Here is a 211,103-nt window from a genome sequence, read left to right on the forward strand (position 1 = left end):
GCTGGGCGGGTTGGGCCAGATTCTTCTGCCGCTGGGCCGCTGTGCCGCCCTCGGGGGGCCGGGTGGGGGCGCTGGGTTTCATCGGAAAATCCTTGTGGGGGTGGGAGTTCGGGTCATTCGAGGTCGGTCGGCGCGCCGGTGCCCATATACCTCGCGAGGTTGTGGTGCAGGTTGACGATCGTGCGCTCGCGGTACGGATTGGGTTTCGGACCGGAGAAGCGGCGGGATTTCATGCCCTGCTGAACGGCGGCCATATTGTCGAAATCCTGTGGCAGCACGGTCCGCCAGCCCGGATCGCCGACCGGGGTGTAGATCCACTCGGTCTCCGGTTCCGCACCGGGCGGGAACAATTCGAAGACCGCGGCCTCGAAGATGCACTTGTCGGGGTCGTAGCCGTAGGGCCGGAATCGGTAGCACAGCATGTTGTTCAGTGCGTGCCCGATCTGGAAATTGGGGAAGATCTGCCAGGCGGTACCGCTTTTCGCGACGATCTCGGGATCCACGGTCGGCCACACCACGCCGCGTTCGGCATCTTCTTTGCGGCAGGTGTCGAGCCAATAGCGCATCACCTGGTCGGGCGGAGTATCGGCGGGGAGTTCGTCGGCGAGGCGATTCGCGACCTCCACCATCGTCTCGGTGGTATTTGTGTTGGCGTTCTCCCAGGTGAAATTCTGCAGCTGCGCGGTCGAGATCCGGGCGTCGGGACCGGCGCCGATCCGCAGCTTGCCCTGGTTCTCCTCCATCCCCTTCGGGGCGTCGTAGCCGATATTGCTGTGCCGGCCCTGGGCGCGGCCCCAGCCGAGGAAATTGCCGAAATTCATGAATTCCGGATGGGTGTAGGGGACGTGGTAGGTCTCCATGAACGCCTCGAAGGCGACCTTCCAATTGCAGTCGAAGGTCAGCCACCGCCGCCAGCGGTACCGCATGTTCTCCAGGTGGAACGGATCCAGCAGGGAGGCAGCGGGTTCCAGATAGTCGCGCAGCGATTCGCAGTCGGGATCGAGATTGATCCAGACCCAGCCGCCCCAGGTGTCGACGCGCACCGGCGCCAAACCGTCGTTGCGTTCGGTCAGTCCGCAGGTCCAGTCACCGCGTTCGGGCACGAAGGTGTTGCGGCCCTCGAGGTCGTAGCGCCAGCCGTGGAATCCGCAGACGAACTGTTTGCGCTGCCCGTGTGCGTCATGGGCTCCGGGCGGGGTGTCGACCAGGCGGCGGCCGCGGTGCGCGCACACATTGTGATAGGCGCGCAACGTATCCGGCGCTGTGCGCACGACGATGATCGAGTCGTCGAGGATGTCGTAGGTGAGGAAATCGCCGACGCGGGGCAGCTCCTCGACGCGGCACACCTGTTGCCACACCTTCGCCCACAGCTTGTCGCCCTCGGCGCGGGCGTACTCGGGACCGATGTAGGCCTCGACGCCGATCGTCATGGGTGTCGACAGCGGTGGCGCCGCGGTCGTCTCGGTGATGCTGTCGGCAGTTTCGGTCATGACTTCTCCTGACGGCGTCTCAGCGTGTGATGGCGGCACGGAACCCGTCGTCCTCGAGGAACAACGAGGTGTTGTCCGCGCCCAGATGGGTCCATTTCAAGTTCAGCCCGCCGTCGACCAGCACGGTCTGCCCGGTGATGTAGCTGGAGAGTTCGGACAGCAGGAACAGGATCGGCCCGGCCTGTTCGTCCGGCCGGGCGCGGCGGCCCATGGCGATGGCTCGGCGATCGCGCTCGGGATCGGCGCCCACGTAGGTGCCCGAGGCCGGGGTCGCGGTGACGCCCGGGGCGACCGCGTTGACGCGAATTCCGTCGAGTGCCAGTTCGGCGGCCAGGGTCCGGGTCGCGGCCACAAGTGCGGCCTTCGCGGTGCCGTAGGCGATGTGGAAGGGGGCGGCGTTCATCCCGCTGATCGACGACAGCGACACGATGGATCCCGGCAGCCCCCGCGATCTCAGTTCGGCGGCGACCGCCTGGCTGAAGAAGAACATCGTCTCCAGATTCCATTCGAGCAGCGCCCGCCAGTCCTCGCGGGTGACCCGGGTGGCCGGCATCCAGGTCGCGGGTGCTGCGCCACCGGCGATATTGACCAGGCCGTACAGGTCGCCCTCGGCCGCGCGCGCGTGATCGAGCACCGTCGCGATGCCCTCGTCGGTGGCGGCGTCGGCGGCCACCGGCACGATCGGAAGTCCCTGTGCCGCAAGCGGTGCGATATCGGCGTCGAGTTTGTCGCGGGAGCGGCCCACCGCGATCACCCGGGCCCCCGCCTCGGCGATGCGGCGGGTGACCGCCGTGCCGATGCCGCCTCCGCTGGCGCCGGAGACGATGACGACCCGGCCGTCGAGTCCGAAGAAGTCGTTGACCGTCATCGTTCTCACCGGCCGTCGCGCCGGATCGCCAGGACGCTGCCCTCGGCATCGCCGGAGAGGTAGAGCGTGCCGTCGGGCCCGGCGGCGATGCCGCTGAACGGTCCCTGCGGTCCGGAGAACGGCAGCAGGCCCTTCAACGGTTTGGGTGTCACCCCGGGCGGGGCGCCCACCGGCAGATTCCGCGCGATCACCTGGCGCGCTTCGGTTGTCGGATCCAGGCCGATCAATTCCTTGGCCTCGACGTCCACGATGTACACGACACCGGCGTGAACCACCAGCCCGTGCGGCCGGCCGAGCCCGTCGGCCACCGTATCCACCGTTGAACCGTCGATCGCCGCCACCCGGCCCGCGCCTGCCTCGGCGACCAGGCAGATGCCGGACGCGGTGAATGCCACGCCCATCGGATCGTGCAGTCCGCTCGCCAGCAGTTCGGCGCGCCCATCGCGTACCGCGTGCACGGTGCCGGTGCCCCGGTCGGCGACCGCGACGGTGCCGTCGGGTGCGACCGCCACACCGTAGAGCTGGTCGAGCCCGTCGACGAGCACCTCGCTCTCGTTGGCGGCCGGGCGATAGCGCGAGACCGACCCGTTGCCGGTGACGATGAGCTCACCGCCGCTCGTCGCGGTGAGTCCGCGGATATAGCCGGGATAGCCGGGGCTGAAAAGCATTCCGGCGGTATACAATTCGCCGCCCGGCGGGACGGCGAGCAGGAAGGTGCCGTCCGCGATGTAGAGGGTGCCGTCCGGGCCGACGGTCAGGTCCAGCGGCCAGGTCAGTCCGTCGGCGAGGGCGGTGCGGGTGGCGCCGCCGGCGAGGATTTCGGTGATCTTGCCGGTGAAACTGGAGACGAACAGCCGCTCGCCGACGAAGGTCAGATTGTCCAGGCCCGGCCCGACGGTCGCGAGGACGGTTCGCTCGCCGTTGCGCGGATCGATCCGGAGTACCTCACCGGTGGCGACCTGGGTGGAGACGATGCAGCCGGTGGCGTCGAATTTGACCGCGTCCGGTCCGCCCAGGTCGGCCGCGACCCGCTCGGGTTCGCCGCCGTCGGGATCGATGCGCCAGATCTCGTTGCTGCCCAGCAGCGGATAGTAGAGCTTGCCGTCGGGCCCGGCCTCGAGGGCGTTCGGCATCGGCAGCCCGTCCAGCAGCACCCGCGGCGCGCCGCCGGCCGGGTCCACTTCCATCAGCCGCCCGCCCGGGCGGCATTCGTCGACGAACAGCCGGCCCCGGTGAAAGGTGATGCCGTTGGCGCCGGGGAGATCGTCACGCAGCACCCGGGTTTCGCCCTTGCCGTCGCGAATGCTGACGCGGCCGTCGTAGTACTCGGTGATGTAGAGCTCACCGTCGGGTGCGAAGGCGATGTCGTCGGGCGCGACGATATCGCTGCCCATCGCGCTGATCGTCTCCAGATCGCCGGAATTCGGGTCCAGGGCGCTGATCTGGCTGCCCGCCACCTGCGCGACGTAGATCCGCCCGTCGGCGCCGGTGCGAATGCCGTTGGCGCCGAACAACCTGCTCGGTGCGGTGATGCGGTCGAGGGTCCACCCGTCGGCGACGCTCGCCGCGGTCGAGGTGAGGTAGCGCGCCGGTGTAGTCACCGCGAAGCCTCCGTAGTGCTCTGGGAAGTTCTGGGACGAGGAATCACTCGATTCGGTGTCGGCACCCGGTCTCGCCGCGAGACGATAGTGATGTATGACACCTTCTCGTTTGTGGAGAGCATAGTTCTCCACTTCCGATCATTCAAGTGTTGTTATCATTGACAGGATTGACGTAGCATGCGCGAGCTACCGACCGTCACCTGCGGTGATGCGGCTCAGGGGAGTACGGGACCGCCGTGGGTGCGGTGTATTTCGCGGTCGGCCCGTTGCCGGCGGCGATGGTTCCCGATGTCGGGTGCAGTCTCAGCCTGGTTTCGGCGGCGCTGCTCGTGCGCGGACTGCTCGCGCGGCCGGGATGGCCCCCTTGACAGGCCGGCAGGTCTCACGCTTCGGCGTGCGGACGACCGTGCGGGGCGGTGGCGTGACCAACTCGGGTGCGGGGCTACACACCGGCCGGCGCCCGGCCGTCACGGCTGCGGCCGGCGCCGACCAGGGAGTGATCAGACCGGATGACCGGATTCGGTTGGGCGCGGGGCGTTTTCGGGTTCGCGCGGCCCCTGGTCCAGCCGGAACGGCGGGTACTCGTCGCGCATCAGCGACACGTAGGCCCGGACTCGCAGCGTCCAGCGGTTCATGCCGAGTACGAAGGCGAACAGGCCGTTCGGATAGCGGCCGGTGAACAGCAGCGCGATCGCCGCGATCAGCACGAGGATGCCGAGCAGCGGAATCCAGATGACGGCGGTCCCCTCGTCGTCACTGCCCCAGTACCGTGAGCTGCCGACGAACGCCCAGACGATCAGATACTGGGGGATCGCCAGCAACCACCATTTGATCAGGACCAGACCCCGGTGCAGCCGCTCGGGATAGTCGACCTCGAGGTCGGCCGGATAGTTCTCGTCCGGCCGCAGACTGAACGGCGGGTACCGGTCGGTGCCGAGCGCCGAGAGCGCGTAGAACCGCACGCGCCACGACCAGCGCAGGACACCGACGGTGAAATCGAACAGTCCGCGGGGATAGCGGCCGGTGATCAGGATGGCGAAGAACGCGATGACCGTTACCACCGCATAGGCGATACTCAGGAAGAACAGCACGATGTAGTGCGGGATCGCCAGAATCCACTTGACGATCCATTGCCAGCGCGACAGCGCGGGATCCAGATCGCCGCGCACGCGGACCGGGTAGGGAGATGCCTCGGGTTGCATGTCACGCTCCTCTCGGCGGTCGCGGCCCAGCCGAGCCGCGTCGGATATGCACGATTGTTTCGCATTCACGCTGAGCGCAGGGGCAATTCGGGCCGGTGCGGCGTCACCGGGCCGGGACACGCGGCCGTGCCGGGGAATACCCGGCGGCGAGGGTGAGGTTCGGCCTCGTATGAAGATCGGAGTCAACACCTTCCTGACCGATGAGGGCATCGGTCCCCGGGTTCTCGGGCCGGCGCTCGAGGAGCGCGGATTCGAATCGCTGTTCCTCGCCGAACATTCCCACATTCCGGCGAGCCGGGAGACGCCGTACCCGGGCGGCGGGGAGCTCCCGCGCGTCTACTACCGCACCTTCGATCCGTTCGTGGCGCTCGCCGCGGTGGCGGTCGTGACCGAACGCCTGGTGCTCGGCACCGGGGTGACCCTGCTGATCCAGCGCGATCCGATCCACACCGCCAAGGAGGTGGCCACCCTCGATCATCTCTCCGGTGGGCGGGTGGTCTTCGGCGTCGGCGTCGGCTGGAACCGCGAGGAGATGGCAGACCACGGCACCGACCCGCGCACGCGCGGAGCCCTGCTCGACGAGCAGCTGGCCGCGATCCGGGCGATCTGGACCCAGGATCTGGCTGAATACCACGGCCGCTTCGTCGATTTCGATCCGATCTTCGCCTGGCCGAAGCCGGTGCAGCGTCCGCATCCGCCGATCTTCGTCGGTGGCGGGGAGGTCGCGGCGCGGCGTGCGGTGCGCCTCGGTATCGGCTGGGTGCCCAACGGCGTATCCGACCCGGCGCAGGTGCCGGACCAACTGGCCGCCGTCGGCGACAGCGGCATCCCGATCGCGATCACGCCGGTCGCGCCCGATCCCGCATTGCTGGATGCCTATGCCGAGGCCGGTGTGCAGCGGGTGACCCTGGCACTGCCGACCCTGCCGGAATCGGAATCGCTGCGCGCCCTCGACGAATTCGCGGCGGTCGCGCAGCGCTACCGCGACTGAGTTCGCGATGTGTTGTGCCGCAGCGTCTTTCGCTGGCGTTTACAGCCGGGCGCGGGGCCCCGCGGCGATCGCCTGGCGTGCCATGTCCGAGGACGCGTTCACCACACCGGAGTCGTAGCGCTCCAGCACGACGGACTGGGTCGCGCGCAGGTGGGCGCGGGCCAGGCGTTCGGCCTCGGCGTCGTCGCCGTCGGCGATCGCGGTGACCAGGCGGGCGTGCACCCGGGCGGCGTCGTGGGCCTGCGGTTTCGACGGGTACTCACCGCGCCGGGTGAGCGTCTCGGCCCAGGCCTGCTCCTGCGCCGACCACAGGGTGACCAGGCTCGACACCACGCAGCGCACGGTCGCGTTCGGGGTGAAAGCGACCACCAGATCGTGGAATTCGCGGGCGGTGCGGGTGAAGGCGACACCGTCGCCGACCACTTCTTCGCAGGCGTGGATATTGGCCTCGAGCGCCGGGACCACCACTTCCGCGCGATCGGGGCGGCGAGCGCATTCGGCGGCGCACAGCGGTTCGAGCATCTGCAAGGCGGCGGCCAGATCGCCGAGGGTGACCCGCGCTCCCTGCAGCGCCAGACCCAGGTGATAGGCGGCGGAGGATTCGTCGGGCCGGTGGACCTCCGCGCCGCCGACATTGCCGCGCCGCACGGTGACCAGTCCCTCGGTCTCGAGGATGCGCAGCGATTCCCGGATCGAGGGATAGCTGACGCCGAATTCCTTCACCAGCTGGTCCTGGGTGGGCAGGCGATAGTCGTCGTCGCCGGACAGGATGCGGGTGCGCAGCTCGGAGGCGACCGTTTCGGCGATGCGGCGCTGCGGAATCCGCCCGCGACGCGCGGTGGTCACGCGGGCTGCCTTTGGTCCATGCACGGATTCTAACCAGCTGGTGCTGACCATTCAAATATTGCTATCCTTATGAGGATTGACGTACCGTCGGGTGATGGACTTCACGATGGGGGAGGCCGCCGACGCGCTGCGAGATGAATTGCGGCGCTTGGTGTCCCAGCACGTCCCCGCCGATTTCCTGGGCGCATTCACCGACGACCCGGCAGATCTCGCGGTCGCGCAGCATTTCTGCGGAGTTCTGGCCGAGCGCGGGCTCCTGTGCGCGGCGTGGCCCCGAGAATTCGGCGGGCGCGGCGGATCGGTGTGGGAGCAGACGGTGGTCCGCGAGGAGATGTGGGCCCATCACGAGCCGCGCGGCGCCCAGTACATGGGGGTCAACTGGGTGGGGCCGGCGCTGATGCGACACGGCACCCCGCAACAGCAGCGCACCCACCTGCCGCCCATAGCGCGCGGCGAGGTGATCTGGTGTCAGGGATTCAGCGAACCCGAGGCGGGGTCGGATCTGGCCTCGCTGCGCACCACCGCCCGCCGCGACGGCGACGGCTGGCTGATCAGCGGCCAGAAGATCTGGACCTCCTACGCCACCATGGCGCAGTGGTGTTTCCTGTTGGCGCGCACGGCCACCGGTGAACGCAAACAGCAGGGGCTGACCATCTTCCTGGTGCCGATGACCGCGCCGGGGGTCCAGGTCCGGCCGATCCGGGCCATGATGGGGCCGCATCATCTGAACGAGGTGTTCTTCGACGAGTTGCGGGTCACCGAGTCCGATGTGCTCGGCACGGTCGGCGACGGCTGGAAGGTCGTGCAGGAGGTGCTGGCCTTCGAACGCGTCGGCATCGCCCGCTATGCCCGGTGCGAGCGACTGCTGCGTGCGGCGCCCGAGGTGCTGGGCGATCGCTGGGCGGAGGTGCCGGCCGAATTGCGCGGGCGCTGGGCGCGCATGCTGGTGCACTGCCGCCGCGCGCGGTTGCTGGCCTACCGGGTGGTCGCCATGCAGCACGAGGACCGGGTGGCGCCCGGTGACGCCGCCGCCTATCGGATCGCGGTCACGCGGCTCGATCAGGACAGTGCCGAAGTCCTCACCGAATTGGCCGATCAGCTCGACACCGCACCGGATGCGCGGCGAGAGAGCTGGTTTCGCCGTGCCGTCGCCGATCATTGGCGGTATTCGCAGGCCGCGACCATCGCCTCGGGAAGTATCGAAATGCAGCGGCTGTTGTTGTCGCGGGCACTGCTGGGGGCGTCGTGAACATCGATCTGAGCCGGGAGGCCGCCGACTACGGCCGGGAGGCGAGCCGGGCCTTCGAGGCCGCGGGCGGGGATCGGCTGATCCAGGACGCCGAGGCCCATCCGTCTCGTCGCGGGGAGATCGTCGCGTCCGTGCTGGCCGGACTCGGTGCGTGGGAGCTGGATCCGCGTCGCGACCGCGACGATCTGGAGGCCGCCGGGGCGCTGTGCCGCAGTGCCGGCTACTGGGCGCTGCCGTATCCGCTGGCCGAACGGCTGGCACGGCCGCTCGACGCGGACGCCGACGGTCTGGTGGTGATCACCGAATCGCATCCTCGCGGCGCGGTCGCCGAGCTGGACCTGCGGTGGTCGGCAGTCACGGTGGAGGGCAAGCTCTTCCAGGCGCGGGCGCTGCCCGACGGTGCGTCGCCACGCACCTCCGCCTTCGTGACGCCCTTGGCGCTGACCTCGGTCGGGGCGGCCGGCAGCGCGGATGCGGCCCTCGCGCTGACACTGAGCTGCTGGACGCTGCTGGGCATGCTGGACCGCGCCCTCGATCTCACCCGTTCCCACGTCCTGATGCGCACCCAGTTCGGACAGCCGCTCGCGAAATTCCAGGGCGTGCAGTTTCAGCTCACCGACGCCGAGGTCGAACGCAGCGGGGTGGACGTCCTCGCGAAATACGCCTTGTGGAGCGTCCAGTGCGGCGGGGAGGATGCTCTCGGCGACGCGCTCGCGGCGCGGGTGGCCGCGCTCGATGCCGCGGAAACCGTGTTCCGGGTCGCCCACCAGCTGCACGGGGCCGTCGGCTTCTGCGACGAATCGCCGCTGTCGTGGTTGTCGCGCTACAGCCTGCCGTTGCGCCGGCTGCCGTGGGCGAGTTCCGGTACCCGCGATCGACTGACCCGCCATCTCGGCACGCGGGGGCTGCCCGGGCCGTTCGACGGCGAGGAGGCAGTCGATGCGACATGGCAGTGAGTGCAACAGTGCGTCGAATGCGAAAGTGCGGTAAGTGCCTGTGACGGACGATATTCCGAACCGCGATATCGCGAACTACGACCTGCCCGACGTGCTGACCGTGACGGGCAGCGGGCCGGTGCGAACGGTGACCATCAACCGGCCCGGCGAATTGAACGCCGTGAACGAACCGCTGCACTGGGCACTGGCCAATGTGTGGCGACAGCTGGCGGCCGACACCGCGGCGAAGGTCGTCGTCGTCACCGGCGCCGGGCGGGCCTTCAGCGCGGGCGGCGATCTGGACTGGATCACCTCCTTCCTCGACGATCCGGTGGCGCGGGAGGAAAGCCTGCGCGAAGGTGCGCAGATCATCGAGGAGATGTTGCGGTTCCCGCTGCCGGTGATCGCCGCGGTCAACGGTCCAGCCATGGGACTGGGCGCGAGCGTGGCCGTCCTGTCGGATGTGGTGTTGATGGCGCGCACCGCGTATCTGGCCGATCCGCATGTGAGCGTGGGGCTGGTCGCCGGTGACGGGGGCGCGGCCTTCTGGCCGCTGCTCACCCCGCTGCTGCGCTCGCGCGTCTACCTCTACACCGGCGATCGCATCGACGCCCCGACCGCCGTCGACCTGGGGCTGGCCACCTCGGTCTCCGAACCGGAGAACCTGCTCGACGACGCGTCGCGGCTGGCACAGCGGCTCGCCGCGCAACCGGCGCCGGCGCTGCGAGCCACCAAGCGCGTGGCGAATATGTATCTGTCGCAAGCGCTCTCCGGTGCGATGCAGGCAGGATTCGCCGCCGAATCGGTCACCATGTGCTCACCCGAACATCGTGAACGGCTGCTGGCGCTGCGGCGCGCGGCGGCCCGGAGGTAACCGATGGATGCACCGGCCGAATTCCGGGAGCAGGTGCGGCACTGGTGTGCGGCGAATATCCCGCCCGACTGGCGGGCGCGCCAGACCGGCGCCACCGACGCGGAATTCGTCGAATTTCAGCAGGAGTGGTTCCAGCGCCTGCGCGCCGCGGGCTTCGCGGTGCCGCACTGGCCGAGCGAGTGGGGCGGCGGCATGCCGGTCGCACAGCAGGCGGTGCTGTACTCCGAACTCGCCGCGCACGACGCGCCGCGGCTGGTACTGGCGTTCGTCTCGATCCATCATGCGGCCGCGACGCTGCTGGCCGCCGGCACCGCCGCGCAACGCGAGCGGCACCTGCCGGCGATTCTGGACGGGGAGATTTGGTGTCAGGGCTTCTCCGAACCGGACGCCGGATCGGATATGGCGGCCTTGCGCACCTCCGCCCGCCGCCGCGGCGACAGCTACGTGGTCAACGGCCGCAAGCTCTGGGCCAGCGGCGCGGCATTCGCGGACTGGTGCCTGCTGCTGGCCCGCACCGACCCGAAAGCTGCGCAGCGGCAGGGTATTTCGTACTTCCTGCTCGATATGCGCTCGCCCGGGGTGGACGTGCGGCCGATCCGGCAGGCCACCGGGGAGTGGCATTTCTGCGAGATCGTCCTCGACGACGTCGAGATTCCGGCGGCGAATCTCATCGGTCCCGAGCATGGGGGCTGGCAGGTGGCGCAGCGAACCCTGGGCGCCGAACGCGGGTTGACGATGCTCGAGCTGGCGGAACGGCTGGCGCACGGCGGTTTCCGGCGACTGGTCCAACTGTGCGCGCGACCGCGCCCCGGCGGCGGGTGTGCGCTGGACGATCCAGCGGTCGCCGACCGGGTGGCGCAGCTGGAAACCGAACTGACCGGCCTGCGGGGAATGTGCGCGGATCTGGTCGCGGCCGAGCGGCCCGGCCCGGCCGACGCCTCGATCGTGAAGCTGTACTACAGCGAACTGCTGCAGCGGATGACGGACTTCGGAACGGAGGTGGCCGGCGTGAGCGCCCATACGGTGCTGCGCAAACCGCGATCCAGCGGGTGGGAGTCGGGGGCCTGGATGCTCGATTTCCTCGGCTCGTGGGAGTGGACCATTCCCGGCGGCACCAGCGAGATCCAGCGCACCATCATCGGGGAACGCGGACTCGGCCTGCCCCGGGAACCGGTGGTGCCGCGATGACCGGGCAGCTGTCGGAGCCGGTGACCGGCTTCGCGGAATTGCACGACGACCTGCGCGCGGTGGCACGGCGCGTACTCGGCGCGACCGCACCGGGCGAGCCACAGGACTGGACGCCGATCGCGGCCTCGGGGTGGCCGGGGCTCGAGGTGGCCGCCGAATTCGACGGTGCCGCCGCGACATTCGCCGAAGTGGCGGTGGTGCTGCGGGAAATGGGCCGCGCCCTCACCCGCAGCCCCTTCGCCTCGATGGCGGTGCTGGCGCTGCCCGCGCTCGCCGCGGCGGCGCCGGGCGCCGCACGCAACCGGCTGTTGCGCGCGGCGGCCGACGGCGCGGCCGTGCCGATCGTGGTCGCGGGCGGGGATGCCGCGCCGCCGTGGGGCGGGTCCGGCGGGTTCGTGCCGTTTCGTATCGAGCGCCGCGACGATGGAATATCTCTCCGTGGTACAACGGAATTCGTTGCCGACGTCGCATCGGCGACCACCTTGTTGATTCCGGCGGCGGAACCGGACGGATCGACGGTTCTGGTGGCGGTATCACCCGGCGCACCCGGTATCGCGGTCGCCGAGCAGCCGATTCTCGACGGGACCCGCACCATCGGTGCGGTGCGCGCCGAGGACGCCCGCATCGAGGCGGATTCAATGTGGCGCTGGGCCGATGTCGACCCGCTCCGAGCGCTGTTCGAGCGGGCCGCGCTGGCCACCGCCATCGACAGTGTCGGACTCGCCGAGGCGGCGCTGGACGCGACCGTCACCCATGTGCGTACCCGCGAACAATTCGGCCGACCCGTCGGCTCGTTCCAGGCGGTGAAACACGCGTGCGCCGATATGCTCGTCGCCCTGCGCGTCGCCGGCCGGCTCGTCGACGACGCCGTGGCCGCACACGTCCTCGGCGCGGCGGATGCGTGGATCCCGATCGCCCGAGCCAAATCCCACGCCTGTGCCGCCGCCGTCGACATCGCCGGAAAGGCCATGCAACTGCACGGCGGAATGGGCTACACCTGGGAGAGCGGCATCCACCGCTACCTGGAACGCGCCACCCTCAACCGCGCGCTGTTCGGATCTCCGGCCGACCATCGGGCGCATCTCGCCCGCCGCTACCGGGATCCGGGCTTCACACCCTGAGGAGTGACTGCGGGTCAGCGGGCGGTCCACCCACCGTCGACGACGATGGTCTGGCCCGTCACGTAGCCCGCGGCGTCACCGGCCAGCCAGGCGACCGCGCCCACCACGTCCTCCGGTGTGCCGTGGCGGGGCAGGGGAGTGTTGCGGCGGAGGTATTCGCGGGGACGCTCGTTGTCGTAGAGCGGGGCGGTGATCTCGCTGCGGAAGAAGCCCGGCGCGACCGTGTTCACCCGGATGGAGTGGCGGGCCCACTGGACCGCCAATTCGGCTGTCAGACCGGACAATCCGGCCTTGCTGGCGGCGTAGGACGCCTGCGGGATGCCGGGGATGCCCACCCGGCCGCTGATCGAGGAGATGTTGACGATACTGCCGCGGCCGACCGCGCCCATATGCTCGAACACCGCCTGCGACAGCAGCAGCGGTGCGGCCAGATTCAGCTCCAGGGTGGACCGGATGGCGGGCAGCGGTTCGGCTTCCGCGCGTTCCTCGGTGAACATGGTGCCCGCCGCGTTGACCAGTATTTCCGGTGGACCGAGCCCGGCGGCCGTGGCCTCGGCGATGGCGCCGACCCGGTCCAGCTCCGACAGGTCGGCGGTGACGGCGAGGCCGTCGATCTCCTCGGCCAGTTCCCGCAGCCGATCACGCCGGCGCGCCACGACCGCTACCCGCGCGCCGAGTCCAGCGAGGGTGCGGGCCACGGCTGCCCCCAGGCCCGACGACGCGCCGGTCACGATCGCGACCCGGCCCTTCAGGTCGAAGACGTCCGCCCCGCCGGAGCTGTGCTGTCCGGTCACCGCGTATTTCCTTTCGCCGCAGCAGGTTTCATGAGGTGCGCCGGACGGTCATGACGGTTCCCCGAGCCCTGCGGTCACCAGCGCCGCGAGTTCGGTGCGCTGGATCTTGCCCATCGCATTGACCGGCAGCGCCGGCACCCGGACCCAGCACTCGGGCACCTTGTAGCTCGCGAGTTCGCGCCGGCACCAGGCCGTGAGCGCATCGAAATCCAGTGCCGGGCCGGAACTTTCGACGACAGCAGCGACGCGCTGGCCGAGCCGTTCGTCGGGTATCCCGCAGACCGCGGCCGCGGCCACTCCCGGATGTCCGGTGATGACGCGTTCCACCTCGAGCGGATAGACGTTCGCGCCGCCCCGGATGATCACCAGCTTCTTGCGGTCGATCACCCGCAGCCAGCCCCGCTCGTCCACGGTTCCGATATCGCCGGTCGGCAGCGGCGGCGGTTCGCCCGGACGTACCCGGCCGTCGGACCAATAGCCGAGCATCGGAGTCCATCGGCCCGCCCACGGCCCGGCCGCTGCGGGGGCCAGCCGCAGTTCACCCGATTCACCGGCGGGCAGGCGTCGGCCCTCGTCGTCGTAGGCGGCGACGTCGAATTGCGGTGTCACCCGGCCGCTCGTACCCGGCCGCCACGCCGATCCGGGCGGGTCGATCGACACCACGGTCGGCGCCTCGGTGAGCCCGTAGGTGACCCGCGGAACCAGACCGTGCGCCTCGGCGAAGGCGTCGCGCACGGCGTCGGAGGTGTCGCTGCCGCCGCTCCACACCTCACGCAGCGAGCTCAGATCGGCGCTGCGCCGGGCCAGGTCGTAGAGCTGGGCGGGCGCTCCGTTCCACACCGTAACCCGATGCGCGGCAATCCATTCCGCCACGCCCTCGGCGTCGCGGCGATTCATGATCACCGCGGTCCCGCCCGCCTGCGCGGTGGTGAGAGTGGACAGGATCATCATGTTGAGAATGGTCAACGCGAAACTGTCACCGCGGCGCAGATCCGGCCCCCAGCTGCGGGTGGCCACCGTGACCGCACCCGGCAGCAGCATCCCGCGCTGGGAATGCACGACCGCCTTGGGAACGCCGGAGGTGCCGCTGGTGAACGCGATGCCGGCCGGCGCGTCGGGATCGGTCTCGACCCGCGGCGCCGGATCCGTTGTGCGGAGCAGCCCGGCCCACCGGTCGGGATCGACCGCCCGCGCGACCCGCGCGTCGAATCGCGGCCCCGCCAGGACGACCGACGGCTCCACCAGATCGCACAGCAGTTGCTGTTCGGATGCCGCGGACGCCTCGCCGATTCCCGCCCATACCGCGCCGATCCGCTGCGCGCCGTGAAACGCCGCCACGATGGGCAGGTCGTTGGGCAGACACGCCGCGACCCGATCGCCCGGGCGCACCCCCAGATGCCACAGCGCACCGGCCGCCCGCGCCGCCGCGGCGTCGAGTTCGGCATACGTCCACGCGCCCGATGCCGCTTCGATCGCGGTGGCGTCGGGGCGGGTAGCCAGCACCGGATCGAGGATCGTGGCCACCGATGCGGGAATCCGCACGCCGTTGTTGTCACTGCCCACCGAACATTGATATCACTATCCTTGTAAAGATTCATCAGATAGCCTGAAGATGTTGCCCCAGAGGCCCGTTCGCGACTCCGCGGCCGGTGGGCTTCGATTCCGCGTGCCCGGATGCCGTCGTCGCACCCGTCCGGAGCCGGTCGTCGTGCGGGGAGTGTCGAACGAGGAGGCACCGATCATGCAGCCGTCGAACACCGCCGCCGGTCCGCTGGCGGGAGTGCGGGTCATCGACCTGACCGCCATGGTCATGGGCCCGTACTGCACTCAGATCATGGCCGATATGGGCGCGGAGGTGATCAAGGTCGAACCGCCCGCCGGGGACAACACCCGCTACATCTCCGCCGGTCCGGAACCCGGCATGGGCGGGGTGTTCGTCAACGTCAACCGCGGTAAGCGCAGCGTGGTGCTGGATCTGCGTACCGAGTCCGGCAAGGCGGCGCTGCGCGACCTGATCCGCGGTGGCGATGTCTTCATCCATTCGATGCGCGGGCGGGCGATCACGGCGCTGGGCTTCGACTATCCCGCGGTGGCGGCACTGAACCCGGCGATCGTCTACACCAACTGCTACGGCTACGGCCGCCGCGGCCCGGACGCGCATCGCACCGCCTACGACGACACCATCCAGGCCGAATGCGGACTGCCCTACGTGCAACAGCGCCTGACCGGCAACACCGCGTACGTCGGCACCATCATGGCCGACAAGGTGGCCGGCCTGACCGCCCTGTACGCGACGGTCATGGCGCTGTTCCACCGGGAACGCACCGGCGAGGGCCAAGAGGTCGAGGTCGCCATGTTCGAGACGATGGCGGCGTTCATGCTCGTGGAGCACGCCGCGGGCGCGCTGTTCGAACCGGCGCTCGCGCCGCCGGGATATCCCCGCGCGCTGACGCCCGACCGCAAGCCCTACCGCACCGCCGACGGATACCTCGCGGCGCTGGTCTACAACGACAAACAGTGGAACGCGTTCGTCGACGCGGTGCGCCCGCCCTGGGCCACATCCGAATTCGCCACCCTGGCGCAGCGCGCGGCGCGGATCGACGAGGTCTACGCCCTGCTGGCCGACACGTTCCGGGAACGCACGACACAGCAGTGGCTGGAGCTGCTCGGTGCGCTCGACATCCCCGCCGCGCCGGTGAATTCGCTGGAGGCGCTGTTCCGCAATCCGCATCTCGAGGCGGTCGGCTTCTTCGAAACCGTCGACACGCCGAACGGTCCGGTGCGGTTCCCCGGGCCGCCCGCGTGGTTCTCCCGCACTCCGGGTCGCGTGGCCGGGCCGGCGCCGCGGCTGGGTGCGCACACCGCCGAACTCGTCGGCGATCGGGACAGCGGTTTCGCGCGCGCCGGTGAAAGCGGGGGCGCCGCATGACGGTCGTGCGCGATCCCGCGGCTCTGGATCTGAGCGAATTCCTCCGGCCCGGCGATCATCTCGTGATCGGGCAGGCCTGCGGCGAACCGCCGACGCTGGTCGAAGCGCTGTTGCGGCAGGCCGCGGGCATCGGCGGGCTGACCGCCTTCATCGCCACCAGCTTCTCCGGATCGTTCACCCCGGCCGCCACCGCGGGCCTGCGAATGTGCAGTATGGGCGCGATCGGCGCGCTGCGCGGCCTCACCGCCGCGCATGCGCTGGAGGTGATCGCCTGCCATGTGGGGCAGATCGGGCCGATGCTCGAATCCGGTGCGCTGCGCTGCGATTGCGCCTTCGTTCAGGTCGCGCCCGCCGACCGGCACGGCGACCACAGCCTCGGGTTGGTGAGCGACCATGTCGCCGCGGCGGTGCGCGCCGCGCGGGTGGTGGTCGCCGAGATCAACGAACAGGTGCCGTGGACCTACGGCGAATCGATTCCCGGCAGCGCGATCGACTACGCCGTCGAGGTCTCGCGACCACCGGTCACCGTCGCCCCGCCGCGAATCGGGCCCGTCGACGAGGCGATCGCCCGCCATGCGGCCGCCTACATCGGCGACGGCGCCGTGGTGCAGACCGGCATCGGCGCGGTGCCCGACGCGCTGTTCCGGATGCTGAGCGACCGGGTGGATCTCGGCGTCCATTCCGGGATGGTCGGCGACGGCATGGTGGATCTGGTCGAGGCGGGCGCGATCACCAACGCGCGCAAGCCCATCGACACCGGCGTCTCGGTGACGGGTGCGCTCATCGGCACCCGCCGGCTCTACGATTTCGCCGATCGCAACCCGTCGATCCGCATGTGCCCGGCCACCTACACCCACGATGCCGCGGTGCTGGCCCGGCTCGACGATCTGGTGTCGATCAATTCCGCGGTGGAGGTCGACCTCACCGGACAGGTCAACGCCGAACAGCACGGAACCGCATATCTCGGCGGCACCGGCGGACAGGTCGATTTCGTGCGCGGCGCGGCCCGCGCCCGCGGTGGGCACGCCATCATCGCGCTGCCCGCCACCGCGCAGGGCGGCACCGTGAGCCGGATCAGCGCCACTCTGTCGGGTCCGGTCACCACCGCACGCAGCGAAACCGACATCGTCGTCACCGAATTCGGCGCGGCCGAGCTCGCGGGGCGCACGCTCGCCGAGCGGGCGCGCCGGTTGTCCGCGATCGCCCATCCCGATTTCCGCGAAGACCTGGAACGGGCCGCGGCCGAGATCACGAAGCGAGGATTCTGAATGACCGGCACACCCGCGACCGATGCGACCGGCGGCGAGGCGGTGCTGTTCGACGCCCGCGCCGACGGCATCGCCGTCATCACGCTGAACCGCCCCGCCACCCGCAACTGCCTGGACGCCGACATCCGTGCGGGGCTGTTCGCCGCCTGGGACCGTTTCGAACACGACGCGGCGCTGCGGATCGCGATCCTCACCGGCGCGGGGGACAAGGCCTTCTGCGCCGGAGGGGATCTGAAGGAGATGGTCGCCACCGGTATGCAGGCGCCGCCGCGTGACATGTACCCGCTGCCGTACGACACCGTCGAGTTGTCGAAACCGACCATCGCCGCAGTGAACGGCGCCGCGTTCGCCGGCGGATGGATGATCGCGCAGGCCTGCGATCTGTGCGTCGCGGCGACGACCGCGCGTTTCGCGGTCACCGAGGTGAAGGTCGGCCGCAGTTCCCCGTGGGCGGCGCCGCTGATCCATATGATCCCGCAGCGCGTCATGATGGAACTGCTCTTGACCGGCGCCCCCATCGACGCGCGGCGAGCCTACGAGATCGGCCTGGTCAATCGCCTCGCCGAACCCGAACGACTACTGGACACCGCGATCGATCTGGCTCGCGAAATCCTCAGCGGCGCACCGCTTTCGGTCCGCGCCGCCCGCGAGACGGTTATGCTCGCCACCGAGATGGGCCGTTCGGCGGCCCTGCAGGCGGCCCGGGCGGCCAGTGAACGCTGCTATCACAGCGAGGACGCGCAGGAGGGGCCGGCGGCCTTCGCCGCGCGCCGGGCGCCGGTGTGGAAGGGGCGTTGACCGATGCCGGGCGGGTCGTGTCATGCGCCTGCCGCGTCGGATGTGACCTGAGGCAAAAGTCGGCACAAATGAGACCCTTGTCACACAGAACAAACCGACCTACTGTGTGTTCAGTAGGTTGCTTCGACCAAAGGAGTTCGGTGTCCGGTCAGCGACGGCCAGCCAACGTTCGGGCCTACGACACGCTGCTCGCCAAGGGGGAGGAGCGCAAGCTGCGCATCCTCGCCGTGGCGCAGCGGATGCTCGCCCGCAACGGGTGGCGGTCGACCACGCTCGCGCAGATCGCCCGGGAGGCCGGAGTCACCCCGGCCGGGCTGCTGCACCACTTCGAATCGAAGGATCAACTGCTGCACGCGGTCCTGGAGGCCCGCGACACCGACGACGAACTGCATGCGGATCTGGAAGGCGAACTGCCCGAGCAGATCGCCGGTGTCGCCGATCGCTTCCGCCGCGCACCCGATCTGATCGGCATGTACGCCGTGCTGCTGATCGAAAATCTGGAACCCGATGCGCCGCTGCACGATCGCCTGCTCGATCGCTACCGTGCGGCGACCGATCAGGTTGCCGACAGTATCCGGCGCGGACAGCGCTGCGGGCGCTACAGCGCCGATGTGGACCCTGCCGTCAAGGCTGTGGAGATAGTCGCTTTTCTCAATGGAATGGAAACGTCATGGCTGCTCGATCCCTCGATTCCACTGACCAAGGTGTTCCAGGAGTACGCTCGGTCGCTCGAACGCGAGCTGACGCGCAGCGACGTCCATTGAGGTACCGGCTGGGTGTGGTGGCGCCGACGGTGACCGAGGTGGTGCGCTGCGCCGGCGGCTGGCTGTTCGATCGCGGGATGGCGGGCTGGGAGGTCACCGTCATCGTCGGCGATCCCACCCACGCTCGCGCGCTCGAGATTCTCGGCGCCGTGGTACTCGATATGGAGGATTCGCTGTCCTCGCCCGTGCACGGCCCGCACCCGCATGCGGTGGCGCTGGCCGGCGAACTGTTCGAAACCGATCACCGCATTCGCTGCGGCGTCCTCGACACACTCGACCGCGGACTGTCCGAGGTCACGCTGCTCGGCGAGTTCTGTCCCGATGAACTCGACTGCCGGGTCGATACCGTGCAGCACCGATTGAGTGTCGCCGCACGGGCTTTCAAGCGGCAGGCCCTCGCCGCCGCGGGGATACCGGCCACCTCGGTGGCTCCGCTGGAGACCTTCCGCAGCGGAGCGCCGGTGTGGGCGCCGCCGGTGGATCTGGTGCCGGTGGCGGGTTAACCGCCCGCCCTGTCGCCGTCCTCGTCGATGTCGATGACGACCTTTCCGACCGCGTGCCCGTCGGCGACCAGCCGGAGGGCCGCGGTGGAGTCGGACAGCGCGAAGCGGGCGCCGATATGCGGGCGCAGGCCGTCGGCGAGCAGCCGGCCGAGTTCGCGCTCGTTGCGGTCGAATTCGGCCCGATCGATATCCTGGAACTGGAAGCCGAGCACATGAATGCCTTTGACCAGCACCAGGTTCAGCGGAATCCGGGGAACCGTGCCGGCGGCATAGCCGACGGTGACGAAACGCCCGCCGCGGCGCAACGACCGCAGCGCCGGTTCGCTGAGCTCGCCGCCGACCGGATCGATGACCGCATCGGCGCCCCCCGGCAGCGCGGCACGTAACCCGTCGCGCAGATTCCCACCGCGGTGGTCGATCAGATGCGCGGCCCCCAGAGATCTCGCCACCTCGAGTTTGGCGGGGGAGGAGGCCACCGCGGTCACCGACAGCCCGAGCCGGGCACCGAGCGCGACCGCCGCCGACCCGACGCCACCCCCGGCGCCGAGCACGATCAGCTCCGCGCCCGCCGACACCCGTGCCACCGACCGAATGCAGTGGTACGCGGTGCGATACGTGACGCCGAAGGCGGCCGCGTCGGCGAAATCGACGCCCTCCGGAACGTGCGTCAGCTTGCCGGCCGGGACCGCGATCTGTTCGGCGAACGCGCCGTGCAGGCCGGTGCCGCACACGCGATCGCCGATCGCGATCGGCCCGCGGCCGGGACCGAGCGCGACGACCTCGCCGGCGAATTCGCTGCCCGGGACGAACGGCGGGGGCACGCTGATCTGATACTCGTTCGCCACGAGCAGGACATCGGGAAAGTTGACCGCGGCGGCGCGCACCCGCACCCGGGCCTCACCGGTGCCCGGTTCGGGAACCGGCCGCTCCTCGATGCGCACCACCTCCGGTGGCCCGTACTCCGGGCACACCGCCGCCCGCATCCGGCTCACTTGCCCTGCCAGCGGGGTGTGCGACGTTCCAGGAATGCGCGGGCGCCCTCCGTGGCGTCGGCGCTGGCGAAAACCGTGGTCTGCCAATGCTTCAGGCGTTCGGTGGCCGCGGCGTCGTCGGTGACCGCCAAGCGGGCGAGTTCCTTGGAAGCCGCCAAACCGAGCGGTGCGTTGGCGGCGACAGTGGTCGCGAGGGCAACCGCGGTGTCGAGAACGTCCGCCGGTGCGGCTACCGCGTTCACCAGACCGATCCGCTCGGCGCGCTCGGCATCGATGAGCTGTCCGGTCAGCAGCAATTCGAGAGCGATGCCCAGGGGAATGCGCGTGCCGATACCGGTGCCACCGCCCGCGGCGAAAAGTCCGCGCTTCACCTCGGGGAGCCCGAACTTCGCTGCCGCGGAGGCCACGATCACATCGCAACCCATGAGCAGTTCCAGGCCACCGCCCACCGCGGTGGCATTGGCGGCGCCGATGACCGGAACCGGCGTGCGGCCCGAGGCCATGCGGGCGTAGGCCTCGAGAGCGCTGCGTTCCTCGGGTGACTCCGCGTGTGTGCCGGAGCCGTCGGAGAATTCGCGCAGATCCATCCCGGCACAGAACGCGCGGTCGCCGGTGCCGGTGAGCACCAGTGCGCGGATCTCCGGATCGGTTTCGGCGGTCAGCACCGCCGCGCCGAGACCGCGTAATACGATGCCGTTGAGTGCGTTTCGCGCATCCGGGCGGTTGATCCGTGCGATCAGCACCGCGTCGCGGCGCTCGACGACGACCTGGTCGGTGGATTCGGTGGTGCTCATCGGTACTCCGTACTCTCGGCGAGGTCGGCGGCCTCGCGCATCAACTTCGGCACGATCGGGCCGAAGGACTGCAATTTGACATCGTCTCCGGCGCGCTGGAAACCGCGTTCCAGCACGATCGCCAGCTTCCATTTCGCCAGGATCAGGTAGTAGTCGAGGTCGTCGACCTGGCGGCCGGACACGTCCGCGTAGCGCGCGACCAGTTGGTCGCGCGACGGCATACCGCGCAGATCCACATAACTCACTCCCGCGGCCTCCGGTGCGGAGGTGTCCTCCGGCCAACTCTGCACCATCCAGGCGAGATCGAGTTTCGGATCGCCGACCGTTCCCATCTCCCAGTCGACCAGCGCCGCCAGCCGGGCGGGCGCGCCGTGTTCGAACATGACGTTGGCGAACTGGTAGTCACCGTGCATGAGGCCCGGGATGTAGTCGAGGGGCCGGTGCGCGCGCAGCCATGCGGTGGCCTCGGCCATCCCGTCGAGGTCGCGGCCGCGGTGGCGGGCGAAGAAGTCGGTCCAGCGCTGGACCTGCCGTTCGTGGAAGCCGTCGGGACGGCCCAGATCCTGTAATCCCTTGGCGCGCCAGTCGACTCGCGACAGCAGGGCGATCCCTTCGGCGAGCCGGTAGGCCAGGCCGGCCCGGGCGCCGAGGTCGGTGTCGAACGGCGCCGGCCAGCGTTTGCTGTCCATCGGCGACCAGCCGTCCACATAGCCCATCAGGTAGAAGGTGCGGCCCAGCACGGAATGGTCGGTGCAGACCGCGACCGCGGGCGTATGCGGCACGTCGGTGCCCTCCAGGGCCGCGGTGATCCGCCACTCCCGCTCGATCCCGGCGTCGCGTTCGGGTGGTGCGCCGGCGGGCGGGATGCGCAGGACGCAGCGATGGTCGCCGCGATCGATCAGATAGATCTCGTTCTGGGTGCCGCCGGAGAGGTACCGGGCCTGCGCCGGTTCGCCGCGGCCGGGCAGGTCGCGGGCGTCCATCCACTCGGCGAGGCGGGCGGTGTCGATCACTGGTTACCTACTTCGTGTTCGAGATAGTCGGCGAATTTCGCGCGCGCGGCGTCGAGCTTCTTCGGAATCCACTGGCTGGGCCACAGATCCTCGCTCGGGCGGTACTCGCGCAGTACCTGTTTGGCGACGGTGCCCTTGTGTACCTCGGTGGGCCCGTCGGCCAGCCCCATCACCCCGGCGCCGTGGATCATGGTGAAGAACGGCATCTCGTTGGTGACCCCGAGCGCACCGTGCACCTGCATCGCGCGCCAGGCGATATCGTGCAGCACGGTCGGCATCACGACCTTCACCGCGGCGATGTCCTTGCGCACCTTGCGGTAGTCGTTGTATTTGTCGATCTCCCACGCGGTGTAGAGCACGAACAGCCGGAACTGTTGCAGCTGGGCGTAGGAATCGGCGATATAGCCCTGCACGAACTGTTTGTCCGACAACCGGCTGCCCGCCGTTTCGCGGCTCAGTGCCCGCTCGCACATCATGTCCAGCGCGCTGCGGGCCAGTCCGATGGTGCGCATGGCGTGATGGATGCGGCCACCGCCGAGCCGGGTCTGCGCGATCGCGAACGCCTGTCCGGCGCCGCCGAGCAGTGCCGAATCCGGCACGCGCACATTGTCGTAGTGGATCAGCGCGTGCGCGCCGCCGTCGAGCGGCTCGCCGTAGAGCCCGACATTGCGTTCGATGCGAACACCGGGAGTGTCGGTCGGGACCAGGAACATCGACATGCCTTGGTAGGCACTAACATTCGGGTCGGTCACCACCATGACGATGAGAAAGGCCGCGGTGGCCGCGTTCGAGGAGAAGAACTTCCAGCCGTTGATGATCCAGTCGTCGCCGTCGCGCACGGCGGAGGTGGTGAACCGGGTCGGGTCGGCGCCGGCCTGCGGTTCGGTCATCGAATAGCTGGAAAACAGGTCACCCGCGAGCAGCGGCCGCAGGTAGCGCCGCTTCTGCTCCTCGGTGCCGAAATGCGCGATGATCTCGGCGTTGCCGGTATCGGGCGCCTGGCATCCGAAGATCACCGGCGCCCACGACGACCGCCCCAGAATCTCGTTCAGCAGCGCCAGTTTCAGCTGCCCGTAGCCCTGCCCGCCGAGATCGGGGCCCAGATGCGTGGCCCACAGCCCCTGGTCGCGCACCTGCTGTTTGAGCGGATCGAGCACGGCGCGGCGGGCCGGGTCCGGCGGCACGAACTGCTCGTGCGGCCAGAGCAGGTCGAGCGGTTCGACCTCCTCGCGGACGAACGCATCGGCCCAGTCCAGCTTTTGCTGGAACTGCGGATCGGTCTCGAAGTCCCACGCCATTGCGCCTCCTCCCATTCGGTGGAAATGTGATTCTCATGAAGAAGAATAGCATTCTTGACACGGCGACTGGCATTTCGGCGAGCGGGAACGGATGAGGGCCGCCGACCAGTTCCACATCGGCATCGTCGCCGCGGACGTGGCGGCCACGACCGCGGCGCTGTCGCAGGTGCTGGGCTACGAGTGGGGTATCGAGACGGGCGGGCCGCTCACGGTGGTGTCGTCCTCCGGTGAACAGGCCGTCGATATCCGCTGCGTGTACTCGACGACCGTGCCGCGTGTGGAGGTGATCCGGGCGGTGGCGGGCACCCTGTGGGAACCGGTGTCCGGCAGCGGCATTCACCACGTCGGCTACTGGTCCGACGACGTGGCCGCCGATATCGCGGAACTGGAGCGAACCGGATACACGGTGGAGGCGATGCGGCCGGGTCCCGGCGATGCGCCGCTGTTCGCCTTCCTGAACGGCCCGAACGGCTTCCGCGTCGAATTGCTCACGCGCGCCGCCGAATCCGGCCTGGCCCGCTGCTGGGCGGCGCCGGGCGACGAACGACAGAACGAAGGTGATCGAGGATGACAGCGGTAGGGCTGGTGACCGGCGCGGGACGCGGGATGGGCCTGGAATGTGCCCGCGCGCTGGCGCAACGGGTGGATGTGCTGGTGCTGGCCGATCGGGACGAGGCGGGTGCGGCCGCGGCCGCGCGGCAGCTGACGTCCGGGCATACCCGGGCCGAGGCGTTCGTGGTCGACGTCGCCGATCGCGAGCGGGTCTCGGAACTGGCGGAATATGTCGGCGGCCGAGGGCAATTGCGTGCCGTCGCGCATGCGGCGGGGATCTCGCCCACGATGGCGGACTGGCGCCGCATCTTCACCGTGGACCTGATCGGCACCGTCCACCTGCTGGACGCGTTGCGGCCCCTGGTCGGTCCGGGCACGGCGACGGTGGTGTTCGCCTCGATGGCGCCGCTGCTGGATCCGAACCCACCGGATCCCGCCGCCCTCGCCGTGCTCGACGATCCGCTGCACGAGCATTTCCTCGACCGGATCCGCGAGACCGTGGGCCCGGCGGTGGAGCATCCGGGCATCGCCTACGGGTGGGCCAAACGCGGTGTGCAGCGGCTGGTCTGGCGGGAGGCAGTGCGGCTGGGACTCTCCGGAGGGCGGATCTGCTCGGTTTCGCCCGGCATCATCGACACCCCGCAGGGCCGCCAGGAAGCAGCCGAACACGCGACCATGCGACAGTTGGTCGAGCGCACGCCGCTGCGCCGGGAAGGGCGTCCCGAAGAGGTGGCGGCCGTGGTGGCCTTCGCGCTCTCGGACGCGGCGAGCTTCCTCAACGGCACCGACCTGGTCGTCGACGGCGGCGTGACGGCGGCGCTGCGGGCCGGGCCGGACGCGCGGCGGTGAGCGACGACGTCGCGGCCCGGATCGCCCAGCGGGCACTGGCCGAACGCGGCGCCGCCTACACCGCCGAGGTGCGGCGGCTGCTGGATGCCGGGTTGGCGGTGATGCGGCGCTGCGGCACCGAGTCGCGGCCGCGGGTCGCCGATATCGTCGCCGTCGCCGGCTTGTCCAACGATGCCTTCTACCGGCATTTCGCCTCCAAGGACGCGCTCGTCGCCGCCCTCCTCGAAGACGGAACCGCCCGGCTGCTGGACTATCTGGACCATCGGATGGGCAAGCGGCTCACCCCCGAGGAGGCGGTGCGCGAATGGGTGGACGGCGTGCTGTCCCAAGGGGTCGGCGAGGTCGCCGCGACCACCCGGGCGGTGATGTGGAATGCCGGCGGTCTGGCACAGGGGCTGGTGACCGGACCGCCGGAGGCCAGTGCCCGGCTCGCCGAGTTGTTGCGGGCGCCGTTCGCCGCAGTGGGTTGCGAGCACCCGGATATAAATGCCGCGCTCGCCGCGCACGCGGTGGTGGGCCGCCTCGCCGAACTGCTGTGGCGGCGAGTCGAACCGACCGCGGGGGACGTGGAACGCGTCACCGACTTCTGTCTGCGCGCGGCGCGCCCGGCCCACTGAGGGGCGCGAGTGCGGTGAGCGGCCGTTGTGGTGCGAGCCGCACGGCCGCGACCGGATGGGGCGTTCAGACTCTGGTCTCGGCCATATCCACTTGGCGGGCGGCGTTGGCCAGCGCGGTGACGACGCAGGTGCCGATCCGTCCGGCCCGGTCGTAGAGGGTGGCGGTGCCGACCGCGATGCCGTCGGCCGACATATGGTCCTGCGCATGCAATCCCAGCTCCCGCCCCTCCGGCAGCCGGGTCAGGGTGAGAGTGACGTCGCTGTTGATGTAGCCGACGCCCTCGGTGCCCCAGTTGCAGACCAGATTGGTGGTATCGGCCAGGAACGCCGCGCGCTGGAACGGCGTGATCGCCTCACCCTCGACCAGCGGCGGCAAATTCTGCCAGACCGATTTGCGCTCCCCGTTCTGCGCGGCGGCGAAGTCGCCGGACCAGTCGCCGTCGCCGCATTTGAACAGCGGTGGCTGGCTGGTCGGCGCGTCCAGGCGCCGGTCGGGTACCGGCAGGGACTGTTCGGCCTGCCAGATCCGGCCCGGAGGTTGCTGTGCGACAGCCAGATACATCACCGACGCTCGCACCCGCACCTCGTCCTGCTGGGTGATCCACGCGTCGGCGACGCGCACCCGGGCGCCCGAGCGCACCACCGCACTGTGCACCGTGATCGGTTCGTTCCGCACCGGGCGGAACAGGTCGGCGGTGAGCCGCGCGGGAACGAAACCGGCGCCCGGGCAGTGGGTTTCCAATTCCCGCGCCAGCAGCCCGCAGATCGCGGGCCCGGCCACGTGATCGGGCGACCATTTGCTCACCGCGAAGTCGCCCGCGACGAATCCCCGTTCGTCGCGGCTGAAGAATGCCATCATCGCCTCGGCCCTTCCGTTCCCGGCCCACTCGAATTAGAACACGTTATAGGACCGAATCCGGAGGCTGCTCACCGGTTCCGGTGAAGCTCCCGGTGGATCGAATGTCAGCAACTGTCGTCACCTAGGATCGGATCATGAGTCGATGGGAACCCGATGCGCGCGGCCGCCTCGCCCGAGCGGCCCTCGAGCTGTATTCCGAGCGTGGGTTCGACGAAACGACGGTGGCCGAGATCGCGGAGCGGGCGGGCCTCACCGAACGCACCTTCTTCCGGCATTTCGCCGATAAGCGCGAGGTGCTCTTCGGCGGTCAGGACCTGCTGAGCAGCGCGATCGCGGAAGCGGTGACCACCGCGCCCGCGGATGCGGACCCGATGGCGACCGCGGTCGCCGCGATCCAGGCGGCCGGTGCGCAGATCCCCGATCTGCCGGCGTGGCAACTGCGGCGGCGTGCGGTGATCGCGGCCAACCCCGCGCTGCAGGAGCGGGAACTCAGGAAAATGGCCGTCCTGGGCGGCGAACTGGCCGACGCGCTGCGGACCGCGGGCGTCGCGGAGGCCGACGCGACCCTCTGTGCCCGGGTCGCGGTGACCGTCTTCGGGATCGCCTTCGATCGGTGGGTCGACGGTTCCTCCACGCGCGAATTGTCACACGTTATAGCTGAGGTATTCGCCGAGCTCAGGACCGCCGTAAGCGCCGGACGGACGGTTGCGGAGGGCGAGCGGGCGGGTGACCCGGGGTGACGGACGGCACACGATGTGCATAAGGTGACGAGGAACGACACGTCCAGCCCGACCGATGGAGAACGACGTTGAAGACCAGACTGGGCTGCCCCTGCGGTGAACAGATCGTCGGCACAGACGAAGACGACCTCGTCGAGAAGACGCAGAAGCATCTGGCCGAGAACCACCCCGGCCACGACTACTCGCGCGACGAAATCCTCTTCCTCGCCTACTGATTCTCCGCATCGGCGGCCAGATAGCGCATCGGCGCATAGTTCGCCCAGCCGGTCTCCGGCCAGTTGAACCAGCCCGCCGAGGCGCCGGTACCGCCGTCGGGATGCAGGGTCGTTCCCGTCAGATAAGCCGACAACGCCGAGGCGAGGAACACCACGCAGCCCGAGACGTCGCCGACCTCCCCGGGCCGGCCCAGCGGTATGGCGACCCGCACGCCGAGCGGGTCGGTCATCGCCGCATCGCCGTGCGGCATCCGGTGCAGATTCGGGGTCGGCACGTAATCCGGCGCCACATTGTTGACGCGGATGCCGTCGGGTGCGAGTTCGACCGCGAGCGTGCGGGCGAACTGTTCGACCGCGGCTTTCGCCGCCGAATACACGGCGAAACCCGGTGCGGCCCGGTGTGCCTCGATCGTGGTGATGTTGACGATGCTGCCGCCGCGACCGCCCGCCCGGATTCGCGGTACGGCCAGCGCGCAGGCGTGCAGCACGTGGGTGAGATTGCTGCGCAGCAGCGCCTCCCAGCCGTTGGGGCGGGTGTCGGTGAACGGAGCGCGGAAGGTGCCGCCGACGACGTTGACCAGGATGTCGAGCCGGCCCCACCGCGTCTCGGCCGCGTCGAACACCGCGGCCAGCCGGTCGGGATCGCGAACGTCGCCGTGGACGACGACGCCATCGCATCCCTGCGTGTCCAGTGCCGCGCGCATCCGCTCCACGGCGTCGGCATCGATGTCGATGATCGCCGGGCGCACCCCGTTGGCGGCCAGATCGGTGGCGATCGCGTGACCGAGACCGCCTGCGCCGCCGGTGATCACGGCGACCGTGCCGGCCAGGCCTGCGCGCTGTTCGAACCAGCCCGTGGTCATCGCAGGTAGGTGGCGCCGAAGGCGTCGAGGAAGTCGGTGGTCGCCGCGTGGTCGGCGGTGCGGCTGGACACCACGAGCCAGGTGACGCCCGCCTTCTCCAGTTCGGCGAAGGCCTCGAGGTGGCGATCGGCCGCTGCCGGGTCGAGCAGATCCGGGTCGTGGTAGGAGTAGAGCACGTCGAGATCGCCACTGCGCCCGGCGGATTCGGCGCGCGCCCGCACCTCGGTGATCTGTGCGGCGAGCTGCGCGTGTGATTCGAGCGCAGGGGTGCGGGCGGTGGCGCTGAGCGTGGCGCCGCCGGACATCGGCATCCAGCCCTGGGCGCGGGTCGCGGCGCGCTGGCGGCTGGCGGCGGAGTTGCCACCGATCCAGATCGGAATGGGATCCTGCACCGGCCGCGGCCGGGCGATCACCTCCCGGGCATCGAAATGCCGGCCGCGATAGCTGAACGGCTCGCCGCGCCAATGCAGCGGCAACACCTCGAGCGCCTCGTCCAACAGGACGTTGCGTTCCTCGAAATCGACTCCCAGCGCGTGGAATTCGCTCTTCTGATAGCCCGCGCCCACGCCCAGGATCAGCCGGCCGCCGGAGAGTTTGTCGACCGTCGCGGCGGCCTTCGCCAGCAGGAACGGATTGCGGTAGGGCGCGACCGCCAGATAGGTGAGCAGCCGCAGCCGTTCGGTCGCGGCCGCCACATAACCGAGCGCGACCAGTGAATCCAGGGTCTGGTGCCCGCCGTTGTCCAGCCAGCGTGCTCCGGGGATCGGGTGCTCGCTGAGTGACAGGCCGTGAAATCCGCACCGCTCGGCCGTGATCGCGACCTCGCGCAGTGGTCCGGCGTCGAGGACATCGCCGTCGGGTCCCCCGGTCTCCGGATAGTGAAAGATGAAACGCAGGCTCACACATCGAGAGTATCATTCTCGTGATTGCGTAATTAGATTCTCCGCACTGCTCGAACGGGAGGACTGCCGATGGGCGCCGCGCCGATGACTCCGGGCCGGTATGCCGAACGCTGTCCCGATCGGCCCGCGATCGTGATGGGCGAGAGCGGGGAGACGGTGACCTACGCGCAACTGGAACAGCGGTCGCGCGCCAGTGCGCAGGCCCTGCGCCGTCGCGGTCTCGCGGTCGGCGGCCATCTCGCGATCCTGGCCGAGAACACACGGTCGTTTCTCGAAATCGCCTGGGCCGCACAGCGGTGCGGTCTCTACTACACCGCGATCAACCGGCATCTGCGCGCGGGCGAGGTGCAGTACGTCCTCGACGACTGCGGTGCGACCGCGCTGGTCACCACGGCGGCGCAGGCCGAGGTGGTGACCGGGCTGGATCTGCGCCGAATCACGGTGAAGATCTGTGCCGCAGGCGATCTCGACGGTTTCGAACGGTACGACAACCTGCTCGCCGCCGAATCCGGCGACCGGCTGCCGGACGAATGTGAGGGCCGGGAGATGTTGTACTCCGGCGGCACCACCGGGCGTCCGAAAGGGGTGCGTAAACCGCTGCCGGCCACCGCACTCGGGGATCCGCAGGCGCCGCCGGTGCAGATCGCGCGCGGTCTGCTCGCCGCGGGGGCGTGCGAGGACGCGGTCTACCTGTCACCGGCTCCGCTGTATCACGCCGCGCCGCTGGTCTTCGCCATGTCGTGGCAGCGCCTCGGCGCCACCGTAATCGTGATGGAACGGTTCGATCCGCGCCGCTGCCTGGAACTGATCGAGCGCCACCGGGTCACGCACACCCAGATGGTGCCGACGATGTTCGTGCGCATGTTGCGGCTGCCCGACGCCGAGCGCCGCCGATACGACGTGTCGAGCCTGGTCGATGTGGTGCATTCCGCGGCGCCGTGCCCGGTGCCGGTCAAGCGGCAGATGCTCGACTGGCTGGGACCGATCGTCAACGAGTACTACTCGGGCACCGAGGATATCGGCAACACCTACATCGGCGCGCGGGACTGGCTGACCCATCCGGGTTCGGTCGGCCGCCCGGCGCAGCCCTGTCATATCGTGGGCGCGGACGGGCGGGAGGTGCCGGTGGGTGATACGGGGGTCGTGTACTTCGAGGGCGGGCGGCCCTTCGCATACCACAACGATCCCGAGCGCACGGCCGCCGCGGCAGGACCGCACGGATGGCGAACCCTCGGCGATGTCGGCCGCCTCGACGAGGACGGTTTCCTGTATCTGACCGACCGGCTGTCGCACATGATCGTGTCCGGCGGTGTGAACATCTACCCGCAGGAGGCCGAGAATGTGCTCGCGGCCCATCCCGCGGTCCTCGACGTCGCGGTGATCGGCGTACCCGACCCCGAGATGGGGGAGGCGGTGAAAGCGGTCGTGCAACCGGTGGATTCGGCCTCCGCGGGCCCCGCACTGGCCGCCGAACTGATAGCCCTGTGTCGTGCCGAACTCGCCGGGTACAAATGCCCGCGCACCGTGGACTTCGCCGCCGAGCTGCCCCGCGACCCGAACGGCAAACTGTACAAACGACTACTGCGGCAACACTATTGGGATGGTCACGAGAGCCGGATTATTTGAGCTGCTCGCGTCCTCGCTCGATCACCCGCGCCCCGTATTCGGCCATGCGGGCGGTGCCGGGCGACCAGGTTTCGGCCATGACGCCCTCGAGCAGCTGCGCGCGGAGCTCGTCTTCGTCGGCCAGGGCGAAGTAGTGCCGCAGTAGTCGGGTGACGGCCTCGCGGTCAGCGGCCAGTATCTCGGCGGCGAGGGAGTGCGTGAACGGCAGCAATTGCGCGTGGGGCACAACATGATTGACGAGCCCATAGGCGAGTGCGTCGGCGGCGGTGAGGAAATTGCCCGTCAGTGACAGTTCGACGGCCCTGCGCCGGCCGACCGTCCGGGTGAGTCCGACCGTGACCCCGCCGCCGGGCATCATGCCCATCCGGGCGTGGGTGTCGGCGAACCGCGCTCGCTCGGAGGCGATGAGAAAGGTGCACTGCAGGGCCAATTCCAGCCCGCCCGCGACGCATGCGCCGTTGATCGCGCCGATGACCGGTTTGTCGATCACCGGCAAAAATCGGAACAGGCCGTCGGCTCCGCGGCCCGGGCCCGAGCCCGGGGAGCGGGCGGGCCGGCCGGGCGTGTGCGCGGCGGCGGCGCCGATATCGATACCCGCGCAGAAGGCCGGATCGGCTCCGGTGACCACGACGGCGCCCACATCGGGATCCGCGCCCGCGTCGGCGACCGCATCCCACACCGCGTCCATCAGCGCGTGGTCGAGCGCATTGCGGACCGCCGGACGGTGCAGCGTCACGGTCGTGATGCCGCCCGCGTGCTCGACGACGACCAAGGGCTCGGCCATGCGCTGCTCCATTCGAATCAGAACGTCCATCTTTATCTATGAGAATAATGTTCTCATCGTGAAATGGGAGGTGCCCCGTGCGAATCGACACCACGATCGGCGCGCTGGACGACGCCGCGGCGCGAGTTCGCGCACTCGAAGGGCTCGGCTTCGACGGGGTCTGGGCGGGTGAGATGAACGGTGACCCGTTCCTGTCCCTCGCCGTCGCGGCGCAGTGCAGCGACCGTATCGGCCTGGGCACCTCCGTCGCCGTGGCGCTCGCCCGTTCGCCGATGACCGTGGCCTACGCCGCCGACGACCTGCAGCGCTTCTCCGGTGGACGGCTGCGCCTGGGCCTCGGCTCGCAGGTGCGCGCGCATATCGAACGGCGCTTCGCGATGCCGGCCGATCGTCCGGCCGCGCGGATGCGCGAATACGTCCTGGCGTTACGGGCCATCTGGGCGCACTGGCACGAGGGCGCGCCGCTGGCATTCGAGGGCGAATTCACTCGGCATACCCTGATGCCGCGCGACTTCGTCCCGCCCGCACACGATTTCGGCGCGCCGCCGATTCTGCTCGCGGGTGTCGGGCCGGCCATGACCCGCGTCGCGGCCGAGGTCGCCGACGGCTTCATCTGTCACGGCTTCACCACCGCCCGCTGGATCCGCGAACGCACCCTGCCCGCGCTCGGCGCTGCCGCGATGCGCGACGACTTCGAGCTCGTCGCAACGCCTTTCGTCGTCACGGGCACCGGTGAGCAGATCGATCGCGGTGTCGCGACGCTGCGGCGCCGGCTGGCCTTCTACGCCTCCACCCCCGCCTATCGTCCGCTGTTCGACCTGCACGGCTGGGGCGGGGTGAATGCCGAACTGACCGCCCTGTCGAAAGCCGGGCGCTGGGATCGGATGGCGGAGTCGATCACCGACGACATGGTCGAGGCTTTCGCCGTCGTGGCCGCGGTGCAGGACCTGCCGGAGCGGCTGGGGGCCCGCTTCGGTGGCCTGCTCACCCGGCTCTCGTTCGCACCGCCCCGCGATATGCCGGCCGACGAGGTGGCCGATCTGGTCCGGCGGATCCGGCAGGCCTGCGACACATGACGGATCAGTCCGGGCGCGGCCACGGCCGGCCGTCGAGGCGCTCGATATCGGTGTTGAGCCGGCACAGATAGGTCGCGAAGTCGGCGACGTCGGCGGCGGGCCAGGTGTGCAGCACGCGGTCGAGGCTCGCGACCGTGGCGGCCACGGTCTGCTCCAGCCGGCGGGCACCCGCCTCGGTGACCCGGAACTTGCGGGCCGGGCCGCCGTCCGGATCGGCGATGCGGTCCACCAGCCCGGCGCGCACCAATGCCGCCGTCTGCCGGTTGAGCGTGGAGGTGTCGAGACCGAAGGCGGCGCTGAGCTGACCGATCGACATCGGCCCCTGCATCGTCAGCCGGCTCAGTAGGACATAGGCGCTGCGCTCGAGACCGCACCGATCGCGCCGGCTCATCTGATAGCGGCTGAGCAGCATGGTCTCGAATTCGACCGCCGCGATGGGTCGTTCCACGGCGCCCTCCTCTCGTGCGCGACCGAGACGGGTATCACAGCTCGCGCGGGTACACCGTCGAATGCCTCATGGATCGTGACCTCGACGCTGCTGGCCGCTGCCGCCGAGGTCGCCGAACCGGTCACGGCACGGGCCTGAGGCGCTGGTCGGCCGGGTCAACCGGCCGACCAGCCGCCGTCCACCGGCACCACCGCGCCGTTGATGAACGAGGCGGCGTCGGAGGCGAGGAACACGGCGACCTCGGCCATCTGTTCGGGTTCGGCGATACCGCGCATCAGCGACATCACCGGCTGCAGCCGGGTCACCCCATCGAGATCCCATTCCGGGGTGGGCCCGGCGACACCGGTCATCGTCGGGCCGGGCAGGATCGCATTGCAGCGGATGCCGTCCCCGGCATGGATCCAGGCCACGTTGCGGGTCAGCCCCACCACTCCGTGTTTGGCGGCGGTATAGGCGATTCCCGCCGCGCCGCCACGGATTCCGGCCTCGGAGGCGGTGTTGACGATCGAACCGATGCCCTGGTCGAGCATATGGGGCAGCACCGCGCGGGTCATGAGGAAGGTGCCGGTGAGATTGACCGCGACGGTGCGTTCCCAGGTGGTCACCGGGGTGTCGGCCGGCAGGGCCATCTTGTCCATGATTCCGGCGTTGTTGCACAGCACGTCGATGCGGCCGAAGGTGTCCATCGCGGTGCGGGTCGCGCGGGCGACGTCGATTTCGTCGGAGATGTCGACGACTACCGGAATCGCGGCCGCGCCGATCTCCGCGGCGGTACCCTGGGCGCCGTCGGAACTGATATCGGCGGCCACGACCATGGCGCCGCATTTGGCGAATGCGATGGCCATGGCCCGCCCGATTCCGGAGCCGGCCCCCGTGACGATGGCCACCCGATTGTGAAAGTTGCTGGTGCTCAACGGTGTTCCCTCCTCGGTGCGCTGCGGGGCCGCCGGCACGTGTCGACGTCGCCGTTTCAACCGGACATCACTGTCCGGTTGGTAGTGTAGGCCGGTGACCGAGCAGCGTCGAGTGAATCGTGGACCCGGCGCGGCCGCCGCCAATCGAGCGGCTCTGATCGCCGCGGCCCGCGAGGTGTTCGCCGAATCGGGTTTCGAGGCGCCGCTGAATCTGATCGCGCGCCGCGCGGGCGTGGGGCAGGGCAGTCTGTATCGGCACTTCGCCGACCGGGAATCGCTCGCGCTGGCGGTCTTCGAGGACAATGTGGTGGGACTGGAAGCCTATGCGGCACAGGCTGATACCGGATTGGATCAGCTTCTGGAGCGGATCGTGGACCAGGTGGTCACCTCGATCGCGTTCGTCGAATTGATCGATCCGTCGCTGACCGACGGGCGGCTGGCGCGGATGAGCAGCCGGGTGGCGGCACTACTGGGGGACCATCTCGACAACGCCCGGGCGTGCGGCCGTGTTCGCCCCGATCTGACGTGTCAAGACCTCATGCTCGCGTTGGCGATGCTGGCCGCACTGCTGACGCGGGCGGAGGCGGAGGAACGCCGGGTGCTGGCCGCCCGCGGGTGGTCGCTGATCGAACAGGGGTTGCGAGCCTGATGGGCATCAACCGGACCGGACGGCGGAGCTGTCGTCTCGACCGAACGGCGCCGCGGAGATGGCGGCGTCGAGTACGCCGAGGCTGCCGCCGAGTTCGGCGGTGAGGGCGCGGACCACCGCGACGTCCTTGCGCAGGAATTCGCCCACCGCGTCGCCGAATTCGGTGACGGACTTCTTCGCGGCGATGCTGGTCACGACACGTCCGGAGGAACTGGCATGCGGCAGCGCCGACAGCAGAGCCGCCTCCGTGACGCCCAACTGGCCCGCCAGTCGCACCGCCGCGGCGACCAGTCCCGCCTGCGCCGCGAACAGCGCGTTGTTGACCAGCTTCACCCGCTGGCCCGCGCCGAGCGCGCCGACGTGCAGGATCGGATCGGCGTAGGCGGACAGCACCGGCCGCAGATCGGCGGCGGTCTCGTCGTCGGTGCCGAGGAAGACCGTCAGCGTACCCGCGGCGATATCGTGCGGTCCGCCGCTGACCGGTGCGTCGGCCACCCGCACAGCATGCGACACCGCCTGTGCGGCAACGGCGTGCGCGGTGCGCGGATCGCCGGTCGTGTGCAAGGCCAGAATCGACCCGGGGGGCATGGCCGCGGACAGTTCGCCGTCGAGACAGACCTCGCGCACCTGCTCGTCGGAGAACAGGCACATCAGCACTGCGTAAGCCCCGGCGGCGGCCTCGGCGGGGGTGTCCACCGCGCGGGCGCCCGCCGCGGTCACCGCGTCGCGAACCTCGCTGCGCCGCACCGCGACCCGGACCTCGTGCCCGGCCGCGGCGAGGCGCCGCACCATCGGCAGGCCCATCCGCCCGGCGCCGACGAATCCGATCCGCATCCCGGTCACCGCCGCTGATTCATCAGCGCCAGGGTGGCGTCCGCGGCGGTGAGGACGACGCCGGGATCGGCCCCCGCCGCATCGGCCAGGCTAGCCACCAGGGAGACGTCCTTGCGCAGCAGCGCACCGGCGTACTGGGCGAGCCGATCGAGGCTCACCCCGGCGTCGACGATGCGCCCGAGCGCGAAACTGTTCGCGGTGCCGTGCGCGATCACCTCGCCCAGCCGCGCCGGATCCACGCCCAGGCCCGCGCCCAGGGTGAAGGTGCTCATCGCGGTCGCGAGGTTCGCGGTGAACAGCAGATTGTTGAGCAGCTTGGTGACCTGTCCGGAGCCGACCTCGCCGAGATGCACCACCGGGTCGGCGTAGCTGTCGAATACGGGCCGGCAGCGCTGCACGACCTCGGCGTCACCACCGGCCATCACCAGCAGCCGCCCGGCCTCGGCCGCCGGCCCGCCGCCGCTGACCGGCGCGTCGATCAGCGAGATGTTCTGCACCGCAGCGATTTTCGCCAGTTCGCGGCAGGTGTCGGGATGTACCGTGCTGTGCACGGCCACCACACCGCCCGCGGACATCCCCGCGAGCACGCCGTGTTCGCCGGTGAGGACCCCGCGCACGTCGTCGTCGCCGACCACGCAGACACAGACCAGATCGCTGCCGGCGCCCAGTGCCGCCGGCGTCTCGGCGGTCGCCGCGCCGGACTCCGCGAACGGCTCGAGGGTGGCGGCCCGGCGGGCCCACAGCGTCGTCGGATATCCGGCCGCGATGATGCGCCGCGCCATGGGGCCGCCCTGACTGCCCAATCCGATGAATCCGACTCGCATATCCGTACCTCTTCCGTCGAATGCCGCTGTCACGCCGTCGTTTCCGGCTGCTGCGCGGGAGCCGGTGCCGGACGCCAGAAGGTCGCCAGCAGCCCGGCCGTCGCGACCACGGCCACCCCCGCCGCGATCGCACCGCCCGCCCAGCCCACGACCTCGATATCGGTGGCGTGGTCGAGCGAGAGCCATCCCGGGCCCAGCATGGCCGCGGCCAAGGCGGTGACCGCGAGCACCAGTACGTACTCGTAGCCCTCCTTGAAGACGAAGAATCCGTTGGGGCGATGCGCCAGCAGCCCCGCCACGAGCATCACCGAGATGATCGCCGCACACGCCAGCGGCGTGAACAGGCCCATGATCAGCAATGCGCCCGCACCGATTTCGGTGACGACACTCAGCCAGGCCTGCAGGATGCCGTTGCGCAACCCGAGCCCGGCGAACCAGCGGGCGGTCCCGTCGATGCGACCACCGCCGCGCCAATGGTTGTAGCCGTGCGCGATCATGGTCGCGCCGACCACCAGGCGCAACAGCAGCAGTGCCACGTCGGCGACATCCATCTTCGCCTCACCTTCCGGGCCGCGTACCGTCGGCCCCGTCGAATTGGGTTGCAGAGCAGGAGAACCCGTCACCGGCGGCGAGCAGGCACTCCTCGGCGAAGGCCAGCACCCCCAGGTGGTAGGCGCGCGCGGAACGGCCCACGCTCAGGTTGTGCCCGCTGCCCGGCTGCCGGTTGAGTACCACCCGGGGCGCCGCGGTGAACGCCGTGCCGGCATGCGCCATCCCGTCCGGGTCGTTGCGCCACACCCGTTCGTGATCGCCGAGGGTGAAGCGCACCGGCACGCGGATCCGACCGGCGAGGGCCGGGAATTCGGTATCGGCCCAGTCGGTGACGGTCGCCGCTTCCAGCCGGGGTCCGTTCGCGGCGATCGCCGCGCCGCCGACCAGGTCGGGCGGATACAGCCGGGCCGGTTGCCAGAGCAGTTCGTTGAGTCCACGCGGTCGCGCACCGGGCCCGCGCGGCCCGGACAACATCGTCGCGGCCGCGGCGCTGTATTCGCGTCCGGTACCGGCTACTTCGAGGCCCAGCAGGTCGCGGCCGCGATCGTCGGCGGCCATCCGCAGGGCCAGCTCGCACCCGGCCGAGTGGGCGATCAGCAGTATGCCCGCATCGCGCGCGTCGGGAAGCAGTTGTGCCACCGCCGAATACATCAGGTCGACGCGCCGCCGCGGATCCCACAGCCGATCGGCGTGCGGTGCCGACGCACCGTAGCCCGGCCGGTCCAGCGCCAGCACGGTGAAGCCGAGGTCGCGGGCGGTGTGCAGCAGCGACAACTCGGGGTGTCCCGGACAGTCGAAGTAGACCGAGGTGGTAGCGCCGCCGTGCAGCGCGACCAGCACCGCACGCGGCTCTCGCGCCCGCATCAGAAGTCCCGACACCGCGATCCCGCCTGCCTCGGTCACCACCCGCTCCGGTGCCGTGGAGGAACGGTGTGCATCGAGTAGATGCGGCAGTCCGTCGGACGCGGCAGCGATGGGTATGGACGCGCTGTGCTGTGCTCTCGGGCGGGGTGTCGCGGCCGCCACATGGAGATGCCGCGCGGTCCGTGCATGATGGTGCTCCGCCGCTGCCGGCAGCCGGCCGTCCGCCTCCGGCGTGCCGGTCTGCTTCGCTGCCGGCGTGATGGGCCGGCTCGCTGCTGGGGCGGGCTGCTCCGCGGCCGCGGTCATCGCTCGCTCCGCAGCAGCAGCACGCCGCTCGGAGTCAACCCACCGCTGCTGGTGACCGCCACCCGCGCGCCGGCGACCTGACGCGGCCCGCATTCACCGCGCAGCTGGGCGACCGCCTCGTGGATCAGGCCCATGCCGTGGGTGCGTCCGTGCGAGAGCTGCCCGCCGTGGGTGTTGAGCGGCAGAAGTCCGTCGCGCGCGATGTTCTTACCGCCGTCGAGGAAGTCCTTCGCCTCGCCGATCTTGCAGAAGCCCAGTGCCTCGATCCAGGACAGGCAGTTGAAGCTGAAGCCGTCGTAGAGTTCGGCGACGTCGACGTCCTCGGGCCGCAGATCGGTGCGCGACCACAGATGCGCCGACTGCCCGAGCACCTGCGGTTCGTGGGTGAGGGTGCTCTGGTCCCACTCCACCCGCTCCAGGATCTGAGTGCCCACGGCCTCCACGTACACCGGGGGTTTGGCCAGATCGGCAGCGGCATCGGCGGCCGAGACGATCACCGCCACCGCGCCGTCGCAGGGCACGTCGCAGTCGTAGAGGCCGAACGGACTGGTCACCGGCCGTGCCGACAGGTAATCGTCCATGGTGAGCGGATCCCGGTACACCGCAGTGGGATTCAGCGCGGCATTGGCACGCTGGTTCAGCGCGATCCAGCCCAGCGTCTCCTTGGTCGTGCCGTAGCGATGGAAGTGCCGCTGCGCGTTCTGGGCGAGGGTGTGCGCCGCGGAGGTCGCCCCGAACGGCAGCTGCCAGCTGGGGGTGCGGCCACCGCCCAGCGGTGCCGTCGCACCGGCGCGGATCAGTTCGTTGTAGGTGGCCTCCCACACCGTCCGGAAGCACAGCACGTGCCGGGCCAGTCCACCCGCGACGGCCAGCATCGCCGCGATCACCGAGCCACCCGGCCCGAAGGTTTCGATGCCGCCGTTGTACCAGACCGGCCGCAGCCCCAGCGCCGACTCGAGGGCGGTCACCCCGCCCTCACCGAATCCGCCGACGTTCCCGCCGCCCGGGTACGAGGAGATTCCGTCGATATCGGCCATCGTGAGCCCGGCGTCCGCGATCGCGCGTTCACAGGCCTGCACGGTCAGCGCCAGCGGGGGAACCATCAGCCGCCGTCCGATCTCGGACATTCCGATGCCGGTCAGCGCCACCCGATCCTCGAATTTGGCGGCGGAGACCCGAGGCCGGACGTGCTCGGCGAAGCGGTCGGGGTCGATCTCGTCGGCCGGCAGCGGTGCCGGCTCCGGTTGTTCGGCCGTGGGCCGGAACAACGGAAGCCACACGTCCTCGTGCTGTTCGAACACCACCTCCATCCGCATACCGAGCACCAGGTCGGCGGCGTCGCAGCCGATGACGGTGGTGGTCAGGCGAATTCGCGGATCCTCCACCAGCGCGACCTGCCCGACCACATACGGCGGTGGCAGCCCCGGCAGTCCGAACCGCTCGTTGTGCGTGAAGCCGATGAGCGTCGCCACACCGGAGACTTCCCGCACCCCCATCTCGGTGCCCCGGCAATAGCGGCACACCGGCTGCGGCGGATGGATCAGCTCGGCGCAGGTCCGGCACTGCTGGATGCGCAGCCGATCGTCGGCGCCGGCGGTCCAGAAGAACTCGTTCTGCGCGGTGAGTTGCGGTAGCGGCCGCCCGGACGCGGTGGTCACCTCACGCCTCCTGCTTGTCGGTGCGAAATGCGAATTCGGCTGTGCGCGAGGCTCAGTGGATGTCGGCCTGTTCCTTGCGGGCGGTCACCGGCGCCGCGAGCTGTTGCTCCTCGCAGATCGCCTGCAACTTCTCCAGCGTCGCGTCGAGCCCCTCGCCCAGCCGCGGGCCCGGGGTGAAGGTCGCCGGCAGATGCCGCATGCCCTGGATGACGGCGATGGTGTCGTAGTGCACCGTGGTGTCGGGGTCGCAGCGGTAGTCCGGCATCCGGTCCAGCACCGCGAGCAGCATCCGCTTGAATACCGTGCGGGCCAGATTGGAGCCGATGCAGCGGTGGATCCCGAGCCCGAAACTGTAGTGCCGGTTGCGATGCCGGTCGAGGATGATCTCGTTGGGGTCCTCGAAGATCGACGGATCGCGGTTGGCCATCGCCCACGACAACCACAGCCGATCGCCCTCGGCGAATCGTGTGCCGACCACCTCGCAGTCCTCGGCGATGGTGCGGCCGTCGCCCGGGGCCGGCGTGTAGTACCGCAGGAATTCCTCGGTCGCCGAATCGAGCAGGGTCTCGCGTTCTGCGCTGAGGATTTCGCGCTGGTCCGGATGCTCCGACAACCATTCCAGCGAATGCGCGGTGAGCGCCGTGGTGGTGTCGAAACCGCCGCCGATGATCAGTGCCAGCATGCCGAGCATCTCGAGGTCGGGCAGTTGGGCGCCGTTGACCTTCGCCCGCACCACCGCGTCGATCATGCCCGGCCGCGGATTCTCCTTGATCTCGATCAGGTTGTTGAGCAGATCCAGGCCCATCTCCCGGTGCATCGCGGTGATCCGCTCGATATCCGGGGAATCGGGCGGGGTGTAGACCGCGGCATGGACCGGTTCGTTGTAGACCGTCCACTTCTTCAGCGGAATGCCGAGCATCGCCAAGGTGAGAACGGCGGGAACGATATTGGCCAGATCGTCGACGAAGTCGATGCGGCCGGATTCGATCTTCTCATCGATCGCCGCGCGCACGACCTCGTCGATGAACGGAATCCAGCGGTTGACCGCCGCCGGGGACAGATACGGGTTGAGCGCCGACCGCAGTTCACGATGCTCGGGCTCGTCCATCTCCAGGATCCCGCCCCGGATGGCGGCGGCGCGTGGCGGTTTCGGAATCGAAATCCCTTGATAGCCACGGCGTTCCCCGGCGGTGTCGTGATCGTTGGACACGTAGGGGCAGCGGGCGAGCTCGAACACCTCGCGGTTGCCGGCGGCGACCCAGTGGCCACCGTAGGTGTCCGACCAGGCGATCGGGCAGTGCTGCTGCATGTCCTGGGTGATGGACAGGAAATTGTCGCGATACTCCGGGGCGTACCGGTCGAACGAGTACTGCGGTTGTTTCCGCTCGTCGTCCGCCGGTCCGGCCTCGGTGATGTTTTCGGCGGTCACGGCGTTCCTCTCAGGTGATGGTGATCGCTCGTTCCGGGCACGACTGGGCGGCCTCGCGGACCTGTTCCTCCTGATCCGGGGGAACGTCCTCGCTGACCGCCGAGGAGTGGCCGTCGATTTCACTGAGTACGAACGACTTCGGAGCGACCATGGCGCACAGGGTGTGTCCCTGGCAGCGCTCCGGATCGACGCGAACCTTCACGGTGTCTCCCCTTAGATGTGATAGTCGTACCACTTGAGGTATCCGCCGGCGTCCACCCGCATCTGCATGCCTGTGACGTAGCGGGATTCGTCGGAGGCCAGGAACAGCACCATGTTGCTGGTGTCCTCCGGCTCGATCCACGGCACCGGCATGGCCTGCTGCACATGGAACGCGGGCTGCGCGTCCTGCAGGGTCGGCTTCTCGAGATCGGGCCGGAACGAGCGGTACATGGGCTCGCTCTGCAACATGTTCGTATTGCAGTTGGTCGGATGGATGACATTGGCGCGGATATTGCGCGCGGCGATATGCGTCGCCAATTCGTGCATGTACATCGACAATCCGCGCTTGGCGACCATATAGGCGATGCCGCCGGGATCCTTGCCGGGCTGATCGACCTTGGCCACATCCATCAACGCCGCGGTCGAGCCGGTGGCGATGATCGAGGCGCCGGTGTCCAGATACGGCAGTGCGGCGTGCACGGTGTTGATCACGCCGATCAGGTTGGTGTCGATGACGTCGGTCCAGGCCTGCCACTGCGGTTCGCCCTTCATGCCGGCGATGCCGGCCTGGGCCACCACGACATCCAGATGCCCCAGCTCGTCGACGCCGCGTTTCACCGCGTCGCGCAGCGCGGCGATATCGCGGACGTCGGCCTGCACGGCGACGATCCGGCGGCCGGTCTTCTCCACCAGTCGTTCGGTTTCCTCGAGGTCTTCCGGCCGCGCCATCGCATAGCCGATGGTCTCGATGTCCTTGCAGATGTCGACGGCGATGATGTCGGCGCCCTCGGACGCCAGCTTCACCGCGTGACTGCGGCCCTGCCCTCGTGCGGCACCGGTGACGAGGGCGACTTTGCCTTCCACGCGTCCCACTGGTGGTCCTTTCGGTTGTGTTGTGCCTCAGCGCGTTTCGCGCCGGTTAGGTATTGCGGCCGCCGTTGACGCCCAGGATCTGGCCGGTGATGTAGCCGGCTTCCTCGGAGACGAGGAACGCGCAGGCGGCGGCGATGTCCTCGGGCCGGCCGACCCGGCGGACCGGGGTGCGGGCGATGTGGTCCTCGATGGATCCGCCGAGCAGCTGGGCCTGTTCGGTCTTGCGCAGCATCGGTGTATCGATGAACCCGGGCGGGACCGCGTTCACGGTGATGCCCTCCGGGCCGAGTTCCAGGGCCAGCGATTTCGTCAGTCCGTTGACCGCCGACTTCGCCGAGACGTAGTGCGACATGAAGGGTTGCCCGGAATGGGTGCTGGAGGAGGAGATGTTGACGATCCGGCCCCACTGCGCGGCGCGCATATCGGGCAGGACGGCCTGAATGCTGTGGAAGACCCCGTGCAGGTTCACCGCGATGGTGCGTTCCCACTGCTCGAAGCTCAGGTTGGCGAAGCGGCGGTAGCCTTCGGCGCCGGCGGAGTTCACCAGCACCGTCACCGGGCCCAGTTGTTCCCGGATCGCGGTGAGCGCGGCGTCGATCTGGGCGCGGTCGGTGACATCGGCGGTGTGGTCGAATTCGGACTCGCCGGGTTTGATGTCGAGAGTGGCCACGCGAAAGCCGTCGGCGCGCAACCGATTCGCCACGGCCAGTCCGATGCCGGACCCGCCCCCGGTGACCACCGCTGTTCTCACGCCCACGGTTCGGCTCCCGCGATCGTGGTGCGGTGCAGTTCGCGTTCGGAGCTCGCGTCGTAGTGCAGGGCGCGGTGCAGGATTCCGGTGTTGTCCCACACCACCAGATCACCGACCGACCAGTCGTGGGTGTAGGAGAAGCGCGGCTGAGTCGACCACTCCAGGAGTTCGTCGAGCAGTGCGCGGCTCTCGGCCGCGTCCATGCCCACGATGTGGTCGGCGGTGGCGCCGATGACCAGTGAGCGGCGGCCGTCCCGGCGTTGCCACACCAGCGACGTTTCGTGCGTGGGCAGGTGGCGCCAGTCGGCGACCTGCTCGGCGGTCGGGTCGGGGTGCACGAGGCGCTGGGAGGCCTCGAAGCTGTGCACGACGCGCAGGTTGTCGTAGCGCTTGCGTTCGGCCTCGGACAGTCCTTCGTAGGCGGCGTAGGTGCTGGCGAACTGGGTGCCGCCGCCTTCCATCGCCACATGCCGCGCGGTGAGCACGGTGGCCTTGGCCGGCACGTCGTTGGTGGTGTCGTCGATATGCCAGAAGAAGGTGCCCTCGAGATATTTCGCGGCCCGGTTCTTCTCGGGATCCAGTGTGATGGTGAAGATTTCGCGGCCACCGGGAGCGAGCACCGTGCCCAGGCGCCGGCAGAACGCCAGCTGGGCTTCGTCGTCGAGATGCAGTCCGCGGGCCACCAGGACGCCGCGCCACTTCAGGGCCTCGAGGCACCGGCTGATCACCGTGTCGTCGTGCAGATCCTCGACCCCGGTGACCTCCACTCCGATGGTGGGGTTCAGCGCTGTCGTCTCAACCACAAGAATCTCCCTTCCAATTGTGAGAACCGTACTCTCGCTCGGCGTTTCTCCGCAAGGTTTCCCTGGATTCGCGCACGTTCCGAGGGTGACCGGGTAACGGCGGCGATCGGTGGGACGCGTTCGGCCATTGCTGGGGCCGAACCTGCTCGGATACATTATTCTCCATTGTTGAGAATGGAATTTCCATAGACGAGGAGACGGGATGCCACAGGGCAACGCGACGGCCGGCGACGGGCGCGCCGTCACCAGACGAATGCTGATCGACGGTGAACTCGTCGCGGGGGAGCGCAGTTTCGCCTCACTCAATCCGGCCACCGGAGAGATCTACGGGTACGCGCCCGAGGCGAGCATCGCCGACACCGAGGCGGCGATCGCGGCCGCGCGCCGGGCCTTCGACACCACCGACTGGTCCACGAACACCGAATTCCGCGCGCACTGCCTGGAGCAGTTCTACGCGGCACTGCGCGCCAACGTCGAAGACCTGCGCGAGCTGACCATCGCCGAGGTCGGCGCGACCCGGATGATGACCCACGCCAATCAGCTCGAGACACCGTTCGAGATGGTGAAATACTTCGCCGGTCTCACCCGCACCTACCCGCGCACCGAGGAACTCGGCGAGGTGGAGGACCGCGGCCGAATGCACCGTCGCTGGGTGGAGCGCGAGGCCTCCGGTGTGGTCGCGGCGATCGCGGCCTACAACTATCCGCATCAGCTGGCGCTGGCGAAACTGGCGCCGGCGCTGGCCGCCGGTTGCACCGTGGTGCTCAAGGGCGCCCCCGATACGCCGCTGGCCACACTGGCGCTCGGCGAGGTGATCGCGGAGCACACCGACATCCCGACGGGGGTGGTGAACGTGCTGTCCGGATCCGATGTCGAGGTGGGCAGGACGCTGACCACTCATCGCGATGTCGACGTCGTCAGCTTCACCGGATCGACCGCGGTGGGCCGCCAAATCATGTCGGCGGCCGGCGATTCGCTCAAACGCGTCTTCCTGGAACTGGGCGGCAAATCCGCGATGGTCGTGCTCGACGACGCCGATTTCGGCACCGCCGCGATGTTCGGCGCCTTCAGCATCTGCAGCCACGCCGGGCAGGGCTGTGCGATCACCACGCGCATGCTGGTGCCGCGCGAGCGCCACGACGAGGTGGCCGAGATGGTCGCCGGATTCATGTCCAAGGTCAGCTACGGCGACCCGGGCGATCCGAAAAACTATATGGGCCCGCTGATTTCGGAACGCCAGCGCGACAAGGTGCACGGTCTGGTGCAGCGCGCGGTGGAGGCCGGCGCGAAACTGGTGTGCGGCGGGGAGAAGGTCGACCCCGGCTACTTCTACGCCCCGACCCTGCTCGCGGGCGTCGACCCGGACAGCGAGATCGCCCAGGAAGAGGTGTTCGGTCCGGTGCTGGCCCTGATCCCGTTCGACGACGACGAGGATGCGGTTCGCATCGCCAACAACTCCGTCTACGGGCTGTCGGGCGGCGTGTTCTCCGCCGACGAGGACCGGGCGCTGGCGGTGGCGCGGCGCATCCGCACCGGAACGATGAGTATCAACGGCGGCAACTACTTTCATCCCGATGTGCCGTTCGGCGGCTACAAGCAGTCGGGCATCGGCCGCGAGATGGGTGTGGCCGGGATCGAGGAATTCCTCGAGCAGAAGTCCTTCGCAGCGGTGGTGGCGTGATGAGCGGCGGCAAACCCCTGGACGGCATCCGCGTCCTCGAGGTCGCGATGTACGGGTTCGTCCCCTCGGCTGGTGCGGTGCTGGCCGAATGGGGGGCGGATGTGGTGAAGGTGGAACACGCCCGCACCGGTGATCCGCAGCGCGGGTTGCGCCAGATCGGCCGCTTGAAGGTCGAGGGCGATCCGAATCCCAATATCGAGCACGCCAATCGCGGCAAACGCAGTATCGGACTGGACATGTCCGTCCCCGAGGGGCGCGAGGTGATCTACGAGCTGGCGAAGACGGCCGATGTGTTCCTCACCAGCTTCCTGCCGCAGGCGCGCGCCAAATTCGGCATCGATGTCGACGACATCCGCGCGGTGAAGCCGGACATCGTCTACGCACGCGGCAGCGCGCTGGGACCGCGCGGTGAGGAATCGACCAAAGGCGGTTTCGATATGACCGCGTTCTGGTGCCGTGGGTCGGTCGCCGCGACCATCACCCCGGAGGGGATGGACGGGCTCATCTCCCCGCCCGGTCCGGCCTTCGGCGACACCATCTCCGGCACGAATCTGGCCGGCGGTATCGCGGCGGCGCTGCTGAAACGCGAACGGACCGGCGAACCGTCGGTGGTCGACGTCTCGCTGCTGGGCAGCGGCCTGTGGTCCATGGGCCACACCATCGCGCTGTCGGCACATCTGCGGCAGCCGCTGATCGCGCCCGCACCCGGTTCGCACGGGGCGCCGACCAATCCGCTGTCGGGCCTCTACGAGACCGCCGACGGCCGCTTTCTCTCGCTGGTCATGTTGCAGCCCACCAAGTTCTGGGCCGACGTCATGCGCCACATCGACCGGCCGGAGCTGGCCGACGATCCCCGCTTCGCCACGGCGGAGTCGATCGCCGCCAATACCGAAGCGGGCGTGGCGATTCTGCGTGAGGCGATCGGGCAGCGCACCCTCGCCGAATGGACCGAGAAACTCGCCACCATGGCCGGGCCGTGGGCGCCGGTGCAGGACAGCCTGCAGGTCGGCTCCGATCCGCAGATCTGCGCCAACGACTACCTGGTGCAGGTCGGCAGCCTCGAAATGGTCGCCAACCCGGTGCAATTCGATCTCGCCGCACCCGATACCGGGCCCGGGCCGGAATTCGCGGCGCACACCGAGGAAGTGCTGCTGGAGCTGGGATTGGACTGGGATCGCATCATCGCGCTCAAGACCGCCGGCGCCATCACGTAGTTTCGCCCGCAGGAAGGCTGACATGCCCTGTGTCGCATCGATCGGAACCTATCTGCCCTGTTGGGGCGGACCGCGCGGCCGTGTGCCCGGCGCGGACGAGGACGCGGTGACCCTGGCCGTGGAGGCCGGGCGGGCCGCCCTCTCGGGCGCCCCGCGTGCCACCGCGTATGTCGAGCGCGTCGTCGTGGTGAGCCGGGATCTGCCGTTGCTGGAGAGCAGCAATGCCGCGGTGCTGCTGGCCGGACTGGGTTTGGATCCCGAACTCGAGGTTATCGAACGACTCGGCGGCGCGCCCGCGACACTGGACGCGCTCAGCTCCGCCCGCCCGCGCACGCTGATCATCGGCGTCGACCTGGATCCGGCCGGTGCGGCCGCGGCGCTGGTCGCCGAGCGCGGACTGGCGGTGCGGACCGCGGCCCGGGTGGCGCGCAGTCTGCCGGTGCGCACCCGCAACGCCACCGGCGATGTCCACGATTACGGTGATCCGCGGCTGCTGCACGAGCGCGGCCTGCTCGCCTCGCTGGCCGCGGCGTGGGTGGATACGCCGGTGATCGTGTCGGGCGTCGACCACGAGCAGGCGGCCCACCTGTGCGTCGGTGACCCACCACGATTGCCGACGACGGGGGCCGGGTCGAGCCTGTTCGCCCTCGCGGCACTGGCCGACTGGGGACAGACGGGGCTGCTCGTCGGGGTCGAGCAGGCCAGTCTGTCGGGGGTCACGGTCTCCGCGGGGCCGGTGCGGGTATACCGGCGCGAGCCCGCGGTGCGAGCCGAACCGGAGGCGGTCGCGGTACCGGGTGCCGACATCCCGATCTCGCTGGCCGCCTACGAGCGGGCCTTCGAGGCCAAGGTGCGCTGGGAGGCCGGTCGCCACCCGGGCCGCGACGAATTGGATTTCCCGCCGCGCTATCGCCTCGGTGACGACGGCCGGCTCAGCACGGACTACACGCTGATTCCGCTGCCGCGCACCGGAACCGTGTACACCGAGGTGACGGTGCACGTGCCGGTGCCCGGTCTGCGAACACCGTATTCGCTGGTGATCGTCGAACTCGACGAGGTGGACGTGCGGGCACTGGTCAAGGTCACCGGCACCGACCCCGGCACGGTCCGCATCGGCGACCGCGGGCGCATGGTCCTGCGCCGGGTCGCGGTGCGCTCCGGGGTGCCGGACTACGGGTACGCGTTCGAGCCGGACACGGAGGCGGCATGAGACATAATCGCGCAGCGCTCGTGGCGCCGACCGGGGTGCGGGCGCTCCCGCGAATTACGGAGGCGGCATGAGACGGGTGGCACTGGTCGGCGCCGGGATGACGCCGTTCGCCGAACATTTCGCGCTCGGGATCAAGGATCTGCTGCCGATGGCCTTCGCCGAATGTGCGGCGTCGGTGGACAAGGGGGTCGCGAAATCGGACCTGCAGGCGGCGTGGTTCGGGGCGATGGGCACCCCGGACGGGTTTCCCTCGGGCATTCTCGCCGACGTGCTCGGGGTGCCGGACCTGCCGGTCACCCGCGTCGAGAATTCGTGTGCCACAGGCAATGACGCGGTGCGCAACGCCCTGTTCGGCATCGCCTCCGGTGCCTATGATGTGGCGCTGGTGATCGGCGCGGACAAACTCCGCGAAACCGCCTCCAAGGACATGTTGTGGGAGTGGGAGGCGATGACCCGCGATATGGCGTGGGACTACCCGCTCGGCCTGATCGCGCCGGCCGGCTTTGCCCTGCACGTCGCTCGCTACCTGCACGAATCGCCCGCCGGGCGCGAGCATCTGGGCATGATCGCGGTGAAGAACCACCGGCACGGCGTCTCGAATCCGAAGGCGCGCTTACGTTTCGAGATCTCGCTGGAGCAGGCCCTCGCCGCGCCGATGGTGGTGGACCCGTTCGGCGTGTACGACTGCGCGCCGCAGAGCGACGGCGCCGCCGCGCTGATCCTCGCCGCCGAGGACGTGGTGGATCGCTACACCGATCGGCCGGTCTGGATCAGGGGAGTGGGTTTGGGCCTGGATTCGGTGATGCACCAGCACAAACGGGATATGACCACATTCCCGGCGACGGTGCGCGCGGCGAAACAGGCCTTCGCGATGGCGGGACTGACTCCGGCCGATATCGATGTCGCGGAGGTGCACGATTTCTTCACCGGCATCGAATTGATCAGCTACGAGGATCTCGGCTTCGCCGACCGCTTCGAGGCCTGCAAACTGGTCGACACGGGCGCGACCAGCGTGGGCGGCGCGCTGCCGGTGAACCCGAGCGGAGGATTGAAGTCCAAGGGCCACCCGCCGGGGGCCACCGGTGTGGCGCAATGCGTGGAACTGTTCGAGCAACTGCGCGGCCATGCCGCGAATCAGGTCGACGGGGCGCGAATCGGATTGGCGCACAACCTCGGCGGCCCCACGGCGGTGTCGGCGGTGACGATTCTGGAGGGTCCCCACGGCTGAGATGTCCCCGCGCTGCGAATCCGAGGTCGTCGCGCTCGTCACCGGGCGCGTGGCCCGGCGGCGTGCCGTATTGGATTGGGCCGCACACTATGTCGGCCGTGACGGCACCGTGCATGTCGTCTGTGACGGCACCCTGGCTCCGGCGCTGGTGAGCTCGATCATGGTCGGCATGTTCGTCGATGCCGAACAGGTCGAACACGCCGATTTCGCGCAGACGGCGATGCTGCTGGCGCCGCACGGCTGTAACTGGACCTGGCAGCATCTGCCCTTCGGGGCCATCGGGCACGCGGTGGCCCTCGCGCGGCGCAAGAGCCTGCTCGCGGTGGTGCCCGCGCGATCGCAGTTTCTGCGCCCGCCGTCCGTGCGAATCGTCTGCCCGCGGTGAATGCCGCTGCGCTCCCTGGCAATCGGCCGCTGTGAGACACCTGTCCGAACTATAGTTTCGTTCGGGTGTGAGAAGGAGATCGCGATGGACCTGTCTCTCGTAGCGCCGGAACTGCGCGGACCCGCGCGCTGGTTGCCGCCGCTGACGATCGGCCGCCGCTGGGCATTGCGCCTGGTGCGCCTGGCCGCCGCGCATCGGCCCGCCCGTCGAATAGCGGGCGTGCGCATCGAGCACCTCGCGGCCGGCCGCGTACCGCTGCGTGTCTATCGCCCCACGGGCACTTCTTCGCCGGTTGCGGTGTTGTGGATTCACGGCGGCGGATACGTTCTCGGCAGTCCGGTCCAGGACGATGCCTTCTGTTCGGTCACCGCTCGCGACCTCGGCGTCACGATCGTCTCCGTCGACTACCGCCTCGCACCCGAACATCCCTTTCCGGCTCCACTGCAGGACTGCTGGATCGCATGGATGTGGTTGCAGCGCAACGCCGCCCGATTCGGTGTCGATCCCGCGCGGGTGGTGCTCGGCGGGCAGAGCGCCGGCGGCGGCCTGGCCGCCTGCCTGTGCCAGCGGCTCGTCGCCGACGGCGGCTCCCGCCCGGCCGCCCTGTGGTTGAGCGCGCCGATGCTCGACGACCACACCGCCGCACGCCGCGATCTGGACGCCCTGCGCCATCTCGGCTGGACCAACGACAACAATCGCTACGGCTGGGGCAGCTACCTCGCCGCCCCACCCGGCAGCGCCACCGTGCCCGATTTCGCCGTAGCCGCCCGTCGCGTCGACCTCACCGGCACCCCGCCGACCTGGATAGGCGTCGGCACCATCGACCTGTTCCACGACGAGGACGTCGCCTACGCGGAGCGTCTGCGCGCGGCGGGCGTGCCGGTCGAACTCGACGTCGTCCCCGGCGCGCCCCACGGTTTCGACAGCTGGGCGCCGGGCGCGGGCCTCGCCCGCGAATTCCACGCACGGTCTCGCCGGTGGCTGGCGACGACGATGGGGTTGACGGTTCACGAACGCGCGCATCGCTGATCGTCGTCTCTGCGACCACGTTGCGTGACGATGCTCGTGCAGTTCAGGTTCGGCCACGACGCAGGAGCTTCCGTATCCTCAGCTTCGGGTGTCCTTGCGGTGGGCGGCGTTGAAGCGCGCCTTCTTCTGGCGGTTTCCGCAGGTGTTCATGTCACACCATTTGCGGGTGCGGCTCCGGCTGGTGTCGAAGAAGGCGGCGCGGCAGGTCGGTGATGCGCACAAGGCCAGTTTTCCGTCTCGTTCGCCCGCGATGATGTTGATCGCGTCGGCGGCGATCACGCCCAGGGCGTCTTCGACGCAGGACGGCGAGGTAAGTCGCCATCGCCGTGTGCCCTCGGGTGTCAGGATTGCCGTGGCCCGGCCCTGAAGGCTGCGGTCGTTGATGATTCGGACGGCATGTGCGGGGAGTGGGTCGTGAATCGCGGCCGCTGTCGCGGCGGCGTGAATTGCCTCCCGTAGTTCCTGGGCCAGCTCGAGCTGGGCGGTGGTGCAGGAGTCCACGGTCAGCTCGTTCACCGCCAGCCAATCGACGAGTCGCTGCGGCGTCGGGATGCGTTCCACCGGATCACCGTGACGCTCCGACAAAGTTCCCGTGAAGCTCGTCGCCAGCACGGTGCCGAGGCGGAAATCAGGAAACCCAGCAGGCATGGAACCACCTTAGCTGGTTGCAGCCTGTCGCCAGTGCATGTTAGAACCGTCTTAGCCGGTTCGCGCAGTCCGGAGCCGGCTCCGCGACGACCAGGAGGTCTCATGTCCGCGCTCGGCCACCTCGATCCGGTTTCCACTCCCGATTCCACTGACGTAGAGCCGTTCGAAGCCCACGCAACCGACGCCGAACTCGACGATCTGCGCGCTCGATTGGCCGCGGCGCGGCTACCGGAGGCTGAGACGGTCCCGCTCGGCGCGTCCGGCCCCCGCCGATGGGCGCAGGGAGTTCCACTCGCCGACCTCGTCGAGGTCGTGAATTACTGGCGCACCGAATACAACTGGCGTTCGTTCGAGGAGCGTCTCGATCGAATCGGCCAGTACCGCACGGCAATCGACGGCCTGAGAATCCACTTTCTGCACCGGCGATCCGCGCGCCCGGATGCGATTCCTCTGATCCTGACGCACGGCTGGCCGGGCAGCATCGCCGAATTCATCGACGTGGTAGACGATTTGGCAGACCCGAAGGACGCATCCGCGCCGGCGTTCCATGTCGTGGTCCCGTCCCTACCGGGCTTCGGTTACAGCGACAAACCAGCCACCACCGGGTGGGGCACCGAAAAGATCGCCGCCGCATGGGTGGAACTGATGGAAAGGCTCGGCTACAGCAGGTTCCTGGCCCACGGCGGCGACTGGGGAGGCAACATCACGACGGTTCTCGGCGGCAGGTTCCCGGAACATGTGCTCGGCATCCATTCGCTGTTCGCCGAGGCCCCGCCCGGATCGGCAACGGACGGGCTGACCGCGGCCGAACGCAGGTGGGCCGAGGAGACCCGTCATTTCTGGCGCCACCGCGCCGCATACGCGAAGCAGCAGGCCACCCGGCCACAGACCATCGGCTACTCGCTCCTCGACTCACCGGTCGGACTCCTCGCCTGGATCCTCGACAAGTTCGCCGAGTGGAGCGACACCGACGACAGCCCGTTCGAAACGATCTCCAAAGATCGCATTCTCGACGACGTCACCCTGTATTGGCTGACGTGCACCGGCGCATCGGCAGCCCGCATCTATTACGAAAGCCACAACTCGCTCGACCCCGACCTCCGAGTCGACGTCCCGTCGGCAATCACCATGTACCCCCGCGACATCGAAAAATGCCCGCGCCCCTGGGCGCAGGAGCGGTACCGGCGGATCGTCCGATGGAACGCACCCGAATGCGGCGGACATTTCCCGTCGCTGGAAGTTCCCCAGTATTTCGTGAAGGACCTGCGAGAAGGCCTGGCCGCAGTGTCGGCCGCCGGTCTGCCCACGCGCTGCGGATCGAGCGTGCTCCCGAGTTCGCGCGACAGCGCAGAATATCCATCGTGAGTCTGGACACGACTATCCTGCGGTGGCTTTCGCTGCATAGGACACCGGCTTTGACAACGGTGGCGCGGGTGGCAATGGATGCCGGGATGAGCAATACGGTCATAGCCGCGGCCGGGGTCGTGGGCTTGGTTGTCGTGGCCGCGAAACGCTGGTGGTGGCAGGGGAATACGATCGCCGCGTCGGTAGTGGCGGCGCAGTCGGCAGCCAGGGCTCTGAAGCATATGATCCACCGGGAGCGCCCACCGATGGACGTCTCGGTCGTTCATGTCGGTGCGTTCTCGATGCCCTCGACCGTGGCCGCGATGACGGCCGCTGTCGCGGTCACCGCCTATTCGGTCCTGCCCTGGCCGGCGGAGCACCGGCGCTGGGTGGGAGGCGTCATCGCCGCGCTCCTCGTCTGCATCGGTATCGCGATGGTCTACCTGGGGGCGCACTGGCCGACGGATGTGCTGGCCGGTTGGGGTCTGGGCGCGGCAGTTGCCGGAATTGTCATGATGGTGGCCCGAGTCGCCTCTCGACGTGTCCGCAAATCGGCAGCGCCCGCGAGCGGAATCCTTGACACCCCCGACGTTGCCACTCGGGTGCATTCCTCCGGTCGGCTTCCGGGCAACCGTCCGCCGGGACCTTGACACGGTGTCGGCCGCAGCGTTTGACTAGGGAAATTCTCGTTTCACCTCGCATGATGACGGTCGGAGAAGTTGACTTATGCGCAGCGGAGGGTTGACGGGTCCGAGGCTCCGGCGCGGAGCGGGCTACCGCGGAATCGGCATAGCGGCGGCAGTGATCGGGCTCTGCATCGTCTCGCTGGGGGTATCCCGGACGGCCACAGGCGAACCAGTGGCAAATGCTGTCGACACCGGGTTCTCCGTTCCCTTCTCCGGGGCGCCCGGATACGAGCAGGTGGCGCCGACGCGGATGAGCAGCCCGGATCAGCTGAACCAGCCGCTCGGCGAGGCGGCGGCGGATCGGATCGCCGCGCAGATCGGGCTCGACCGCGCCGATGCGTTGACCGATCAGCAGTATCAGGATTTGAGCAGCGGTGGGGGAGTCGGCGGCAACCGGGACGCGGCGAATGTGATCAACGCGTGCGTCGACATCCTCGCCAATACGGTCGGCCGACCGCTCTATTCCGATGTCGGCGGGCAACGTACGCCCTCGACCCTGGCCGGTTACGGGTTGTATGTGAATCCGAGCGGCATGCTGGAGAGCCCGGCCAACGCCGACGCGCCGACACGGCAGGTGAATACCCTGATCGCGCCCGGCGGCTATGTCGGTAACTGGTTGCGGGACAACGGTGCGACCCGGAGTCTGGTCGCGCTGTACCGGTCCGCCTACACGGTGCAGGCCGCTTACGGGTTTGTGGCGCAACAGATTTCGGGTGCGGCTCAGCTGGTAACCAACACAGAGGGAAAGACGAGCACCGTGGTCGGAATGTCGATGGCGCCGCCGCTGTGGATCGTGAACTTCGCCCTGATCTACATCTTGAAACCCGCCTCGGCGGCGGCCATGCCCGCCTACTGGGCGCCCATTCCCGGCCCCGTGGTCGACGCCATGAAGGCCAGTCCCACCGGGCAGGTCCCGTTCGGCGAATACGCCTCCTACTTCGGGTAGTTCCCGCACACGGCCGGCACGTGGCGGTTTCCCGAGGTCCCGGAGATCCCGGCCGCGGTTAGAGTCGGGGCATGAGTAGCGAACCGCTTGCACTGCCCTCGGCCGAGTGGCCGGACTGGCTCGGCGATTACGTCCGCGGCCGGCTGCGGACCGCGGCGGAAACGGTGGCGCAGCTGAAGGCCGCGACACCCGCCGACACCGCCGGCGTGCTCGAACTGTGGAACGACGCCGACATCGCGCTGCGCGGGGCTGATTCGGCCGCGCACCTGTTCGCCGAAGTCCACCCCGACCCCGGGGTGCGCGGACCGGCCGAGGAATTGGTGCAAGAGGTCGATCGAGCCCGGACCGCGCGCGATCTCGACCGCGATCTCTACGACATCGTCGCCGCCACCGACTCCGCGAGCCTGGACGAGGTGTCGGCGCGCATGCGCGAGCATGTCCTGCGCGATTTCCGGCGCAGCGGTGTGGACCGCGACGAGCCGACCCGGGACCGGCTCCGGGCGATCTCCGAGCGGCTCACCGTACTGGAACAGGAATTCGGCCGCACCATCCGCGAAGACGTCCGCTCGATCCAGGTCTCACCCGGCCGACTCGACGGGCTGCCAGCGGATTTCGTCACCGCGCATCCGCCCGGGGCGGACGGACTCGTCACGGTCACCACCGACTATCCGGACTATCTGCCGTTCCGTACCTACGCCCGGGACGCCGAGGCGCGCCGCGCCCTCACCGTGGCGTTCGAGAGCCGCGGCTGGCCCGCCAACGACGCTGTGCTGCACGAGATCCTGGATCTTCGTGCCGAGAAGGCACGGCTGCTCGGCTTCGACAGCTGGCCCGATTACGACGCCGACGTCAAGATGATCGGTAGCGGGCACGCCATCGCGGAATTCATCGAGCGCATCGCGAGCGCCGCCGACGCCGCGGGCCGGCGCGATCTCGAGACACTGCTGGCCCGGCGCCGCGAGGACGAGCCCACCGCCACGAGCATCGACCGCTCCGAGGTCGGCTACTACACCGAACTCGTGCGCCGCGAACAGTACGACGTCGACGCCCGGGAGGTGCGCCGCTACTTCGATTTCCCGCGCGTGCGAGCCGGTCTGCTCGAAGTCACCGGCCGCCTCTTCGGACTGGAGTATCGACCCGTCGACGTCCCGCGCTGGCACGAGGACGTCACTGTCTACGACGTCTACGCCGACGGTGAACGACGCGGGCGGATCTATCTGGACCTGCATCCCCGCGAGGGCAAATACAAGCACGCCGCGCAATTCGACCTCGTCGGCGGTGTCGCCGGAAAACTCCTGCCCGAGGGCGTGCTGGTGTGCAACTTCTCGCGCGGACTGATGGAACATCAGCACGTCGTCACGCTGTTCCACGAGTTCGGGCACCTGATCCACCACGTCGTGGGCGGCCACCAGGACTGGGCGCGCTTCTCCGGGGTCGCCACGGAATGGGACTTCGTCGAGGCCCCGTCGCAGATGCTGGAGGAATGGGCGTGGGACGCAACCGTTCTCGCCACCTTCGCCGTCGACGAAACCGGGGCGCCCATCCCCGCCGAACTGGTGGACCGCATGCGGGCGGCGAAAGAATTCGGCAAGGGCGTTTCGGTCCTCACACAGGTCGGCTACACCGAGGTGTCCTATCTGCTGCACCAGGACAGGCCCGCCGACCACGACCCGGTGGTCGTCGATGCCGTGACGCGGCACAGTGGAATCGCCGAGGTGCCGCAGACCCATTTCCAAGCCTCGTTCGGGCACCTGGCCGGCTACACCTCCGCGTACTACACCTATCTGTGGAGCCTGGTGATCGCGAAGGATCTGTTCTCCGCGTTCGACGCCGGCGACCTGTTCGATCCCGTTGTGGCGCAACGCTACCGCGACCGGATCCTGGCACCGGGTGGTTCGCGCGACGCGGCGGATTCGGTGGCCGACTTCCTCGGACGCCCCTTCACCTTCGACGCGTTCGCGGCCTGGCTGGACCGTGCGCCCACGCCGCATACGGTGTCGTGAACGGGGCGTACGTCGTCAGTTGTGCGTCCAGTCGGGTTGCAGCAGGTCCGCCACCCGGGTTTCGCGGCCGAGGAGCACGACGTCGCGGAATTGCAGCAGTATGGCGCCGGTCGGTGCATGAATGGTCATCGAGTCGCCGATCCTCAGTTGCAGCAGCCGGGAGCCGTCCTTCCGGTCGACCCAGTGCGGCACCTCGTCGGCGGCGAGGCGGTCGAGCCGAACGAAGTGAACGGCGTGCACCTCGTCGGCGTTGGGGTCGAGGGCACCGGGATCGTCGAGGGCGACGACGATGGGAGTGATCGCGAAACCGGACGCCGCCGGGAAATCGTCGAGCCGGCCGAGGACATCGGTGGGCGAGGCGACCAGGCCGACCTCCTCGTGCAATTCCCGTAACCCCGCCGCGATCGCGCTTTCGTCACCGTCGACCCGCCCGCCGGGCAGCGCCCACTGACCGGCGTTGCGGCCGCGATAGGCCCGTTTGATCACGATCACGCAGGGGTGACCGTCGTGTTCGAGTACGCACAGCACGACTGTCGCGCGGCGCATTCCGGGCGCATCCGGAGTTGTTCGGAAGCCGAACTCGCGCAGGCGTAATGCGGCGAGGTCCCGGAAGTTCTGCACGCTCATCCCTCGATCTTGTCATCAGGATGCCGCGGCAGCCCGGTTCGCCCCGAAGCCGCCTCGCATCCCGCTTCCCTCGGTGCCGGGTGCACAGCGTAGCCACCCTGGGAAACAGACGGGCCCACCCGGATGGGAAGCTGTCCGGACAGTTTCCGTCGGTGAGTGGAGGGCATGGAGTTGAGTACCGCGCCGTCGCTGGGCCGTCCGGTCGGAGCCAGTGGTGTGCAGACGCGCCGGCGGATCATCGCGGCCACCATGCGGTGTGTCTCCGAGGTGGGGTATTCCCGTGCGACGATCCGGGAGATCGCGCGGGTGGCGGACATGACCAGCGGTAGCTTGTACCACTACTTTCCGAACAAGTCCGAGCTCGTGAAAGCGGCGTTCCTGGAGCTGTCGGAAACCACGGTGCCGCGCTTGGCCGCGGCCGCCGACCGGGTCGACGGTGTGCTGGACAAGTTGATGGCGGTGCTCGACGAGGGCGACCAGGTGATCAGCGACTACCCGTTCGCGGCGGCGTTCGACCGCGCCATCCGGGTGGAGAGCCCCGCACATCTGCACCTACCCGAGGACAGCGACACCATCTTCACCGCGCTGCGTGCGGTGATCAGCGGAATCGTCCGGCAGGCGGAGCACGAGGGCGCGCTGAGTCAGGGGTTGGATCCCGCCTCTGCTGCGGACGCGGTGTATGCCCTTTTCCGGGGGCTGTACGACCAGGCCGCGACTGCGGCGCCGCAGGATTATCATGCGGCGGTCGATGCGTCGAAGATGCTGTTGCGGGGGAGTTTGTTCGACTTCACCCAACCCCCACGGTAGCCCCGGTCATTCGGCGGGGCTGTAGCGGATGTGCAGCCGGGTGACGCCACGCAGGATGAAGGTGGGCAGATACCGGTACCGTCGCGCACCGGCCGGACCGTGCCGGTCCTCGTCGACGCGGATATCCCGGGTGCGATCGAACAGCCGATTCAACGCGGCCAGCGCTTCGGCGCGCGCCAATGGTGCGCCGGGGCAGGTGTGTACCCCTCGCCCGAATGCTACGTGGGTGCGCGCATTGGGCCGCTCGGGGTCGAAGGTGTCGGGATCGGCGAACCGGCGCGGGTCGCGATTAGCGCGGCATTGACGAGCATCACGATCGTGCCCGCCGGCAGGTCCACGCCCCCGACGGTCACCGGCACCTTGACCAGCCGGAAATCGCCGCGTATGGGACTTTCGTAGCGCAAGGTCTCCTCGATGAAGTTGGGCAGCAGGTCGCGATTCGCGCGCAGCCTGCCTTGCAGCTCCGGGTCCTCGGCGATGAATTGCACTGCCGTGCCCAGCAATCGGACCGTGGTCTCCTGCCCGGCGGCGAACAGATTCGCCGCCACCCGGACCGCGTCGATCACCTCGGGGGTACGGCCGTCGGGGAAGGTCGCGGACGCAACGCCGGTCAGGACGTCGCTGCGAGGATGGGCGCGGCGGTCGGCGATGTAGCCGGAGAATTTGTCGTACAGGTAGTCGAGCGGGGTGTGCCCGAGGGCTTGTCCGCGGCTGCTGCCGAGGACACTGCTGTTGCCGAGCAACGCGGCGCGGAACTCTTCGTGGTCGGCCTCCGGAACACCGAGCAGATCGGCGATGACGAGCATCGCGAACGGCTCGGCGAAGGCGGAGTTGAACTCGACCCGGCCGTCGGTGAGAGCCTCGTCGTACTGACGGTCGGCCAGCCGCCACATGAACTCCGCATTCTCCTTCAATCGCTTCGGTGTGATCATGCGTGCCAGCAGCGCCCGGTGCGCGGTGTGATCGGGCGGGTCCATCGTCGGCAGTTGATCGCTCATCGCCACTTCGTCGCGATGCGCGGCGATCAGGTCCGAGATGTCGTCACCGGTCAGTGGGACCGGGAAACCCGGGAACGGTCCGGTCACCGACAGGCAGGAGGAGAACCGCTCGGTGTCGCCGAAGATGGCGAGTGCCTCGTCGTAGCCGGTCACCATCACCACGTCGTGGTGCTTCTCTCGCCGCAGCGGGCACTCTTCGCGCAGCGAGGCGAAATAGTCGTACGGGTCGCGCAGCAGTTGTTCATCGGTGAAAAAGTCGACGGCGTCGATATCGGTTGTAGCGTTGTCCTGCACTGTGATTCGCTCTTTCACGAGATATCGATGCCTTCGTAGCTTCCGAGCATGTCGTTGCTGGGCAGAGCCATCTGCAGGTATACGTCGATATGCCGGATCAGCCCGGCGTCGTCGAATTCGTAGACCGACATCGAATTGACGACGCTGGAGAAATTTCCGACCTTGCTGCGTTCCTCCAATTCGAGGAATACCACATTGCGGTGTTCGGTGATGCGTTTGAAGCTGCCCTCCCATTCGGCGGATTTCGCCCAGCCGGTGAGAAATTCGATGTACTGGTCCCAGTTCATGACCTCTTTGAAGTTGCCGATTCGCTCGAACTCCGCGACGGCGACCATATCGGCCAGCGCCGCCCAGCTCGCGGCCGAGAATCCGGGCTCCTTCGCCTCATCGACGAGCCGTTTCACGGTGGCGCCGTATTCCAGCACAAGGTGCGACAGGCCGGTGTGCTCGCGCGCGACGGCGGCGATGTCGTGCGATGTCATTTGCCGGCTCCCTCGACATTTCGCCGGCCGACCGCGAGATACCGGTCCAGTACCGAATGGAAGTGCGCGATCACAATCTCCTCACCGACCAGCGACAAGTATTCGAGTCGGTTGCTGCGCAGACCGCGCTGCTGGCGTGGCATCTGCTCGTAGTCCTGTTCGAGTGCGAGGAAGTACTTGTAACTCCCGGGGTCGTCGACCTCGACGGGTGCCGCACGGACGGCGTCGCGGAAATCTTCCGGTAGATACATGTAACTGCATACGTGCCAGATACAGCGGTGCGGGTCGCCGTCGGGGTGCGGCGACGACATGATGACGTGGCATTCGCCCGCACGGATCGTCATGAAGAAGTTCGGGAAGAGAAACCAGCCGTGATTGTCGCTCATCTGCGCATCCGTCAGGTCGCTGACATCGAGACCCTGCTCGGTCAATGTGGCACGGGTGGCTTGTTGGAGCAGGGTGCGTGCCGTGACACCGGCCGGGAATGCGAGGTCGCCGCCGGAGTCGCGGAAGCCGGCGACCAATTCGTCGAAAGCGGGCAGAACGCGCGCGACGCCTGGGAAGGTCTCGGTAAGACCTCGGATGCCCTCGACTTGTTGTTCGGGAGTGAAGTGCTCGGCATTCGCGACCTCGAACGGTGCGACCGCGACGCTGTGATCGTCGAAGAAGCGATAACGGGCCTTGGTTCCGTCGACGTCGATGGCGCGCAACAGTTCCGGGTGGATGCCGGCGATATGGTAGCCCTCGGAGAAGGCATCCATGACCACCTTCCAATTGCAGTCCAGTCCCTCCCGCACATCCATCACCGTGGTCATCCGGTCGAGGTGGTACGGCGCGAGCAGTTCCGCGACGTCTGGTCCGATGAAGTCCATGAGGGGTGCGGCGTGCGGATCAGGGTTCAAGAAGATGAATCCGGCGAAGCATTCGACCGGGACCGTGAACAACGAATGCTCGGATTTTTCGATATCGTCGCCGTAAGCGTCCTGACGCAGAATTCCCTTCAATCTGCCTTCGAGGTCGTAGGACCACAGGTGGTACTGGCACAGAAATCCCCGCTTCGCATTTCCGGACCCACTGCACAGCGGGTTGCCGCGGTGCCGGCAGGCATTGACGAATCCGCGGATGGTCCCGTCGCGACCGCGGGCGAGGACGAAGGACTGATCGAGTATCCGATACTCCTTCCAGTCGCCGGTTTCCGGAAGGTCGTCGACCCGGCCGGCGATCTGCCATACCCGCCACCAGATCGCATCTCGTTCCTTTTCGGCGAACGCCGGTGCGGTATAGCGGTCGGTCGAGATGCGTGTGCCGAACCGGTCGTTGCCGATCTCTCGTGCGCTTGCCGCGGTATCGACCCAGTCTCCGGGTTTCGCTGAATTCATGGGCTTTCCTTCGGAATTCGCGCAGCCGATGCGCGGATACGGCGAGATGTCATCGGTGAGAGCGAACCGGATTCGCAACGACCAAAGGGGTACCCGACGCGGCTACTAATCAATCAGTTGATTGATTAGTAGCCTGCATCACAGTCCTGGTCGGTGTCAAGGTGTCCGAGGAATATCGGTACCGGCTAACGCCCCCGCCGCACCTGATCGAACGGCACATCCCGGTCGGCGGCGTCCTCACGGGGCATGCCCAGGACGCGTTCGCTGATGATGTTGCGGGCCATTTCGGTGCTGCCCCCGGCGAGGCTCCAGGCCTGCCGGTAGAGGTACTCCTGGCCGGCTCGGCCGAGGCCGGGTTCGTCGCCCGGGTCGCCGGTCGCGGCGGCGGCGCCGGCGATGCGCAGGGCGGCATCGGACTGCAGCCACGAATTGCGGGCGCTGAACAGGCGCACGATCGAACCGGCCGCGGGGGCCAGATCGCCGGCGGCGATGCGGGCGCCGACATGGGCGATGAGCTGGTCGTGAACCAGATTCATCGCATGCGCTTCGCCGATGTCCTCGCGCACGCGCGGGTCGGCGAGTTGTCCCGTGCGCCGGGCGATCTCGATGAGGGCGCGCACATCGCGGCCACTGTGCTGGCCCACGCCGCTGGCGTACGGGGAGGCGCCACCGACCGCGCTGCGTTCGTGCTGCAGCAACCGGCTCGCGACGGCCCAGCCGCCGTCGACCTCGCCGACCACGGCATCGGCCGGGATCCGGACATCGTCGAAGAACTCCTGACAGAATTCGGTGGACCCGTCGACCTGGGTGATCCGGCGGATGGTCAGTCCGGGGGAGTGCACCGGCACCAGGAACATGGTCAGCCCGGCGTGTTTGGGCACCTGCCAGTCGGTGCGGGCCAGGCACAGCGCATAGTCGGCGGCATAGGCGCCCGAACTCCAGATCTTGGACCCGTTCAGCACCCACTCGTCACCGTCACGATCGGCGCGGGTGGTGAGGCCGGCCAGGTCGGATCCGCCGCGCGGTTCGGACAGGAATTGCACCAGCAGCTCCTCACCGCGCAGCGCGGCGGCGATGTGGGTGCGTTTCTGCTCCTCGCTTCCCATGTCGAGAAGTGTTGCGGCGCAGATGGTGAGGGTCGGGATATTGAGCGCCAGCGGCATCTCGTACGGGCGTGACTCCTCGGTGAAGGCGCGCTGATGGGCCGGGCTCAGGCCCAGGCCGCCGTATTCGGCGGGAAAGCAGATCCCGGCGAAGCCGCCGTCGTAGAGAATGCGCTGCAGTTCGCGAGCGCGGGCCCACACCTCCGGCGATTTCTGCTCACCCGAACGGACCGGCGGCGCCGGCGGCAGCGTCTCCCGCAACCAGCGACGGGCGCGGTCGCGGAAACTGTCGACCGATTCGGTTGTGGTGGTGGCGGATTCGGTGGTGCTCATGCGGGGATCGTCTCCAGCAGATCGGTGAGCCGGCGCCGGTGTTCGGCCGGGGTTCCGTACAGGGCGCGTCCGAGCGTGACCCGGCGCAGATACAGATGCAGATCGTGTTCCCAGGTGACGCCGAGCCCACCGTGGATCTGCACGCATTCCTGCACGATCTCGCCGGCCGTGGCGCCGACGAAGGATTTCGCGACGCCGACCGCCTCGGCCGTGTCGATGGTGTCGTCGCCGAAGCTCGCGGCCGCGGCCCAGGAGGTGGCCCGGCATGCCTCCAGGGTGGTGGCGATGTCGGCGGCCCGGTGTTTGAGCGCCTGATACGAGGCGAGCGGACGGCCGAAGGTGTAGCGGTCGAACATCCACTGCACCGTGGCCTCGAAGGCTCGCTGCGCGGCTCCGGCCATCTCCGCCGCGCTCAGCGTGGCGGCCACGAGCAACTGCGCCTCGGCGGCGGCCGCGGCGGCTTCGGGATCGCGCTGCACCACGGCGTCCGAGGCGACGGATACGTCGTCGAAAACGACTGTGGCCGTGCGACGCACGATATCCAGGGTCCACACCGGGGTGACGGTGACACCGGGCGTGTCCGTGGCGACGAGGAGCTGCACCGGGCCCTCGGGCCCCCGAGCGTCGACGATCAGCAGATCGGCCTGGGCGCCGTATTCGACGCGATCCTTCACCCCCGACAGCCGGTACCCGGCACCGTCCGGCGTGGCCACGGTGTCGAAGGTGGCGGGAGCCGGACCCGTGCCCGGTTCGTAGTGGGCCCAGGTCGCGATCGCGGCTCCGGCGAGGACGTCCGCTATCGCCGCGTCGAAATCTCCTGTGCTGCCGAGCAATCCGGTCAGCGTGGCATTCACCGCGAGCAGCGGCCCGGGGGCGCACGCGCGCCCGAATTCCTCGGCGAGCAGCGCGAGGTCGGCCATCGGCGTGTCCGATACCGCGCCGCCGCCGAGCCGTTCGGGGACCAGGGGTGCGGTCCAGCCCAGCTCGGCGCCGCGCCGCCACCAGTCCCGATCGAAGCCGTCGGGGGAGTCGGCGAGGCGGCGCACCGTGTCCACGGGCACGGTGGCGGCGAGAAAATCGCGGGTGGTGGTCCGGAACAGCCGTTGGTCGGCGGTGGGGGCGGCAGTCACGAATGCGGTCCTTACGCAAGGGCCTCCCGCGAACCCGGTGAGGTGTGCGGATATCGAGTTCGCGGGAGGCGGGGCACCCATCGGCGACGTCGAGAGGCCGGCGCGTCGCCGATGGGAGTGGTGGCCGGTCGACACCCCGGGGTGGCGACCGGAGTTTCTACAGCGGTTCCCAGAAGGTGATCTGGGTGGCCTTCGGGTCGATCGCCGGGCTGAGGGTGGATCGGCCTTCCGCCGAGTTGGCGCGCAACTGCTTGAAGACCGCCTCGGCGTCGCCGTCGATCTCGTAGACCGCCAGATACCGGTGCGTGGCGCCCTGTCCCTCGAGGTGCGGGGCCCGATACCGCGAACACGAGCGGATGCCCTCGATCTGCAGCAGTTCGGGAATGTGCACGTCGTTGTACCAGGTGTTGTATTCGTCGTCCATGCCCTCGCGCGGGGTGGAAAAGACCAGCATCTGCATGGTGTGTGTGCCTAACGATCAGTGGTGGGGGACAACCGCTTTCGCGCCGTCAGGCGCGCTGGGCGTACAGTTCGGCCCATTCCTTGCGGGGCCGTACGGTCAGATCGACATCGGCGGCCTGGGCGCGCAGCGCGCCGACGGTCGCCTGCTCGCGCGGGATGTGCGCGAACGGTTCCCAGTTCAGGAACCGGCAGGCGTTCTGCCAGGTGATCTTGGAGATGTCGGCGTCGTCGGCGCCCGCCGCCTCGAGTTCGGCCAGGACGAATTCCGGGGCGTCGGGCCACAGCGAATCCGAATGCGGGTAGTCGCATTCCCACGCGATGATGTCGATGCCGATCTCGTGCCGCAGCTTCAACGAGGTCTTGTCGGTGACATAGCAGGCCATGACGTGCTCGCGGAACACATCCGAGGGCATCTTTCCGCCGAAGTCGCGACGCAGCCACTTCTGGTTGGTGTAGTGGCGGTCCGAGCGGTCGAGGAAATACGGGATCCAGCCGATGCCGCCCTCGGACAGCGCCACCTTCAATCCCGGATAGCTGCGCAGCGCGGGGCCCCACAGCAGATCCTGGACCGCGATCTGGGACACGCTGGGCGCCAGCACCATCAGATTGTCGATCGGCGCGTCCGGGGCCATGCGCAGGGCGCCGAAGCCGGGCCCGATGTGCAGGTTCATCACCAGGCCGGTATCGGCGAGCGCGGCGAACACCGGACCCCAGTACTCGATGTCGTGATAGGACGGGTGACCCTCCACGTGCGGAATCTCCGACATGGTCACGCCGTGGAATCCCTTGGCCGCCACCCGCTGGATCTCCGCCACCGCCAGTTGCGGATCCCACAGCGGCAGAATGGCATTCGGGATGAACCGGCCCGGATAGGTGGCGCACCACTCGTCGATGTGCCAGTTGTTGTAGGCCTGGATCATCGCCACGGTGATCTCGTCCTTGAACTGACTCAGGTGGCCCGCGCTGAAGCCGGCGAAGGTCGGGAAGCACATCGAGGCGAACACGCCGTTGGCATTCATATCCCGTACCCGGTCGTGAATGTCGTAGACGCCCGGACGCATCTCGGCGTAGCGGGTGGGGTTCTTGTCCCACTCCTCCTTGGGCCAGCCGACGACCGCGTTGAGCCCGGTGACGCCGACCGGCCGGCCGCGATAGGTCCACTGATCGATGCCCTGCTCGTTGGTGAGCAATTGTGGCACGTACTCGGCGTACTTCTTCGGCGTATGCCGGTCGAACATGTCGGCCGGCTCGACCACGTGGTCGTCGATGCTGACCAGGATCATGTCATCGATATTCATGAGGTTCCTCGTGCTGGTGCGGACGGCGGCGGCCCGGCGCGGCGGGCGACAGTGCGAGATGATGAATCTCTGTTATGGAGAATCATACTCTCCTATTTGGCTGCGACGATACACCCGATTCGGCGCCCGCTCGGCAAACGGCCGATTCCGCCCTGCCGCTACGCCGCCCGGTAGACGACCTGCCCGGCGACGATCGTGGCGGCCACGGGCGACGAGTCGAGCACCTCGCCGAGTTCGGGGGGCGGAACGCGCAGCAGGGTCAGATCGGCGGTGTGGCCCGTGGCGATGGTGCGGGGAATATGCGGCCTGGCGGCGGTGCCGAAGAACAGCGACAACGCGGTGACCGGTGACAGCGCCTCCGCCGGTCTGCCCGGGCCGCGATCGGTGGCGGCGCGCACCACCGCCCAGGGGTCCGGGTCGCCGAAGGGTGCGTCGGTCCCGGCCGCCACCCCGACGCCCGCGGCGAGCAGCGAACCGAGCCGCCACAGATCGGGCAGGTCCTCGGCGGGCACCTCGCGGGCGTACTGGGCGGCGCGCTCGATCAGGAAATGCGGTTGGGTGATCACCGGAATATCGTTGCGGCGCAACCAGGTCAGCACCTCGGCCGGAACGACGGCACCGTGTTCGATGCGGTCGCCGGGCACCACCCCGGCCAGATCGAGGGCGGCCATGGTCAGGATCAGCTGGACCCGGGTGACGCAGTGCACCGCCGCGGCCCGCCCCGCACTGTGCAACCGGCGCAGCCGCACCACGAAATCGTCGAGGTCCGGCAGGGCGGTGTCGTCGAGCAGAATTTTGGTGGGCCCCAGACGGAAACGCTCGACGTGCGGATCCTCGATATCGGGTTCGGCCATACAGTAGACGCGCTGCACGATGCGCCCGTCCAGCACCGCGGCGGCCAGCGTGCCGACCTCGGGCCGGGTGAGATCCGGTGTGGCATCGGTGAATCCGGTGATTCCGTGTGCCGCGGCCACCGCCGAGACGGGGGCCGGGTCCGGTGCCAGGCAGCCGAGCCGGTCGCCGAGCCAGGTGTCCATTCGCCACAGCCGGCCCGTGACCCGGCCCTGCGGATCACGTTCCACCCCCGGCAGATGACAGTTGTCGACCTCGAGCAGGGCGCAGGCGTGGGAATCGAGGATCCACAGCGCGCCGGAACGATGCTGCACCCGCACCGGCCGCCCGACATCCATGCGGTCCAGCGCCCACCGGTCGATCGCCCCGGCGACATCGTCGTGGTAGTCCACGGCGCGGATCCAGGCATGTCCGGGTGTCCGGCGTGCGGCCTCCCGCAGACGTGCCGCCAGTGCGTGCGGGCCGTGAATCCGGTCCGGTCCCACCGGAATCGACTCGGAGCGCGCGGCGAGTGAGCGCAGGTGGATGTGATGGTCGTGCAGGCCGGGCACCAGCCATCCGCCGCGCGCGTCGATATCGTCCTCGCCGGCCTGTGGCCGCAGACCGCACCCGCATTCGGTGATGGTGCCGCGTTCGCAGCGGATATCGGTGTGAGCGCTGCCGAAGACGGCGGCGTTGCGAATCAACATGCGACACCACCCGGGAATGCGGACTCGGCGTGCGTCTGTGCGGAGCGCGGGGACAGGACTGCCTGCGTGTGTCCGGTGTGCGCGCACCGGACCTGCCAGCGCCCGTCATGGGTGAAGACCCGGTGCGGGCCCGCGCAGCGCGGTGGCGCGGCGGCGAAAGCGGCCGTGACCGAGCGCATCGAGACGTCGGCCAGGATACCGCCGCCCGCCCGGACGGCCGCGCAGACCGCCAGTGCCGCAGCGATTCCCGAGAGCGGGTCGCCGATCGCATCCGCGCAGAACACCGGCATGCCGTGTCCGGTGCCGACGAGCCCGCCGGCCACCGCCGCGTCGTCGCCGAAGGCCACCCGCATCGGCTCGGATCGGCCGTAGCCGGTGAGACCGACCCAGATCTGGCCGGGACGCAGCCCGCGCCGGTCGGGCCCGAGCCCCAGTTGCGCCAGCGCGCGGGGGCGGGAGGCCTCGATCACGATGTCGGCGGCCGCCAGCAGCGCCGCCAATTCGTCTCGCCCGGAATCGGTGCGGAAGTCGACGGTGCGGAATTCGTGTCCGGCGTGCAGGGGGTCGAAGAAATGGTGATCCGCCCGCGCACCGTCGGGCCGATGCGGACTCTCCACCTTGATCACCCGTGCCCCGGCCCGGCCGAGAATATGGGCGCACAGCGGCCCCGCCCACATCGAGGACAGGTCCACCACCAGCCGCCCGGTCAGGTCTCGCCAGGGTGCCGGCGCCGCGAGCCGGGACAGCTGCCACGGTGGCGTGCCCGGATCGGCCTTCGGTCCGCCGGGGGGAAGGGCGGCGGCCGGGACTCCGAGCAGTTGGGCGCGGTCGGCGAGGTCGGCGGCGGAGACGTCGACGGCGAACTGCGTCAACGCTTTCCAGTGGTCGCGGGTCCGGGGGGCGCCGATGATCGCGGGCACGGCGGCGATATCGTCGGGGCGCGACAGGGTCAGTGCGCACCAGCCGTCGGCGGTGCGCAGCAGGCGGGTGGACCCGCCCGCCGAGCGTGTGCCCGCGCGCCGGAAACCGTGGTCGACCGCCCGCGCGGTGAGTACCGGACCGGGAGCCAGCGGCACCGCCCGTCCCAGCGCGGCGGTCGTGCGCGCGAGCAGGCTCAGGACCTCGCCCAGCCGGGCGAAGGCGGGCGCGGGGGAGATGTCGGGCGGCCCGCCCGCGGGCCCGGTGAGGTCCATGGCTCCCGACGCCGCCCAGCCACAGACCTCGCACCCGAACGGGGACGCGTCCGTCGCACGCGGCGGCCACAGTTCGGATACCCGGTGGGCGAGCGTGGCCGGCGGGGACAGTGCGGCTGGATGGTTCATCTCAGGCCTCCTCGGCGAGGGTGTGCGCGGCCGTCGTTACGACGGCCCGCCGGTGGGCTCGATGCGATCCACCAGGCCCCAGCGCAGGGCGGTGTCGACGTCGATGGTGGCGCCGGTGAGCATCGCCCAGGCGGCCCGCCAGCGCCCGATCCGGCGCGGCACGCTCACCGTGCCGCCCGCGCCCGGGACCAGGCCCATACCGACCTCCGGGAAGCGGAACCAGGTCCCCGGCGCCGCGGTGACGATGCCGCCGAACGCGGCGATCTCGGCGCCCGCGCCGACACAGGCGCCGTGGGTGTCGATTCGCAACCGGGCGGACAGGCGGTCCAGCACCCGCCACGGCGCCCGGTCCAGGCGCACCAGATAGGCGGCCACCGGGTCTGTCGCACAACCGAATTCGTCGAGGTCGCCGCCGCTGCAGAAGGCCGGTCCCGCGCCCGCGAGCCGGACCGAGGTGATACTCGGGTCGGCCTCGGCGACCTGCGCGGCCGCGAGCAGTTCCTCGCGCAGGCGGGCGCTGAGCGCGTTGCGGCGGCGCGGCCGATCCAGCACGATGGCGAGTTCACCGCCCGCGCGGTCGATCCGGACCAGGTCGCCGGATTCGTCGTCCGGTGTCCGGGCCGGCCCCCGAGCCCCGAGCCAATCGCGGAATTCCGTGCCGCCCAGCAACATCGAGTAGACCGCCGCTTCGGCGGCCAGCGCCGGGAGGGTGGGCAGCGCGGGAGTCTGCCGCAGCAGGTGACCGCAGGCCAGCGCCGCCCGGGGCGCGTGATCGACGGCGGCGGCGAGTATCTCCACCGCGGCGGTGCAATCGGTCACCGTGACCACGCGCCGGTCCCGCAGCGGCAATTCGCTCACCGAGACGGTCGCCGCCTCGAGAATCGGATGCAACCGCGCCGGCACCGGATCACCGGCGACGGCGACGGTGAGTGCCGCGCCGGTGGCGATCGAGCCGGCGATATCGGCGATCTGTTCGGGACTCGAGCGCCGCAGTCCGTCCAGGTCGACGACGGTGAGCGGCCGTTGCGGCCTTCCGTCGCGGTCCAAGCTCAGGTCGGCGAATCGCAGGTCTGCGTCAGCAGCGCTGGTGGTCATCGTCACCGCCGTTCTGTGAGGCCGCGAATGCTCGCGGGCAACCGGATGCGCGCACGGGAACCGGAACAGGCCGGACCGATTCCCGTGCGCTCGGCGCTGCGGCGGCCCGCGCCGGCTCCCCGGGGCGTCCGGGTCCGGGGGCGGCGCGTGTGAAACGGGTTACCGCAGCTGGTCTTTCATCACCTTTCCGGTCGCGTTGAGCGGTAGTTCGTCGAGGAACACCACGGCACGCGGCACCTTGTATCCGGCCATGTTCTCGCGGCTCCAGGCGATGAGCTCGGCCTCGGTCAGCGGCGCGTCCGCGACGACGAACGCCTTGCCCACCTGGCCCATGCGCTCGTCGGGCACGCCGATCACCGCCGCCTGCACCACCGCCGGATGCTGCAGCAGCACGCCTTCGATCTCCGCGGGATAGGCGTTGAAGCCGCCGACGATGAACATGTCCTTCTTCCGTCCGATGATGCGCAAGCGGCCGCCCTCGTCCACGGCGCCGAGGTCGCCGGTGTGCAGCCAGCCCTCGGCGTCGATCGCCTCCGCGGTGGCCGCGGGATCGTCGAGATAGCCCTGCATGACGGTGTAGCCGCGCAGCAGCACCTCGCTGTCGGCGGCGATGCGGACTTCCACACCGTCGCACGGGGTTCCGGCGGTCGTCGCGATCTGCTCGAAGGTGTCCCCCGGGCGTGAGGCGGTCGCGGTACCCGCCTCGGTGAGCCCGTATCCGGTCATGATCGAGCGGAAGGGGAGTTCGGTCTTCACCCGGCGGATCAGTTCCACCGGGATGTCGGCCGCCCCGGTGACCGCGGACCGCAGCGACGACAGGTCGTAGCGCCCGCGCACCCCGAGCAGCGAGTGGTACAGCGTGGGCGGGCCGGGCAGCATCGTGATCCGTTCGCGCGCAACGAGTTCGCAGACGTGGTCCACATCGAACACCGGCACCGGCAGGATGGTGGCGCCACGGATGAACGAGGCCAGCACGCCGGCCTTGTAGCCGAAGGTGTGGAAGAAGGGATTCACCGCCAGGTAGCGGTCACCTACGCGCAGATCCGCCAGCTCACACCATTCGGTGTACAGCCGCAGATTCTGGCGATGGTTCATCATCACGCCCTTGGGGCGGCCGGTGGTGCCCGAGGTGTAGATGATGTCGGAGATGTCGGTCCCGGCCACCTCGCGTTCGAAAGGTGAACCGCTGGACAGGAAATCGGAGGCGAGGTCGATCACCGGCACGCCGTCGGGCCCGCGCAGTTCTCGCCCCAGGAAGCCCTGCTGTACCAGCAGCAGTTTCGCTCCGCTGCGGCCGATCACATCCGCCGCCTCCGCCGCCTGGAACCGGGTGTTGACCGGAACCAGCACGCCGCCCGCGGTGAGCAGGCCGAAGGCGGCCACGATCCAGGCCGCGGAATTGGGCGCCCAGATCGCCACCCGGTCGCCCTTGCCCACCCCGGCCTCCGCGAAGGCCCCCGCGGCCCGGCGCACCCGCTCGACGAGTTCGGTGTAGCTCAGCCGCAGATCGCCGTCGACGACCGCCTCGGCGTCACCGAAGCGATCGGCCGAGGAGGCGACCATCTGCGGGATGGTCTCCCAGCTCATACCGCGGGCCGCACCGCTCATACCTTCAGCAACCTCGCCAGGTTGCCGCCCATGATCTTCTCCTGGTTGGCCAGCGGCATATCTTTGATCTCGTTGATGTAGCGGGCCGGTTCGGCCAGGCCCTCCGGGTGCGGGTAGTCCGAGCCGAACAGCACGTTCTCCACCCCGATCAGATCGGCGATGGCCTGCAGATCCTCCTCCCAGAACGGGCTGACGTGGATGCTGCGCTTGACCGCCTCGACCGGATCCTGGAAGCCGAAGCCCTCCGGCGCCTTCTTGTACACATCGTGCAGATTCTCGAGCAGCGGGGCCAGCCAGGAGGCACCGTTCTCGATGACGGCCACCTTCAGCTCGGGGTGGCGGAACAGCGCGCCGTGGCACACCCACGAGGCGACGGCGTCCTGGATCGGGCGCCATTCGGTGGTCATCCGGAAGGTGTTGGTCTTGAACGGCAGCATCTCGAGGTTGCTGCCCTCCCATTCGGCGTTGAACCGCGAATAGCCGCTGTCGGAGGAGTGCATCGTCACCAGCACGTCGTGCTCGACCACGCGCTTCCAGAACGGGTCGAATTCCGGCAGGGCGAACGAGCGCGGCCCGCGCAGACCCGGCACCGGAGCCGGGCGCACCAGAATCGCCTTGGCGCCGTGTTCGACACACCAGTCGAGCTCCTCGATCGCCTTATCCACGATCGGCAGGCTCACCACCGGCACCGTGAAGATGCGGTCCTTGTAGTTGAAACCCCACTCCTCGAGCAGCCACTGGTTGAGCGAATGCACCACGGCGTGAATGAGATCGGGGTGATGGCGCATGCGCTCCTCGATGAGGCTGGCCAGGGTCGGGAACATCAGCGTGCGGTCGAGCTGTAGCTCGTTCATGAGCTCGAGGCGCGGGCCGGGCTCGTGGAACGCGGGAATCGAGCGCATCGGCTTACCGAAGATCTCCCGGCGGCTCTTACCCTCGGGATTGCCGTTCTTGAAGTACTCCTCCATCGCGCCGGGCCGCGCGACCACCTCGAAGGTGGGATTGGGGATGTACTCGCTGATCTGGCCGAGGACCGCGATCTTGGTGCGGCCGTTGAGTTCCACGTACTGGATGGCGCCCTCGAACTCCTTCGGCAGGTACCGGGTGAGGGCCTCTTTGGTTTCGTACAGGTGGTTATCGGCGTCGAAGAGCTGGTACGGCAGCTCGATCTTCGTCATAAGAGTCTCCTTTGTTCGTTATGAGAATCATATTCTCAGTTTTTGCGTGTGGCAACGTCCTGCCCGGCCACGGCGGCGCGCACGCGGTATTTCTGGACCTTGCCGCTCGGGGTGCGGGGGAAGTCGTCGACGATGTGCAATTCCTCGGGCCACTTCTGCTTGGCCAGGCCGGCCTCGGCCAGATGCGCCTGCACGTCGGCCAGGGTCGGGGTGGTGCTGCCGGACCGCAGCCGGACCACCGCGGCGGCATGTTCGATGAGCCGCGCATCGGGCGCGGCGACCACGACGGCTTCGGCGACCGCGGGCATGCGGTGCAGCACGTCTTCCACCTCGACCGCGCTGATGTTCTCGCCGCCGCGGATGATCAGATCGGTGGTGCGGTCGGTGATGGTGAGATAGCCGTCCTCGTCCAGCCGCCCGACATCGCCGGTGCGGTACCAGCCCTCGTCGTCGAAGGCGGCCGCGGTCAACTCCGGATCCGTGTAGCCCAGGCACAGATCCGGTCCGCGACTGAAGATCTCGCCGTCGTCGGAGAGCCGGATCTCCACCCCCGGCAGCGGGCAGCCGTCGGTGTAGAGGCGTTTGTCCTGAGGATCCGTGCAGTCGGAGCCGGTGATGGACGGATGTTCGGTGCTGCCGTAGGCGCGGTAGGCGATGATGCCGAGTTCGGTGAGCCGGGTGGTCACCGCGGCCGGCACCGAACTCCCGCCCAGCCCCGCGTATTTCATCTGCCGCAGATGCGCGTCGGTGAACGACGGATGGTCGAGCAGGCTGGTGAGGTAATAGGGCACCCCGCCCGCCACGGTGGCGCCGAATTCCGACATCAGGGCCAGCACCCGGCCGGGATCCCACACATCCACGAGGTTGATCTCCGTCCCGTCGAGCACCGGGATGAGCAGGGCGTTGACCATGCCGATGAAATGGCCGACCGGTGCGGCCGTGAGCTGGGCGCCCAGATCGGGCGGGTAATGCGCACTGAGCTGGCGCGTTTCGAACCCGAGGGTGCGATGGCTGTGGACCACGCCCTTCGGGTCGCGGGTGGTGCCCGAGGTGAAGGCGATCAGCGCGGGGGAGTCCGGTGCGACCGTGACGATTCCGGGCATCGGCTCTTCGTCGAGCAGGGAGTCGAAGTCGCGGCCCACCACGCCGACGATCGGCACCTGCGCGCACAGATCGGGCTGAAATTCCATGGCGCCGAAGCGTTCCGCGGTGACGAACACCTTCGGACGCACCGCGTCGAGGATGTAACCGATTTCCTTGCGGCCGTAGAAGTGCACGATCGGCACCATCGTGGCCCCGAGGAAGGAGGCGGCCCAGAAGGTGGCCGCGGCCTCCATCCAGTTGGGTAGCTGGAAGGCGACCACATCGCCGGGGCCCACACCGCGGCGGCGCAATCCGGCGGCGAGCCGGCGGGCGAGGTGCTCGACCTCGCGCACCGTGCCCGACCAGGGACGCAGCTGGGAATGAACCCGGAACGGGACCTCGGGTGCCCCGGCCAGGCCCCGCGTCAGCATCTCGCCCATGGTTTCGCGCGTCCACCATCCGCGCGACTCGTACCGATCGATCAACTGCTGCGGGATCTTTCGCATGGCTGAGCTCCAATGCCCGACGAATGGGAAGGCCGGCGGGACCGGACCCGAATACGGAGATGATATTCTCAGATTCGGAGAAGCAACATATCCAGAACGGAGAACGTGTGATGGTCGACCTCGAGGTGGACGGCGGGATCGCGGTACTGACCATCAACCGTCCGCAGGCGCGCAACGCCATCGCGCCCGAGACGATGGATCAGCTCGATGCCGCGATCGATGCCGCGGCCGGCGCCCAGGTGCTGGTCGTGCGCGGTGCGGGCGAGCGCGCGTTCGTCTCCGGCGGAGATCTCAAGCAACTGGCCGCGATTCGCACCGAGGAGGGTGCCGCGCAGATGGCCTGGCGGATGCGCGGCATCTGCGATCGGCTGGCCGCGTTCCCGGCTCCGGTGGTCGCGGCGCTCAACGGTCACGCCCTCGGCGGCGGTGCGGAATTCGCGGTGGCCGCCGATATCCGGATCGCCGCCGACGACATCACCATCGGGTTCAACCAGGTGGCGCTCGCGATCATGCCCGCCTGGGGCGGAGCCGAACGGCTCGCGAAGCTGGTCGGGCGCAGCCGCGCACTGCTGCTGGCCGGCACCGGGTCCCTACTGTCCGCCGCGGAGGCGCAGCAGTACGGCCTGGTCGATCGGGTGGTGCCGCGGGCGGATTTCGAGCGGGAGTGGCGGTCACTGGCGACCGCGCTGGCCCATCCGGCCTCGGCGCCGATCAAGCGCGTGGTCTCCGGCGCCACCCCGCCCGAGGCGGTGGAAGCCTTTGCCCGGCTGTGGGTTTCGGATGCGCACTGGGAAGCCGCGGATCGGGTGCTGAACCGCGGTTCGGCCCGCGGCGCGACCGTGCGGGCCTAGGACCGGTTCCTCGCCGAGCCGGCCCGCTGTATCCGTCGGGTGTGGTTTGCCGGATTCGGCGGCGGTCAACACTATGTTTCGGCCTCGCCGGCCTGGTTCCGGCAGGCCGTCGTTGTTGTTTGCCGTCGGAAAACGACCTGCGCCACATCGGCGCAGAAGGAGGATACGTGCGCATCATCACCACCGGTCTCGCCGCCACGGCGTTGACCGTCGCCGCGGTCGCGGGGGCCGGCGTCGCTGCGGCCGATGACGATTCGGGGCTCAACCCGCCCAAGGAGATCATCACCGTGGATATCAATCTCCTCGGATGTTCGATCGGCGCCGGACTCGGCGCGCAGCTGGTTCCCACGCTGAGCGCCGGCGGATTCGGTGGCCCGGTGGGCATCGACGGCGGATTGGCCTCGCGGCTGCGCAGCGCCGGCTGCCTGCCCTGGCGCTGACGGCGCGAATTATTCGGTCGCGCTGTCGATTTCGGTGATGGCGTGCACCGGGCAGTCCAGCAGTGCCCGGTGCACGCCGTCGCGATCGGCGGGTGCGACGACACCGTCACCTTCCAGCGACGCGTAGCCCCAGTCGTCGAGCGAAAAGTACTTCGGCGCGTGTTTGGCGCAGGTGCCGAAGCCGTCGCAGACGGTGCGATCGAGTCGGATCTTCACAGCGAGGTCACCGCTTCCACATCGAAGGGGCGGACGGCGGCGAACGGCGTGGCCGCGCAGATCGCGCAGCCGCCGCCGCGGTGGCGCGCCACCGCATCCGGGAATTCGTCGAGCAGGGTCCGGGCCGCATTCGTCGCCGCGTCGAGGGTGCCGCAGGCGCCGCGGCCGCGCAGCACGGTCGCCCAGCGGCGCAGCCGATCCAGATCGGCGGCCTCGGCGACCCCGTCGCGCAGTGCGGAGGCGACCGCGCTCATCGCCGCGGTGCCGTTGAAACACGAGCCGCACTGACCGGCGTTCTCGCGGTCGAAATAGTCCAGCACCGCCGCCGCCACCGCGACCGGGCAGTGGTCGGGCGTGAGCAGTGCGACGGCGCCGCAGCCCAGTCCCGTCCCCAGCGCCCGCAACGTCTCGTGATCGAGCCGGGCGTCGAGGATGCGGCTGTTGGTGAGGCCGTTGAAATAGCCGCCGAGCAGCGCGCCGTGCACGCGGTCCGCGGCGACGCCGTGCAACTCGAGCAGGGCGCGGAACGAAAACCCGTGCGGCAGTTCGTAGATCGCCGGTTCGCGCCCGCCCCCGGTCACGGTGGCCAGGAAGGTCCCCGGCGAGTCCGCGGTGCCCACGGCGCGGAAGGCCGCCGCGCCGAAGCGGTGAATCCATGCCAGCTGGGCGAGAGTTTCCACGTTGCTGACCAGTGTGGGGCGTCCGCCCACGCCGGCCGCATACGGACGGGGCGGCTTGTCGGTGGGTGTGGCGGGCCCGCTGTCGATCGCACGGACCGCCGCCGTCTCCTCCCCGGCCACATATCCGGCGGCGACGGTGACGATCTCCATCGGCACCGCGAGCTCGGCGGGATCGGCCTCGGCGAGCGCGCCGGCGACCGATTCGGCGGCCCGGTCGTCGGAGACGTACAGCACCGCGCGATCGGCGGCGAGAATCGTCGCGGCGGCTCGTAATCCGTCCAGCACCAGATGGGGGCGCCGGCGCAGCAACCAGCGGTCCTTCCCCGAGGCCGGTTCGCCCTCCTCTCCGTTGGCGACGACCACCGGCCGCACTCCGGCATCGCAATGCCGCTGTACCGACAGCAGTTTCGTGCCCAGCGGGAAGCCCGCGCCGCCGCGCCCGCGCAGGCCCGACTCGACGACCTCGGCGAGCAGCCGCGCCGGATCCTCGATCGGCGCGTACCCGCCGCTCGCCCGGTACGCCGCCGCCGACTCGGTGCCCTCGCCGCCGGTGATTCGCGGCGCGGTCCCCGGTGGTGCGCTGACTATCGGATTCGCGATCGCATCCATCGATCCGTCCTTCGGAATATCGTCCGCCGCCGAAAACTGTCGGCGCGGAAATGGCTGTGCCTACAATCGGCGGCATGCGTACCGCAGTAATTCGTGTCGATGTGGATCCCGCCGGGGAACTGCCGCCCGCGGAATTCGGGAAGAAGATATCCGCGCTCATCTCTCGCGCTGCGAAATCCGGAATATCGGTGACCGCACCCGATATCGATCGGCTTCCCGCACGCCGCCGCGAAATCCAGGTGCGGATCGACGGTGACGACACGGCCGCCGTGCGCGAACACGCGGTGGGAATGTGTGCCGATATCTTCGGCTCCGCCGTCCGGCCCGGGGCGGTCACCTTCGTCAGCCGGGGGACCGACGACGACGCCCACGGTGTCCTCGCCGGATTCGGCATCACCGGAGAGATCGATCGCAGCTGCGACGCGGCCGGCTTCGACACCCTCACCGTCCGCCTGGCGCGCACCGATCTGGAGCGCATCCCGGAGAGCCGGATCCAGACCGCGCTCGAGGCGGCGACCAACTCGGAGGTGGTCATCGTCACCAGGTGAGCACGGCGGTGAGCCGCCTGCGAGAGGCTCACCGGCCCACCGCGATTCGCCGATTTCCACCGCTACTGCCGCACGAAGTCCAGGATCGCCGGCGCGGCCAGCACCCAGGTGTCGAAGATGTTCCCCTCGCCCCGGGCGCGCGCCTTCTGACCCTGCTGCCAGGCGTCCTCGGGCCACGGCGGATCGATCAGGACCGAACCCTCGATCAGGCAGTGCACTTCCATCGACGTCCGCTTGGGGTGGTCGATATCGTGCTCACCTCCCCGGATGATGAGCGTGGGAATCCTCAGCTTCGAGAACTCGTAATCGGTCACCCCGGGAATCGTCTGACCTGGTTTCGGAACATAGGCGTCGAGCCAGCGCAACATCTGCGCCTGGAATTCCTCGGCGTCGAGAGCCAGCAGCCGGTCCTTGTTCTTCGGATTGTCCTGGATGCGTTCCTGCCATTCCGGCAGTTCGATCAGGCCCTCGATGCCCTTGATCTTCGCCGCGGTGATGTTGGGAATGATGTAATGCGAACCGAGCGCGATCAAGCCGTAGTTGCCGCCGACGATATTCCACACGATCAGCTTCGTCGCGATCTCCGGATACAGCATCGCCGTCAGAATGGAATCCCGCGCACCGCCGGAGCCGCCGGCGATGATCACCGGACCCGTGTCCAGATGCACGAGCAGATCGTGCAGCACCTCGGCGCGCATATGCGATTCCGTGGGACCCCAGAACGCGACCTCACTGCGGCCGCAGTTGGGCCGGTCCCACAGCAGGACCCGGTGGCCACCGGCGACCAGGGCCTCGGCCAGCGGCCGCAACCCCGGAATTTCGATGCTGAACCGGCCACCGGGAGTGAGCACGATCAGCGGACCGGACTCTCCCAGAATTTCGTAATAGACCTCACCACCGCGGATTTCGGCGATCGGCATGGACAGACCTCCTCGTCTGTGTCGGATCGAGCTGCGCTATTCGTCGCCTGATGGGGCGCCCTACGTGGTGACACTTCGTTGCCGCCTTTGGGCGCTGACCCATCAGGCCGTGACCAGAACGTCGTTGCCGACCACCCGCACGGGATAGGTGCGGATACTCCATTCCGGTTTCACCGCGGTGGTGCCGGTGGCCAATTCGAATCCCCACTGGTGCCACGGGCAGTAGATGTATTCGCCGCCGCGCACGCTGACCGCGTCACCGGGAACCGATTCGTCGACCGCGGTCAGTCCCCGGGTGCGGCCCGAACACAGCGGGCCGCCCTCGTGCGGACAGTAATTGGCGATGGCGTAGAAGGTGCCGTCGACGTTGTAGACGCCGACCCCGTGGCGGCCGATCGGCACGAGTTTATGTGTCCCGGGCGGAATTTCGTCGATGGTGGCGACGGCGTGCTCACGCCCCTGCGGCAGCCGCGGCGTGGCCGCGAGATCGTCGCTCATCTCAGAACACCCGCACTTGCCCGGGCAATACCGGCACGGTATCGGGCAGGTTGGCGTAGGTTTTCAGCCCGTTGCCGAACATCACCGGCTCGCGGGTGTGCTCGGGCAGATGTTTGACCAGCCAGCGCGGATCGTCGAAGGTCCAGTGCGGATAGTCCGAGGAGAACAGCAGAATCCTGTCCGCCTCCATCCATTCCAGCGCCCGGGTCAATTCCGTCTTGTCCTCGGGATAGTCCAGGGGCTGGGTGGTGAACTTGATGTGCTCCTTGACGTACTCCGACGGCTTGCGCTTGATCTCGACCCATGCTTTGCGCGCCTCGTAGATCGCGTCCATCCGCCACATCAGCGGCAGGATCCAGGTGAACGCATGCTCGACCAGGATGATCCGCAACGCCGGGAAGCGGTCGAAGACGCCGTCGAAGATCAGGCTCATCACCTGATTCATCGCCAGTAGCGAGTAGGTGACCATGAAATCGTGGTTGTAGCTGGGATATCCCACCGGCGGCATCGGCAGCATCTCGAAATTCCCGCGGGAGAGGTGGCAGGCCACCGGCAGGTCGTGCTTCACCGCGGCCGCCCACACCGGGTCGTACATCGGATCGCCCCACGCCGGCCGCGGTTCGGCGCGAATGAGGATCTGCGCCATATACGGATGTCCGGCCCATTTCTCGATTTCGCGGACCGCGCCGGCCGGGTCCTCGGCCGCGGCGCTGATGGAACCGCGATAGCGCTGATGCCAGTTGTTGTGACCGTCGAGCCAGTCCTGATCCAGCCAGGTGTTGACCGCCGCCGCGGCCGCCGAGGTCGCCTCCGGCAGCCGGGCCTGGTGCAGGCCCGGCTCGAGGATGGCGATATCGGAGCCGGCGCCCATGATGAGCTGCCGGAACAGCGTGTCGGGATCGCTACCCGGGAAACCGCCGTCGGGTGTGAAGGCGTCCACCCGCATCGCGTAGGCGTAGGCGAAGTCGGGGGCGTCGTAGAAGATGGTGCTGCCGACGTGGCGGTTGAGGAAATACTTGCTGCGGAACGGCTCCGGGTAGAGTTCGGCGAGCCGTCCCGGCCGGGGCACCGGGTGGACGTCGGAGTCGACCACCCGGACCGCGACCCGATCGGTGCTCGGAATCCGTTCGCGTACCTCGGTATTCGCCTGCGTCATGGGTATCCCTTTCGATTCCGATACCGGTTACCGCGTCGTCGCCGCGGCGGGAATGTCGATGCCGTACAGTCCGGCGGCATTGCGCCACAGCAGCTTCTCGCGCTGGGCGGAAGTGAGCGCCGACGGCAGCCGCGCCGGATCGTCGAGTTGCCAGTGCGGATAGCTCGAGCCGAACATCACCATGTCGTCCTTGCCGGTGAATTCCAGCCAGTCTCCGGCGAATTCGACATCGCCGGGCCCGTCGAGCCGGCCCTGGACGAAGTAGATCGAGCCGGGGAGATAGTCGCTGGGCATGCGCGGCGCCCACGGCGTCTGCTCGAGGTGCGGACGGCCGAAGGTGTCCATCCGCCACATCATCGGGGTGAGCAGGTCGGCCGCGCCGTCGGCCCACACGAAGCGCAGATCAGGAAAGCGTTCGAACACGCCCTCGGCGATCATGTTCATCTGGTGGTACAGATAATTCAGCGCCATGAAGCCGAGGTACTGCTCGTAGGTGCGCGGATGTCCGGACGGGGTGGGCGGATAGGCCACGCCCGAACCGGATTCGATATGCACCGCGACCGGCAGCCGCGCGGCCGCCGCGGCCTCCCACAGGGGCCAGAACTGTGGCTTTCCGTAGAGTTCGCGCGACTGCAGCGGAATGCCGATCTGCACGACGCGCGGATGGGAGCCCCAGCGTTCGATCTCGCGGACCGCGCCGGAGATGTCCTCCGGATTCACCCGCAGCGTGCCTCGGTAGCGGTCGGCGTAGGTGCCGGAGTCCAGCCAGCGCGAGATCATCATCTCGTTGTGCGCGCTCGCGATCGCGGTCCCCAGATGGCGGTCGGGCATGATGCCGCGGGTCATCGGATGCAGGACGGCGATGTCGGTTCCGCGCTCGCCGAAGAGCACCTGCCCCACGGCATCGGGCTCGGAGCCGGGATATCCGCCCTCGGACAGGACGGTGCCCGGGGCGTATTCACCGCCGGGCGCGCCGTACCAGTCCATCTCGACATCCGGATAGCCGCGAGCGCTGTACGGCTCGCGCAGCCAGGTGCGCAGTTCGGGGTTGCCCTGGAAGAAGATGTGCACGCTCGCATCGATCAGCGGGCTGGTGCTGCCGTCGGGGAGAGTGATCATCGGCCCTCCTGCGGGAAATGCCACGCAGCTGCGGGATTCGGTCTCGGCGAGGCGGAACGGTCCGGCTCGGGATGGTCGATCATGCGGGCTCCGTTGCGGGAATTCGAATGCGTTCGCGGACTGCCGTCGGCCCGGCGGTCGGGGAGAGTGCCCGGAAAGCTGTGCGGCGGACGGACCGGTGCGCGTTCGCCGGAGCGAATGCGCGAACCAAATATTTGTTCCGCAACTGTACGTCGAAACCCGCCCGGCGCACAAGGGCCGCCGTCCGGCGGTCAGGCGGCGGGGGCGGTGCGAGTGGCGCCGCACAGCAGAGTCGCGCGGGAATGTGCGTGTGCCGCATCGATTCCCACGCGCGCGACCACCGGCGGGGGCATCCAGATCAGGTCGCGCACACACGCCGACAGCCGGCTCTTGGTGATGCCCTCGATGGTGATCTCGCCGTCGGCTCGGCCCTGGTCGACGACGGTCGCGATCTGACGTGCGCGAGAGCGCAGGACCTCGATCACGTCGCTGGTGTCGGGGGGAGTGGACCGGAACCACGCGCGCTGGATCGCGAACTCGAGGTCGAAACGCCACAGGGCGTTGAGATTGATCCAGGTCAGCGCGTCGAGTTTGGCGACGGCGGAGCTGTCGGTGCCGACCACCGCTGCGTAGGCGCGCGAAATCTCGTCGTGGAAGGACCCCATGATCGAATCCAGCAGCGCCTGTTTCGATTCCACGGTCCGGTACACGCTGCCTGCGCCCATTCCGGCGGCGGTGGCGATATCGCGCATGGTGGTCGCCTCGTAACCGCGGCGGGCGAACTCCGCGCGTGCCACCGCGCGCAGCCGGGCGGTGCGGTCGTCGTCGCCCGTGTCGTCGGGATTCGCCCAGGTGGCGATGCTCTCGCGCGCGGCGCGCAGGGCCGCGGAGCGATCGAGCGCGGCGGGCGAGGCCGGCACGGCGGGCAGGCCGTCGAGCAGCAGGCGGCACACCACCGTGGCGACGCGGTCGGCGGAATTCTCGCGATGCAGGACCGACAGGCCGATGTGCAACATGGTCTGGCACAGCTGTTCGGCCAGCACGGAACGGTCCACGGCCGCGGTGAGGTAGCCGTGATCGGCCGCGGCGTCGAGCAGGGCGCGCATGGCTGTCGTCGGTGCGGAGGGTGGGTCGGCGGCGAGCGCGACGAGCGCGGTGCCGGCGCCGGTGTGCGGTTCGTAGATCGACAACTGCAGTGCCGCGCGGTGTTCCAGCGCGCAGGCGGCGAGGGCGGTGGCGTAGCCGTTCACAACGTCGAAGGCCCGGTCGGCGCCGGTGATCGCCGACGGCGGCGGCGCCGACCGGGCCACTGCATCCAGCGCCGCGTGGTAACGCTCGAGCAGTTCGACCGCGATCGCTTCCTTCGATTCGAAGTGGTGGTAGAGACTGCCGGGCAGGATGCCGCAGGCGTCGGCGACGTCCTTCACATTCGTCCCGGCGTACCCCGCGGAGGCGAACAGTTCCGCGGCCGCGCGCAGGATCTCGGTCCGCCGCACGCTGTCGGCGCGAGCGGGAACCGGCGCGGTGGACTGTGATCGTGGCATCTGCTCAGTGTGACCGATCTTCGCGACCCGTACGACGCGGCCCGGAGCGCGTGCCGTCCGGGTGGTCAGTCGTTGCGCGGGAAGCCCAGATTCAGCCCGCCGTGGCTCGGATCGAGCCACCGGCTGGTCACGGCCTTGGTGCGGGTGAAGAAGTGCACACCCTGTACGCCGTGCGCGTGCGTGTCACCGAACAGCGAGCTCTTCCAGCCGCCGAAACTGTAGTAGGCCATGGGAACCGGAATGGGGACGTTGATGCCGACCATCCCCACCTCGACCTCGTACTGGAAGCGCCGGGCCGCGCCGCCGTCGTTGGTGAAGATCGCGGTGCCGTTGCCGTAGGGGTTGCCGTTGATCAGCTCGAGGGCCTGCTCGTATCCGTCGACTCGCACCACCGCGAGGACCGGGCCGAAGATCTCCTCGCGATAGGCGGCCATCTCCGGGGTCACGTGGTCGAGCAGCGTCGGTCCGAGCCAGAAGCCCTCGGACACATCGATATCGGCGTCGGCGGTGCCGATCGCGCCGCGGCCGTCGACGACGATGCGGGCGCCCTCGGCCTCGGCGGTATCGACGGCCGTGGCCACCTTGTCGCGGTGCGCGCGGGTGACCAGCGGTCCCATATCGGCCTCACCGTGCCCGTCGCCGAGGCGCAGGCCACGAGTGCGCTCGGCCACCCGGGCTACCAGCTCGTCGGCGATATCGCCGACCGCGACGGCCACCGAGATGGCCATGCAGCGTTCTCCGGCCGACCCGTATCCGGCATTGACCAGCGCGTCCGCGGCCAGGTCCAGATCGGCGTCGGGAAGGATCACCGCATGGTTCTTGGCGCCGCCGAGGGCCTGGACCCGCTTGCCGGTCGCGGTGGCGGTGGCGTAGACGTACTCGGCGATCGGAGTGGAGCCCACGAAGGAGACGGCCTTGATCGCCGGTTCGGTCAACAGCGCGTCCACGGCCTCCTTGTCGCCCTGCACGACGTTGAAGACGCCGGCCGGCAGTCCCGCCTCCTCCCACAGCTTCGCCAGCCACAGCGCTGCGGACGGATCCTTCTCACTGGGTTTGAGCACGACGGTATTGCCGGTGGCGACCGCCAGCGGGAAGAACCACATCGGCACCATGGCCGGGAAGTTGAACGGCGAGATGATCGCGACCGGACCGAGCGGGGCTCGCACCGAGTACGCGTCCACGCCGGTGGAGACGTTCTGCGTGAACCCGCCCTCCACCAGATGCGGTATTCCGCAGGCGAATTCGACCACTTCCTGACCGCGCGAGACCTCCCCGAGGGCATCGGAGAACACCTTGCCGTGTTCGGCGGTGATCAGTCCGGCCAGTTCGGATTTGCGGGCGTTGAGCAGTTCGCGGAAGCGGAACACGATCGAGGTGCGCCGGGTCAGCGAGGTGTCGCGCCAGCCCGGGAAGGCGGCCGCCGCGGACTCGACGGCGGCGCGAACCTCCTCGGGCCCGGCCATGGCCACCGCGCCCGTGACCCGTCCGGTGGCGGGATCGGTCACCGGGGCGGTGCGCGCGGCGACGCCGGGCCGGAGGCCGCCGTCGATCCAGTGGCCGATGTGCGCGACGTCCGTGGCGGCGGTCGGTTCGATCGTGCCGGTCACGACCGGGCCCCCGCGTGCGCACCGGTCATGGTGGTCAGCGGCGCCGCGCCGTACCAGCCGCAGGGCAGGCCGCAGCTGGCGGTGATCTCGATCTCGCGGCGATGGTCGGCGAAGGTGCGAACGGTGCGCACCGCCTCCGCGGCGTAGCCACAGCGCGGGCAGGTGCCGAAGTAGTCCAGTATCTGGCGGACCGCGATATCGACGGGCGGCTGCATCAGTACCTCCGGGTCACGAGTTGAGTTGTGCGGCAAGGGATTCGCGTATGTCGTGCGGTCAGTCCAGGAACAGGTCCGGGATCGGCCGCTCGCCGCCGCCGTAGCCCGACAGGTCGCGGACTCCGGATTCGATGAGCACCTCGGCGTCGATGTAGCAGTTTCCGGTGGTGTATTTCGCGGGCCGGGAAAGGATTTCGGCGGCGGCATCGCCCATGATGCGCGGATCGCGCGCCGAGGCGAGCAGGTCGGACCCGTCGGCCATATTCGCCACCGCCGAGGTCGCGATGTAGGTCTGCGGCCACAGGCAGTTCACCCCGATCGCCGCCTCGGCGAATTCGGTGGCCCAGCCGAGCGACAACAGCGTCATCGCGTATTTGGACTGGGTGTAGGCGGGATGCGCGCCCAGCCAGCGAGGGCTGAGGTTCAGTGGCGGCGAGATGGTCAGCACATGGGCCTCGGGCGCCTCGCGCAGCGCCGGCAGGCAGGCCTGGGTGAGCAGGAAGGTGCCGCGCACGTTGATCTCCTGCATCAGGTCGAAGCGTCTGGCCGGAAGTGAGTCGGTCGGCTCCACCGCGATCGCACTGGCGTTGTTGACGCAGATATCGATGCCGCCGAAGCGGTCGACCGCGGTCTGCGCCGCGCGCCGCACATCCTCCTCGCGCCGCACATCGCCCACCACCGCGACGGCCTTCCCGCCCGCGGCCTCGATCTCGGCCACGGCGGTGTGCACGGTGCCCGGCAGTTTCGGATGCGGTTGCGCGGTCTTGGCCAGCAGCACGATATTCGCGCCCCGGGCGGCCGCGGCGACGGCGATGGCGAGGCCGATCCCGCGGCTTGCGCCGGAGACGACCATGGTGCGGCCGGCCAACGGATATGCGGGCATGACGCTCCTCGAAGTCAGTCGTTCGCCTTTGATGGTATTGGCATTCTCTTTTTTTGCAAGTAACGTATTCAAGGATGAACGACGACGTCCAGACCTCCTCCGGCATCCCGCTCGCCCCGGTCTACGGCCCGGGCGATCGTGTCGCCGAACCGCCCCCGCCGGGCGAATATCCCTTCACCCGAGGCAATTTCGGCACCGGCTACCGCGGGCGGCTGTGGACCTTCCGGCAGTACTCGGGGTTCGGCACCGCCGAGGAATCCAATCGCCGCTACCGCTATCTGCTCGATCAGGGCGGCACCGGACTCTCGGTCGCGCTGGACCTGCCGACCCAATGTGGTTACGACTCCGACGATCCCGAGGTGAGCGAGGAGATCGGCCGGGTCGGCGTGGCGGTGGACACCCTCGCCGACGCCGAGATCCTGTTCGACTCGATTCCGCTGGACAAGATCAGCACGAGCTTCACCATCAACGGCACCGCCGCGATCCTGCTGGCGTTCTACGTGGCCGCCGCCGAACGCCAGGGCGTCGCCCGCGAAAAACTCACCGGCACCATCCAGAACGACATCCTCAAGGAGTACGCGTCGCGGGGCACCTGGATCTGGCCGGCGCAGCCGTCCCTGCGGTTGATCGCCGACACGATCGAATTCTGTGCCGCCGAGGTGCCGCGGTTCAACGCGATCTCGGTGGCGGGCGCGCACTTTCGCGACGCGGGCGCGACCGCGGTGCAGGAGATGGCGTTCACCCTCGCCGACGGAGTCACCTATTGCGATACCGTCGTCGAACGCGGCCGCATGAGTATCGACGACTTCGCGCCGCAGATCTCGTTCTTCTTCTACACCCACGGCGACTTCTTCGAGGAGATCGCGAAATACCGTGCCGGACGGCGGCGGTGGGCCACGCTGGTGCGGGAGCGCTACGGCGCGACGACCGATCGCGCGTCGATGTTCCGGTTCGGCTGCGTCTCCGGCGGCGCCTCGCTCTACGCGCCCCAGGCGCAGAACAATCTGGTGCGCGTGGCCTACGAGGCGATGGCCTCGGTCCTGGGCGGGGTGCAGTCGATGTTCACCGCCGCCTGGGACGAACCGTTCGCGCTGCCCAGCGAGGAGTCGGCGACACTGGCGCTGCGCACCCAGCAGATCCTGGCCTACGAGACCGGTGTCACGCGGGTGGCCGATCCACTGGGCGGGTCCTATTTCGTCGAGGCGCTCACCGATGCGACCGAGGAGCGGATCGTCGAGATCATGGCCGATCTCGACACGCACGGCGGCATGGTCCGCTGCATCGAGGACGGCTATCTGCAGGGCCTGATCGCCGACGAGGCCTACCGCGCCCACCAGGACATCGAATCCGGCGCGCGCCCGATCGTCGGGGTCAACCGATTCACCTCCGACGAACCCGCACCCGAGATCGGCACCTACGAATTGGATGCCGCGGGAAGGGATCTGCAATTGAAGCGACTGGCCAAGGTCAAGGCGGACCGGGATTCCGGCGCGGTCGCCACCACGCTGTCGGCGCTGTCGCGCGCCGCCGAGGGAGACGAGAATCTGATGCATCGGCTCATCGACTGCGCCAACGCCTACTGCACGGTGGGGGAGATGACCGCCGCGCTGAAATCGGTGTGGGGCGAATTCCGGCAGCCGGTGGTGTTCTGATGCCCGCGCGCGTACTGGTCGCCAAACCGGGCCTCGACGGCCACGATCGTGGTGCGAAGATCGTCGCGCGCACACTGCGCGACGCCGGTTTCGAGGTCGTCTACACCGGCATCCGCCGCCGCGTCGAGGAGATCGTGTCCATCGCGGTGGCCGAGGATGTGGCGGTGGTGGGGCTGAGCATTCTCTCGGGCGCGCACCTCGGACTCACCACCAAGGTGGTGGAGGGATTGCGCGCCGCCGACGCCGCGGATATCGCGGTCGTGGTCGGCGGCACCATCCCGCAGGCCGATGTGCCGAAACTCCTCGAGGCGGGCGCGGCGGCGGTGTTTCCGACCGGCACCCCGCTGGATCACCTGGTGCGCGAGATCCGCGCGCTGACCGCGACGGTGGCGGGCCCGGCCGAGCCGAGATGACCGCGACCCACCGCACACCGCAGGTCACGGCCGGGCGAAGGGGCGGCGTCGCCCCGGTCACGGACACGCACGTCCGAGCGTCCGAGAACGGGCGGTCCGGGCATTTCGGGTGCCGAACGTGGCCGATGGACGCCCAGAATGCGCGCTGGACGGCGGCCTGTAATGAACTCGTGCCCCTTTTCACAGGTTGAGCACGGTCCCAGCTGACATAGTCTGAGCAGGCGAGTTCTGTTCAGGGCAGTTTCGGAGCCGGTCGCGGTCCAGGCGATCGTCGGCGCGAACGAGCGGAACCGCAGTCGGCAGGGGCAGTCGAGGAGGTCGGCCGTGCACACAGCGGTGACGACGGCAATCACACGGCGTGAGTTGATGCGGCTCACGGGAATCACAGCGCATTCGGTCAGCCGGCGTGGCGGCCGGTCGCTGAATGCCGACGCGGTGTCGGGTTATATCGACTCCGCGGTCGGGCGCAGCGCCTTCGCCGTCGCCGACGGCATCGGCGATCATCTGCTGGCCGCGCGGGCGGCGCGCACCGTGGCGCAGGTCGCGGCGCGGGTGGCTGTCGGTGGCAGTGCGGCCGCCGGAATCCTTGCCGCCCGACAACAATTGCTGCGCGAATTCCCCGAGCCCTCCGCCGACAGCGTGGTGGTCGTGGCCGTGTGCCCGACACCGGACCGCATCGACGGCCCCTGTGATATCGCCTGGGTCGGCGACTGCCGGGCCTATCACTGGAACGGGCGGGTGCTGCATCAGATCACCAGCGATCACACCGTTGCCGAGATGATGAACGCGCGCGGCATCACCGTCGCGCCCCGGATGCACCATATGGTGACGACCTCGGCGCGGACCGTGCAGCCGGAGGCGGTGGGCCACGGCATCACCGGCACCGGCGCCGGGCGCTGGCTGCTGAGCACGGACGGGGTGCACAAGACCTTGCCGATGACCGAGATCAAGCAGATCCTCGCCGACGCCGACTCCGCGTCGACCGCCGCGGACGCCCTGGTCGAGGCGGCGATCACGGCGGGTGCTACCGACAACACCACCGCGCTGGTCTTCGATCACGGCTGAACAGCGGGCCCGCCCGCGCGGCCGCGACCGGCACCCGGCGCGGCGGCCGCGGCCAGGATCCGGCGCAGCGGCCACGGAAGTTCCCGGAACAGCGCGGTCATGGCGGCGGCGGTGCCGCGCAGATCGGTGCGCCCGGACAGGTAGGCGCGTTGCAGGTCCGGGGGCAAGGCGAAGAAGGCGTCGAAGAAGACCGGGAGTTCCTCGGGCGGCAGCGCGAGCAGCGCCCGCAGGCCGGCCCGGCGCAGCGCGTACACCAGGCGTGCCGGGACCGGCCACAGGCTCTGCCCGGCGGCCACGGTGTCGGCGGCGGCGAGTGCGGCGCCGACGCTGTATCCGGTCGCAGGATGCAGCAGTCCACCCGCCGCCCCGAAGACGCCGTCGCGGGCCCGGCCGCCCTCGACCGGGAAGCGCACCCGTTCGATCGGTGCGTCCGCGCCGAATTCGATTCCTCGGCAGCGCAATCGGTGTTCCAGACGGCGCCGCAGCTCGCCTTGGCCGATCGCCGGCCGTCCGGCCAGGCAGGTCTCCTCGAACAGCATCCGGCCGCCGCCAAGCGGGATCGTGTACAGGAACGACGCCGGTTCATCGGCCTCGGTGCCGTTGTCCCGGGACCAGTCCATGAAGACGGCCGGTTCGCGATCACGGTGCAGCACAACGCCGTAGGCGGTCTGCTCGGCTCGTCGCACGTCGCGGGCCAGGCCGCGGGCGTCGACCACGCGCTGCGCGGTCGGTGTCCGGCCCGAGGCCAGCCGCACGCGGTCGGGCCGCTCGATGTCCAGGACCCGGTCGGCGATCACCCGCACGCCGGACAGGTCCAGCGCGTCCTGCAGCGCCGCGGTATCGAAAACCTGATAGGTACGGGCGATTTCGACCTCGCGGATACCCCGGGCGAGCGGCCGCTCGATCGTCGCGGCCACGACCCGGGCCGGTAGCCAGTCCGGCAATTCGTCGGCCCACGTGCCGTAGGTCGCGGGCCACCGGCGCCACGGATGCGGATCGATCGCGGTCACGGCGAGTCCGCGGACGGCCGCGCGATGCGCCAGCGCCCGCCCGGACGGGCCGAGCCCGCAGACGATGAGATCGGCACTCATGCCGCCATTGCAGCAGATCGGACGGACGCGGTGTGACCGGCCGTCGCATCACAGCGGGTGTGTCGGGTCCGGTAGGGTCGACCCACGATGCCCGGGGGGACCACAACCGCGGAGGGCGCTGCCCCGGGACGCGGAAGGTGGCAGCAGATGACGTATCCCCCCGGATCCGGGCCGTACGGCTACGGCCCGCAACAACCCCACGACTCGGGGTGGGGGCGCGACCCGAACCAGCCCGGCTCGGGCTGGGACGCGGCACCGAGCGGGTGGGAGACGCCGGCGTGGGATCAGCAGATGCCCGCGCCTCATTGGGGGCAGCCCGCTCCCGGCGGCTATCCGACTCCGCCACCGCCGAAGAACAACAACGGGCTCGTCGTCGGCATCGTCTTCGGCGTGATCGCGCTGCTGGTGATCGCCGGCGGCATCGTGGTGGTCGCGACTCGCGACTCCGGCGGCGACGACCGGGCCGGCGGAACCAGCACGCCCGCGCTCGTCCCCGCCACCACCGACGCCCGGACGACCACCGCGGCCCCTACCACCAGTGCGAGTCCCGACACGTCCGGCCACCTGAGCTATCAGGAATACGGGCACGACTGGAACTTCAAGGCCGGCGATGTGGAACTGCACGCCGACTGGGTCGAGGGCCGCGACCATCCCAGCTGCGCCGATATCGAGGTCGGGGGCAAGCTCACGTCGCTGGGCTGCCGGTACGCCGCGGAGATGGTGTACAAGGCCGAGGGCGGTTCGCTGATGCTGACCCAGTTCATCATGGGGATGTCGAGCAGTGACACCGCCGCGGCCGCACCCGGCGCGTATACCGACGACGACCTGAAACTGCGGCCCGGCACCTACATCTCGAACTTCACGACCGGCAAGTGGAAGGACGACGCCGAGAAGCAGTTCCTCGTCGTCACCTTCGCCACCGCGACCAGCTCGGTGGACGAGGGCACCGTGAAGAAGTACCTGAAGTACCGGCACGACGACATCCTCGGCGCCCTCGCCTTCCGCTGACGGGGTGTGCGGTCGCCCGGTTCAGATGCCGCCGGTCGCGAGCAGGCCGCCGTCGACCCGCACCACCTCGCCGGTGATCCATGCCGCCTGATCGGAGACGAGGAATCCGACCAGCGCGGCCACATCCTCGGGCGTGCCCAGGCGCCGCAGCGGATAGGTCGCGGCCACCGCCTCCTCGTTGTCGGTGACGAGGGCATCGGCGAATTTCGTCTTGACCACGCCCGGCGCGACGGCGTTCACCCGGATCGACGGACCCAGCTGCCAGGCCAGTTCCTCGGTGAGCCGGATGAGGGCCGCCTTGGACGCGCCGTAGGCGGCGATCACACCCGTCGAGCGGATGCCGGCCACACTCGCGAGGTTCACCACCGCGCCGCCGTGCTCGCCCATCCAGGCCCGATAGGCCTGCTGCACATAGCCCAGCGCCGCGACCACATTGACGTCGAAGATCTTGCGCACCGCGCCGAGATCGGCCTCCATTAACGACCCGTAGACGGGGTTGATGCCGGTGTTGTTGATCAGGATGTCCAGGGATCCGAATTCGGCGACGGCGGTGTCCACCTGCTCGGCGCGCGCCGCCTCGTCACCCGAATTGCCCGCCAGCGCAACGACTTTTCCCGGATGGCCGAGCGCGCGCAGCCGGTCGGCCGCCTCGGCCAGCGGTTCCGGTTTGCGGGCGGTGATCAGCACGTTCGCCCCACGCCGCAGCAGCTCCGCCGCCACCGCGTACCCGATACCGCGGCTCGCGCCGCTGACCAGCGCACCCTTACCCAACAGATCCTCGCTCATGGATCGCGACCTTACGTCAGGTGGGCGCGGGCGGCGTCGCGGACCCGGGGCGGGGTGCTGCGCAACACCTGGAAGCCGGCACCCGAGACCATGACCGGGATGCGCCGGGCCGCCTGCAGGTAGCGGATCCGCGCGGACCGGGGCAGCTCCGGCCACGGCAGCGGTTCGGCGTCGTCGGGATCGGGATGGGCGGCTCCGCCGAGCAGAGCGCGCCGATCCGCGATCCGGCGTTCGTAGTCCAGCCGCGCGAGCAGCCCGATCTCGTCGTCGTCGAAGGTGACCGCGAAGGCCGGATCGAAGGCGGGCACCATGAAGCAGCCGATCGCGGCCAGATCTTCGCCGATACCGCGGGCCTGCAGCCGGTAGGTGCGGCGGTCCTGGTCGCTGAGTTCGTTCCAGTGGCGCAGGGCGGCGGCGTCGGCCGGCGCCTCACCGGTGGTCATGACGGTGTGGGCGCGGGCCTGGTGGTCGACCCGTTCGCTGGTTTCGTGCAGCGCCCGCCCGAGTTGTTCGCTGACCCGGTCGGTGACGTATCCGGTGAGACTGTCGATGACACGGTCCTGTGCGGTGAGCCGGGCCTTCATCCGCCGGCATTCGTGCAGGACCGCCTGCGCGTCGAGGAAAGTCTGCTCGGAACGGCGGTCACCGGTGCGCCCGAGCACGTCCTGGCCCACCATGATCACGATCATGAACACCAGTTGCGCGAGCGTGGACAGAAACGCCATGAAGGCGAACGGGTACGGGTCCACCCGCTGAATTCCCGCCTGCGCCAGCACAACCCACAGAATCTGCGAGCCGAGCGCGAGATAGAAGCCCCACACGCTGCCCAGTCGCTCGGTCAGCCACACCGCGATCCGGTCGTTGGTGCTGACCGCCTGGTCGGCGGCCTGCGGCGGCGGCTGCACCCGATGCCGTTCGATCCACGGATGCGGTGTCGACTCGAGCAGGCTCAGGCCCCGGCTGAGCGCGCGGTCGTGGTGGTCCAGATGTGCCTGCAGATCCGCGACCTGGGCGAAGATCGCCTCGGTGTTCTCGTAGGTCTGCACCGACCGGCGGTCGGCGGCGGCGCTGAGCACCCGCTGGCCCACCAGGATCACCAGGCACAGGATCAGCTGTGCGACATTGTCGACGAACAGCAGGAACGGGAACGGATACGGGTCCACCGGGCGCAGCGGCCCCCAGGTCGCCAGCGCCATCCAGGCGCTGAACCCGATGAGTACCAGATACAGCGCGGGCATCGATCCGATCCAGCGGGTGAGGACGGCCGCGACCGCGTCGTTGACGCCGATGCGTTCGTCGGCCATCGTCACCGCACCGGTGTGCGTCTCGAAATCCAGAGCGGTATCGACATCGGCGTCGGTGGGCGCAATCGCGGTCGCGCCGCTGTGCGCGTTCGGTTCACCGCCGCTGCGTATCTCGTCGGCCCGGCTGTCGCTGCTCACCTCTACGGCCCCCTCGCCTGCGCTCGTCCGATACCGCGCACTGTACGTGCCCTCTATGGCACGTGCGCATCGCTACGCGGGGGAACAGGTCAGGTGGCGGTGAAACCCGCTGTGGTGCAGGGGTTTCAGTTCTCGGCGACGGCAGCTCGCCCGCGCCGAGAAAGGCCGGCGGATCCGTCGTCGGCAACTGCCGGCCTTCCTCGGCCGGGATATGCCCGGCGTGTCGCTCAGCGCCGTAGGAGATCAGTGATCACATCGACCACTTCGTCCGGCGCCTCCTCGGCCATGAAATGTCCCAGCGCGAGGGTGCGGTGGTCGAGGTCGGTGGCCCATTCGCGCCATACCGCGGCCGCGTCGTAGCCGAGTTCGGCGCCCCAATCCTGCTGAATCACGGTGACCGGCATGGTGAGTCGGTGTCCGGCGGCGCGGTCGGCCCGGTCGTGGTCGAGATCGACGGTGGCCGAGGCGCGGTAGTCGGCGACGATCGAATCCACCGCGCCGGCGCACGCGCGTAGGTACTCCCGGCGGACGTCGTCGGGAATCGCGTCGGGGCGCAGGCACCAGGCGTCGAGGAAATGGCCGAAGAAGTCGTCGGCGCTCGCGCGGATCATGCGCTCGGGCAGCCCGGGCGGCTGGGCCATCAGATAGAGGTGGAAGGCGACCGCGGCGGTGTGGCCGTGCAGGACCTCCCACATATCCGATGTCGGCAGCACATCCAGCACCGCGAGATGGGAGATCCGATCGGGACGGTCGAGTCCGGCGCGAATCGCCACCAGGGCGCCGCGGTCGTGTCCGGCCAGCGCGAACCGATCGAATCCGAAGTGGTCGGCCAGCGCGATCACATCGGAGGCCATCGTGAGTTTGGCATAGGTGCCGGAATCGGCGGCGATCGGTTTATCGCTGTCGCCGTAGCCGCGCAGGTCCGGGCACAGCACGGTGTGGTCGCGGGCCAGCGCCGGTGCGACGTGACGCCACATCAGATGCGTCTGCGGGAAGCCGTGCAACAGCACGATCGGAGTACCGGAGCCGGCGTGCGCGACGGACAACGCGACATCCTCGGCGACCGGAACGCGGTCGTAGTCGAAACCGGGGACGGTGGGTGCGGACATGCGGTGACGATCCCTTCTCTAGGCTTGTTCGGTGCGATGTCCATGCTCGGCGGCGGCAATGAGCAACCGATGAGTGCGCAGCTCACCGGCTCCGACGCGGCACCGACGGCCGGTGTCCTGGGCCCGGTGCGGGTCGCCGCCGCCGACGGGACGCCGCTGCCGCTGCACGGCCCCCGGCATGCCGAGGTGCTGGCCCGCCTGATCGCCGCCGGCGGTCGGGTGGTGCCGGTGCCGGCCTTGGTGGCAGACCTGTGGGAGGACCCGCCGCCGGGCGCGGTCGCCGCCGTGCGCACCTTCGTCGCCGCCCTGCGCCGTGCCCTGGAACCCGGCCGCGCGCCGCGCACCCCTTCCCGCGTGATCGTCACCGAGGGCGCCGGATACCGCGTGGCGCTGCCTCGCGATCACGTCGACGCCTGGTATTTCGACGATCTGGTCCGCGCGGCCGCGAATCAGGCCGGGCCGCAGCGGATCGAGACGCTGGAGACGGCGCTGGCGCTCTGGCGCGGAGACGCCTACGGCGACTACCGGTGGGCGGCCGGAGACATCGCGAAGCTCGATGAATTACGTTCTGCGGCAGTGGAAATGCTCGCGGAGGCGCGAATCCGCCAGGGACGGCCGGAACAGGCCGTCGCCGAACTCGAAACCTATCTGCACGAGCATCCCGTGCGGGAGCGGGCCTGGCTGCTGCAGGCGCGAGGACTGTGGCAGGCCGGGCGGCGGGCCGACGCGTTGGCGGCGCTGCGGCGGGCCCGAACCCGGCTGGGCACGGAAGCCGGATTGGATCCCAGCGCCGAACTGATCGCCCTCGAACGCGAAATCCTCACCGGAGAACCGGAATTCGGTGAGCACCGATTGTGGCGTGACACTGTCGCCGCCTACCGCGCCACCGGTCCGCGCAGCCGCATCATCTCCTCCGCCGATCTGCTGCGCGGCCTGGCCCTGACCGACGCGACCGGTCTGATGACCGCCCAGGATCGCCGGGCGCACGCGATCGACGACCTGTTCGCGAGTGACGATCCCGAACTCACGGCCACCGCGCTGACCCGCATGGAGGTACCGGGGGTCTGGTCGGTGCTCGACGATCCGGCCCGGTCGGCGCGCGTGGCCGAGGCCGCCCGCACCACCCTCGAACGCTTGGACGACGACGACGCCGCGCCCGCGCTGCGCGCCCGGCTGCTCGCGCTGTTCGCGATCGAAACCCGCGGCCGCCGTGGCACGTCCGGCGCCGACGCCGCGCGAGCGGCCGAACGTATCGCCCGCGACCTAAGGGATCCGGCCGTGCTCGTGCTCGCTCTCGACGCCCGATTCCTGCAGTCCTTCCACACGCCGGGCCGGTGGCCGATGCGGGCGCGGCTCGCTCAGGAGCTGATCACGGTGTCGCGCCGGCACGACCTGTCGACCTACCTGATCCTGGGTCATCTCGTCGCGATGCAGGCCGCGTGCGCGCTGGGCGAGGTGGCCGTCGCCGACGAGCATGCCGCCGCGGCCGACCGGCTGGCGGTGCGCTACGAGCGCGACCTCGTCGGGGTGTTCACCACCTGGTACCGCGCGCTGCGCACCGTCCTGACCGACCGGCCGGAACCGGAAGTGGCAGACGCCTACGAACGCGCGCTCGCCACCCTGCCGGGCTGCGGCATGCCCGGTGTCGCAGCGGGTCTCGCGCCGCTGACCGGCCTGTGCCTCGCGCTGCGGGCAGGCCGGGACCCGGCCGAGTTCGCCGCGGCTGACTTCGGGCCGAACACTCCCTACGCCGCCGCGCTGCTCGAACCCGAGCGCGCCCACGAGCTGCTGCGCGCGGCGCCGGCGCCGCCGCCGGACCACTTGGCCGAATTGCGTTGGGCGCTACTGGGAATCGCCGCCGACCGATGTGCGGACCGGAGTACCGCGCGTCAGGTGCATCGCGCCCTGTCCCCGGCGCGCGGCGAACTGCTCGGAGCGGGCACCGGCATGCTGAGCCTCGGTCCGGCCGGCGCACTGCTCGATCGTTCGGCGCCGTAACGAAACATTCGGCGTGGCGATCCCTCGGATGTGAGTATCAACGGCCTCTCGGCCGCCCAGCAGCGCGCCGCGTTGCGCCGCCTGGTGGTGGCCTTCGGTGAACTGAACACCATCGTCGAACTCGCCGCGAACGAGGCCTCTCCGGATCTACGCGAACATGCCGAACTCGTGCGGGACATGCTCGGCGCCCTGGTCACGGAGGTGGCCCAGCCCGGGCGTGACCGGCATTGCTATCTGCCATTGACAAATGGCACATAGGTAGCTGATGCTCGGTATATGGAGACGAGAAGGTCAACGGAGACCTCACCGTCGGCCACCGCACCGGTCCCGTCGTCACCGTCGCTGCGTTCGCGGCTGGCGCTGACCGCGGGACGGTACGGGGTACGGCCGATCAACTGCCTGCTACCGGCGAATCCGCTCGGCATCGCCGCGGCCCGTGGGCTGGTCGCGTCGATCATGGCGATCTGCGGGCCGGTGCTGCCGGGAACCCGTGTGACACAGGTGCGTTCGGGTTCGCTGCGCGGGGAGTGGGTGTGCGCGGCCGGAGTCGGTCACGGCGATCGCGCCCTGTACTACGTGCACGGCAGCGGCTATGTCATCTGCTCGGCGCGCACCCATCGCGGTCTGGCGTCGCGACTGTCCCGCGCCACCGGACTCCCGGTCTTCGTCGTCGAGTACCGGCTCGCGCCCGAGCACCCCTTCCCGGCCGCGGCCGACGATGTGGCCGAGGGCTACCGCTGGCTGCTGGCCCACGGCTACCGGGCCGGGGACCTCGTGATCGGCGGTGACTCGGCCGGCGGGCATCTGTGCGTGGACCTGCTGCTCGACAATGCCCGCACCGGAGTGGCGCAGCCGGCCGGCGCGGTGCTGTTCTCACCGCTGATCGATCTGTCCTTCGAACTGGCCCGCGGCTGCGAACTCCGGGCCGCCGAGGCCATGGCCTCCGCGCGCACCGGTCGCAACGCGGTGCGGTTGTACACCGGCGACGAACCCGAGGATTCGCCGCGGCTGCGGCTGCGCATTCCCACGGGAATCGCGTTGCCCCCGTTGTTCGTTCAGGTGAGCGGCGCGGAGATGCTCGCCGACGACGCGCACCACCTCCGCGACCTCGCCCGTGCCGCCGGCGTGCCGTGCGAACTGGAGGTGTGGCCGGGCCAGATCCACGTCTTCCAGGCGCTGCCGCTGGCCGTACCGGAGGCCGCGGCGGCATTGCGCCGCGCCGCCGCCTTCATCACCGGGGTACTCGCGCGATCCCGTGCGGCGCAACCGGTATCGAGTGCCCGAGAGGCGGGATAGTGATGTGGATCGTGGATGCGATGGCGGGGGCGAATGCGGCGCTGCGGTCGGTGATCGGCGGCGACCGGAGCACCTACGACGCGAAGGCCGTCGTCACCGGAGCCGGCAGCGGGATCGGGCGCGCCTTCGCCCTCGAGCTGGCCCGGCGCGGGGGAGAGGTGATCTGTGCCGATATCGACCTCGGCCGGGCGGAGGAGACGGTCGCGCTCATCGACCGGATCCACGGCCGCCGCGCGCACGCGTATCGCTGTGACGTGGCCCAGCGCGCGGAGATGGAATCGCTGGCGCAGCACAGCGACGCGATCTTCCACGGCCCGCCGACCCTGGTGATAAACAACGCCGGTGTCGGTATCGGCGGAAAGCCGGTGGGCAACATCGGCTTCGAGGACTGGCAGTGGGCGCTGGGCATCAACCTGTGGGGTGTGGTGCATGGATGCGAACTGTTCGTGCCGCGGCTGCGCCGGGCCGGCCACGGCGGCATCATCAATGTGGCCTCGGCGGCCGGATTCGCCGCCGCACCCGCGATGGCCCCGTACAACGTCTCCAAGGCGGGCGTGGTGTCGCTGTCGGAAACCCTCGCCGCCGAACTGTCGGGCACCGGCGTCACCGTGACGGTACTGTGCCCGACCTTCGTGCGCACCAACGTCGCCCGCGACGGGCGCATCACCGCCGGATCGGCCCGCCTGGCCACCGAACTGATGCGCTGGACCGGCTTCTCGCCCGACCACGTCGCGCGCATCACCCTCGATGCCCACGAGCGCGGCCGCCTGCATGTGCTGCCGCAGCTGGACGCGGTGGTCGTCTGGCATCTCAAACGACAATTCCCGGCCACCTACACCCGGGCCCTCGGCGTGCTGAACCGATATCTGCCGCAAGCGGATTCGGCCCCGGCATCGGCCGACAGCGAGAAGACAGGAGTCTGACATGTCCTTCGACTTCGACGATATGCTGGCCAAGATCAAGTCCCGGCAGTGGGCGCTGGCCGATATCGAGTGGGACGCACCGGGCGCGGAACTGATCGATCCCGAACTGCACGCGAAACTGACGCCGTTCATGGCGGATCTGATGTGGATCGAGAACGTCGGCGCGCGCGGATTCGCGGCGATGGCGAAGAAGGCCCCGACGCAGACACTGCGGGAGATCTACCGGTACTTCCACGCCGAGGAACAGCGCCACGCCAATGCCGAACTGGCCCTGATGCGCCGCTGGGGGATGCTCGACGGCGACGAGATCCCCGAACCGAATATCAACGTCAAGCTGGTCATCGACTTCCTCGACAGATATGCCGACGGCATGTCGCTGTCGTTTCTGGGCACGGTGATTCCGATGCTGGAGGTGGCACTCGACGGCGCGCTGATCAAATTCGTCACCGACGAGATCGCCGATCCGATCGCCCAGGAGGTGTTCCGCAAGATCAACTCCGACGAATCCCGGCATCTGGCCACCGATTACGCGGTGATGGAACTGCTCGGGCACTCCACCGCCCGCAAGCTCGCGATCGATCTGGTCGGAGGCTGGGTGAAGCCGTCGCTGATGATCGGCGTGCTCAGCTATGTGCCGCTGCTGAACAAGATGCGCGACAACATCGTCGCGATGGGCGTCGACGAGGACAAGCTGTATACCGCGATGCGCCGGTTCAAGGCGGTCGGGGAGCGTACACCCGTGGTGAACCGGGTGCCGATGTACCGGATCGTCAAGATGCACAGCGACTGGGTGATCAACCGCGACCACCCCTACCACCTGCTGGCCGACACACTGGTGAAGGTGACCGCCCGCATCCCCGACCGGGTGCTGCCCGCGCAGCCGACCTGGTCGAAGGAACTGACCTACGAGCCGGTCGCGTGATGAGCGGGAACACCGTGCTGGACGTCGCGATCGTCGGAGCCGGATTCGCCGGGATCGGGGCGGCGATCCGGTTGCGGCAGCGCGGAATCACGAATATCGCGATCTTCGAACGGGACCGGCGGGTCGGCGGCACCTGGCGCGACAACACCTATCCGGGGGCGGCCTGCGATATTCCGTCGCGGCTGTACTCCTACAGTTTCGCGCCGAATCCGGAGTGGTCGCAGACCTATTCCGGCAGTGCGGAAATCCTCGGCTACATCGATGCGATGGTCGAGAAGTTCGCGCTCGGCGCATCGATTCGCTTCGGGCACAACGTATCCGGATTGGCCTACGACGAGGCGGCGGGAGAATGGGAGATCGCCTTCGACGCCGGTCGCACACCGGTGCGGGCCCGTTCGGTGGTGCTCGCGGCCGGGCCGCTGGCCAATGCGAGCCTGCCGGACATCCCGGGTCGCGACAGCTACGAGGGCCATATGATCCACTCCGCCCGCTGGGATCACGACTACGACTTCACCAGTAAGAAGGTGGCCGTGGTCGGCACCGGCGCCAGCGCGGTGCAGATCGTCCCGGAACTGGTCGAGCGGGCCGGGTCGGTGAAGGTCTTCCAGCGCACGCCCGGCTGGGTTCTGCCGCGGATCAACCGGCACACCACCGGCCTGACCCGGCAGCTGTACCGGCACCTGCCACTCACCCAGCAGCTCGCCCGGCAGGCCTGGTTCTGGGGGCACGAATCGGTGGCGCTGGGCGTGGTGTGGAATACCCCGCTGACCAGGATCGTGGAATCGGTGGCACTGGCCCATCTGCACAGTCAGGTCCGCGATCCGTGGTTGCGGCGGCAACTGACTCCCGATTTCCGGGCCGGATGCAAGCGGCTGCTGATGAGCAGCGACTACTACCCGGCGCTGCAGCGCGACAACTGCACCCTGGTCACCTGGCCGATCGCGAGGATGTCGCCGGCGGGCATCCGCACCGCCGAGGGGATCGAGCACCGGTTCGACTGCATCGTGTTCGCCACCGGTTTCGAGGTGTCGAAGGCGGGCGCGCCGATCCCGATCACCGGCCGCGGCGGGCGGGTCCTGGACGACGAATGGCGCAGGGGCGCATACGCGTACAAGAGTGTGACCGTCGCGGGTTACCCCAACCTGTTCTTCACCTTCGGGCCCAATTCCGGCCCCGGGCACAATTCGGCGCTGGTGTACATGGAGGCGCAGATCGACTATCTCGCCGCGGCGATCGGCATGCTGCTCGAGCGGAATCTGCATTCGCTCGAGGTGCGCCGCGACCGCCAGGACCGCTACAACCACCGGCTGCAGCGCCGGCTGCGGGCGACCACCTGGAATTCCGGGTGCCGCAGCTGGTATCTGACCGAGGACGGCTTCAACGCGACCATGTTCCCGGGCTTCGGCAGCCAGTTCACCGGTCAGCTCGCCACCCTCGATCCGCACGACTATGTGCTGATCCCCGGGCGGGGCGGCGCCCGCGCGCCTGTCGCCGATCGGGCGGTGACCTCGTTGGGCTAATGTCGACACGATGCGTCGCGCCCGAGCTGCTCACACGGGCCGGAGGCGGGTGCGACGCGGGTCGGCGTCCGGCACGAGGAAAGGGTGGGCGAGAACGGGATGGCGGAGTACCGCATCGATGAACTCGCCCGCGCCGCAGGCACAACCAGCCGCAATGTGCGCGCCTACCAGGAACGCGGCCTGCTGCCGCCGCCGGTGCGCCGGATCGGGCGCGCGCTGATCTACGACGACTCCCACCTGGAGCGATTGAAGATCATCGACGTGCTGTTGCAGCGGGGGTTCACCACCGCCCATATCGCCGATTTCATCACCGGCTGGGAAACGGGTAAGGACCTCACCGAGATCCTGGGGCTGCAGCACGCGGTCACCGCCGCGTGGGGGCAGCAGGACGAGACGCTGCGGGTACCGCGCGAATTGATCGACACCTTCCTCGGCGAGGAGGCGGCCGATCCGGAGATCCTGGAACGTCTCGCCGAACTCGGGCTCGCCCGGATCGACACGGAGACAATCGAATTCACCGATCCCCAGCTGCTGGAGAATTTCGCCGAACTGCACGGCTACGGGTTCCGGCTGGGCCGGCTGGCCGATCTGCAGGCAGCCGTCAGCGGCCGCCTCGACGAGATCGCCCACGACATGATGTCGGTCGCCAAGCAACAGATCGTCGATGCCCACGGCCCCGGCTGGCTGCCCGACACCGACGACGAAATCGCCGAAACCGCGAAGATGCTCAACCATTTACGCGGTCTCGCCGTCACCGCGGTGAACAACACCCTGGCACGGTCGCTGGATCGTGTGCTGCGCGAGGAGCTGGGCGACTATCTCGCCGAGGCCGTGGACCGGCGCGCCAAGGAACACTGACCCGCGCCGGCGTGAAGTCACCGGCCGGAACCACCCGTCGGCGCCGCCGCAGCGGCGCCGTGCCGAAGCTCCAGCCGCCGTTCCAGTCCCTCGATGATCAGCGCGAGAACGAATTCGAAATGCTCACCGGCGCGGCCGTCGCTCTCGCGCGCGGTCGCGACGGCGCGCAGGAGCGGGAATCCGGACTCGTTTCCCAGCGTGCGCCGCACCGCGGCCGCTTGCGGATCGGCCGGCCCGCCGGTGGCGTCGAGCGCCTCGCGTGCGGCCGAATAGGCCATCGCGGCAACAAATTTCAGCGTGCGCCCGGCTTCGTTCGCATCGAGTCCGGCGCCGACCAACGCGGCCATGATCCGTTCGACCAGTTGCAGTGCCGACAGCCCCGCCTTCCCGTCGAACCGGACGTAGGCGATGAGCGCCCCCACCTGCACCAGAGCATCGACCACCGCGTAGCCGAACGATCGCAGCAGCTCACGCCAGTCCGCTCGCTCGGGCAGGTCGACCCGGCGGAAACCGGTGTCGAACGCGTCGAACGCGACCAGTTCGAGCAGGCCCTGGCGGTCGCTGACGTGATAGTTGAGCGATTTGCGATGCACGCCCAGGGCGTCGGCCACCGCCTGCATGGTCAGATTCTCCGGCTCCAGATCGCGCGCGGCGGCGAGGATGAGATGACGGTTCAGCCGGGGCGGGCGTCCGCGAGCACGGGCGGGGGCGGCCACGGCATCATCGGTCTCTGCCATGGGGTCTCGCTGTTCCTCGGGAAGCGACGGTCGGCACGACGCGTCGCACAACGCTGGGCGACCGCGCCGCGATATCGAGCGTAGCCGCTTTTTCCCGCCCGGAGAAAATAATTTGGGAACTTTCCCGGCTCTCGGCGGAACCGTCCGCCGGGCTAGGATCGACGCTCGGTCCTCGGGCGAAGACTAGGTAGGAGTGTGTGATGGCGTCGAAGGCCGCCGGGCAGCGTCGCCGGCCCACCCAGGAGCGCGCCAAGGCGACCCGGGAGCAGATCCTCGACACCGCCGCCCGGCTGTTCGGTGAGCGTGGGATCGCCAACACCTCGACCAACCGGATCGCCGCCGAGGCGGGGATGAGTATCGGCACGGTGTACCGCTACTTCTCCGACCGCACCGTCATCGTCGAGGAACTGCTCGCGCGGCTGCTCGAGAACATCGAAAAGCGCGCCACCGACAGCATTTTCGACCGCTCGGACGCCACCATGCACGAGCTGACCGCCCGCCTGCTGAACTCGATCGCCGAGGAACTGGTGGCCAATGCGCTCCTGGTCCGGGCACTCGTCGCCGGGGTGCAGTTCTACAGCAGCGGCATCCCGGAGTTCGAGCCGCGGCTGCGGCTGCTGATCAAGGTGCTGCTGATCCAGGTACTCGGCCCCGGGGACGATCACGAATACGACGTGATGACCTTCGTCATCATCAATACCGGCTTCTCCGCGGTGCTGCGGGCCTCGGCCATCGAATTCGACGAGCGGCAACGCCGCGAGGCCATCGATATGACGGCGCACATGATCGGCGACTGGATCGAAGCCGAGGCCGCGCGGCGCAGCGGCGAGGCGCGCGTGCCGCGCCTCAGATGACGGTGCCGATATCGGTGGCGACGATCCGGTCGAGGGCGCGTTCGGCGACCGCGGCGATGGTCATCGACGGATTGCAGGCCGCGGTACTGCCGGGAATCAATGCGCCGTCGAGGACGTAGAGACCGCGCGTGCCGTGGACCCGGCCCTCCAGATCGCACACTGTGCCCATCGGCGCGCCGCCCAGCGGATGCCAGGTGCTCGGGGCCGCGGCATTGGTGTCGAGCACCGTACTGCCGGGTCCGGCGATGGCATGGACACGAGCGGCGATGCGCGCTGCAGTGCGGCGTCGGCATCGGCGGGCCAGTACAGTTTCGCGTCGTCGGTGGCCGCGTCGTAGGCGAGATGTCCACGGCCGTCGGTGATTCCGAATCCGACCAGCATGGTCGAATGCGCGTCGACGCCGGTCGGCGGAATCGACGCCTGGATCACGGTGTTGGCGACGGCCGGGTCGTCCCACTCCTTGCTGCCGTAGACCACCGGCCCGCCCTGGGCGGTGCCGAAATCGTCGGTCGCGCTGGTCCAGGTGAAGATCCGGTCGCCGTTGTTGCCCCACTGGCCCCCGAGGCCGTCGGGCAGATCCGGGATCTGTCCCTTCGCGGCGGCCCGCAGCAGCAGCTTCGTGGTGTTGATACTGCCCGCGGCCATGATCAGCGCCTGCGCAGTGAGGACGAGTTGTTCGACGACCCGTCCGGCGGTATCGATCCGGTCGACGCTGATCTGCCAGCGGCCGCCGGGCGTTCTCGCCACATCGGTGACCTCGTGCTGGGTTCGCACGGTGGCGCGGCCCGTGGCCTCGGCGCGCGCCAGATAGGTGACATCGACGGAGTGTTTGCCGCCGTTGTTCACCCCGAGCGCGCAGTCGCCGTTGATGTAGGACGGTTTCATCTCGCCGCGCACCTCGCGCAGCGCGAAGCTCCAATCGATCGGCATGGGGATCTTCGACAGCTCGTAGCCGGCTGCGCCGACGTTGCGCGCGAACGCCCGGGAGGGCAGATAGGTGGGGCTGTCGATCAATTCGTCGGGCGCGACATCGGCGCCCAGCATCCGCGCCACCCGCGGATAGTGCTCACGCGCCATCAGCGCGTAGTCGAGTTCGGCAGGGAAGACCGCGGCGAAGGTCGCCTCGGTGGGCTGCAAAGTCATGCCCTGGTACACCAGGGAGCCGCCGCCGACGCCCGCGGCGCAGACCGCGGTCATGTTCTCCCCGACGACGGCCTCCAGCAGGCCGGTGTACGGCTCGACCGCCACCGGCACGCCCAGCACCTGCGGCGCGGACCGGTACCAGAGCATGCGCTTGTCCGGGCGCGACGGATGCGGGAAGGTGTCGGCATCGGGGCCGGTGCGCCAGCGCATCCCGCGTTCGAGGACCAGGACGTCGACGCCGGCCTCGGCCAGCCGCAGCGCGCTGACGCCGCCGCCGAATCCGGAACCGATGATGACGACGCGATGATCTTCCCTGGTCAGCGGGACGGACGTGCGCCGTCTCCCGGTGGTCATCCAGGGCTGGGCGCTCGCGGTGGCCGCGGGGGCCAGAGTCAGACCGGCGGTGGTGGCGCCGAGCAGAAAGGAGCGTCGCTTCATCGGGGGCATGCACTCTCCATCAAGACCTACAGGTACGTAATATCGGTCGCGAGGTTCGCTCCGGACGCGAAAGCGGGGTGCGTGCCGGACCGGTGCGACCGAATCCAACCGGACAACTGTCTCCGGTTGCTAGCGCAGTCTGTACGACCCGGCCGGTCTCGTCAACTGCAACTTGTTTCAGTTGAGGTCGCGAGACTCCGCGATCGCGAAATCCGTACGCGCCGAACGACACCGGGCTCCGGCGTCGGCGTCGGTCCGCGATGCCGGGTCGCGGCACGCGTGCGGTAACGTCGGACAGATGACCGCGTCACCCCGGGCCAATCGAGGGCCGAAGGCAGCTGCGGCGAACCGACGGGCATTGGTTCGCGCGGCGCGGGAGGTGTTCGCCGAGAACGGTTTCGACGCTCCGATGAACTCGATCGCCCGCGCGGCGGGAGTGGGCCCGGGCGTGCTGTACCGGCATTTCCCGACCCGCGAATCGATGATCCTGGCGGTGTTCGACGACAACATCGTCGAGATCGAGGAGGTGGCCGATCGGCCGGGGACCACGGCGGTGGATCTGCTGGATTTCATCGTCGACCAGATCGCGGTCTCGGCCGGCTTCATCGCCACCATCGACCCCACCGGCTTCGACGATCCCCGGCTGTTCGAGGTGTCGCGCCGGCTCGTCGACCTGATCGGCGCCAAATTGGCCGATGCCGATTCGCGCGGTTCGCTACGACCGGAACTCACCGCCGAAGACGTCGTGACGGCTCTGGCCATGCTGGCGGCCGTGCTGATCAAAACCGAACTTCCGGCGCGCCGGGCCACCGCGCGGCACGCTTGGCGCCTGCTGATGCGCGGGCTCAGCCGCGAATCCGGCGACTGAGGTGCGGCTGGTCAGCGCAGGCTGAGCGGCAGGCGCTTGATGCCGTGTACGAAATCGCTGTGCACGTAGTCCGGTTCGCCGACGTCGAAATCCGGCAGCCGGGTCAGCAGTTCCCGGAACAGATGCCGCAGTTCCATTTTCGCGAGTTGCCTGCCCAGGCAGAAGTGCGGGCCGGGACCGCCGAACCCCACATGCGGATTGGGGGAGCGGGAGAGGTCGAATGCGTGCGGGTGGTCGAAAACGGCGGCATCGCGATTGGCGGAACAGTAGAACAACACCAGCTTCTCACCTGCCGCGACCGGTGTCCCGGCAACCTCGGTATCGACGGTCGCGTGGCGCGCGAAATGCATCACCGGCGTCGCCCAGCGCACGAATTCCTCGACCGCGCCGTCGATGCGCTCGTCGAAATCCGCCAGTAACCAGGCCCGCTGCGTGGGATGTGCGGCCAGCGCGGCGAGGGCATGCGAACTCGCCTGTTTGGTGGTGTCGTTCCCGGCAGAGCCGAGCAGCACCGTGAACGCGCCGATCTCCTCGTCGCTGAGGCGGTGCCCGTCGACCTCGGCGGCGACGATCCCGGACATCAGATCCTCCCGCGGCCGCTCGCGCCGGCGCCGCGCGAGATCGATGCCCGCCCCGGTGAGCACCGCCAGCTGCCTCATCAGGTGCGGGGCGCGTTCGGCCAGGCTCGCGTATTCCTCGTCGGTCGTGCTGAACAGGCTTTCGACGGCGAAGGCCACCGGTTCCCGGTCTGCCGGCTCCAGTCCGATCATGTCGGAGATGGTGCGCATCGGCAGCCTCTTGGCGTAGGTTGCGGCGAAGTCGACGGTGCCGTCGGCCCGCAGGTCGGCGAGGAGTTCGTCGACCACGACGGCCGCGTTGGCGCGGATCTGAGATTCGATGCGGCGCACCTGTTTCGGGGTGAACGCCGAGCTGATCAGTTTGCGGTATCGCGTGTGTTCGGGTGGATCCATCGTCAGGAAGAACGAGATGGCGCGTTGCATCTCGGCCGGCATCGGATCCATGCTGATGCCCATCCGGGAACAGAAGATCTCCGGATGGCGGCTGATGTGCTGGATATCGGCATGGCGGGTGACGGCCCAGTAGCCGCGCTCCTCGTGCGGGAAGATCGACTCGACGGGCGGATGCCAGCTCAGGCCCGGTTCCGATCGCAACGTCGCGAAGGTCCGGTCACGGGTGCGGAAGTTGTTGCGCCAGAACGTGGAATCGGAGATATCGAGCTCGTGGAAGCTGCGCCGGGACGCGCCCGGTCGATCGGCGGACATCGGGGACGCCGGTTGTCAGGCGGCCAGGTCGGACGATTCGAACGGTGCGAAGAAGGCACCCATCCCGCCGGCGGCCAGGACGTCGCCCAGCGCGATGAAATCGTAGCTGCCACCGGACTTTCCGGCGACCGCGCGCACCTCGGCCAAGATGTCGCCGGTGTCGTGGCGCAACAGCCGATGCCGGGCCCGGGCCAGATCGTGGGCCGGCACCTGCGCTTCGGCGTGGGCCAGCATCAGATGCAGGCACAGCTGCTGGGCCGGGGTCGCCGGACCGGGCGGGCGGCCCGAGGCCAGATCGTCCGCCAACTGGTCGAAGGTCTGGGCCAGATAGAACAGGAAGACCGGGCGCGGGCTGTGCAGCAGGACGGCGCGCACCTCGTCGCCGAGCAGGTGCGCCGCGATGCACAGCGCCGCGGCGAGCCGCGGGGTCGGTACGGTGCTGTCGAAGTCGCTCATCTGTTCTCTCCCAACCACTTCAGTACTGCGTGCTGCCCTGGTCCACCGGGATCGCCGCCGCGGTGAGATACCGGGATTCGTCGGAGGCCAGCCAGCAGACGGTATCGGCGACGTCCTCGGGTTCGAGTACCCATGTCGGCAGAAAGGGCGTCATCATGTGGGCCAGTTGCGGATTGGTTTCCATGGCGGCGCCCAGCCGGGTCACCATCTCGCCGGTGCCCATCGCCGAATTCACCGGCCCCGGATGCACGCTGTTCACGCGGATGGCGTGCGGGCCGAGTTCGGCCGCCAGCGCGCGGGCCATCCCGGTGACCGCGTGTTTGCCGGCGGTGTAGTGCACCATGAACGGCTGCATCTTGATCCCCGCCGCCGAACTGATCAACACGATCGACCCGCCGCGCCCACCCTCGACGATGTGCGGCGCCGCGACGGCCACGGTATTCCACGTGCCCGTCACATTGATGTCGATGACGTCGCGGAAGGACTGCGGGGTGATCGCATCCCACGGTTCCGGGACCGCGATCCCGGCGTTGGCCACCACCACGTCGAGCCGGCCGAATTCACTCACCCCCTCGTCGACGGCCTTGCGCATACCGTCGAGGTCGCGGGTGTCGACCGCCGCGGCGCGGATCCGCCGGCCGGTCGCCTCCACGAGGCGGACCGTCTCGGCCAGATCCGCGCCGGTCGCGGAATCGTAAGGGACGCAGGGCGGTAGCGGTCCCGCGATGTCGACGGCGATGATGTCGGCGCCCTCGCGCGCCATTCGCACCGCGTGCGCGCGGCCCTGCCCACGGGCGGCCCCGGTGATGAATGCGACCCGGTCGGTGAGTCTGCCGGTCACGTGCCCTCCTGTGGCCCGATGCGGAATGGCTGCGGCGAGAACGGGTGTCGATTCAGTGGGCGGTACCTCCGGTACTCGGCCGGTTGTAGTAGCGCAGCAACACCAGTGCCAGGACGAAGGCCACGGCGGACGCGGCGGCGAACACGTAGAAGATGTTCGTATAGGCGGCACCGTCCGGAAGCTGCGCCAGCGGACCGGTGTTCAGTTTACGTTCCTCGACGTGTCCGGGGGCGTTGATGTGCAGAATCAGCGGGTTGGCCGACATGACCGCCGCGACGGCGGCGGTGGCGGCCGCGGTGCCGAAACTGTTGAAGGCTCCGTACATTCCGGCGCTGATGCCCTGCTGTTCCTGTGGCACCGCCTCCACCACCATATTGGGCAGGGTGCCCAGATATGCTCCCGCACCGACACCGATGATCAGCGCGATCAGCGCCATCTGCCACACGCTGTCGTGGAAGCGGGCGAACAGCAGACATCCGATCACGAACGCGATGGTCGAGGCGAGATAGGGCTTGAGCAATCCGATCCGGGTCGACATCCAGCCGCACAGCGGGGCGACGAGCACGTACACCAGCGCCAGGCCCAGCATGGCCTGCACGGTGAACTGCAACAGCGTCAGACCGAAACCGGGCAGCGTGCCCTCCACCGAGAAGTATTGCGTGACAGCCGATGTGGGAACCTTGATATGCATCTGTTCGGAGGCCTGCTTGGCGGCCTCGGCGGCCGCGCCGTCGACGATCTGCTTCTTGATCGCCTCACCGTCGGCTCCGCCGGGTGTCTCCGCGAGATAGCCCATCGCATACGACAGGCCCTGCATGACACCCACGGACAAGAACGCCGCGGCGAGGATGCCGGCGAACCGCGGGGCGCGCAACAACTTCGGATCCATGATCGGTTCCGGGGTGATCAGCTCCCAGACGTAGAAGGCCACCAGCAGGACCACGCCGCCGATGAGCCAGGCCAGCGCCGACAGCTCGCCCCAGCCCCAGGTGGCGCCGTTGCTGAGATAGATGAGCACGCCGGCGATGCCGGCGCCGAGCAGCACCGCGCCGAGCAGGTCGATCTTGACCTTGGCGCGCAGCTTGGTCTCGGGCACGAACAGTGCCAGCGGCAGGATCGTCACCACGGTCCAGATCACGCAGAACCAGAACAGTGAACGCCAGCTGTAGTGGTCGGTGAGGATGCCGCCGATCAGCGGGCCCAGGATCGCGCCCACACCGGTGCCGCCGCCCGCGAGCGCGATCGCCATGTTCAGGTGGCGGCGCGGCGCGAGATCGCGGATCAGACCGTAGGACACGAAGATCGCCGGGAAGGCCAGCCCCTGCAGTCCGCGGCCGAGCAGCATCAGCACCCAGTTCGAGGTCAGGGCGTCGATGAGGCAGCCGATGATCGACAGCAACAGGCAGAACAGGATGATCTTCTTCTTGCCGACCAGATCGGACAATTTGCCGAAGACCGGTACCGCTACGCCGCCGATCAGTGAGTACAGCGTGGTCAGCCAGGTGAGCTGGCCGGCGTTCTGCTCCGGGAAGGATTCACCGATGAAGCGGGCGCTGAGACTGATGAACGTGAAATGGAACGGGACGATCTCGGTGCTCGCGACGATCGCCACGATGATGAGGACGACACGGAGCGTGGAGGCGTTTTCCAGGCGTCCGGTGTCGTTGTCATCGGGGCTTTCGACGCTGGTGGTCGCGGTTGCCATGGGTAGTTCTTCTCCTTCACCGCCACCCGTGCGTCGGCTCGCTGCGGCCTGAGTGCGGTGAATCACATAATAGACATGTGAGAATCCAGTTTCCAATAAATGAGAAGTAGATTTCTGACCGTTATCGCGCGGACTGCAACCGGCCCACGAATTCGGCCACGTCGTCGGTCGCGGGGTCATAACCCGGGAAGTAACAGCAGATGTCGCGGGCGTACTCGCCGAAGCGGGCGTGAGCCTGGGCCGCACAGTCGGCGGGAGAGCCGACCAGCGCGAGGGTGCGGACCATGGGCTCGGTGATCAGCGCCCGCATCTCGGCGTAGCGGCCCTGTTTGGACAGGGCGTTGAGTTCGGGTTGCAGCTCACCCCAGCCCTCGGCGTCGAGGACCGGGCGGTAGGCCGGAGTGGACGCGTAGAAGGCGATGAGCCGCGCGACCGCGTCGACGGCGGCGGCCAGTTCGGGTGCGGTGCGGCCGAGCGCGACCATGGCCTGGGCGACCACCTCGAAGTCGTCGAGCGTGCGCCCGGATTCGGCCAGCCCGCGCCGCAGCGCCGGTACCGTGCGCCCGGTGAAATGAGTGGCACTGTTGAACGGCATGACCAGCAGCCCGTCGGCCACCTCGGCGGCGGTGCGGGTCATCACCGGTCCCAGCGCGCCCATCAGCACCGGCGGCGGGCCGAACGGATTGGGGCCGGGATCGAACGTCGGCGGCATCAGCGTGTGGGTGAAGAACTCGCCCCGGAAATCCAAGGGCGCGTGACCTTCCCACGCCGCGAGGATGGCCTTCACCGCCGCCACCGATTCACCCGTGCGCCGGGCCGGGCGTTCCCACCGGCTGCCGTAGCGCTTCTCGATGTGCACCCGGATCTGCGACCCCAATCCCAGCCGGAACCGCCCTCCGCTGAGCGCCTGCAGATCGTAGGCGGTGTGCGCCAGGTGCAGCGGACTGCGCGGGCCGGCGATGGCGACATTGGTCATCAGCCGCAGATCGGTCTCCGTGGCGGCGAGAACCAGCGGCACGAAGACGTCGTGCGGGCCCTCGAAGGAGAAGATGCCGTCGGCGCCGAGCGCGGCGATCGCCCGGGCGCTCTCGCGGGCGCGCAGTGGCGAACCCTCCACCTGCAGATGCACTTTCACCGGTGATCCTTCCGTTCGGTGGCATCACGCTAGCGGAAGGGGAAGCGGCTCAGTCCGGATGCGCAGCGGTGAGACGTTCGGCGCACTCCCACACCTCGCGTTCGCGAGCCGGATCGTAGGACTCGGGTGAGGACTCGGTGACCCGGTGGCGATCGATGTAACTGCCGGACTCGGCCGGGACGGATCCGGTGACCACCGCGGCGAGGCGCCGGCCGGCGGTCTTCGGCGTGCTCGCCAGCGGGGTCCAGGTGAGCGCGCGGGCGAGGCGGCGGGCGGCGAAGCGCTCCAGGCGGCCGGCGTTGCGGGTCAATTCCGTGCCGGGGACGAAACCCGGGTTGTAGGAAAGGATCTCGACTCCGGCAGGAAGTCGGCGTGCGTACTCGTGCACCAGATAGATCATGGCGAGTTTGCTCGTCGAGTACGCGGTGCGGCCCGCTGCCGTACTCGACGGATCGGCGAAGGCGCCGGGGTGGGCCAGCACATCGGGGGAGTGCCACACCGGGCCGGGCACCATGCCCAAGTTGTGCCGCAGATCGCCGAAATGGGTGTCGCTGACGGTGATCACGATCCGCGACGGCACGACGAAGCGGTCGCCGAGCAGGCGCAGCAGCAGGTGGTTGGCCACGACGTTGACGGCGAAGGTGGCCTCGAGTCCGTCCTCGGTCGCGATGGTCGCGTCGGTGTACTGGATGCCGGCATTGCCGACGAATCCGGCCAGCGGCGGCACCTCGCCGCGATCGAGCATGTCGTGGATTCGCCGCGCCGCCGAACGGATCCCGGCCAGCGACGCGAGGTCGGCCTCCACATGCGAGGCCGCGTATCCCGCACCGGACAATTCCGCGCACACCTGTGGGCCGGACGCGCCGCGCGCCAGCACCAGCAGGCGGGTATCGGGTGCGAGGCGCAGGATCTCCCGGGCGGCGATCCGGCCGATTCCACGTGTCGCGCCGGTCATCACGAGGGTGTGCATGCCACGACGGTAGCTCGCGCGCGGCTTGTGCGCCCGGCAGCGGATCGGCGGTCCGCCGTCGTGGCACCGCTAGCCGAGCGCGCCGCGCAATGGCGGCGAGGGCGGGAAGGTGACCGGGAGGGCGGTCAGGGCGCGGTGGAAAGGCCCTGGGCGCCAGCGGAGTTCGTTCACCGGCACGGCCAGCTCGATATCCGGCAGCGCGTCCAGGAGCTGGTCGACGGCGTCCTGGGCGACCAGATAGCCGATCTGCCGGGCCGGGCAGGCGTGCGGCCCGGCGCCCCACGACAGATGGGAGCGGTTCCCGTTGCGGTCGCCCTCGCGCACCTGCGGATCGTTGTTGCAGGCCGCGATGCCGATCAGCACCGGCTGATGCGCGGGCAGCCACACGTCCTCGACGAGCATCGGCTGCCGCGGATAGCTCGCGCAGTAGTTCACCAGCGGGGGATTGTTGAACAACACCCAGTCCAGCGCGTCGCGGGTGGTCAGGGCGCCACCGAGCAGGCTTCCGGAGAACCGTTCGTCGGTCATCATCAGCAGCAGGGCGTTGGCGACCAGATGCACCTGCGGTTCGATCCCGGCGCCGAACAGGCTGACCAGCTGGTTGATGACCTCCTCGTCGTCGAGACCGCTGTCGTGCGCGATCAGCCGCGAGGTGATGTCGTCGCCCGGGTAGGCGCGCTTGCGATCGGTATGTTCCTGCAGTGCGGCGGCCAGCATCCGGTTGCCCGCGGCCGCGTCGCCGGTCGCGTCGAAGATGGCGGCCATCCCGGCCGCGACCCGCTCGGCGATATCCGGTTCGATGCCCAGCATCGTGTTCAGGTTGGCCGACACCAGCGGATGGATGTACTGGGTCAGCAGATCGGCGTGGCCGTCGGCGCTGAAGGAGTTGATCAGCGGCATCGCGATCTGCTCGACGACCGTGTGCACCGTGTGCAGATCCACCCCATCGATGGCCGCGACGTTGGCGGCGCGAAAACGCGCATGCTCGGGACCCGTGTTGCGCAACGCATTCGGGCGCCACTCGAGCATCGGCAGAATCGGGCTGTCGGCCGGTACGGTGCGCTGCCAGGTACGCGGGTCGGCCGGGAAATGCTCGGGATCGTTGAGAATGCCGAGGGCGGCCTGATAGCCGATCACCAGTGTCGCCGGCACGCCGGGGGCGAGCTCGATCGGAGCGAAGGAGCGGTGGTGGCCGCGCATGCGGTCGTATCCGCCGCGCGGGTCGGCGGCGAATTCCTCGGTGTAGATGGGAACACGCGGTCCGTCCGGGGCGATCGGTGAATTGTGTGCCACGGGGCACCTGTTCGACGACGATTCCAGCGAATGCGGCGTGGTCACAGAAGACAACTCCAAACGGTCGTGGTGGACGACGACGGCGGCAGCCGCCACCATCGTGAAGCCAAAAGCGTTGGACCGAACCATAATTTGAGGTACGGGGGCTGATGATACCTACCGGCGTGCCGGTTGCGCAGCGGAAGCCGGGCATCGGCTACGTGGCCGACGCCCGGCTTCCGGGCCAGTGATGTGGTATTGGCTCTGTCGCTTCGTGGCCGGTCGTCGCAGACTGACCACTATGACAACTCTGCTGATCATCGCGGTCGTGGCGGCGGTGGCGGCCGGCCTGTTCGACAGCGTGGCACCGGGCGCCGACCGCGAGCGGTTCCGGTGCGCGCTACGGCAAGCCAGGCATTCGCTGACCGATTGGGATGCCGCGCGCGAGTAGGCCCGCGCGCGGCCGAACTCATCGGTCGTCGTCCGAGCGACCGCCCGGCAGGAACTCCTGTGCCTTCGTCTTCATGCCCTGCGCGACCAGATGCCAGGCGTTCGGATCGCCACGCAGCACCGCTTCGGCAGTCGCCTTCATCTGATCCCAGGTGGCGTGCGGCGGGATCGGCGGCACCTCGGGATCACAGCGCACGTCCAGCAGCGTCGGCCGGTCGGCGGACAGGGCGCGTTCCCAGGCCCCGGCCAGCTGCTCCGGATCGTCGACCTCGATCGCCGCGAGTCCGAAACAGCGCGCCGCGTCGGCGTACGAAATGTCCGGAAGCGATTGGGAATCCTCGAATTTCGGTGAACCGCCCATGGACCGCAGTTCCCAGGTCACCTGGTTGAGGTCGTTGTTGTGGAAGACGCACACCACCAGTCGCTTGTCGTCCCAGCGTTCGGCGTAGCGCGCGATGGTGATCAGCTCGGCCAGCCCGTTCATCTGCATCGCGCCGTCACCGACGAGTGCGATCACCGGCCGGTCCGGATGGGCGAATTTGGCGCCGATCGCGTACGGCACGCCGGGGCCCATGGTGGCCAGCGTTCCCGACAGCGACCCCCGCATGCTGCCGCGGAACTTCAGGCACCGCGCGTACCAGTTGGTCGACGATCCGGAATCGGCCGTGACGATGGTGTTGTCCGGAATCTGTTGCGACAGTTCCCAGACCACTCGCATCGGGTTGACCGGTTTCGCGGCCAGCGTCGACTGCCGTTCGACGGTTTCCCACCACCGCGCCACATTCGACTCCACGGTCTCGCGCCAGGACCGGTCACCGACCGGCTTCAGCAGCGGAATCAGCTCGGCCAGAGTGGCTTTCGCGTCACCGACCAGATTGACCTCCGTCGGATACCGCATGCCGATCATGGTGCCGTCGATATCGATCTGCACCGCCCGGGCCTGATCCAGCGGGGGCAGGAACTGGCTGTAGGGGAAGTTGGAACCGACGATCACCAGGGTGTCGCAGTCGCGCATCAGCTCGTAACTGGGGCGGGTGCCGAGCAACCCGATCGGACCGGTGACGAAGGGCAGGTCGTCGGGCAGCACATCCTTGCCGAGCAGCGCCTTGGCGACCCCGGCGCCGGTGATCTCGGCGAGTTCGGTCACCTCGCGCGCGGCCGAGCGGGCACCCTGGCCGACCAGGATCGCCACCTTGGAACCGGCGCTGATCACCTCCGCGGCGCGCTCGATCTCCGCGCGCGCGGGCACGACCACCGAATGCATCTCGGCGGGCGGGCTCGACGGCACCTGCTTGAATTCGTGCTGCGGCGGTTCGTAGCTTTCCTCCTGCAGATCCGCCGGAATGATCACCGCGGTGGGCGCGCGCCGGGTCCACGCCGTGCGGAACGCGCGGTCGAGCGCGTTGGGCAGCTGTTCGGCGACGTTCACCTCGACCAGATATTCGGAGGCCACGTCCTTGTACAGGCTCTGCAGGTCGATCTCCTGCTGGTAGCTGCCGCCCATCGCGCTGCGCGCGGTCTGCCCGATGATCGCCACCACCGGCACATGGTCCAGCTTCGCGTCGTAGAGGCCGTTGAGCAGATGGACCGCGCCCGGACCGGACGTGGCCATGCAGACACCGACGTGCCCGCTGAACTTGGCGTATCCGGTGGCCTGGAACGCCGCCATCTCCTCGTGCCGGGCCTGCACGAACGTCGGCCGGTCCTCGGTGCGGCCGAAGGCGGCGACCAAGCCGTTGATGCCGTCACCGGGATAGGCGAAAACTTGTTTCACGCCCCACTCGTTGAGCCGGGCCACGACATAGTCACCAACCTGTTGCGCCATATCCTCTCCTGTCCTGTCCGGGTCGATCCCACGGGAATTGCCCTGCGTGCCCTGGTCGCCGGGCGGGTACCCGCGGTAGTCGAACTCAACCGCGGCCGACCGGCCCGATCGCGGTCAGTGCCGGGTCATCCGGGCGACGGAACCGGCCACGGATTCGACACAGCGCGACATCCACGCCTGCGGGCTGTGCCGGTGGGCCCGGCCGTCGAAGTCACCGTGTGCGCCGAAGTCGTGGCCGTGTTCGTCGTCGAGCGGGCGCCACAGATTGTCCGGCCGGTCGGTCTCGTCGGCGTCGGTCTGCTGCGAGTCGTAGCCGGTGCGCGCCAGATAACGGTCCAGCACCGCCGGCGCGAGCCGCTGCGCGACGACTGTGCCGACCGTGCTCGCGCCCACCCAATATTGTTTGCGTTCCGGATGCTCGGCCGCGAAGGCGATGGTGTCGGCCACCACCTCGGGCTGGTAGATCGGCGGCACCGGCTGCGGCTTCTTCGGCAAACGCGAACGCACCCAGGAGAATTGGGGTGTGTTGACCGCCGGCGCCTGCACGATCGTCACGTGTACGCCGCTGTGCTCGTGCATCAGCTCCACCCGCACCGCCTCGAGAAATCCGTTGACCGCGTGCTTGGCGCCGCAATAGGCCGATTGCAGCGGGATCGCCCGCTCGCCGAGAGCCGACCCGACCTGCACGATGGTGCCGCGATTACGCGGGCGCATCCGGGCCAGCGCCACCATCAACCCGTGCACCGAGCCGAGATAGGTGACCTCGGTGACGCGGCGATACTCCTTCGGCTCGATCTCGGTGAAGGGGGCGAAGACCGAGGTGAACGCCGAATTCACCCACACGTCGATCGGACCCCACTGCTCTTCTACGCGGTCGGCGGCCGCCTCGACGGCGTCGTAGTCGGCGACGTCGGTAGGGATCGGCAATGCCGTACCACCGGCTCGTTCCACGTCCTTCGCCGCGGCGTCCAGTCCGGCGCGCCCGCGGGCCAGCAGCGCCACGCGGGCACCGTCGGCGGCGAAGCGCCGCGCGGCGGCGCGCCCGATTCCGGCACTGGCTCCAGTGACGACTACGACGGGTGACTGCGCGCTCACTCGGTCTCCTCTCCTCGCGCGGTTGTCCGGCGCCCCGCCGAAGGCCGCTGCAGGGGCGTCGCATCTGCGGCGTACCCGCGCCGTGCGCCGTTATTCGGGCCGGGATCGCCTGCCATCGTGTCCGATTCGGCGGGTGTGACCTGCGGTCGACCGGGTACCCGCGCGATGTCCGGCCGCCCGCGGCGAGGTGCGGCCGCACCACATCCGGCCGACCATGACAGGGGTGCACGAATGACGATTTCGGATCGCGCGGCCCGCCCGCACCGCGGCTCGAATCGAGACCGATGGCCGCTGCAGGCACTCGAAACCGCCCTGAAGGAGGCGGTCGACGGGGAGGTCCGTTTCGATTCGGGTAGTCGCGCCACCTATTCCACCGACGCCTCGAACTATCGCGCTCTGCCACTGGGCGTGGTTGTTCCGCACACACCGGAGGCCGCCGCGATCGCGGTCGGAATCTGTCGCGACCACGACGTCCCCTTGCTCTCCCGTGGCGGTGGCACGAGCCTCGCCGGGCAGAGCTGCAATACCGCGGTCGTGATCGACTGGACCAAATACTGCCATCGGCTGCTCGGCGTCGACCCTGAAACGCGCACCGCCGTGGTGGAACCGGGGATCGCGCTCGATCCGCTCAATCAGCAGTTGAAGTCGTCCGGGCTGATGGTCGGCCCCAAGCCGTCGACTCACGTCAGTTGCACGATCGGCGGAATGATCGGCAACAACTCGTGCGGTGCCACGGCACAGGCCTACGGAAAAATGGTCGACTCCGTGCGCCGGCTCGAGATCCTCACCTACGACGGATTGCGGGCCTGGGTGGGTGCCGAGGACCCGATCCCGGGCGCGAATCCGGAGGCCGACGAGCTGGTCCGCCGGCTGCGGGAGATCCGGGACCGCTACGCCGACGACATCCGCGCCGCGTATCCGGACATTCCCCGCAGGGTCTCCGGATACAACCTGGACGCGCTGCTGCCGGAGCGAGGATTCGATATCGCGAAGTTCCTCGTCGGCAGCGAAAGCACACTGGTGACCGTGCTGCGCGCGGAGATCGAGCTGGTCCGGGTGCCGGCCGCCAAGGCGATGGTCGTGCTCGGCTTCCCCGACGTCTATCACGCCGCCGACGCGGTCTCCCGCATCCTGCCGCACGACCCCGCCGCCCTCGAGGGCCTCGACCATCGCCTGGTCCAACTGGAGCACAGCCAACATCTGGCGGCGAAGGCCATCTCCCAGTTGCCCGACGGGAAGGCTTGGCTGATGGTGCAATTCGACGGCGACGACCAGAAGCAGGCCGACGCGCGGGCGAAGAAGATGATCGCCGATCTCGAACGCGCCACCGGCGCGAGCTCCACCATCCTGGACGATCCCGACCGCGAGGCCGAGGTGTGGGCCGCCCGCGAGGCCGGACTCGGCGCCACCGCCTATCCGCCCGACGGCCCGGAAACGCACGAGGGATGGGAGGACGCCGCGGTCCCGCCCGAGCGGCTCGGCGACTATCTGCGCGACTTCGACGCGCTGCTCGAGGAATTCGACTACGAATCCAGTTCGCTCTACGGGCATTTCGGTCACGGCTGTGTGCACACCCGCATCCCGTTCGACCTGCGCACCGCCGACGGGATCGCGCACTACCGGCGCTTCGTCGAACGGGCCGCACGCCTGGTGAGCAGCTACGGCGGGTCGCTGTCCGGCGAGCACGGCGACGGCCAGTCGCGCGCCGAACTGTTGCCGATCATGTTCGGCGACAAGGTGGTTCGCGCCTTCGGTGAGGTGAAGGCGCTGTTCGATCCGCGCAACCGGATGAACCCCGGCAAGATCGTCCAGCCGCATCGACTGGATTCGGATCTGCGCCAGGGTAGCGACTACCGGCCGTGGGAACCGGTGACGCACTTCGCCTTTCCCGACGACGATCACCGCTTCAGCGAGGCGGCCGGACGCTGCGTGGGTGTCGGCAAATGCCGCGGCGAGAGCAGCGGGGTCATGTGCCCCAGCTACCGCGCGACGCGGGAGGAGGAGCATTCCACTCGCGGGCGGGCCCGGCTGCTGTTCGAAATGCTGCAGGGCGAGGCGATCACCGACGGCTGGCGATCCACCGAGGTCCGCGACGCGCTCGATCTGTGCCTGGCGTGCAAGGGGTGTCGCAGCGATTGCCCGGTCGATGTCGATATGGCCACCTACAAGGCCGAATTCCTGTCCCACCACTACGAACACCGGGTCCGGCCGATGGCCCACTATTCGATGGGCTGGATTCCGCTGTGGGCCCGGCTCGGCACCTCGATGGCTCCGCTCGCCAACGCCGTGACCCACACCCCGGGTCTGCGGCGCCTGGTCTCGGCCGCGGGCGGCATCGCGCAGGAACGGGAAATGCCCCGCTTCGCGCGCAGCCGGTTCACTCGCACCTTCCGCAACCACACGAGCTCCACCACCGGCGAGCGCGGCACGGTGCTGCTGTGGCCAGATACCTTCACCAATAATTTCGAACCCGGAATCGCCGAAGCCGCGGTGACTGTGCTGGAGGCCGCGGGCTTCTCCGTGATCGTGCCCGAGCGCACCGTCTGCTGCGGTCTGACCTGGATTTCCACCGGCCAGCTGCCCACCGCCAAACGCGTACTGCGCCGCACGTTGCGGGTGCTGGCGCCGCAGTTGCGCGACAGCACGCCGATCGTCGTCCTCGAACCCAGCTGCGCGGCCGTGTTCCGGGCCGATCTGCCCGAACTGCTCTACGGAGACCAGGACGCCGAGCGGCTGTCGAAACAGACCTACACGCTCGCCGAACTGCTGGCCGAGCGGGCGCCGGACTGGAACCCGCCGCACGTCGACACCGCGGCCATGGTGCAGCCGCACTGCCACCACCACGCGATCATGCACTACGACACCGATCGCGAACTGCTCTCCTCGACCGGCGCCGACGTGCAGGTCCTCGATGCCGGATGTTGCGGTCTGGCAGGCAATTTCGGCTTCGAACGCGGCCACTACGACGTCTCGGTGGCCTGCGCCGAGGACAAGCTGATGCCGGCGGTGCGCGAGCGTGATCCGGGCACCGTGGTGCTCGCCGACGGATTCAGCTGCCGGACCCAGATCCGGCAGCTGCAACCGGACGCCGATCCGCGCCACGCGGTCGAACTGCTGGCGGCGGCGCTGGCGGCGAAGGGTCAGGGATGAGTGCGGCGACCATCGACGAGTCGGTCCGGGTCGGGGTCTACCGGTTTCCGACGCCGGAGCCGGAAGCCGACGGCACCCTCGAATGGGAGGCGACCACCGCGGTGACCGTCGAGATCGACGCGGGCGGCCAGACCGGGCTGGGGTGGACCTACAGCGGCGGCGCCACCGCGGCGATCGTGCGCGAGGTGCTCGCCCCGGTCCTGGCCGGGCGTTCGCCGCTCGATATCGGCGACTGCCGGATCCGGATGCAGCGCGCCTGCCGCAATCTGGGCACCGCCGCCGTCGTCGCACATGCGCTCAGCGCCGTCGACATCGCTCTGTGGGACCTGAAGGCGCGCCTGCTCGACGTGCCGCTGAGCCGGCTGTTCGGCGCGGTGCGCCCGGCGACACCGGTCTACGGCTCGGGCGGATTCACCACCCTCACCGACGACGAGCTGGGCGAGCAGATCGACGGCTGGCTGTCGGCGGGGTGCCGGTGCGTCAAGATCAAGATAGGGGAGGATCGTGGCGAGCGGACCGAGCGGGACCTCGAGCGGGTGTCTTTCGCGAACGGTCTCCTCGGCGACCGCGCCCGCCTGATGGTCGACGCGAACGGCGCCTACTCCGCCGCTCTGGCCCGCCGGGTCGGCGCCGACCTCGACCGGCACGGCGTGATCTGGTTCGAAGAGCCCGTCACCAGCGACGATCCGCCCGGGCTGGCGTTGCTGCGGGCGGCGCTGCGCTGCGATGTGACCGCCGGCGAATACGTCTACCGCCACTACGACGCGGCCGCGCTGATCGGCTCGGTGGACTGCCTGCAACTCGATGTGACCCGCTGCGGCGGCTACAGCGGCTTCCTGGAATGCGCCGCCCTCGCCGCCGCGCACGGCCTGGACATCTCCGCCCACTGCGCGCCCTCGCTGCACGCCCCGATCGTGTCCTCGTTCGCCCATCTGCGTCACGTGGAATGGTTCATCGACCACGCCCGGCTGGAGCCACTGCTTGCCGACGGCGTGCCCGAGGTCCGCGACGGTGTACTCGCGACCGGTCTCGGCGCGGGGCACGGTATGCGGCTCGCGGACTCGGCCGGAAAATTTTCGGTCGGCGGCGCCGGCCGGCGGTGACGGGGTGCGTCCGGGCGGCGGAATACCGGCGCGGCTGCTGGGTAACCGCCGGACATGGCAGCCATCGGATATTTTCTCGCCAGCGAACAGTTCGGACCGAAAGAACTCGTCGAGCAGGCCCAGCGCGCGGAACAGGCGGGTTTCGAGCGGCTGTGGATTTCCGATCACTTCCATCCGTGGAACGACGCCCAGGGCCACAGCCCGTTCGTCTGGGGCACCATCGGCGCGCTGTCGCAGGCCACATCGCTCCCGATCACCACGGCCGTGACCTGTCCGACGGTGCGCATCCATCCCGCGATCATCGCCCAGGCAGCGGCCACTGCCGCCGTGCAGCTCGACGGCCGTTTCGTGCTCGGCGTCGGCAGCGGCGAAGCGCTCAACGAACACATCTTCGGCGATCCGTGGCCGCCGCCGGGGGAGCGGCTGCGGATGCTGGCCGAAGCCGTGGACCTGATCCGCCGCCTGCACCGCGGTGACGTGGTGACCTATCGCGGCGAGCACTACACGGTGCAGGAGGCGCGGATCTACACGTTGCCCGAACAGCCCGTGCCGATCTATGTATCCGGATTCGGCCCGCAGGCAACGGAATTGGCGGCGCGCATCGGCGACGGCTACTGCACGAGCATGCCCGACGCCGAGCTGGTCGACCTGTTCCGCGACAGCGGAGGTGGCGCCAAACCGGTGCAGATGGGCACCAAGGTGAGCTGGGCGGCCGACGAGGAGGCCGGCGTCGACGCCGCCCACCGGCTGTGGGCCAACGAACTGCTGCCCGGTCAGCTGGGCCAGACCCTGCCGCGCCCCGCCGATTTCGAGGACGCGATGTCGTTGCTCGACCGCGAGGCGTCGCGGCAGCACTTCGCCGCCGGGCCGGACCCGCAACGCCACATCGACCAGTTGCGCACCTGTGTGGACGCGGGCGCGGACGAGATCTACGTCGGCCAGATCGGGCCGGATCTGGAGGGCTTCTTCACCGCATACGAGAAGGAAGTACTGCCGGCCCTGCGCTGAGCGAGACGCAATCACTATCGGCACCGAGGAGAGGCGAATCGGATGGATCACTCACGGGCCCCCGTGCCGGACGCTTGGGCCGAATACCGCCAACTCGGCCGCTACGGCTTCACTCCGCCCGGCCATCGGCAGGGCGCGGGCGCCGATCCGCGCGTGCGCGAGGTCCTCGGCGGCGCGCTGGTGGCCGACATCCTCGCCGCGCCCGGTCTCGACGACCGGCTCTCGCGCGGCGGCTATCGGGTATCCCGGTGATCGTGCCCGGGGAACTGGTCGACGCCGCGGTCGTGGACTAGCTGGGGTCCGGAGTGGAAAACGGGATGAATGTGCCGGATCCGGCCGATCCGAGCTTGCGCACGCTGCGGGTGGTGGCCGAGTGACCGTCGACGGCCGGTAAAATGGGTGGTTCTGGTGTGTCCGAGGGATGCACAATCGAACCGTTTGCCCCCTTACCGTGCTAGGAGACTGTTGTGATCACCGCGACCGACCTGGAGGTCCGGGCCGGAATCCGCACCCTGCTCACCGCGCCGGGGTCGGCGCTGCGGGTGCAGGCCGGTGATCGGATCGGTCTCGTCGGCCGCAACGGCGCGGGCAAGACCACCACCCTGCGCATCCTGGCCGGTGAGGGAGAACCCTACGCCGGCAAGGTGATTCGCTCGGGCGAAATCGGCTATCTGCCGCAGGATCCGCGTGAGGGAAATCTCGATGTGCTGGCGCGCGACCGCGTGCTCTCGGCGCGGGGACTCGACAAGCTGATCCGCGATATGGAGAAGCAGCAGGCACTGATGGCCGAGGTCGTCGACGACGCCGAACGCGAGAAGGCGGTGCGCAAGTACGGCCGGCTCGAGGAACGATTCTCGGCGCTGGGCGGCTACGTCGCCGAGAGCGAGGCCGCCCGGATCTGCCACAGCCTCGGTCTGCCGGATCGGGTGCTGGGCCAGGCCCTGCGCACGCTGTCGGGCGGTCAGCGCCGTCGCATCGAGCTGGCGCGCATCCTGTTCTCCGCCTCCGACGGCTCCGGCGGCAAATCCGATACGACGCTGCTGCTCGACGAGCCCACCAACCACCTCGACGCCGACTCCATCACCTGGCTGCGGGGCTTCCTGCAGAACCACGACGGTGGCCTGATCGTCATCTCCCACGACGTCGACCTGCTCGCCGACGTGGTGAACAAGGTGTGGTTCCTCGACGCCGTGCGTGGTGAGGCCGACATCTACAACATGGGCTGGAAGAAGTATCTCGACGCCCGCGCCACCGACGAACAGCGCCGCGTCCGCGAGCGCGCCAACGCGGAGAAGAAGGCCTCCGCGCTCAAGCAGCAGGCGGCCAAACTCGGTGCCAAAGCGACGAAAGCCGCTGCGGCACACCAGATGGTCAAGCGCGCCGAGCGCATGCTGTCCGAACTCGACGACGTGCGCGTGGCCGACAAGGTGGCCCGCATCAAGTTCCCCGAACCCGCTCCCTGCGGCAAGACGCCGCTGATGGCCACCAACCTCACCAAGCTCTACGGGTCGCTGGAGATCTTCACCGGCGTGAACCTGGCCATCGACAAGGGCAGCCGGGTCGTGATCCTCGGCCTCAACGGCGCGGGCAAAACGACCATGCTGCGTCTGCTCGCCGGGGTCGAGCCGCTGACCGCCGGGCAGATCGATCCGGGACGCGGCCTGCGCATCGGCTATTTCGCGCAGGAGCACGACACCCTCGACGACAACGCCACCGTTTGGGAGAACATTCGCCACGCCGCACCGGATGCGGGGGAGCAGGACCTGCGCGGGCTGCTGGGCGCGTTCATGTTCACCGGTCCGCAGCTGGAACAGCCCGCCGGCACCCTGTCCGGCGGTGAGAAGACCCGGCTCGCGCTGGCCGGCCTGGTGTCCTCGGCGGCCAACGTGCTGCTGCTCGACGAGCCCACCAACAACCTCGATCCGGTCTCGCGCGAACAGGTCCTCGACGCGCTGCGCAGCTACGCGGGCGCCGTCGTTCTGGTCACCCACGACCCGGGTGCGGCCGAGGCCCTGAACCCGGAACGGGTGATCATGCTGCCCGACGGCACCGAGGACCACTGGTCGCAGGACTACCTGGAGCTGATTCAGCTGGCCTGAGCGTGGCGAATGCTTCCTGCGACGCGCCGAGACACGCCGAAAGATCCTCGCAATCGGTGAGTTTCATCACAGTGAGGCGTTGATCACTGCGGATCGAGTGTCTAGCCTGGAGTGAGGCTGCACGGCGACCGGAGGAAGCCATGAGTGACAGGCCCGCACAGGGGAAGTCGATGTTGGGTAAGGGCACGCGCGTCACGGGCAAGTCGCGCGACCGGCTGCAGACCCAGCTCAAGAAGCAATACGAGGCGGGCGCCAGCATTCGTTCGCTGGCGCGGGAGACCGGCCGCTCGTACGGATTCATACACAACGTGCTCGTGGAGTCGCATGTGCAACTCCGCAGCCGTGGTGGTGCCAACCGGCGCAAAGCGGTCAGCAAGGCCTGACCCGCCCACTCGCCCGAAGCGGCCGATCGGCTTCCGCGGTCGTCGGCGTCTTCTGCCGCTCCGCCGGAGTTCACGCGCGGTGGGCGTTGCGTTCGGCCCACCACTGCGGCGCGTCGACGAAGTGGTTGTCGTATTCGTCCTGGGTGGCGGCGAGTTCGGCGAGGGTGGCCTCGCCGGAGGCCACCCGCTCGAGCAGCCGGAAGTAGCCGAAGCGCTGCACGGCCGGGGTCAGCGCGATGAGGATCCGCGCCGGTGAACCCGGGGCGGCGCCGAAGGCGTGCGGCATGAACCGCGGCACCGTGATCGCGCCACCCGCGGCGACCGTCGTGATCTGCTCGCCCGCGAGCACCTGCAATTCGCCCTCGGCGACGTAGAACAGCTCGTCGGACAGCGTGTGGTAGTGCGGAGTCGCCCCGTCGGCGCCGGGGGCCATCGTGACCTCGAGCGTGCTGACGCTGCCGCCGGTGCGGTCGGAATCCAGCAGCAGCCGCATGGTCACGGCGTCGGTCGCGCGCACCTCGGCCTCGGCGGGCTGGACGACGGCGGCGGGAATGCGGGGTGCGGTGGTCATCGGATCTCCCAAGTAGTTCGCTATCGGATAGTTCGCTACCGAACTATATCCCGTCGAATAGTATGTGTCCATGGCTGGACGACAGACCGATGCGGTGGATGCGATCGTGGCGCAGTGGGAGCGGGAACGCCCCGACCTGGATCTCGCGGCGATGGCGGTGCTCGGCCGCCTCGGCCGCCTGTACGTCCTCGCCGAGCGCGCGATCGACGCGGTGTTCACCGCGCACGGGCTGCAACGCGGTGAGTTTGATGTGCTTGCGGCACTTCGCCGTTCGGGTGCACCGTTCGAACTCACCCCGTCGGTCCTGGCCGACACCCTGATGTTGTCGCGCGCCGGTATGACGGGCCGCCTGGACCGCCTGGAATCGGCCGGACTGGTGCGTCGTATCGCCGATCCCGCCGACCGCCGCGCGGTCCGGGTCGCGCTGACCGAGGCCGGCCGCGCCCGCGTCGACGAGGTCGTGACGGCGCACACCGAAAACGAGACCCGCCTGCTGTCCGGGTTGTCGGTGCGCGACCGCGCCGAACTGGACCGGATCGCGCGGCTGCTGCTAGCCGAGCTGGACCGGCCATGACACCGGCTCAGCCGGAGACCATCGCCTCACCGTGGACGAGGAACTGGGCGAGACTGGCGAAGATCGGCAGCCCCGTCTTGATCTCCAGATACGCGAACTGCCCCTGCGGATTCACCTCGAGGAAGTAGTACTCGCCGTCGAGTCCGAGTCTGATGTCGAGCACGCCGAAGACCAGTCCGAGCGCACCCATCAGCGTGGTCAGCGACTTGCTCACCGAGGCCGGCAGCCGCTCGGGCGTGAAGGCCACCGAGGTGTCCAGGCGCGAATCCACCCATCCCACACCGGATTGCGAGTCGATCCGCACTGCCCATTCGACGCCGTCGATCCACACCACCCGCAGATCGCATTCGGCTTCGACATAGTCCTGGAAGGTGGTCGGCGCCGAGCGGATGGTGTCGAACCGGCCGAGATCCTCGCTGCTCACGATGCGGGTTTCCGAGAATTCGGAGCGGCCGGTGCCGGTCCGCTTGTAGATCACCGACCCGCCGCGGGAATCGACGAAACTGCGGGCCTCGTCGGGATCGTTGGTGATCAGCGTTTCCGGGATCGCGAAACCGCTGCGCCGGGCGGTGTCGAGTTGCACGATCTTGCGGGTGGCGGTGCGGTCGGCGCCGGGATCGTTGACCCAGACCGCCGGTATCGACCAGAGCAGGCCCTGCAGGAATCCGTCGCATTCGGCCTGGCGGAAATCGTCGTCGCCGTCCAGGAAACCACCGGGCACCTGGCACGGACGGGGGCGACGCCACCAGACGGCAGTCACGTCGTCGAGACCGGCGATATGCGACATCGAGCGAGCGGCGCCGGCCCGGTCGAGCCGGAAACTGCCGCATTCGCGCGGAAAATCGCGCATATCCAGGCGAATCGGTATGAGCCGGTACATATTCCGCAGCATCGAGGCCATCGCGTCGGCGTGTAGATCGCCGGTCTCCGCGACGATCAGCACGGCACCCGGCGACCGGGCACTCATCGAACGGCCCCTCAGTCCAGGCTGTCGCAGGCGGTGCCGTCGTCGCTGCCACCGCCGCTGCGAGTCTGGCTGTAGCTCACCGTCGCACCGGCGGCGCCCGGGGCGGGCGTGACGTCGAGCCGCCGGGCCCACTGGTCGGTCAGCCGGGCCAGCAGATCGTCACCGACGGCGGGGCTGGGACGAGGCGGTAGCGTCAGCGGGCGTTCGGTGAGCTGAATGCGGCGCTGCTGCGTGAAATCGGCTGTGGCGCCGGGCCGTATCCACACGAGCACGGGGCGTTCCGCGGCGCCGGTGCCGGCGTCCGGGGATCCGTCGCGCAGCTGGAGGACGTCGTCGCGGTGGAGAGTCCAGATTCCCTCGGCGACGCGGACGCTGATGGTGTCGCGAGATTCGGCGACCAGGCGACCGGACAGCGGTGGCGCCGGGTGACGGGGTAGCGGGCGCGGCCGGGTGCGTTCGGGTACCTGGCGGCGGGCATCGTTCATGGGCTGGACTCCGATCTGCTCGCAATTTGCCCCGGAAGTCGAGCGTGATCTGGATCATAGCCCGCCGCGGTGCCGGGCCGGTTCGCAACGAAAGATTTCCGGTGCAAACTCGGTGCCCCGGCCCGGGCGCGGAAAACGCTATCGCCGAAAGCTATTCGGTTGAGCTGTCAACGGGTCACAGGCCGAGCACATCGGGGGATTCGGCAAGCTCGAGGAAGCGTTTACCCGGGTTCGACACGAGTTTGCGCGCGTCCAGATCCATCAGCCCGAGCACGACGGAGAATTCCGCGGAGACGGTCCCGTCCAACTTGCGGATCTGCTGGTCCATCCAGAACGCTTTGCCCTCTCCCCAGCGGCATTCGCAGGTCACGGTGATCTCGTCGCCCAGATGCAGCTCCCGCCGATACTTGACGGTGGATTCCAGAACCACCGGACCGAGTCCGGACAGCCGCATCTTGTCCGGGACCAGACCGGCCGCGCGCAGCACCTCCCAGCGGGCGTGCTCGGCGTACTGGTGGTACACGGCCTGGTTGAGATGGCCGTTGACGTCGAGTTCGTAACCGCGGACGGTGACGGGCACAGAGAAGGTCATATCCGAGGCGAACGGGTGCCGTGTTCCCGGTATTTCCGGATCGAGCGTGGGATCGGTCACCGTCCGGGCGGCGGCTACATGAGTCGCCGCATCAGATACGTGTACTCGAGCGCGCTGGTGTGGGCCTGCTCCTCGCGATCGGCGCCCGCACCGTGGCCGCCCTCGCCCGCCTCGTAGAACAGATACGGATCGCCGAATTCGGCCAGCCGCGCGGCGAATTTGCGGGCGTGCTGCGGGCCCACCCGGTCATCCTTGGTCGTGGTCCAGACGAACGGTTCCGGATAGTGCGTGCCGCGTCGCAATTGCCCGTACGGCGAGATGGATTCGAGAAACGCCCGTTGGGTGGGATCATCGACGCTGCCGTACTCGTCGACCCAGGAGGCGCCCGCGGCGATCTTCTCGTAGCGCATCATGTCCAGCAGCGGCACCTGGATGTCGACGGCGTTCCACATCTCCGGATGCTGGACGAATTCGACACCCATGAGCAGGCCGCCGTTCGAGCCGCCCTGGATGCCGAGCCGCCGCGCGCTGGTCACGCCGCGGGCTACCAGATCCTTGCCGACGGCCGCAAAATCGTCGAACGCCCGCTGCCGGCCGGTCGTGCGCGCGGCCTCGTGCCAGGCGGGCCCGAACTCACCGCCGCCGCGGATGTTCGCCAGGACGAAGACGCCGCCGTGATCGAGCCAGAGCCGGCCGAGCAGTCCCTGATAGGACGGAGTCTGCGACACGCCGAAACCGCCGTAGGCGTACATCAGGGTGGGGTTCGAGCCGTCGAACGCCATAGCGGCGGCGTGGACCACGAAATACGGCACGGCGGTGCCGTCGGCCGAGGTGGCTTTGCGCTGCTCGACCACGTAACGCGACGAATCGAACTGCGGCGGTGTGCTTTTCACCTGCCGGGCCGTGCCGGCGGCGGTGTCCACACTCCACAGTGTGGTCGGCACGAGGAACGAGGTCACCGAGAGATAGGCGCGATCGCCCGTCGGATCGGCGGTGACGGTGTCGACGGTCGCGTTGTCGGGCAACGGCACCGGAGTCGGCGACCAGCTCCCGTCCGGACGCGGGGTGTAGACGGTGGCGCGACCGCGCACGTCGTTCAGCGAGGTGACCACCGCGTGGTCGCGCGTGGTCTGCACACCACTCAGACTCTCCGACGGACCGGGGACATAGACCGGTGTCACCTGCGGCCGGGCCGGATCGGCGATCAGCCGGTCGGCATCCACCGACACCAGCGCACCCGACGGATAGGTCGTCGCGCCGACCGCCCAGTCCTGCTGGAGCGACACCAGGATGTGATTGCCGACGAAACCCGCGAGGTCCGACTTCGCCGGGATCGCGGTCGGCACGGGGCCGGTCGCGGTGAGCAGTTCGACGTCGTGTTCGAAGAAGGTGCGCCCGCGTACGACGAGATCGAGCCGGCGGCCGGCGCCGTTGTCCAGCACTACCGGCGTGGTCGACAGCTGATCGGTCCGCTCGCCCCGCGCGAGTTCGGTCGCGGCGTCCAGGGGTTGGCCGCGGCGCCACTGCCGGACGACATACGGGTATCCGGAGGCCGTCGTCTCGCCAGGCTGCCATTCCCGCGCGATGAGCACCGTATTCTCGTCGCTGAACGTGAGGTCCACCTTGCCTCGCGGCACCACGAATCCGCCCGGCACGAACTGCCGTGTGCCCCGGTCGAATTCGCGGACCGACACGGCGTCCTCGCCGCCGTCGGACAAACTGATCAGGCACCGGCGATGGGTGACCGGATCGCAGTCGGCGCCTCGCCAGACCCAGTTCTTCCCTTCGGCTCGTGACAGCTCGTCGAGGTCGAGCAGGGTGGTCCAGGCCGGTTGCGGCGCTTCGTAATCGGCGGTTGTCGTCTCGCGCCAGATGCCGCGTTTGTGGTCACCGTCCTGCCAGAAGTTCTCGACGGTGCCGTCCTCGAAGCGCGGCATCGGGATCCGGTCGGACGTCTTCGCCAGCGCCGTCGCCTGCGCGAGATTGTCGGCGTAGCGCGGATCGTGTTCGAGCACGTCGAGGGTCCGGCGGTTCTGTTCGCCGACCCACGCCTGCACGCGCGGACTGTCGAGTTCTTCGAGCCAGAGATACGGGTCCTGCGGTGAGGCGCCACCGCCGCACGCGGCGGCCAGCACGGCGATCGACAGCAGGGTCGCCGCGCGCCGCAACGAGGTACGTGGCGCACCGCCGGCCGATCCGTGTCGTCGTCCCCGCCCCATGATCATCAGCACATGGTACGGCGAATCCGGCCGGGGCACGGACGGTTGTCGCGGCCGGCTCACTCCCGGCGGCGAACCGACGCCTCCACGAGATCGAGTACGGCCGTGAGGTTTTCGTTGACATGACCGGAGGCGATGCGGGCGATGAGGCCGTCGAGGACGAGATCGAGATAGCCGAGCAGCACGTCGGTGGGAACGTCGTCGCGCAGCGCGCCGGCCGCCTTGCGGCGTTCGAGGCGGGCCAGGGTGGCCGCGGTCAGCTCGGCCGAACGCTGGGTCCAGCCGGCGGCGAACTCGGGATCGGTGCGCAGTCGCCGGGCGATCTCGAGGCGGGTGCCCAGCCAGTTGTACTGCGCGGGATTGTCGAGCATCTCCCGCATGACCTGCACGATGCCCTCGTTGGCCGCGACCTCGGCCATCCGTTCGGCATCCTCCTGGGCCAGTGCCAGGAACAGGGCGTCCTTGTCCCGGAAATGATGGAAGATCGCGCCGCGGGACAGCCCGATCGCCTCTTCCAGGCGGCGGACGGTCGCACCCTCGTACCCGAATTCGGCGAAACACCGCCGCGCCCCGTCCAGAATCTGGCTGCGCCGGGCGGCGAGGTGATCGTCACTGACCTTGGGCATGGGCTCCTCCAGCGGGGAATGCACGGACCCCCGCGCCGGGACGATCCGGCGCGGGGGTTCTCACAGTACGAGCATGAACGCGTAGATCCTGCAGCGGCGCAACGCTGTTCGTGCCGGCCCGGCGAGCCGAACGGACGCCGGGCGCGGCACGACGCAGCGCGGATGCGGGATATCAGCCGCGAATCATGTTGCGCAGCACGAACTGCAGGATGCCGCCGTTACGGTAGTAGTCGGCTTCACCGGGGGTGTCGATGCGCACGACCGCGTCGAAGGTGACCTTCTCGCCGTTCTCCTTGGTCGCGGTGACCTTCAGGGTCTTCGGCGTGGTGCCCTCGTTGAGCTTGGTGATGCCCTCGATGTCGAACACCTCGGTGCCGTCCAGGCCCAGCGACGCGGCCGACTCACCCGCCGGGAACTGCAGCGGGATCACGCCCATGCCGATCAGGTTGGAGCGGTGGATGCGCTCGAACGACTCGGTGATGACGGCCTTGACGCCCAGCAGACGGGTGCCCTTGGCCGCCCAGTCGCGCGAGGAACCCGAGCCGTACTCCTTACCGCCCAGCACGACCAGCGGAATGCCGGCCTTCTGGTAGTTCTGCGAGGCGTCGTAGATGAACGCCTGCGGGCCGCCCTCCTGGGTGAAGTCGCGGGTGTAACCACCCGAGACGTCGTCGAGCAGCTGGTTGCGCAGCCGGATGTTGGCGAAGGTGCCACGGATCATGACCTCGTGGTTACCGCGCCGCGAGCCCAGGGAGTTGTAGTCCTTGCGCTGGACGCCGTGCGAGTCGAGGTACTGCGCGGCCGGGGTGCCCGGCTTGATCGGACCGGCCGGGGAGATGTGGTCGGTGGTGACCGAATCACCCAGCAGGGCCAGCACGCGGGCGCCCTTGATGTCCTCGACCGGGGCCGGCTCGAGTTCCATCCCGTCGAAGTACGGCGCCTTGCGGACGTAGGTGGAGTTCTCGTCCCAGGCGAAGGTGTCACCGGACGGAGTGTCGAGGTTGCGCCAGCGCTCGTCGCCCTTGAAGACGTCGGCGTAGGACTTGCGGAACATGTCCTGGCTGATCGCCGACTTGATGGTGTCGTCGATCTCCTGGGCCGAGGGCCAGATGTCGCGCAGGAACACGTCCTTGCCGTCGGTGTCCTGACCCAGCGCGTCCTTCTCGAAGTCGAAGTCCATCGTGCCCGCGAGCGCGTAGGCGATGACCAGCGGCGGCGAGGCCAGGTAGTTCATCTTCACGTCGGGGGAGATGCGGCCTTCGAAGTTGCGGTTGCCGGACAGCACCGCGGTCACCGACAGGTCGTTGTCGTTGACGGCCTTGGAGATCTCCTCCGGCAGCGGGCCGGTGTTGCCGATGCAGGTGGTGCAGCCGTAGCCACCCAGGTAGAAGCCCAGCTTCTCCAGGTAGGGCCACAGACCGGCCTTCTCGTAGTAGTCGGAGACGACCTGCGAACCCGGGGCCATGTTGGTCTTGACCCACGGCTTGCTGGACAGGCCCTTCTCCACCGCGTTGCGGGCCAGCAGCGCCGCGCCGATCATGACCGACGGGTTGGAGGTGTTGGTGCAGGAGGTGATACCCGCGACCACGACCGCGCCGTGATCGAGGATGAACTCGCCGCGATCCTCGGAAACCACCTTGACCGGCTTGGACGGACGCCCCTCGGCACCGTTGGCCGCCGAGTGGGCCGGGGTGTAGCTCTCCGTGCCCGCGCCGGCCGACACCGAGACCGGATCCGAGGCGGGGAAGGTCTCCTCGACGCCCTCGTCGAGCGCGGTGTAGTCACCGGTGACGTAGTCGGTGATGTCGGAGCGGAACGCGGCCTTCGACTCGCTGAGCAGGATGCGGTCCTGCGGGCGCTTCGGACCGGCGATCGAGGGCACCACGGTGCTCAGGTCGAGCTCGAGGTACTCCGAGTAGGCGGGCTCGTGCGCGGCGTCGTGCCACATGCCCTGTTCCTTGGCGTAGGCCTCGACCAGGGCCAGCTGCTCGTCGGAGCGGCCGGTCAAACGCAGGTAGTTGATGGTCTCCTCGTCGATCGGGAAGATCGCCGCGGTGGAGCCGAATTCGGGGCTCATGTTGCCCAGGGTGGCGCGGTTGGCCAGCGGCACCTCGGCCACACCGGCGCCGTAGAACTCGACGAACTTGCCGACCACACCGTGCTTGCGCAGCATGTCGGTGACGGTGAGCACGACGTCGGTGGCGGTCACGCCCGGCTGGATCTCACCGGTGAGCTTGAAGCCGACGACCCGCGGAATGAGCATCGAGACCGGCTGGCCCAGCATCGCGGCCTCGGCCTCGATACCGCCGACGCCCCAGCCCAGCACGCCCAGGCCGTTGACCATCGTGGTGTGCGAGTCGGTGCCGACGCAGGTGTCCGGGTAGGCCTGGCCGTTGCGGGTCATGACGGTCGGGGCCAGGTATTCGATGTTGACCTGGTGCACGATGCCGGTGCCCGGGGGGACGACCTTGAAGTCGTCGAACGCGCCCTGGCCCCAGCGCAGGAACTGGTAGCGCTCGCCGTTGCGCTGGTACTCGAGGTCGACGTTGCGCTCGAGGGCGTCGGCGCGGCCGAAGACGTCGAGGATGACCGAGTGGTCGATGACCATGTCGGCGGGGGAGAGCGGGTTGACCTTGTTCGGGTCGCCACCGAGCGCGGTGACGGCCTCACGCATGGTGGCCAGGTCGACCACACACGGCACGCCGGTGAAGTCCTGCATGATCACGCGGGCGGGGGTGAACTGGATCTCGATACTCGGCTCCGCCGACGGATCCCAGTTGGCGATGGCGCGGATGTGGTCGGCGGTGATGTTGGCGCCGTCCTCGGTGCGGAGCAGGTTCTCCGCCAGGACCTTCAGGGCGTAGGGCAGCTTCTCGGTGCCGGGCACGGCCGAGAGACGGAAGATCTCGTAGGAGTTGCTTCCGACCTCGAGGGTGCCCTTGGCGCCGAATGTATCGATACTTGTCATACGTTCAGCTCCACTCGTCGGTGTTCCGATCGGGGCGCGTGCGGGCCCCGTGGGTGGCCACCGGCGGGGCTGCGCCGGCGGCTGTCGCCGAGGACGCGTTTCGGGCTGCGCGCCTCGTACTTCCGAACTCTAACAGTACGCTTGTCCTATGAAGCATGCGGGGCACGTACGGCGCGGCGTGCCGCCATCCATGATCCCCCCGTCGCGTACTGTGCTCGAAGGCCCCGTCGGAGTCGTCGCCTCCGGTGTGCCGGCCAGGTGTGTGTGTTGATCTCGTGAATGTGTTGGACGTCCGTCGCTGGAGTCGGCGGCTCGACAAGACCGGATGGAAGATGACCGTCTCGTATGCCTCGGTTTTCACCCCTATGGCCGCGGAGCTACCGCCGGATACCGACGTCGACGCCATCGTGCTGGATCTGGCCGACAACCACGTAGCCGCGCCGAAATCCAAGGATCAGGACGAACTCGCCGAGATCGCGGATCAGGCCCGCGCACACGGCGTCGAGCTGAACATCGTGGTCGTGAAGGGGAATCCGGGCCGCGATTCGGATCTGCGCGATCTGGCGACCACGCTGGGCAAGAGTGAACACGGCACGGTCGTGGTGTTCAGTGACGACTGGATCGGCACCTACAGCGATTCGATCAACCGCGCCCGGCTGGAATGGGCCGAGGACAAGGCCAAGTACCAGGGCGGGCACACCGCGACGGCCGCGCAGATCTTCGTCGACCGGCTGGAGACGCCGGAAAAGGTGTCCTGGACCGGCGTTACCGGGGTTTTGCTGGCGGGCACCGTACTGACCATCGGGGGCCTGTACTACATCAAGTCGCGGCGTGCGTCGCGCGAGCGGGCGGCGGTGGCGGCCGACGCTCCGCCGAATCCGCCGGCTCCCTCCCAGTAGGGCCTGCCGGCGGACGTCCGCGTCGGGTCGCGGGTAATGCCCGAATGTCGCCGGAAGCTAGCCATTCACCGGGCGTGATGCCCGATTCGAGGGATACGTCTCGATTCGCGGGACGAAACTGAACGATCGGTTTGATCTGTCCCCGGAACCCCTACGGGCAGTTGGCAAATTTTCAGCAAACCGGAAATTACCCGCCTGTGATTTGCCGTCCTATGTTTCCTCTGTGAAGGAAGTGTCGTACGGTTTCCAGGTGACACTCTTGGGGAAGAAGTGTCACATGGGCCTCCAGCGTCCCTCGAGGGCAGATGGACCGTTGGTGCTCGTGCGGCGACGCCTCGACCGGTCGCCCAGCGCAGTCCTGGCGAATATCGCGCTCGCCGGGAGCCGCAGCGGGATCAGGGAGGTGTGATGCGAATATCGGCGAGGCGGCCGGGGGGTGCCGCGAAGGTCGCTGTGGCGTTGCTCTTATGCGGGATCGCGCTGGCGGTGACCGCTCCGCTGGTGGCCGCCGTACCACCGCCACCGCCGAATCCGAGTGACGGCGATATCGCCGCGGCGGGCGCGCAGGTCGATGCGGGTGTGAATCAGGTCAGTGGGCTGATCAATCAGGTTGCCACCGCCGATCAGCAGCTGGCGCAACTCGACACCGAGGTCGCCGGCAAGCGGGAGGCGGTGAACAAGGCTCTGGTCGATCTGCAGAACGCCCGCGACGCCGCCGACGCGGCCGCGGCCACCGTCGCCACCACCCAGCGCGATCTGCAGACCGCCGGGGCGCAGCTCGGGCGGGCGCAGGGCAAATTCGACGAATTCGCCGTGGACGCCTACACTCATCCGGGGTCGACGTCGATGGTGAACTATCTCGCCGGCTCCGATCCGGCCTCCGCGCTGGATCGTGCCGATCTGCTCGGCATGGCCTCGAAGAATCAGCAGGCCGCGATCGACGGCCTGCGTCGCGCACAGGTCGAACAGGCCAACCGGGATTCCGCCGCGCGCCAGGCCAAGAAGACCGCAGACGCGGCCGCGGCCGAGGCTGACCAGAAGCGCCGGCAGGCGCAGGCGGCCGTCGCCGCCGCCAAGGCCGCCCTCGACGAACAGGCGCAGAAGCGCGACGCCCTGATGGCGCAGCGGGAATCCGCCCAGCAGCAACTCGACCGGGCACGGGCCACCGTGACCGGGCTGCAGGGCCAGCGCGAGGCCTATCTGGCCTGGGATCGCCAGCGGCGGGCCGAAGTCGCGGCGGCGCAGGCGGCCGCGACGGCCGCCGCCGCCCGCGCCGCGGCCGATCAGGCCGCTCGGGATCGCGCCGCCGAACTCGGCGCCGGTAAGCGGCCGCACACCCAGCTGGACAACGCGCCGCCGCCGCGCCGATCGATGTCGACTCCCAGCCGGCCCAGCGGCAGCCGCTCCGAACTGATCGAGACAGTCGTCGACCGTGCGATGTCCCAACTCGGCGTGACCTATGCCTGGGGCGGCGGCGACGAGGACGGTCCCACCAAGGGCATTCACGACGGCGGTGTGGCCGATTCCTACGGCGACTACAACAAGGTGGGCTTCGACTGCTCCGGCCTGATGATCTACGCCTTCGCCGGTGTCGGCATCTCCCTGCCGCACTACAGCGGCTATCAGTACACGATGGGCACCCGGGTCGAGGTCGCGCAGCGCGAACGCGGTGACATGCTGTTCTGGGGCGCCAACGGTAGTGAGCACGTCGCGCTGTACCTGGGCGACGGCAAGATGATCGAGGCCCCCGAATCGGGTGACGTCGTGAAGATTTCGCCGGTACGTGAAGGTGGCATCATGCCGTACGCGGTTCGCCTGATCACCTGACGCACCGCCGAATGATCTTGGCTACCATGCGAATCGGCACACATCGTGCCGGTCCGTTCGGCACGAGCCGAGAGTTCGGCAGTAGTTGGGGTATTGATGAGGCAGATCCTGTTCTCGGCGGCGATCGCACTCGCGGTCTCGATCACCGTGACGCCGTTGCTGATCAGGTTGTTCGCACGCCGGAATCTCGGCCAGCAGATCCGCGTCGAGGGACCGCAGAGTCATCAGGCCAAACGTGGCACTCCCACCATGGGTGGCATCGCCATCGTGGCCGGGCTGTGGGCCGGATATCTGGGCTCGCACCTGATCGGCCTGCGCTACGACGCCGACGGGCCCTCGGCCTCCGGGCTGCTGGTGCTCGGCCTGGCCAGCGCGCTGGGGTTCGTCGGGTTCCTCGACGATTTCATCAAGATCCGCAAGCACCGCAATCTGGGCCTGACCGCGACGGGCAAGTACATCGGCCAGATCGGCGCTGCCGTGGTGTTCGGAATCCTCGCCCTGCGCTTTCCCGGCAGCACCGGGCTCACCCCGGCCGGCCGGCAGGTGTCCTACGTGCGGGACTGGCCCACGGTGGCCTTTCCGCTGGTGGTCTTCCTGCTGGCGGTGTGCTTCGTGGTCGTCGCCTGGTCCAACGCGGTGAACATCACCGACGGGCTGGACGGGCTGGCCGCGGGATCGATGGGTTTCGCGCTCGGGGCCTACGTCATCGTGACGTTCTGGCAGTACACCAATTCCTGTGCCGCCCACGCGCTTCCGGGCTGCTACAGCGTGCGTGACCCGCTGGATCTGGCCGTGGTCTGCGCGGCCGGTGGCGCGGCCTGCATCGGATTCCTGTGGTGGAATGCCAATCCGGCCAAGATCTTCATGGGCGATACCGGGTCGCTGGCCCTGGGCGGGCTGCTGGCCGGAATCTCGATCACCACCCGCACCGAATTGCTGATGGTGGTCGTGGGCGCGTTGTTCTTCGCCGAAATTCTGTCCGTGGCGTTGCAGATCGCGGTTTTCCGCACCACTCGCAACCGGTTGTTCAAGATGGCGCCGTTCCACCACCATTTCGAACTGGGCGGCTGGCCCGAAACCACGGTGATCATCAGATTCTGGCTGCTCGCGGGCATCGCGGCGGCGGTCGGGCTGGCCCTGTTCTACGCCGAATATCTGGCCGCGGTGGGCTGAAACCGCCGCGGCGACCGGCTGCGACACGGCAATTCGGAATCGGCGCATTCCGGACACCGTCGAGCGCCTTCCGATCCGCCTGGGAGGCCTGGCCCGCGACATTGTGCGAGCCCAGTTGCGGCAATCTTGCTCGATACCTGGAATAGTTGGGGCGGCACGCATGGAGACCGAAGCGAAAGCGGGGAGTTTGGTGACTTCGACGGACGATGTGAGCGCTGGGAGTGCGGTGAAGCAGGCGGAGGCCGCCTCGGGCACTTTGGAGCGTGACGTCGCGACCCTGGAGAAGGCGATCTACGAAGTCAAACGGGTCATCGTCGGTCAGGACCGGTTGGTCGAGCGGCTGCTCGTCGGCGTTCTGGCTCGCGGGCACGTGCTGCTCGAGGGTGTGCCCGGCATCGCCAAGACGCTGGCGGTGGAGACCTTCGCGAGGGTGGTCGGCGGCAGCTTCTCGCGCGTGCAGTTCACCCCCGACCTGGTGCCCACCGATCTCATCGGTACCCGCATCTACCGGCAGGGACGCGAGGAGTTCGACACCGAACTGGGTCCGGTCGTCGCCAACTTCGTCCTCGCCGACGAGATCAACCGCGCGCCCGCGAAGGTGCAGTCGGCACTGCTCGAGGTCATGGCCGAACGGCACGTGTCGATCGGCGGCAAGACCTACCCGATGCCCGATCCGTTCCTGGTCATGGCGACCCAGAACCCGATCGAGAGCGAGGGTGTGTACCCGCTGCCCGAGGCGCAGCGCGACCGCTTCCTGTTCAAGGTCGTCGTCGACTATCCGACGGTCGAAGAGGAGCGCGAGATCATCTACCGGATGGGTGTGACCCCGCCGGAGCCCAAGCAGATCCTGGAGCCGGCCGAACTGATCCGGCTGCAGAAGCTGGCCGCGAACACCTTCGTCCACCACGCCCTGGTCGACTACGTCGTGCGCGTCATCGCCGCGACCCGCAAACCGGCCGAATTCGGGCTCGAGGACGTCGCGGGCTGGATCGCCTACGGTGCCTCGCCGCGTGCCAGCCTCGGCATCATCGCCGCCGCCCGCGCGGTCGCGCTGATCCGCGGCCGCGATTACGTGGTGCCGCAGGATGTGGTCGAGGTCGTTCCGGATGTGCTGCGCCACCGCCTCGTGCTGTCCTACGACGCGCTCGCCGACGAGGTCAGCCCCGACGACGTGATCCGCCGGGTGCTGCAGACCGTCGGCCTGCCGCAGGTCGCCACCCAGGCCAACGCACCCGCCCCCGGCGGCCCGGCGCCGATGCCGGCCCCGGGCCCGCAGGCTGCCGCGCCGCAGCCCATGGCCCCGCATCCGGCCGGTCAGCCGCAGAACGGTCAGGGCGCCGGGCAGCCGCAGCGCCAGTGAGCGGGGCATCGGATTCGGTTGCGCCAGTGACGAACTCAGCTCACGTCCCCGCTCACCACGACAGCGCGCCGCCGTCGTTCCGGTCCGGCGATCTGCGTGATCCGCGATTGTCGGCGGCGTTGAAAACCCTCGAGCTGACGGTGCACCGCCGCCTCGACGGCGTCCTGCACGGCGATCATCTCGGCCTGATCCCCGGCCCGGGGTCCGAGCCCGGGGACGCGCGGATGTATCAGCCGGGTGACGATGTGCGCCAGATGGATTGGTCGGTCACCGCGCGCACCACCCATCCGCACGTGCGGCAGATGATCGCCGACCGGGAGCTCGAGACCTGGCTGGTGGTCGACCTGTCGGCCAGTCTGGACTTCGGCACCGCGCTGTGCCAGAAGCGCGATCTGGTGGTCGCGGCGGCCGCCGCGGTGACGCATCTGACCAGTGGCGGCGGTAACCGGATCGGCGCGGTCGTCGCCAACGGCGAACGGCTGTACCGGATTCCGGCCCGCACCGGCCGGGTGCACGCCCAGTCGCTGCTGCGCAGCATCGCCACCACCCCCCATGCGAGCGACGGCGTGCGCGGCGATCTGCGCGGCGCCATCGAGTCGCTGCGCCGGCCGCAGCGCAAACGCGGTCTGGCCGTTGTCATTTCGGACTTCCTCGGCGAGATCGACTGGCAGCGTTCGCTGCGCGCGATCTCCGGCCGTCACGATCTGCTCGGTGTGGAGATCCTGGATCCGCTGGATCTGGATCTGCCCGACGTCGGTGACGTGGTGCTCCACGATCCCGAAACCGGCCGCACCCGCGAATTCACCGTCACTCCCACCCTGCGCGCCGATTTCGGACGTGCTGCCCAGCAGCATCGCGAACAGGTCGAGGCGGCGCTGCGCAGCTGCGGCGCGCCGGTGATGACGCTGCGCACCGATCGTGACTGGATCGCCGACGTGGTCCGTTTCGTGTCCACTCGGCGCCACACCTTCGGCGCCCCGACCGGGCGGGTTCCCCGACAGTGAGTATTTCGCATTTCACGTCCGCGATCTGGCTGACGTTCCTCATCGTCGTCGTCGCGATCGCGCTGCTCTACGTGCTCGTCCAGCGGCGTCGCAAACGGCACATGCTGCGGTTCTCCAATATGGAGACCCTCGAACGCGTGGCGCCCAAACGTCCCAGCAACTGGCGGCACGCGCCGGTGGCGCTGATGCTGGTGGGCCTGGCCCTGCTGACGGTCGCCGCGGCGGGTCCGCAGGCGGCCAAGAAGGTGCCGCGCAACCGGGCCACGGTCATGCTGGTGATCGACGTGTCGCTGTCGATGGAGGCCACCGATGTGCCGCCGTCGCGGATCCAGGTCGCGAAGAAGGCCGCGACCGATTTCGTGGACGGTCTCACGCCGGGCATCAACCTGGGCTTGGTGACCTTCGCCGGTACCGCGTCGGTTCAGGTCTCCCCAACGACCAACCGGGAGGCGATGAAGGCGGCGATCAACAATATGAAGCTCGCCGAACGGACCGCCACCGGTGAGGGCATCTTCAGCGCCCTGCAGGCCATCGATACGCTCGCCTCGGTCCTGGGCGGGGCGCAGACGCCGCCCCCGGCGCGGATCGTGCTGATGTCCGACGGCAAGCAGACCGTGCCCGACGACAAGGACGTCGACAATCCCCGCCACGGCTTCGTCGCGGCGCGGGTCGCCAAGCAGAAGGGCGTCCCGGTCTCGACCATCTCCTTCGGCACCACGTGGGGTTCGGTCGAGATCCCGGATCAGGACGGCAAGGGCTCCCAGCGCGTCCGGGTACCGGTCGACGACGACTCCTTGCGCGAGATCGCCAAGATCTCCGGCGGAGACTTCTACACCGCCTCCACGCTGGAAGAACTCAGCGCCGTCTACGACACCCTGGACAAGCAGATCGGCTACGAGATGCAGATGGGTGATGCCAGCCGGCCGTGGTTGCTGCTGGGTCTGCTGCTGACCGCTGCGGGTGTGGTGAGCGGTTTGGTCTATCGTCAACGCCTGCCATAAACGGGTACCGCGCAACCCGGCCACGACAGTCGAACTCGAACAGATAGGTTGACATTCATGTCGAACTTCACTTCCCGATCGGTCCTGGTGACCGGTGGCAACCGCGGTATCGGTCTCGCGGTGGCCCAGCGGCTGGCCGCCGACGGGCACAAGGTTGCCGTCACCCATCGTGGATCGGGCGCGCCGGAAGGTCTTCTGGGCGTGAAATGCGATGTGACGGACTCGGATTCGATCGATTCGGCCTTCAGCGAGATCGAGGCCAAGCAGGGCGCGGTCGAGGTGCTGGTGGCCAACGCCGGCATCGTCGACAACACCCTGCTCATGCGGATGAGCGAGGAGCAGTTCACCCGGGTCATCGACGCCAACCTCACCGGCGCGTGGCGCTGCGCCAAGCGCGCCAACCGGGCGATGCTGCGGGCCCGCTTCGGCCGCATCATCTTCCTGGGCTCGGTCGTGGGCCAGATGGGCGGCCCCGGCCAGGTGAACTACGCGGCGGCCAAGGCCGGACTGGTCGGCATGGCGCGCGCGATCACCCGCGAGATCGGCTCACGCAACATCACCGCCAATGTGGTGGCGCCCGGTTTCATCGACACCGATATGACTCGGGAGGAGATGACCGAGGACATGCGCGAGATGGCGCTGAAGGTCATTCCCGCGGGCCGCATCGGCCAGCCCGAGGAAGTCGCGGCGGCGATCAGCTTCCTGGCCTCCGACGACGCGTCCTACATCAGCGGTGCGATCCTGCCGGTCGACGGCGGCATGGGCATGGGCCACTGAGCCAGCGGCCCCGAGCCTGTCGACTTCCCATCCGAGTTTCCCCGAGGAGAATTCACCACCCATGAGCGGAATCCTGGACGGTAAAACCGTCCTGATCACCGGCATCATCACCGATTCGTCGATCGCCTTCCACGCCGCCAAGGTGGCTCAGGAGCAGGGCGCGAAGGTGATCATCACCGGTATCCCCGAGCGGCTGCGCCTGATCGACCGCATCGCCAAGCGCCTGCCCCAGGAAATCGCGCCCGCGATCGGCCTCGACGTCACCAACGAGGAGGACCTGGCCGGTCTCGCCGACAAGGTGCGCGAACTCGCGCCCGAAGGCATCGACGGCGTGCTGCACTCCATCGCCTTCGCCCCGCGCACCCTGATGGGTCCCGACGCGCTGCCGTTCCTCGACGGCCCGGGCGCCGACGCCGCCAAGGCGTTCGAGATCTCCGCGTGGAGCTACGCCTCGCTGGCGCGCGCGGTGCTGCCCGCGATGAACGAGGGCGGCTCGATCGTGGGCATGGACTTCGACCCGCGCACCGCGATGCCGTTCTACAACTGGATGGGTGTGGCGAAGGCCGCGCTGGAGTCGGTGAACCGCTACGTGGCGCGAGAGGTGGGCGAGGCCAAGCGTGTTCGCTCCAACCTGGTCGCCGCGGGCCCGATCAAAACCCTCGCCGCCAAGGCGATCGCCGGCACCGCCACCGACGATGCCAAGCAGCTGAACATGCTCAACACCTACTGGGACGGCGCCTCGCCGATCGGCTGGGACGTCGACGATCCGACCGTGGTCGCCAAGTCGATCGTCACCCTGCTCTCGGACTGGCTGCCCGGCACCACCGGTTCGATCATCTACGTCGACGGCGGCGCCAGCCACAACACCTGGTTCCCGGAGAACTGGTCGGCCAACTGAGAGCCTGGAGGTAATCAGCCGTGACCGGGACCGTCGACGCACTGCTCCTGCTGTCCTTCGGCGGTCCCGAACGCCCCGAGGACGTGATGCCGTTCCTGGAGAACGTCACTCGGGGCAGGGGCGTACCGCGGGAACGCCTCGACGAGGTGGCCCAGCACTATCTGCACTTCGGTGGCGTCTCGCCGATCAACGCGCTCAACCGCGAGCTGATCGCCGCGATCGAGGCCGAATTCGCCGCACGGGCAGTGGATCTGCCGGTGTACTTCGGAAACCGCAACTGGTATCCGATGGTCGAGGAGACCGTCGCCACCATGCGCGCCGACGGCATCGGCCACGCACTGGTGTTCCCGACCTCGGCGTGGGGCGGCTACTCCGGTTGCCGCCAGTACGACGAGGACATCGAGCGTGCCCGCGCGGCCGTCGACGGGGCGCCGGAACTGACCAAGCTGCGGCAGTACTTCGATCATCCGCTGCTGATCGACTCCTTCGCCGACGCCGTGCGCGCGGCGGTGGCGGGCCTGCCGGCCGAAGTGCGCGATCGGGCCCGGCTGGTGTTCACCGCCCATTCGATCCCGGTCGCCGCCGACGTCGCGGCCGGACCGCCCGCCGACGGTGGTCACCTCTACAGCCGCCAGGTCGCCGAGGCGGCCCGATTGTGCGCTGCGGCAACGGGTTTCGACGACTTCGACGTCGTGTGGCAGTCGCGGTCCGGACCGCCGCAGGTGCCGTGGCTGGAGCCCGATATCGTCGATCATCTGGAAGCGCTGTCCGGCAAGGGTGTCGAGGCCGTCGTGGTGTGCCCGGTCGGATTCGTCTCCGATCACCTCGAGGTCGTCTGGGACCTGGACAACGAGGCCGCCGAGAAGGCCGCCGAACTCGGTATGGCTTTCGCCCGCGCCGCCACCCCCGGCCCGGATCCGCGCTTCGCCCGGATGGTCGCCGAACTGGTCGGCGAACATCTCGACGGGAACGAGCCACGGCGCTTGGGCGCGGTGCCCGGGTACGGTTGCACCCGTAACGGGGCGATCTGCGCACCCGGATGCTGTGAACCCGTGCGTCGCCGAAAGTAACCGCCGCCGAGCGGGTATGCCCTCGGTATGAACGTGCGAAAGGTGGCGGTGGGGCGATGACGCGGTTCTTCCTCTTCGGTCTGCTCACGGTGGCGGTGGTCGTCCTGGGCGTGATCGCGGCGATCGGTTCGTGGGCCTGGTGGATACTCGCCGTCGCAGCGGGATCGCTCGTTCTGGTCGGCGCCTACGATCTGGCGCAGCGCCGGCATTCGATCCTGCGCAACTATCCCTTGCTGGGGCATATGCGCTACCTGCTCGAAAGTATCCGGCCCGAACTGCAGCAGTACTTCATCGAGCGGAATTTCGACGGCCGCCCCTTCGACCGCGACGTGCGGACAATGATCTACGAGCGCGCCAAGGGAATTCACGGCGAACTGTCTTACGGCACCGAGCGCGATATCGAAGCGGTCGGATACGAATTCCTCGTCCATTCGGTGGCCGCGCTTCCCGAGCCGGAGCAGGCCCCGCGCGTGCTGATCGGCGGCCCGGACTGCCGGCAACCCTATGCCATGTCGCTGCTGAACGTCTCGGCGATGAGTTTCGGCGCACTGTCGGGGAATGCGCTGCGCGCGTTGAACATCGGCGCCGCCCGCGGCGGTTTCGCCCACGACACCGGTGAGGGCGGGCTGACTCCGTTCCATCTGGAGGGCGGTGCGGATCTGGTGTGGGAGATCGGATCGGCGTACTTCGGCACCCGCACCCGCGACGGTCGCTTCGATCCGGACCAGTTCGCCGAGAAGGCCGGCTACGAACAGGTGAAGGCGATCTCGGTGAAATTGAGCCAGGGCGCGAAACCCGGACTCGGCGGGGTCCTGCCGGCCGCGAAGGTGAGCGAGGAGATCGCCCGCTATCGCGGGGTGCCGGCACACGAGAAATGTGTCAGCCCGCCTTCGCATTCGGAATTCCACACCCCGCGCGAATTGATTCGCTTCCTCGTCCGCCTGCGTGAACTGTCCGGCGGCAAGCCCGTCGGGTTCAAGCTGTGCGTCGGTTCGCGCACGGATGTCCTCGCGATCTGCAAGGCGATGATCGCCGAGGGCACCGCACCCGATTTCATCGTCGTCGACGGCGCCGAAGGCGGTACGGCGGCCGCGCCGCTGGAATACGAGGACCATGTCGGCCTGCCGCTGACCGACGGTCTGATGACCGTGCACAACGCACTCGTCGGAACCGGTCTGCGGGACCGGATCCGGCTGGGCGCCAGCGGAAAGGTGGCCACCGGCACCGATATCGTCAAGCGATTGGTGCAGGGCGCGGACTTCACCAATGCCGCGCGGGCGATGATGATGGCGGTCGGATGCATCCAGTCCCAGCGCTGCCACACCAATCAGTGCCCGGTCGGCGTCGCGACCCAGGATCCGCGGCGAGCGCGTGCCCTCGACGTCGCCGACAAGGCCGAGCGGGTGCAGCGGTATCAGGAGGCCACGGTGCGCCAGGCGATGCAGATGATGGCCTCGATGGGTGTGCACGACCCCGCCGAACTGGATACCCATATGCTGCGGAAGAAGGTGGCGCCCAACGAGATCCGGTCGTACGCCGAACTGTACGAATGGCTGGCGCCCGGGGAGCTGCTCGTCCATCCGCCGGCGAGCTGGCGCGCCGATTGGGAGGCCGCCGACCCGGATTCGTTCCGTCCGGTCGCGCCGGCCCAGCCGGTCCGGGCGCGGTGATCAGAAGTCGAGGGCGGGCACCCGCGCGTACACACCGGGAAATCCGGGTTCGGCCGAACCCTTACCCCACGAGGTGACGCCGGCGACCTTGCCGTCGATCAACAGTGGTCCGCCGCTGTCGAATTCAGCGGTGTCGGCGGCGGGGGAGCCCGCGCACAGCGCCTCGCCCGGATCGAATTCGGCGCCGTAGGCGACCGCGCAGGCCGCATCGGACACCAGCGGCACCGTCGCCGCTCGCAGCACGCTGTTGGACTGGTCGTCCTCGGAGGTGGCGCCCCAGCCGACCACCGTCGCCGTAGCTCCCTGTGGCGCCGCGACGGCCACGGTCGGCAGGGCGACCGGTGCGCTGAGCACCAGGACGGCGACACCGTGGTGATAGCTCAGATCCGTGCCGAACAGCGAGACCCGGAAAGCCGGGTCGATCCGGACATCGGCGATTCCGACGGTGACCCCGCCGTGCCCGGCCACATCGGTGCGGCCGAAGGTCACCGTCGTCCCCGGCAGCATGTGGGCCAGGGCGCCGCAGTGCGCGGCGGTGAGTACCCGGTCCGGGGCGATCAGGGCGCCGGCGCAGAACTGACCGCCCGGCCTCGTCGCATAGGCGGGCGTGCCGATGGCCGCGAGCCACGGATAGTCGGCGGCGCTGACCGGGACACCGCCGACCACGGCCTGCGCTGCCGTCGTCGGCACCAGAGCGCAGGCGAGCGCGGCGGCGACGGCGCCCGCCGCCCGGCGCGGGGAAATCTTCATGACCACCTCGATGCTGTATGACCTGCCCGCCGAAAGTTCTACCGTACGACCATGACGAGGTGGAGCGAATTCGCCGAGGGGGAGACGGTGGTGCGCAAGCTCTGAGCTCGTCTGGCCGGTCGCCGACGTTTCGCGCGGTAACTGGCCTGCGATCAGCTAATTCACCGCTATTGTGCGGAGGTGGACATCGCGCTGGAGTGGGACCAGCATCCGGGAACGGGTTTGCGGCTGGCCGCCGAACTGGCGGGCCGCACCGGGTTGCCCCTGCTCGAAGATATGTCCGTCGCCGACGGCACCGCCGATCTGCTGGGCGTGATCGCGGCCCGCGGTGGCGGTGAACTGCTGGGCTGGGCGGAATTGCGCGATGCCGGGCTGGGCGAGGCGTGGGTGCAGGCGGTGTCCGCGCAGCGCCTCGTGCATTCGCTGCATCTGGGCCGCGCCGACGAGTCCGAACCGCAGGCGGCGGAAACCGAGATGGTCTGCCGCCTGACCGCCGAGGCCGTGCGCCGGGCCACCGCCGGCGGATACCGGGTGTTGCGCTGGCAGGGCACCGATATCGGGCCCTCGGGCCGGGCGGCCGTCGAACTGGGAGCGCGGCGGGTCGACGAATACGCGCGGCTGTGGGAGCTGGATCTCACCCGGCCGCCCGCACCGGACACCACCGCGCCCCTGCGGCGGCTGGTGCACACCCTCGCCGAATCGGCCGACCCGCCGGGCCGGGTGCTGCTCACGACCGTGCTCTCGGCCCGCTCGGCGACGGAACCGATCACCACGATCACGACCTTCGCCGGTGGCGCCGAGGCCTACATCAGCGCCGAGGAGGGGTTCGCCCACCGCGAGGCCGACGCCGATCTGCTGACCGCGGCGTTCGGTGCGGTCGTGGCCGAATTGCGGGCCGTCATGCCCGATATCACCGTGCTGCGGGTGTTCGAATTCGACGACGAGGCGCTGCGCGCGGCCCTGGCCCGGATCGGCATGCGAGTCTGCGGGCGCTACAACGACTACGAACTGAACCTGCCCGAGCCGCGCACCGGAGAGGCCGCGACCTAACGCGGGCCGGCCGCCGCGTTCACCGCGGCCAGACGGGCCGCGCGCAGGGCGTTCCACAGCGGTCGCAGCAGTGTCTCCTGGGCCTGTACAGCGCTCGCCGAACTGGGAGAGGACGGGGCCGTCTGCTGGGCCACGGTGAGGATCGCGGCCACATGGTCGGCCGAATCGAGGATGCGGCGAGCCCGCAGCGGCGCCGAGTCGGGGTAGATGTGGCGCGAGCAGGCGGCCAATTCGGCCTCGATCAATTCGCGCGGATCGTCGTCACCGCCGATCGCGGTGGTGTGCAACCGCATCAGGGCTTCCGCGGCCTCGCGCACCGCCTCGCGCATCGCGTATTCGGCCTCGCCGAGCGCCATATCCGGTGCCGGGACCGGAACCGGGGTGTGGAAGACCGTCCACTGCAGCGATTCCTCGTCGGTCCACTGCGGCACCAGCGCCACACCCTCGCCGCCGGGTACGCCGGCGATCACGCCCTCCTCGGCATCCATTGCCGCCGTGGCGAATTCGGTGCCCGCCGGCAATCCGCGCGCATCGCCCGGCACGGGCAGCACCAGCCGCATCCGGGCCCCCGGCTCGGCCATCGCCTCGCGAATGACCTTGAGCAGGACCATGATTCCGGTGCCGGCCTCCAACGGCTCGGCCGAGGGCCACGGCAGTCCCGTCCGTCCGCCGGTCAGCGGGTCACCGGCGGCGACACTGTGCTGCGGAGACCAGGCGCGCAACGCGTCCAGCACGTCGTCGGGCGCGCTGCGGCCCGCCAGCCACGAGCCCGCCCACACCGTCAGCGTGGCACTGGGAGAACACATGGTTCGAGGATAGTGGTGCCGCGGCAATCCCGTGGGCACTGGTGCAGCTATCGTGCGCGTCGGGGTTGCCGCGGCGGGCAGCCTCAATCCCGCGAAAAGGCAGCGGCGGCAGCCATTTCGAGGTCGAGATACGGCTTACCACTCACATCCTCGACGACCTGGTGCATGACTCCGCCGGTGAACGGGAAGGGCGCGTGGTAGCGCGGCGATACCGACTGGCCGCCGTCGCGACCGACCCGGACGCCCTCGCCGACGCCGGAGAACACGGTCGGCTGGGTCCGCATATCGTCGAGCGAACCCACCGGGTTCTCGTCGATGTAGAGGACCGCCTCCCCGGTCGGGGTGAAATTGTCCGGCCGCGTGCCCTTCCGTTCGTAGCGCATGCCCAGGATGTGGTCACCGAGCGGCACCGGGCGGTCGGAGACCATCACCTGTTCCTCCTCGCCGAGGAAGTTGTAGACGTAGTACAGATGTCCGTCCTGCAGGAACAGCGTGTGACCGCCGAGGCGCCCGCCGTGGGCGAACAGCACGCCCTCGGCGCCGGGACTGGTGATGGTCGTCTCGGCGAGCAAGGCGAAGGACCGGCCGCGAATCTCCAGCGCGGCCCCCGGCCCCACCTCGGCGATGCCGGGATAGTAGACGGCGGTGTCCCGGGTCTTGGCGTACGTCGGCCGGTCGCGCAGCATCACCGACACGATGTCGAGATCGTAGAGCGGCAGACCGTTGTACTTCTCGGCTTCGGCGAACCACAGCGCCTTCAATTCCTCCAGCTTCTCGGGATGCGTGCCGGCCAGGTCGTGCATCTGGCTGCGGTCCTCTTCGATATGGAACAACTCCCACCGGTCGCTGTCGAAATGCCCCCAGCCCGAGGGGCACGCCGCGTGCACCGCGTCGGCGAACCATCCCCGGTGCCAGATGCCGCGGGTGCCGAGCATCGAATAGAACTGGGTGTGCTTGCCGGAGTCGGCGTTCGGATCGTCGAGCAGGGCCCGGAAGCTGACCCCTTCCAGCGGGCGCTGCGCCACGTTCTTCACCGTGTCCGGGGGCGTGATGCCGAGCAGGTCGTAGACCGTCGGGGTGATATCGCAGACGTTGAGGTAGTGGTGGCGCAGTTCGCCGCGGGCGGCGATTCCCGCCGGCCAGGAGAGCAGACAGGCGTCGGCGATGCCGCCCTCGTGAGAGGCGTACCGTTTGTACAGCTTGTACGGGGTGTTGAAGGCCATCGCCCACCCGATGCTGTAGTGGTTGTAGGTGGTCGGCGACCCCAACTCGTCGAGTTTGGCCAGGCTGTCCTCGATCGTGTCGACATAGCCGTTGAAGAATTTCATCTCGTTGGCCGACCCGTTCGGACCGCCCTCACCGCTGGCCCCGTTGTCGGAGAAAGCGACGATGATCGTATTGTCCAGCTGCCCGCTCTCCTCGAGATAATCGAGAACCCGCCCGATCTGGGCATCGGTGTAGGACAGGAAGCCGGCGAATACCTCCGCCTGGCGACGGAACAGTCGTTTCTCGTCCTCCGACAGCGAATCCCATGCGCGCACCGTGTCCTGCAGCGGCCAGGGCTCGCCGTTGCTCCCGGTGGCGTCCGCGTACGGGTTCATCGGAGACAGTTCGGTGTCCTCCGGGATCAATCCCATGCGCTTCTGGTTGTCCAGCACGATCTCGCGGTACTTCTCGTATCCCATGTCGAATCGGCCGCGGTACTTGTCGGCCCATTCCCGCGGCACATGATGGGGCGCGTGACCGCACCCGGGACACAGGTACATGAACCACGGTTTGTCCGGTGCGATGACCTTGGTGTCGCGAATGAACTCGATCGACTTGTCGGCCAGATCTTTCGACAGGTGATATCCGTCCTCCGGCGAGTACGGCGGCGTGACCGGGTGATTGTCGTAGACCAGGTTGGGATACCACTGGTCGGCCTCGCCGCCGAGGAATCCGTAGAACCGCTCGAATCCGCGCCCCAGCGGCCAATGACGTTTCGACGCCGCCAGGTTGTTTTCCTCGAGCGGAGTCATATGCCATTTGCCGACGGCGTAGGTATTCCATCCGCGCTCGGTGAGGACCTCCGAACACAGGGCGGTGTCGTCGGGAATCCGGCCGCTCATACTCGGAAAACCGTCGGTGAACTCCTCGATGGTCGCCATTCCGACGGATGTCGGATTCCTACCGGTGAGCAGCGAAGCGCGCGTCGGGGAGCACAGCGCGGTCGTGTGGAACTGGGTGAATTGGATTCCGTGGTCGGCGATTCGCTGCATATTCGGCATCTCGACCAGCCCGCCGTAGCAATCCCAGGTGGCGATTCCGATGTCGTCCCAGACCAGATACAGCACATTGGGCGCGCCGCGGGGTGCGGTCGGTTCCGCGAACGGCTTCCAGTCGGCGACGGAATCACGAATGTCGAGCGCGATATGTCCTTCGAATTTCTCGGCCACCATCCACCTCCGGACGGAGAGTCATCGGATCACTGTCGATCCGGTCCGGGGCCGCCCCCGCACGTGTCCATCCGTGGGTCGTCGGGGCGCGGCCTCGATGCCTGCTGGATACTCTCGAACTCGTACGAACGGCCGAGAGTCGATAGGGACTGCCGTGCGACGGCCACTCGTCCGGTTCGCGAAAGGCGTCCGGATATGGCTGGTCACACCCTGTGCGCCCATAAATGGTACCGGGCGGAGGGGTGCCGGAGGTGGGTAAAAGGAGAAAGAGGCGGCACGGACACCGGCCGCCCCGATCAGGCTTGATGGACGGTCCGGCCGCGCCCGAACATCCTGCCCAGACCCCGCTTGGGTGCGGCGGGCTGCGTGCCACCGACCGGCTGGGAGGCGGTGTGCGGTGCGTCCGCGGTAGGGGCGGGGCCGTAGTAGATGGGAGCGTCGCGGCGGGTGCCGTCGAGTTCCCGGCGGGCGGCGCTCGCACGGCGGGCGTTGCGGCGGGTGCCGGCAAGCAGCAGGCTCAGCCCCGCCATGCCGACCGCGCCGACGATGATGCCGTAGAGGAACAGCGTCCCGGTGGAGCCGGTGAAGTGATAGCCGAAGGCCGTGAAATTGCCGTTCACCGCATGGCTTGCGCCGGTGTTGACGACGACACCGACGACGCCGGCTACCACTGCGGCGATGAGAATGACGAGCCCGAGAATGACGATCATGGCGATTCCTTTCCTGCGATCGGAATGCCGCGCGGGATTCGCCCCAAACCTCCGCGAGATTCCGGATATCACCGGTGGCCGGATCGTCGGCGGTGCGGCGGACGCGGCTATTGCCGGTAGGTGGACAGAAAGCGGCCGATCCGCTCGATGATGGCCTCCAGTTCGTCGGCGTGCGGCAGGGTGGTGATCCGGAAATGGTCGGGAGTGGGCCAGTTGAAGCCGGTGCCCTGCACGATGTGCAGCTTTTCCTGCAGCAGAAGATCGAGCACGAATTGTTCGTCGTCGTGAATGGCGTAGACGCGCGAATCGATGCGCGGGAACGCGTACAGGGCGCCCTTGGGTTTCACGCAGGTGATGCCCGGGATGGCGGTGAGCGCCTCCCAGGCGCGGTCGCGCTGTTCGCGCAGGCGCCCGCCCGGCAGCGTCAGGTCGTGAATGCTCTGGTGCCCGCCGAGCGCGGCCTGAATCGCTTGCTGCGCAGGGACATTCGCGCACAGCCGCAGCCCCGCGAGCATGGTGAGGCCCTCGAGGTAGTTCTCCGCGTGGCCGGTGGGACCGGAGACGACGAGCCAGCCGCCGCGCAGGCCCGCGCAGCGATAGGCCTTGGACAGGCCCGAGAAGGTCAGGCACAGCAGGTCGGGCGCCAGCGCGGCGATCGAGGTGTGGGTGAGGCCGTCGTAGTAGATCTTGTCGTAGATCTCGTCGGCGAAGACCACCAGATTGTGGCGGCGGGCGATGTCGAGGATCTCCCGCAGCACCTCGGGCGGGTAGACGGCGCCGGTGGGATTGTTCGGGTTGATGAGCACGAGGGCGCGGGTGCGGTCGGTGATCTTGGCCGAGATGTCGGACGCATCCGGATACCAGTCGGCGCCCTCGTCGCAGATGTAGTGCACCGGCCGGCCGCCGTTGAGTGTCGTCGCCGCCGTCCACAGCGGGAAATCCGGTGCGGGAACGAGCACTTCGTCACCGTTTTCCAGAAGCGCCGTGAGCGCCATCATGATCAGCTCGGAGACACCGTTACCGAGAAAGACGTCCTCGACGTCGAGGTCGGGGACGCCGAGGGTCTGGTAGTACTGCACCACCGCGCGCCGCGCGGGCAAGAGACCTTTCGAGGACGAGTAGCCGGTCGAGGCGGGCAACGTGCGGACGATGTCCTGCAGGATCTCCGCGGGCGCCTCGAAGCCGAACGGCAACGGGTTGCCGGTGTTGAGTTTGACGACGTGATGGCCCTCGGCTTCCAGTCGCGCGGCCTGCTCGGCGACCGGGCCGCGAATCTCGTACGAGACTCCCATCAGTTTGCTGGACTGGTTGACCTGCATGAACATCCCCTTCCGGCGTGTAGGCCCGCCTACTGTACTTGGTTATTCCAAGTTTTCGCTTGGAATTTCCAAGTGTTGAGATAGGCTGAGGATGTGCCACGCCGAACCTATGACCACTACTGCCCGGTCAGCCGCGCGCTCGAAGTCGTCGGGGACCGCTGGAATCTGCTGGTGGTTCGCGAATTGTGCTCGGGGCCACGGCGATACAGCGATCTGTTCGCCGACCTTCCGGGCATCAGCACCGATATTCTGGCGGCCCGGCTGAAGGATCTGGAACGCGACGGCATACTCACCCATCGCAAGGTGGGGTCGCGATCGGCGGCTGCCGTCTACGAGCTCACACCCGCCGGCGCGGCGCTGCGGCCTGTGCTGCAAGCGCTGTCGGAATGGGGGGCGCCGCTGCTGGGGGAGCGGCGTGCCACCGACGCGGTGCGCGCACACTGGTTCGCGCTGCCGCTGGGACGCGCGGTCGCCGAGGTCGTGCCCGCCGGCAAGGTCACGGTTCATATCGGCGACACGACACTGCACTACGTCATCGGCGCCGCCGGCATCAGCCATCACGAGGGCCCCGCACCCGCCGCCGACCACGAATTCCGGCTGGATATGGCGGAGGCGACCGAGATCGCCACCGGCGCACGACGTTTCGCCGACGTCGTGAGTGAACCCGGGCGCGGGGCGCGCTCGTAAGGCCGGGTCTCTGCCTACCGCTCGAGTTCGGCGGTGACGAGGGCTTGCACGGCCTTCTTGTCGACCTTGCCCAGCCCCGTCAACGGCAGCGCTTCGACCACGATGACGTGTTTCGGAACTTGTACGGAACCCTTGCGGCGCTTGACATCCTGCTGGATGTCGTCGATCGCCGCGGCCACCGCCTCGGAATCGGCGGCGGTGGCCGGGTCGAAGACGACCGCGGCCGTCACGGCCTCGCCCCAGCGGGGATCGGCGACGCCGACGACGGCAACGCCCTGAACGCGGGCATCGGCGACGATGACGTCCTCCACCTCTCGGGGAAAGACGTTGAAGCCGCCGGTGACGATCATGTCCTTGCTGCGGCCGACGATATGCCAGAAGCCGTCGGGATCCTCGCGAGCCAGATCCCCGGTGTGCAGCCAGCCGTCGCGGAAGGTTTCCGCGGTGACGTCCGGGAGATTCAGGTACCCGCCGGCCAACAGTGGCCCGGAGACACAGATCTCGCCGACCTCGCCCGGGGCCACGCGCTGTCCGTCCGTGCCGATCAGCCCGGTGCGCAGCGCCGCCGACGGGCGGCCGCAGGAGCTGAGCCGAGCCTCGTCGTGCTCGTCCTTGGCCAGATAGCTGATCACCATCGGCGCTTCGGACTGGCCGTAGTACTGGGCGAAGATGGGGCCGAATCGCGCGATGGCCTGCGTCAAGCGTTTCGGATCGATCGAGGAGGCGCCGTAGTAGATCGTCTCCAGCGAGGACAGATCGCGCGAGTCGATATCGGGATGATCGAGCAGTGCGTACAGCATCGACGGCACCAGCATGGTCGCCGAGATGCGGTGTTCCTCGATGGCGCGCAGCACCTCACCCGCGTCGAATCGCGGAAGAACCACGCATTGCCCGCCCTGCAGCACCACCGGCAGGAAGAACGCGGCGCCCGCGTGCGACAGCGGCGTGCAGATCAGGAATCGCGGGCGCTGCGGCCATTCCCATTCCGAGAGCTGGATCTGGGTCATGGTCGCCATGGTCCCGGCGGTGCCGATGACGCCCTTGGGCTTGCCGGTGGTGCCGCCGGTGTAGCTGATCGAGACGACGAAATCCGGTGGGATGTCGACCGCTTCGATCGGTTCCGGAGTGTATTGCGCTGCGGCGGAGATCAAGTCGACGCCGACGTCGGCCAGTTCCTCCGGTACCGGGCCGAGGACGAGGATGCGCTTCAGTTCGGGCACTCGGTCGGCCAGTTCGCGGGCGCGCCGGACGAACGCCGGCTGCGGATCGATGACGAGATTCGTGATCCCGGCGTCGGTCAGCACGTGCACATGGTCGTCGAGCCCGCCCATCGGATGCAGTGCGGTGCGCCGATGTCCGGCGATCTGGCCGGCGCCCAGAATGAACAGCACCTCGGGACGGTTGAGGGCGAGCAGCGCGCTCGGGGTGCCGAGCCCGACCTCGTGGGCGGCGAACGCGGCGATGTAGCGGCTGATGGCGTCGATGACGTCGGCGCCGGTGAGGACGGTGTCGCCGAGTGTCATGACCGGGTCGCGCCGATGACGCCGCAGTCCGGCGAGCAGGGCGTGCCCGTTATGGGTCGGCAGCCGCAGCAGGGTCGCGGGATCGATTGTACTGGTGTGTGTTTCGGGCATCTGTGCTCCTGGTGGTGATGTCGTCCGGGGTCAGGAGGTCTTGTGCGGCACCGCGGTCACCAGACCGCCGTCGACGACGAACTCCGAGCCCGTCGCGTACGAGGATTCGTCACTCGCGAGGAACAGCACGAAGGTCGCCACCTCCTCGGGCTGTGCCGGGCGGCCCAGCGGAATCGTCACCAGATCGTCGGGGATGGCGGCGGTCATGGGTGTGCGGATCAGCCCGGGGTGCAGCGAATTCACGCGAATGTTGTGCGGCGCCAACTCCAGTGCGGCCGACTTGGCCAGGCCGCGCACACCCCACTTGGAGGCGACATAGCCGTGTGCCCACGGCGCGCCGCGCAGTCCTTCGATCGAGGAGACGTTGACGATGGATCCGCCGCCGGCGGCGATCATCGGATCGACCACGGCCTGCATGCCGAGAAACGTTCCGGTCAGGTTCACATCGAGGATGCGGCGCCACTGTTCCAGTTCGAATTTGCGCAGCGAGTTGCCGTTGACGATGCCCGCGTTGTTGACCAGCACGTCGAGCTTGCCGAATTCGCCGACCGCCGTGGACACCGCCGTCGCCCAGTTCTCGGGTTCGGTCACGTCGAGGTGCACGAAACGCGCGGCATCGCCGAGTTCGCCGGCCAGAGCGGCGCCTTCGTCGTCGAGAATGTCCCCGATCACGACCTTCGCGCCTTCGGCGACGAGCAGTCGCGCATGGGCCGCACCCATACCTCGCGAGCCCCCGCTGATGAGTGCAATTTTGCCGTCTACACGTCCCATGCCGGTGACGCTACCATGCAAACTGGAACATGTTCTAGACACCGTTCCAGGGCTCTGACCGTGGCGTGCGCCGGGAATCCGGTGTCCGCCGCCGAATAATCGTAGTACTGTCCAGACAGATGTCCGGCAGTGGCTCGCGTGATCGTCCGACGGTGTTGCGGCGACGCCGACCCCGACCGCGCGGCGCCGGGCCGCAGCGACCCGAGGAGAAATGAATGCCCATCCGTGTCGTGCACATCGGCACCGGCAACGTCGGTCGGCTCGCACTGGCCGGCCTGATCGACGACCCGCGCTTCGAACTGGTCGGCGTGTGCGTCTCGACGAAGGAGAAGGTCGGCAAGGATGCCGGCGAACTGGCCGGGCTGGACGTCACCACCGGTGTCCGCGCCACCGGCGACCTGGCGGAGTTGCTCGCCTTGCGCCCGGACTGCGCGGTCTACTGCGCGATGGGCGATACCCGGCTGCTGGAAGCCCTCGAGGACTGCCGCCGCATCCTCGCCGCCGGCGTCGATATCGTCGGGTCGGCCCCAGGACTGCTGCAATATCCGTGGAAGGTGCTGCCGGACAAGTTCTTCGCCCCGCTAGAGGAGGCCGCGCGCGAGGGGGAAGCGAGCATCTTCATCACCGGTATCGATCCCGGTTTCGCCAACGATCTGATCCCGCTCGCCTTCGCCGGCACCTGCCGCGACATCGAACAGGTGCGGTGTTCGGAGATCGCCGATTACGCCACCTATGACGGCGCGACGGTCATGTTCGACGTCATGGGATTCGGTAAACCCCTCGACGAGGTGCCGATGCTGCTGCAGCCCGGCGTGCTGGGCATGGCCTGGGGCACGACGATCCGGCAACTGGAGGCGGGGCTGGGCATCACCGTCGACGAGATCACCGAATCCTACGAACGGGAACCGGCGCCGGAGAGCTTCGACATCGCGGCCGGGCATGTGCCCGAAGGGTCGGTCGCGGCAATACATTTCGAGATCCGCGGACTGGTGAAGGGCCGCCCGGTCATCGTCATCGAGCACACCACCCGGCTGCGGAGCGATCTGCGTCCCGATTGGCCGCAGCCGGCGCAGCCGGGCGGGTCCTATCGGGTCGAGATCGTGGGCGAGCCCTCCTATACCGTCGACATCTGTCCCACCAGCCGCCACGGCGACCACAATCACGCGGCGATCGTCGCCGCCGCGTGCCGGATCGTCAATGCCATCCCCGCTGTGGTCGCTGCCCCCGCCGGAATCCGCACCGCGTTGGACCTGCCGCTGATCGCCGGAAGCGTGGTGTCGGAGTGACTTCGGGACCGATTCTCGTCACCGGCGCTTTCGGACTCGTCGGCACCGCGCTGGTGCGCGCCCTCGCGGCGGAGGGGGTGCGGGTGGTCGCGACCGACCTCGACATCCCGGCCAACCGCCGCGCCGCGCGCAAGTCCGCCGGTGCCGGGGTCGAGGTGCGGTGGGCCGATCTGACTGTGCCACACCAGGTTCGCGACCTGCTGCGATCGGTGCGCCCCCGCGCGATCGTCCACCTCGCCGCGATCATCCCGCCGGTCTGTTACCAGCGCCGGGGCCTCGCCCGTGCGGTCAACGTCGATGCCACGGCGACGCTGCTCGATGCTGCGGCCGAGCTCACCGCGCCGCCGCGGTTCGTCCTCGCGTCGAGTATCGCGGTCTACGGTTCGCGCAACCCGCATCGGTCCGGCGAATTGCTCACGCCCGACACCCCGGTGCGGCCGGCCGATCTGTACGGCGCGCACAAGGCGGAAGCCGAGCAGCTGGTGCGGTCGTCGGGGCTGGAGTGGGTGATCCTGCGGCTCGGCGGCGTGCTCACCATCGAGCCGATGCTCGGCCTGCACGCCGACATGCTCGCCTTCGAGGCGGCGCTGCCCGCCGACGGACGGATCAACACGGTCGATGTGCGCGATGTGGCCGCCGCGTTCACGGCCGCGACCGTCACGCCGTCCGTGCGCGAGGTCTTCCTCATCGGCGGCGACGCGTCACATCGGTTGCGCCAGAGCGATATCGGCGCATCGATCGCCGCCGCCTCCGGATTACCGGGGGCCATTCCACGCGGGCTGGACGGGAACCCGGACAGCGATGCGGACTGGTTCGCGACGGACTGGATGGATACCGGCCGCTCGCAGGAAGTGTTGCGCTTCCAGCATCACTCGTTTCCGGACATGCTCGCCGAAATCCGCAGCAGAACAGGCCGAATGCGGCTTCTCACCCGTCCGTTCGCACCGGTGATGCGATGGTATCTCGGCCGCCTGTCGCCGTACCGCGACGGCGCGCACACATTCGCCGACCCATGGGGCGCGATCCGCGCCAGGCTGGGCGACCCGCAGCCGGATCGCCCCTGACTCACCGATGCCCGCACGCGATGCGGATCCGCGCGGTTGTCGGCGATGGGTCCACGGCAGCCCGGACATCTCAGCCGGTGGGCGTGATCCGCAGCAGGGCCACGCCGTGTGCGGGGATGTCCGGAGCGACGATACGGCCGTCGGTCACCGTGGTCGTCGTGGTCCAGATGTCGTGCACCGTGTACGAATATGCCTGGGCGAGACCGGTTTCGGCGGCGGTGGTCGCGAGCGTGAGCGGCTGGTCGCCGGGGTTGACCAGCGCCACGGCGACCGAACCGTCGGCCAGCGGTTTGGTGAGGATTCGGTGATCGCGGCGCAGCGGTGCCGCGGGCCCCACCCGAGGGTCCTGGTCGATGGCGATCACACCGGCATCGGTGAGCAGCTCGCGCGTGGGCTCGCTCATCGTGCGGACATCGTTTCCCGCGATGAACGGGGCGGACAGCATCGCCCACAACGACAGATGCGCCTGCTCCTCGGCGGGTGACAGGGTGCGTGTATCGCGCAGCATCGCCAGCGTGTCCGGAGATATCCCCAACCGCCGAGCCAGATAGGCGGTCTCGGCGGCGGTGAGTGCCGAGCGGCGCACGGCGGTTCCGGGCAGACCGTCCAGATGGGCTCCGAGGAATTGCGACATCGACAGTCCGGAGACGAGCATGTCGGGGTCGGGCCAGTATCCCGGACGGCTGGGCCGGGCCTGCAGGGCGGCCTGCGCCTCATCGGCGACACCGCGGACCGACGTGGTGTCGAATCCGCCGATATCGGGCTCGGGAAAGGTGTTGCGCCACATCGGGATGAGATCGTCGGTGCTGCGGGCCGAATTCGCCACGCCCGACCAGTCGTAGTCGACGCCCGCGCGGGCGTCCGCCGAGCTGTTCGGGTTGATCATGTAGACGATGCTGCGTCCGGTCGATCGCAGCGCGTCGCGCATCCGGGCGAAATCGCGAACCTGCTCGTCGTGGTTCGCATCGGTCCGGCACCAATCGTATTTGAGCAGGTCGACACCCCACTGTGCGAATCGCCGCGCGTCCTGCAGTTCGTGGCCGCGACTCGCGGTAGCGGGGGACTGCCCGCAGATCTCGTCGAACGGACTGGCGTACAGACCCAGATACATACCGTGTTCGTGGGCGTAGCCGGCCACCGCCGCGATGCCGTGCGGGAACCGGATCGGGTCCGCCGCGAGATCGCCCGACGAATCCCGTTGCGGCGCAGCCCAGCCCGCGTCCAGATCGACGTAGCGATAGCCGGCGTCACGCATACCGTTCGACACCATCGCGTCGATCGTCTCCCGCACCGACTGCTCGGTCAGCGCGATTCCGGAATCCCAGGAATTCCACCCCATCGGGGGAGTCGCCCGCACGGCGGCCGGCTCGAACAACGGCGGACGCACCGCGCTCCCGGACATCGCCGCACCCGCCGCGACGAGACCCGCCGCGAGGACCGCGAGCCTGATCGCACCGGCGCGCCTCAACCGAGATACTGCGCGTACCAGTCGGTCACGCGCTGCCAGGCGGCGGCGGCCGCGGTGGGCTGGTAGTTCGCGCCGGTGTCGTTGAAGAACGCGTGATTGGCGTTGTCGGCGACGAAGATCTCGTGCGGCACGCCGGCACGGTTCAACGCCGCCTCGGCCGCGGGCCGGGTGGCGTCGACACGCTTGTCGAGTGCGCCGTACACCGCGAGAACCGCCGTCGCCGTGGTGATGTCGTCGTCACCGGGGTACGGACCGTAGAAGGGCGTGGCCGCGGCCAGTTCCCGGGTGCCGTGGGTGAGCAACAGCCAGGTGAGGCCGCCGCCGAAGCAGAAACCCGTGGCGCCCAGCTTCTTTCCCGGCACCCGGCGTCCCAGCTCCGCCACACCGGCTTGCAGATCCGCGATGAAACGGTCCTGCGGTGCCTTGCCGAGTGCCGCGGTGGCGGCGGCCGGGTCGGTGAAGGTGGTGGTGCCGCCCTCTTCGGAGAGCAGATCCACCGCGAGCGCGGAATAGCCGATTCCGGCGAAACGCCCTGCGACGGAACGGATGTGGTCGGTGAGGCCCTTGTTCTCGTGGATCACCAGGACGCCGCCGCGAGGTTGCGCCGCGGCGGCCCAGGCGGCCTGCAGGGTGCGGCCGTCGGGGCCGGGAAAGGTGATCGCGGTGGTGGGCTGAACCGCGGTCGCGGTTCCCGGTGGTGGGGCCGAGCTTGCCGGTGCGGTGGGCTTCGTCGTCCCCGCCGGGGTGCCGGAGCGCTGCGCGCACGCGGCCAGCAGCGCCACCGCGGCCGGGGTGCCTAGCCCGAGCAGGCTCAGCCGTCGCAGCGCCTCCCGGCGGCTGAGCAGGCCCTCGGCGTGGTCGGTACCGATCTCCTCTGCGATGTAGCGCTGCAGCGGCGTCATACCGGCCAGCGTAACCACGCAACCTGTGGATCGGCATGCGTACGGCGAACCGGCGTCCTCACTCCGGTTCGGTGACGAAGTCGATGAGCTGTTCCACCGCGCCCAGCAGCGGCGCCTCCAGATCGCGGAAGCTGTCGACGGCGTTGTAGACCCGCCGCCAGCCCTCCGACGGGGTACCCCAGCCGAGGCGGCGGCAGACACCGGTCTTCCAGTCCTCACCGCGCGGCACCTGCGGCCAGGCCTCGATACCGAGGGCCTGTGGCCGCACCGCCTGCCAGATGTCGATGTAGGGATGACCCGTCACCAGGACGTGGGGGCCGAGGCCGGTGGTCAGATTCGTCTCCTTGGACCCCGTGACCAGGTGATCGACCAGTACCCCGACCCGGCGGCCGGGCTCCGGGCGGAAGTCGGTGAGACGCTCGGCGAGATGGTCGAGGCCTTCCAGATGCTCCACGACCACGCCCTCCACGCGCAGATCGTGCCCCCACACGCGTTCCACGAGCGCCGCGTCGTGCACGCCCTCGACCCAGATCCGGCTGGCGCGCGCGACGCGGGCGCGCAGCCCCTCCACCCGTGTCGAACCCGAGGCGGATCGGGTGGGCGCGGCCGGCGCGGACGCTGTCGGACGAACCAGCGTCACCGGCCGGCCGTCGATGAGGAACGCCGCCTCCCGCAAGGCGAACAACCGGACCCTTCCACCACGGTCCTCGAGTTTGACGAAGTCGCCGTCGTAGGTGCGCTCGAAACCGACCACGGCGCCGCAGAATCCGCTGGCCGCGTCCTCGGCGACGAGATCGCGTTCGGCGACGACCTGCGGTACCGCGCGCTTGCGGGTTCGAGCATGTCCGGAATAGATGTCACCGTAGTCGCGCGCACTCACCCGGCCGAAACTACCTGTTTCCCTTGCCGTTCGGCGGGAGGCGAGACCACGAGCGGCGGTGCGGTCCGGCCGACGACGGCTCGCGCCCACCGGATCCGGACCGGTGACCGGCGTGTTTCCGCTCGACTCGTCCGCTTAAAGGCGCGGAAAAACGGACAGGCACGGTACGGTTGACTCGTGGCCGCAATCGTATGGCTGGTCGCGGGAATTCTGCTCGCCGCAGCCGAGATGCTCACCGGTGACTTCACGCTGCTCATGTTGGGCGGGGCGGCGTTGATCACCGCGGGGGTTGCCGGGATCGCGCAGACGTCGGTGGTGATCGACGCCGTGGTGTTCGCCATCTCCGCCATCGGGCTGCTGTTCGTCGTCCGCCCGATGTTGTTGCGTCGCTTCGCGACTCCACCGCCCACACCGACGAATGTCGATGCGTTGCCGGGAAAGACGGCGAAGGTGCTGGAGCCGGTGAACGAGAACAGCGGTCAGGTGAAGATCGGTGGCGAGGTGTGGAGTGCACGCCCGTTCGACCCGGCCGATGAATATGCCGAGGGTGAGACCGTCTACGTCATGAAGATCGACGGCGCGCACGCCGTCGTCTGGAAGGGGCCGTAATGGCTGTACTGATCGTCGCGATCGTCATCGTGGTGCTGGTCGCGGTGGTGGTCTTCAAGTCGATCGCGCTGGTACCGCAGGCCGAGGCCGCGGTGATCGAGCGGCTGGGCAGATATTCGCGCACCGTATCGGGCCAGCTGACATTCCTGGTCCCGTTCGCCGACCGGATCCGCGCCAAGGTCGACCTGCGCGAACGGGTCGTCTCGTTTCCGCCGCAGCCGGTGATCACCCAGGACAACCTCACCGTGCAGATCGACTCGGTGGTGTATTTCCAGGTCACCAGCCCGCAGGCCGCGGTCTACGAGATCAGCAACTACATCGCCGCGGTGGAGCAGCTGACCATCACCACCCTGCGCAACGTGGTCGGCGGTATGACCCTGGAGGAGACGCTGACCTCGCGCGACCAGATCAACTCGCAGTTGCGCGGCGTCCTCGACGAGGCGACCGGCCGCTGGGGCCTGCGGGTGGCGCGAGTGGAATTGAAGGCCATCGATCCGCCGCCGTCGATCCAGGAATCGATGGAGAAGCAGATGAAGGCCGACCGTGAGAAGCGCGCGATGATCCTCACCGCGGAAGGTAATCGCGAGGCGCAGATCAAAACGGCCGAGGGTGCCAAGCAGTCGCAGATCCTCGCGGCCGAAGGTTCCAAGCAGTCGGCCATCCTGTCCGCCGAAGGTGAGCGGCAGAGCCGGATCCTGCGCGCCCAGGGTGAACGTGCGGCCGCCTACCTGCAGGCGCAGGGCCAGGCCAAGGCGATCGAAAAGGTCTTCGCCGCCATCAAATCCGGCAAACCGACCCCGGAACTGCTCGCCTACCAGTACATGCAGACACTGCCGCTGGTGGCGAAGGGCGATGCCAACAAGGTCTGGATGGTGCCCAGCGACTTCGGCAAGGCACTGGAAGGGTTCGCTCGCAACTTCGGCACCCAGGGCGAGGACGGCGTCTTCCGTTACGAGCCCAGTGAGGACGGCGCCGCGAACGCGCCCGACGACGACGCCGACGAAGTCGCCGACTGGTTCGACATCAAAACCGACCCGGCCGCCGAGCGAGCGGTGCGCGCCGCCGAGGCCGCGGCGGCCACACCGGTCGATTCGCCGCTGGTCGCGCCCAATCAGCCCCGGCATCTGCCGCCGCAGAGCGCGCCCATTCCGCCGTCGCCGCCGGCGCAACAGCAACCGGCGCCGCGCCCCGGCGATGCCGGCGGGCGCCCGTGGCAGCCGCCGGAATATCCGGGACGTTAACGGGGTAACCGTATTTCAGCGATGATCCGAATGCCGGTCCGCATATCATGCGGACCGGCATTCGAATTTCGGTGCACGGCACGCGGACTCGGGGGTGGCGATGGCGACACGGCGGGCGGTGCTGCATGCCGCGGCGTTGGCGCCGATGCTGACCGCGTGCGCACCCGGAGTGCTGTTCGGCCACCCCGCTTCGGTGCGTATCGCGGTGCCCTGGAGCGGATCCGAGCTGGCCGCGTTCCGCCGGGTACTGGAGGACGCGGGGCTGGGTGCCACGGTCGCGGTGCTGCCGCTCGGCGACGACATCGATACGGCCCTGCAGGCGCGCGGCCGCTCCGCACCCGATCTGGTGATGTTGCCCGAGGTCGGCCGGATCGGCGAGCTGGCGGGCGGGGTGCTGCGGGCGCTGCCGCCCACGTTGTGGCACGACGCGGCGGGCCCGCGCTATCCGGAACAGTGGCGCTCGCTGCTGTGGAAAGACGATGCGCTCTACGGCATTCCGTTCAAGGCTGCCGACAAATCGCTGGTGTGGTACGACCGCTACGCCTTCGGCGGCGACCGCCCGCGCGACGACCCGCGTGATTGGACCGTCTCCCAGTGGCCGCAACGCATCGCCGCGGCGACCACCCGCCGTCCTCTGGCACTGGGCGGTGCCGACGGCTGGGTGCTGGCCGACCTGTTCGGCAACATCCTCTACGGCGAATCCGCCTGGGACTACCAGGATTTGGCCTCCGCCGGCGAACCGGACCGCCCGCGGGAATGGGATCGCGACGCGGTGCGGGCGACCCTGTACCGACTGGGCACGCTGTGGGCACCGCGCGACACCTTTCCGGGCGGTATCGCCGCGACCCTGACCCGGCAATTTCCGGAATCGGTGCGCGAGGTGTTCGAACGGCGCACCGCGGCGATGGTGGTGGCGCCCGATTTCGCGGAACCCATCGTGCGCAGCTGCCTGCGCCGGGCGAACCGGCCCGCCGATGCCGTGGGCGTGATGCCCTTTCCGGCGGTGGCGCCCGGCGGTCCGCGCCCGGCCATCGGCGGCGGCGACGTGATCGTCGCGACCGCGGCCGGCGCCCACGATGCGATACCGGTGCTCGGCGCCCTGACCGCACCGGCCGCCGTCTCGGCCTGGATCGGCGACTACGGCGGCTTCCTGGCGCCCAGCCCGCGCACGGTCCCGGATCACCCGCTGATGCTGGAACCTGTTGCGGGCGAGCTGCATTCGTGGACCGCCTTCGATTTCGCCGACCTCATCGGCGCCGCCGGACGCCGCGACGGCCTGTGGCGGGTACTGACCGATTTGCTCATCACCGTCGGCGACGGCCACGCCGAGCGACTGGACGAAGCGGTCGACCACGCCGTGCGCGCACTCGACGAGTTCGAACGGAGAGCGCGATGACGGCCGGGCACATCCACGCTCACGGGCTGGATCTGGAGCCGGCGCTCACGCGGATCGCCGGTCCGGTGATCCCGGGCCGCCACCCCCGGCGGTGGTCGATGTGGCCGGCGCAGCTGCCCGCACTGCTGCTGATCCTGCTGCTGCTGGTGGGACCAGCCGCCACCACGGTCTGGACCGCGGCCCGCGCCCAGTGGGAGATGGTCGGCTGGTGTGCGCTGCTGGTGGTCCTGGTCGCGGCCAGCACGATGCTGTGGCGCGGGGACGACGCGGTGCGCGCGGTGGTGGCCGCGGCCGTGCGGGGCCGCTGGAGTTTGCTGCGAAACCGATTGTGGCCGACGGTTTTCCGCCGCCAGGCACCCGAAGGCGCGAGTATCGTCGCGCGGGTACGCCGGCGGTCTCTGTGGTGGCCCGTCCTGGTGATCGCGCTCGCGGTCACGATCCGCGGAATCGGCGTCGAGCTCGGGCCCGGTGGGCGCGGCGCCTACGCCCGGACCCTGGTCTGGGTCCTGTGCGCGGTGGCAGTTCTGGTCCTCGCCCTCGAACTGGCCTGGCATGGCCGCCGCGGCTGGTGGCCCTGGCAGCCGCTGATCCTGCCCTTCGGCGTGTCCGCGTTCGTCGCCGGACTGGCCCTGCGCCTGCTGGCCGAGAACCCGGACTACCGGATGCCGGTCCCGGGCGTGACCGGGCAGCGCATCTGGTTGATGACCACGCTGATCGTGGCCTTCGTCTGGTGCTGGCTGGGGGCGCTGTTCGCGCTGTTCCGCGCCGCGATCGCCGCCATCGAAGCCGATCCCGTGCGGCGTGGCTATCTCGAGGATGCGCGCGGCGTGGCGCGAACCCGGGCCCGGCTGTTCGAACTGATGCGGCCGGTGTTGCTGATCCTGGGCCTCGTCGTCGCCGTCGCGGCCGCCCGGATTTTCGACATCATCCTGGTCGCGGTGCCGGGATCGCTGCAGTATTCGCTGGACTCGGCGACCGTGCACTGGTGGCGACTGGTCTCGGATCCCGATGCCGATCCCGGTGTGGCCGCGGCCTATTCACTGCCGCTGGCGGTGCTGATCGGTTCGGCGGCGTGGATCCTGCAGACCGACGTGCGACGCCACCGCGTCGGCTGGATGCGCCGCCCGGCCGTCGATCCGGTCCGTACCAGGCGCACTGCGCGCGGCGTCCTGCGAGTCGTGGCGGTCTCGCTGCTCTCGCTGGGTCCGCTGCTGGCGTTGGCGGTGTTCGGCTGGGTGGGCGCCGACGGGCCCGCCTTCGCCGGGAACGGTTCGGTCTGGCAGCACCGAGAGTTGTTGCACGCCATGGCCAATACCGGCTGGGTCGCGGTGTGGGCGACGGTCCTGGTCATCGGTGCGGCCTTCCCGGTCGCCCATCAACTCGCCGCGCTGCCCGCCGATGCGCTGCGTTCGCGAATCGCGGTGGTGGTACTGGTGGTGTTCACTGTCCTTCCCGCGCAGCTCTACGTCGGGCCGATCCGGCGTGTCATCGAGCGGATGGGGTTGACCGGGACGTCGTTCTCCTCGCTGATCGTGGTGCATGCCGCGATCGGCCTGCCCATCGCGATCCTGATTCTGCGCGGCGCGCTGCTCGCGCCCTCGGACGGCCCGGCCGCCGACGCCCTGCACGGTCTCGCGAAACCGTGGGCCGTCCTGGGCCGTGTGGTGTCCACCGCCTGGCCCGCCGTCGGCGCGGTCGCGGTGCTCGAACTGATTCAGGTGTGGAACGACTTCTTCATCGGACTCATGGTCAGCGGCGCCGACGTCAGTCCGTGGTCGCTGCTGCTGTGGGGCGACGCCCGGCAGTTCCAGGAGAACGCCGCCCATCTAGCGGCCGGTGCCCTGCTGTCGACGATCCCGCCGGTGCTGCTGTTGCTGGTGACCTGGCGTCGCTTCCTGGTTCCGGGATTGACGGGCGGGATCGTGCGATGAGTGGCGGCCACTCGCACCGGCCCGAGCACGACATCGCGTCGCAGCTCATCGCCACCCCGAAATCCTCGATCTGGCAGGGCTTCCTGGGTGCGGCCTGGGTGATGTCGTCGTCGCTGCTGCTCGAGGTGGTGGCGAAACTGCTGGAAGGTTCGGTCGGGCAGAGCCGGGTGCTGAACTCGCTGGCCGGGGTGTTGCGGTGGGTGGCGGTCGCGGTGGTGGCGGCCGCCGCGCTGTACGTGCTGTGGCGCAAGACGATGGATATGCGCGAGGGTGCGCGCATCCGCCGGGAACTGGATCTCACCGCGGACCTGGTCCAGCCGCCACCGGTGGTCGAGCGGACCGTCGCGGCGCTGCCGGCCTCCGCACCGGTTGGGGCGCGGCCGCTGGATGAGGCCGATACGGCCGTCGCCGACGTCCTGCGGGCATTGCCCTTCACCGACTACGAGGCCGCTGCGCTCTACGACACGGTTACCGCGATGCTCGACAGCGCGACGGTCCTGCCGGGGGAGCAGGCGGTCCTGCGGCGTTCCACCGGCGAGGTTCTGATCCGGCTCGCCGCCCACGGCGTGATCGTCCACCACGGACACGACCGATTCGCCGTGGACACGTCCCCGAACTCGCCGGACCTCGCTGTGATCCGCCGCACACCGCAGTGGCGCGCCGCGTGGCCGGCGCTGATCCGGCACTACTCCGATCGGGCGACGCGCTGGGCGGTCGCCCTGGATTCGGACCGGCTCGGTGCCGGCGCGCATCGGTGGTTCACGGGATCGGCGGACCGACTGGCCGAGCTGGTGCGCGAATGCGACAAATGCGACCACGGCATCGAGCTCGACATCCCCGCCCTGGCCCGCATCGCCGACGCACTCGACCTCTGGTACGCCCGGATCGGGAAGCCTTCCGACGGTCCCGCGGCGCGGGCGATGGTGGCGCTGAGCGAAACGGCGCATCCGCAGATTCACGAACTGGCCTCGATCCGCTGCGGGCTGCTGCCCGACACCGCGACACGCCGACGATGGCCGCGTCCGCTCCGGCGGCGCAGCCGCCCGCGCCGGAGCACGGGCCTGCACGCTCGCCGCGCGCACGCCGAGGCGCTGCGGGATTTCGATCGCTTACCGGGCGGGGAGTACCCGCTGCCCGAGATCGTGGCCGGATTCGAGCGCGCCTGGTGGCTGCTGCCACGGCGCGATATCGCCGCGGAGGTCTGTGCCTTGAACGACCTGGCCATCGCACATCTGTACGAAGGACGCCTGGACGCCGCGCGTGACCGGCTCGAGCTGGCCGAAACCCTGACCCGCGGCGGTCGCCATCCGTCCGGGCGGGCACACACCTTCGAAACGTTGGGCCTGCTGTGGTGGATGCGCGGCGAGCCCCGGCGCGCGATGCGCTGGTGGCTGCTGGCGCTGACCCGCTATCGCGATCTCGGTCACGAACTGGGAATCTGCCGGTGTCTGCAGCATCTGGGCAGCGCCGTCGCGGTGACACCCGAATACGGTGGTCTGCTGCTCGCGGGGCCGCTGAGCACCGGAGAGGTCCTGCGCCAGGCCTCCGGCTGGCTGGCCTACGCCGCGCGATGCCGTCCGGGCGGTACCGGCCGCGCGCCCGCCCTCGCCGCCCGCTACCGTCGGCGTGTCGCGCACGCGCTGGAGAACGCGCAGGTCGCGCCGCTGGAGACGGTGGACCGGTGGCCCGTCACCGTGTCCGAGCATTAGCGCTGCGACCGGCCCGGATAGGCGTCCGCCCGCGATTCGAGACCGCGAAACCGCCGATTTCGGGCATCGTCATGCGACTGGGGTCACTATATCTCAGTGATCTCGACCACATAACGGTTATATAACTACAGTAATGTAATGCGCGTTTATCGCACTATGCGCTGCGTAAACGTGAATATCCTCCATGTCGGGTTGAGACAGTTCGGTTGTTATCGCAACGTGATGTTTCGAGATTTCTCCGTTACCGTCGTTTGCAGCTCGGAATTCCGGGCTGACGCTCGAATCGCTGAACACCGGCAACCCTGTCCCGCGGTTCGAGTTCGACCCCGACATACCTGGGGGCAGGGACCCGTAATCGTCACCATCGGGCCGGCTGGGCGCAGGCAGGGAAAACCACATGTCTCGTAACCGTAAGTTCAGCACTCGCGCACTCGGCTTCGCCGCCGTCGCCGGCGCCATCGTCGCCGTCCCCTTCGGCCTGACCGCTACCGCGTCTGCCGACGGCGGCCACGACTGGGATGCGGTGGCGCAGTGCGAGGCCAGCGGCAACTGGGGCGCCGACACCGGAAACGGTTTCTACGGCGGCCTGCAGTTCACCCAGAGCACCTGGAACGCCAACGGCGGCAGTGGCAACCCGGCCAACGCCAGCCGCGCCGAGCAGATCCGCGTCGCGGAGAACGTGCTCGCCAGCCAGGGCCCCGGCGCCTGGCCGGTTTGCGGCGCCAACCTCTAAGGTTCGCCGCCCGCGGTTCGTCCGCATACACAAGCGTGCAGACAGGCCCCTCCCGGATCTACCCGGAAGGGGCCTGTCGCGTTGTATCCGCCGGTCAGGCGCTGATCGCGGCTCCCGTCGCGAAACGGCTCTCCACCGGCGCGAGGCCGTAGTGCCCGCGCAAGGTATCGGCGGTGTACTCGGTGCGGAACAGGCCGCGTTCCTGCAGGATGGGCACTACCCGGTCGACGAAATCGGTGAGTCCGCCCGGCAGATACGGCGGCATGATGTTGAATCCGTCCGCCGCGCCGGCCTCGAACCAGGTCTGCAGTTCGTCGGCGATCTGCTCCGGGGTGCCGGCGAAGCTGCGATGTCCGCGCCCGCCGCCGAGTTTGCCGATCAGCTGCCGCACCGTCAGCGGCTCCTGTGTGGCCAACTCCTTCACCAGCGTGAACCGGGACTTGTTCCCTTCGATCTCGCTCTCCACCGGCAGCGGCGGCAGCGGCGCGTCGAGGGGATGGCCGGTCAGATCGATGCCCAGCTGCGTGGACAGCTGCCGCAACGCGTAGTCGGGGGAGATCAGATCGGTGAACTCCTGCTCCAGCGCGAGCGCCTCGGCGGGCGTATCGGCGATGTAGGGCACGAGACCGGGGAGCACCTTCAGCTCGTCGGCGCCACGGCCGTACTTCGGCAGCCGTGATTTCAGATCGCGGTAGAAACGTTGCCCGTCCTCGAGACTGCGCTGCGCGGTGAACACCGCCTCGGCGTAGCGGGCGGCGAATTCCTTTCCGCTCTCGGAAGATCCGGCCTGCACGAGCAGTGGCCGGCCCTGCGGACCGCGCGGGGAGTTCAACGGACCGCGCACCCGGAACCGGTCGCTGTCGTAGTCGATGGTGTGGACCTTGTCCGGGTCGGCGAACACTCCGGCCTCGGGGTCGAGCACGATGGCCGAGGATTCCCAGCTGTCCCACAGCTGCAATGCGACATCGACGAATTCGGTGGCGCGCTCATATCGGCGGGCATGGTCGGGAATGGCGTCATAGCCGAAATTGTAGGCCTCGTCGACCGTGCCGGAAGTGACGATGTTCCATCCGGCCCGCCCGCCGCTGATGTGGTCGAGCGAGGCGAATTTACGGGCCAGATTGAACGGTTCGTTATAGGTCGTCGAGGCCGTCGCGATCAGACCGATATGTTCGGTGGCGGCGGCGATGGCCGACAGCAGTGTCACCGGTTCGAACACCGCGAGCGTATTGCGCTGAATGCGCGGGCCCACCGCCAAGCCGTCGGCGAAGAAGACGGAATCCAGTTTACCGCGCTCGGCGATGCGGCCCAATTCCTGGAAATGCTTCACGTCCAGCACGCGCCGTTCCTCGGTGCGCGGATGGCGCCAGGCGGCTTCGTGATGACCGACGCCCATCAGAAAGGCGTTGAGATGAAAGGTTTTCGGTGATGGCGACATCGAGCGTCGTCGTCCCTTCGGTGTAGTGCTTCAACGATCGGATTGCGGGCGCCAGCGCGTGAGGCGGCGTTCGATCGCGACGAGTACGGCGTTGTAGACCAGGCCGACGATCGCGATGGCGACGATCCCGACATACATGTCGGGAATCTGGAAATTCTGCTGGGCGGCGGTGATGAGGTAGCCGAGTCCCGCTCGCGCACCGGACATCTCGGTGGCGATGAGGACCAGGATGGAGGCCGAGGCCGCCATCCGGATGCCGGTGAAAACGGTCGGCACGGCGGCGGGCAGGATCACCTTCTGGAACAGCCGCAGCGGTGAGAAGCCGAGGGACACAGCCGATTTGATCAGCAACGGATCCACCGATCGCACGCCGCTGATGGTGTTCAGCAAGATCGGGAAGAAGCCCGCGTAGACCACGATCGCGACCTTGGAGGTCTCGCCGATGCCGAGGATCAGGATGAACACCGGCAGCAGCGCCAGCGCCGCGGTGTTGCGGAACAGTTCGAGCAGCGGGTTCACGAAGTCGGCCACCGGCTTGTACCACGCGATGGCGACGCCGACCGGAACGGCGCACGCCACCGCTATCGCGAAGCCGACCAGCGAACGGCCCAGACTGGCGGAGGTGTTGTCCCAGAGCTGGCCGTTGCGGACCAGCTCGTCGCCGCGCTGCATGACGGTGGAAAACGGCGGCAGGAAGATCTGATCGACCAGGCCGAATCGGGGTGCGAGTTCCCAGAAGGCCAGGAACAGGCCGATGACCAGGACGGGCTTGAACAGCCGCCAGCCCCAGCGACCGGCCAGGGTGGCCAGCTGCCGTCCCGTGCCGGCGGTGGAGCGAGCGGGAGTCTCGGCTGCACTCCCGGCCGAGACAGAGGACTTCTTCGACACCAGCACGGGTTCGGCGGTGGCGGGCAGTGTGGTGGACATGGTGTTACCTCCTGTCGGTGGCCGCGAGGTCGGCCTGCTCGAGCCCCTGTGCGCGGGCCACCTCGTCGTGCAGCAGCGACCAGATCCGGTGCCGGACTTCGCTGAAGTGCTCGCTGGAGCGGATGTCGGCCTCCGGGGCGGTTTCGCGGTCGAGATCGATATCGACCACCGCCTTGACCCGTCCCGGCCGTGAGGTGAGCACGGCCACGCGCTGACCCAGATACACGGCTTCGTTGATGTCGTGGGTGATGAACAGGATGGTCTTGCCGGTGGTGCGCCAGATGCGCAGCAGTTCGTCCTGCAGCGATTCGCGGGTCTGGGCGTCGAGCGCGGCGAACGGCTCGTCCATCAGCAGCACCTCGGGATCGAAGGCGAGGCTGCGCGCGATGGCCACGCGCTGTTTCATGCCGCCGGACAACTCGTGCGGGTACCGGTCGCCGAAGCCGGTGAGGCCGACCAGCTCCAGATATTCGCCGGCGATCCGGCGTCGCTCACGCCGGCGGATGCGCTTGGCCTCCAAGCCGAATTCGATATTGCCGCGCGCGGTGCGCCACGGCAGCAGCGCGTACTGCTGGAAGACGATGCCCCGATCGAGACCGGGGCCGGTGACCGGCCGCCCGTCGAGCAGGATCTGCCCGTGGGTCGGCCGGGTCAGCCCGCCCAGCAGATCCAGCAGGGTCGACTTACCCGAACCGCTGGGTCCGACCAGGACGAGGAATTCACCGTCGCGCACCTCCACGGTGATGTTCTCCAGCGCGGTGAAGGGTGTTCCGGCGCCTCGCGCGGGAAATTCCTTGCGCACCCCGTCGAGCGCGAGTTTGATTGCCGTGTCGCTCATTTGGCGGCCACCACCTCTCCGGCCGGCCCGCTGTCGGCCGGGTACTTGCCGTTGGCGTAGGGATTGAACTTGTTCGTGTACAGATCTTTGGCCGCGAATTTCCCGGCGGGCAGTTCACCGTTGCGGACCAGCCAGTCGATCCAGATCTGCAGCTCTCGCTCCTGAATCACCGCGCCGGGCGGCGGGATGCCGGACGATTTGTAGGAGTCGAGCAGTGTGGTGTTCTCGTTGCGGCCGCGCTTGTGGATGATGTCGGCCAGTCGCGCCACCGCCTGATCATGTGGCGTGATCTGCAGCCAGCGCGTCGCGCGGGCCGTGCCCTGGACGAAGTCGGCCACCGCGTCCCGATGGCCGGCGATGTAGTCGTTGCGGAAGACGTATGTGCCGTAATCGAATTCGCCGAACAGGCCCTTGTCGGTGTAGAGCGCGTGGATGCCGCCGTGAGCCAGCGCGATGTCCTGCAGCGGGCCGCCCAGTGCCGCCGCGTCGATCTGGCCCTTGCGCAGCGCGTCCTCGGTATTGACCGGCGGCAGCACCACGAGCTGCACCTGTCTGATCTCGTCGTCGGTGAGCCCTTGATCGTGCAGCCATTGCCGGGTGATGAATTCGTGGTGGGCGCCGAGGGTGTTGACGCCGACCTTCTTCCCGATCAGGTCCTTGGCCGTCTTGATGCCCGAATCGTCACGGACGTAGTAGCCGGTGAAACTCTGCCGGTCGGCGCCGTAGGAGCTGAGCACCGAGGTCACCGGTGCGCCGCCGGCGATGAGCTTGACGACCGCGCCGTTGAACGCGCTGCCGAATTCGATCTGCTTGGTGGTGGCGGCCTGGATATTGGCCGGACCGCTGGTGGTGTCGCCCTCCCACTTCAGCTCGATGGTGGAGAAGTAGCCGAGGTCGGCGGCCAGTTCGTAGGGCGTGACCGTGCCGGCCTGACCCTGGTAGCGGAGGATGGTCCTACCGTCGGCGGTGGTTCCGGCGCCGGAACTCGGGCAGCCGGCGGCGAGCGCGGCCAGCACGGGCAGGGCGAGGGCGGCGGCGAACACGCGCACGACCCGGGGTCGTCTGAACGACAACATGATCGGTTCTTTCACTGAATGCGTCTGCGGTCCCGCGCACATCCGGGTGCGGTGACCGGTAGATCGGCGAAACGAATTGCCTGGCAACGGCTTTCGGCGACGACGATGGCGCCCGGGTTCAGGCGCGACAGATCCCGTGCGGGACGCGCATGAGATCGACCGTGCGCCGTCGCGTCAGCACGCCGCGTGCCCGTCCGCCGGGTCCGGCTGTCGGCGCCGCATTCGCCTGCTCGACAACGCGTGCGCCCGAACGCGATTCATCGGTGGCGGCCATCCATCCTCCTGCCGGACCCAAAGTGATATAGGCACTGTGGTCCGACAAGGGACGTGGGGCAATGATTGTGCGCAGCGCGAGCCGATCATCCCGCTTCGCCGCCCGCCGGGAATTCCGGCGGGCGTGACGACGATCAGTCTTTCAGTTCGCGGGACAAACCCGCGGTGATCGCGGCGAGGACCCGCCCCGCGATCGCGAGGTCGGCCGCCGGAACCACACCGTAGACGCGGCCGAGGACGGCGCTCGTGCGGGAGCGGAGGTCCGCGACGAGGCGGCCGCCCGCCTCGGTGACCACGAGTTCACCGCCCGGCGCCGCGAGCAGCAGACCACGGTCGGTGAGCCGCGTCGCGGCTGTCGCGACGACGGTGGGTGCCCAGGTCGTCTTCGCGGCGAGAGTGGCGATATGCCGCTCCCGATCGACGGTGCCGCCGGCGGCGGCGGCCTGGCTGAGCGTGATCCACTGCGCCTCGTCGATGCCGGTACCGGCGAGGACGCGGTGCAAAAGCGCGTTGTGGTGCTTTTCGGCCTGGCCGATGATCGACGGATCGAGCGTGATGGCGGGGGACATGACGAACTCCTGACTGCCGGACTGTGGCCACGATTCTGACACTCAGTTCCATACGAGTGCAAGTGTCGTTCGTGCTCCAGTTTCTTACGTGCCTCGGGATCGGTTCGGATAGCATCTCGGCATGCCCGATCCCGCATCCGACCGCACACTCCCGCTGCGAGAGCGCAAACGACTGCGTACTCGGCGCGTACTGGCCGACACCGCCCTGCGGCTGTTCACCGAGCGCGGATTCGACGCGACGACACTCGACGAACTCGTCGACGAGGCCGAGGTATCTCGCAGCACCTTCTTTCGCACCTATCCGGCCAAGGAAGCGGTCGCGATCGAGGCGGAGGCGCAATTGTGGTCCGCATATCTCGCGGCGCTGACGGATCGACCGCTGACCGGAGTCGTGCTGGACGCGATACGGGAGACGCTGACCGCGGCCGTCGCCGATCTGGAGCCGGAATGGGATCACCGGTATGTCGCCACTCGCCGGCTCATCCGCACCACCCCGGCACTGCTCGCCTACGTCGAGTACCACCGCCATGGGGTGGAGGCGGACGCGGTCACGATCCTCGCCGATCGCCTGGGACTGCCCGCGGACGATCTGCGACTGCAGGTCCTGGCCGAACTGGTGACCTCGGCGTGGAGTGTGGCCGGACGGGAATGGGTCCGGGCCGACGGCCGGGGCGGCCGCGCCGCGCTGACGGAGAGAGTGCGGGAGGCCTTCGCGGCGGTGCCGGCGAGTTTGGAGCTGCGGACCCGCTGAGGCCGCGCGGCCTCAGCGCGGTGCCGGTTCCTCGGCCGCCTCGGTGGCCAGCGCCGCGAATTGGTCCGCGCCCCACCGTGCGTCGACTACCAGGCCGATCACGCCGATGGTGATGCAGACGCCCGACAGCACCAGCAGACCCGGGTTCGTCCGCCCGGTCAACGCGTCTCCGAGGACGACGACGCCGATGGTGCCGGGGATGATGCCCACGAAGGTGGCCAGCAGGTACGGCATCATCCGCACCGAGGACAGTCCGGCGCAGTAGTTGATCACCGAGAACGGCACCGGTGCGATCAGCCGCAGCGAGCCGACGGCGAGCCAGCCGCGCCGGGCCAGTCGCCGATCCACCGCCTGTACCGCGGGATGAGTCAACCGCGCGGCGACCTGCTCCCGATCCAGGGCTCGCACGAGCAGCAGCGCCAGCACCGCGCTGGCCGTCGTCGCGGCGACCGCGAGGGTGATGCCGAGAATCGGCCCGAACAACAGGCCGGCGCTGAGCGTGAAGACGGTGCGCGGAAACGGCGCCACCGTCACGAGCGCATGGACGAGGAAGAACAGCAGCGGAAACATCGGGCCGACCGAATCGGCCCACTCCCGGATCTGCTGTGGGGCCGGATGCGGTGCCAGTACGGCGACCGCGACCAGCGCGGCCGCGAGGATGGCCAGCATCACGACCCGTCGATTGCGCAGTAGTCGCAAGGCCACATTCGTCGTCCTCGGCACCGCGACAGGTTACCGGTCGGTATGGCCAGGCTGTGCGAAGAGTATGCGAACACCGGGCTAGCATCGAATGAAGGTTGATGAATGATCGTTAACCGAACTGGTCGTCGACCTGCCGATTTCGCACGCCCGTCGCACTGTGAATGGGTCACACAGGCGGTTGCGAAGGCGCTGCGAAGAGTTGGGTCCCAGCGTAGGTATCCGGTACGAGTGAAGTATCGGAGTCGAGTGGAAGAGGTACAGCAGCGATGCCGATTGGTTCAGATCCGGGTGCGGACACCGTGCCCGGATACGCCGCATGGCGCAAGGGTGTGGCCGGAGTGCTGGCCAAGTCCCGCAAGGTCGAGGCATCCGAACTCGGTGACGAGCCGGAGCGCCTGCTCGAGGTCACCAATTACGACGGAGTGACCGTCGCGCCGCTGTACACCCGTCGCGACGAACTGCCCGAACAGCCTCTGCCCGGACGGTTCCCGTTCGTGCGCGGCAACGAGGCCACCCGCGACGTGCATCGGGGCTGGCATGTCAGCGCCCGCTTCGCCGGAGCGGATCCGGCCGCCGTCAACGAGGAGATCCTCGCCGCTCTGGAGAACGGCGTCAGCTCCGTATGGCTCGGGGTCGGCGAGAACGGCGTCCCGGTGGCCGGGCTGGCGGACACGCTGCGCGGACTGCTGTTCGAACTGGCTCCCCTGAGCCTGTGGGCGGGCGCGGACACCCCCGCCGCCGCCGCGCAGGTGCTGACCCTGCTGGACGGCTACGAGGTGGCCGACCGCTCCGATATCCACGTCTTCCTCGGCGCGGCGCCGCTGACCAGCCGCTTCGCCGGAGTGGCCGACACCGACCTCGACGCCGCGGTCGAGCTGGCGCGCACCGCCGCCGGCCGCACCGAGACCGTCCGGGCGATCACGGTGTCCGGCACCGTCTTCCACAACGCGGGTGCGTCCGATGCTCAGGAGATCGGCGCGGCCGTGGCCGCGGGCCTCGACTACCTGCGCGCACTCACCGACGCCGGCCTCGATGTCGCCGATGCGCTGGACCAGGTGAGTTTCCAGCTGGCGGCGACCGACGATCAGTTCGAGACGATCGCGAAATTCCGCGCCGCCCGCCGGCTGTGGGCCCGGGTGGCGCACGAGGCCGGCGCGCCGGACTTCGGCAACGCGCCGCAGCACGCCGTCACCTCGGAAGCGATGCTGAGCCAGCGTGATCCGTGGGTCAACATGCTGCGCACCACCCTGGCCGCTTTCGGCGCCGGTGTGGGCGGCGCGGACCTGGTCACCGTGCTGCCCTTCGACGCGGCCCTCCCGGCCGGGGAACTCGGTGTGTCGCAAGCATTCTCGGAACGCATGGCACGCAACACGCAGCTGCTGCTGCTCGAGGAGTCGCATCTCGGACATGTGCAGGACCCGGGCGCGGGTTCCTGGCACGTGGAAAGCCTCACCGCGGAGGTGGCCGGTGCGGCGTGGGCGTTCATGCAGGAGCTCGAGCGCGCCGGCGGATACCGCGCCGCGCTGGAGTCCGGCCTGCTGGCCGAGCGCATCGCCGACACCCGGACCCGCCGCGAATCCGATATCGCCCACCGCCGCACCGCGGTCACCGGCGTCAACGAATTCCCGAACCTCGCCGAGGAGCCGCTGTCGGAGGCCGCGCGCGACACGAACGGGGTGGCCCGCTACGGCGCGGCCTTCGAGGCGCTGCGCAACCGTTCGGACGCCTACCTGGCCGCCCACGGCCGCCGGCCCCGGGCGCTGCTGGTACCGCTGGGCCCGGTCGCCGAGCACAACGTGCGCGTGACCTTCACCGCGAACGTACTGGCCTCCGGGGGCATCGAAACGGTGAACCCGGGAGCGCTGGAGACGTCCGGGATCGGCTCTACCGCAACCGAATCCGGAGCGACCATGGCGGTGCTGTGCGGCAGCGACGCCCGCTACGGCACCGAGGCCGCGCCCGCCGTGCAGCAGCTGCGCGACGCCGGCGTGACGACGGTCCTGCTGGCCGGGCCCGAGAAGGCGGTGGCCGAGGTGAGCGGCACACAGCGGCCGGACGGATTCCTCACGGCCCGCATGGACGCGGTGGCGACCCTGTCCGGCCTGCTGGAGAAGCTGGGAGCGTAATGACTACTCGAGATGTGAACCACGTGATCGGCAGCTTCGCCGAGGTACCGCTGGGTGAACCGGCGGTCGGGCGGACCGGTGGCGGCGACGTCGAGGCGTTCGTCGCCGAATCGGCGGCCGCCAACGGCTACGCGCCCGAACAACTGGTCTGGGCCACCCCCGAAGGTATCGACGTCGCGCCGGTGTACACCAAGGCCGACCGCGATGCCGTTGTGGCCGAAGGCTATCCGCTCGACAGCGTGCCCGGTGTGGCGCCGTTCGTGCGCGGCCCGTACCCGACCATGTACGTGAATCAGCCGTGGACCATCCGCCAGTACGCGGGATTCTCCACCGCCGCCGATTCCAACGCCTTCTACCGGCGCAACCTGGCCGCGGGCCAGAAGGGCCTGTCGGTCGCCTTCGACCTGGCGACCCACCGCGGCTACGACTCCGATCACCCCCGCGTCACCGGTGACGTCGGTATGGCCGGCGTCGCCATCGACTCGATCCTGGATATGCGGGAACTGTTCGACCAGATCCCGCTGGATCAGGTGTCGGTGTCGATGACCATGAACGGCGCGGTGCTGCCGATCCTGGCGCTCTACGTCGTCGCCGCCGAGGAACAGGGCGTCAAGCCCGAACAGCTGGCCGGAACCATTCAGAACGACATTCTGAAGGAGTTCATGGTCCGCAACACCTACATCTATCCGCCCAAGCCCTCGATGCGGATCATCTCCGACATCTTCGCCTACACCTCGGCGAAGATGCCGAAGTTCAACTCGATCTCCATCTCCGGCTACCACATCCAGGAAGCCGGAGCCACCGCCGACCTGGAGCTGGCCTACACCCTGGCCGACGGTGTCGAATACATTCGCGCAGGCCTGGACGCGGGCATGGAGATCGATCAGTTCGCGCCGCGGCTGTCGTTCTTCTGGGCCATCGGCATGAACTTCTTCATGGAGGTCGCCAAGCTGCGCGCGGGCCGCCTGCTGTGGAGCGAGCTGGTGTCGAAGTTCGAGCCCAAGAGCCAGAAGTCGCTCTCGCTGCGCACCCACTCGCAGACCTCGGGCTGGTCGCTGACCGCGCAGGACGTGTTCAACAACGTCGCGCGCACCTGTGTCGAGGCGATGGCCGCGACCCAGGGCCACACGCAGTCGCTGCACACCAACGCCCTCGACGAGGCGCTGGCGCTGCCCACCGACTTCTCCGCGCGCATCGCCCGCAACACCCAGCTGCTGCTGCAGCAGGAGTCGGGGACCACCCGGCCGATCGACCCGTGGGGCGGCTCCTACTACGTGGAGTGGCTGACCCACCAGCTCGCCGAGCGGGCCCGGGCCCACATCGCCGAGGTCGAGGCGCACGGCGGTATGGCGCAGGCGATTTCGGAGGGCATCCCGAAGCTGCGCATCGAGGAGGCCGCGGCCCGCACCCAGGCGCGCATCGACACCGGCGCGCAGCCGGTGATCGGCGTCAACAAGTACCAGGTGACCGAGGACCAGGAGATCGAGGTCCTCAAGGTCGAGAACTCGCGCGTGCGCGCGGAGCAGAACGAGAAGCTGCGCCGCCTGCGCGCCGAACGCGACAGCGCCGAGGTCGAGCGGACGCTGGCCGAATTGACAAGGGCCGCAGCGTCTTCCGAGGGCGGGATGGCCAACAACCTGCTCGCGCTGGCCATCGACGCGGCCCGCGCCAAGGCCACGGTCGGCGAGATCTCCGACGCGCTGGAGAAGGTGTACGGTCGCCATCAGGCCGAGATCCGCACACTGTCGGGCGTCTACCGAGAGGAGGCCGGCAAGGTGACCAACATCAGCAGGGCCATCGAGCTGGTCGAGGAATTCGCCGAGGCCGAGGGCCGCCGCCCCCGCATCCTCGTCGCCAAGATGGGCCAGGACGGCCACGACCGCGGCCAGAAGGTGATCGCGACCGCCTTCGCCGACCTCGGCATGGACGTCGATGTGGGCCCGCTGTTCCAGACTCCGGAAGAGGTGGCCCAGCAGGCGGCCGACAACGACGTGCACATCGTCGGTGTCTCCTCGCTGGCGGCCGGTCACCTCACGCTGGTGCCCGCCCTGCGGCAGGCACTGGCCGATGTCGGGCGCCCCGACATCATGGTCATCGTCGGCGGCGTCATTCCGCCCGGTGACTTCGACGAGCTGTATGCCGCCGGCGCCGCGGCGATCTTCCCGCCGGGCACCGTGATCGCCGATGCCGCGATCGGTCTGCTGCAGAAGCTGGCGGCCGAACTCGGCCACGAGATCGGCGGACAAGCCGAGGCGGAATGAGCGACGCCGACCGGACCCCGGCGGGCGATGCGCCCGCCGGGGCTGAGGTGCCCACGAAGGCGGAGTTGCCCGGAAGCCAGGCCCTGTCCACCGCCCGCGGCCTGCCTCCGGCGCTGCGCGTGGACGGACCGCAGTCGCCGGGCGGCGGCCAACGCCGGACCATCGATGTGGCGGAGCTGGCGGGTGCGATCCGCGACAATCAGCGCGCCGCGCTCGCCCGCGCGATCACGCTGGTCGAATCCACCCGCGCCGATCACCGCGAGGCGGCCCAGCGGCTGCTGCTCGAGCTGACGGCCGAAGCCGGCGCCGCCGCGTCCAATCGCGTCGGTATCACCGGCGTTCCGGGCGTGGGCAAGTCGACGTTCATCGACGCGCTCGGGATGTATCTGATCGGCCAGGGGCATCGGGTCGCGGTGCTGGCGGTGGATCCGTCCTCGACTCGCACCGGCGGATCGATTCTCGGCGACAAAACCCGCATGGCGCGTTTGTCGGTGGAACGTGACGCGTTCATCCGCCCCTCGCCGACCGCGGGCACGCTGGGCGGTGTCGCCAAGGCGACCCGCGAGACCATTGTGCTGCTCGAGGCCGCCGGTTACGACGTGATCCTGGTGGAGACGGTGGGCGTCGGCCAGTCCGAGGTGACCGTCGCGAATATGGTCGACGTGTTCTGCTTCCTCACGCTGGCCCGCACCGGAGATCAGTTGCAGGGCATCAAGAAGGGTGTGCTGGAGCTGGCCGATCTGGTCGCGGTCAACAAAGCCGACGGCCGCCACGAGGTGGAGGCGCGGGCCGCCGCACGCGAATTGCAGGGTGCGATGCGACTCATCCATCCGCGCGAATCCCTCTGGCGCCCACCGGTTCTCACCATGAGCGGGCTCAACGGCACCGGTCTGGACACCTTCTGGGATACGGTCCTCGAACACCGGCGCGTTCTCACCGAGGCGGGCGAGTTCGCCGAGAAGCGCCGCCGTCAGCAGGTCGACTGGACCTGGACGATGGTGCACGACCAGTTGCTGCGCCGGCTGGCCGACAGTCCCGGCGTGAAAGCGATTCGCGCACAGGTGGAAAAGCAGATCCGCGACGGATCGCTGACCCCGGCCCTCGCAGCCGAGGAACTGCTGCGCGCCTTCGACGAGAAGTAGCAGGGCTGTCCGGGCGACGAGAATTCGCGCCCGGACACCTCATCGCATCCGGAACAGCCGCGCCGCATTGTCGTAGCAGACCGCGCGCACCCAGTCCGCGCCCAAGTCGAGTCGTTCGAGCGCTTCCAGCGCGTGGGCGTAGGAGTACGGGATGTTCGGGAAGTCACTGCCGAACAGGATGCGCTCGCCCAGCTCGGACAGGCGCGAATATTCGTTGCGCGGGAACGGGTTTCGCTCTTCGATGAAATCGGTGAACGACATCGTGGTGTCGAGGTGCACGTTGTCGTAGCGCTCGGCGAGGTCGAGGAACTGCGAGTATTCCGGCACGCCCATATGAGCGATGATCAGCGTCAGCCGCGGAAACCGCTGCAGCAGTGCCGCTATCGGTTCCGGACCGGTGAATTCACCCGGCGCCGGCCCCGAGCCACAGTGGATCAGCACCGGAATCCCGGCCTCGGACAGCAGCCCCCACACTTCGGTCAGCAGCGGGTCGCCCGGATGATAATCGCCGACCTGGATATGCGATTTGAAGATGCGCGCTCCGGATTCGACCGCCGCGCTCACATAACTTCCGGCGCCGTGCTCGGGGTAGAAGGTCGCGGTGTGCAAGCAGCCCGGGGTGCGCGCGGCGAAGTCGGCCGCCCATTCGTTCAGCCACGCCGCCATATCGGGTTTGTGCGGATACACCAGGGAGGTGAACGCCCGCACTCCGAAGCCGCGTAGCGTATCCAGGCGCTGCTGCTCGTCGTCGCGATAGGTGATCGGCCACGGCCGTCCGATCAGCGGGCCCGCGGAATCGAAATACGCCCACACCTTGTGCAGCACCCGATCGGGCATGAAGTGGGTGTGCACATCGATGATTCCGGGCAGCTCCATCCGGCTCCGGAATTGCGTGACCGCCGCCTGGTCATTCTCGTCGACCGTCACCGAACCTCCTGTGCCACCGGCGGGTACAGCGCCGCCGCGAAATCACCGATCCGCTCGATCATGCGGTCGAAGAAGGCCGCCGGGTCGGTGCCGACCGCGATATCGGCATTGGGTGCGCGACCCCACATGCCCGCCCAATCGGCGACCGTGGTGCCGCGGGTGATCGTCCCGGCCAGCTCGACGTCCACCGTTGCCGGCCGCAGCACCGCCAGGGTCGGTTCGAGCGCGACCGCCGCGGCGAACGGATCGTGCATATGTGCCAGGTACCCCTGGTCGTAATGCTGGTGGAACTCGAAGTAGAACCGCACCGCGTCGATCAGGAACCGCACGACCGGATTGGCCGCCTCGGACCGGAGGCCGGGCGGATCCGCGGGAGCCGGCATCGCGGCGCCGCCGCAGTGCGCTCGCTCGGCGATTCGCCGCAGATGGTCCGGGAACATCTCGATCGATTCGGTGATGTCGAGCGCGCAGACGATCGGCCGATGATCCTGCGGGGCGGCGGAGAACGCGTCGAAGACCACTTTGGCGGCCTCCGGGTCGACATGCACGTTCCACTCGTTGGTCGGGGTGGTGTTACCCGGATGCCGGAACGCGCCGCCCATGATCACCAGTCGCCTAAGCAGTTGCGGCAGCCGGGGTTCCAGTTCCAGCGCCAGGGCCAGGTTGGTCAAGGGCCCGGTGCACAGGCCCAGTACCGCACCCGGACGTGCCCGCACCGTGTCGACCCACAACTGCGCCGCCGAACGATCCGAGAGCGGGCGCGGCGAGGGCGGCAGTTCGGCATAGCCGATCCCGTGCGGACCGTGGGTGTCCTCGGTGGTCCGCAGCGGGATCGCCAGCGGCTGCGCCGCGCCGAGTGCCACCTCGATGGCCGGCGCCCGGCACAGATCCAGCAGGGCCAGATTGTTCGCCGCGACCTGCGCGGTGGGGACATTGCCTCCGGTCGAGGCTATTCCGGCGATCTCCAGCTGCGGATCCGCCAGCAGATACAGCAGTGCCAGCGCATCGTCGATTCCGGTGTCTACGTCCACCATGATCGTCTGCCGCACGGTGCGAGACTAGCGGCCCGCCGCCGGGCCGCCCCGTCCGGCCTGTCGGCGGGCGAAACGATGCGGACGAGGGTAGTTTCGACATGTCAATTCTCGTGTTGTGGACCGTGCGCGTTCCTCGCAGCGGCCTGGGGGTGTTTCGCCGGTGAGATTCGCGGACCGTTTCAACGAGGTCGTCTCGCAGTGGGAGCAGGCGCACGGTATCCGGATGACCAATCGCGCCTTGGCTTTTCGCGTGACCCAGGCCGGGCATCCCGTCTCGGCGACCTATCTGTCCCAGCTGCGGTCGGGCAATCGCGACAATCCGTCCCGAGCTTTGGTCGAAGCCGTGGCCAGGGTGCTGGCGGTGGAATTGACCCGTTTCAACGACGGTGGGCCCGGTGATCCGGTGCCCGGTGACGACCTGGTGTCGGCGGCGGTGGACGATCCGGCGCTCCGGCGTCTGCTGAGCACAGCGGCCGGACTGTCCGCCTCCTCGATCGAATTGCTGTCGGATCTGGCCGCCAAGCTGCGGCTCGCGGAGGGGTTGGCGCCGGGCACGACGGCCCAGCTGTGACCGTGCCTACCGTCCGGTCGTGGCGGCGGAAGTTTCGTACGTGGGCAGTTCGTAGTCGTCGGTCTTGCCGAAGAACAGCTTCATCATGACCGGCCGCATCGGCCTCGACATCATGATCCGGTTGGCGGTTCGCCGCATGGATGTGCCGAATGCGCTGGGGGACAGCATCATATCGATTCCGCCGCCGGGGAGTTCCTTGGCCTTGTCGAGAAACGGGGTGACCTTCTCCTCGTAGCGGCGCAGCGCCGCCGGGACATCGGCCGGATCGGCCGCCAGCTCACCCGCGAGGATGTATGCGCCGACGAGCGCCATCGCCGTGCCCATCCCGGTCATCGGTGAGCCGCAGTAGCCGGCGTCGCCGACCAACGTCACGCGCCCGGCCGCCAGGGTGGGCATATCGATGCGCGCGAGTTCGTCGAAGTAGAAGTCGTCGGCCTCGGTCATGGCCGCCAGAATGGTCGGCGCGTGCCAGTGCGGCTGCGAACCGACCTTCTCGCAGATCAGCCGTTGCTGTGCGGCGGTATCGCGGCGCAGCGCCGGATCGGGGTCGCCGAGCAGAGTGAGAATCGCCTTGGCGGTCGCGGGATCGCGGTCGGGCCGCAAGCCGACCGCGGCGGAAGGAACCAGCTGCATGGCGAACCAGCCGGGCGTGATCCCCGCCGGGGTCGGCATCGTGAAGAACGAGGCGTAGCCGCCGAGGAAGGTGCTGAACTGCTCCTCCGGACCGAAGGCCAGCCGGCGGGTCGCCGAATGCACGCCGTCGGCGCCGACGACGAGGTCGAAGTGGCCGCTGCGTCCCGAGGCGAACTCGACCGTCACGCCGGTGTCGTCCTGGGTCAGCGATTCGATCCACTCGCCGTAGCGGTAATCCAGCTCACCGCCGGCCGCGGCGACGGCGTCGAGCAGTACCTGATTGAGGTCACCGCGGGTGATCTCGATGTCGGCCACCGGGCCCTTGCCCTCGAAATATTCCATCGCCATGTTCGCGTAGGTGCGGCCCTTGTGGTCGATGTAGGAAATGCCGAGTTCTTCGAGCTGGTATTCGGCGATGCCCGGCATCAGGCCCATGCGCTCGGCCACCTCGCGACTGGGTCCGCGCAGATCGACAGCCTGTCCGCCCGGCCGGGGAGCGGTGGCGCGCTCGATGACGGTGACCGCGATACCGGCTCGAAGCAATTGCAGCGCAACGGCATTGCCGGCGATGCCGCCGCCGGAGACGAGGATGTGCAGGGGGCGGGAGATGGTGTTCATGGGGGTGATTCCTATCGGTTGGTCCGAACGTCTTAGACAAATGTGCCATATGGTTGGCACGCTTGTCTAGTACAAATGTCTAAGACGTTGTAACCTGGGCTTATGGGTAATCGAGAGGATCTGTTGGCAGGGGCGAGGAAGGCGATTCTGGAGCGAGGTCTCGCCAAGGTGACCGCGCGCGACATCGCCGGCGCGGCCGGGGTCAGCCTGGCGGCCATCGGCTACCACTTCGGTACCAAGGATCGGTTGGTCGCCGAGGCCATCGCCGAGGCGACCGGTGACGAGATCGGCCGCGGTATGGAGGCGGCCATCCGGGACGCGGGGGAGGGGCGGACCCTGGCGCAGTCGCTGGAGGCCACGTGGAACGGCATGCTGGACGTCATCCAGAACCATCCGGACGAGCTGATTCTCAGCTTCGAGAACGGGGTGCGAGTGGCCCGGTCGCCGGAATCCCAGGAGTACTTCTCGGGTGCGACCGAGGAGGTCTATGCCGCACTCGTCGAGCCCCTGCGCGAAGTTCATCCGGAGCTGTCGGCCGGCGATGCCCGCGCCGTCGCCAAGCTCTATTTCGCGCTGTTCCAAGGTATGGCGCTGCAGTGGCTGATCGCGCCCGCGGGTGATCAGCTGACCGGCGACGACGTCGTCCGTGCGGTGCGAGCGATGAGCCGGGGATAGCTCGCGCGGGTGCGCTATTCGGCGACTGCGTGGTGAGAGCGGTACCGTCGCCGCCTACCGAGCCGGACGAAGCCGATCCACGACACCGCCACCAGCACGACGACCAGTATGCGTACGAGATCCAGAGCGCTGCGGGGGTAGAGCACCCCGGTGATGTAGTAGTCGATGAAGCCGGTCGACGGTAGGCCGGCTTCGCCGCCGCGTTCCCGGGCCCACGTCTCCAGGTAGGTCAGGGGGCAGTCGACCCCGATGAGTACCGTGCTGAAACCCCAGGCCACCGCGGCGATATGGGTCCAGATCGTCCAGCGCCACCGCCACGCGACGAATCCGCCCACGACGAGGTAGGCGATGAACAGAAAATGCACACCCGCGGTGGCATCTGCCAGCAGCCGGTACATCACGTAATCCAGATTAGGGCGCTTGTCGCCGGCGTGCGCGGGGATTCGGGCGTCGGCGCCTGCCGGGTGAACGACCGTGTCTCCCACGGCCTTCCGGCCGCGGTCGGCGACTCGGAGCGTTAAAGGATATCGGTACGCATATATGCGCATTAAACGATTGATCGCCCGGCATGGCTCTCGGCCGACACATGGGGGAGCGGTCCATCTCGGACAAGGCCAACGACATGGGAAACGCGCCGTGGCCTTCCGTGGGGGAGTCCGGGCCGGCCGGCCGGCTGGAAGGGGGAAGCGCCTGCAGTGCTTTCACCACGAGGTGATTCGAGTCGTGTCGGAGCTGCAGGAATGTCCTCAGGCGCCTGGAAGCAGCATTCAATATTGATACGTCGATATGCGCATCTAAACATGTGTAGCCCGACGCGTACCACTCGGACACACCACAAACTCACCCCTACAGAACAGCCACGACGGGGCCGGGTGGTCACCAGTTGGACGGCTCGTAGTCCTTGAGGAAGCAGCCGAAGAGGTCGTCGCCGTCTTCCCCGCGCACGATCGGGTCGTAGACGCGGGCGGCGCCGTCCACGAGGTCGAGGGGAGCGTGGAAGCCCTCCTCGGCGAGGCGGAGCTTGGTGTAGTGCGGGCGCTCGTCGGTGATCCAGCCGGTGTCGACGGCGGTCATGAGGATGCGGTCGGTTTCGAACATCTCGCGGGCGCTGGTGCGGGTGAGCATGTTGAGCGCGGCCTTGGCCATATTGGTGTGCGGGTGGCCGGGGCCCTTGTAGCCGCGGCTGAACACACCTTCCATGGCCGAGACGTTGACGATGTACTTGCGGCGGGCCGGTGATGCGGCGAGGGCGGGCCGCAGCCGGGAGATAAGCAGGAACGGTGCGGTCGAGTTGCACAGCTGCACTTCGAGCAGTTCGGTGGCGTCGACCTCGGCGACGGTCTGCACCCAGCTGTTGGTGTGGGCCAGATCGGGTACCAAGCCACCGGCGTCGATCGCCACACCGCGCGAAATGCGTTCGGGCGTGGCCGATCCCGCGACCAGTGCGAGATCGGTGACCTCGGCGGCGGACAGGGTGGTCGGTGTCGGCACGGAGTGCAGAGACGCGGTGAGTGCGTTCGGATGGGCCTGGGTGGTGTGGCCGAAGGTGATGGTGTCGGGCAGTTCGCCGGCGGGGAGCGGGGCGGATTCGGCCTCGACCAGTGCGGCGTAGGCGCCGGCCGAGCGCCGGACGGTCTGGGCGGCGTTGTTGATGATGATGTCCAGCGGCCCCTGCGCGGCGACATCGTCGGCCAAGGCGACGACCTGGGCCGGATCGCGCAGATCGATGCCGACGATCCGCAGCCGGTGCAGCCATTCGGCGCTGTCGGGCTGGGCGGTGAAGCGGCGGATCGCGTCGTTGGGGAAGCGGGTGGTGACCGTGGTGTGGGCGCCGTCGCGCAGCAGTCGCAGGGCGATGTACATGCCGATCTTGGCGCGGCCGCCGGTGAGCAGCGCGCGGCGGCCGGACAGGTCGGTGCGGGCATCGCGTTTGGCATGGTTGCGGGCGGCGCAGTCCGGGCAGAGCTGGTGGTAGAACCGGTCGACGCGGGTGTAGCGCTGTTTGCAGATGTAGCAGGGCCGCGGGCGCAGCAGGGTGCCGGCGGCGTCGCCGTCGACGGACGTGGAGAGCGGGATGCCGGCGGTCTCGTCGTCGATGCGGTTCGGGGAGCCGGTCGCGGTGGCGGCGACCACCGCCCGGTCGGCGGCGGCGACGGCGTCGCGGGCCTGAGTGCGGCGGCGCCGCTTCAGTCTCTTGAACATGTGCCCGACCGCACGCTGCACCGCGATGGAATCGGGGTTGTCGTCGTCGAGCAGTGCGGCCTGGTCGAGGACGCGCAGGCAGATCGCGAGGTCCTCGGGATCGATGGTGTCCGGCAGGGGAGTGGTGGGCGCGTTCGTCGTGGTGTGCTCAGCCATCGTGCTGCCGGATGATCCTTCGTGTGCGGGAATGTGCGACGCCTATTGTCGCATCGCGGCTGTTGGAGGCTGCCGGGGCTCCTCAGCGCGGGGTGTAGTGGATGGGCCGGTGGTCGGTGTGCTGATCGTCGATGAAGTTGGCGATGGCTTCGACGACCAGCAGGGGTTCGGTCAGCGGCAGCCAGGGATCGGCGGGCAGCTCGCGCAGCCAGAGGCGGTCGACGTCGCGGCGGATATGGGCACGCAGGCTGGGCAGGGCGGCGGTGTCGGCGCGGTCGAGGATGAGTTGGACCGGCACGGCGGTATGTTGCGGGCGCGGATGGCGCAGGTGGTGGGCGAGGTTGGCGGCGACGATGCGGGCGCCGGCCAGCAGGTCGGCGGGCCAGGTGGTGGCCTGCGGGAGGACCCGGGCGCGCAGGCGGGGCCAGTGCAGGAGGCGGCGGCCGAGAACCAGCCAGCTCAGGCGCGGGAGCCGCCACCAAGGACTGCGGGGGCAGCGGAGATCGCGCAGCGCGAGGGCGAGGTGGTCGAGGTGGGGCGCCGACAGCGCGGTGGCGGAGGCGATGCGGGTGTTGGCGCGCGGGTCGCCGAGGGCGTACCAGAGTTGGATCGCGCCCCAGCCGTGGCCGGCGAGGTGGACCGGTGTGCGGGGGCTGACGGCGTCGAGGACGGCGAAGAGGTCGTCGGCGAGGTGGGGCAGGCGGTAGCGGTGGGTGCGGGTGGGTGCGCTGGAGCGGCCGTGGCCGCGGACGTCGTAGGTGACTACGTGGAAGCTGTCGGCGAGTCCGGTGGCGACGCGGTTCCAGATGCGATGGGTGTCGGTGATGCCGGGGATGAGCACGATGGTGTCGGCCTGGGGGTGGCCGTATTCGTAGACGGCGAGGTCGCCGCCGGGGGCGGTGACGGCATGTGGGGTCCAGTTGCGCGAAGACTGGCGTTAGCGAGCGCTGGACCATTTTTGCGGAAACTGGCGCTAACGAGTTACCGCATATAGCCGCATACTATGTGCGGTAACCTCGGAGTCGTCCTGTCGCGATGCACCGTCGGCACGGAGGTGACTCGGGAAACTATGTGCGATAGAGCTGGAGGCCGGTATGGGTGAGGTTCGTAAGTTCCCCTGCCGCGCCGGCGGGGTGCGGCTGGCGGACGCGCGGCGCATCTACCTCGAGACGATCACGGCGGCGAACACGAGGGCGACCTACGCCGCGGCTCTGGATCGGCTCGTCGCCGATTTCGGGGCTGACACCGATGTGGCGTTGCTGGGTGATCAACCCGATCGGGTGGGTGGCTGGTTCACCTTCGTGTGGGGCGGCAAGGCCCCTAAGACGTTCAACATCCGGTTGACCGCGCTCGCGGCGGCGTGTGGGTATTGGCGAGAGCAGCAGTGGCTGGCCGGTGATCCGCTGGTGCGGTTGCGGGCCCGGCCCGCACCGCCGGACACCAGCAGGGCGTTGAGCCGGGATCGGGTCACCGAGATCCTGGGATCGGATGCGCCGCTGCGGCAACGGGTGTTGTGGCACATGCTCTACGAGTCCTCTGCGCGCGCGGAGGAGGTGCTGATGCTGGATGTGCCCGATCTCGACACCGCGAACCGGTGCGCGGTGGTGACCCGCAAGGGCGGGGCGCGGGAGGTCATCGCGTGGCAGACCGGCACCGCGCGGTTGCTGCCGCGGATGCTGGGCGGTCGCAAGTCTGGGCCGCTGTTCCTGACCGACCGCAAGGCCCGCCCGTCGGTGGCGACCAACGATGTCGACTCGGTGACGGGACGGGCGCGGCTGTCGTATCGGCGTGCGGCCGAGTTGTTCGAGACGCACACCGCCGGTTACGACGACGGCCCCTACACGCTGCATCAGCTCCGGCATTCCCGGCTGACGCACGCCGCGGAGCAGGGCGCGTCGACGCCGGTGCTGATGAAGTTGTCCGGGCATACCTCGGTGCGCAGCCTCGCGAAATACGCGAGGGTGTCCGACGAAGGGCTGCGCCGATATCAGGCCGACAGCGATCCGGCCGGCCGCCGCCGCTCGGGCCGGTGAGTCCTCCGGGTCGGGGCAAGCCCGCGTGGCGGTTACGGTGCGGTCATGCGTTGCAGGTGGCGGCGTGTTTTCCTAGGCGGCGCCGAGGCTGCTCGAGGTTGTTGACCGGACTACCGTTTGCGGAATGATGCAATCAAGAAATTCTGAATGATCGGGGACTTCCGGCCCTATTGACCGTGCCGATATCTCGGGCACGGTCGATGTCTCTGTGTGTCTGGTGAATCGGAGGGTGTGTGAATGTTGCGGACGTCGCAGGCATGGTCGGCGCCGTCGTTTCCCGAGGTGGTCGTGTTCGCGCATGGCCGGGTGCCGGTGCTCGAGGGGGAACGGTTCGTCGGCGCGGTCGGCCGGTTGCTGGAGCGGCTGCACGTCACCGGTGGTGCCCGGTTGCGGATCACCGGCCCCGAAGATGAGAACGGTCCCCTGCTGGTTCAGGTGAACCTGCACGTCGGGGACACATCGGTGCGGATCCAGACACCGACGCACGGGCGTGGTGACGCGCTGCCGGTGGTGCTGCGGCTGGAACATCAGATCACCGCGTTGCGGGAGCCGTGGGCACCGCGGCCGTGGCCGGATCCGACACGGCCGGCCCTGGATGCGGCAGGCCCTGGGGAGCTGACTCGCCGCAAACCGGTCGAGCTGGTGACCGTCGGGCCGCACGAGGCTGCTGCGGTCATGGACGCGCGGGACTACGACGTGCACCTGTTCACCGATGCCGACACCGGTGAGGACGCGGTCGTGCACCGGGCCGGGCCCTCGGGGCTGCGGCTGGCCCGCCAGCGCAGTATGCACCCGCCCTCCTGGGCCGCGGACCGGCCGGGACCGTTCACGCTCACTCCCCGCCCCGCACCCGTGCTCACCGAATCCGACGCGGTATCCCGAGTGTGCGGGCACGGGCTGCCGTTCCTGTTCTACACCGACCCGGACACCGGGCGCGGGCAGCTGCTGTACCGCCGCTACGACACCGGTCTGTCCCTCCTCACACCCGCCGGCACCCGGCAATAGTCGCACCTATCCCGTCACATCCGGAATTCCTCGAAGAGAAAGGCAGACAACGACCGTGGCGCGTGATCTGACGCAGCTGGAGATCCTCACCGAACTCGAACCCGCCGCCGAGACCTGCTTGAACCGGCACCTGGCGATGGCCAAGGAGTGGCATCCCCACGACTACGTGCCCTGGGACTCCGGCCGCAACTTCGCCCTCCTCGGCGGCACCGACTGGGAACCGGAACAGTCCCGGCTGTCGGAGGTGGCCAGGGCCGCGCTGATCACGAACCTGCTCACCGAGGACAACCTGCCCTCCTATCACCGCACCATCGCCGAGAACTTCTCCCTCGACGGCGCGTGGGGATCGTGGGTGGGTCGCTGGACCGCCGAGGAAGCCCGCCACTCCACCGTCCTGCGCGACTACCTCGTCGTGACCCGCGGGGTCGACCCGGTCGCGCTGGAAAACGACCGCATGACCCACATGAGCACCGGTTTCGCGCCACCGGTCGACCAGCTCACCGCCCGCGGGCAGGCCGGGTTCCTGTACTCGGTCGCCTACGTGTCCTTCCAGGAACTCGCGACCCGCATCAGTCACCGCAACACCGCTACCGTCTGTGACGATCCGGTCGCCGAGGCCATGTTGCAGCGTGTCGCGCTCGATGAGAACCTGCACATGATCTTCTACCGGACGATGTGCGGCGCCGCCCTCGATGTGGTCCCGGATCAGGCGATCGAGGCGATCGATCTGATCGTGGAGAACTTCCGCATGCCCGGCACCGGTATGCCCAACTTCCGCCGCAACGGGGTCCTGATGGCCAAACACGGCATCTACGACCTGCGCCAGCACCTCGAGGAAGTCCTGCAGCCCGTCATCCGGCACTGGAACCTCTTCGACCGTACCGACTTCGGACCCCGCGGCGAACAAGCCCGCGAGCGGCTCGCCGCCTACCTGGACACCCTGGAACACACCCAGATCCCCCGGTTCGAAGAACAGCGCGACCGCGCCCTGGCCCGCGAAGCCGCCCGCGCCTGACCGGGCGACCCCCGAGGGTCAGCCGGGCCCATCCAGATCCCCGCGGGCCCGGGACGCGGCCAGGTGGATTCGCACGGCGTCGATGCGCGCGATGGCGCGTGTCAACGCGGCTTGCGCATGAATCAGGCGGGTCCGGGCCGCCCGCGACTGCGCCTGAGCCGACGCCACCAGCGTCTTCGCGCGCCGCGACGCCGCTCGGGCTCGGCTCAAACCGTCACGGGCCCGGTCGAGTTCAGGTCTGCACGGCACCGATCCGGTCGTGTTCACCACTCCAGGATGCACCCGATCAACCTCGGGCACAGTGTCTTTCACTCACGCGCCGCATCGCTGGCGGACCAGACCCGGGGCAGGGGGCGTGGACACCGGTGAGTGCGCTGGGACCGGTGGTGTCCCGGTGCCTCCCGGTTGTCTTTCCGGGAGGGCGGTCGGTGTGTCACCCTCGGGGTTGTCCGGCCGGCACAGTGTGGTGGAAGGCCCGCGATGAACAACCCGACTCCCTCGATCCGCCTGTCCGCGATCCAGGTTCGCTGGTCGGCCTCCGATCGCCTGTTCGTCGCCTCCTCCTCGCAGTACCCCGCCCTGGGCTACCGGCACGAATCGTCGCTCGCCGCGGTGAACGGGCTCATCGACACCATCTGCGAGCACCTGGGCGCCCGCGCACCGGCCGGCCCCGACGACAGCTGACCCCCTCGGCGGCAAGTTCCTCGCGTCATCGGCAAGCACCGTCTCCAGACGTGTGGCAATGCTATTCGGCGGATGCGCGGCGGCGGATCCCGCATCGACTCCAGTCGCCTCCGGCACCGGCAGAATCGGGCTTCGATCAAGCCTGTGGCGGAGGGGGATTACCGATTCAATCATCGTCGTCCGGGGCGTCTGGATCCCGCAGCGGCCTGTGGCTTCCGCCCAGGTCGGGCAGGTGGAAGCTGTAGTGACCTTCCATGCGCACATGTTTGCGGATGAACGGGGACAGCCGCGCGGCGTCCTCGTCACGCACCGGGTAGCCCTGGGCGCGCAGCTCATCGAGGGCCCGGCTCAGGTACACCGAGTTCCACAGCACGGTGATATTCAGAACGAGCCCGAGCGCGTCCAGTTGGTCTTCCATGCCGTCGAGGTAGGCGCGGTGCAGTTCGCCCTTGCGGCCGTGGAACACGGTCCGGCCCAGATCGTGGCGGCCTTCCTGAAGGTTGGCTTGGGCCTTGGCTTCCCGCCGATAGGGTTCGTCGTCGGCGAGCCGCAAGATATGCAGGGTTTTGAAAATCCGGCCGTAGTGAGCGATGGCCTGGCCCAGCGCGGTGGGGTTGCCGTCGCGGGAGATCATGCGGGTGACCTCGTGCGCGGAGACCTCACCACGGTTCATCGACACCGCCACCCGGCACATGTCCTCCCAGTAGGAGCAGATTTTCTCCACATCGATCCGGCCCCGCGCGGCCTTGTCCAGGGGTCCGTAATCGGCGGCCGGGTCGATGCGCCACAGCCGCCGGTCGGGCAGGCTTTTCAGCTGCGGCCGGTACTTGCGGCCCAGGAGGTGCAGGAGCCCGAACACGATGTCCGAATACGACCCGTTGTCGGAAATGATGTCGTCGGGCACCTTGCTGCCCTCGGGTTGCCGCAGGATCACGTCGATAGCGTTCAGCGAGTCGCGCGGGGTGCCTGACACTACCATCGCGTTCAGCCCGGCCGCTTGGTCCGAAAGCATATTGAGCCAGGTAGCGCCGCGTTTCGGTCCGAAATATTTTCGGTTGGGTCTGGCGTGGATCGACCGGACCGGGACGACGAACCGCATCCCGTCCACCGAGGCGACAGCCCCGCCGCCCCACAGCTGGGTCAGCGGGACATCGGCTTGGGCGTTGACCAGCACGGTGTTCGCCGCGGACAGGGTGTCGGACCGGATGTAGTGCTGGTCGACGTGGCGTAGCCGGTCGCGGGTCAGCGCGTCGGCGCCGGGCGTGGTCACCGGTGTGAGCCCGACGTTCATGGCCTGGCTGCACAGCACGGCCGCCACCGACATTCCCAGATCGGCGACGCGGGCGCTGGTGCCGGCCACATGGGTGAACGACTCGGCGAACCCCGGATGCCAGTTCATCACTTCGAGGACCATTTCCGGCAGGTCCACCCGCGGCATCATCGCCGCGGTGCGGCGGCGCAGATCGACCAGACTCGGCGGGTCCGGCGTCGCCGACAGCGCCGCCACGTGCAGTTTTCCGTCCTCGTCCACCGACGCGGCGGTGTCCTCGCCCAGGTGCGCGGCCAGCTCCCGGTAGGCGCCGTCGAGACTCTGGGCCAACTCACCCAGCAACGGGCGCGGATTGCCCGGCAGGCCGAGTGCGTTCATGCCCCGGTCGCGGGCCTCCTCCCACGCCATCCCCGACAGCAGGTGCGCGCGGGGGTCACGCCATTTGGAGGAGTGCTCGGCGAAGATGTTGCGGTGCTTGAGATGCCGGTGAAACTGCTCCAGCAGGCACAGGGTGTAGGCCGCCCGGTCGACGGTCGCCTCCGGCCGCTCCGGTGGATACACCAGGCGCTGCCAGCCGCCGCCGATCAGGTCGTGATCCACGCGGCGGGCATCGAGCCAACGCGCCGGTAACCCGCCACGGCCACGGTGTTGCGGGGTGATCATGTCCGCCAGCGCGGCAACGGCTTTGAGCACTGGCGCGGCGTCGGCGGTGGCGCCGAAGTCGATGTTGCGCATCATCGCGGGCAGGAACCCCCGCACGGTGGCGTACCGGCCTGCCAGCTCCTCGAGTTTTTGTGAGTCGCCCTCCGGATCGGCTTGGGGCACCAGCTCATCGATCGCGGCCAGCGCCGCGCGGAGTTCGGATTTGGAGACGGTGTTCTCGATCAGATCCCACACCAGTTCCAGCGATAGCTCCGGGGTGGTCTCGCTCATCTCCAGCAGCACCCGCACCGCTTGGGCGAGTTTTCCGGCGTTGCGGCTCACGCGCGGGTAGCGCTTGAGTTTCTCGTCCTTGGACTGGCGTTCGGCCTTGGCCATCAAGTTGGTGACCATCAGCAGGTCGAACAACTCGAGCACGTCATCGATCGCCTTGGCGCGCAAGGTGAACACCGTCGCGGTCAGCAGCGCCAGCAGCCGCTCCCGCTGCGATTTCATCCGCCGCAGATGCGCGGTCTTGCCGGTCAACCCGTGCGTGGCCAGGGCGATCACCCGCCGCGCCGGGGTCGCTGTGATGTCCACCGACGCCGGGATCACCGCGTTCACGTCCCGCACCCTGGCCAGAGCGTTGCGCATGCCCGTCGGCGTGGGGGCGAACGCGCCCTTGCGCAGCCGCTCCAGCTCGATAAATCGGCGGCGGCTCTCCTCCCTGGTGTCCAGCAAACCCAGCAGCTGCCCGGCCTCCCCGCCGGCCAGCTGGCCGGCCAGTTGCGCCCACAGTCGCCGGTCGGCGTCCTGTTTGCCGTCGGTGACCAGCCGCTCCAGGGTTGTGATGCCCGGCAACAGGGCATTGCGTTCCCGCAGCCAGCCCACCGCGCCCGCGACAAGCGCCTTCGGGCCGTCGCCGGTCATCCACGCCTGATCAGCGATCCACGCCAGCAGCTCGGCCTCGACCTGCGGATACGAGACCAGCCCCTCGCGGCGCTGGATCTCCCACGCATGCTCGAACCGGGTCTTCTCCCGGTCGGTGTAGGACTTCACACACGACGGATCCGCGATCTCCAACTGCTCAGCCAGATAGTCGATCAGCTCACCCGGAACATCGAGCGGATCTGGCAGAAACATCCCCAAGTAGCGGACCGTGACCAGCTGTAATGCAAAACCCATGCGGTTCGAATCGCGCCGCCGGGCCTGGATCAACTTGCGATCCTCGTCATCGAGATGGAAGAACCGCTCCAGATCGACCCTCGACAGCACACCGAACCGGCCGTACCCGGCCCCGCCCTCATCACCCACGAACCGACATGCAACCACCACACGCCCGCCCGCGCCTGCCGATCGTGCGGATCAACCTCCACAGCAAGGCGTTCCGGCTACCAACCCCTCGCTAACGCCAGTTCTCGGTCAACTGGACCCCACATGCCGTGACGGTGCGGTGGCGGGAGGGGGTGCGGGCTGGGTTCATCGGTCTACCTCGTGAGCGCGGGGTCGGAGCCGCTCGTACTGCCGGTACGGTCAACGGTAGCGACAGTACGCGATCGGCTGTCGGTCCGCGGACCTCGGTGGGGTATCTCCTTATTCAGCCCCCGTTTCGGCTGGTGCACGGGGCGGTCATCGATTTCGTACCGGCGGTACGTGTAACGTGGGTGCGACTGTTCGCTCGGCTGGGGAGGTACCCATGGTGTCTCGGGTCGGCCGGCGAGCTGCCGCGCCTCGGGTCACGCGGGAGGAGATCGTCGATGCGGCGATCCGGGTGATCGACCGGGACGGCCCGCAGCCGAGTATGGACGACATCGCGCGTGCGGCGGGGATGACGAAGCCGCGGTTGTATCGGCAGTTCGCGGACAAGGCGGATCTGTACACCGAGATCGCCGATCGGATGTCGCGCGACGCGTTCGCGGCCGCCGGGCAGGATATGACGTTGCTGCTGCAGCCGCCGCGGCCCGCGCTGCGGCGGGTGTTCACCGCGTATGCGGCCGGAATTCTTCAGCATCCCAATGTCTTTCGGTTTCTGATGCAGGCGCCCGTGGTGCAGACGGCGCAGGCGAGCAGGTCGGGGGGAGGGGCGGTGGGGGCGGTGCTGCAGTTCGATCTGGGGCGCGATGCGGCGCGGCGGTTCGCGAAGCTCGCGCAATCGATCGCGGAGGCGGTGCCGATCGAGACGGCGGGCCTGGACTATCTGGCGCGGGCGGTCGTCGGCGTGGTGGTGGCGACGACGGATCTGTGGCTCGAGGGGGCGGAGTCGCCGCGGCGGAGCAGTGCGGATTTCGTCGCGGAGCTGACCGAGTTGGTCTGGTCACTGATCGACGGGTTTCTGCGGCGGCAGCGGATCGTGGCGGATCCGGAGGTTCCGATTTTCAGCACGCTGGCGGAGGCGAATATCGCGCGGGAGGCGCACTGAACCCGCGTTGTTGACATGCCGCCAATAGTGCGCCAGGCTGGTGCGCGGGGCCGGTGCGGTCCGGTTCCGGGTACGAGACGAAGGAAGTAACGATGGCGCGCGCCGCGTGGAGCGACGATGAGGTCGAGGCCGTCCGGGATCTGGCGAAGACCTTTTTCGAGAAGGAAGTCCTGCCGAACGAGGAGAAGTTCGTCGCGCAGGGCCATCCGGACCGCGAGCTGTACAACCGGGCGGGTGAGCTGGGTCTGCTGTGTGCCGCGATTCCGTCCGAATACGGCGGTGGCGGTGGCACTTTCGCGCACGAGGCGGCGTTGATCGAGGCGCAGTCCTATGCCGGGGACGGTTCACTGGGTATGCCGGTGCATTCGTCGATCATCGCGCCCTACATCCATCATTTCGGGACCGAGGACCTCAAGCGGCGGGTGCTGCCGAAGGCGGCCGGCGGTGAGATGGTGCTGTCGATCGGTATGACCGAGCCGGGGACGGGTTCGGACCTGCAGAACATCAAGACCCGCGCGGTGCGCGAGGGTGACGAGTACGTGATCACCGGGTCGAAGATCTTCATCTCCAACGGCTGGCTGTGCGACGGCATCATCATCGCGGCCAAGACCGATCCGACGAAGGGTGCAGCGGGTGTGTCGCTGATCTTCGCCGAGGTGAGCGATGAGACGCCCGGCTTCCGGCGCGGCCGGATCCTGAACAAGATCGGCGGCAAGGCGCAGGACACCGCGGAGCTGTTCTTCGACGGCCTGCGGGTGCCGGCATCGAATCTGCTGGGTGAGGCCGAGGGGCAGGGCTTCTATCAGATGATGCAGCTGCTGGCGCAGGAGCGGCTGGTGACCGCGATCATGGCGGTGTCGATGATGGAGCGGGCGGTGGAGTTGACCGTCGAATACACCAAGGGCCGTGAGGCTTTCGGCAAGCCGCTGTTCGCGATGCAGAACACGAAGTTCGAGCTGGCCGAGTGCGCGACGATCGCGCGGGTGAGCCGGACGTTCCTGGATGATGCGATCGGGAAGCATCTGCGGGGTGAGCTGGATATTCCCACCGCTGCGATGTCGAAGTACTGGCTTACCGACCAGTTGGGTATTGTGGTGGACCGCTGTCTGCAACTGTTCGGTGGCTATGGATACATGACGGAGTACCCGATTTCCCAGCTGTACACCGGTGCGCGCGTGCTGCGCATCCTCGCCGGTTCCAACGAGGTGATGAAGGATCTCATTGCCCGCTCACTCTGAGACCACGACCCAGCCGGTGCCGGCCGATGCCGATTCGGCTCGGCGGCGCCGGCTGGAGCCGGACGAACGGCGCGCGCAGATTCTGGCCTGCGCCATCGAGATGTTCGGCGAACGTCCGTATGCGGCGGTGTCGACCGCTGAACTCGCGCAGCGCGCCGGGGTGGCGCGCGGGCTGATCAATCACTATTTCGGCAACAAGCGCGATCTGTATCTGGCGGTGGTGCGGCGGATGGTGACGTTGCCGCGCGCCGATTACATGGTGATGCCGACCGGTACGCCGCGGGAGCGGGTGGATGCGAGTGTGTCGTGGCTGCTGGACACGATCAGCGGGTTGGGCAGTACCTGGGTGAAGGTGACCGGGCACGAGGGTATCGGGGACGATCCGGAGGTGCAGCGCATCCTGGACGAGGCCGACGACGCCGCGGCGGACCGGCTGCTGGAGATGGTGGGCCTGTCCGGATCGGCGCGTGACGACGAGTTGCGGGCCCTGGTCCGCGCCTACAGCGGTATGGTGAAAACCGCTGGGCGCGAATGGATTACGCGCCGCAGCTTGAATCGTGAGCAGGTGCATCATCTGCTCGCGGATGTGTTGATGGCGTTGGTGCAGACCACGTTTCCGCGGATCGAACAGGCCCGCTGACGGCGCACCCGGCGCGGCGTGGTTCTCAGCCGGGGGTGCGGGCGCGGCTGGGTTGGACGCGCGGTGGTTCGTTGGGCATCTTCGGGTAGTTCGGTGGCCAGGGGGCGTCGAGCAGGCCGGAATCGAAGTCGCGGCGCGACATTTCGAGTAGTGGCTGGATCGATTGCGGGGTGCGGTCGGCCCAGGGGTCGCCGGATGCGGCGAGCCGCTCGGGGACTGTGGCGATGGTCAGTTCGTCGGGGACGATCGCATCGAGTGCGTCCCAGGCGATGGGGGTGGAGACCTGGGCGCCGACCTTGGGGCGCACGCACCAGGCGCCGAAGACGGTCTTGTGTGGCGCGTTCTGGTTGTAATCGATGAAGACGCGTTGTCCGCGTTCCTCTTTCCACCAGTTGGCGGTGATCAGGTCGGGGTGGCGGCGTTCGAGTTCGCGGGCCATGGCGACCGCGGCGGCGCGGACCTGGTAGCCGTCCCAGACGGGTTCGAGGACGGCGTAGATGTGCAGGCCGCGGGATCCGGAGGTTTTGACGCGGGCGTCGATGCCGAGTTCGGCGAGCAGTTCGCGGGTGAGCACGGCGACGTGGCGCAACTCGTCGAAGCCGATGCCGGGGGAGGGATCGAGGTCGATGCGCAGTTCGTCGCTGATGTCGAGGTCGCCGATCTCGCCTTCGGTGCGGGCCGGAACGCCGCCTGCGGGAACGTGATTGGGCCAGACGTGGAAGCCGAGGCAGCCGAGGTTGACCGCCCAGAGGATATGGGCGAGGTCGGCGGCGACCAGGGCGTCGCTGGCGGTGCCGTTGGGTGTGGAGACCTGCACGGTCTGCAGCCAGTCGGGGACCGATTTCGGGACGCGTTTCTGGAACCAGGATTTGCCGCCGGCGCCGTCGGGATAGCGTTCGAGCAGCACGGGCCGGTTGCCGATGGTGCGCAGCAGTGGTTCGGCGACGGCCTGGTAGTAGCGCACGAGGTCGAGTTTGGTTTCGCCGCGTTTGCTGAAATAGATCTTGTCCGGGTTGCTGATGCGGACGGTCACGCCGTCGGCGTCGATGTCGATGGCTTCGCTCACGGCTGGGCCTGCGCTTTCGCGGCGGTGAAGACGTCGGCGAGTTCGGCGGGCGCGACCTCTTCGAGTTGGGCGTAGGTGCACGATTGCGGGGTGCGGTCGTCGCGGAAGCGGACCAGGCGCCCGCCGTGGCGTAATCGCCCGGCCATGAGGTGTTCGTAGCGGACCTCGGCGACGAGTTCGGGTCGCAGTGGTTCCCAGGACAAGTCCTTGCCGCCGGTCCAGCGGCTGATGCCGCCGGGCATCTTGCCTTCGGCCTTGGCTTGTGCGGCGGCGTCGGCCCAGTTGCGCCAGGGATGGTTGTCGAGTGCGCCTTCGCGCAGCGGTGCGAGTTCGTCGACGAGTTGTTTGCGGCGGGCGGCGGTGAAGCTGCTGGCGACGCCGACGTGGTGCAGATGGCCGTCCTCGTCGTAGAGGCCCAGCAGCAGTGAGCCGACGCCCTGGCCGTCCTTGTGCCAGCGGAATCCGGCGACGACGCAGTCGGCGGTGCGTTCGTGTTTGACCTTGACCATGACGCGTTTGTCCTGCATATAGGGCAGATCGCGGGATTTGACCATCACGCCGTCGAAGCCGGCGCCCTCGAATCGGGTGAACCAGTCCTGGGCGGTGTCGGGGTCGGAGGTGACGGGTGTGAGGTGGATGCCCTCGTGCGGGGTGTCGAGGATGGATTCCAGCAGCTGCCGGCGTTCGTGGAAGGGCCTGGTGGTCAGATCCTCGTCGCCGAGGGCGAGCAGGTCGAAGGCGACGAAGCTCGCGGGTGTTTCGACGCTGAGTTTGTTCACTCGTGAGGCCGCGGGGTGCAGGCGGTTCTGCAGGACATCGAAATCGAGGCCGTTTTCGGTGACGACGACGATTTCGCCGTCGAGGACGCATCGCGGTGGTAGCGCCGTGTCCAGCAGCCGCACCACTTCCGGGAAATAGCGGGTGAGTGGCCGGTCGTTGCGGGAACCGAGTTCGATATCGGTGCCGTCACGAAAGACGATGCACCGGAAGCCGTCCCATTTGGGCTCGTAGAGGAGGGTGTCCTCGCGGGGCAGGGCGCCGGCGGATTTGGCCAGCATCGGTTTCACCGGCGGCATGACGGGCAGGTCCACGCGATCCTCCTCGGGTCGGTCTCACCCATGCCGACGGTGCGGGCGGGAGAAATTCATCGCCCGGCACCGTCGTCATGATCGTAGGCCGAGAGCCGCATCCGCGGTCGCGGGACATTCGCCCGGTCCGGTCAGTTCTCCAGCCAGCCGTGCTGGTCGGCGAATTCGGCGAGCCGGTCGCGGATGGTGATGATCTCGCCGGCGGTGAGGGCGGGACTGGCGTCGAGCAGCAATTCGGTGATCAGCCGTTTGTGTTCGGCGGCGGTGAGCTGGCCGGTGCCGCGGCCGCGATGCCGCGGCGGTGCCGGTGTGCCGCCGACCGCGGTCAGGTTGACCGCCTTGGGTCCTCGATCACCCTCGGTGACCTCGAATTCGAATACTCGCCCCTGCCGCAGTTCGTCCTCGTCCAATCCGATGTCGTTCACGTGAACGAATACGTCCGGCCCGCCGTCTTCGGGACGGATGAATCCGAACCCCCGAGAACTGTCGAAGGACACCAATTTCCCGATCGACACCTACACCTGCTCCTCATTGCCGTCCGTGTGCGGTCACTCTATCGGTGCCCCGGAGTGGTTGTCGGTGGAAAGAGCCTTTTGCAGCGAGTTGAATACCGTCAGTCCCTGCCCGACCATTCCGTTGACCAATTCGCCGACGCCGTCGGGTCCGTTGAGGACGGTCAGATTGGCGTTGGACAGGCCGAGCGCGGCCTGTTTGACGATTTCGGGCAGCTGCTCGATCAGCAACTGGTCCAACGCGATCCGGTTGTTGGATGCCGCGGCCTCGGCCTGGATGCGGGTGCGGTCGGCCTCGGCCTGGGCGAGTACGCGCACGCGCTCGGCTTCGGCTTGGGCGGGTTTGACGACCTCGGCCTGCAGTTGCTGTTCGCGCAGCTGTGCTTCCTTGCGGGCGCGTTCGGCCTGGGCGGTGAGCACTTCCTGCAGGGCGATGGCTTCGGCGAGGGGGCCGGCTTGACTGGCCTCGGCTTTGGCCTTGTCGATATCGCGCTGGTATTCGGCCTGCAGAATCGCGGTCTGGCGTTGATATTCCGCCTGTTTGCGCAGCGATTCCTGTTCGGCTTGGGCGGCGAGCTGGGCGGCGGCGGCCTGAGCGATCTGGGCGTCGCGCTGAACGGCGGCGTTGTGCGGTGCGGCGAGGGCGGCGATGTAGCCGAGTCCGCCGTCGTCGATGGACTGGATCTGGAACGAGTCGACCCACAGTCCGATATTGCTCATCTCCACCTTGGAGGCGACCAGGACCTCGTCGGCGAGTTTCTGGCGTTCGCGGATGATCTCCTCGACGGTCATGGAACCGACGATGGAGCGCAGATGGCCGGAGAAGATGCGCCCGGTCAGCACCGACATCTCGCGTTCCTGTTCGGACAGGAATCGTTGTGCGGCGTTGACCACGGACTGGGTGTCGTTGGCGACCTTGAAGGCGATGACCGCGCGCACGTCGAGCTGGATGGCCTGACGGGTGACGCAGCGTTCCTGGATCTCGGATTCGAACATCGCCAGCGATAGGTAGCTGACCTTGCGGAAGAACGGCATCACCCAGGCGCCGTGGCCGGTGATGACGCGGAAGGGGGCGTTGTCCTTGGCGCGGCCGCCGCTGATCAGCATGGCCTCGTCGGGATCGGGCACGTGATAGCCCAGCACTGGTGTCTCCCTTGTTATTTCGTTGTATCCCCACCCGGTCCGACATCCAGCGGGATCCACTCGACGACATCGACGATCCGGCCGGGATGCACCTCGACCACGAGTACGGTGGTGCCGGCATCCAAGGGTTCGGTGGATCGCGCGATGTACAGTTCGGTGCCCCCTCTGATCGCGACCAGGACCTCCCCGAGCATGCCTGCGCCCCGGATCGGCGATGTGAGCCTACCGGTCGAACCGAGTACCGGGTCTTCTATCGCGGGGAACTCCTTGCCGGACAACGAATGAACGGATGGAGACCAATGTAGTGCGCGCGCCGGGACCGCGCCGCGGGCGGCAAGATAACGGTGGGAACGGGCGAATCGGGCGCGAAAAGTCGGAGGTTTCGATATGGCCTCCCCTGGGAACGGGGGCTGGTCAAGCGATCGGTCACCTGGCAGGCTGAAGCGGTGACCTCTCCTCCGGATATTCCTGCGGCGACGTCGGATCCCGCTTCCGACACACTCGATGCCGCGGTGTTCAAGGTAGCCGGTGTGGTCGTGCTCGGCGCGATCATGTCGATCCTGGACGTGACCGTCGTAACCGTCGCACTGCCGACGTTCCAGCACGAATTCGACACCAGCTACGCCATCGCGGCCTGGACGATGACCGGCTACACCCTGGCCCTGGCCAGCGTGATCCCGCTGACGGGCTGGGCTGCCGACCGATTCGGCACCAAACGTCTCTACATCCTGGCGCTGACGTTCTTCATTCTCGGCTCGGTGCTGTGTTCCACGGCCTGGAACATCGAGTCGCTCATCGCCTTCCGCGTGGTGCAGGGCCTCGGCGGCGGCATGCTGATGCCACTGGGTATGACGATCATGACCCACGCGGCCGGACCGCAGCGGATCGGCCGCGTGATGGCGGTCCTCGGTGTGCCGATGCTGCTGGGGCCGATTCTCGGGCCGATTCTCGGTGGCTGGCTGATCGGCAGTTTCAGCTGGCACTGGATCTTCCTGATCAACCTGCCCGTGGGTGTGGTGGCGTTGATCCTGGCGGTCGTGGTGCTGCCGTCGGACCGGCCCGAACCCTCGGAATCGTTCGACTTCCTCGGGATGCTGCTCGCGTCACCGGGGTTGGCGCTGTTCCTGTTCGGTGTGTCCTCGATTCCCGAACAGCACACGGTGGCCTCGGCGCGGGTGCTGGTGCCGGCCGCGATCGGCCTGGTGCTGATGGTCGGTTTCGTCTTCCACGCGCTGCGCACCGAACATCCGCTGATCGATCTGCATCTGTTCCGCAATCGCCAGCTGACCTTCGCCGTACTGACCGCGGTGTTCTTCGCGGTGGCGTTCTTCGGCTCCGGCCTGCTGCTGCCCAGCTATCTGCAGCAGGTGCAGGGTAAGTCGACACTGGTGACCGGATTGCTCATCGCACCACAGGGTCTGGGCGCGATGGTCACGATGCCTATCGGCGGCAAGCTGGTCGACAAGATCGGCCCCGGCAAGGTGGTGATGAGCGGTCTGACCGTCATCGCGGTGAGCATGCTGTTCTTCACCCAGCTCTCGGCCGACACCTCGCTGCCGCTGATGTGTGTGGCGTTGTTCGTGATGGGGCTGGGCATGGGCTGCACGATGATGCCGACCATGACCGCCGCGATCCAGACGCTGACCCACGCACAGGTGGCCCGGGGTTCGACGCTGATGAACATCGTCAACCAGGCGGCCGGTTCGATCGGCACGGCGACCATGTCGGTGCTGCTGACCAACATGCTGGAGAACAAACCGCTGGCGCAGGCGGCGATCGGATCGCAGTTCGATCCGACCATCGCGCAGAAGGTGCCGCCCGAGCAACTCGACACCGGCTTCGACCAAGCGGCGACCGCCTACGCACACACCTACATCGTCGCCCTGGTGCTGGTTCTGGTGACGCTGATCCCGGCGGCGTTCCTGCCGCGCTCCAAACCGAAACTGCCCCAGGAAGATGCCGACGCACCGGTGCTGATGGGGCACTGACCGGCGAGGGCCGCCGAGCCCTCGTTCGCCCACCGCGTTGGTGCACCGGATGCACGAACGCACCGCATGCCGTCCGGGCGTGACCTTCGGGTCCGCCCGGGCGGCATGCGTCGTTTCCGCGCTGTAGCCCGAGGCGTCTCGACACTGGTCGCTGCTGAATTGCTGCCAACGTTCCGGTGACAGTTGGATCACTTTGGATGAACCCGTGGCGTTTCGAGTTGTACGTTTGAATTCCCAGTTCAAATGCACTGACGAGCGGGTGAACGAAAGGGGCGGTCATGCCGTTGCGCAAGAGTTTGCTGGGATCGCGAACCGAATCGGTGAGTACGAAAACCGCCACGCCCGTTCGCGCCTCACTGACCCCGGAAGCGTTGACCACCGGCGGCCTGCTGCTCACCGGCGCCGGACTCGCCCTGATCGGTCCGTTGCTCGCGGCGATGCTGATCCGCGCGAGCGGGGCGGGCCGCACCGACGCGGCGGCGACGACACCGCTGGTCCTGGCGATGCTCGCCGTGATCATCGCTGTGGCGGGCGGATTCGCCCTGTTCGTCTCGGCGTGGCGGCGGGCCCACACTCCGGCCCCGGGGCGGGTGCGCAGCGTCGCCGCGGTGCGGACGAAATCCCTGCGTTCCGAATTCGACAGTGGCGGTGGGCTATGAGTATCGCCGATATCGAACGGGCCCGGCCCGATCGGCTGCGGTGCCGGCAACTGCGGATGCGGGCCGTGGTCGTGAACGAGTCCGGTTGCCGGGACGCGACCGAGGTGCTGCTGGAACGGGCGTATCGCCGCTGGTCGGGTCGCCCGGACTGCGATCATTTCCCGCCTGTGCAGCGCTGGCGCGCCGTCGAGCCGGGGTATCTGGACGGCGCCGAGTTGCTGCCCGGCTCGCTGATCTGCGCCGCGGCGGCGGGCCATCGTCCGCGTATTCGTGATTTGTCGCTGGGAGTGCAGGCCGCACTCGTACTGCATTCGGGATGTCCGGCGCTGGTCGAGGAGACGGCTCTGCCGGGCTCGGGCCGCGCGGTGCTCGCGTCGGGACCGCGGCTAGGTCTGCTCGTCTCGGTCTACGGTTTGCCCGAGGACGATATGACGCTGGCCGAAAGCGTGCTGGCCGGATACGTGGGGCTGGGCGCGCTGGAAGTGGTGGAACGGTTCTCCCGGTGGCTGCCCGACAATGCCTTGCGCCCAACGGTATCGGTCCCCGCGCGTGCCGTGGGGACCGATCCGCGTGCCGTGGCGTGACCGCGCTCAGCTCGCCTGCGCCGGTTCGGGTTGCGCAGCCGGTTGCGCCGCGCGGTGTCGCAGCAGGATCAGGCCCAGCAGGGCGGCCGCGAGACTGAAACCGGCGCTGATCCATGCTCCGTAGGACATGGCGGTGGTGAACGCCGACTTGGCCGGTTCGCCGAAGCCGAGGGCGAAGGCGTTGCCGATGTTCTCGCGCGCCGCGTCGGGGGCATCGGCGGGCATGTGCGAGGTGAACACGCCTGCCAGCACACTGCCGAGCACCGCGATGCTGACCGCCATTCCGACCTGCTGGATGGTGTCGTTCATCGCCGAGCCGACACCGGCGTGTTCGAGCGGGATCGCGCTCATGATCGCGGCATAGGCCGCGGGACCGGCCAGACCGCCGCCGATACCCATCACCAGCATGGAGGCCAGCACCCACGCGTAGCTGTCGGCGTTGGCGAGGATGACGAAAGCCCCCGCCATCACCGCCAAGCCCGCGACGATCAGGGTCTTGTTGCTCAGCGTCTTGCCGAGCGTGGCGCCCAGTCCGTTGCACACCGTCGCGGCCACGGCGTACGGCAGCAGTGCCAGCCCGGCTTTCATCGGGCCGTATCCGAGGACGAACTGCAGGTACTGGGTGAGCATCAGCATCACCGCGCCCATGCCGAACACCATCAGCAGCAGCGTCAGGCAGGTGCCGGTGAAGTCGCGATTGCGGAACACCGCCAGCGGCAGCATCGGATGCGGGGAGCGGTATTCCCAGTAGGTGAATCCGGCCGCGGCCACCACCGCGAGTGCGATGACGGGGATGTTCCATTCGCGTTCGATGATCACGTAGACGGTCGCGGTGAGCGCCGCGATCGACAGCAGCACCCCGACCAGGTCGACGGGGCGTTGCTGCCCGTAGGTTTCGGGCATCAGTACCACCGCGGCGATGATCGCGACGATCGCGACGGGGATGTTGAGCAGGAAGACCGACCCCCACCAGAAGTGCTGCAGCAGAAAGCCGCCCAGGGTGGGGCCGAGCACGATGCCGACCATGGACACCGTGGACCAGCCGGCCATCGCCTTGCGGCGTTCGTCCTCCTCGAAGGTCGTCATCAGGATCGACAGTGTCGAGGGCATGAGCAGCGATCCGCCGACGCCCATGGCGGCGCGGGCGGCGATCACCTGCCACGGTTCGTCGGCCAGGACGGCCAGCAGTGACGCCGCGCCGAATACCGCGAGTCCGGTGATGAGCATGCGCCGGCGGCCGAACCGGTCGGACAGGCTGCCGGCGGTGAGCAGGAGTCCGGCGAAGACGAGGACGTAGGCGTCGAGGATCCACTGGATGTCGGAGGGGCTCGCGCCCAGTTCCCGGATCAGTGACGGAATGGCCAGGTTGAGGACGGTGCCGTCGATCATCAGCACCAGCAGGGACAGGCAGAGCACGCCCAGGATCCACCAGCGGCGGGGATCGCGCGGGGTCGTCTCCGCGGGTTCTCGTACAGTGTTCGATTCCACTCGAGCAGCGTACGATAAACTCGAACAGTGTGCGAGGCAATTACAGTGGTGCCGTGACCAAACCGTTCAGCTCGGTGTGGACGCGGCAGGCCCGCCCGCCCAGGAGGTCGGGGCTGACCCGCGAACAGATCGTCGCGGCCACTGTGGAACTGCTCGATGCCGACGGCCTCGAGGCGCTGAGCATGCGCAAACTCGGCGCCCGCCTCAATGCCGGCGCGACCAGTCTCTACTGGTATGTGGCCAACAAGGACGAACTGCTGGAATTGGCGCTCGACGAGGTCTGGGGCCTGGTCAAGATCCCCGATCCCGACCGCACGAGCTGGCGGGAGGTGTTCACCACCTTCGCCTACAGCCTGCGCGCCACGATCCGCTCCCATCCGTGGGCGGCGAGTCTGCTCGGGCAGCTGCCCAGTGTCGGCCCCAACGCCTTCGCGCTCACCGACCGGCTGCGCCGCACCTGCCTGCGGGCCGGATTCGACGGCACCGACGTCTATCTGGCCAGCGCCCTGGTGATGAGTTTCATTCTGGGACAGGTGATTCCGGAGTTGACGTACCGCAAGGCCGTCGGCGGTGAGGTCGACCACCAATCGGTGCTCGCCTCGATGGACCAGCTGGCCGCGGACTACCCGCAACTGCGAGCCGACTACCGCGACGCGCTACCGCAGGATCCGGAAGTCGCGCGAGCGCTCGCATTCGACTTCGGGCTGGTCTGTGTCCTGGACGGGATGGCCGCGCGCCTGGGTGAGGCACCCACGGCCGATCTGGGCCGCCCCGGCCCGGCACCGGATACCGAGCAGCCGCACCCCGGCACTCAGCGGCGCACCCGATAACGCAGGTGGGTGACCCGGCTGCCCGCCAGGACGACCGGATCCTCCAGCAGCTGCGGTGCGGCGCCGAGATGATCGAACATCGGTGTGCCGCCGCCCAGCAGCACCGGCACCAGATCGATCCAGATCTCGTCGAGCAGTCCGGCCTCGAGCGCCTGGCGCGCCATCGTGCCGCCGTTGACGCCCACCGCCCGGCCGCCGGCGAGGGGGGCGGCGCGCTCGACGGCGGCCTCGATACCGTCGGTGACGAAGGTGAACGGCGCCCCGGGATGGGAGTCGATCCATTCCTGCGGAATGTGGTGGGTGACAACGACTATCGGCCGGTCGAACGGATGCACGCCGCCCCAGCCGTCGGTGAGGTCGAACAGCCGGCGCCCGACCACGAACACGCCGACCGCGTCGAGGTAGGCGCTGACATGGTCGTAGTCGACGTCGGTCAGCGAGAACCGCACCTCCGGATGGGTACTGGGGTAGGTTCGGTCGCCGGCCTCGTACCACGCGAACAGATGCTCGAATCCGGACTCGTCCGGCCCGGCGATATATCCGTCGAGGGACATGCTCGCCCCGCACACCACTGTCGCCATCTGTTCGCTCCTTCGGCTCTCGCGCCGGACCCGGCTCTCACCGAGACAGACGGCAGCCGCGCCCGGAAATCATCGGCGCCGGGGCGGGAGTCAGTCGCGATACATCGACCGGTAGGCCCCGATCACCGCGACCAGATGGTTCACCACCTGCTCGCGGTCGGCGCGCAGGGAGCCGTTGAGCCAGGCCGCGAACAGTCCGGCATTGCCCGAGGCCATGGTGACCGCCGCCATCCGCCGCCGCATCGGATCGCCGATATCGGTGAACAGGTGATCCTGGATGAGCCGGGTGAACGTCGGCATCACCGCGATGGTGGTCTGGCCCAATCCGGTGCTCGAATACGGTTCGACCAGAAACAGCCGCGATTTGCGGGGATCGGCCAGCACCTTGTCGACCAGCACCGTCGCCAGTTCGCGGTCGCGGTCGGGGTCGGCGGCCGCGGCGAAGGAGGTCATCGGTTCGCGGAAGTCGTCGGCGACCTGCCGGTAGAGCACGTCGAGCAGATCGTCGCGGCCGGTGAAGCTTTCGTAGAAGTAGCGGTCGGTCAGGCCCGCGCGCCGGCACACCGCGCGCATGGTGACCGCGCCCGCGCCGGCCTCGCCGATCAGGTCCAACGCGGCCTCCAGCAACGCGGTCCGGCGCGCCTCGCGGCGTTCGGTGAGCGTGGTACCACCCCAGATGCGGGTGTCGTTGTCGGCGGAGTCCTGACCTGTTCGCACGTTCCCGAGCCTAACGGGTGGGTTCAGCCCAGGATTTCGTCGACATAACACCAGCGCCATTTCTCGCCGGGCTCCACGCTGCGCATCACCGGATGCGTCGTGGCGTGGAAGTGCTTGGTGGCGTGATTGCCGACCGAGGAATCGCAGCAGGCGATATGCCCGCAGGTCAGGCACATGCGCAGATGCACCCACGTCAGCCCCTCGGCGACGCATTCGGAACAGTAGTCCGGGTGGTCGGGGGTGTGGGTGTGCGGGGCGGCGACGAGATGTTCGCAGCCGCCGGAGACCGGGGCCGCGAGCGGACCGGCGGCCTCGTCATCGTCGGCCTCGCTGATCCGGTCGATCGTGGACTCTTCCAGATCGATCGCGGTCATCACCTGCTCGAGGACTTCGTGATCGATACCGCCGCCGTCGCGGGCGCGCAGCACCGCCTCGCGTTCGGCGTGCAGCATCACCAGGCGCAGCCGCCGGTATTCGCCGCTCGGGGTGACGCGCACCGATTCCGCGCGCCCGAGTTGCTCCCACGCCGCGTGGGTGCGCCGCGCGACCCGGTCGCGCAGGCTCGCCACCACCTCGGGTGGGGTTTCGGGGGCGACCGCGTCGTCGAGGGCCTCGAGTCCGGCGGCGGTGGCCTGCTGCAGCAGCGCGGCCTCCTGCAGGGCGTCCTCGGCGCGGCTGGGACCGCGCAGTTGCAGCAGCCGCACCAGCGCGGGCAGCGAAATACCTTGCAGCAGTAGCGTTCCGCCGACCACGACGAGGGCGAGCAGTTTCAGTGTCGCCAGCTGCGGGGTGTCGTCGGGCAGCAGGGTGGCCGCGGCGAGGGTGACCACGCCGCGCATCCCGGCCCACGCCACCACCGCGGGACCGGTCCACGCCGGTTTGGGATTGCCGCGGGGGCGGCTTTCGACGAACCACGAGAAGTAGGTGGCGGGGAAAACCCAGATCGGGCGCACCACGATGACGGTGACCAGCACCGCGAGGGCGGTGAACACGATGGTGGCGTGGTCGAGCCCGCTGTTCCAGGCGTCGTCGACGATATGGCGCACCTGCAGGCCGATCAGCAGGAATACCGCGCTCTCCAACAGGAATTGGATCGTGCGCCAGTTGGTGCGCTCGGCGACGCGCGAGGCCGCCGACTGCCACACCGGGGCACCCTGGCCCAGGATCAGACCGCACACCACCACCGCGATCACCCCGGAGGCGTGCGCGGCCTCGGCGGGCAGATAGGCCGCGAACGGCGCCAGCAGCGACACACCCGTGTCCAGCACCGGATCGGTGATGCGGCGTCGCACCAACACCAGCACCGCGGCCGCGGCGATGCCGATCACCGCGCCGCCGGCGGCCGCGTAGACGAAGTCGCCGCCGGCCTGCCACACGCTGAAACTGCCCGCCATCGCCGCGATCGCGGTGCGCAACGCCACCAGCGCGGTGGCGTCGTTGAACAGCGATTCGCCCTCGAGCAGGGTGACGATGCGCCGCGGCATCCCGACCCGGCGGGCCACCGCGATGGCGGCCACCGCGTCCGGCGGCGCGACGATCGCGCCGAGGGCGACCGCGGCCGCGAACGGCACCGGCAGCAGTCGCCACACCACCGCCGCGACCGCGAAGGTGGTGGCCAGTACCAGCCCGACCGAGAGCAGGGTGATCGAGACCTTCTTCGGTTTGAATTCCAGCAGCGAGGTGCTGATCGAGGCCGTGTACAGCAGCGGTGGAAGCAGGCCCAGCAGCACCCACTCCGGATCGATATCGATCTGCGGGACGAACGGCAGGTAGGAGGCGACGACCCCGGCGACGGTGAGCAGCAGCGGTTCGGCCATGCCGATCCGGCGGGCCAGCGCCGCCAGCGCGACCGCCACGGCGAGCACGGCCACAACCCCGAACGCGATATGCACCCGCCCATCGTGCCAGTTACGCCTGGTCGCACGCGCATCCGGGCACCGGGGACGATCCGGGCGGGTGCGGCCGGTCGGCGCGCGGCGGCGGGGATCCGCATACTGGACACGATGAATGCGCTGCGGACCGGGATGTCGTCGGGACCGATCGTGCGCGGTCGGCCGCGGCGTACGGAATTGACGTTGTGTGCCGCGGCGGTGGTCGTGGTGGGGATCGCGGCGTGGATCATGTCCGCGGCCGCGGGGGGTGACGACGGCCGATCGCTGCAGTGGTCGTTGCTGGTGTTCGCCGCGTTGACGCTGCTGGCGCACCTGGCGGTGCGGCAGTTCGCCGGCAACGCCGACCCGGTGATCCTGCCGTGCGTGGTGTTGCTCAACGGTCTCGGGCTGGTGTTGATCGACCGGCTCGACCGGGCCGAGGCCGCGAGCGCCGCCGCCAAGGGGACGGCCGCGCCCTCTTCGGACGCCGCGCACCAATTGATCTGGACCGCAGCCGGTATCGCGTTGTTCGCGCTCGTGCTGGTGGTGGTGCGCAATCACACGCAGCCTGCGCGCTACGCCTACACGTGCGGGCTGGCGGGTGTGGTGGCATTGCTGATTCCGGCGGTGCTGCCCGCTCGCTTCAGCGAGGTCAACGGTGGTAAGAGCTGGATCCTGTTCTCCGGGTTCTCGATTCAGCCCGGCGAATTCGCCAAGGTGCTGCTGCTGATCTTCGTGGCGGCGTTCCTGGTGGCCAACCGCGATCTGTTCGGCGCGGCCGGGCGGCGGGTGCTGGGTTTCACGGTGCCGCGACTGCGTGATCTGGGGCCGCTGCTGGTGGTGACGTTCGTGTCGGTGCTGGTACTGGTGTACGAGAAGAACCTGGGGTTCTCGCTGCTGGTGTTCGGCACGGTGCTGGCGATGGTGTACATCGCGACCGGGCGGGCGTCGTGGCTGCTGATCGGGGTGGCGATGTTCGCCGTCGGCGCGGTGGTCGCCTATCACCTGTTCGCGCACGTGCGGGTGCGGGTGCGGGTCTGGGAGGATCCGATGGCCACCTATTACACCAACGGCTATCAGATCGCGCAGGGGTTGTTCGGGCTGGGAACCGGCGGGACAT

Annotated in this window: 196 protein-coding genes and 4 pseudogenes; 92 read left to right on the plus strand and 108 right to left on the minus strand. The window is 68.7% G+C overall.

From position 1 onward, the window contains the following. Positions 1 to 113 precede the first annotated feature (113 nt). The 4 genes from A5789_RS31320 to A5789_RS31335 all read right to left on the minus strand — a co-directional run bounded on the left by A5789_RS31320 (position 114) and on the right by A5789_RS31335 (position 5,161). Positions 114 to 1,490, minus strand: coding sequence for an SRPBCC family protein (locus A5789_RS31320; RefSeq protein WP_064904873.1), 1,377 nt, complete (start codon positions 1,488 to 1,490; stop codon positions 114 to 116). A gap of 19 nt (positions 1,491 to 1,509) precedes the next feature. Continuing rightward, positions 1,510 to 2,358, minus strand: coding sequence for an SDR family NAD(P)-dependent oxidoreductase (locus A5789_RS31325; RefSeq protein ID WP_063018446.1), 849 nt, complete (start codon positions 2,356 to 2,358; stop codon positions 1,510 to 1,512). 5 nt (positions 2,359 to 2,363) lie between these two features. Beyond that, positions 2,364 to 3,959, minus strand: coding sequence for an SMP-30/gluconolactonase/LRE family protein (locus tag A5789_RS31330; protein ID WP_064904920.1), 1,596 nt, complete (start codon positions 3,957 to 3,959; stop codon positions 2,364 to 2,366). Positions 3,960 to 4,459: 500 nt separating this feature from the next. Next, a complete protein-coding gene (locus A5789_RS31335; RefSeq protein ID WP_063018444.1) occupies positions 4,460 to 5,161 on the minus strand; it encodes a DUF4389 domain-containing protein in 702 nt (233 codons plus the stop codon). Between the two features lie 169 nt (positions 5,162 to 5,330). On the opposite strand from A5789_RS31335, the gene A5789_RS31340 reads away from it, so the two are divergent. Then, the gene (locus A5789_RS31340; RefSeq protein WP_064904872.1) at positions 5,331 to 6,152 is read left to right on the plus strand and encodes an LLM class F420-dependent oxidoreductase; all 822 of its coding nucleotides are present in this window, start codon (positions 5,331 to 5,333) and stop codon (positions 6,150 to 6,152) included. 39 nt (positions 6,153 to 6,191) lie between these two features. Here A5789_RS31340 and A5789_RS31345 read toward each other — a convergent pair whose 3' ends face one another. Then, on the minus strand, positions 6,192 to 6,998 hold the full coding sequence (locus A5789_RS31345; RefSeq protein ID WP_063032354.1) for a FadR/GntR family transcriptional regulator: 807 nt from the start codon (positions 6,996 to 6,998) through the stop codon (positions 6,192 to 6,194). 94 nt (positions 6,999 to 7,092) lie between these two features. On the opposite strand from A5789_RS31345, the gene A5789_RS31350 reads away from it, so the two are divergent. From A5789_RS31350 to A5789_RS31370, 5 genes are read left to right on the plus strand one after another with little or no spacing between them, the layout of a single operon-like run. Next, positions 7,093 to 8,247, plus strand: coding sequence for an acyl-CoA dehydrogenase family protein (locus A5789_RS31350; RefSeq protein WP_064904870.1), 1,155 nt, complete (start codon positions 7,093 to 7,095; stop codon positions 8,245 to 8,247). Then, entirely contained in the window at positions 8,244 to 9,203 is a 960-nt protein-coding gene (locus tag A5789_RS31355; RefSeq protein ID WP_064904868.1) for an acyl-CoA dehydrogenase family protein, read from the plus strand. Before A5789_RS31350 ends, A5789_RS31355 begins: the two co-directional genes overlap by 4 nt. 34 nt (positions 9,204 to 9,237) lie before the next feature. Then, entirely contained in the window at positions 9,238 to 10,056 is an 819-nt protein-coding gene (locus tag A5789_RS31360; protein WP_227463212.1) for an enoyl-CoA hydratase/isomerase family protein, read from the plus strand. 3 nt (positions 10,057 to 10,059) lie between these two features. Beyond that, complete coding sequence (locus A5789_RS31365) at positions 10,060 to 11,244, plus strand: acyl-CoA dehydrogenase family protein (RefSeq protein ID WP_064904866.1); 1,185 nt, start codon at positions 10,060 to 10,062, stop codon at positions 11,242 to 11,244. Continuing rightward, positions 11,241 to 12,365 carry an acyl-CoA dehydrogenase family protein gene (locus tag A5789_RS31370; RefSeq protein ID WP_064904863.1) on the plus strand — a complete coding sequence of 375 codons (1,125 nt, stop codon included), beginning with the start codon at positions 11,241 to 11,243 and terminating at the stop codon, positions 12,363 to 12,365. The genes A5789_RS31365 and A5789_RS31370 overlap by 4 nt, the downstream gene beginning before the upstream one ends. Positions 12,366 to 12,379: 14 nt before the next feature. On the opposite strand, the gene A5789_RS31375 is transcribed toward A5789_RS31370, so the two are convergent. After that, entirely contained in the window at positions 12,380 to 13,159 is a 780-nt protein-coding gene (locus A5789_RS31375; RefSeq protein WP_064904861.1) for an SDR family NAD(P)-dependent oxidoreductase, read from the minus strand. A 48-nt stretch (positions 13,160 to 13,207) separates the two neighbouring features. Continuing rightward, entirely contained in the window at positions 13,208 to 14,722 is a 1,515-nt protein-coding gene (locus tag A5789_RS31380) for a class I adenylate-forming enzyme family protein (RefSeq protein WP_064904859.1), read from the minus strand. 178 nt (positions 14,723 to 14,900) lie between these two features. Between A5789_RS31380 and A5789_RS31385 the strand changes: the two genes are divergently transcribed. From A5789_RS31385 to A5789_RS31405, 5 genes are all read left to right on the plus strand, one after another. Next, positions 14,901 to 16,088 carry a CaiB/BaiF CoA-transferase family protein gene (locus A5789_RS31385; RefSeq protein ID WP_193615628.1) on the plus strand — a complete coding sequence of 396 codons (1,188 nt, stop codon included), beginning with the start codon at positions 14,901 to 14,903 and terminating at the stop codon, positions 16,086 to 16,088. Continuing rightward, positions 16,085 to 17,356 (plus strand): acetyl-CoA hydrolase/transferase family protein, encoded by a 1,272-nt coding sequence (locus tag A5789_RS31390; RefSeq protein ID WP_064904857.1) that lies wholly within the window; start codon positions 16,085 to 16,087, stop codon positions 17,354 to 17,356. The genes A5789_RS31385 and A5789_RS31390 overlap by 4 nt, the downstream gene beginning before the upstream one ends. Further along, a complete protein-coding gene (locus A5789_RS31395; RefSeq protein ID WP_064904855.1) occupies positions 17,357 to 18,154 on the plus strand; it encodes an enoyl-CoA hydratase/isomerase family protein in 798 nt (265 codons plus the stop codon). A 140-nt stretch (positions 18,155 to 18,294) separates the two neighbouring features. Continuing rightward, positions 18,295 to 18,918, plus strand: a complete 624-nt coding sequence (locus A5789_RS31400) for a TetR/AcrR family transcriptional regulator (RefSeq protein ID WP_030517513.1) — start codon at positions 18,295 to 18,297, stop codon at positions 18,916 to 18,918. 14 nt (positions 18,919 to 18,932) lie between these two features. Further along, positions 18,933 to 19,421 (plus strand): hypothetical protein, encoded by a 489-nt coding sequence (locus A5789_RS31405; protein ID WP_369828835.1) that lies wholly within the window; start codon positions 18,933 to 18,935, stop codon positions 19,419 to 19,421. Here the strand turns inward: A5789_RS31405 and A5789_RS31410 are convergent. Genes A5789_RS31410 through A5789_RS31425 form a run of 4 tightly spaced genes read right to left on the minus strand, consistent with a single transcriptional unit; the run spans position 19,418 to position 23,518 of the window. After that, on the minus strand, positions 19,418 to 20,404 hold the full coding sequence (locus A5789_RS31410; protein ID WP_064904852.1) for an NADPH:quinone oxidoreductase family protein: 987 nt from the start codon (positions 20,402 to 20,404) through the stop codon (positions 19,418 to 19,420). The two genes, A5789_RS31405 and A5789_RS31410, sit on opposite strands and share 4 nt — an antisense overlap. 5 nt (positions 20,405 to 20,409) lie before the next feature. Continuing rightward, positions 20,410 to 21,207, minus strand: a complete 798-nt coding sequence (locus A5789_RS31415) for an enoyl-CoA hydratase-related protein (protein WP_064904850.1) — start codon at positions 21,205 to 21,207, stop codon at positions 20,410 to 20,412. Further along, the gene (locus tag A5789_RS31420) at positions 21,204 to 22,220 is read right to left on the minus strand and encodes a phosphotransferase family protein (RefSeq protein ID WP_231953354.1); all 1,017 of its coding nucleotides are present in this window, start codon (positions 22,218 to 22,220) and stop codon (positions 21,204 to 21,206) included. Before A5789_RS31420 ends, A5789_RS31415 begins: the two co-directional genes overlap by 4 nt. Next, on the minus strand, positions 22,217 to 23,518 hold the full coding sequence (locus tag A5789_RS31425) for an acyl-CoA dehydrogenase family protein (protein WP_063019610.1): 1,302 nt from the start codon (positions 23,516 to 23,518) through the stop codon (positions 22,217 to 22,219). Before A5789_RS31425 ends, A5789_RS31420 begins: the two co-directional genes overlap by 4 nt. Before the next feature lie 91 nt (positions 23,519 to 23,609). Between A5789_RS31425 and A5789_RS31430 the strand changes: the two genes are divergently transcribed. Genes A5789_RS31430 through A5789_RS31440 form a run of 3 tightly spaced genes read left to right on the plus strand, consistent with a single transcriptional unit; the run spans position 23,610 to position 25,536 of the window. Further along, the gene (locus A5789_RS31430; RefSeq protein WP_063019608.1) at positions 23,610 to 24,089 is read left to right on the plus strand and encodes a VOC family protein; all 480 of its coding nucleotides are present in this window, start codon (positions 23,610 to 23,612) and stop codon (positions 24,087 to 24,089) included. Continuing rightward, the gene (locus tag A5789_RS31435; protein WP_064904848.1) at positions 24,086 to 24,919 is read left to right on the plus strand and encodes an SDR family oxidoreductase; all 834 of its coding nucleotides are present in this window, start codon (positions 24,086 to 24,088) and stop codon (positions 24,917 to 24,919) included. The genes A5789_RS31430 and A5789_RS31435 overlap by 4 nt, the downstream gene beginning before the upstream one ends. Beyond that, a complete protein-coding gene (locus tag A5789_RS31440) occupies positions 24,916 to 25,536 on the plus strand; it encodes a TetR/AcrR family transcriptional regulator (protein ID WP_064904846.1) in 621 nt (206 codons plus the stop codon). Before A5789_RS31435 ends, A5789_RS31440 begins: the two co-directional genes overlap by 4 nt. A 64-nt stretch (positions 25,537 to 25,600) precedes the next feature. Here the strand turns inward: A5789_RS31440 and A5789_RS31445 are convergent, their stop codons facing one another. Continuing rightward, positions 25,601 to 26,395 carry an acyl-CoA thioesterase domain-containing protein gene (locus tag A5789_RS31445; protein ID WP_064904844.1) on the minus strand — a complete coding sequence of 265 codons (795 nt, stop codon included), beginning with the start codon at positions 26,393 to 26,395 and terminating at the stop codon, positions 25,601 to 25,603. Positions 26,396 to 26,529: 134 nt separating this feature from the next. Between A5789_RS31445 and A5789_RS31450 the strand changes: the two genes are divergently transcribed. Further along, the gene (locus tag A5789_RS31450; protein WP_064904842.1) at positions 26,530 to 27,135 is read left to right on the plus strand and encodes a TetR family transcriptional regulator; all 606 of its coding nucleotides are present in this window, start codon (positions 26,530 to 26,532) and stop codon (positions 27,133 to 27,135) included. Positions 27,136 to 27,203: 68 nt separating this feature from the next. Then, positions 27,204 to 27,350, plus strand: coding sequence for a DUF1059 domain-containing protein (locus A5789_RS31455; RefSeq protein WP_063820473.1), 147 nt, complete (start codon positions 27,204 to 27,206; stop codon positions 27,348 to 27,350). Here A5789_RS31455 and A5789_RS31460 read toward each other — a convergent pair. Both A5789_RS31460 and A5789_RS31465 read right to left on the minus strand, forming a co-directional pair. Continuing rightward, positions 27,344 to 28,213 (minus strand): SDR family NAD(P)-dependent oxidoreductase, encoded by an 870-nt coding sequence (locus tag A5789_RS31460; RefSeq protein WP_064904839.1) that lies wholly within the window; start codon positions 28,211 to 28,213, stop codon positions 27,344 to 27,346. The two genes, A5789_RS31455 and A5789_RS31460, sit on opposite strands and share 7 nt — an antisense overlap. Continuing rightward, entirely contained in the window at positions 28,210 to 29,115 is a 906-nt protein-coding gene (locus A5789_RS31465; RefSeq protein ID WP_197516779.1) for an LLM class F420-dependent oxidoreductase, read from the minus strand. The genes A5789_RS31460 and A5789_RS31465 overlap by 4 nt, the downstream gene beginning before the upstream one ends. 69 nt (positions 29,116 to 29,184) lie before the next feature. Between A5789_RS31465 and A5789_RS31470 the strand changes: the two genes are divergently transcribed. Further along, positions 29,185 to 30,741, plus strand: coding sequence for an acyl-CoA synthetase (locus A5789_RS31470; protein WP_082941091.1), 1,557 nt, complete (start codon positions 29,185 to 29,187; stop codon positions 30,739 to 30,741). On the opposite strand, the gene A5789_RS31475 is transcribed toward A5789_RS31470, so the two are convergent. Then, entirely contained in the window at positions 30,734 to 31,525 is a 792-nt protein-coding gene (locus A5789_RS31475) for an enoyl-CoA hydratase (protein ID WP_064904910.1), read from the minus strand. The two genes, A5789_RS31470 and A5789_RS31475, sit on opposite strands and share 8 nt — an antisense overlap. 77 nt (positions 31,526 to 31,602) lie before the next feature. Between A5789_RS31475 and A5789_RS31480 the strand changes: the two genes are divergently transcribed. Further along, positions 31,603 to 32,601, plus strand: a complete 999-nt coding sequence (locus A5789_RS31480; RefSeq protein ID WP_064904837.1) for a TIGR03617 family F420-dependent LLM class oxidoreductase — start codon at positions 31,603 to 31,605, stop codon at positions 32,599 to 32,601. A 4-nt stretch (positions 32,602 to 32,605) separates the two neighbouring features. On the opposite strand, the gene A5789_RS31485 is transcribed toward A5789_RS31480, so the two are convergent. Together A5789_RS31485 and A5789_RS31490 are read right to left on the minus strand one after the other, a co-directional pair. Then, a complete protein-coding gene (locus A5789_RS31485) occupies positions 32,606 to 33,049 on the minus strand; it encodes a MarR family winged helix-turn-helix transcriptional regulator (RefSeq protein ID WP_064904835.1) in 444 nt (147 codons plus the stop codon). 155 nt (positions 33,050 to 33,204) lie between these two features. Further along, positions 33,205 to 33,963, minus strand: coding sequence for an SDR family NAD(P)-dependent oxidoreductase (locus A5789_RS31490; RefSeq protein ID WP_082941103.1), 759 nt, complete (start codon positions 33,961 to 33,963; stop codon positions 33,205 to 33,207). A gap of 94 nt (positions 33,964 to 34,057) precedes the next feature. On the opposite strand from A5789_RS31490, the gene A5789_RS31495 reads away from it, so the two are divergent. Further along, positions 34,058 to 34,612, plus strand: coding sequence for a TetR/AcrR family transcriptional regulator (locus A5789_RS31495; RefSeq protein WP_082941092.1), 555 nt, complete (start codon positions 34,058 to 34,060; stop codon positions 34,610 to 34,612). Between the two features lie 6 nt (positions 34,613 to 34,618). On the opposite strand, the gene A5789_RS31500 is transcribed toward A5789_RS31495, so the two are convergent. From A5789_RS31500 to A5789_RS31545, 10 genes are all read right to left on the minus strand, one after another. Further along, on the minus strand, positions 34,619 to 35,446 hold the full coding sequence (locus A5789_RS31500; RefSeq protein ID WP_064904831.1) for an NAD(P)-dependent oxidoreductase: 828 nt from the start codon (positions 35,444 to 35,446) through the stop codon (positions 34,619 to 34,621). 5 nt (positions 35,447 to 35,451) lie between these two features. Further along, positions 35,452 to 36,270: an NAD(P)-dependent oxidoreductase gene (locus tag A5789_RS31505; protein WP_064904829.1), complete on the minus strand. Its 819-nt coding sequence runs from the start codon at positions 36,268 to 36,270 to the stop codon at positions 35,452 to 35,454. 29 nt (positions 36,271 to 36,299) lie between these two features. After that, positions 36,300 to 36,821: a DoxX family protein gene (locus A5789_RS31510; RefSeq protein WP_064904827.1), complete on the minus strand. Its 522-nt coding sequence runs from the start codon at positions 36,819 to 36,821 to the stop codon at positions 36,300 to 36,302. A gap of 7 nt (positions 36,822 to 36,828) precedes the next feature. After that, the gene (locus A5789_RS31515) at positions 36,829 to 37,725 is read right to left on the minus strand and encodes an alpha/beta hydrolase (protein ID WP_181063921.1); all 897 of its coding nucleotides are present in this window, start codon (positions 37,723 to 37,725) and stop codon (positions 36,829 to 36,831) included. A gap of 263 nt (positions 37,726 to 37,988) precedes the next feature. Then, positions 37,989 to 39,650 (minus strand): zinc ribbon domain-containing protein, encoded by a 1,662-nt coding sequence (locus A5789_RS31520; RefSeq protein ID WP_064904825.1) that lies wholly within the window; start codon positions 39,648 to 39,650, stop codon positions 37,989 to 37,991. Positions 39,651 to 39,702: 52 nt separating this feature from the next. Next, positions 39,703 to 41,079, minus strand: coding sequence for a cytochrome P450 (locus A5789_RS31525; RefSeq protein WP_063013864.1), 1,377 nt, complete (start codon positions 41,077 to 41,079; stop codon positions 39,703 to 39,705). Positions 41,080 to 41,089: 10 nt separating this feature from the next. Continuing rightward, complete coding sequence (locus tag A5789_RS31530; RefSeq protein WP_030517538.1) at positions 41,090 to 41,281, minus strand: ferredoxin; 192 nt, start codon at positions 41,279 to 41,281, stop codon at positions 41,090 to 41,092. A gap of 11 nt (positions 41,282 to 41,292) precedes the next feature. Then, positions 41,293 to 42,153 carry a mycofactocin-coupled SDR family oxidoreductase gene (locus A5789_RS31535; RefSeq protein ID WP_030517539.1) on the minus strand — a complete coding sequence of 287 codons (861 nt, stop codon included), beginning with the start codon at positions 42,151 to 42,153 and terminating at the stop codon, positions 41,293 to 41,295. A 46-nt stretch (positions 42,154 to 42,199) separates the two neighbouring features. After that, positions 42,200 to 42,904, minus strand: coding sequence for an SDR family NAD(P)-dependent oxidoreductase (locus A5789_RS31540; RefSeq protein WP_063013996.1), 705 nt, complete (start codon positions 42,902 to 42,904; stop codon positions 42,200 to 42,202). Beyond that, the gene (locus A5789_RS31545) at positions 42,901 to 43,707 is read right to left on the minus strand and encodes a TauD/TfdA family dioxygenase (RefSeq protein ID WP_064904823.1); all 807 of its coding nucleotides are present in this window, start codon (positions 43,705 to 43,707) and stop codon (positions 42,901 to 42,903) included. Before A5789_RS31545 ends, A5789_RS31540 begins: the two co-directional genes overlap by 4 nt. A 202-nt stretch (positions 43,708 to 43,909) precedes the next feature. Here A5789_RS31545 and A5789_RS31550 point away from each other — a divergent pair, with 202 nt between their 5' ends. The 6 genes from A5789_RS31550 (at position 43,910) to A5789_RS31575 (ending at position 50,454) form a co-directional block, all read left to right on the plus strand. Then, a complete protein-coding gene (locus A5789_RS31550; RefSeq protein WP_064904821.1) occupies positions 43,910 to 45,388 on the plus strand; it encodes an aldehyde dehydrogenase family protein in 1,479 nt (492 codons plus the stop codon). Next, positions 45,388 to 46,602: a CaiB/BaiF CoA-transferase family protein gene (locus A5789_RS31555; RefSeq protein ID WP_064904820.1), complete on the plus strand. Its 1,215-nt coding sequence runs from the start codon at positions 45,388 to 45,390 to the stop codon at positions 46,600 to 46,602. The genes A5789_RS31550 and A5789_RS31555 overlap by 1 nt, the downstream gene beginning before the upstream one ends. A 22-nt stretch (positions 46,603 to 46,624) precedes the next feature. After that, a complete protein-coding gene (locus A5789_RS31560) occupies positions 46,625 to 47,812 on the plus strand; it encodes an OB-fold domain-containing protein (RefSeq protein ID WP_063013872.1) in 1,188 nt (395 codons plus the stop codon). A 67-nt stretch (positions 47,813 to 47,879) separates the two neighbouring features. Further along, positions 47,880 to 49,040: a thiolase gene (locus A5789_RS31565; protein ID WP_063013874.1), complete on the plus strand. Its 1,161-nt coding sequence runs from the start codon at positions 47,880 to 47,882 to the stop codon at positions 49,038 to 49,040. A gap of 1 nt (position 49,041) precedes the next feature. Beyond that, positions 49,042 to 49,425, plus strand: coding sequence for a hypothetical protein (locus A5789_RS31570; protein ID WP_063013876.1), 384 nt, complete (start codon positions 49,042 to 49,044; stop codon positions 49,423 to 49,425). Positions 49,426 to 49,509: 84 nt separating this feature from the next. After that, positions 49,510 to 50,454 (plus strand): alpha/beta hydrolase, encoded by a 945-nt coding sequence (locus A5789_RS31575; RefSeq protein ID WP_063013878.1) that lies wholly within the window; start codon positions 49,510 to 49,512, stop codon positions 50,452 to 50,454. 78 nt (positions 50,455 to 50,532) lie between these two features. On the opposite strand, the gene A5789_RS31580 is transcribed toward A5789_RS31575, so the two are convergent. Next, a complete protein-coding gene (locus A5789_RS31580; protein WP_063013880.1) occupies positions 50,533 to 51,102 on the minus strand; it encodes an ABATE domain-containing protein in 570 nt (189 codons plus the stop codon). 102 nt (positions 51,103 to 51,204) lie between these two features. Between A5789_RS31580 and A5789_RS31585 the strand changes: the two genes are divergently transcribed. The 4 genes from A5789_RS31585 to A5789_RS31600 all read left to right on the plus strand — a co-directional run bounded on the left by A5789_RS31585 (position 51,205) and on the right by A5789_RS31600 (position 56,081). Then, the gene (locus tag A5789_RS31585; RefSeq protein ID WP_082941093.1) at positions 51,205 to 52,467 is read left to right on the plus strand and encodes an epoxide hydrolase family protein; all 1,263 of its coding nucleotides are present in this window, start codon (positions 51,205 to 51,207) and stop codon (positions 52,465 to 52,467) included. Beyond that, a complete protein-coding gene (locus tag A5789_RS31590; RefSeq protein WP_195063799.1) occupies positions 52,464 to 53,096 on the plus strand; it encodes a phosphatase PAP2 family protein in 633 nt (210 codons plus the stop codon). Before A5789_RS31585 ends, A5789_RS31590 begins: the two co-directional genes overlap by 4 nt. Before the next feature lie 76 nt (positions 53,097 to 53,172). Next, entirely contained in the window at positions 53,173 to 54,078 is a 906-nt protein-coding gene (locus A5789_RS31595; protein WP_064904815.1) for a hypothetical protein, read from the plus strand. 71 nt (positions 54,079 to 54,149) lie between these two features. Then, positions 54,150 to 56,081 (plus strand): M3 family metallopeptidase, encoded by a 1,932-nt coding sequence (locus A5789_RS31600; RefSeq protein WP_064904814.1) that lies wholly within the window; start codon positions 54,150 to 54,152, stop codon positions 56,079 to 56,081. Positions 56,082 to 56,096: 15 nt separating this feature from the next. Here A5789_RS31600 and A5789_RS31605 read toward each other — a convergent pair whose 3' ends face one another. Beyond that, positions 56,097 to 56,708, minus strand: coding sequence for a CoA pyrophosphatase (locus A5789_RS31605; protein ID WP_064904812.1), 612 nt, complete (start codon positions 56,706 to 56,708; stop codon positions 56,097 to 56,099). Positions 56,709 to 56,873: 165 nt separating this feature from the next. Between A5789_RS31605 and A5789_RS31610 the strand changes: the two genes are divergently transcribed. Further along, positions 56,874 to 57,515 (plus strand): TetR/AcrR family transcriptional regulator, encoded by a 642-nt coding sequence (locus A5789_RS31610; protein WP_063013888.1) that lies wholly within the window; start codon positions 56,874 to 56,876, stop codon positions 57,513 to 57,515. Positions 57,516 to 57,521: 6 nt separating this feature from the next. Here A5789_RS31610 and A5789_RS31615 read toward each other — a convergent pair. The 13 genes and pseudogenes from A5789_RS31615 to A5789_RS31675 all read right to left on the minus strand — a co-directional run bounded on the left by A5789_RS31615 (position 57,522) and on the right by A5789_RS31675 (position 73,327). Next, positions 57,522 to 58,807, minus strand: a pseudogene (locus tag A5789_RS31615) (cytochrome P450). Between the two features lie 14 nt (positions 58,808 to 58,821). Continuing rightward, positions 58,822 to 59,289 carry a hypothetical protein gene (locus A5789_RS31620; RefSeq protein WP_064904810.1) on the minus strand — a complete coding sequence of 156 codons (468 nt, stop codon included), beginning with the start codon at positions 59,287 to 59,289 and terminating at the stop codon, positions 58,822 to 58,824. Beyond that, positions 59,286 to 60,668, minus strand: coding sequence for an SRPBCC family protein (locus A5789_RS31625; RefSeq protein WP_064904902.1), 1,383 nt, complete (start codon positions 60,666 to 60,668; stop codon positions 59,286 to 59,288). The genes A5789_RS31620 and A5789_RS31625 overlap by 4 nt, the downstream gene beginning before the upstream one ends. Positions 60,669 to 60,853: 185 nt before the next feature. Next, positions 60,854 to 62,104, minus strand: coding sequence for an acyl-CoA dehydrogenase family protein (locus A5789_RS31630; protein WP_064904808.1), 1,251 nt, complete (start codon positions 62,102 to 62,104; stop codon positions 60,854 to 60,856). Then, on the minus strand, positions 62,101 to 63,234 hold the full coding sequence (locus tag A5789_RS31635) for an acyl-CoA dehydrogenase family protein (protein WP_064904805.1): 1,134 nt from the start codon (positions 63,232 to 63,234) through the stop codon (positions 62,101 to 62,103). Before A5789_RS31635 ends, A5789_RS31630 begins: the two co-directional genes overlap by 4 nt. A 157-nt stretch (positions 63,235 to 63,391) precedes the next feature. Continuing rightward, the gene (locus A5789_RS31640) at positions 63,392 to 63,688 is read right to left on the minus strand and encodes a DUF4286 family protein (RefSeq protein ID WP_155525617.1); all 297 of its coding nucleotides are present in this window, start codon (positions 63,686 to 63,688) and stop codon (positions 63,392 to 63,394) included. Between the two features lie 55 nt (positions 63,689 to 63,743). After that, positions 63,744 to 64,994, minus strand: a complete 1,251-nt coding sequence (locus A5789_RS31645) for an amidohydrolase family protein (protein WP_063031931.1) — start codon at positions 64,992 to 64,994, stop codon at positions 63,744 to 63,746. Positions 64,995 to 65,152: 158 nt separating this feature from the next. After that, entirely contained in the window at positions 65,153 to 66,535 is a 1,383-nt protein-coding gene (locus A5789_RS31650; RefSeq protein WP_064904801.1) for an amidohydrolase family protein, read from the minus strand. Continuing rightward, a complete protein-coding gene (locus tag A5789_RS31655; protein ID WP_064904798.1) occupies positions 66,529 to 67,857 on the minus strand; it encodes a CoA transferase in 1,329 nt (442 codons plus the stop codon). The genes A5789_RS31650 and A5789_RS31655 overlap by 7 nt, the downstream gene beginning before the upstream one ends. Positions 67,858 to 67,893: 36 nt before the next feature. Then, positions 67,894 to 68,952: an enoyl-CoA hydratase/isomerase family protein gene (locus tag A5789_RS31660; RefSeq protein ID WP_064904900.1), complete on the minus strand. Its 1,059-nt coding sequence runs from the start codon at positions 68,950 to 68,952 to the stop codon at positions 67,894 to 67,896. 159 nt (positions 68,953 to 69,111) lie between these two features. Next, complete coding sequence (locus A5789_RS31665) at positions 69,112 to 70,560, minus strand: FadD3 family acyl-CoA ligase (RefSeq protein WP_227462784.1); 1,449 nt, start codon at positions 70,558 to 70,560, stop codon at positions 69,112 to 69,114. After that, entirely contained in the window at positions 70,557 to 71,738 is a 1,182-nt protein-coding gene (locus A5789_RS31670) for an amidohydrolase family protein (RefSeq protein WP_063013903.1), read from the minus strand. Before A5789_RS31670 ends, A5789_RS31665 begins: the two co-directional genes overlap by 4 nt. Positions 71,739 to 71,773: 35 nt before the next feature. Beyond that, the gene (locus A5789_RS31675; RefSeq protein WP_064904796.1) at positions 71,774 to 73,327 is read right to left on the minus strand and encodes an AMP-binding protein; all 1,554 of its coding nucleotides are present in this window, start codon (positions 73,325 to 73,327) and stop codon (positions 71,774 to 71,776) included. A gap of 110 nt (positions 73,328 to 73,437) precedes the next feature. On the opposite strand from A5789_RS31675, the gene A5789_RS31680 reads away from it, so the two are divergent. Both A5789_RS31680 and A5789_RS31685 read left to right on the plus strand, forming a co-directional pair. Next, positions 73,438 to 74,178 carry an enoyl-CoA hydratase/isomerase family protein gene (locus A5789_RS31680; RefSeq protein ID WP_064904895.1) on the plus strand — a complete coding sequence of 247 codons (741 nt, stop codon included), beginning with the start codon at positions 73,438 to 73,440 and terminating at the stop codon, positions 74,176 to 74,178. A gap of 167 nt (positions 74,179 to 74,345) precedes the next feature. Then, complete coding sequence (locus A5789_RS31685) at positions 74,346 to 74,618, plus strand: hypothetical protein (RefSeq protein ID WP_063013907.1); 273 nt, start codon at positions 74,346 to 74,348, stop codon at positions 74,616 to 74,618. A 15-nt stretch (positions 74,619 to 74,633) separates the two neighbouring features. On the opposite strand, the pseudogene A5789_RS31690 reads toward A5789_RS31685, so the two are convergent. Both A5789_RS31690 and A5789_RS31695 read right to left on the minus strand, forming a co-directional pair. After that, positions 74,634 to 74,834 (minus strand): annotated as a pseudogene (locus A5789_RS31690) (ferredoxin); the annotation flags it as partial. Then, entirely contained in the window at positions 74,831 to 76,123 is a 1,293-nt protein-coding gene (locus A5789_RS31695) for an NADH-ubiquinone oxidoreductase-F iron-sulfur binding region domain-containing protein (RefSeq protein ID WP_064904794.1), read from the minus strand. The gene A5789_RS31695 and the pseudogene A5789_RS31690, both read right to left, overlap by 4 nt. Before the next feature lie 74 nt (positions 76,124 to 76,197). Between A5789_RS31695 and A5789_RS31700 the strand changes: the two genes are divergently transcribed. Then, positions 76,198 to 76,671, plus strand: a complete 474-nt coding sequence (locus A5789_RS31700; RefSeq protein WP_064904792.1) for a hypothetical protein — start codon at positions 76,198 to 76,200, stop codon at positions 76,669 to 76,671. A 62-nt stretch (positions 76,672 to 76,733) separates the two neighbouring features. On the opposite strand, the gene A5789_RS31705 is transcribed toward A5789_RS31700, so the two are convergent. The 8 genes from A5789_RS31705 to A5789_RS31740 all read right to left on the minus strand — a co-directional run bounded on the left by A5789_RS31705 (position 76,734) and on the right by A5789_RS31740 (position 84,634). Continuing rightward, positions 76,734 to 77,591 carry an alpha/beta fold hydrolase gene (locus A5789_RS31705; RefSeq protein WP_064904790.1) on the minus strand — a complete coding sequence of 286 codons (858 nt, stop codon included), beginning with the start codon at positions 77,589 to 77,591 and terminating at the stop codon, positions 76,734 to 76,736. Between the two features lie 102 nt (positions 77,592 to 77,693). After that, positions 77,694 to 78,089 (minus strand): Rieske (2Fe-2S) protein, encoded by a 396-nt coding sequence (locus tag A5789_RS31710; RefSeq protein WP_064904788.1) that lies wholly within the window; start codon positions 78,087 to 78,089, stop codon positions 77,694 to 77,696. Between the two features lies 1 nt (position 78,090). After that, positions 78,091 to 79,245 (minus strand): amidohydrolase family protein, encoded by a 1,155-nt coding sequence (locus A5789_RS31715; RefSeq protein WP_063013919.1) that lies wholly within the window; start codon positions 79,243 to 79,245, stop codon positions 78,091 to 78,093. Between the two features lie 27 nt (positions 79,246 to 79,272). Beyond that, a complete protein-coding gene (locus tag A5789_RS31720) occupies positions 79,273 to 80,364 on the minus strand; it encodes an amidohydrolase family protein (protein ID WP_063013921.1) in 1,092 nt (363 codons plus the stop codon). Positions 80,365 to 80,636: 272 nt separating this feature from the next. Further along, positions 80,637 to 81,929 carry a TetR/AcrR family transcriptional regulator gene (locus A5789_RS31725; RefSeq protein ID WP_064904786.1) on the minus strand — a complete coding sequence of 431 codons (1,293 nt, stop codon included), beginning with the start codon at positions 81,927 to 81,929 and terminating at the stop codon, positions 80,637 to 80,639. Positions 81,930 to 81,994: 65 nt separating this feature from the next. Then, complete coding sequence (locus tag A5789_RS31730; protein WP_155525621.1) at positions 81,995 to 83,491, minus strand: CoA-acylating methylmalonate-semialdehyde dehydrogenase; 1,497 nt, start codon at positions 83,489 to 83,491, stop codon at positions 81,995 to 81,997. Positions 83,492 to 83,532: 41 nt separating this feature from the next. Then, positions 83,533 to 83,751, minus strand: a complete 219-nt coding sequence (locus A5789_RS31735) for a hypothetical protein (protein ID WP_063013925.1) — start codon at positions 83,749 to 83,751, stop codon at positions 83,533 to 83,535. Positions 83,752 to 83,809: 58 nt separating this feature from the next. Then, a complete protein-coding gene (locus A5789_RS31740; RefSeq protein ID WP_064904784.1) occupies positions 83,810 to 84,634 on the minus strand; it encodes an NAD(P)-dependent oxidoreductase in 825 nt (274 codons plus the stop codon). A gap of 74 nt (positions 84,635 to 84,708) precedes the next feature. On the opposite strand from A5789_RS31740, the gene A5789_RS31745 reads away from it, so the two are divergent. From A5789_RS31745 to A5789_RS31755, 3 genes are all read left to right on the plus strand, one after another. Further along, on the plus strand, positions 84,709 to 86,286 hold the full coding sequence (locus tag A5789_RS31745) for a methylmalonyl-CoA mutase family protein (protein ID WP_064904781.1): 1,578 nt from the start codon (positions 84,709 to 84,711) through the stop codon (positions 86,284 to 86,286). Continuing rightward, on the plus strand, positions 86,286 to 86,699 hold the full coding sequence (locus A5789_RS31750) for a cobalamin-dependent protein (RefSeq protein ID WP_030514574.1): 414 nt from the start codon (positions 86,286 to 86,288) through the stop codon (positions 86,697 to 86,699). The genes A5789_RS31745 and A5789_RS31750 overlap by 1 nt, the downstream gene beginning before the upstream one ends. A 324-nt stretch (positions 86,700 to 87,023) precedes the next feature. Beyond that, on the plus strand, positions 87,024 to 87,764 hold the full coding sequence (locus A5789_RS31755) for a PP2C family serine/threonine-protein phosphatase (RefSeq protein ID WP_063013931.1): 741 nt from the start codon (positions 87,024 to 87,026) through the stop codon (positions 87,762 to 87,764). On the opposite strand, the gene A5789_RS31760 is transcribed toward A5789_RS31755, so the two are convergent. Beyond that, positions 87,755 to 88,855, minus strand: coding sequence for a lycopene cyclase family protein (locus A5789_RS31760; RefSeq protein WP_064904780.1), 1,101 nt, complete (start codon positions 88,853 to 88,855; stop codon positions 87,755 to 87,757). The genes A5789_RS31755 and A5789_RS31760 overlap by 10 nt on opposite strands. A gap of 147 nt (positions 88,856 to 89,002) precedes the next feature. Between A5789_RS31760 and A5789_RS31765 the strand changes: the two genes are divergently transcribed. After that, the gene (locus A5789_RS31765; protein ID WP_155525618.1) at positions 89,003 to 89,863 is read left to right on the plus strand and encodes a hypothetical protein; all 861 of its coding nucleotides are present in this window, start codon (positions 89,003 to 89,005) and stop codon (positions 89,861 to 89,863) included. Between the two features lie 21 nt (positions 89,864 to 89,884). On the opposite strand, the gene A5789_RS31770 is transcribed toward A5789_RS31765, so the two are convergent. From A5789_RS31770 to A5789_RS31780, 3 genes are all read right to left on the minus strand, one after another. Beyond that, on the minus strand, positions 89,885 to 90,649 hold the full coding sequence (locus A5789_RS31770) for an SDR family oxidoreductase (protein ID WP_030514570.1): 765 nt from the start codon (positions 90,647 to 90,649) through the stop codon (positions 89,885 to 89,887). Positions 90,650 to 90,660: 11 nt separating this feature from the next. Beyond that, complete coding sequence (locus tag A5789_RS31775; RefSeq protein ID WP_063013937.1) at positions 90,661 to 92,091, minus strand: DUF1003 domain-containing protein; 1,431 nt, start codon at positions 92,089 to 92,091, stop codon at positions 90,661 to 90,663. 227 nt (positions 92,092 to 92,318) lie between these two features. Beyond that, a complete protein-coding gene (locus tag A5789_RS31780) occupies positions 92,319 to 93,200 on the minus strand; it encodes an alpha/beta fold hydrolase (RefSeq protein WP_064904778.1) in 882 nt (293 codons plus the stop codon). Between the two features lie 69 nt (positions 93,201 to 93,269). Between A5789_RS31780 and A5789_RS31785 the strand changes: the two genes are divergently transcribed. The 7 genes from A5789_RS31785 to A5789_RS31815 all read left to right on the plus strand — a co-directional run bounded on the left by A5789_RS31785 (position 93,270) and on the right by A5789_RS31815 (position 100,717). Beyond that, on the plus strand, positions 93,270 to 95,198 hold the full coding sequence (locus A5789_RS31785; RefSeq protein WP_063910764.1) for a BTAD domain-containing putative transcriptional regulator: 1,929 nt from the start codon (positions 93,270 to 93,272) through the stop codon (positions 95,196 to 95,198). A 30-nt stretch (positions 95,199 to 95,228) separates the two neighbouring features. After that, a complete protein-coding gene (locus tag A5789_RS31790) occupies positions 95,229 to 95,456 on the plus strand; it encodes a hypothetical protein (RefSeq protein WP_064904776.1) in 228 nt (75 codons plus the stop codon). 18 nt (positions 95,457 to 95,474) lie between these two features. After that, entirely contained in the window at positions 95,475 to 96,494 is a 1,020-nt protein-coding gene (locus tag A5789_RS31795) for an alpha/beta hydrolase (protein WP_064904774.1), read from the plus strand. 20 nt (positions 96,495 to 96,514) lie between these two features. Continuing rightward, positions 96,515 to 97,417 (plus strand): SDR family oxidoreductase, encoded by a 903-nt coding sequence (locus A5789_RS31800; protein WP_063014009.1) that lies wholly within the window; start codon positions 96,515 to 96,517, stop codon positions 97,415 to 97,417. A 1-nt stretch (position 97,418) separates the two neighbouring features. Next, a complete protein-coding gene (locus tag A5789_RS31805; RefSeq protein WP_063013947.1) occupies positions 97,419 to 98,339 on the plus strand; it encodes a hypothetical protein in 921 nt (306 codons plus the stop codon). Then, positions 98,339 to 99,859 (plus strand): NAD(P)/FAD-dependent oxidoreductase, encoded by a 1,521-nt coding sequence (locus tag A5789_RS31810; RefSeq protein WP_064904772.1) that lies wholly within the window; start codon positions 98,339 to 98,341, stop codon positions 99,857 to 99,859. The genes A5789_RS31805 and A5789_RS31810 overlap by 1 nt, the downstream gene beginning before the upstream one ends. An 84-nt stretch (positions 99,860 to 99,943) precedes the next feature. Next, positions 99,944 to 100,717: a MerR family transcriptional regulator gene (locus A5789_RS31815; protein WP_321190233.1), complete on the plus strand. Its 774-nt coding sequence runs from the start codon at positions 99,944 to 99,946 to the stop codon at positions 100,715 to 100,717. 17 nt (positions 100,718 to 100,734) lie between these two features. On the opposite strand, the gene A5789_RS31820 is transcribed toward A5789_RS31815, so the two are convergent. Further along, entirely contained in the window at positions 100,735 to 101,454 is a 720-nt protein-coding gene (locus A5789_RS31820) for a TetR/AcrR family transcriptional regulator C-terminal domain-containing protein (RefSeq protein WP_064904770.1), read from the minus strand. Between the two features lie 200 nt (positions 101,455 to 101,654). Between A5789_RS31820 and A5789_RS31825 the strand changes: the two genes are divergently transcribed. Beyond that, positions 101,655 to 102,308 carry a TetR/AcrR family transcriptional regulator gene (locus A5789_RS31825; protein WP_063013955.1) on the plus strand — a complete coding sequence of 218 codons (654 nt, stop codon included), beginning with the start codon at positions 101,655 to 101,657 and terminating at the stop codon, positions 102,306 to 102,308. On the opposite strand, the pseudogene A5789_RS31830 reads toward A5789_RS31825, so the two are convergent. Beyond that, positions 102,301 to 103,898: pseudogene (locus A5789_RS31830) on the minus strand (GMC oxidoreductase). The gene A5789_RS31825 and the pseudogene A5789_RS31830 overlap by 8 nt on opposite strands. Positions 103,899 to 104,187: 289 nt before the next feature. Between A5789_RS31830 and A5789_RS31835 the strand changes: the two are divergent. After that, positions 104,188 to 104,757, plus strand: a complete 570-nt coding sequence (locus A5789_RS31835; RefSeq protein ID WP_063013962.1) for a TetR/AcrR family transcriptional regulator — start codon at positions 104,188 to 104,190, stop codon at positions 104,755 to 104,757. Between the two features lie 11 nt (positions 104,758 to 104,768). On the opposite strand, the gene A5789_RS31840 is transcribed toward A5789_RS31835, so the two are convergent. The 7 genes from A5789_RS31840 to A5789_RS31870 all read right to left on the minus strand — a co-directional run bounded on the left by A5789_RS31840 (position 104,769) and on the right by A5789_RS31870 (position 112,440). After that, on the minus strand, positions 104,769 to 106,040 hold the full coding sequence (locus tag A5789_RS31840; RefSeq protein WP_064904768.1) for a cytochrome P450: 1,272 nt from the start codon (positions 106,038 to 106,040) through the stop codon (positions 104,769 to 104,771). A gap of 15 nt (positions 106,041 to 106,055) precedes the next feature. Continuing rightward, entirely contained in the window at positions 106,056 to 106,496 is a 441-nt protein-coding gene (locus tag A5789_RS31845) for a hypothetical protein (RefSeq protein ID WP_064904766.1), read from the minus strand. Positions 106,497 to 106,515: 19 nt separating this feature from the next. After that, the gene (locus tag A5789_RS31850; protein ID WP_063013964.1) at positions 106,516 to 107,337 is read right to left on the minus strand and encodes a mycofactocin-coupled SDR family oxidoreductase; all 822 of its coding nucleotides are present in this window, start codon (positions 107,335 to 107,337) and stop codon (positions 106,516 to 106,518) included. A gap of 52 nt (positions 107,338 to 107,389) precedes the next feature. Beyond that, a complete protein-coding gene (locus tag A5789_RS31855; protein ID WP_064904764.1) occupies positions 107,390 to 109,042 on the minus strand; it encodes an MFS transporter in 1,653 nt (550 codons plus the stop codon). A gap of 121 nt (positions 109,043 to 109,163) precedes the next feature. Continuing rightward, the gene (locus A5789_RS31860) at positions 109,164 to 110,177 is read right to left on the minus strand and encodes a TIGR03617 family F420-dependent LLM class oxidoreductase (RefSeq protein ID WP_064904761.1); all 1,014 of its coding nucleotides are present in this window, start codon (positions 110,175 to 110,177) and stop codon (positions 109,164 to 109,166) included. A 49-nt stretch (positions 110,178 to 110,226) separates the two neighbouring features. Continuing rightward, on the minus strand, positions 110,227 to 111,147 hold the full coding sequence (locus tag A5789_RS31865) for an SDR family NAD(P)-dependent oxidoreductase (protein ID WP_063013970.1): 921 nt from the start codon (positions 111,145 to 111,147) through the stop codon (positions 110,227 to 110,229). Between the two features lie 69 nt (positions 111,148 to 111,216). Further along, positions 111,217 to 112,440, minus strand: a complete 1,224-nt coding sequence (locus tag A5789_RS31870; RefSeq protein ID WP_231509120.1) for a cytochrome P450 — start codon at positions 112,438 to 112,440, stop codon at positions 111,217 to 111,219. Between the two features lie 280 nt (positions 112,441 to 112,720). Here A5789_RS31870 and A5789_RS37075 point away from each other — a divergent pair, with 280 nt between their 5' ends. After that, positions 112,721 to 112,870, plus strand: a complete 150-nt coding sequence (locus A5789_RS37075) for a hypothetical protein (protein ID WP_156511336.1) — start codon at positions 112,721 to 112,723, stop codon at positions 112,868 to 112,870. An 18-nt stretch (positions 112,871 to 112,888) separates the two neighbouring features. Here A5789_RS37075 and A5789_RS31875 read toward each other — a convergent pair whose 3' ends face one another. Together A5789_RS31875 and A5789_RS31880 are read right to left on the minus strand one after the other, a co-directional pair. After that, positions 112,889 to 114,694: a thiamine pyrophosphate-requiring protein gene (locus tag A5789_RS31875; protein ID WP_063013972.1), complete on the minus strand. Its 1,806-nt coding sequence runs from the start codon at positions 114,692 to 114,694 to the stop codon at positions 112,889 to 112,891. A 114-nt stretch (positions 114,695 to 114,808) separates the two neighbouring features. After that, positions 114,809 to 115,789, minus strand: coding sequence for an SDR family oxidoreductase (locus A5789_RS31880; RefSeq protein ID WP_064904759.1), 981 nt, complete (start codon positions 115,787 to 115,789; stop codon positions 114,809 to 114,811). 231 nt (positions 115,790 to 116,020) lie between these two features. Here A5789_RS31880 and A5789_RS31885 point away from each other — a divergent pair, with 231 nt between their 5' ends. The 6 genes and pseudogenes from A5789_RS31885 (at position 116,021) to A5789_RS31910 (ending at position 123,532) form a co-directional block, all read left to right on the plus strand. Further along, positions 116,021 to 118,939 carry an FAD-binding and (Fe-S)-binding domain-containing protein gene (locus A5789_RS31885; protein ID WP_064904757.1) on the plus strand — a complete coding sequence of 973 codons (2,919 nt, stop codon included), beginning with the start codon at positions 116,021 to 116,023 and terminating at the stop codon, positions 118,937 to 118,939. After that, positions 118,936 to 120,042: an enolase C-terminal domain-like protein gene (locus tag A5789_RS31890; RefSeq protein WP_064904755.1), complete on the plus strand. Its 1,107-nt coding sequence runs from the start codon at positions 118,936 to 118,938 to the stop codon at positions 120,040 to 120,042. Before A5789_RS31885 ends, A5789_RS31890 begins: the two co-directional genes overlap by 4 nt. Before the next feature lie 54 nt (positions 120,043 to 120,096). Then, a complete protein-coding gene (locus A5789_RS31895; RefSeq protein WP_064904753.1) occupies positions 120,097 to 121,050 on the plus strand; it encodes a TIGR03557 family F420-dependent LLM class oxidoreductase in 954 nt (317 codons plus the stop codon). Positions 121,051 to 121,092: 42 nt separating this feature from the next. Continuing rightward, positions 121,093 to 121,287 (plus strand): annotated as a pseudogene (locus A5789_RS31900) (ornithine decarboxylase); the annotation flags it as partial. Positions 121,288 to 121,517: 230 nt separating this feature from the next. Further along, on the plus strand, positions 121,518 to 123,149 hold the full coding sequence (locus A5789_RS31905; protein ID WP_063013986.1) for an ABC-F family ATP-binding cassette domain-containing protein: 1,632 nt from the start codon (positions 121,518 to 121,520) through the stop codon (positions 123,147 to 123,149). Between the two features lie 140 nt (positions 123,150 to 123,289). After that, positions 123,290 to 123,532: a helix-turn-helix domain-containing protein gene (locus A5789_RS31910; RefSeq protein WP_051042699.1), complete on the plus strand. Its 243-nt coding sequence runs from the start codon at positions 123,290 to 123,292 to the stop codon at positions 123,530 to 123,532. Between the two features lie 70 nt (positions 123,533 to 123,602). Here A5789_RS31910 and A5789_RS31915 read toward each other — a convergent pair whose 3' ends face one another. Next, the gene (locus tag A5789_RS31915) at positions 123,603 to 124,103 is read right to left on the minus strand and encodes a cupin domain-containing protein (protein WP_030514543.1); all 501 of its coding nucleotides are present in this window, start codon (positions 124,101 to 124,103) and stop codon (positions 123,603 to 123,605) included. A gap of 70 nt (positions 124,104 to 124,173) precedes the next feature. Between A5789_RS31915 and A5789_RS31920 the strand changes: the two genes are divergently transcribed. After that, complete coding sequence (locus tag A5789_RS31920) at positions 124,174 to 124,677, plus strand: MarR family winged helix-turn-helix transcriptional regulator (protein ID WP_174553958.1); 504 nt, start codon at positions 124,174 to 124,176, stop codon at positions 124,675 to 124,677. 7 nt (positions 124,678 to 124,684) lie between these two features. Here A5789_RS31920 and A5789_RS31925 read toward each other — a convergent pair whose 3' ends face one another. From A5789_RS31925 to acnA, 6 genes are all read right to left on the minus strand, one after another. Continuing rightward, on the minus strand, positions 124,685 to 125,644 hold the full coding sequence (locus A5789_RS31925) for a hypothetical protein (protein ID WP_063013990.1): 960 nt from the start codon (positions 125,642 to 125,644) through the stop codon (positions 124,685 to 124,687). Between the two features lie 11 nt (positions 125,645 to 125,655). After that, on the minus strand, positions 125,656 to 126,129 hold the full coding sequence (locus A5789_RS31930) for a hypothetical protein (RefSeq protein ID WP_227462785.1): 474 nt from the start codon (positions 126,127 to 126,129) through the stop codon (positions 125,656 to 125,658). A 175-nt stretch (positions 126,130 to 126,304) separates the two neighbouring features. Continuing rightward, on the minus strand, positions 126,305 to 126,709 hold the full coding sequence (locus A5789_RS31935; RefSeq protein WP_227462786.1) for a thioesterase family protein: 405 nt from the start codon (positions 126,707 to 126,709) through the stop codon (positions 126,305 to 126,307). Positions 126,710 to 126,795: 86 nt separating this feature from the next. Beyond that, entirely contained in the window at positions 126,796 to 128,946 is a 2,151-nt protein-coding gene (locus A5789_RS31940; protein WP_227462787.1) for a prolyl oligopeptidase family protein, read from the minus strand. 53 nt (positions 128,947 to 128,999) lie between these two features. Next, a complete protein-coding gene (locus A5789_RS31945; protein WP_030514537.1) occupies positions 129,000 to 129,566 on the minus strand; it encodes a TetR/AcrR family transcriptional regulator in 567 nt (188 codons plus the stop codon). A 172-nt stretch (positions 129,567 to 129,738) separates the two neighbouring features. Then, the gene (acnA, locus tag A5789_RS31950; protein WP_063013992.1) at positions 129,739 to 132,534 is read right to left on the minus strand and encodes an aconitate hydratase AcnA; all 2,796 of its coding nucleotides are present in this window, start codon (positions 132,532 to 132,534) and stop codon (positions 129,739 to 129,741) included. Between the two features lie 275 nt (positions 132,535 to 132,809). Here acnA and A5789_RS31955 point away from each other — a divergent pair, with 275 nt between their 5' ends. The 10 genes from A5789_RS31955 to A5789_RS32000 all read left to right on the plus strand — a co-directional run bounded on the left by A5789_RS31955 (position 132,810) and on the right by A5789_RS32000 (position 144,213). Continuing rightward, positions 132,810 to 133,433 (plus strand): DUF6676 family protein, encoded by a 624-nt coding sequence (locus tag A5789_RS31955; RefSeq protein ID WP_227462788.1) that lies wholly within the window; start codon positions 132,810 to 132,812, stop codon positions 133,431 to 133,433. 408 nt (positions 133,434 to 133,841) lie between these two features. Continuing rightward, complete coding sequence (locus tag A5789_RS31960; protein ID WP_064904885.1) at positions 133,842 to 135,260, plus strand: NlpC/P60 family protein; 1,419 nt, start codon at positions 133,842 to 133,844, stop codon at positions 135,258 to 135,260. 96 nt (positions 135,261 to 135,356) lie between these two features. Next, positions 135,357 to 136,433, plus strand: a complete 1,077-nt coding sequence (gene mraY / locus A5789_RS31965) for a phospho-N-acetylmuramoyl-pentapeptide-transferase (protein WP_063019638.1) — start codon at positions 135,357 to 135,359, stop codon at positions 136,431 to 136,433. Positions 136,434 to 136,623: 190 nt separating this feature from the next. After that, the gene (locus A5789_RS31970) at positions 136,624 to 137,793 is read left to right on the plus strand and encodes an AAA family ATPase (RefSeq protein WP_369817546.1); all 1,170 of its coding nucleotides are present in this window, start codon (positions 136,624 to 136,626) and stop codon (positions 137,791 to 137,793) included. A gap of 26 nt (positions 137,794 to 137,819) precedes the next feature. Next, on the plus strand, positions 137,820 to 138,797 hold the full coding sequence (locus A5789_RS31975) for a DUF58 domain-containing protein (RefSeq protein WP_064904748.1): 978 nt from the start codon (positions 137,820 to 137,822) through the stop codon (positions 138,795 to 138,797). Continuing rightward, positions 138,794 to 139,798: a VWA domain-containing protein gene (locus A5789_RS31980; RefSeq protein ID WP_064904746.1), complete on the plus strand. Its 1,005-nt coding sequence runs from the start codon at positions 138,794 to 138,796 to the stop codon at positions 139,796 to 139,798. The genes A5789_RS31975 and A5789_RS31980 overlap by 4 nt, the downstream gene beginning before the upstream one ends. A 57-nt stretch (positions 139,799 to 139,855) precedes the next feature. After that, on the plus strand, positions 139,856 to 140,575 hold the full coding sequence (gene fabG1 / locus A5789_RS31985; RefSeq protein WP_063015016.1) for a 3-oxoacyl-ACP reductase FabG1: 720 nt from the start codon (positions 139,856 to 139,858) through the stop codon (positions 140,573 to 140,575). Positions 140,576 to 140,636: 61 nt separating this feature from the next. Then, entirely contained in the window at positions 140,637 to 141,473 is an 837-nt protein-coding gene (gene inhA / locus A5789_RS31990) for an NADH-dependent enoyl-ACP reductase InhA (protein WP_030514528.1), read from the plus strand. A 20-nt stretch (positions 141,474 to 141,493) separates the two neighbouring features. Then, positions 141,494 to 142,543 (plus strand): ferrochelatase, encoded by a 1,050-nt coding sequence (locus A5789_RS31995; RefSeq protein WP_064904744.1) that lies wholly within the window; start codon positions 141,494 to 141,496, stop codon positions 142,541 to 142,543. Positions 142,544 to 142,599: 56 nt separating this feature from the next. After that, entirely contained in the window at positions 142,600 to 144,213 is a 1,614-nt protein-coding gene (locus A5789_RS32000) for an FMN-binding glutamate synthase family protein (RefSeq protein WP_063015019.1), read from the plus strand. On the opposite strand, the gene A5789_RS32005 is transcribed toward A5789_RS32000, so the two are convergent. Then, the gene (locus tag A5789_RS32005; RefSeq protein ID WP_063015021.1) at positions 144,214 to 144,963 is read right to left on the minus strand and encodes a trypsin-like serine protease; all 750 of its coding nucleotides are present in this window, start codon (positions 144,961 to 144,963) and stop codon (positions 144,214 to 144,216) included. It abuts the gene before it with no gap. Positions 144,964 to 145,143: 180 nt separating this feature from the next. On the opposite strand from A5789_RS32005, the gene A5789_RS32010 reads away from it, so the two are divergent. Continuing rightward, the gene (locus A5789_RS32010; RefSeq protein ID WP_064904742.1) at positions 145,144 to 146,013 is read left to right on the plus strand and encodes a hypothetical protein; all 870 of its coding nucleotides are present in this window, start codon (positions 145,144 to 145,146) and stop codon (positions 146,011 to 146,013) included. Here the strand turns inward: A5789_RS32010 and A5789_RS32015 are convergent. The 4 genes from A5789_RS32015 to A5789_RS32030 form a co-directional block, all read right to left on the minus strand. Continuing rightward, positions 146,010 to 146,819 (minus strand): hypothetical protein, encoded by an 810-nt coding sequence (locus A5789_RS32015; RefSeq protein WP_063015025.1) that lies wholly within the window; start codon positions 146,817 to 146,819, stop codon positions 146,010 to 146,012. The two genes, A5789_RS32010 and A5789_RS32015, sit on opposite strands and share 4 nt — an antisense overlap. An 83-nt stretch (positions 146,820 to 146,902) precedes the next feature. Next, positions 146,903 to 149,257, minus strand: a complete 2,355-nt coding sequence (locus A5789_RS32020) for an arylsulfatase (protein ID WP_063015027.1) — start codon at positions 149,255 to 149,257, stop codon at positions 146,903 to 146,905. Positions 149,258 to 149,550: 293 nt separating this feature from the next. After that, positions 149,551 to 149,964, minus strand: coding sequence for a hypothetical protein (locus A5789_RS32025; RefSeq protein WP_051755651.1), 414 nt, complete (start codon positions 149,962 to 149,964; stop codon positions 149,551 to 149,553). A gap of 107 nt (positions 149,965 to 150,071) precedes the next feature. After that, positions 150,072 to 151,283 carry a pyridoxal phosphate-dependent aminotransferase gene (locus A5789_RS32030; protein ID WP_063015106.1) on the minus strand — a complete coding sequence of 404 codons (1,212 nt, stop codon included), beginning with the start codon at positions 151,281 to 151,283 and terminating at the stop codon, positions 150,072 to 150,074. Positions 151,284 to 151,376: 93 nt separating this feature from the next. On the opposite strand from A5789_RS32030, the gene A5789_RS32035 reads away from it, so the two are divergent. After that, a complete protein-coding gene (locus tag A5789_RS32035; protein WP_064904741.1) occupies positions 151,377 to 151,970 on the plus strand; it encodes a helix-turn-helix domain-containing protein in 594 nt (197 codons plus the stop codon). A 14-nt stretch (positions 151,971 to 151,984) separates the two neighbouring features. Here the strand turns inward: A5789_RS32035 and fadD8 are convergent, their stop codons facing one another. Next, entirely contained in the window at positions 151,985 to 153,604 is a 1,620-nt protein-coding gene (gene fadD8 / locus A5789_RS32040) for a fatty-acid--CoA ligase FadD8 (RefSeq protein ID WP_064904739.1), read from the minus strand. Positions 153,605 to 153,634: 30 nt separating this feature from the next. Beyond that, on the minus strand, positions 153,635 to 154,375 hold the full coding sequence (locus A5789_RS32045) for a glucose 1-dehydrogenase (RefSeq protein ID WP_064904737.1): 741 nt from the start codon (positions 154,373 to 154,375) through the stop codon (positions 153,635 to 153,637). A 215-nt stretch (positions 154,376 to 154,590) separates the two neighbouring features. Here A5789_RS32045 and A5789_RS32050 point away from each other — a divergent pair, with 215 nt between their 5' ends. Both A5789_RS32050 and A5789_RS32055 read left to right on the plus strand, forming a co-directional pair. Further along, positions 154,591 to 155,661: a hypothetical protein gene (locus A5789_RS32050; protein ID WP_064904735.1), complete on the plus strand. Its 1,071-nt coding sequence runs from the start codon at positions 154,591 to 154,593 to the stop codon at positions 155,659 to 155,661. After that, on the plus strand, positions 155,658 to 156,725 hold the full coding sequence (locus tag A5789_RS32055; RefSeq protein ID WP_082941096.1) for an NAD(P)-dependent oxidoreductase: 1,068 nt from the start codon (positions 155,658 to 155,660) through the stop codon (positions 156,723 to 156,725). The genes A5789_RS32050 and A5789_RS32055 overlap by 4 nt, the downstream gene beginning before the upstream one ends. A 70-nt stretch (positions 156,726 to 156,795) precedes the next feature. On the opposite strand, the gene A5789_RS32060 is transcribed toward A5789_RS32055, so the two are convergent. Genes A5789_RS32060 through A5789_RS32070 form a run of 3 tightly spaced genes read right to left on the minus strand, consistent with a single transcriptional unit; the run spans position 156,796 to position 159,975 of the window. Further along, entirely contained in the window at positions 156,796 to 158,193 is a 1,398-nt protein-coding gene (locus A5789_RS32060; protein WP_155525619.1) for a glycoside hydrolase family 27 protein, read from the minus strand. Beyond that, complete coding sequence (locus tag A5789_RS32065) at positions 158,190 to 159,095, minus strand: dienelactone hydrolase family protein (RefSeq protein ID WP_063015041.1); 906 nt, start codon at positions 159,093 to 159,095, stop codon at positions 158,190 to 158,192. The genes A5789_RS32060 and A5789_RS32065 overlap by 4 nt, the downstream gene beginning before the upstream one ends. Positions 159,096 to 159,153: 58 nt before the next feature. After that, positions 159,154 to 159,975 (minus strand): DUF3097 domain-containing protein, encoded by an 822-nt coding sequence (locus A5789_RS32070; protein WP_064904733.1) that lies wholly within the window; start codon positions 159,973 to 159,975, stop codon positions 159,154 to 159,156. A 177-nt stretch (positions 159,976 to 160,152) separates the two neighbouring features. Here A5789_RS32070 and A5789_RS32075 point away from each other — a divergent pair, with 177 nt between their 5' ends. From A5789_RS32075 to A5789_RS32100, 6 genes are all read left to right on the plus strand, one after another. Further along, entirely contained in the window at positions 160,153 to 160,584 is a 432-nt protein-coding gene (locus A5789_RS32075) for an NfeD family protein (protein ID WP_030514511.1), read from the plus strand. Then, positions 160,584 to 161,825 carry an SPFH domain-containing protein gene (locus tag A5789_RS32080; protein ID WP_063015045.1) on the plus strand — a complete coding sequence of 414 codons (1,242 nt, stop codon included), beginning with the start codon at positions 160,584 to 160,586 and terminating at the stop codon, positions 161,823 to 161,825. Before A5789_RS32075 ends, A5789_RS32080 begins: the two co-directional genes overlap by 1 nt. Before the next feature lie 100 nt (positions 161,826 to 161,925). After that, positions 161,926 to 163,221, plus strand: a complete 1,296-nt coding sequence (locus A5789_RS32085) for an ABC transporter substrate-binding protein (protein ID WP_063015112.1) — start codon at positions 161,926 to 161,928, stop codon at positions 163,219 to 163,221. Next, positions 163,218 to 165,152, plus strand: a complete 1,935-nt coding sequence (locus tag A5789_RS32090; protein ID WP_063015047.1) for a hypothetical protein — start codon at positions 163,218 to 163,220, stop codon at positions 165,150 to 165,152. The genes A5789_RS32085 and A5789_RS32090 overlap by 4 nt, the downstream gene beginning before the upstream one ends. Further along, on the plus strand, positions 165,149 to 166,861 hold the full coding sequence (locus A5789_RS32095) for a hypothetical protein (RefSeq protein ID WP_064904730.1): 1,713 nt from the start codon (positions 165,149 to 165,151) through the stop codon (positions 166,859 to 166,861). The genes A5789_RS32090 and A5789_RS32095 overlap by 4 nt, the downstream gene beginning before the upstream one ends. A 397-nt stretch (positions 166,862 to 167,258) precedes the next feature. Then, positions 167,259 to 167,594: a transglycosylase family protein gene (locus A5789_RS32100; protein ID WP_030514506.1), complete on the plus strand. Its 336-nt coding sequence runs from the start codon at positions 167,259 to 167,261 to the stop codon at positions 167,592 to 167,594. 94 nt (positions 167,595 to 167,688) lie between these two features. Here the strand turns inward: A5789_RS32100 and A5789_RS32105 are convergent, their stop codons facing one another. The 6 genes from A5789_RS32105 to A5789_RS32125 all read right to left on the minus strand — a co-directional run bounded on the left by A5789_RS32105 (position 167,689) and on the right by A5789_RS32125 (position 172,715). Beyond that, on the minus strand, positions 167,689 to 169,032 hold the full coding sequence (locus A5789_RS32105; RefSeq protein WP_064904728.1) for an LLM class flavin-dependent oxidoreductase: 1,344 nt from the start codon (positions 169,030 to 169,032) through the stop codon (positions 167,689 to 167,691). Between the two features lie 30 nt (positions 169,033 to 169,062). After that, positions 169,063 to 169,959 (minus strand): ABC transporter permease, encoded by an 897-nt coding sequence (locus tag A5789_RS32110; RefSeq protein WP_064904726.1) that lies wholly within the window; start codon positions 169,957 to 169,959, stop codon positions 169,063 to 169,065. 4 nt (positions 169,960 to 169,963) lie between these two features. Further along, positions 169,964 to 170,797, minus strand: a complete 834-nt coding sequence (locus tag A5789_RS32115) for an ABC transporter ATP-binding protein (protein ID WP_064904724.1) — start codon at positions 170,795 to 170,797, stop codon at positions 169,964 to 169,966. Next, entirely contained in the window at positions 170,794 to 171,873 is a 1,080-nt protein-coding gene (locus A5789_RS32120) for an ABC transporter substrate-binding protein (protein WP_155525620.1), read from the minus strand. The genes A5789_RS32115 and A5789_RS32120 overlap by 4 nt, the downstream gene beginning before the upstream one ends. A 118-nt stretch (positions 171,874 to 171,991) precedes the next feature. Beyond that, on the minus strand, positions 171,992 to 172,147 hold the full coding sequence (locus A5789_RS37080) for a hypothetical protein (RefSeq protein WP_156511364.1): 156 nt from the start codon (positions 172,145 to 172,147) through the stop codon (positions 171,992 to 171,994). Between the two features lie 133 nt (positions 172,148 to 172,280). After that, the gene (locus A5789_RS32125) at positions 172,281 to 172,715 is read right to left on the minus strand and encodes a hypothetical protein (protein WP_064904720.1); all 435 of its coding nucleotides are present in this window, start codon (positions 172,713 to 172,715) and stop codon (positions 172,281 to 172,283) included. Positions 172,716 to 172,836: 121 nt separating this feature from the next. Here A5789_RS32125 and A5789_RS32130 point away from each other — a divergent pair, with 121 nt between their 5' ends. Next, positions 172,837 to 173,466 (plus strand): TetR family transcriptional regulator, encoded by a 630-nt coding sequence (locus A5789_RS32130; RefSeq protein WP_063015060.1) that lies wholly within the window; start codon positions 172,837 to 172,839, stop codon positions 173,464 to 173,466. Positions 173,467 to 173,478: 12 nt separating this feature from the next. On the opposite strand, the gene A5789_RS32135 is transcribed toward A5789_RS32130, so the two are convergent. Further along, the gene (locus A5789_RS32135) at positions 173,479 to 174,135 is read right to left on the minus strand and encodes a TVP38/TMEM64 family protein (protein WP_064904718.1); all 657 of its coding nucleotides are present in this window, start codon (positions 174,133 to 174,135) and stop codon (positions 173,479 to 173,481) included. A gap of 299 nt (positions 174,136 to 174,434) precedes the next feature. On the opposite strand from A5789_RS32135, the gene A5789_RS32140 reads away from it, so the two are divergent. The 3 genes from A5789_RS32140 to meaB are packed head-to-tail and all read left to right on the plus strand — an operon-like array spanning position 174,435 to position 179,697. After that, the gene (locus A5789_RS32140; RefSeq protein ID WP_082941097.1) at positions 174,435 to 176,294 is read left to right on the plus strand and encodes a methylmalonyl-CoA mutase family protein; all 1,860 of its coding nucleotides are present in this window, start codon (positions 174,435 to 174,437) and stop codon (positions 176,292 to 176,294) included. Continuing rightward, the gene (gene scpA / locus A5789_RS32145) at positions 176,294 to 178,555 is read left to right on the plus strand and encodes a methylmalonyl-CoA mutase (protein WP_064904716.1); all 2,262 of its coding nucleotides are present in this window, start codon (positions 176,294 to 176,296) and stop codon (positions 178,553 to 178,555) included. The genes A5789_RS32140 and scpA overlap by 1 nt, the downstream gene beginning before the upstream one ends. Further along, positions 178,552 to 179,697 (plus strand): methylmalonyl Co-A mutase-associated GTPase MeaB, encoded by a 1,146-nt coding sequence (meaB, locus tag A5789_RS32150; protein ID WP_081879361.1) that lies wholly within the window; start codon positions 178,552 to 178,554, stop codon positions 179,695 to 179,697. Before scpA ends, meaB begins: the two co-directional genes overlap by 4 nt. A 39-nt stretch (positions 179,698 to 179,736) precedes the next feature. On the opposite strand, the gene A5789_RS32155 is transcribed toward meaB, so the two are convergent. Both A5789_RS32155 and A5789_RS32160 read right to left on the minus strand, forming a co-directional pair. Then, positions 179,737 to 180,573: an amidohydrolase family protein gene (locus A5789_RS32155; RefSeq protein ID WP_063015120.1), complete on the minus strand. Its 837-nt coding sequence runs from the start codon at positions 180,571 to 180,573 to the stop codon at positions 179,737 to 179,739. Positions 180,574 to 180,620: 47 nt separating this feature from the next. Continuing rightward, the gene (locus tag A5789_RS32160; RefSeq protein ID WP_064904876.1) at positions 180,621 to 181,658 is read right to left on the minus strand and encodes a nucleoside hydrolase; all 1,038 of its coding nucleotides are present in this window, start codon (positions 181,656 to 181,658) and stop codon (positions 180,621 to 180,623) included. 160 nt (positions 181,659 to 181,818) lie between these two features. Here A5789_RS32160 and A5789_RS32165 point away from each other — a divergent pair, with 160 nt between their 5' ends. Next, entirely contained in the window at positions 181,819 to 182,229 is a 411-nt protein-coding gene (locus tag A5789_RS32165; RefSeq protein WP_063015066.1) for a hypothetical protein, read from the plus strand. Positions 182,230 to 182,235: 6 nt separating this feature from the next. On the opposite strand, the gene A5789_RS32170 is transcribed toward A5789_RS32165, so the two are convergent. Continuing rightward, positions 182,236 to 183,480, minus strand: a complete 1,245-nt coding sequence (locus A5789_RS32170; RefSeq protein ID WP_064904715.1) for an FAD-dependent monooxygenase — start codon at positions 183,478 to 183,480, stop codon at positions 182,236 to 182,238. 102 nt (positions 183,481 to 183,582) lie between these two features. Here A5789_RS32170 and A5789_RS32175 point away from each other — a divergent pair, with 102 nt between their 5' ends. Beyond that, on the plus strand, positions 183,583 to 184,155 hold the full coding sequence (locus A5789_RS32175; RefSeq protein WP_064904713.1) for a TetR/AcrR family transcriptional regulator: 573 nt from the start codon (positions 183,583 to 183,585) through the stop codon (positions 184,153 to 184,155). A 14-nt stretch (positions 184,156 to 184,169) separates the two neighbouring features. Here A5789_RS32175 and A5789_RS32180 read toward each other — a convergent pair whose 3' ends face one another. The 3 genes from A5789_RS32180 to A5789_RS32190 form a co-directional block, all read right to left on the minus strand. Beyond that, positions 184,170 to 184,553, minus strand: a complete 384-nt coding sequence (locus A5789_RS32180; protein ID WP_228793512.1) for a DUF2784 domain-containing protein — start codon at positions 184,551 to 184,553, stop codon at positions 184,170 to 184,172. Between the two features lie 478 nt (positions 184,554 to 185,031). Beyond that, entirely contained in the window at positions 185,032 to 186,513 is a 1,482-nt protein-coding gene (locus tag A5789_RS32185; protein ID WP_064904711.1) for an SDR family NAD(P)-dependent oxidoreductase, read from the minus strand. Positions 186,514 to 186,595: 82 nt separating this feature from the next. Continuing rightward, a complete protein-coding gene (locus A5789_RS32190) occupies positions 186,596 to 187,354 on the minus strand; it encodes an alpha/beta fold hydrolase (protein ID WP_227462825.1) in 759 nt (252 codons plus the stop codon). Between the two features lie 253 nt (positions 187,355 to 187,607). Between A5789_RS32190 and A5789_RS32195 the strand changes: the two genes are divergently transcribed. From A5789_RS32195 to A5789_RS32205, 3 genes are all read left to right on the plus strand, one after another. Then, positions 187,608 to 188,546 carry a site-specific integrase gene (locus A5789_RS32195; RefSeq protein WP_064905932.1) on the plus strand — a complete coding sequence of 313 codons (939 nt, stop codon included), beginning with the start codon at positions 187,608 to 187,610 and terminating at the stop codon, positions 188,544 to 188,546. Positions 188,547 to 188,783: 237 nt separating this feature from the next. Next, the gene (locus A5789_RS32200; RefSeq protein ID WP_064905934.1) at positions 188,784 to 189,551 is read left to right on the plus strand and encodes a sigma 54 modulation/S30EA ribosomal C-terminal domain-containing protein; all 768 of its coding nucleotides are present in this window, start codon (positions 188,784 to 188,786) and stop codon (positions 189,549 to 189,551) included. 55 nt (positions 189,552 to 189,606) lie between these two features. Then, positions 189,607 to 190,566, plus strand: a complete 960-nt coding sequence (locus tag A5789_RS32205) for an acyl-ACP desaturase (RefSeq protein ID WP_064905936.1) — start codon at positions 189,607 to 189,609, stop codon at positions 190,564 to 190,566. Positions 190,567 to 190,584: 18 nt separating this feature from the next. On the opposite strand, the gene A5789_RS32210 is transcribed toward A5789_RS32205, so the two are convergent. Further along, the gene (locus A5789_RS32210; protein WP_155525753.1) at positions 190,585 to 190,833 is read right to left on the minus strand and encodes a hypothetical protein; all 249 of its coding nucleotides are present in this window, start codon (positions 190,831 to 190,833) and stop codon (positions 190,585 to 190,587) included. Positions 190,834 to 191,046: 213 nt separating this feature from the next. On the opposite strand from A5789_RS32210, the gene A5789_RS32215 reads away from it, so the two are divergent. Beyond that, on the plus strand, positions 191,047 to 191,250 hold the full coding sequence (locus A5789_RS32215; RefSeq protein WP_064905940.1) for a hypothetical protein: 204 nt from the start codon (positions 191,047 to 191,049) through the stop codon (positions 191,248 to 191,250). Between the two features lie 166 nt (positions 191,251 to 191,416). Here A5789_RS32215 and A5789_RS32220 read toward each other — a convergent pair whose 3' ends face one another. After that, positions 191,417 to 194,473 (minus strand): Tn3 family transposase, encoded by a 3,057-nt coding sequence (locus A5789_RS32220; protein WP_064905942.1) that lies wholly within the window; start codon positions 194,471 to 194,473, stop codon positions 191,417 to 191,419. Between the two features lie 382 nt (positions 194,474 to 194,855). On the opposite strand from A5789_RS32220, the gene A5789_RS32225 reads away from it, so the two are divergent. The 3 genes from A5789_RS32225 (at position 194,856) to A5789_RS32235 (ending at position 197,456) form a co-directional block, all read left to right on the plus strand. Continuing rightward, positions 194,856 to 195,578 (plus strand): TetR/AcrR family transcriptional regulator, encoded by a 723-nt coding sequence (locus tag A5789_RS32225; RefSeq protein ID WP_064907006.1) that lies wholly within the window; start codon positions 194,856 to 194,858, stop codon positions 195,576 to 195,578. 92 nt (positions 195,579 to 195,670) lie between these two features. Beyond that, positions 195,671 to 196,816, plus strand: coding sequence for an acyl-CoA dehydrogenase family protein (locus A5789_RS32230; RefSeq protein ID WP_063015076.1), 1,146 nt, complete (start codon positions 195,671 to 195,673; stop codon positions 196,814 to 196,816). Then, positions 196,800 to 197,456 (plus strand): TetR/AcrR family transcriptional regulator, encoded by a 657-nt coding sequence (locus A5789_RS32235; RefSeq protein WP_051755639.1) that lies wholly within the window; start codon positions 196,800 to 196,802, stop codon positions 197,454 to 197,456. Before A5789_RS32230 ends, A5789_RS32235 begins: the two co-directional genes overlap by 17 nt. A 25-nt stretch (positions 197,457 to 197,481) precedes the next feature. Here the strand turns inward: A5789_RS32235 and A5789_RS32240 are convergent, their stop codons facing one another. The 5 genes from A5789_RS32240 to A5789_RS32260 form a co-directional block, all read right to left on the minus strand. Further along, entirely contained in the window at positions 197,482 to 198,522 is a 1,041-nt protein-coding gene (locus tag A5789_RS32240) for a DNA polymerase domain-containing protein (RefSeq protein ID WP_064907007.1), read from the minus strand. Further along, positions 198,519 to 199,613 (minus strand): ATP-dependent DNA ligase, encoded by a 1,095-nt coding sequence (locus A5789_RS32245; protein ID WP_197516783.1) that lies wholly within the window; start codon positions 199,611 to 199,613, stop codon positions 198,519 to 198,521. The genes A5789_RS32240 and A5789_RS32245 overlap by 4 nt, the downstream gene beginning before the upstream one ends. A 128-nt stretch (positions 199,614 to 199,741) precedes the next feature. After that, the gene (locus tag A5789_RS32250; RefSeq protein ID WP_063910793.1) at positions 199,742 to 200,125 is read right to left on the minus strand and encodes a cold-shock protein; all 384 of its coding nucleotides are present in this window, start codon (positions 200,123 to 200,125) and stop codon (positions 199,742 to 199,744) included. A gap of 33 nt (positions 200,126 to 200,158) precedes the next feature. Continuing rightward, positions 200,159 to 201,265: a flotillin family protein gene (locus A5789_RS32255; RefSeq protein WP_082941099.1), complete on the minus strand. Its 1,107-nt coding sequence runs from the start codon at positions 201,263 to 201,265 to the stop codon at positions 200,159 to 200,161. Between the two features lie 14 nt (positions 201,266 to 201,279). Next, positions 201,280 to 201,459, minus strand: a complete 180-nt coding sequence (locus A5789_RS32260; RefSeq protein WP_104362599.1) for a hypothetical protein — start codon at positions 201,457 to 201,459, stop codon at positions 201,280 to 201,282. A gap of 252 nt (positions 201,460 to 201,711) precedes the next feature. Between A5789_RS32260 and A5789_RS32265 the strand changes: the two genes are divergently transcribed. From A5789_RS32265 to A5789_RS32275, 3 genes are all read left to right on the plus strand, one after another. Continuing rightward, positions 201,712 to 203,253, plus strand: coding sequence for a DHA2 family efflux MFS transporter permease subunit (locus A5789_RS32265; RefSeq protein ID WP_064907008.1), 1,542 nt, complete (start codon positions 201,712 to 201,714; stop codon positions 203,251 to 203,253). A gap of 278 nt (positions 203,254 to 203,531) precedes the next feature. After that, a complete protein-coding gene (locus tag A5789_RS32270) occupies positions 203,532 to 203,912 on the plus strand; it encodes a hypothetical protein (protein WP_064907009.1) in 381 nt (126 codons plus the stop codon). Continuing rightward, positions 203,909 to 204,496 carry a hypothetical protein gene (locus A5789_RS32275; protein WP_064907010.1) on the plus strand — a complete coding sequence of 196 codons (588 nt, stop codon included), beginning with the start codon at positions 203,909 to 203,911 and terminating at the stop codon, positions 204,494 to 204,496. The genes A5789_RS32270 and A5789_RS32275 overlap by 4 nt, the downstream gene beginning before the upstream one ends. A gap of 6 nt (positions 204,497 to 204,502) precedes the next feature. Here the strand turns inward: A5789_RS32275 and A5789_RS32280 are convergent, their stop codons facing one another. Further along, positions 204,503 to 205,984 (minus strand): MFS transporter, encoded by a 1,482-nt coding sequence (locus A5789_RS32280; RefSeq protein ID WP_064907011.1) that lies wholly within the window; start codon positions 205,982 to 205,984, stop codon positions 204,503 to 204,505. Between the two features lie 53 nt (positions 205,985 to 206,037). Between A5789_RS32280 and A5789_RS32285 the strand changes: the two genes are divergently transcribed. Further along, positions 206,038 to 206,814, plus strand: coding sequence for a TetR/AcrR family transcriptional regulator (locus A5789_RS32285; protein WP_051755675.1), 777 nt, complete (start codon positions 206,038 to 206,040; stop codon positions 206,812 to 206,814). On the opposite strand, the gene A5789_RS32290 is transcribed toward A5789_RS32285, so the two are convergent. The 3 genes from A5789_RS32290 to A5789_RS32300 all read right to left on the minus strand — a co-directional run bounded on the left by A5789_RS32290 (position 206,796) and on the right by A5789_RS32300 (position 210,004). Then, entirely contained in the window at positions 206,796 to 207,395 is a 600-nt protein-coding gene (locus tag A5789_RS32290; protein WP_063015086.1) for a dihydrofolate reductase family protein, read from the minus strand. The two genes, A5789_RS32285 and A5789_RS32290, sit on opposite strands and share 19 nt — an antisense overlap. A 90-nt stretch (positions 207,396 to 207,485) precedes the next feature. Then, complete coding sequence (locus A5789_RS32295) at positions 207,486 to 208,112, minus strand: TetR/AcrR family transcriptional regulator (RefSeq protein WP_030514473.1); 627 nt, start codon at positions 208,110 to 208,112, stop codon at positions 207,486 to 207,488. A 23-nt stretch (positions 208,113 to 208,135) separates the two neighbouring features. Then, on the minus strand, positions 208,136 to 210,004 hold the full coding sequence (locus A5789_RS32300; protein WP_064907012.1) for a Na+/H+ antiporter: 1,869 nt from the start codon (positions 210,002 to 210,004) through the stop codon (positions 208,136 to 208,138). Between the two features lie 111 nt (positions 210,005 to 210,115). Here A5789_RS32300 and A5789_RS32305 point away from each other — a divergent pair. Further along, on the plus strand, positions 210,116 to 211,103 hold a 988-nt coding region (locus tag A5789_RS32305; protein ID WP_064927419.1), incomplete at its 3' end, for an FtsW/RodA/SpoVE family cell cycle protein.

The organism is Nocardia sp. 852002-51101_SCH5132738, from assembly GCF_001665695.1.
Lineage (GTDB): Bacteria > Actinomycetota > Actinomycetes > Mycobacteriales > Mycobacteriaceae > Nocardia > Nocardia nova.

What these genes read in the sequence shown, in the direction of transcription:
- A5789_RS31700 (WP_064904792.1), top strand. Translation starts at nt 76,198, where the DNA reads ATGCGTACCGCAGTAATTCGTGTCGATGTGGATCCCGCCGGGGAACTG.
- A5789_RS31575 (WP_063013878.1), top strand. Translation starts at nt 49,510, where the DNA reads ATGGACCTGTCTCTCGTAGCGCCGGAACTGCGCGGACCCGCGCGCTGG.
- A5789_RS31610 (WP_063013888.1), top strand. Translation starts at nt 56,874, where the DNA reads ATGGAGTTGAGTACCGCGCCGTCGCTGGGCCGTCCGGTCGGAGCCAGT.
- A5789_RS31320 (WP_064904873.1), bottom strand. Translation starts at nt 1,490, where the DNA reads ATGACCGAAACTGCCGACAGCATCACCGAGACGACCGCGGCGCCACCG.
- A5789_RS31460 (WP_064904839.1), bottom strand. Translation starts at nt 28,213, where the DNA reads ATGACCACGGGCTGGTTCGAACAGCGCGCAGGCCTGGCCGGCACGGTC.
- A5789_RS31720 (WP_063013921.1), bottom strand. Translation starts at nt 80,364, where the DNA reads ATGATCACTCTCCCCGACGGCAGCACCAGCCCGCTGATCGATGCGAGC.
- A5789_RS32085 (WP_063015112.1), top strand. Translation starts at nt 161,926, where the DNA reads ATGGCGACACGGCGGGCGGTGCTGCATGCCGCGGCGTTGGCGCCGATG.
- A5789_RS31735 (WP_063013925.1), bottom strand. Translation starts at nt 83,751, where the DNA reads ATGCAGCCGCCCGTCGATATCGCGGTCCGCCAGATACTGGACTACTTC.
- A5789_RS31390 (WP_064904857.1), top strand. Translation starts at nt 16,085, where the DNA reads ATGACGGTCGTGCGCGATCCCGCGGCTCTGGATCTGAGCGAATTCCTC.
- scpA (WP_064904716.1), top strand. Translation starts at nt 176,294, where the DNA reads ATGACTACTCGAGATGTGAACCACGTGATCGGCAGCTTCGCCGAGGTA.
- A5789_RS31630 (WP_064904808.1), bottom strand. Translation starts at nt 62,104, where the DNA reads ATGAGCACCACCGAATCCGCCACCACCACAACCGAATCGGTCGACAGT.
- A5789_RS31475 (WP_064904910.1), bottom strand. Translation starts at nt 31,525, where the DNA reads ATGGCCGAGCCCTTGGTCGTCGTCGAGCACGCGGGCGGCATCACGACC.
- A5789_RS32015 (WP_063015025.1), bottom strand. Translation starts at nt 146,819, where the DNA reads ATGTGTTCTCCCAGTGCCACGCTGACGGTGTGGGCGGGCTCGTGGCTG.
- A5789_RS31960 (WP_064904885.1), top strand. Translation starts at nt 133,842, where the DNA reads ATGCGAATATCGGCGAGGCGGCCGGGGGGTGCCGCGAAGGTCGCTGTG.
- A5789_RS32125 (WP_064904720.1), bottom strand. Translation starts at nt 172,715, where the DNA reads ATGTCCCCCGCCATCACGCTCGATCCGTCGATCATCGGCCAGGCCGAA.
- A5789_RS31625 (WP_064904902.1), bottom strand. Translation starts at nt 60,668, where the DNA reads ATGAATTCAGCGAAACCCGGAGACTGGGTCGATACCGCGGCAAGCGCA.
- A5789_RS32230 (WP_063015076.1), top strand. Translation starts at nt 195,671, where the DNA reads ATGGCGCGCGCCGCGTGGAGCGACGATGAGGTCGAGGCCGTCCGGGAT.
- A5789_RS31925 (WP_063013990.1), bottom strand. Translation starts at nt 125,644, where the DNA reads ATGAGTGCCCGGTCGCCGGGTGCCGTGCTGATCGTCGCGGAGACCGGC.
- A5789_RS31585 (WP_082941093.1), top strand. Translation starts at nt 51,205, where the DNA reads ATGTCCGCGCTCGGCCACCTCGATCCGGTTTCCACTCCCGATTCCACT.
- A5789_RS32025 (WP_051755651.1), bottom strand. Translation starts at nt 149,964, where the DNA reads ATGATCGTCATTCTCGGGCTCGTCATTCTCATCGCCGCAGTGGTAGCC.
- A5789_RS32275 (WP_064907010.1), top strand. Translation starts at nt 203,909, where the DNA reads ATGAGTATCGCCGATATCGAACGGGCCCGGCCCGATCGGCTGCGGTGC.
- A5789_RS32180 (WP_228793512.1), bottom strand. Translation starts at nt 184,553, where the DNA reads ATGTACCGGCTGCTGGCAGATGCCACCGCGGGTGTGCATTTTCTGTTC.
- A5789_RS32020 (WP_063015027.1), bottom strand. Translation starts at nt 149,257, where the DNA reads ATGGTGGCCGAGAAATTCGAAGGACATATCGCGCTCGACATTCGTGAT.
- A5789_RS31895 (WP_064904753.1), top strand. Translation starts at nt 120,097, where the DNA reads ATGGCAGCCATCGGATATTTTCTCGCCAGCGAACAGTTCGGACCGAAA.
- A5789_RS32120 (WP_155525620.1), bottom strand. Translation starts at nt 171,873, where the DNA reads ATGTTGTCGTTCAGACGACCCCGGGTCGTGCGCGTGTTCGCCGCCGCC.
- A5789_RS31640 (WP_155525617.1), bottom strand. Translation starts at nt 63,688, where the DNA reads ATGCTGGTCTTTTCCACCCCGCGCGAGGGCATGGACGACGAATACAAC.
- A5789_RS31660 (WP_064904900.1), bottom strand. Translation starts at nt 68,952, where the DNA reads ATGACCACCAGCGCTGCTGACGCAGACCTGCGATTCGCCGACCTGAGC.
- A5789_RS32050 (WP_064904735.1), top strand. Translation starts at nt 154,591, where the DNA reads ATGCCCATCCGTGTCGTGCACATCGGCACCGGCAACGTCGGTCGGCTC.
- A5789_RS31835 (WP_063013962.1), top strand. Translation starts at nt 104,188, where the DNA reads ATGACCGCGTCACCCCGGGCCAATCGAGGGCCGAAGGCAGCTGCGGCG.
- A5789_RS31570 (WP_063013876.1), top strand. Translation starts at nt 49,042, where the DNA reads ATGTCCCCGCGCTGCGAATCCGAGGTCGTCGCGCTCGTCACCGGGCGC.
- A5789_RS32175 (WP_064904713.1), top strand. Translation starts at nt 183,583, where the DNA reads ATGGGTAATCGAGAGGATCTGTTGGCAGGGGCGAGGAAGGCGATTCTG.
- A5789_RS31745 (WP_064904781.1), top strand. Translation starts at nt 84,709, where the DNA reads ATGAACGACGACGTCCAGACCTCCTCCGGCATCCCGCTCGCCCCGGTC.
- A5789_RS32155 (WP_063015120.1), bottom strand. Translation starts at nt 180,573, where the DNA reads ATGGAGCTGCCCGGAATCATCGATGTGCACACCCACTTCATGCCCGAT.
- A5789_RS32185 (WP_064904711.1), bottom strand. Translation starts at nt 186,513, where the DNA reads ATGGCTGAGCACACCACGACGAACGCGCCCACCACTCCCCTGCCGGAC.
- A5789_RS32215 (WP_064905940.1), top strand. Translation starts at nt 191,047, where the DNA reads ATGAACAACCCGACTCCCTCGATCCGCCTGTCCGCGATCCAGGTTCGC.
- A5789_RS31410 (WP_064904852.1), bottom strand. Translation starts at nt 20,404, where the DNA reads ATGCGGGCGGCGGTGTGCCCGGAGTACGGGCCACCGGAGGTGGTGCGC.
- A5789_RS37080 (WP_156511364.1), bottom strand. Translation starts at nt 172,147, where the DNA reads ATGGCCGCCACCGATGAATCGCGTTCGGGCGCACGCGTTGTCGAGCAG.
- A5789_RS31395 (WP_064904855.1), top strand. Translation starts at nt 17,357, where the DNA reads ATGACCGGCACACCCGCGACCGATGCGACCGGCGGCGAGGCGGTGCTG.
- inhA (WP_030514528.1), top strand. Translation starts at nt 140,637, where the DNA reads ATGAGCGGAATCCTGGACGGTAAAACCGTCCTGATCACCGGCATCATC.
- A5789_RS31945 (WP_030514537.1), bottom strand. Translation starts at nt 129,566, where the DNA reads ATGCCCAAGGTCAGTGACGATCACCTCGCCGCCCGGCGCAGCCAGATT.
- A5789_RS31350 (WP_064904870.1), top strand. Translation starts at nt 7,093, where the DNA reads ATGGACTTCACGATGGGGGAGGCCGCCGACGCGCTGCGAGATGAATTG.
- A5789_RS31825 (WP_063013955.1), top strand. Translation starts at nt 101,655, where the DNA reads ATGGCGTCGAAGGCCGCCGGGCAGCGTCGCCGGCCCACCCAGGAGCGC.
- A5789_RS31920 (WP_174553958.1), top strand. Translation starts at nt 124,174, where the DNA reads ATGGCTGGACGACAGACCGATGCGGTGGATGCGATCGTGGCGCAGTGG.
- A5789_RS31665 (WP_227462784.1), bottom strand. Translation starts at nt 70,560, where the DNA reads ATGAGCGGTGCGGCCCGCGGTATGAGCTGGGAGACCATCCCGCAGATG.
- A5789_RS31890 (WP_064904755.1), top strand. Translation starts at nt 118,936, where the DNA reads ATGAGTGCGGCGACCATCGACGAGTCGGTCCGGGTCGGGGTCTACCGG.
- A5789_RS32130 (WP_063015060.1), top strand. Translation starts at nt 172,837, where the DNA reads ATGCCCGATCCCGCATCCGACCGCACACTCCCGCTGCGAGAGCGCAAA.
- A5789_RS31650 (WP_064904801.1), bottom strand. Translation starts at nt 66,535, where the DNA reads ATGTTGATTCGCAACGCCGCCGTCTTCGGCAGCGCTCACACCGATATC.
- A5789_RS32290 (WP_063015086.1), bottom strand. Translation starts at nt 207,395, where the DNA reads ATGGCGACAGTGGTGTGCGGGGCGAGCATGTCCCTCGACGGATATATC.
- A5789_RS31620 (WP_064904810.1), bottom strand. Translation starts at nt 59,289, where the DNA reads ATGACATCGCACGACATCGCCGCCGTCGCGCGCGAGCACACCGGCCTG.
- A5789_RS32195 (WP_064905932.1), top strand. Translation starts at nt 187,608, where the DNA reads ATGGGTGAGGTTCGTAAGTTCCCCTGCCGCGCCGGCGGGGTGCGGCTG.
- A5789_RS31340 (WP_064904872.1), top strand. Translation starts at nt 5,331, where the DNA reads ATGAAGATCGGAGTCAACACCTTCCTGACCGATGAGGGCATCGGTCCC.
- A5789_RS31430 (WP_063019608.1), top strand. Translation starts at nt 23,610, where the DNA reads ATGAGGGCCGCCGACCAGTTCCACATCGGCATCGTCGCCGCGGACGTG.
- A5789_RS31750 (WP_030514574.1), top strand. Translation starts at nt 86,286, where the DNA reads ATGCCCGCGCGCGTACTGGTCGCCAAACCGGGCCTCGACGGCCACGAT.
- A5789_RS32000 (WP_063015019.1), top strand. Translation starts at nt 142,600, where the DNA reads ATGACGCGGTTCTTCCTCTTCGGTCTGCTCACGGTGGCGGTGGTCGTC.
- A5789_RS31550 (WP_064904821.1), top strand. Translation starts at nt 43,910, where the DNA reads ATGCCACAGGGCAACGCGACGGCCGGCGACGGGCGCGCCGTCACCAGA.
- A5789_RS31725 (WP_064904786.1), bottom strand. Translation starts at nt 81,929, where the DNA reads ATGCCACGATCACAGTCCACCGCGCCGGTTCCCGCTCGCGCCGACAGC.
- A5789_RS32260 (WP_104362599.1), bottom strand. Translation starts at nt 201,459, where the DNA reads ATGCTCGGGGAGGTCCTGGTCGCGATCAGAGGGGGCACCGAACTGTAC.
- A5789_RS31805 (WP_063013947.1), top strand. Translation starts at nt 97,419, where the DNA reads ATGTCCTTCGACTTCGACGATATGCTGGCCAAGATCAAGTCCCGGCAG.
- A5789_RS31565 (WP_063013874.1), top strand. Translation starts at nt 47,880, where the DNA reads ATGAGACGGGTGGCACTGGTCGGCGCCGGGATGACGCCGTTCGCCGAA.
- A5789_RS31940 (WP_227462787.1), bottom strand. Translation starts at nt 128,946, where the DNA reads ATGATCATGGGGCGGGGACGACGACACGGATCGGCCGGCGGTGCGCCA.
- A5789_RS32135 (WP_064904718.1), bottom strand. Translation starts at nt 174,135, where the DNA reads ATGCTGGCCATCCTCGCGGCCGCGCTGGTCGCGGTCGCCGTACTGGCA.
- acnA (WP_063013992.1), bottom strand. Translation starts at nt 132,534, where the DNA reads ATGACAAGTATCGATACATTCGGCGCCAAGGGCACCCTCGAGGTCGGA.
- A5789_RS31705 (WP_064904790.1), bottom strand. Translation starts at nt 77,591, where the DNA reads ATGCCGATCGCCGAAATCCGCGGTGGTGAGGTCTATTACGAAATTCTG.
- A5789_RS31365 (WP_064904866.1), top strand. Translation starts at nt 10,060, where the DNA reads ATGGATGCACCGGCCGAATTCCGGGAGCAGGTGCGGCACTGGTGTGCG.
- A5789_RS32045 (WP_064904737.1), bottom strand. Translation starts at nt 154,375, where the DNA reads ATGGGACGTGTAGACGGCAAAATTGCACTCATCAGCGGGGGCTCGCGA.
- A5789_RS31510 (WP_064904827.1), bottom strand. Translation starts at nt 36,821, where the DNA reads ATGGATGTCGCCGACGTGGCACTGCTGCTGTTGCGCCTGGTGGTCGGC.
- A5789_RS31580 (WP_063013880.1), bottom strand. Translation starts at nt 51,102, where the DNA reads ATGCCTGCTGGGTTTCCTGATTTCCGCCTCGGCACCGTGCTGGCGACG.
- A5789_RS32030 (WP_063015106.1), bottom strand. Translation starts at nt 151,283, where the DNA reads ATGCAGGTCAACCAGTCCAGCAAACTGATGGGAGTCTCGTACGAGATT.
- A5789_RS32100 (WP_030514506.1), top strand. Translation starts at nt 167,259, where the DNA reads ATGTCTCGTAACCGTAAGTTCAGCACTCGCGCACTCGGCTTCGCCGCC.
- A5789_RS37075 (WP_156511336.1), top strand. Translation starts at nt 112,721, where the DNA reads ATGACAACTCTGCTGATCATCGCGGTCGTGGCGGCGGTGGCGGCCGGC.
- A5789_RS31505 (WP_064904829.1), bottom strand. Translation starts at nt 36,270, where the DNA reads ATGCGAGTCGGATTCATCGGATTGGGCAGTCAGGGCGGCCCCATGGCG.
- A5789_RS31670 (WP_063013903.1), bottom strand. Translation starts at nt 71,738, where the DNA reads ATGACGAAGATCGAGCTGCCGTACCAGCTCTTCGACGCCGATAACCAC.
- A5789_RS31560 (WP_063013872.1), top strand. Translation starts at nt 46,625, where the DNA reads ATGCCCTGTGTCGCATCGATCGGAACCTATCTGCCCTGTTGGGGCGGA.
- A5789_RS32115 (WP_064904724.1), bottom strand. Translation starts at nt 170,797, where the DNA reads ATGAGCGACACGGCAATCAAACTCGCGCTCGACGGGGTGCGCAAGGAA.
- A5789_RS32110 (WP_064904726.1), bottom strand. Translation starts at nt 169,959, where the DNA reads ATGTCCACCACACTGCCCGCCACCGCCGAACCCGTGCTGGTGTCGAAG.
- A5789_RS31710 (WP_064904788.1), bottom strand. Translation starts at nt 78,089, where the DNA reads ATGAGCGACGATCTCGCGGCCACGCCGCGGCTGCCGCAGGGGCGTGAG.
- A5789_RS31470 (WP_082941091.1), top strand. Translation starts at nt 29,185, where the DNA reads ATGGGCGCCGCGCCGATGACTCCGGGCCGGTATGCCGAACGCTGTCCC.
- A5789_RS31780 (WP_064904778.1), bottom strand. Translation starts at nt 93,200, where the DNA reads ATGTCCGCACCCACCGTCCCCGGTTTCGACTACGACCGCGTTCCGGTC.
- A5789_RS31695 (WP_064904794.1), bottom strand. Translation starts at nt 76,123, where the DNA reads ATGGATGCGATCGCGAATCCGATAGTCAGCGCACCACCGGGGACCGCG.
- A5789_RS31840 (WP_064904768.1), bottom strand. Translation starts at nt 106,040, where the DNA reads ATGTCCGCCGATCGACCGGGCGCGTCCCGGCGCAGCTTCCACGAGCTC.
- A5789_RS31800 (WP_063014009.1), top strand. Translation starts at nt 96,515, where the DNA reads ATGGCGGGGGCGAATGCGGCGCTGCGGTCGGTGATCGGCGGCGACCGG.
- A5789_RS32270 (WP_064907009.1), top strand. Translation starts at nt 203,532, where the DNA reads ATGCCGTTGCGCAAGAGTTTGCTGGGATCGCGAACCGAATCGGTGAGT.
- A5789_RS31605 (WP_064904812.1), bottom strand. Translation starts at nt 56,708, where the DNA reads ATGAGCGTGCAGAACTTCCGGGACCTCGCCGCATTACGCCTGCGCGAG.
- A5789_RS31715 (WP_063013919.1), bottom strand. Translation starts at nt 79,245, where the DNA reads ATGACGCAGGCGAATACCGAGGTACGCGAACGGATTCCGAGCACCGAT.
- A5789_RS31600 (WP_064904814.1), top strand. Translation starts at nt 54,150, where the DNA reads ATGAGTAGCGAACCGCTTGCACTGCCCTCGGCCGAGTGGCCGGACTGG.
- A5789_RS31765 (WP_155525618.1), top strand. Translation starts at nt 89,003, where the DNA reads ATGACGTATCCCCCCGGATCCGGGCCGTACGGCTACGGCCCGCAACAA.
- A5789_RS31770 (WP_030514570.1), bottom strand. Translation starts at nt 90,649, where the DNA reads ATGAGCGAGGATCTGTTGGGTAAGGGTGCGCTGGTCAGCGGCGCGAGC.
- A5789_RS32080 (WP_063015045.1), top strand. Translation starts at nt 160,584, where the DNA reads ATGGCTGTACTGATCGTCGCGATCGTCATCGTGGTGCTGGTCGCGGTG.
- A5789_RS31445 (WP_064904844.1), bottom strand. Translation starts at nt 26,395, where the DNA reads ATGATGGCATTCTTCAGCCGCGACGAACGGGGATTCGTCGCGGGCGAC.
- A5789_RS32170 (WP_064904715.1), bottom strand. Translation starts at nt 183,480, where the DNA reads ATGAACACCATCTCCCGCCCCCTGCACATCCTCGTCTCCGGCGGCGGC.
- A5789_RS31740 (WP_064904784.1), bottom strand. Translation starts at nt 84,634, where the DNA reads ATGCCCGCATATCCGTTGGCCGGCCGCACCATGGTCGTCTCCGGCGCA.
- A5789_RS31785 (WP_063910764.1), top strand. Translation starts at nt 93,270, where the DNA reads ATGAGTGCGCAGCTCACCGGCTCCGACGCGGCACCGACGGCCGGTGTC.
- A5789_RS31680 (WP_064904895.1), top strand. Translation starts at nt 73,438, where the DNA reads ATGGTCGACCTCGAGGTGGACGGCGGGATCGCGGTACTGACCATCAAC.
- A5789_RS31325 (WP_063018446.1), bottom strand. Translation starts at nt 2,358, where the DNA reads ATGACGGTCAACGACTTCTTCGGACTCGACGGCCGGGTCGTCATCGTC.
- A5789_RS31595 (WP_064904815.1), top strand. Translation starts at nt 53,173, where the DNA reads ATGCGCAGCGGAGGGTTGACGGGTCCGAGGCTCCGGCGCGGAGCGGGC.
- A5789_RS31555 (WP_064904820.1), top strand. Translation starts at nt 45,388, where the DNA reads ATGAGCGGCGGCAAACCCCTGGACGGCATCCGCGTCCTCGAGGTCGCG.
- A5789_RS31675 (WP_064904796.1), bottom strand. Translation starts at nt 73,327, where the DNA reads ATGCGAAAGATCCCGCAGCAGTTGATCGATCGGTACGAGTCGCGCGGA.
- A5789_RS31335 (WP_063018444.1), bottom strand. Translation starts at nt 5,161, where the DNA reads ATGCAACCCGAGGCATCTCCCTACCCGGTCCGCGTGCGCGGCGATCTG.
- A5789_RS31385 (WP_193615628.1), top strand. Translation starts at nt 14,901, where the DNA reads ATGCAGCCGTCGAACACCGCCGCCGGTCCGCTGGCGGGAGTGCGGGTC.
- meaB (WP_081879361.1), top strand. Translation starts at nt 178,552, where the DNA reads ATGAGCGACGCCGACCGGACCCCGGCGGGCGATGCGCCCGCCGGGGCT.
- A5789_RS31930 (WP_227462785.1), bottom strand. Translation starts at nt 126,129, where the DNA reads ATGAACGATGCCCGCCGCCAGGTACCCGAACGCACCCGGCCGCGCCCG.
- A5789_RS31845 (WP_064904766.1), bottom strand. Translation starts at nt 106,496, where the DNA reads ATGAGCGACTTCGACAGCACCGTACCGACCCCGCGGCTCGCCGCGGCG.
- A5789_RS31425 (WP_063019610.1), bottom strand. Translation starts at nt 23,518, where the DNA reads ATGGCGTGGGACTTCGAGACCGATCCGCAGTTCCAGCAAAAGCTGGAC.
- A5789_RS31760 (WP_064904780.1), bottom strand. Translation starts at nt 88,855, where the DNA reads ATGAGTGCCGATCTCATCGTCTGCGGGCTCGGCCCGTCCGGGCGGGCG.
- A5789_RS31795 (WP_064904774.1), top strand. Translation starts at nt 95,475, where the DNA reads ATGGAGACGAGAAGGTCAACGGAGACCTCACCGTCGGCCACCGCACCG.
- A5789_RS31645 (WP_063031931.1), bottom strand. Translation starts at nt 64,994, where the DNA reads ATGAATATCGATGACATGATCCTGGTCAGCATCGACGACCACGTGGTC.
- A5789_RS32140 (WP_082941097.1), top strand. Translation starts at nt 174,435, where the DNA reads ATGCCGATTGGTTCAGATCCGGGTGCGGACACCGTGCCCGGATACGCC.
- A5789_RS31865 (WP_063013970.1), bottom strand. Translation starts at nt 111,147, where the DNA reads ATGCACACCCTCGTGATGACCGGCGCGACACGTGGAATCGGCCGGATC.
- A5789_RS31450 (WP_064904842.1), top strand. Translation starts at nt 26,530, where the DNA reads ATGAGTCGATGGGAACCCGATGCGCGCGGCCGCCTCGCCCGAGCGGCC.
- A5789_RS31855 (WP_064904764.1), bottom strand. Translation starts at nt 109,042, where the DNA reads ATGGCAACCGCGACCACCAGCGTCGAAAGCCCCGATGACAACGACACC.
- A5789_RS31370 (WP_064904863.1), top strand. Translation starts at nt 11,241, where the DNA reads ATGACCGGGCAGCTGTCGGAGCCGGTGACCGGCTTCGCGGAATTGCAC.
- fabG1 (WP_063015016.1), top strand. Translation starts at nt 139,856, where the DNA reads ATGTCGAACTTCACTTCCCGATCGGTCCTGGTGACCGGTGGCAACCGC.
- A5789_RS31915 (WP_030514543.1), bottom strand. Translation starts at nt 124,103, where the DNA reads ATGACCACCGCACCCCGCATTCCCGCCGCCGTCGTCCAGCCCGCCGAG.
- A5789_RS32005 (WP_063015021.1), bottom strand. Translation starts at nt 144,963, where the DNA reads ATGAAGATTTCCCCGCGCCGGGCGGCGGGCGCCGTCGCCGCCGCGCTC.
- A5789_RS31655 (WP_064904798.1), bottom strand. Translation starts at nt 67,857, where the DNA reads ATGAACCATCCAGCCGCACTGTCCCCGCCGGCCACGCTCGCCCACCGG.
- A5789_RS31435 (WP_064904848.1), top strand. Translation starts at nt 24,086, where the DNA reads ATGACAGCGGTAGGGCTGGTGACCGGCGCGGGACGCGGGATGGGCCTG.
- A5789_RS32065 (WP_063015041.1), bottom strand. Translation starts at nt 159,095, where the DNA reads ATGACGCCGCTGCAGCGCTACATCGCAGAGGAGATCGGTACCGACCAC.
- A5789_RS31500 (WP_064904831.1), bottom strand. Translation starts at nt 35,446, where the DNA reads ATGCGGATCGGATTCGTCGGCGCCGGGCGGATGGGCCTGCCGATGGTG.
- mraY (WP_063019638.1), top strand. Translation starts at nt 135,357, where the DNA reads ATGAGGCAGATCCTGTTCTCGGCGGCGATCGCACTCGCGGTCTCGATC.
- A5789_RS32105 (WP_064904728.1), bottom strand. Translation starts at nt 169,032, where the DNA reads ATGTCGCCATCACCGAAAACCTTTCATCTCAACGCCTTTCTGATGGGC.
- A5789_RS32200 (WP_064905934.1), top strand. Translation starts at nt 188,784, where the DNA reads ATGTTGCGGACGTCGCAGGCATGGTCGGCGCCGTCGTTTCCCGAGGTG.
- A5789_RS32160 (WP_064904876.1), bottom strand. Translation starts at nt 181,658, where the DNA reads ATGGTGGACGTAGACACCGGAATCGACGATGCGCTGGCACTGCTGTAT.
- A5789_RS32225 (WP_064907006.1), top strand. Translation starts at nt 194,856, where the DNA reads ATGGTGTCTCGGGTCGGCCGGCGAGCTGCCGCGCCTCGGGTCACGCGG.
- A5789_RS31875 (WP_063013972.1), bottom strand. Translation starts at nt 114,694, where the DNA reads ATGGCGCAACAGGTTGGTGACTATGTCGTGGCCCGGCTCAACGAGTGG.
- A5789_RS31820 (WP_064904770.1), bottom strand. Translation starts at nt 101,454, where the DNA reads ATGGCAGAGACCGATGATGCCGTGGCCGCCCCCGCCCGTGCTCGCGGA.
- A5789_RS31810 (WP_064904772.1), top strand. Translation starts at nt 98,339, where the DNA reads ATGAGCGGGAACACCGTGCTGGACGTCGCGATCGTCGGAGCCGGATTC.
- fadD8 (WP_064904739.1), bottom strand. Translation starts at nt 153,604, where the DNA reads ATGCCCGAAACACACACCAGTACAATCGATCCCGCGACCCTGCTGCGG.
- A5789_RS31885 (WP_064904757.1), top strand. Translation starts at nt 116,021, where the DNA reads ATGACGATTTCGGATCGCGCGGCCCGCCCGCACCGCGGCTCGAATCGA.
- A5789_RS31910 (WP_051042699.1), top strand. Translation starts at nt 123,290, where the DNA reads ATGAGTGACAGGCCCGCACAGGGGAAGTCGATGTTGGGTAAGGGCACG.
- A5789_RS32095 (WP_064904730.1), top strand. Translation starts at nt 165,149, where the DNA reads ATGAGTGGCGGCCACTCGCACCGGCCCGAGCACGACATCGCGTCGCAG.
- A5789_RS31415 (WP_064904850.1), bottom strand. Translation starts at nt 21,207, where the DNA reads ATGAGCACCACCGAATCCACCGACCAGGTCGTCGTCGAGCGCCGCGAC.
- A5789_RS32090 (WP_063015047.1), top strand. Translation starts at nt 163,218, where the DNA reads ATGACGGCCGGGCACATCCACGCTCACGGGCTGGATCTGGAGCCGGCG.